The 226384-nt window shown below is 67.8% G+C and carries 219 protein-coding genes, 2 tRNA genes and 6 pseudogenes (2 of these 227 only partly in view); 129 read left to right on the top strand and 98 right to left on the bottom strand.

Features of this window, described 5'->3' with window-relative positions:
• From C6A86_RS26225 to ripB, 3 genes and pseudogenes are all read right to left on the bottom strand, one after another.
• A protein-coding gene (locus C6A86_RS26225) for a cell wall metabolism sensor histidine kinase WalK (protein ID WP_105364815.1) crosses the window boundary here: on the bottom strand, positions 1 to 832 show its 5' portion. It extends 317 nt beyond the left edge of the window; only the first 832 of its 1149 coding nucleotides appear in the window; the start codon lies at positions 830 to 832; its stop codon lies beyond the left edge, outside the window.
• Positions 829 to 1561 (bottom strand): annotated as a pseudogene (locus tag C6A86_RS26220) (response regulator). The gene C6A86_RS26225 and the pseudogene C6A86_RS26220 overlap by 4 nt, the downstream one beginning before the upstream one ends.
• Positions 1562 to 1605: 44 nt before the next feature.
• Positions 1606 to 2283: an NlpC/P60 family peptidoglycan endopeptidase RipB gene (gene ripB, locus C6A86_RS26215; protein WP_105364817.1), complete on the bottom strand. Its 678-nt coding sequence runs from the start codon at positions 2281 to 2283 to the stop codon at positions 1606 to 1608.
• A gap of 424 nt (positions 2284 to 2707) precedes the next feature.
• Between ripB and C6A86_RS26210 the strand changes: the two genes are divergently transcribed.
• Positions 2708 to 4726, top strand: a complete 2019-nt coding sequence (locus tag C6A86_RS26210) for a heavy metal translocating P-type ATPase (protein WP_105364818.1) — start codon at positions 2708 to 2710, stop codon at positions 4724 to 4726.
• A gap of 18 nt (positions 4727 to 4744) precedes the next feature.
• Here C6A86_RS26210 and C6A86_RS26205 read toward each other — a convergent pair whose 3' ends face one another.
• Both C6A86_RS26205 and C6A86_RS26200 read right to left on the bottom strand, forming a co-directional pair.
• Complete coding sequence (locus C6A86_RS26205) at positions 4745 to 5416, bottom strand: hypothetical protein (RefSeq protein ID WP_396834308.1); 672 nt, start codon at positions 5414 to 5416, stop codon at positions 4745 to 4747.
• A 98-nt stretch (positions 5417 to 5514) separates the two neighbouring features.
• A complete protein-coding gene (locus C6A86_RS26200; RefSeq protein WP_105364827.1) occupies positions 5515 to 5871 on the bottom strand; it encodes a helix-turn-helix transcriptional regulator in 357 nt (118 codons plus the stop codon).
• A gap of 78 nt (positions 5872 to 5949) precedes the next feature.
• Between C6A86_RS26200 and C6A86_RS26195 the strand changes: the two are divergent.
• Together C6A86_RS26195 and C6A86_RS26190 are read left to right on the top strand one after the other, a co-directional pair.
• Positions 5950 to 7283, top strand: a pseudogene (locus C6A86_RS26195) (NAD(P)-binding domain-containing protein).
• On the top strand, positions 7280 to 8476 hold the full coding sequence (locus tag C6A86_RS26190; RefSeq protein WP_105364820.1) for an MFS transporter: 1197 nt from the start codon (positions 7280 to 7282) through the stop codon (positions 8474 to 8476). The pseudogene C6A86_RS26195 and the gene C6A86_RS26190 overlap by 4 nt, the downstream one beginning before the upstream one ends.
• A gap of 91 nt (positions 8477 to 8567) precedes the next feature.
• Here the strand turns inward: C6A86_RS26190 and C6A86_RS26185 are convergent, their stop codons facing one another.
• The 5 genes from C6A86_RS26185 to ponA2 all read right to left on the bottom strand — a co-directional run bounded on the left by C6A86_RS26185 (position 8568) and on the right by ponA2 (position 16119).
• Complete coding sequence (locus tag C6A86_RS26185) at positions 8568 to 10997, bottom strand: excinuclease ABC subunit UvrA (RefSeq protein ID WP_158263300.1); 2430 nt, start codon at positions 10995 to 10997, stop codon at positions 8568 to 8570.
• A 313-nt stretch (positions 10998 to 11310) separates the two neighbouring features.
• Positions 11311 to 11384, bottom strand: a tRNA-Pro gene (locus C6A86_RS26180).
• Positions 11385 to 11609: 225 nt separating this feature from the next.
• A complete protein-coding gene (locus tag C6A86_RS26175) occupies positions 11610 to 12710 on the bottom strand; it encodes a PLP-dependent cysteine synthase family protein (RefSeq protein WP_105364821.1) in 1101 nt (366 codons plus the stop codon).
• Positions 12707 to 13654, bottom strand: a complete 948-nt coding sequence (locus C6A86_RS26170) for a metallophosphoesterase (RefSeq protein ID WP_105364822.1) — start codon at positions 13652 to 13654, stop codon at positions 12707 to 12709. The genes C6A86_RS26175 and C6A86_RS26170 overlap by 4 nt, the downstream gene beginning before the upstream one ends.
• A gap of 20 nt (positions 13655 to 13674) precedes the next feature.
• The gene (ponA2, locus tag C6A86_RS26165) at positions 13675 to 16119 is read right to left on the bottom strand and encodes a transglycosylase/D,D-transpeptidase PonA2 (RefSeq protein WP_311100927.1); all 2445 of its coding nucleotides are present in this window, start codon (positions 16117 to 16119) and stop codon (positions 13675 to 13677) included.
• A gap of 255 nt (positions 16120 to 16374) precedes the next feature.
• On the opposite strand from ponA2, the gene C6A86_RS26160 reads away from it, so the two are divergent.
• Entirely contained in the window at positions 16375 to 16701 is a 327-nt protein-coding gene (locus tag C6A86_RS26160) for a WhiB family transcriptional regulator (protein ID WP_057171209.1), read from the top strand.
• Here C6A86_RS26160 and C6A86_RS26155 read toward each other — a convergent pair.
• Both C6A86_RS26155 and C6A86_RS26150 read right to left on the bottom strand, forming a co-directional pair.
• On the bottom strand, positions 16698 to 17831 hold the full coding sequence (locus C6A86_RS26155) for an ArsA family ATPase (RefSeq protein WP_311100926.1): 1134 nt from the start codon (positions 17829 to 17831) through the stop codon (positions 16698 to 16700). The genes C6A86_RS26160 and C6A86_RS26155 overlap by 4 nt on opposite strands.
• A complete protein-coding gene (locus tag C6A86_RS26150) occupies positions 17828 to 18856 on the bottom strand; it encodes an ArsA-related P-loop ATPase (protein WP_105362053.1) in 1029 nt (342 codons plus the stop codon). Before C6A86_RS26150 ends, C6A86_RS26155 begins: the two co-directional genes overlap by 4 nt.
• Positions 18857 to 18904: 48 nt before the next feature.
• Between C6A86_RS26150 and C6A86_RS26145 the strand changes: the two genes are divergently transcribed.
• The 3 genes from C6A86_RS26145 to C6A86_RS26135 are packed head-to-tail and all read left to right on the top strand — an operon-like array spanning position 18905 to position 20303.
• Positions 18905 to 19066, top strand: a complete 162-nt coding sequence (locus tag C6A86_RS26145) for a hypothetical protein (protein WP_105362063.1) — start codon at positions 18905 to 18907, stop codon at positions 19064 to 19066.
• Positions 19063 to 19521 (top strand): RidA family protein, encoded by a 459-nt coding sequence (locus tag C6A86_RS26140; protein ID WP_105362054.1) that lies wholly within the window; start codon positions 19063 to 19065, stop codon positions 19519 to 19521. The genes C6A86_RS26145 and C6A86_RS26140 overlap by 4 nt, the downstream gene beginning before the upstream one ends.
• A gap of 50 nt (positions 19522 to 19571) precedes the next feature.
• Positions 19572 to 20303, top strand: coding sequence for an MBL fold metallo-hydrolase (locus C6A86_RS26135; protein WP_233212893.1), 732 nt, complete (start codon positions 19572 to 19574; stop codon positions 20301 to 20303).
• Positions 20304 to 20375: 72 nt separating this feature from the next.
• On the opposite strand, the gene crp is transcribed toward C6A86_RS26135, so the two are convergent.
• Both crp and C6A86_RS29230 read right to left on the bottom strand, forming a co-directional pair.
• Complete coding sequence (crp, locus tag C6A86_RS26130) at positions 20376 to 21050, bottom strand: cAMP-activated global transcriptional regulator CRP (RefSeq protein ID WP_019510750.1); 675 nt, start codon at positions 21048 to 21050, stop codon at positions 20376 to 20378.
• A gap of 287 nt (positions 21051 to 21337) precedes the next feature.
• Positions 21338 to 21419: pseudogene (locus C6A86_RS29230) on the bottom strand (hypothetical protein); the annotation flags it as partial.
• Between the two features lie 209 nt (positions 21420 to 21628).
• Between C6A86_RS29230 and nth the strand changes: the two are divergent.
• From nth to marP, 4 genes are read left to right on the top strand one after another with little or no spacing between them, the layout of a single operon-like run.
• A complete protein-coding gene (nth, locus tag C6A86_RS26120; protein WP_199196077.1) occupies positions 21629 to 22309 on the top strand; it encodes an endonuclease III in 681 nt (226 codons plus the stop codon).
• Positions 22306 to 22956, top strand: coding sequence for a TlpA disulfide reductase family protein (locus C6A86_RS26115; RefSeq protein WP_105362058.1), 651 nt, complete (start codon positions 22306 to 22308; stop codon positions 22954 to 22956). Before nth ends, C6A86_RS26115 begins: the two co-directional genes overlap by 4 nt.
• Positions 22949 to 23719 (top strand): CoA pyrophosphatase, encoded by a 771-nt coding sequence (locus tag C6A86_RS26110; RefSeq protein ID WP_105362059.1) that lies wholly within the window; start codon positions 22949 to 22951, stop codon positions 23717 to 23719. Before C6A86_RS26115 ends, C6A86_RS26110 begins: the two co-directional genes overlap by 8 nt.
• Positions 23716 to 24906 carry an acid resistance serine protease MarP gene (gene marP, locus C6A86_RS26105; protein WP_105362060.1) on the top strand — a complete coding sequence of 397 codons (1191 nt, stop codon included), beginning with the start codon at positions 23716 to 23718 and terminating at the stop codon, positions 24904 to 24906. Before C6A86_RS26110 ends, marP begins: the two co-directional genes overlap by 4 nt.
• Here marP and C6A86_RS26100 read toward each other — a convergent pair.
• Both C6A86_RS26100 and C6A86_RS26095 read right to left on the bottom strand, forming a co-directional pair.
• On the bottom strand, positions 24894 to 25838 hold the full coding sequence (locus C6A86_RS26100; RefSeq protein ID WP_105362061.1) for an alpha/beta fold hydrolase: 945 nt from the start codon (positions 25836 to 25838) through the stop codon (positions 24894 to 24896). The genes marP and C6A86_RS26100 overlap by 13 nt on opposite strands.
• Before the next feature lie 12 nt (positions 25839 to 25850).
• Positions 25851 to 26357: a phage holin family protein gene (locus C6A86_RS26095; protein ID WP_105362062.1), complete on the bottom strand. Its 507-nt coding sequence runs from the start codon at positions 26355 to 26357 to the stop codon at positions 25851 to 25853.
• Positions 26358 to 26515: 158 nt separating this feature from the next.
• On the opposite strand from C6A86_RS26095, the gene C6A86_RS26090 reads away from it, so the two are divergent.
• Positions 26516 to 27169: a S1 family peptidase gene (locus C6A86_RS26090; protein WP_233212894.1), complete on the top strand. Its 654-nt coding sequence runs from the start codon at positions 26516 to 26518 to the stop codon at positions 27167 to 27169.
• A gap of 42 nt (positions 27170 to 27211) precedes the next feature.
• Here the strand turns inward: C6A86_RS26090 and acs are convergent, their stop codons facing one another.
• Entirely contained in the window at positions 27212 to 29173 is a 1962-nt protein-coding gene (gene acs, locus C6A86_RS26085; protein WP_311100925.1) for an acetate--CoA ligase, read from the bottom strand.
• A gap of 126 nt (positions 29174 to 29299) precedes the next feature.
• On the opposite strand from acs, the gene C6A86_RS26080 reads away from it, so the two are divergent.
• Positions 29300 to 30040 carry an oxidoreductase gene (locus C6A86_RS26080; protein ID WP_105363024.1) on the top strand — a complete coding sequence of 247 codons (741 nt, stop codon included), beginning with the start codon at positions 29300 to 29302 and terminating at the stop codon, positions 30038 to 30040.
• A gap of 412 nt (positions 30041 to 30452) precedes the next feature.
• Here the strand turns inward: C6A86_RS26080 and C6A86_RS26075 are convergent, their stop codons facing one another.
• Positions 30453 to 31331 carry an HAD-IB family hydrolase gene (locus C6A86_RS26075; RefSeq protein WP_396834301.1) on the bottom strand — a complete coding sequence of 293 codons (879 nt, stop codon included), beginning with the start codon at positions 31329 to 31331 and terminating at the stop codon, positions 30453 to 30455.
• 423 nt (positions 31332 to 31754) lie between these two features.
• Between C6A86_RS26075 and ssd the strand changes: the two genes are divergently transcribed.
• From ssd to C6A86_RS26040, 7 genes are read left to right on the top strand one after another with little or no spacing between them, the layout of a single operon-like run.
• The gene (gene ssd, locus C6A86_RS26070) at positions 31755 to 32795 is read left to right on the top strand and encodes a septum site-determining protein Ssd (protein WP_105363022.1); all 1041 of its coding nucleotides are present in this window, start codon (positions 31755 to 31757) and stop codon (positions 32793 to 32795) included.
• Complete coding sequence (locus C6A86_RS26065; RefSeq protein ID WP_105363021.1) at positions 32792 to 33952, top strand: TadA family conjugal transfer-associated ATPase; 1161 nt, start codon at positions 32792 to 32794, stop codon at positions 33950 to 33952. Before ssd ends, C6A86_RS26065 begins: the two co-directional genes overlap by 4 nt.
• Entirely contained in the window at positions 33949 to 34731 is a 783-nt protein-coding gene (locus C6A86_RS26060; RefSeq protein ID WP_105363020.1) for a type II secretion system F family protein, read from the top strand. Before C6A86_RS26065 ends, C6A86_RS26060 begins: the two co-directional genes overlap by 4 nt.
• The gene (locus C6A86_RS26055; RefSeq protein WP_105363019.1) at positions 34728 to 35288 is read left to right on the top strand and encodes a type II secretion system F family protein; all 561 of its coding nucleotides are present in this window, start codon (positions 34728 to 34730) and stop codon (positions 35286 to 35288) included. The genes C6A86_RS26060 and C6A86_RS26055 overlap by 4 nt, the downstream gene beginning before the upstream one ends.
• A 15-nt stretch (positions 35289 to 35303) precedes the next feature.
• Positions 35304 to 35504, top strand: a complete 201-nt coding sequence (locus C6A86_RS26050) for a DUF4244 domain-containing protein (RefSeq protein WP_105363018.1) — start codon at positions 35304 to 35306, stop codon at positions 35502 to 35504.
• Between the two features lie 50 nt (positions 35505 to 35554).
• Positions 35555 to 35824 carry a TadE family type IV pilus minor pilin gene (locus C6A86_RS26045; protein ID WP_233212971.1) on the top strand — a complete coding sequence of 90 codons (270 nt, stop codon included), beginning with the start codon at positions 35555 to 35557 and terminating at the stop codon, positions 35822 to 35824.
• A 34-nt stretch (positions 35825 to 35858) separates the two neighbouring features.
• A complete protein-coding gene (locus C6A86_RS26040) occupies positions 35859 to 36161 on the top strand; it encodes an Rv3654c family TadE-like protein (RefSeq protein ID WP_233212970.1) in 303 nt (100 codons plus the stop codon).
• On the opposite strand, the gene C6A86_RS26035 is transcribed toward C6A86_RS26040, so the two are convergent.
• On the bottom strand, positions 36158 to 37261 hold the full coding sequence (locus tag C6A86_RS26035) for a PAS domain-containing protein (RefSeq protein WP_105363017.1): 1104 nt from the start codon (positions 37259 to 37261) through the stop codon (positions 36158 to 36160). The two genes, C6A86_RS26040 and C6A86_RS26035, sit on opposite strands and share 4 nt — an antisense overlap.
• Before the next feature lie 295 nt (positions 37262 to 37556).
• On the bottom strand, positions 37557 to 39905 hold the full coding sequence (locus C6A86_RS26030) for a DEAD/DEAH box helicase (RefSeq protein ID WP_105363016.1): 2349 nt from the start codon (positions 39903 to 39905) through the stop codon (positions 37557 to 37559).
• A 285-nt stretch (positions 39906 to 40190) separates the two neighbouring features.
• On the opposite strand from C6A86_RS26030, the gene C6A86_RS26025 reads away from it, so the two are divergent.
• The 3 genes from C6A86_RS26025 to topA all read left to right on the top strand — a co-directional run bounded on the left by C6A86_RS26025 (position 40191) and on the right by topA (position 43983).
• On the top strand, positions 40191 to 40394 hold the full coding sequence (locus C6A86_RS26025) for a cold-shock protein (RefSeq protein ID WP_006243848.1): 204 nt from the start codon (positions 40191 to 40193) through the stop codon (positions 40392 to 40394).
• Positions 40395 to 40467: 73 nt separating this feature from the next.
• Positions 40468 to 41049 carry a hypothetical protein gene (locus tag C6A86_RS26020; RefSeq protein ID WP_105363015.1) on the top strand — a complete coding sequence of 194 codons (582 nt, stop codon included), beginning with the start codon at positions 40468 to 40470 and terminating at the stop codon, positions 41047 to 41049.
• Positions 41050 to 41160: 111 nt separating this feature from the next.
• Positions 41161 to 43983 carry a type I DNA topoisomerase gene (gene topA / locus C6A86_RS26015; RefSeq protein ID WP_105363014.1) on the top strand — a complete coding sequence of 941 codons (2823 nt, stop codon included), beginning with the start codon at positions 41161 to 41163 and terminating at the stop codon, positions 43981 to 43983.
• Here topA and C6A86_RS26010 read toward each other — a convergent pair.
• On the bottom strand, positions 43980 to 45554 hold the full coding sequence (locus tag C6A86_RS26010; RefSeq protein WP_105363013.1) for an adenylate/guanylate cyclase domain-containing protein: 1575 nt from the start codon (positions 45552 to 45554) through the stop codon (positions 43980 to 43982). The two genes, topA and C6A86_RS26010, sit on opposite strands and share 4 nt — an antisense overlap.
• Before the next feature lie 80 nt (positions 45555 to 45634).
• Between C6A86_RS26010 and C6A86_RS26005 the strand changes: the two genes are divergently transcribed.
• The gene (locus tag C6A86_RS26005) at positions 45635 to 46846 is read left to right on the top strand and encodes a DNA polymerase III subunit delta' (RefSeq protein ID WP_311100924.1); all 1212 of its coding nucleotides are present in this window, start codon (positions 45635 to 45637) and stop codon (positions 46844 to 46846) included.
• A 90-nt stretch (positions 46847 to 46936) separates the two neighbouring features.
• Positions 46937 to 47012, top strand: a tRNA-Thr gene (locus tag C6A86_RS26000).
• A gap of 21 nt (positions 47013 to 47033) precedes the next feature.
• Here C6A86_RS26000 and C6A86_RS25995 read toward each other — a convergent pair.
• Positions 47034 to 47888, bottom strand: coding sequence for a lysophospholipid acyltransferase family protein (locus C6A86_RS25995; protein WP_105361404.1), 855 nt, complete (start codon positions 47886 to 47888; stop codon positions 47034 to 47036).
• Between the two features lie 47 nt (positions 47889 to 47935).
• Between C6A86_RS25995 and C6A86_RS25990 the strand changes: the two genes are divergently transcribed.
• A complete protein-coding gene (locus C6A86_RS25990; RefSeq protein ID WP_105361405.1) occupies positions 47936 to 48505 on the top strand; it encodes a TetR/AcrR family transcriptional regulator in 570 nt (189 codons plus the stop codon).
• Here the strand turns inward: C6A86_RS25990 and C6A86_RS25985 are convergent.
• The 3 genes from C6A86_RS25985 to galE form a co-directional block, all read right to left on the bottom strand.
• Positions 48502 to 48870: a hypothetical protein gene (locus tag C6A86_RS25985; protein WP_311100923.1), complete on the bottom strand. Its 369-nt coding sequence runs from the start codon at positions 48868 to 48870 to the stop codon at positions 48502 to 48504. The two genes, C6A86_RS25990 and C6A86_RS25985, sit on opposite strands and share 4 nt — an antisense overlap.
• A gap of 61 nt (positions 48871 to 48931) precedes the next feature.
• The gene (locus C6A86_RS25980) at positions 48932 to 50692 is read right to left on the bottom strand and encodes a hypothetical protein (protein ID WP_105365490.1); all 1761 of its coding nucleotides are present in this window, start codon (positions 50690 to 50692) and stop codon (positions 48932 to 48934) included.
• A gap of 28 nt (positions 50693 to 50720) precedes the next feature.
• A complete protein-coding gene (gene galE, locus C6A86_RS25975; protein WP_105365489.1) occupies positions 50721 to 51704 on the bottom strand; it encodes a UDP-glucose 4-epimerase GalE in 984 nt (327 codons plus the stop codon).
• Positions 51705 to 51841: 137 nt separating this feature from the next.
• Here galE and C6A86_RS25970 point away from each other — a divergent pair, with 137 nt between their 5' ends.
• Both C6A86_RS25970 and C6A86_RS25965 read left to right on the top strand, forming a co-directional pair.
• Positions 51842 to 53641, top strand: a complete 1800-nt coding sequence (locus tag C6A86_RS25970) for an amidohydrolase family protein (protein WP_105365488.1) — start codon at positions 51842 to 51844, stop codon at positions 53639 to 53641.
• 1 nt (position 53642) lies between these two features.
• The gene (locus C6A86_RS25965; protein WP_105365487.1) at positions 53643 to 54227 is read left to right on the top strand and encodes a TetR/AcrR family transcriptional regulator; all 585 of its coding nucleotides are present in this window, start codon (positions 53643 to 53645) and stop codon (positions 54225 to 54227) included.
• Here C6A86_RS25965 and C6A86_RS25960 read toward each other — a convergent pair whose 3' ends face one another.
• The 3 genes from C6A86_RS25960 to C6A86_RS25950 are packed head-to-tail and all read right to left on the bottom strand — an operon-like array spanning position 54228 to position 60696.
• On the bottom strand, positions 54228 to 55478 hold the full coding sequence (locus C6A86_RS25960; protein WP_105365486.1) for a lipopolysaccharide biosynthesis protein: 1251 nt from the start codon (positions 55476 to 55478) through the stop codon (positions 54228 to 54230).
• Positions 55475 to 56815 (bottom strand): M1 family metallopeptidase, encoded by a 1341-nt coding sequence (locus C6A86_RS25955; RefSeq protein WP_105365485.1) that lies wholly within the window; start codon positions 56813 to 56815, stop codon positions 55475 to 55477. The genes C6A86_RS25960 and C6A86_RS25955 overlap by 4 nt, the downstream gene beginning before the upstream one ends.
• Positions 56812 to 60696 carry a Pls/PosA family non-ribosomal peptide synthetase gene (locus C6A86_RS25950; RefSeq protein ID WP_105365484.1) on the bottom strand — a complete coding sequence of 1295 codons (3885 nt, stop codon included), beginning with the start codon at positions 60694 to 60696 and terminating at the stop codon, positions 56812 to 56814. Before C6A86_RS25950 ends, C6A86_RS25955 begins: the two co-directional genes overlap by 4 nt.
• Before the next feature lie 133 nt (positions 60697 to 60829).
• On the opposite strand from C6A86_RS25950, the gene C6A86_RS25945 reads away from it, so the two are divergent.
• The 5 genes from C6A86_RS25945 to C6A86_RS25925 all read left to right on the top strand — a co-directional run bounded on the left by C6A86_RS25945 (position 60830) and on the right by C6A86_RS25925 (position 65648).
• Entirely contained in the window at positions 60830 to 61225 is a 396-nt protein-coding gene (locus tag C6A86_RS25945; RefSeq protein ID WP_105365483.1) for a hypothetical protein, read from the top strand.
• An 89-nt stretch (positions 61226 to 61314) separates the two neighbouring features.
• The gene (locus C6A86_RS25940; protein WP_105365482.1) at positions 61315 to 62904 is read left to right on the top strand and encodes an aldehyde dehydrogenase (NADP(+)); all 1590 of its coding nucleotides are present in this window, start codon (positions 61315 to 61317) and stop codon (positions 62902 to 62904) included.
• A 33-nt stretch (positions 62905 to 62937) separates the two neighbouring features.
• Positions 62938 to 63867 (top strand): 5-dehydro-4-deoxyglucarate dehydratase, encoded by a 930-nt coding sequence (locus tag C6A86_RS25935; protein ID WP_105365481.1) that lies wholly within the window; start codon positions 62938 to 62940, stop codon positions 63865 to 63867.
• The gene (locus tag C6A86_RS25930; RefSeq protein ID WP_105365480.1) at positions 63864 to 65129 is read left to right on the top strand and encodes a glucarate dehydratase family protein; all 1266 of its coding nucleotides are present in this window, start codon (positions 63864 to 63866) and stop codon (positions 65127 to 65129) included. The genes C6A86_RS25935 and C6A86_RS25930 overlap by 4 nt, the downstream gene beginning before the upstream one ends.
• A gap of 48 nt (positions 65130 to 65177) precedes the next feature.
• A complete protein-coding gene (locus C6A86_RS25925) occupies positions 65178 to 65648 on the top strand; it encodes a hypothetical protein (RefSeq protein WP_105365479.1) in 471 nt (156 codons plus the stop codon).
• Here the strand turns inward: C6A86_RS25925 and C6A86_RS25920 are convergent.
• Both C6A86_RS25920 and C6A86_RS25915 read right to left on the bottom strand, forming a co-directional pair.
• Positions 65641 to 67143 (bottom strand): alkaline phosphatase, encoded by a 1503-nt coding sequence (locus tag C6A86_RS25920; RefSeq protein WP_105365478.1) that lies wholly within the window; start codon positions 67141 to 67143, stop codon positions 65641 to 65643. The two genes, C6A86_RS25925 and C6A86_RS25920, sit on opposite strands and share 8 nt — an antisense overlap.
• Positions 67144 to 67204: 61 nt before the next feature.
• A complete protein-coding gene (locus C6A86_RS25915; RefSeq protein WP_105365477.1) occupies positions 67205 to 67849 on the bottom strand; it encodes a TetR/AcrR family transcriptional regulator in 645 nt (214 codons plus the stop codon).
• An 82-nt stretch (positions 67850 to 67931) separates the two neighbouring features.
• Between C6A86_RS25915 and C6A86_RS25910 the strand changes: the two genes are divergently transcribed.
• Positions 67932 to 68891, top strand: coding sequence for an oxygenase MpaB family protein (locus tag C6A86_RS25910; RefSeq protein WP_233213188.1), 960 nt, complete (start codon positions 67932 to 67934; stop codon positions 68889 to 68891).
• A gap of 53 nt (positions 68892 to 68944) precedes the next feature.
• The gene (locus C6A86_RS25905; protein ID WP_105365476.1) at positions 68945 to 69871 is read left to right on the top strand and encodes a LysR substrate-binding domain-containing protein; all 927 of its coding nucleotides are present in this window, start codon (positions 68945 to 68947) and stop codon (positions 69869 to 69871) included.
• Here the strand turns inward: C6A86_RS25905 and C6A86_RS25900 are convergent.
• The gene (locus C6A86_RS25900; protein WP_105365475.1) at positions 69868 to 70836 is read right to left on the bottom strand and encodes a 2-hydroxyacid dehydrogenase; all 969 of its coding nucleotides are present in this window, start codon (positions 70834 to 70836) and stop codon (positions 69868 to 69870) included. The genes C6A86_RS25905 and C6A86_RS25900 overlap by 4 nt on opposite strands.
• A 352-nt stretch (positions 70837 to 71188) precedes the next feature.
• On the opposite strand from C6A86_RS25900, the gene C6A86_RS25895 reads away from it, so the two are divergent.
• The 9 genes and pseudogenes from C6A86_RS25895 (at position 71189) to C6A86_RS25855 (ending at position 80754) form a co-directional block, all read left to right on the top strand.
• Entirely contained in the window at positions 71189 to 72757 is a 1569-nt protein-coding gene (locus C6A86_RS25895; RefSeq protein ID WP_105365474.1) for an ABC transporter substrate-binding protein, read from the top strand.
• 35 nt (positions 72758 to 72792) lie between these two features.
• The gene (locus C6A86_RS25890; protein WP_105365473.1) at positions 72793 to 73722 is read left to right on the top strand and encodes an ABC transporter permease; all 930 of its coding nucleotides are present in this window, start codon (positions 72793 to 72795) and stop codon (positions 73720 to 73722) included.
• Positions 73723 to 73732: 10 nt separating this feature from the next.
• Positions 73733 to 74713, top strand: coding sequence for an ABC transporter permease (locus tag C6A86_RS25885; protein WP_105365472.1), 981 nt, complete (start codon positions 73733 to 73735; stop codon positions 74711 to 74713).
• The gene (locus C6A86_RS25880; protein WP_105365471.1) at positions 74714 to 75733 is read left to right on the top strand and encodes an ABC transporter ATP-binding protein; all 1020 of its coding nucleotides are present in this window, start codon (positions 74714 to 74716) and stop codon (positions 75731 to 75733) included.
• Positions 75726 to 76751 (top strand): ABC transporter ATP-binding protein, encoded by a 1026-nt coding sequence (locus C6A86_RS25875; protein ID WP_105365470.1) that lies wholly within the window; start codon positions 75726 to 75728, stop codon positions 76749 to 76751. The genes C6A86_RS25880 and C6A86_RS25875 overlap by 8 nt, the downstream gene beginning before the upstream one ends.
• A 39-nt stretch (positions 76752 to 76790) precedes the next feature.
• Positions 76791 to 77516 (top strand): sulfite exporter TauE/SafE family protein, encoded by a 726-nt coding sequence (locus C6A86_RS25870; RefSeq protein ID WP_105365469.1) that lies wholly within the window; start codon positions 76791 to 76793, stop codon positions 77514 to 77516.
• Positions 77513 to 78322 (top strand): IclR family transcriptional regulator, encoded by an 810-nt coding sequence (locus C6A86_RS25865; RefSeq protein WP_105365468.1) that lies wholly within the window; start codon positions 77513 to 77515, stop codon positions 78320 to 78322. The genes C6A86_RS25870 and C6A86_RS25865 overlap by 4 nt, the downstream gene beginning before the upstream one ends.
• A 97-nt stretch (positions 78323 to 78419) precedes the next feature.
• A pseudogene (locus tag C6A86_RS25860) lies at positions 78420 to 79765 on the top strand (enolase C-terminal domain-like protein).
• A gap of 2 nt (positions 79766 to 79767) precedes the next feature.
• The gene (locus C6A86_RS25855; protein WP_105365494.1) at positions 79768 to 80754 is read left to right on the top strand and encodes a 2-hydroxyacid dehydrogenase; all 987 of its coding nucleotides are present in this window, start codon (positions 79768 to 79770) and stop codon (positions 80752 to 80754) included.
• Here C6A86_RS25855 and C6A86_RS25850 read toward each other — a convergent pair.
• The 3 genes from C6A86_RS25850 to C6A86_RS25840 all read right to left on the bottom strand — a co-directional run bounded on the left by C6A86_RS25850 (position 80736) and on the right by C6A86_RS25840 (position 82985).
• Positions 80736 to 81878, bottom strand: coding sequence for a serine hydrolase (locus C6A86_RS25850; protein WP_199196362.1), 1143 nt, complete (start codon positions 81876 to 81878; stop codon positions 80736 to 80738). The two genes, C6A86_RS25855 and C6A86_RS25850, sit on opposite strands and share 19 nt — an antisense overlap.
• A 26-nt stretch (positions 81879 to 81904) precedes the next feature.
• Positions 81905 to 82426, bottom strand: coding sequence for a 2-oxo-4-hydroxy-4-carboxy-5-ureidoimidazoline decarboxylase (locus C6A86_RS25845; RefSeq protein WP_105365465.1), 522 nt, complete (start codon positions 82424 to 82426; stop codon positions 81905 to 81907).
• A gap of 70 nt (positions 82427 to 82496) precedes the next feature.
• Positions 82497 to 82985, bottom strand: a complete 489-nt coding sequence (locus tag C6A86_RS25840) for an inorganic diphosphatase (RefSeq protein WP_105365493.1) — start codon at positions 82983 to 82985, stop codon at positions 82497 to 82499.
• A gap of 66 nt (positions 82986 to 83051) precedes the next feature.
• On the opposite strand from C6A86_RS25840, the gene dacB reads away from it, so the two are divergent.
• The 4 genes from dacB to hpt are packed head-to-tail and all read left to right on the top strand — an operon-like array spanning position 83052 to position 87037.
• Positions 83052 to 84428 carry a D-alanyl-D-alanine carboxypeptidase/D-alanyl-D-alanine-endopeptidase gene (gene dacB / locus C6A86_RS25835; RefSeq protein ID WP_105365464.1) on the top strand — a complete coding sequence of 459 codons (1377 nt, stop codon included), beginning with the start codon at positions 83052 to 83054 and terminating at the stop codon, positions 84426 to 84428.
• A complete protein-coding gene (locus tag C6A86_RS25830) occupies positions 84425 to 85513 on the top strand; it encodes a zinc-dependent metalloprotease (RefSeq protein WP_105365463.1) in 1089 nt (362 codons plus the stop codon). Before dacB ends, C6A86_RS25830 begins: the two co-directional genes overlap by 4 nt.
• Positions 85492 to 86448, top strand: a complete 957-nt coding sequence (gene tilS, locus C6A86_RS25825) for a tRNA lysidine(34) synthetase TilS (protein WP_105365462.1) — start codon at positions 85492 to 85494, stop codon at positions 86446 to 86448. The genes C6A86_RS25830 and tilS overlap by 22 nt, the downstream gene beginning before the upstream one ends.
• A 31-nt stretch (positions 86449 to 86479) precedes the next feature.
• Positions 86480 to 87037 (top strand): hypoxanthine phosphoribosyltransferase, encoded by a 558-nt coding sequence (gene hpt, locus C6A86_RS25820; protein ID WP_276007249.1) that lies wholly within the window; start codon positions 86480 to 86482, stop codon positions 87035 to 87037.
• On the opposite strand, the gene C6A86_RS25815 is transcribed toward hpt, so the two are convergent.
• The 3 genes from C6A86_RS25815 to C6A86_RS25805 form a co-directional block, all read right to left on the bottom strand.
• Positions 87034 to 87162 (bottom strand): hypothetical protein, encoded by a 129-nt coding sequence (locus C6A86_RS25815; protein ID WP_255419483.1) that lies wholly within the window; start codon positions 87160 to 87162, stop codon positions 87034 to 87036. The genes hpt and C6A86_RS25815 overlap by 4 nt on opposite strands.
• 64 nt (positions 87163 to 87226) lie before the next feature.
• Complete coding sequence (locus tag C6A86_RS25810) at positions 87227 to 88321, bottom strand: LLM class flavin-dependent oxidoreductase (protein WP_311100922.1); 1095 nt, start codon at positions 88319 to 88321, stop codon at positions 87227 to 87229.
• Positions 88318 to 89259, bottom strand: a complete 942-nt coding sequence (locus C6A86_RS25805) for an alpha/beta fold hydrolase (RefSeq protein WP_199196361.1) — start codon at positions 89257 to 89259, stop codon at positions 88318 to 88320. Before C6A86_RS25805 ends, C6A86_RS25810 begins: the two co-directional genes overlap by 4 nt.
• Before the next feature lie 146 nt (positions 89260 to 89405).
• On the opposite strand from C6A86_RS25805, the gene ftsH reads away from it, so the two are divergent.
• The 17 genes from ftsH (at position 89406) to C6A86_RS25720 (ending at position 105608) form a co-directional block, all read left to right on the top strand.
• Positions 89406 to 91697: an ATP-dependent zinc metalloprotease FtsH gene (gene ftsH / locus C6A86_RS25800; RefSeq protein WP_311100921.1), complete on the top strand. Its 2292-nt coding sequence runs from the start codon at positions 89406 to 89408 to the stop codon at positions 91695 to 91697.
• 16 nt (positions 91698 to 91713) lie between these two features.
• Positions 91714 to 92331 carry a GTP cyclohydrolase I FolE gene (gene folE / locus C6A86_RS25795; protein WP_105361442.1) on the top strand — a complete coding sequence of 206 codons (618 nt, stop codon included), beginning with the start codon at positions 91714 to 91716 and terminating at the stop codon, positions 92329 to 92331.
• Between the two features lie 14 nt (positions 92332 to 92345).
• A complete protein-coding gene (gene folP, locus C6A86_RS25790; protein ID WP_105361441.1) occupies positions 92346 to 93212 on the top strand; it encodes a dihydropteroate synthase in 867 nt (288 codons plus the stop codon).
• Complete coding sequence (gene folB, locus C6A86_RS25785) at positions 93205 to 93585, top strand: dihydroneopterin aldolase (protein ID WP_105361440.1); 381 nt, start codon at positions 93205 to 93207, stop codon at positions 93583 to 93585. The genes folP and folB overlap by 8 nt, the downstream gene beginning before the upstream one ends.
• Complete coding sequence (gene folK / locus C6A86_RS25780; RefSeq protein WP_105361439.1) at positions 93582 to 94109, top strand: 2-amino-4-hydroxy-6-hydroxymethyldihydropteridine diphosphokinase; 528 nt, start codon at positions 93582 to 93584, stop codon at positions 94107 to 94109. Before folB ends, folK begins: the two co-directional genes overlap by 4 nt.
• Entirely contained in the window at positions 94109 to 94594 is a 486-nt protein-coding gene (locus C6A86_RS25775; RefSeq protein ID WP_311100920.1) for a DUF3180 domain-containing protein, read from the top strand. The genes folK and C6A86_RS25775 overlap by 1 nt, the downstream gene beginning before the upstream one ends.
• Positions 94595 to 94650: 56 nt before the next feature.
• A complete protein-coding gene (locus tag C6A86_RS25770; protein ID WP_311100919.1) occupies positions 94651 to 95877 on the top strand; it encodes a DUF6779 domain-containing protein in 1227 nt (408 codons plus the stop codon).
• 80 nt (positions 95878 to 95957) lie between these two features.
• Positions 95958 to 96881 (top strand): Rossmann-like and DUF2520 domain-containing protein, encoded by a 924-nt coding sequence (locus C6A86_RS25765; RefSeq protein ID WP_105362815.1) that lies wholly within the window; start codon positions 95958 to 95960, stop codon positions 96879 to 96881.
• A complete protein-coding gene (gene panC / locus C6A86_RS25760) occupies positions 96878 to 97813 on the top strand; it encodes a pantoate--beta-alanine ligase (protein ID WP_105362816.1) in 936 nt (311 codons plus the stop codon). The genes C6A86_RS25765 and panC overlap by 4 nt, the downstream gene beginning before the upstream one ends.
• Positions 97813 to 98220: an aspartate 1-decarboxylase gene (gene panD / locus C6A86_RS25755; RefSeq protein ID WP_105362817.1), complete on the top strand. Its 408-nt coding sequence runs from the start codon at positions 97813 to 97815 to the stop codon at positions 98218 to 98220. Before panC ends, panD begins: the two co-directional genes overlap by 1 nt.
• Positions 98220 to 99023 carry a type III pantothenate kinase gene (locus C6A86_RS25750; protein WP_105362818.1) on the top strand — a complete coding sequence of 268 codons (804 nt, stop codon included), beginning with the start codon at positions 98220 to 98222 and terminating at the stop codon, positions 99021 to 99023. Before panD ends, C6A86_RS25750 begins: the two co-directional genes overlap by 1 nt.
• A gap of 30 nt (positions 99024 to 99053) precedes the next feature.
• On the top strand, positions 99054 to 100568 hold the full coding sequence (gene lysS / locus C6A86_RS25745; protein WP_105362819.1) for a lysine--tRNA ligase: 1515 nt from the start codon (positions 99054 to 99056) through the stop codon (positions 100566 to 100568).
• A gap of 107 nt (positions 100569 to 100675) precedes the next feature.
• Complete coding sequence (lsr2, locus tag C6A86_RS25740) at positions 100676 to 101017, top strand: histone-like nucleoid-structuring protein Lsr2 (protein ID WP_068002031.1); 342 nt, start codon at positions 100676 to 100678, stop codon at positions 101015 to 101017.
• Between the two features lie 273 nt (positions 101018 to 101290).
• Positions 101291 to 103813, top strand: coding sequence for an ATP-dependent protease ATP-binding subunit ClpC (gene clpC1 / locus C6A86_RS25735; RefSeq protein ID WP_105362820.1), 2523 nt, complete (start codon positions 101291 to 101293; stop codon positions 103811 to 103813).
• A gap of 186 nt (positions 103814 to 103999) precedes the next feature.
• Positions 104000 to 104224: a CbtB-domain containing protein gene (locus C6A86_RS25730; protein ID WP_105362821.1), complete on the top strand. Its 225-nt coding sequence runs from the start codon at positions 104000 to 104002 to the stop codon at positions 104222 to 104224.
• Between the two features lie 24 nt (positions 104225 to 104248).
• Positions 104249 to 105049, top strand: a complete 801-nt coding sequence (locus C6A86_RS25725) for a CbtA family protein (RefSeq protein ID WP_105362822.1) — start codon at positions 104249 to 104251, stop codon at positions 105047 to 105049.
• Positions 105050 to 105056: 7 nt separating this feature from the next.
• On the top strand, positions 105057 to 105608 hold the full coding sequence (locus C6A86_RS25720; RefSeq protein ID WP_105362823.1) for a histidine phosphatase family protein: 552 nt from the start codon (positions 105057 to 105059) through the stop codon (positions 105606 to 105608).
• On the opposite strand, the gene C6A86_RS25715 is transcribed toward C6A86_RS25720, so the two are convergent.
• Together C6A86_RS25715 and mhuD are read right to left on the bottom strand one after the other, a co-directional pair.
• Positions 105592 to 106941 (bottom strand): serine hydrolase, encoded by a 1350-nt coding sequence (locus C6A86_RS25715; RefSeq protein ID WP_396834282.1) that lies wholly within the window; start codon positions 106939 to 106941, stop codon positions 105592 to 105594. The two genes, C6A86_RS25720 and C6A86_RS25715, sit on opposite strands and share 17 nt — an antisense overlap.
• Entirely contained in the window at positions 106922 to 107233 is a 312-nt protein-coding gene (gene mhuD, locus C6A86_RS25710) for a mycobilin-forming heme oxygenase MhuD (RefSeq protein WP_105362825.1), read from the bottom strand. The genes C6A86_RS25715 and mhuD overlap by 20 nt, the downstream gene beginning before the upstream one ends.
• 42 nt (positions 107234 to 107275) lie before the next feature.
• On the opposite strand from mhuD, the gene C6A86_RS25705 reads away from it, so the two are divergent.
• The gene (locus C6A86_RS25705) at positions 107276 to 108058 is read left to right on the top strand and encodes an alpha/beta fold hydrolase (RefSeq protein ID WP_105362826.1); all 783 of its coding nucleotides are present in this window, start codon (positions 107276 to 107278) and stop codon (positions 108056 to 108058) included.
• Here C6A86_RS25705 and C6A86_RS25700 read toward each other — a convergent pair.
• Positions 108032 to 108310: a hypothetical protein gene (locus C6A86_RS25700; protein WP_105362827.1), complete on the bottom strand. Its 279-nt coding sequence runs from the start codon at positions 108308 to 108310 to the stop codon at positions 108032 to 108034. The genes C6A86_RS25705 and C6A86_RS25700 overlap by 27 nt on opposite strands.
• A gap of 71 nt (positions 108311 to 108381) precedes the next feature.
• Here C6A86_RS25700 and C6A86_RS25695 point away from each other — a divergent pair, with 71 nt between their 5' ends.
• A complete protein-coding gene (locus C6A86_RS25695) occupies positions 108382 to 109353 on the top strand; it encodes a GlxA family transcriptional regulator (RefSeq protein WP_105362828.1) in 972 nt (323 codons plus the stop codon).
• Here the strand turns inward: C6A86_RS25695 and C6A86_RS25690 are convergent.
• Positions 109350 to 110247, bottom strand: a pseudogene (locus tag C6A86_RS25690) (A/G-specific adenine glycosylase). The gene C6A86_RS25695 and the pseudogene C6A86_RS25690 overlap by 4 nt on opposite strands.
• Between C6A86_RS25690 and C6A86_RS25685 the strand changes: the two are divergent.
• Entirely contained in the window at positions 110246 to 110866 is a 621-nt protein-coding gene (locus tag C6A86_RS25685; RefSeq protein WP_105362830.1) for a carbonic anhydrase, read from the top strand. The pseudogene C6A86_RS25690 and the gene C6A86_RS25685 sit on opposite strands and share 2 nt — an antisense overlap.
• 69 nt (positions 110867 to 110935) lie before the next feature.
• Positions 110936 to 111721: a hypothetical protein gene (locus C6A86_RS25680; RefSeq protein ID WP_105362831.1), complete on the top strand. Its 786-nt coding sequence runs from the start codon at positions 110936 to 110938 to the stop codon at positions 111719 to 111721.
• 8 nt (positions 111722 to 111729) lie between these two features.
• Here the strand turns inward: C6A86_RS25680 and disA are convergent, their stop codons facing one another.
• From disA to C6A86_RS25665, 3 genes are read right to left on the bottom strand one after another with little or no spacing between them, the layout of a single operon-like run.
• A complete protein-coding gene (gene disA / locus C6A86_RS25675) occupies positions 111730 to 112809 on the bottom strand; it encodes a DNA integrity scanning diadenylate cyclase DisA (protein ID WP_234904603.1) in 1080 nt (359 codons plus the stop codon).
• Positions 112810 to 112850: 41 nt separating this feature from the next.
• On the bottom strand, positions 112851 to 114248 hold the full coding sequence (gene radA, locus C6A86_RS25670; RefSeq protein WP_105361499.1) for a DNA repair protein RadA: 1398 nt from the start codon (positions 114246 to 114248) through the stop codon (positions 112851 to 112853).
• A 48-nt stretch (positions 114249 to 114296) separates the two neighbouring features.
• Positions 114297 to 114878, bottom strand: a complete 582-nt coding sequence (locus C6A86_RS25665; RefSeq protein ID WP_105361498.1) for a hypothetical protein — start codon at positions 114876 to 114878, stop codon at positions 114297 to 114299.
• 248 nt (positions 114879 to 115126) lie between these two features.
• Here C6A86_RS25665 and carD point away from each other — a divergent pair, with 248 nt between their 5' ends.
• From carD to C6A86_RS25630, 7 genes are all read left to right on the top strand, one after another.
• Positions 115127 to 115615 (top strand): RNA polymerase-binding transcription factor CarD, encoded by a 489-nt coding sequence (gene carD / locus C6A86_RS25660; protein WP_057170837.1) that lies wholly within the window; start codon positions 115127 to 115129, stop codon positions 115613 to 115615.
• Between the two features lie 18 nt (positions 115616 to 115633).
• Positions 115634 to 116113 (top strand): 2-C-methyl-D-erythritol 2,4-cyclodiphosphate synthase, encoded by a 480-nt coding sequence (gene ispF / locus C6A86_RS25655; protein WP_105361497.1) that lies wholly within the window; start codon positions 115634 to 115636, stop codon positions 116111 to 116113.
• A 78-nt stretch (positions 116114 to 116191) separates the two neighbouring features.
• The gene (gene cysS, locus C6A86_RS25650; protein WP_396835400.1) at positions 116192 to 117592 is read left to right on the top strand and encodes a cysteine--tRNA ligase; all 1401 of its coding nucleotides are present in this window, start codon (positions 116192 to 116194) and stop codon (positions 117590 to 117592) included.
• The gene (rlmB, locus tag C6A86_RS25645) at positions 117592 to 118536 is read left to right on the top strand and encodes a 23S rRNA (guanosine(2251)-2'-O)-methyltransferase RlmB (RefSeq protein ID WP_105365811.1); all 945 of its coding nucleotides are present in this window, start codon (positions 117592 to 117594) and stop codon (positions 118534 to 118536) included. Before cysS ends, rlmB begins: the two co-directional genes overlap by 1 nt.
• Before the next feature lie 87 nt (positions 118537 to 118623).
• Positions 118624 to 119466, top strand: coding sequence for an SH3-like domain-containing protein (locus C6A86_RS25640; RefSeq protein ID WP_105365810.1), 843 nt, complete (start codon positions 118624 to 118626; stop codon positions 119464 to 119466).
• Between the two features lie 22 nt (positions 119467 to 119488).
• Positions 119489 to 120217 (top strand): thiocyanate hydrolase subunit gamma, encoded by a 729-nt coding sequence (scnC, locus tag C6A86_RS25635; protein ID WP_105365809.1) that lies wholly within the window; start codon positions 119489 to 119491, stop codon positions 120215 to 120217.
• A gap of 56 nt (positions 120218 to 120273) precedes the next feature.
• On the top strand, positions 120274 to 120555 hold the full coding sequence (locus C6A86_RS25630; RefSeq protein ID WP_233213219.1) for a thiocyanate hydrolase: 282 nt from the start codon (positions 120274 to 120276) through the stop codon (positions 120553 to 120555).
• A gap of 1 nt (position 120556) precedes the next feature.
• Here C6A86_RS25630 and C6A86_RS25625 read toward each other — a convergent pair whose 3' ends face one another.
• The 4 genes from C6A86_RS25625 to mrf are packed head-to-tail and all read right to left on the bottom strand — an operon-like array spanning position 120557 to position 124162.
• On the bottom strand, positions 120557 to 121807 hold the full coding sequence (locus C6A86_RS25625) for an SLC13 family permease (protein WP_396834276.1): 1251 nt from the start codon (positions 121805 to 121807) through the stop codon (positions 120557 to 120559).
• Positions 121780 to 122694 carry an MBL fold metallo-hydrolase gene (locus C6A86_RS25620; protein ID WP_105365806.1) on the bottom strand — a complete coding sequence of 305 codons (915 nt, stop codon included), beginning with the start codon at positions 122692 to 122694 and terminating at the stop codon, positions 121780 to 121782. The genes C6A86_RS25625 and C6A86_RS25620 overlap by 28 nt, the downstream gene beginning before the upstream one ends.
• Positions 122695 to 122732: 38 nt before the next feature.
• On the bottom strand, positions 122733 to 122975 hold the full coding sequence (locus C6A86_RS25615; protein WP_105365805.1) for a type B 50S ribosomal protein L31: 243 nt from the start codon (positions 122973 to 122975) through the stop codon (positions 122733 to 122735).
• Positions 122972 to 124162 carry a ribosome hibernation factor-recruiting GTPase MRF gene (gene mrf / locus C6A86_RS25610; RefSeq protein WP_105365804.1) on the bottom strand — a complete coding sequence of 397 codons (1191 nt, stop codon included), beginning with the start codon at positions 124160 to 124162 and terminating at the stop codon, positions 122972 to 122974. Before mrf ends, C6A86_RS25615 begins: the two co-directional genes overlap by 4 nt.
• A 117-nt stretch (positions 124163 to 124279) precedes the next feature.
• Here mrf and rpmB point away from each other — a divergent pair, with 117 nt between their 5' ends.
• From rpmB to rpsR, 4 genes are read left to right on the top strand one after another with little or no spacing between them, the layout of a single operon-like run.
• A complete protein-coding gene (rpmB, locus tag C6A86_RS25605) occupies positions 124280 to 124516 on the top strand; it encodes a 50S ribosomal protein L28 (RefSeq protein ID WP_105365819.1) in 237 nt (78 codons plus the stop codon).
• Positions 124516 to 124683 carry a 50S ribosomal protein L33 gene (gene rpmG, locus C6A86_RS25600; protein ID WP_105365803.1) on the top strand — a complete coding sequence of 56 codons (168 nt, stop codon included), beginning with the start codon at positions 124516 to 124518 and terminating at the stop codon, positions 124681 to 124683. Before rpmB ends, rpmG begins: the two co-directional genes overlap by 1 nt.
• On the top strand, positions 124683 to 124988 hold the full coding sequence (gene rpsN / locus C6A86_RS25595; RefSeq protein WP_105365802.1) for a 30S ribosomal protein S14: 306 nt from the start codon (positions 124683 to 124685) through the stop codon (positions 124986 to 124988). The genes rpmG and rpsN overlap by 1 nt, the downstream gene beginning before the upstream one ends.
• On the top strand, positions 124988 to 125242 hold the full coding sequence (gene rpsR, locus C6A86_RS25590) for a 30S ribosomal protein S18 (RefSeq protein ID WP_105365801.1): 255 nt from the start codon (positions 124988 to 124990) through the stop codon (positions 125240 to 125242). The genes rpsN and rpsR overlap by 1 nt, the downstream gene beginning before the upstream one ends.
• Here rpsR and bluB read toward each other — a convergent pair.
• Complete coding sequence (gene bluB, locus C6A86_RS25585) at positions 125239 to 125838, bottom strand: 5,6-dimethylbenzimidazole synthase (protein ID WP_233213218.1); 600 nt, start codon at positions 125836 to 125838, stop codon at positions 125239 to 125241. The two genes, rpsR and bluB, sit on opposite strands and share 4 nt — an antisense overlap.
• Positions 125839 to 125917: 79 nt before the next feature.
• On the bottom strand, positions 125918 to 127120 hold the full coding sequence (locus C6A86_RS25580; protein WP_105365817.1) for an MFS transporter: 1203 nt from the start codon (positions 127118 to 127120) through the stop codon (positions 125918 to 125920).
• A gap of 99 nt (positions 127121 to 127219) precedes the next feature.
• On the opposite strand from C6A86_RS25580, the gene C6A86_RS25575 reads away from it, so the two are divergent.
• On the top strand, positions 127220 to 127555 hold the full coding sequence (locus tag C6A86_RS25575) for a helix-turn-helix transcriptional regulator (RefSeq protein WP_105365816.1): 336 nt from the start codon (positions 127220 to 127222) through the stop codon (positions 127553 to 127555).
• On the opposite strand, the gene C6A86_RS25570 is transcribed toward C6A86_RS25575, so the two are convergent.
• Positions 127549 to 128226: a TIGR03943 family putative permease subunit gene (locus tag C6A86_RS25570; RefSeq protein ID WP_105365800.1), complete on the bottom strand. Its 678-nt coding sequence runs from the start codon at positions 128224 to 128226 to the stop codon at positions 127549 to 127551. The genes C6A86_RS25575 and C6A86_RS25570 overlap by 7 nt on opposite strands.
• Positions 128223 to 129218, bottom strand: coding sequence for a permease (locus C6A86_RS25565; RefSeq protein ID WP_105365799.1), 996 nt, complete (start codon positions 129216 to 129218; stop codon positions 128223 to 128225). The genes C6A86_RS25570 and C6A86_RS25565 overlap by 4 nt, the downstream gene beginning before the upstream one ends.
• A gap of 58 nt (positions 129219 to 129276) precedes the next feature.
• Between C6A86_RS25565 and C6A86_RS25560 the strand changes: the two genes are divergently transcribed.
• Positions 129277 to 129561: a DUF1490 family protein gene (locus tag C6A86_RS25560; protein ID WP_105365798.1), complete on the top strand. Its 285-nt coding sequence runs from the start codon at positions 129277 to 129279 to the stop codon at positions 129559 to 129561.
• A 4-nt stretch (positions 129562 to 129565) separates the two neighbouring features.
• On the top strand, positions 129566 to 131722 hold the full coding sequence (locus C6A86_RS25555) for a cation-translocating P-type ATPase (protein ID WP_105365797.1): 2157 nt from the start codon (positions 129566 to 129568) through the stop codon (positions 131720 to 131722).
• On the opposite strand, the gene C6A86_RS25550 is transcribed toward C6A86_RS25555, so the two are convergent.
• Together C6A86_RS25550 and aztA are read right to left on the bottom strand one after the other, a co-directional pair.
• Positions 131700 to 132464, bottom strand: a complete 765-nt coding sequence (locus C6A86_RS25550; protein ID WP_105365796.1) for a LamB/YcsF family protein — start codon at positions 132462 to 132464, stop codon at positions 131700 to 131702. The genes C6A86_RS25555 and C6A86_RS25550 overlap by 23 nt on opposite strands.
• 5 nt (positions 132465 to 132469) lie before the next feature.
• Positions 132470 to 133111, bottom strand: a complete 642-nt coding sequence (aztA, locus tag C6A86_RS25545) for a zinc ABC transporter ATP-binding protein AztA (protein WP_233213217.1) — start codon at positions 133109 to 133111, stop codon at positions 132470 to 132472.
• A gap of 41 nt (positions 133112 to 133152) precedes the next feature.
• On the opposite strand from aztA, the gene aztB reads away from it, so the two are divergent.
• The 3 genes from aztB to aztD are packed head-to-tail and all read left to right on the top strand — an operon-like array spanning position 133153 to position 137309.
• Complete coding sequence (gene aztB / locus C6A86_RS25540; RefSeq protein WP_105365815.1) at positions 133153 to 135150, top strand: zinc ABC transporter permease AztB; 1998 nt, start codon at positions 133153 to 133155, stop codon at positions 135148 to 135150.
• Positions 135147 to 136055: a zinc ABC transporter substrate-binding protein AztC gene (gene aztC, locus C6A86_RS25535; RefSeq protein WP_105365794.1), complete on the top strand. Its 909-nt coding sequence runs from the start codon at positions 135147 to 135149 to the stop codon at positions 136053 to 136055. The genes aztB and aztC overlap by 4 nt, the downstream gene beginning before the upstream one ends.
• A gap of 39 nt (positions 136056 to 136094) precedes the next feature.
• On the top strand, positions 136095 to 137309 hold the full coding sequence (gene aztD, locus C6A86_RS25530; RefSeq protein WP_105365793.1) for a zinc metallochaperone AztD: 1215 nt from the start codon (positions 136095 to 136097) through the stop codon (positions 137307 to 137309).
• A gap of 48 nt (positions 137310 to 137357) precedes the next feature.
• Here aztD and C6A86_RS25525 read toward each other — a convergent pair whose 3' ends face one another.
• The gene (locus C6A86_RS25525) at positions 137358 to 138536 is read right to left on the bottom strand and encodes a GTP-binding protein (protein WP_105365792.1); all 1179 of its coding nucleotides are present in this window, start codon (positions 138534 to 138536) and stop codon (positions 137358 to 137360) included.
• A 57-nt stretch (positions 138537 to 138593) separates the two neighbouring features.
• Between C6A86_RS25525 and C6A86_RS25520 the strand changes: the two genes are divergently transcribed.
• The 4 genes from C6A86_RS25520 to C6A86_RS25505 are packed head-to-tail and all read left to right on the top strand — an operon-like array spanning position 138594 to position 142382.
• Complete coding sequence (locus C6A86_RS25520) at positions 138594 to 139655, top strand: metal ABC transporter solute-binding protein, Zn/Mn family (protein ID WP_105365791.1); 1062 nt, start codon at positions 138594 to 138596, stop codon at positions 139653 to 139655.
• Positions 139645 to 140409, top strand: coding sequence for a metal ABC transporter ATP-binding protein (locus tag C6A86_RS25515; protein ID WP_199196399.1), 765 nt, complete (start codon positions 139645 to 139647; stop codon positions 140407 to 140409). The genes C6A86_RS25520 and C6A86_RS25515 overlap by 11 nt, the downstream gene beginning before the upstream one ends.
• On the top strand, positions 140410 to 141270 hold the full coding sequence (locus C6A86_RS25510) for a metal ABC transporter permease (protein WP_105365789.1): 861 nt from the start codon (positions 140410 to 140412) through the stop codon (positions 141268 to 141270). It abuts the gene before it with no gap.
• Between the two features lie 11 nt (positions 141271 to 141281).
• Complete coding sequence (locus tag C6A86_RS25505) at positions 141282 to 142382, top strand: LacI family DNA-binding transcriptional regulator (RefSeq protein WP_105365788.1); 1101 nt, start codon at positions 141282 to 141284, stop codon at positions 142380 to 142382.
• On the opposite strand, the gene C6A86_RS25500 is transcribed toward C6A86_RS25505, so the two are convergent.
• The 3 genes from C6A86_RS25500 to kstR are packed head-to-tail and all read right to left on the bottom strand — an operon-like array spanning position 142379 to position 144442.
• Positions 142379 to 143005 (bottom strand): bifunctional 2-polyprenyl-6-hydroxyphenol methylase/3-demethylubiquinol 3-O-methyltransferase UbiG, encoded by a 627-nt coding sequence (locus tag C6A86_RS25500; RefSeq protein ID WP_105365787.1) that lies wholly within the window; start codon positions 143003 to 143005, stop codon positions 142379 to 142381. The genes C6A86_RS25505 and C6A86_RS25500 overlap by 4 nt on opposite strands.
• Positions 143006 to 143041: 36 nt before the next feature.
• Entirely contained in the window at positions 143042 to 143833 is a 792-nt protein-coding gene (otsB, locus tag C6A86_RS25495) for a trehalose-phosphatase (RefSeq protein ID WP_105365786.1), read from the bottom strand.
• A gap of 3 nt (positions 143834 to 143836) precedes the next feature.
• Positions 143837 to 144442 carry a cholesterol catabolism transcriptional regulator KstR gene (kstR, locus tag C6A86_RS25490; RefSeq protein ID WP_199196398.1) on the bottom strand — a complete coding sequence of 202 codons (606 nt, stop codon included), beginning with the start codon at positions 144440 to 144442 and terminating at the stop codon, positions 143837 to 143839.
• A gap of 257 nt (positions 144443 to 144699) precedes the next feature.
• On the opposite strand from kstR, the gene C6A86_RS25485 reads away from it, so the two are divergent.
• Positions 144700 to 146841, top strand: a complete 2142-nt coding sequence (locus tag C6A86_RS25485) for an acyl-CoA dehydrogenase (protein WP_105365784.1) — start codon at positions 144700 to 144702, stop codon at positions 146839 to 146841.
• Here the strand turns inward: C6A86_RS25485 and C6A86_RS25480 are convergent.
• From C6A86_RS25480 to C6A86_RS25470, 3 genes are read right to left on the bottom strand one after another with little or no spacing between them, the layout of a single operon-like run.
• Positions 146801 to 147445 (bottom strand): TetR/AcrR family transcriptional regulator, encoded by a 645-nt coding sequence (locus C6A86_RS25480; protein WP_105365814.1) that lies wholly within the window; start codon positions 147443 to 147445, stop codon positions 146801 to 146803. The genes C6A86_RS25485 and C6A86_RS25480 overlap by 41 nt on opposite strands.
• 14 nt (positions 147446 to 147459) lie before the next feature.
• Positions 147460 to 148035 carry a hypothetical protein gene (locus C6A86_RS25475; RefSeq protein ID WP_105365783.1) on the bottom strand — a complete coding sequence of 192 codons (576 nt, stop codon included), beginning with the start codon at positions 148033 to 148035 and terminating at the stop codon, positions 147460 to 147462.
• Positions 148036 to 148074: 39 nt separating this feature from the next.
• Positions 148075 to 149130, bottom strand: coding sequence for a ferredoxin--NADP reductase (locus tag C6A86_RS25470; RefSeq protein ID WP_105365782.1), 1056 nt, complete (start codon positions 149128 to 149130; stop codon positions 148075 to 148077).
• Between the two features lie 149 nt (positions 149131 to 149279).
• Here C6A86_RS25470 and hsaA point away from each other — a divergent pair, with 149 nt between their 5' ends.
• From hsaA to hsaB, 4 genes are read left to right on the top strand one after another with little or no spacing between them, the layout of a single operon-like run.
• Positions 149280 to 150464 carry a 3-hydroxy-9,10-secoandrosta-1,3,5(10)-triene-9,17-dione monooxygenase oxygenase subunit gene (gene hsaA, locus C6A86_RS25465; RefSeq protein WP_105365781.1) on the top strand — a complete coding sequence of 395 codons (1185 nt, stop codon included), beginning with the start codon at positions 149280 to 149282 and terminating at the stop codon, positions 150462 to 150464.
• Positions 150464 to 151339 carry a 4,5:9,10-diseco-3-hydroxy-5,9,17-trioxoandrosta-1(10),2-diene-4-oate hydrolase gene (gene hsaD / locus C6A86_RS25460; RefSeq protein ID WP_199196397.1) on the top strand — a complete coding sequence of 292 codons (876 nt, stop codon included), beginning with the start codon at positions 150464 to 150466 and terminating at the stop codon, positions 151337 to 151339. Before hsaA ends, hsaD begins: the two co-directional genes overlap by 1 nt.
• Positions 151340 to 151342: 3 nt before the next feature.
• Positions 151343 to 152242, top strand: a complete 900-nt coding sequence (gene hsaC / locus C6A86_RS25455; protein ID WP_105365779.1) for an iron-dependent extradiol dioxygenase HsaC — start codon at positions 151343 to 151345, stop codon at positions 152240 to 152242.
• 2 nt (positions 152243 to 152244) lie between these two features.
• A complete protein-coding gene (gene hsaB / locus C6A86_RS25450; protein WP_105365778.1) occupies positions 152245 to 152811 on the top strand; it encodes a 3-hydroxy-9,10-secoandrosta-1,3,5(10)-triene-9,17-dione monooxygenase reductase subunit in 567 nt (188 codons plus the stop codon).
• Between the two features lie 74 nt (positions 152812 to 152885).
• On the opposite strand, the gene C6A86_RS25445 is transcribed toward hsaB, so the two are convergent.
• From C6A86_RS25445 to C6A86_RS25435, 3 genes are read right to left on the bottom strand one after another with little or no spacing between them, the layout of a single operon-like run.
• Positions 152886 to 153872 (bottom strand): hypothetical protein, encoded by a 987-nt coding sequence (locus C6A86_RS25445; RefSeq protein ID WP_105365777.1) that lies wholly within the window; start codon positions 153870 to 153872, stop codon positions 152886 to 152888.
• A complete protein-coding gene (locus C6A86_RS25440) occupies positions 153853 to 154656 on the bottom strand; it encodes an alpha/beta fold hydrolase (RefSeq protein WP_105365776.1) in 804 nt (267 codons plus the stop codon). Before C6A86_RS25440 ends, C6A86_RS25445 begins: the two co-directional genes overlap by 20 nt.
• A 13-nt stretch (positions 154657 to 154669) precedes the next feature.
• On the bottom strand, positions 154670 to 155572 hold the full coding sequence (locus C6A86_RS25435; RefSeq protein WP_199196396.1) for a LysR family transcriptional regulator: 903 nt from the start codon (positions 155570 to 155572) through the stop codon (positions 154670 to 154672).
• Between the two features lie 74 nt (positions 155573 to 155646).
• Between C6A86_RS25435 and C6A86_RS25430 the strand changes: the two genes are divergently transcribed.
• The 3 genes and pseudogenes from C6A86_RS25430 to C6A86_RS25420 all read left to right on the top strand — a co-directional run bounded on the left by C6A86_RS25430 (position 155647) and on the right by C6A86_RS25420 (position 159657).
• Complete coding sequence (locus tag C6A86_RS25430; RefSeq protein WP_105365775.1) at positions 155647 to 156999, top strand: MFS transporter; 1353 nt, start codon at positions 155647 to 155649, stop codon at positions 156997 to 156999.
• Positions 156996 to 157742 (top strand): 3-hydroxybutyrate dehydrogenase, encoded by a 747-nt coding sequence (locus tag C6A86_RS25425; RefSeq protein WP_105365774.1) that lies wholly within the window; start codon positions 156996 to 156998, stop codon positions 157740 to 157742. Before C6A86_RS25430 ends, C6A86_RS25425 begins: the two co-directional genes overlap by 4 nt.
• A pseudogene (locus C6A86_RS25420) lies at positions 157727 to 159657 on the top strand (acetoacetate--CoA ligase). The gene C6A86_RS25425 and the pseudogene C6A86_RS25420 overlap by 16 nt, the downstream one beginning before the upstream one ends.
• Here the strand turns inward: C6A86_RS25420 and C6A86_RS25415 are convergent.
• Positions 159638 to 160918 (bottom strand): DUF222 domain-containing protein, encoded by a 1281-nt coding sequence (locus C6A86_RS25415; protein ID WP_105365773.1) that lies wholly within the window; start codon positions 160916 to 160918, stop codon positions 159638 to 159640. The pseudogene C6A86_RS25420 and the gene C6A86_RS25415 overlap by 20 nt on opposite strands.
• Before the next feature lie 86 nt (positions 160919 to 161004).
• Here C6A86_RS25415 and C6A86_RS25410 point away from each other — a divergent pair, with 86 nt between their 5' ends.
• On the top strand, positions 161005 to 161829 hold the full coding sequence (locus tag C6A86_RS25410; protein ID WP_105365772.1) for an alpha/beta fold hydrolase: 825 nt from the start codon (positions 161005 to 161007) through the stop codon (positions 161827 to 161829).
• Here C6A86_RS25410 and C6A86_RS25405 read toward each other — a convergent pair.
• The 5 genes from C6A86_RS25405 to fadD3 are packed head-to-tail and all read right to left on the bottom strand — an operon-like array spanning position 161795 to position 167572.
• Positions 161795 to 162991 carry a pyridoxal phosphate-dependent aminotransferase gene (locus C6A86_RS25405; RefSeq protein WP_105365771.1) on the bottom strand — a complete coding sequence of 399 codons (1197 nt, stop codon included), beginning with the start codon at positions 162989 to 162991 and terminating at the stop codon, positions 161795 to 161797. The two genes, C6A86_RS25410 and C6A86_RS25405, sit on opposite strands and share 35 nt — an antisense overlap.
• A gap of 10 nt (positions 162992 to 163001) precedes the next feature.
• Complete coding sequence (locus C6A86_RS25400) at positions 163002 to 163949, bottom strand: acyl-CoA dehydrogenase family protein (protein WP_311100917.1); 948 nt, start codon at positions 163947 to 163949, stop codon at positions 163002 to 163004.
• Positions 163946 to 164902, bottom strand: coding sequence for an acyl-CoA dehydrogenase (locus C6A86_RS25395; protein WP_105361488.1), 957 nt, complete (start codon positions 164900 to 164902; stop codon positions 163946 to 163948). The genes C6A86_RS25400 and C6A86_RS25395 overlap by 4 nt, the downstream gene beginning before the upstream one ends.
• Complete coding sequence (locus C6A86_RS25390; protein WP_105361489.1) at positions 164902 to 166032, bottom strand: acyl-CoA dehydrogenase family protein; 1131 nt, start codon at positions 166030 to 166032, stop codon at positions 164902 to 164904. The genes C6A86_RS25395 and C6A86_RS25390 overlap by 1 nt, the downstream gene beginning before the upstream one ends.
• Before the next feature lies 1 nt (position 166033).
• Positions 166034 to 167572, bottom strand: coding sequence for a 3-((3aS,4S,7aS)-7a-methyl-1,5-dioxo-octahydro-1H-inden-4-yl)propanoate--CoA ligase FadD3 (gene fadD3, locus C6A86_RS25385; protein ID WP_311100916.1), 1539 nt, complete (start codon positions 167570 to 167572; stop codon positions 166034 to 166036).
• Positions 167573 to 167619: 47 nt separating this feature from the next.
• Here fadD3 and ipdE1 point away from each other — a divergent pair, with 47 nt between their 5' ends.
• The 8 genes from ipdE1 to fadA6 all read left to right on the top strand — a co-directional run bounded on the left by ipdE1 (position 167620) and on the right by fadA6 (position 175442).
• Complete coding sequence (ipdE1, locus tag C6A86_RS25380) at positions 167620 to 168768, top strand: acyl-CoA dehydrogenase IpdE1 (protein WP_105363909.1); 1149 nt, start codon at positions 167620 to 167622, stop codon at positions 168766 to 168768.
• Complete coding sequence (gene ipdF / locus C6A86_RS25375; RefSeq protein ID WP_105363910.1) at positions 168765 to 169556, top strand: (5R,7aS)-5-hydroxy-7a-methyl-1-oxo-2,3,5,6,7,7a-hexahydro-1H-indene-carboxyl-CoA reductase; 792 nt, start codon at positions 168765 to 168767, stop codon at positions 169554 to 169556. Before ipdE1 ends, ipdF begins: the two co-directional genes overlap by 4 nt.
• 109 nt (positions 169557 to 169665) lie before the next feature.
• Positions 169666 to 170331, top strand: a complete 666-nt coding sequence (locus C6A86_RS25370) for a response regulator transcription factor (RefSeq protein WP_105363934.1) — start codon at positions 169666 to 169668, stop codon at positions 170329 to 170331.
• Positions 170328 to 171320 (top strand): HAMP domain-containing sensor histidine kinase, encoded by a 993-nt coding sequence (locus C6A86_RS25365; protein WP_105363911.1) that lies wholly within the window; start codon positions 170328 to 170330, stop codon positions 171318 to 171320. Before C6A86_RS25370 ends, C6A86_RS25365 begins: the two co-directional genes overlap by 4 nt.
• On the top strand, positions 171317 to 172831 hold the full coding sequence (locus tag C6A86_RS25360; protein ID WP_105363912.1) for a DUF4153 domain-containing protein: 1515 nt from the start codon (positions 171317 to 171319) through the stop codon (positions 172829 to 172831). Before C6A86_RS25365 ends, C6A86_RS25360 begins: the two co-directional genes overlap by 4 nt.
• A gap of 79 nt (positions 172832 to 172910) precedes the next feature.
• Positions 172911 to 173657, top strand: coding sequence for a cyclopropane-fatty-acyl-phospholipid synthase family protein (locus C6A86_RS25355; RefSeq protein ID WP_105363913.1), 747 nt, complete (start codon positions 172911 to 172913; stop codon positions 173655 to 173657).
• Between the two features lie 44 nt (positions 173658 to 173701).
• On the top strand, positions 173702 to 174292 hold the full coding sequence (locus C6A86_RS25350; RefSeq protein ID WP_105363914.1) for a TetR/AcrR family transcriptional regulator: 591 nt from the start codon (positions 173702 to 173704) through the stop codon (positions 174290 to 174292).
• 1 nt (position 174293) lies between these two features.
• The gene (fadA6, locus tag C6A86_RS25345; protein ID WP_105363915.1) at positions 174294 to 175442 is read left to right on the top strand and encodes a steroid 3-ketoacyl-CoA thiolase FadA6; all 1149 of its coding nucleotides are present in this window, start codon (positions 174294 to 174296) and stop codon (positions 175440 to 175442) included.
• Here the strand turns inward: fadA6 and C6A86_RS25340 are convergent.
• Together C6A86_RS25340 and C6A86_RS25335 are read right to left on the bottom strand one after the other, a co-directional pair.
• Entirely contained in the window at positions 175426 to 178125 is a 2700-nt protein-coding gene (locus C6A86_RS25340) for a molybdopterin cofactor-binding domain-containing protein (protein WP_105363916.1), read from the bottom strand. The genes fadA6 and C6A86_RS25340 overlap by 17 nt on opposite strands.
• Positions 178122 to 178937 (bottom strand): FAD binding domain-containing protein, encoded by an 816-nt coding sequence (locus C6A86_RS25335; protein ID WP_105363917.1) that lies wholly within the window; start codon positions 178935 to 178937, stop codon positions 178122 to 178124. Before C6A86_RS25335 ends, C6A86_RS25340 begins: the two co-directional genes overlap by 4 nt.
• Positions 178938 to 179022: 85 nt before the next feature.
• Here C6A86_RS25335 and C6A86_RS25330 point away from each other — a divergent pair, with 85 nt between their 5' ends.
• Entirely contained in the window at positions 179023 to 180372 is a 1350-nt protein-coding gene (locus tag C6A86_RS25330; RefSeq protein ID WP_105363918.1) for a guanine deaminase, read from the top strand.
• Here the strand turns inward: C6A86_RS25330 and hpxO are convergent.
• The 11 genes from hpxO to echA20 all read right to left on the bottom strand — a co-directional run bounded on the left by hpxO (position 180356) and on the right by echA20 (position 190408).
• Positions 180356 to 181528, bottom strand: a complete 1173-nt coding sequence (gene hpxO, locus C6A86_RS25325) for an FAD-dependent urate hydroxylase HpxO (protein ID WP_105363919.1) — start codon at positions 181526 to 181528, stop codon at positions 180356 to 180358. The two genes, C6A86_RS25330 and hpxO, sit on opposite strands and share 17 nt — an antisense overlap.
• Positions 181529 to 181530: 2 nt before the next feature.
• Entirely contained in the window at positions 181531 to 181848 is a 318-nt protein-coding gene (gene uraH, locus C6A86_RS25320) for a hydroxyisourate hydrolase (RefSeq protein ID WP_105363920.1), read from the bottom strand.
• A gap of 8 nt (positions 181849 to 181856) precedes the next feature.
• Positions 181857 to 182312, bottom strand: coding sequence for a 2-oxo-4-hydroxy-4-carboxy-5-ureidoimidazoline decarboxylase (gene uraD / locus C6A86_RS25315; RefSeq protein WP_233213049.1), 456 nt, complete (start codon positions 182310 to 182312; stop codon positions 181857 to 181859).
• 47 nt (positions 182313 to 182359) lie between these two features.
• Positions 182360 to 184261, bottom strand: a complete 1902-nt coding sequence (locus tag C6A86_RS25310) for a solute carrier family 23 protein (RefSeq protein ID WP_105363922.1) — start codon at positions 184259 to 184261, stop codon at positions 182360 to 182362.
• Between the two features lie 77 nt (positions 184262 to 184338).
• Positions 184339 to 185451 (bottom strand): NDMA-dependent alcohol dehydrogenase, encoded by a 1113-nt coding sequence (locus C6A86_RS25305; protein WP_105363923.1) that lies wholly within the window; start codon positions 185449 to 185451, stop codon positions 184339 to 184341.
• 56 nt (positions 185452 to 185507) lie between these two features.
• Positions 185508 to 186257, bottom strand: coding sequence for a hypothetical protein (locus tag C6A86_RS25300; RefSeq protein ID WP_105363924.1), 750 nt, complete (start codon positions 186255 to 186257; stop codon positions 185508 to 185510).
• Positions 186254 to 186901, bottom strand: a complete 648-nt coding sequence (locus tag C6A86_RS25295; protein ID WP_105363925.1) for a SatD family protein — start codon at positions 186899 to 186901, stop codon at positions 186254 to 186256. The genes C6A86_RS25300 and C6A86_RS25295 overlap by 4 nt, the downstream gene beginning before the upstream one ends.
• Positions 186902 to 186947: 46 nt before the next feature.
• Positions 186948 to 188021, bottom strand: coding sequence for a (3aS,4S,5R,7aS)-5-hydroxy-7a-methyl-1-oxo-octahydro-1H-indene-4-carboxyl-CoA dehydrogenase (ipdC, locus tag C6A86_RS25290; protein ID WP_105363926.1), 1074 nt, complete (start codon positions 188019 to 188021; stop codon positions 186948 to 186950).
• Between the two features lie 13 nt (positions 188022 to 188034).
• Positions 188035 to 188778: a cholesterol ring-cleaving hydrolase subunit IpdB gene (gene ipdB / locus C6A86_RS25285; protein WP_199196240.1), complete on the bottom strand. Its 744-nt coding sequence runs from the start codon at positions 188776 to 188778 to the stop codon at positions 188035 to 188037.
• Positions 188778 to 189656, bottom strand: coding sequence for a cholesterol ring-cleaving hydrolase subunit IpdA (gene ipdA / locus C6A86_RS25280; RefSeq protein WP_105363928.1), 879 nt, complete (start codon positions 189654 to 189656; stop codon positions 188778 to 188780). The genes ipdB and ipdA overlap by 1 nt, the downstream gene beginning before the upstream one ends.
• 2 nt (positions 189657 to 189658) lie before the next feature.
• On the bottom strand, positions 189659 to 190408 hold the full coding sequence (echA20, locus tag C6A86_RS25275) for a (7aS)-7a-methyl-1,5-dioxo-2,3,5,6,7,7a-hexahydro-1H-indene-carboxyl-CoA hydrolase (RefSeq protein WP_199196242.1): 750 nt from the start codon (positions 190406 to 190408) through the stop codon (positions 189659 to 189661).
• 79 nt (positions 190409 to 190487) lie between these two features.
• Here echA20 and C6A86_RS25270 point away from each other — a divergent pair, with 79 nt between their 5' ends.
• Positions 190488 to 191261: an SDR family oxidoreductase gene (locus C6A86_RS25270; protein WP_105363930.1), complete on the top strand. Its 774-nt coding sequence runs from the start codon at positions 190488 to 190490 to the stop codon at positions 191259 to 191261.
• 12 nt (positions 191262 to 191273) lie between these two features.
• Positions 191274 to 192179 carry an SDR family oxidoreductase gene (locus tag C6A86_RS25265; RefSeq protein ID WP_105363931.1) on the top strand — a complete coding sequence of 302 codons (906 nt, stop codon included), beginning with the start codon at positions 191274 to 191276 and terminating at the stop codon, positions 192177 to 192179.
• 19 nt (positions 192180 to 192198) lie between these two features.
• On the opposite strand, the gene C6A86_RS25260 is transcribed toward C6A86_RS25265, so the two are convergent.
• The 4 genes from C6A86_RS25260 to C6A86_RS25245 are packed head-to-tail and all read right to left on the bottom strand — an operon-like array spanning position 192199 to position 195483.
• Complete coding sequence (locus tag C6A86_RS25260) at positions 192199 to 193431, bottom strand: histidine phosphatase family protein (RefSeq protein WP_199196241.1); 1233 nt, start codon at positions 193429 to 193431, stop codon at positions 192199 to 192201.
• A gap of 17 nt (positions 193432 to 193448) precedes the next feature.
• Positions 193449 to 193928, bottom strand: coding sequence for a nitroreductase family deazaflavin-dependent oxidoreductase (locus tag C6A86_RS25255; protein ID WP_105363932.1), 480 nt, complete (start codon positions 193926 to 193928; stop codon positions 193449 to 193451).
• Between the two features lie 9 nt (positions 193929 to 193937).
• Entirely contained in the window at positions 193938 to 194312 is a 375-nt protein-coding gene (locus C6A86_RS25250) for a hypothetical protein (RefSeq protein WP_105363933.1), read from the bottom strand.
• 7 nt (positions 194313 to 194319) lie between these two features.
• Positions 194320 to 195483 carry a steroid 3-ketoacyl-CoA thiolase gene (locus C6A86_RS25245; RefSeq protein ID WP_311100915.1) on the bottom strand — a complete coding sequence of 388 codons (1164 nt, stop codon included), beginning with the start codon at positions 195481 to 195483 and terminating at the stop codon, positions 194320 to 194322.
• Between the two features lie 160 nt (positions 195484 to 195643).
• On the opposite strand from C6A86_RS25245, the gene C6A86_RS25240 reads away from it, so the two are divergent.
• The 9 genes from C6A86_RS25240 (at position 195644) to C6A86_RS25200 (ending at position 205387) form a co-directional block, all read left to right on the top strand.
• Positions 195644 to 196897 (top strand): cytochrome P450, encoded by a 1254-nt coding sequence (locus C6A86_RS25240; protein WP_105361800.1) that lies wholly within the window; start codon positions 195644 to 195646, stop codon positions 196895 to 196897.
• A gap of 21 nt (positions 196898 to 196918) precedes the next feature.
• The gene (locus C6A86_RS25235; RefSeq protein ID WP_105361794.1) at positions 196919 to 197917 is read left to right on the top strand and encodes an acyl-CoA dehydrogenase family protein; all 999 of its coding nucleotides are present in this window, start codon (positions 196919 to 196921) and stop codon (positions 197915 to 197917) included.
• The gene (gene fadE29 / locus C6A86_RS25230; protein WP_105361795.1) at positions 197917 to 199080 is read left to right on the top strand and encodes an acyl-CoA dehydrogenase FadE29; all 1164 of its coding nucleotides are present in this window, start codon (positions 197917 to 197919) and stop codon (positions 199078 to 199080) included. Before C6A86_RS25235 ends, fadE29 begins: the two co-directional genes overlap by 1 nt.
• A 31-nt stretch (positions 199081 to 199111) precedes the next feature.
• The gene (locus tag C6A86_RS25225; protein WP_105361796.1) at positions 199112 to 200068 is read left to right on the top strand and encodes a bifunctional MaoC family dehydratase N-terminal/OB-fold nucleic acid binding domain-containing protein; all 957 of its coding nucleotides are present in this window, start codon (positions 199112 to 199114) and stop codon (positions 200066 to 200068) included.
• A 2-nt stretch (positions 200069 to 200070) separates the two neighbouring features.
• Positions 200071 to 200460, top strand: coding sequence for a MaoC family dehydratase (locus C6A86_RS25220; protein ID WP_396835396.1), 390 nt, complete (start codon positions 200071 to 200073; stop codon positions 200458 to 200460).
• Positions 200460 to 201632 (top strand): lipid-transfer protein, encoded by a 1173-nt coding sequence (locus C6A86_RS25215; RefSeq protein ID WP_105361798.1) that lies wholly within the window; start codon positions 200460 to 200462, stop codon positions 201630 to 201632. Before C6A86_RS25220 ends, C6A86_RS25215 begins: the two co-directional genes overlap by 1 nt.
• Positions 201633 to 201675: 43 nt before the next feature.
• On the top strand, positions 201676 to 202773 hold the full coding sequence (locus C6A86_RS25210; RefSeq protein WP_311100914.1) for a hypothetical protein: 1098 nt from the start codon (positions 201676 to 201678) through the stop codon (positions 202771 to 202773).
• 6 nt (positions 202774 to 202779) lie between these two features.
• Positions 202780 to 203538 carry a hypothetical protein gene (locus C6A86_RS25205; protein ID WP_105361746.1) on the top strand — a complete coding sequence of 253 codons (759 nt, stop codon included), beginning with the start codon at positions 202780 to 202782 and terminating at the stop codon, positions 203536 to 203538.
• Between the two features lie 589 nt (positions 203539 to 204127).
• Positions 204128 to 205387 (top strand): glycosyltransferase family 1 protein, encoded by a 1260-nt coding sequence (locus C6A86_RS25200; protein WP_105361747.1) that lies wholly within the window; start codon positions 204128 to 204130, stop codon positions 205385 to 205387.
• On the opposite strand, the gene C6A86_RS25195 is transcribed toward C6A86_RS25200, so the two are convergent.
• The 4 genes from C6A86_RS25195 to kstD form a co-directional block, all read right to left on the bottom strand.
• Positions 205340 to 206044 (bottom strand): GAF and ANTAR domain-containing protein, encoded by a 705-nt coding sequence (locus C6A86_RS25195; protein ID WP_311100913.1) that lies wholly within the window; start codon positions 206042 to 206044, stop codon positions 205340 to 205342. The genes C6A86_RS25200 and C6A86_RS25195 overlap by 48 nt on opposite strands.
• Before the next feature lie 71 nt (positions 206045 to 206115).
• Positions 206116 to 206868 (bottom strand): GAF and ANTAR domain-containing protein, encoded by a 753-nt coding sequence (locus C6A86_RS25190; protein ID WP_158263228.1) that lies wholly within the window; start codon positions 206866 to 206868, stop codon positions 206116 to 206118.
• 145 nt (positions 206869 to 207013) lie between these two features.
• Positions 207014 to 207877 (bottom strand): MaoC/PaaZ C-terminal domain-containing protein, encoded by an 864-nt coding sequence (locus tag C6A86_RS25185; RefSeq protein ID WP_105361750.1) that lies wholly within the window; start codon positions 207875 to 207877, stop codon positions 207014 to 207016.
• A gap of 1 nt (position 207878) precedes the next feature.
• Positions 207879 to 209561 (bottom strand): 3-oxosteroid 1-dehydrogenase, encoded by a 1683-nt coding sequence (gene kstD / locus C6A86_RS25180; protein ID WP_105361752.1) that lies wholly within the window; start codon positions 209559 to 209561, stop codon positions 207879 to 207881.
• 95 nt (positions 209562 to 209656) lie between these two features.
• On the opposite strand from kstD, the gene C6A86_RS25175 reads away from it, so the two are divergent.
• The 5 genes from C6A86_RS25175 (at position 209657) to C6A86_RS25155 (ending at position 214274) form a co-directional block, all read left to right on the top strand.
• Positions 209657 to 210442 carry a 2-keto-4-pentenoate hydratase gene (locus C6A86_RS25175; RefSeq protein WP_105361751.1) on the top strand — a complete coding sequence of 262 codons (786 nt, stop codon included), beginning with the start codon at positions 209657 to 209659 and terminating at the stop codon, positions 210440 to 210442.
• Between the two features lie 9 nt (positions 210443 to 210451).
• Positions 210452 to 211363, top strand: coding sequence for an acetaldehyde dehydrogenase (acetylating) (locus tag C6A86_RS25170; RefSeq protein ID WP_311100912.1), 912 nt, complete (start codon positions 210452 to 210454; stop codon positions 211361 to 211363).
• A complete protein-coding gene (gene dmpG / locus C6A86_RS25165) occupies positions 211360 to 212418 on the top strand; it encodes a 4-hydroxy-2-oxovalerate aldolase (RefSeq protein WP_311100911.1) in 1059 nt (352 codons plus the stop codon). Before C6A86_RS25170 ends, dmpG begins: the two co-directional genes overlap by 4 nt.
• Positions 212419 to 212656: 238 nt before the next feature.
• Entirely contained in the window at positions 212657 to 213763 is a 1107-nt protein-coding gene (locus C6A86_RS25160) for a type III polyketide synthase (protein WP_105363980.1), read from the top strand.
• 10 nt (positions 213764 to 213773) lie between these two features.
• Positions 213774 to 214274, top strand: a complete 501-nt coding sequence (locus C6A86_RS25155) for an isoprenylcysteine carboxyl methyltransferase family protein (protein WP_105363981.1) — start codon at positions 213774 to 213776, stop codon at positions 214272 to 214274.
• Between the two features lie 69 nt (positions 214275 to 214343).
• On the opposite strand, the gene C6A86_RS25150 is transcribed toward C6A86_RS25155, so the two are convergent.
• From C6A86_RS25150 to C6A86_RS25140, 3 genes are all read right to left on the bottom strand, one after another.
• Positions 214344 to 215393, bottom strand: coding sequence for an alpha/beta fold hydrolase (locus tag C6A86_RS25150; protein WP_105364005.1), 1050 nt, complete (start codon positions 215391 to 215393; stop codon positions 214344 to 214346).
• Positions 215393 to 216637, bottom strand: coding sequence for a formamidase (gene fmdA / locus C6A86_RS25145; protein WP_105363982.1), 1245 nt, complete (start codon positions 216635 to 216637; stop codon positions 215393 to 215395). Before fmdA ends, C6A86_RS25150 begins: the two co-directional genes overlap by 1 nt.
• A gap of 519 nt (positions 216638 to 217156) precedes the next feature.
• Positions 217157 to 217522 carry a MarR family winged helix-turn-helix transcriptional regulator gene (locus C6A86_RS25140; RefSeq protein ID WP_105363983.1) on the bottom strand — a complete coding sequence of 122 codons (366 nt, stop codon included), beginning with the start codon at positions 217520 to 217522 and terminating at the stop codon, positions 217157 to 217159.
• A 30-nt stretch (positions 217523 to 217552) separates the two neighbouring features.
• Between C6A86_RS25140 and C6A86_RS25135 the strand changes: the two genes are divergently transcribed.
• Together C6A86_RS25135 and C6A86_RS25130 are read left to right on the top strand one after the other, a co-directional pair.
• Positions 217553 to 218680, top strand: coding sequence for a substrate-binding domain-containing protein (locus tag C6A86_RS25135; RefSeq protein ID WP_105363984.1), 1128 nt, complete (start codon positions 217553 to 217555; stop codon positions 218678 to 218680).
• Positions 218681 to 218714: 34 nt separating this feature from the next.
• Positions 218715 to 220820 carry a RecQ family ATP-dependent DNA helicase gene (locus C6A86_RS25130; RefSeq protein WP_105363985.1) on the top strand — a complete coding sequence of 702 codons (2106 nt, stop codon included), beginning with the start codon at positions 218715 to 218717 and terminating at the stop codon, positions 220818 to 220820.
• Here the strand turns inward: C6A86_RS25130 and C6A86_RS25125 are convergent, their stop codons facing one another.
• Together C6A86_RS25125 and C6A86_RS25120 are read right to left on the bottom strand one after the other, a co-directional pair.
• Entirely contained in the window at positions 220821 to 221195 is a 375-nt protein-coding gene (locus C6A86_RS25125; protein ID WP_105363986.1) for a hypothetical protein, read from the bottom strand.
• A gap of 81 nt (positions 221196 to 221276) precedes the next feature.
• Positions 221277 to 222191, bottom strand: coding sequence for an IclR family transcriptional regulator (locus tag C6A86_RS25120; RefSeq protein ID WP_105363987.1), 915 nt, complete (start codon positions 222189 to 222191; stop codon positions 221277 to 221279).
• A 104-nt stretch (positions 222192 to 222295) separates the two neighbouring features.
• On the opposite strand from C6A86_RS25120, the gene C6A86_RS25115 reads away from it, so the two are divergent.
• Genes C6A86_RS25115 through C6A86_RS25105 form a run of 3 tightly spaced genes read left to right on the top strand, consistent with a single transcriptional unit; the run spans position 222296 to position 225356 of the window.
• A complete protein-coding gene (locus C6A86_RS25115; protein ID WP_105363988.1) occupies positions 222296 to 223423 on the top strand; it encodes a hypothetical protein in 1128 nt (375 codons plus the stop codon).
• A 2-nt stretch (positions 223424 to 223425) separates the two neighbouring features.
• Positions 223426 to 224208, top strand: a complete 783-nt coding sequence (locus C6A86_RS25110) for an SDR family oxidoreductase (protein WP_105363989.1) — start codon at positions 223426 to 223428, stop codon at positions 224206 to 224208.
• The gene (locus C6A86_RS25105; protein ID WP_105363990.1) at positions 224208 to 225356 is read left to right on the top strand and encodes a sulfotransferase; all 1149 of its coding nucleotides are present in this window, start codon (positions 224208 to 224210) and stop codon (positions 225354 to 225356) included. Before C6A86_RS25110 ends, C6A86_RS25105 begins: the two co-directional genes overlap by 1 nt.
• Positions 225357 to 225360: 4 nt before the next feature.
• Here C6A86_RS25105 and C6A86_RS25100 read toward each other — a convergent pair whose 3' ends face one another.
• Together C6A86_RS25100 and C6A86_RS25095 are read right to left on the bottom strand one after the other, a co-directional pair.
• Positions 225361 to 225834 (bottom strand): hypothetical protein, encoded by a 474-nt coding sequence (locus C6A86_RS25100; RefSeq protein ID WP_105363991.1) that lies wholly within the window; start codon positions 225832 to 225834, stop codon positions 225361 to 225363.
• Positions 225834 to 226384: the final stretch of a Rieske 2Fe-2S domain-containing protein gene (locus tag C6A86_RS25095; RefSeq protein ID WP_105363992.1), read on the bottom strand. 619 nt of this gene lie beyond the right edge of the window; only the last 551 of its 1170 coding nucleotides appear in the window; the start codon falls outside the window, past its right edge; its stop codon occupies positions 225834 to 225836. The genes C6A86_RS25100 and C6A86_RS25095 overlap by 1 nt, the downstream gene beginning before the upstream one ends.

Below are 226384 nucleotides of genomic sequence, written 5' to 3'. Positions count from 1 at the left end.
GGTTGGCGAGCACTTGGGCAAGTCGTTGCTCATCGGCCCAGAGGGCCGGAAGCGCGTGGTGCTGGCTGAGGCCGACACCCACCCCCTTGCTGTCGTAGCGAGCTTGGGCGGCGGCGATGCAGCGACGGGCGACAGCGCCGGCGTCGATCATGCTGTGTGTCAAAGAGAATGAGCTCTCCTCGGCTTTGGCGAGTGCGGCCACATCGTCGGAGAAGCGCACCAACCTTCTGGTCTGGTCGCGCAACATGGCCGCGGTCTCGGGCGTCAGGGTGCGTACCCCGTCTTCGAGTGCCTCCATGTAGGCCTCCAGTACGGCCACGGGGGTCCGGATTTCGTGTGCGAGGTCGCCGAACAACCGTTGTCGCGTCGAGTCGACGGTCTGCAGGCGGGACGCCATCTTGTTGAAGGCAATGGCGAGTGCGTCGAAGTCGTCGCCGAGGCGCGGTGGCGCGACACGGGTGTCGTACCTGCCCTTGGTCACCGCCCTGGCTGCCGAGGCGACCTCGGTGATCGAGCGCTGCAGACGCCGGCTGACGTAGAAGCTGACGGCCAAGGCGACCAGCGCCGACACTGCCACGGCGACCCCGATCGAGATGACTGTGGCGTAGCCATAGGCCTCTTCGGCGTGGACTTCCTCGGCGGAATCTGCCGGCACCCCGGCTCGGTGCAGGTGCTCGCGGAACAGCGGCGGGCCGACGATGGCGGCCACGGCGGTGGTGGTCAGAGCGCCGGTGATCACCACGATGGCTTGAGCGGCCAGCAGTCGCAGTCCGATGCCCGGACGGTGAGACCGGATTCGTTCGGGCGATCTGAGCTGCGGGTCTGCGGTCATTGTCCGGAGCCCATGCGGTATCCGACCCCGCGTACCGTGGTGATGTATCGCGGCTGGGCGGCATCGTCGCCGAGCTTGCGTCGGAGGTGTCCGATGTGGACGTCGACGAGGTGCTCGTTGCCCACCCATGGGCCGTCCCGCACGATCTTCGAGCAGTTGACGGCGACTGAGGACTACGCCGGGGCGTCCCGACAAGACTTCGAGGATGTCGAACTCCGTGCGGGTCAACAGGATCGGCTCGCCGTCGACGCGCACCTCGCGGGCCGCCACATCGATGTTCAGCGGCCCGAACTGGCGAGGTGGCACCTGCTGGGATTCGGAGGCGGCAGACGTGGCGTGCAGCAGGCGTGGGCGACGCAGCATGGCTCGGATGCGCGCGACGAGCTCGCGTGGGCTGAAGGGTTTGGTGATGTAGTCGTCGGCCCCGACGGTGAGGCCGAGGACGGTGTCGATCTCGGCGTCGCGGGCGGTGAGCATCACGACGTAGGCGTCGGAGAAGGTACGCAGCTGGCGGCACACTTCCAGGCCGTCGATGCCCGGCAGGCCGAGGTCGAGGATGACGACGTCGGGATCCAATTCGCGCGCCACGGCGATGGCATCGATGCCGTTGTCGGCAACGATCGCCTCGAACTGCTCGCGTCGCAGGTAGCTGGCCACCACCTCGGCCAGCGGTACCTCATCGTCGACGACGAGGGCCCGGTACCCCTTCGCGTGTTCCATGGTGTTCATCGTGCCTGCCGGAGGCGTGATCGTGGGCGGATCGTCACGCAGGCTCAACTTTCGATGATGCGTACGGCATGCGGGGTCATGCCCGCCATGCGCACCGGTGACACCTTGACGGGCACGCCCGTCTGCTGTGCCTCGATCATCCGGCCCCCGCCGAGGTAGATGGCTTCGTGTTGTCCGCCGCCGGGCCCCCAGAACAGCAGATCGCCGCGTTTGGCTTCGGACAGCGGAACTTTGCGCCCGGCCCCGTATTGGTCGCCGGAGTAGCGCGGCAGCAGCACCCCCACGCCGGCGAAAGCGAATCGGGTGAGCCCGGAGCAGTCGAATCCGACAGTTCCGGCGCCCTGATTGACTCCGCGGCTGGGGCCGTCGAGAGTGCCTCCGCCCCAGGAGTAGGGCACGCCGAGCTGAGTGCCTGCTCGGCGGATGACGTGCTCTATGGCCTGTGCGCCATACAGTCGGCTGCTGCGGATACTCGTCGCCGGGCTCGACGGGAAACCGAGGATCCCCAGGCCACTCAAGAAACGGCGACCCATGTTGACAGCGGTCTGCGTTGCCGCGGCGCTCGCCTGCAACGACGCATTGGCCATGGCGACGGGGTCACCGGGCGCGCCGGCGCTGACCACCTTGGGTAGCAGCGGATCCCAGTGTCCACCGGTGTGTTCCGCTGTTGCGGACGGCGCGTACAGGAGCGCCCCCACCGTGGCGGCTGCGCAGATTGCCATGAGACGCCGTCGATGGCTGCAGGCAGTTGTCGGCTCTGGACGTGAACGTCGAATACCGAATCTCACATCGTTCTCCCTCGCGCCACTGCGGCTCTCACGGATTCAATGGTGTGACAACAAAGTACGTACTGAGTACGTAGATCACACTAGTTCACATCGGCCACATTGGAAACAGCGGTGCCGAATTCCCGCAATGAGATTCGTTGCAACAGAACCAATGTGAAGGTACGTCGCGCCGGGCCTGTCGGTGGTGGACCCTGTGCTTCCGCTATTTCTTCGATGAAGATTCCGTAAAGCTGACGGTTGCCCGGTATCCGGGGTATATGTTGGCAGGCATACCCGGTAGGGGTATACGTGGAGAGGGAATCTGCGGATCTCGGCGGGGTCATCATCGACCCGCTGGTCGACGAAGAGCAGGACGGATATGACACACCAGCACCAGCACCAGGGTCACGGCGGCCACGGAGATCACGTCGCCCAGTTTCGGAAACTGTTCTGGATCAACCTGATCATCGCCATACCGGTCGTGGTGTTCTCGGCCATGTTCGCCATGCTCGTCGGCTACGACATACCGGATTTCCGCCTCGCACCGTGGATTGCGCCCCTGCTGGGCACGGTGATGTACACCGTTGGTGGACGTCCCTTCCTCACCGGCGCCGTCAGTGAGATCCGTTCCCGCAAACCGGGAATGATGTTGCTGATCGGACTGGCCATCACCGTTGCGTTCCTCGCGTCCTGGGGTGCAAGCCTGGGTCTGCTGCACCATGAGCTCGAATTCTGGTGGGAACTGGCGCTCCTCATCGTCATCATGCTGCTGGGCCACTGGGTGGAGATGCGCTCGCTGGCCCAGACGACATCGGCACTGGACTCGTTGGCCGCTCTCCTGCCCGACGAAGCGGAAAAAGTCGACGGCGACAGCACCGTGACGGTGTCCCCGGCAGATCTGCGCGTCGGTGATCTGGTGGTGATCCGCCCCGGCGGAAGTGTTCCCGCCGACGGCACGATCGTCGACGGACGCGCCGACATGGACGAGTCGATGGTCACCGGTGAATCCCGACCCGTGGCCCGGGGAATCGGAGAGTCGGTGACCGCAGGCACCGTCGCCACCGATTCCGGTCTGCGCGTGAAGATCACCGCGACCGGGGACGATACCGCGCTGGCCGGTATCCAGCGCCTGGTCACCGAGGCGCAGAACTCCACATCGCGAGCTCAACGCCTCGCCGACCGCGCCGCCGGATGGCTGTTCTGGTTCGCGCTCGCCGCCGCCGGCGCCACCGCACTGGTCTGGGCCATCGCCGGGGATCCGGATGCCTCCGTCGTACGCGCGATCACCGTCCTGGTCATCGCCTGCCCCCACGCCCTGGGCCTGGCCATTCCGCTGGTCGTCTCCATCGCCACCGAGCGCGCCGCACGCGGCGGCGTTCTGATCAAAGATCGGCTCGCGCTGGAGGGCATGCGCACCGTGGATGCGGTGCTTTTCGACAAGACCGGCACCCTGACCAAAGGCGAACCCACCGTGACCGCCATCGAGACCGTCGGCGACCTCGATGCGGCAACCATGCTCGCGCTGGCCGCCGCGGCTGAGGCCGACAGCGAACACCCGCTGGCCAAGGCGATCGTGAGGGCGGCCGATGACCGCGGGCTCGACGTCCCCCGCGCCACCGGCTTCTCCTCGTCTCCGGCCGTGGGGGTCACCGCAACCATCGACGGCCGCGAAGTGCGGGTGGGCGGCCCGCGCCTGCTCGAAGAACTCGACCAACGCGAAGTCCAGGCCGCCGCACGATGGCGGGAGAACGGTGCCATCATCCTGCACGTGGTGCGTGACGGCGCCGTCATCGGTGGTGTGAGTCTGGCCGACGAAGTCCGTCACGAATCCCGCGAGGCCGTCGACGCCTTGCACAAGCTCGGCGTGGAAGTCGTCATGATCACCGGTGACGCGCAGGCCGTTGCCGACACCGTCGGGCACGAACTCGGCATCGACCGTGTCTTTGCCGGCGTCCGGCCCGAAGACAAAGCCTCCAAAGTGTCTGCACTGCAACGTGAAGGCAAGAAGGTCGCCATGGTCGGCGACGGCGTCAATGACGCCCCCGCGCTGGCCCAGGCCGATGTCGGCATCGCGATCGGAGCGGGCACCGATGTCGCGATCGCTTCAGCGGGCGTCATCCTGGCCAGTTCGGATCCGCGCTCGGTGCTGTCGGTGATCGAACTGTCCCGCGCCAGTTACCGCAAGATGAAACAGAACCTGTGGTGGGGCGCCGGTTACAACCTGGTCTCCGTGCCGCTGGCCGCCGGGATTCTGGCGCCCGTCGGCTTCGTGCTGCCGATGTCGGTCGGCGCAATCCTGATGTCGCTGTCCACCATCGTCGTCGCGCTCAACGCGCAAGTGTTGCGGCGTCTCGACCTCCGACCGGAGGTCAGCGCGAAAGCAGTACTGGACCGCTGAGCACGCCACCCAGACGGGTCATTCGTGATGGTCGTGATCGCCGTGGCCGTCGAGCGGCTGAGCCGGTACGGCGGCGGCATCGACGGGGGGAGGTGCCGCCGGCGCCTGGACCGGCTTGACGTTCAGCGGGACAACCGGATCCCGGTCGTGCCCGGCATGGCCGTCTGCATGATCGATCTCCGCACCGTGATGGCCATGTTGTTGCCCGGAGGCCACGCCGACCGTCGATGCCAACGTGACGACACCGACCGCACCGATGAGGACCGCGGCGCTGGAGAACGCCGAAATCGGCGCCCCGCGCAGCCCGCGGTACCAGATCCAGGAAGCGCCCATGACGACGTAGATCTGCAGCAACAGCGCACACAGATCGGCGGCCTGCACCACTTCCGGTTCGCCCGCGTGCGGACCGAACGGGGCACCCGAGGTCCGGGTCACCACCCACAGCGCCACCGCACCCACATTGAGGGCGATCCCGGCTGCCAGCACCGCCGTCGTGGTCCTGACCAGGACGACTCGCGCCCAGCTCAACTGCAGGAGCGCCAGCGACACAAAGAACAACCCGGACAGCGCCCATTCCCGCCAATGTGCCGGAGCGACGCCGAAGTGGACGAGCGCAGCGCCGAAGGAGGCGAGCGCGGCACAACGAGCAGCCAGCCTGCTGTCTGACCTCGGCGCCGCCTTGATTGCCACCGTCCGATGATGACAGCGCCGCCCGGGGATGGGCTTGGGCGACATCACATCTCAACCCGACCGAGATTCTTCCGTCACCGTGCCGGTCGGCGCCCGGTCTAGACCCGAGTCGACACCGCGGCGGCGATGCGGTCCAGAGCCTCCGAAACGACCCGGTAGTAGGCCCACTTGCCGCGTTGTTCGCGACTGACCAGGCCGACATCGACCAGCATTCTCATGTGGTGCGAGACCGTGGGCTGGCTCAATCCCAGCGGTCCGGTGAGATCGCAGATGCAGGCTTCGCCGCCTTCGGAGGCGGCGATGAGGGACACCAGCTTGACCCGCGCCGGATCGCCGAGCGCCTTGAACACCGACGCAAGACGTTCGGCGGCAGCGGAATCCAAGGCGCCACCGGTCAGCGGCGAGCAGCAGGCCGTCACATCGCCGACGGTCACGGAAGTGGTCACGACGTCCATGATGACACACATATTGACAAACATCGATACATCGACCACGATCGATTCATCGAAGGCTGTCGATGAGAGGATCGAACCATGTCAGAGCTGCCCGTTGTCGTCATCGGTGCCGGACCGTTGGGTTTGGCAGCCGCCGCACACCTGCTGGAGCGCGGTCTGACGCCCCTGGTGCTGGAAGCCGGCGCCGGGCCGGGGTCGGCGGTCGAACAGTGGGCGCACGTGCGCACCTTCTCGCCCTGGCCCGAACTCATCGATCCGGCCGCATTGCGGCTGTTGGAGCCGACCGGCTGGGTGGCTCCAGAATCCGGGTTCCCCACCGGCAGGGAGTGGATCGACGCGTACCTGGCGCCGTTGGCCGATGTGTTGGGTGACCGTGTGCGGTTCGGGACGAAGGTGCAGGCGGTGTCACGGCTGGGCCGGGACCGGCTGGTCAGTCCGGGCCGGGCCGAGACGCCGTTCGTCGTGCATGTCCGCGATGCGGCAGGCGAATCCCGGGTGCAGGCGCGGGCGGTCATCGATGCCTCGGGCACCTGGGGTCAGCCCAATCCTGCAGGCGCCGACGGTGTCCCCGCTATCGGTGAGCGCGAAGCGGCGGCGGCCGGCGTACTGAGCTACATCCCGCCGACGGTGGCGCAGTCCGCGGCGCTGGCGGGTCGGCATGTCGTGGTGATCGGCAGCGGGCACTCGGCGATGACCGCGGTCATCCAGCTCGGCGAGGTGGTGCGCAAGGACCCGTCGACCTCGGTGACGTGGGTTCTGCGCAGGGGAGTCAGCGATGACACCTTCGGCGGTGGCGCCGCCGATGAGCTCCCGCAGCGTGGCGCCCTGGGCGTGCGGTCCAAGGAAGCAGTTGAGGCAGGCCGCGTTTCGCTGCTCACCGGGTTCCGTAGCGAACGCGTCGACTTGGCGGACGGACGCGCGGTCGTGACCGCGGAGGACGGCCGGGCACTGGCGCCGGCCGATCACGTGGTGGTGCTGACCGGGTTCCGGCCGGATCTGTCGTTCCTGTCCGAGATGCGCATCGAGCTCGACCCGATTCTGCAGGCGCCGGTCATGTTGGCGCCCTCGATCGATCCGAACATGCATTCCTGTGGCAGTGTCTTGCCCCATGGCGCAGCCGAATTGGCCCACCCCGAGCCGGATCTGTACATCGTGGGCATGAAGTCCTACGGCCGGGCGCCGACGTTCCTCGCGATGACCGGCTACGAGCAGGTCCGCAGCATCGCCGCCGAACTGGCCGGCGACCATGAGGCCGCCGGCCGAGTCGAGCTCACCCTGCCCGATACCGGGGTGTGCAACGGCGCAGGACTGTTCGACAGCCCCGAGGGGGAGAACGCCGGGGTGGGTGCTGTGGGCCTGCACCGTCATCCCCGCAGCCGTTGTCGTTGTCGCTCGACCCTGTGGGCGGATGACGGGGACGCTGCGCTGGGTGCTGCTGACCCTCTGCGTCACCGAGATCACCAGTTGGGGCGTGCTGTACTACGCCTTCACCGTGCTGTCCGAACAGATCAGCGCCGACACCGGCTGGTCGGCGCCCGCTGTGACCGCGGCGTTCTCCGCGGGCCTGGTCACCGCCGCGTTGGTCGGAATCCCGGTCGGCGGGCTGCTGGACCGGGTCGGTCCTCGCTGGATCATGACGGCCGGTTCGGTGCTGGGCTGTGTTTCGGTGCTGGCGGTGGTGGCCGCGCCGAACTACGGATGGTTCGTCGCGGCCTGGGTGCTGGCCGGGGTGGCGATGAGCGCGGTGTTCTATGCGCCCGCGTTCGCCGCCCTGACCCGGTACTTCGGCACCCGCGCGGTGCGCGCGCTGACCGTGTTGACGCTGGTCGCCGGGTTCGCCAGCACCGTCTTCGCGCCGCTGACTGCCGCCCTCGCGGCGCAGATGAGTTGGCGCCAGACCTATCTCGTTCTGGCTGCGGTGCTGGCGGCGATCACGGTTCCCGCGCACTTCTTCGGGCTGCGCCGCCCATGGCCGTCGATGACGACCGCGCATGAGGCGGAGACGCCCACCCGCACCGCCCGTAGCCTGCCGTTCCTCGCGTTGGTGGCGGCATTCGCGCTCGCCGGTCTCGCGTCCTACGCGGTGATCGCCAATCTGGTGCCGTTGATGAGCCAGCGCGGCATCAGCACCGGCGCCGCGGCGCTCGCACTCGGTCTCGGTGGTGCCGGGCAGGTACTCGGCCGGCTCGGCTATCACACCCTGGTGCGCCGTGTCGGGGTGGTACCCCGGACGGTGATCATCATGGCCGGTGTCGCCGCCACCACCGTGCTGCTGGGAGCCTTCAGCAGCTACGGGGCACTGCTGGTCGTGGCCATCGGTGCCGGTGTCATGCGGGGCATCATGACGCTTCTACAAGCCACCGCCGTCACCGAACGTTGGGGCCCAACCCATTACGGGCATCTCAGCGGCATTTTGAACGCACCGGTGATGATCGCCACCGCGGTCGGTCCGTTTGTCGGCGCGGCGCTGGCCAGCGTCCTGGGCGGATACGCCGCGATGTTCATCGCCCTGGGCGCGATCGCGGCCGCCGGGGCGCTGCTGGCGATGGCCACCTCGGTGCGGGCGGGGGACCCGGCGGCCGGCCCGGCAGCGCATCTTCGGTGACAGTTCAGATGCCCCGCGCATTGTGCAGCCGGTCCTCCCCGGACGATGAGTGCTGAGTCCGACAGCTGTATGTCAACACGCTTCGTGGTCGCTACTGCCCCGGCCCGTGTCGTCCGCGAAGGTGAACCCGATCGAGGTAGCGCCCGGTGACACTTGCGGTGGATTCGGCGATCTCGGCCGGTGTGCCGGTGGCGACGATGGTGCCGCCAGCGGCGCCACCACCGGGACCCATATCGATGACGTAGTCCGCGTTGGCGATCATGTCGAGGTCGTGTTCGATGACGACAACGGTGGCACCCTTCGCGCCGAGGCGGTCGATGACAGCGAGCAGGACGCGGACGTCGAGGGGGTGCAGTCCGACGCTGGGTTCGTCGAGGACGAACAGTGCATCGGATTGCTTGCGGCCGAGTTCTGTTGCGAGCTTGAGCCGTTGCGCCTCGCCGCCCGAGAGTGCCGGAGTGTCCTCACCGAGCGTGAGATAACCCAGCCCGAGATCGATCAGGGTCTGCAACCTGCGGTGCACCTTCGGCAGATCGCCGGTGACCTCGATCGCCTGCTTCACGGTGAGCGCGAGGAGTTCGGGCAGCGCGAGCCCACCCTCGGTCTCGCGTCGGAAGTCGAGTGCCGCCGGCGCGTAACGGCTGCCGTCGCAGTCGGGGCAGGGGATGTCGACGTCGGGGAGGAATTGGACGTCGAGCGAGATCTGCCCCGTGCCCTCGCAGCGCGGACACCGCAGAGAGCCGGTGTTGTACGAGAAGTCCGACGCTGTCAGGCCGCGGCGGCGCGCCTCGCCGAGGGAGGCGTAGACACGGCGCAGGTCGTCGAGCACTCCGCTGTAGGTGGCGACGGTGGACCGCACGTTGGTGCCGATCGGCGTGGCGTCGACGACGTTGACCCGCGCGATGCCCGACGGGTCGACCGATGCGACGTGCGCAGGTGGTGCGTCACCGGTCGCGGCGGCCCGCAGCGCCGGTACGAGGCTCTCCAGGACGAGCGTGGTCTTGCCGGATCCGGACACCCCGGTGACGGCGGTGAGCCGGCCCTTCGGGATCTCGACGTCGAGTGCGTGCACGGTGTGCAGCGGGCGGGTGGCCAGACGAATCGTGCCGTCGGCGAACAGCTTCGGCGAATTCACCGTGGCGCGCACGCGGACCGGTTCGGTACCGTCGAGGAATCCGGCGATCAGCGACGACGGGTTGGCCACCAGATCGTCGAGTGTGCCCTCGGCCAGAACAGTGCCACCCTCGCTGCCAGATCCGGGGCCGATCTCGATGAACCAGTCGGCTTTCCGCAGGACCTGGACGTCGTGGTCGACCAGGACGACGGAGTTCCCGTCGCGCAGCAGGTCGCGGATGACGCCGTTGAGGCCGTCGATATTGGACGGATGCAGACCGATGGATGGCTCATCGAGGACGTAGAGCACCCCGGTGGTCTGGTTGCGGACCGCTCGGGACAGCGCTACCCGTTGCCGCTCACCGGTGGACAGCGTGGAACTGGGCCGGTCCAGCCCGAGATAGCCGAGACCCAGTTCGACGAGCCGCTCCGCCATCTCCAGCAGCTGCGCGACGATGGTGGCCGCCATCGATCGCATGTCGGCGGGCAGGGTGTCGACCACCGACGGTGCCCAGGCGATCACCTCGTCGAGCGTCTTTGCCGTCGCCTCGGCCAGATTGATCCCGGTGACCCGAGGTGCGAGCGCCCGCTCGCTCAGCCGGGTGCCGTGGCACGTCGGGCAGGTGCCGGTGTGGATGAACTTGTTGACCCGATTGATGCCGCCTTCGCTGGCGGCCTTGTCGAGCGCCTCCTGCACGGCGAGGCGGGCGTTGCGGTAGGTGAAGTTGACCTCGAACAGCTTGCCGCTCTTCGACGGCACCGTGATGCGGTGCTTCTCGGCGGGGCCGTGCAGGACGACGTCCCGTTCGGCGTCGGTGAGATCACGGTAGGGCACGTCGGTGCGAACGCCGAGTTCGCCCACCATCTGCGGCATGACGGTGAGGCCCATCATCTTCCACGGGGCCACCGCGCCGTCGGCGATCGTGCGCGAGGGGTCGGGGACCAGCAGGGCGTCATCGATCTCCCGCACGACCCCCAGGCCGCCGCAGGTCGGGCATGCCCCGTCGGAGTTGAAGGCCAGCGCTTCGGCGCCCACCGGGCTGAACGTGACGTCGCAGACCGGACAGGTCAGGTCCAGGCCGGCGGCGACGTCGATGGTCGGCTTCTGGCGATGACCGTTGGGGCAGAGGTGTTCGGACAGGCGGGAGAACAACAGGCGCAGGACGTTGAGGAGTTCGGTCGAGGTGCCGAAGGTGCTGCGGGCGCCGGGGACGCCCGGTCGCTGCCGCAGGGCCAGCGCGGCGGGCACGTGACGGACGCTGTCGACGGTGGCCTTGGTGGCGTGCGACATCCTGCGTCGCGTGTAGGTCGACAACGCCTCGATGTAGCGACGGGAACCCTCGGCGTACAGGACTCCCATCGCCAGCGACGACTTGCCCGATCCGGAAACCCCGGCAATGGCCACCATTTGGTGCAACGGCACGTCGATGTCGACGTGCGCGAGATTGTGCACGCACGCGCCACGCACCTCGATGGTCGTGGGCGCGGCCGACCGCTCGCCGGCGGTGCTCTGCTGTCCGGACACCACACGCCCTTCCACGTCACACGACGGAGGAAGCCTATCGGCAAGTCCCGACACGAGGCCGGGCACACAATCGACCGGGAGTATGGGAACCGCGCCTGTTTGCGCTGACCATAGAGAATCCGCATTGTTGCAGCGAAAAGCAAGAAGGCCCTGAACCGGTTTCCCGGTCAGGGCCTCTCACCTGTTTTCCCACGAGTCGGGGTGGCGGGATTTGAACCCACGACCTCTTCGTCCCGAACGAAGCACGCTACCAAGCTGCGCCACACCCCGCGTGAAGCCACGACAGCGTATCGCACCGGGTGGCCGGAAAGCCAAACGGCTACCGCCGTGCGGGAAGGATGTCGGACCCCGGTGTTGTTATAGACATCAAGGACGCCGGCGGGGGCGGTCCATGACATGAAGTGAGGCAGATATGACCGGGTTGGGAGCGTCGATCTACATCGGGTTCTTCGTCCTGGCTGCGCTCTGGCTGTACGTGAGCGGGCGGCGCGAGGATCAGGCCCAGCGGCCCGAGGATTCGAACTGGGCCAGCGCCGAGGCCGGTTCCGAGGGGTTCAACCCGTGGCTGGCCAGCCACTCACTGTCGAAGTAGGTATCCGCGTAGCGGTCGCCGCTGTCGGCCAGCAGGGTCACCACCGAGCCGCTGCGTTGCTGGGAGATCATCTCGGCCAGCAGCCGGAACGCACCCCAGATGTTGGTGCCCGTCGACGGGCCCACCCGGCGGCCCAGTACCCGGCCGACGTGATGCGCGGCGGCCACGGACGCCGCATCGGGCACCGTCATCATCCGGTCCACCACGCCCGGTAAGAATGACGGCTCGACCCGCGGCCGGCCGATTCCCTCGATGCGTGAGGACGCCCCGGTCGCGAACGCCGGATCGCGTTGCGCGTAGGACGGGTAGAAGGCCGAGTTCTCGGGGTCGACGACGCACAACCGGGTCCGGTGGCGGCGGTAGCGCAGATAGCGGCCGATGGTGGCACTGGTGCCTCCCGTCCCGGCGCCCACCACGATCCAGTCCGGCACGGGGTGCGTCTCCTGGCACAGCTGGTCGAAGATCGATTCGGCGATGTTGTTGTTGCCACGCCAGTCGGTGGCACGTTCGGCGTTGGTGAACTGATCCAGGTAATGCCCACCGGTCTGTTCCGCCAGCCGTTCGGCCTCCGCGTACACCTGGGCCGATGTCGCGACGAAATGGCAACGCCCACCTTGGGATTCGATGAGTGCGATCTTCGACGCGCTCGTGGAGGACGGCATCACCGCGATGAACGGCACGCCCAGAAGAGCGGCGAAATACGCCTCGGACACCGCGGTGGATCCCGACGATGCCTCGATGACGGTGGTGCCCTCACCGATCCAGCCGTTGCACAGCGCGTAGAGGAACAGCGAGCGCGCCAACCGGTGCTTGAGGCTGCCGGTGATGTGCGTCGTCTCGTCCTTGAGATACAGCTGAACGTCGAACTCGTCGGCCCACGCCGGCAGCGGATAGCGCAGCAGGTGGGTGTCGGCGCTGCGGCGTGCGTCGGCCTCGATCAACCGGACGGCATTGTCCACCCAGTCTCGAGGCCCGCCACAGGCGATATCGCCCTCGACGCTCACCGGGCCGATACGGTCGGATGTGCTTGTCCGGCACGGGTACCCAGCAGCGAGTTCTTGGTGGGCGTGGCCACCAAGGTCAGCAGCGTGGCCTCCGGCCGGCAGCAGAACCGCACCGGTGCGTACGGGGAGGTACCGATGCCCGCGGACACATGCAGTTTCATATCCGCGCCCCACTGCGACGGGCCCTTGGCGCGGGTGCGGTCCAGTTCGCAGTTTGTCGCGACGGCACCGTAGAACGGCAGGCACAGTTGACCGCCGTGCGTGTGCCCGGCCATCACCAGCTGGTAGCCGTCGGCGGCGAACCGGTCGAGCACCCACGGCTCGGGGGAGTGGGTGACGCCCAGCGACAGGTTCGCGGTCGGGCTGGGGGCTCCGGCGATGGTCTCGTAGCGGTCCCGCTTGAGGTGCGGGTCGTCCACCCCGGCCGCGGCGATCCGCAGCCCGGCGACATCGAACTCGCGGCGGGTGTGCGTCATGTCCAGCCAGCCCCGCTCGGTGAAGGCCGCCCGCAGGTCCTGCCAGGGCAGCGGGTCACCGTGGATCCGGCGCTTCTTGTTGAACAGGTAGTTCGTTGGGTTCTTGGGCCTCGGCGCGAAATAGTCGTTGCTGCCGAACACGAACACCCCGGGCACCGACAACAGATCGCCGAGGGCCTGCACGACGGCGGGTACCGCCTTCTGATGCGACAGGTTGTCCCCGGTGTTGACCACGAAATCCGGCGCCAACGTCGCCAGCTCCCGCAGCCAGGCCTGCTTGCGCCGCTGACGCGGCAGCATGTGCAGGTCGGACAGGTGCAGCACCCGCAATGGCGTCGATCCCGGTGTCAGCACCGGCATCGTCAGTTCCCGAAGTGCGAACGCGTTGCGCTCGATCAACGACGCATAGCCGATGCCTGCGGCCAGGGTGCCGGCGGCGATCGCGGCAGTGTTCTTCAGGTGCGACATGTGAGCAGCTTACTGCTCGATCATGGTGCGGGAGGGGGTGGCGGGGGAGGTGGTGGCCCCAACACCGGCACCGTGATCGGCGGCAGACCGGGAATCTGGATCACCGTCTCGCCGACCGGCGGTGGCAGGCCGGGGATGCCCACCGGCGGCGGCGGTGGGGGCGGCGCGATGCCGTTGCTGGTCTGGATCGTGATGATCGAGCCCGGGATGGTCTGCCCGGACGGCGATGTCCCCACCACGTAACCGGCCGGTGAGGTGCTGTTGACCGGCTGCGGGTCGGCGGCGACCTGGAACCCGGCCTCACGGAGCCGCTGGCGGGCCAGATCGAGGTTCATACCGCCCACGCTGGGCACTCGGGAACCCGGCCCACCCTCGACGTAGCGGGGATCGGTCGGCGGCAGCACCACGGTGTCCGGGGTGATCGGCTTCATCGCCGCGAACCAGGTCCGGGCGGGCTCGTTGCCGCCGAACAGGTTTCCCGAACCGCATTGCCGCAACGGGAACGAGCACAGCTCGCTGGGCGTGGTGGAGTCGTCGTAGATGTAGTTGGCGGCGGCGAACTCACTGGTGAAACCCAGGAAGGCCGAGGAGCGGTTCGATTCGGTGGTGCCGGTCTTGCCGGACATCGGCAGGTTCCAGCCCACCGATCCCGCCGCCGCGGCGGCGGTACCCGCGCCGGTGTCGTCCTTGCTCAGCGCATTGGCCAGCGTGTTGGCCAGGCCCTCGGGCACGACCTGCTCGCAGGTCTCGGTGGTCACCGCGACCTCGGTGCCGTTGCGGTCGAAGACCTTGTCGATCGGATTCGGCGGGCACCAGGTGCCACCCGAGGCGATCGTGGCGGCGACGTTGGACAGCTCGAGCCCGTTGACCTCGATGGGGCCCAGGGTGAACGAGCCGAGGTTCTGCCGTTTCACGAAATCGGCGAGGCTCTCGTTACTGTCCGGGTCGTAGTCGCGGGCGGTACCGGGCAGCGCGTAGGACCGCAGCCCCAGGCGCACCGACATGTCGACGGCCCGCTGCACGCCCACCTGGGAGATCAGCTTCGCAAAGGCAGTGTTCGGGGAGGTGGCCAGCGCGTCGGTGATGTTCATCGAGCCGCTGTAACCACCGGCGTTGCGCACACACCAGGTGGCCGGCGGGCAACCCGGCGAACTGCTGCTGCCCAGTCCCTTGGCCTGGAATGCCGGCGGCACCGGAAGCTGGGTGTCGATGCCCATGCCCATCTCCATGCCGGCGGCGACGGTGAAGATCTTGAACACCGAACCCGCACCGTTTCCGGCCAGCGAGAAGGGCTGCGGCTGCATGGTCTCGCCGGCGTCGGTGTTCAGGCCGTAGGTGCGGTTACTGGCCATCGCCACCACCGGGTGGGCCTCCTTGCCCGGCCTGACGACGCTCATCACGCTGGCGACGCCGGTGATATCCGACGGGGCGTACTGGTTCACGGCCGATTTGATGTTGGCCTGTACATCGGGATCCAGCGTCGTCTTGATCAGATATCCGCCCTTGGCGATCTGCTCCTTGCTGATTCCGGCGCGCGCCAGGTAGTCCAGCGCGTAGTCGCAGAAGAAGGCGCGGTCCCCGGCCGCGATGCACCCGCGCGGCAACTCGTTGGGCGTCGGCAGCACGCCGAGTGGTTCCAGCTTGGCCGCGCGCAGCGCCTCGGCTTCCTGCGGCACGTTCTCGATCATGGTGTCCAGCACCAGGTTCCGGCGGGCCAGCGCACCCTCGGGGTTGGTGTAGGGGTTCAGCACGCTGGTCGACTGAACCATGCCGGCCAGCAGCGCGGCCTGCTGCCAGTTCAGCTCGGAGGCGTTGACCCCGAAGTAGGTCTGAGCGGCGTCCTGGACGCCGAAGGCGCCGTTACCGAAGGACACCAGGTTCAGGTACCGGGTCAGGATCTCCGGTTTGGTGAGCGTCTTGTCCAGCGTCAGCGCCATCCGGATCTCGCGCAGCTTGCGGGCCGGGGTGGTCTCGATGGCCGCGCGCTTCTCGGCGTCGGTCTGGGCGACCACCAGCAGTTGATAGTTCTTCACGTACTGCTGCTCGATGGTGGAACCGCCACGGGTGTCCAGGTTGCCGGAGAGGTAACCGGACAGGCCGGTCAGCGTGCCCTGCCAGTCCACACCGTTGTGCTCGGCGAACCGTTTGTCCTCGATGGAGACGATCGCCAGCTTCATGGCGTTGGCGATCTGATCGGTGGGCACCTCGAAGCGGCGCTGCGTGTACAGCCAGGCGATCGGGTTGCCGCGGGCGTCGGTCATCGTCGACACCGCCGGGATGTCACCCTCGACCAACTGCGCCGATCCGTTGGCGACCACATCGGAGGCCCGGTTGGACATCAGGCCTATCCCGCCGACGACCGGGAACATCAATCCGGCGGCGATGACGGCGGCCAGCAGACAGCACCACATCAGTTTGATGACCGTCACCGCTACCGGGGGACGTGTCGGGGGCTGCTCAGGCATGAGTTACAGAGTAGCCAGCGGGTCCAATCGGGGCCCGCGAGCCGGGCGAATGCCGCTTTCGGGGCCCTGACGGCACGGTCGTCCCAAAAAAGCGTGATCTGACTGTTGCGTAAAAGGCCACTGACCACCTAGCTTGGACACACAATGCGATTCAGGTAACACTCTGGACGCAATGTGGCGCAGATTACATCTACGTGTTATGTAGTCCGGACGAAGGGATCGCTGGTGTCAGTCACATCATCTGCCACGCACAAGATTGGCGTTAGCCCCCAACTCCACGCTGCCGCCCCCGGAGCTGAGGCCGAGGCCAGGATCGCGTGGGTTTCGCAGGCGCGCTGCCGGCAGGCAGACCCCGATGAGCTTTTCGTACGCGGAGCCGCCCAGCGCAAGGCGGCAGTCATCTGCCGGCATTGCCCCGTCATCGCCGAATGCGGCGCCGACGCCCTGGACAACAAGGTCGAGTTCGGGGTCTGGGGCGGCATGACCGAGCGCCAGCGCCGCGCCCTGCTCAAGCAGCACCCCGAGGTGGTGTCCTGGGCGGACTTCTTCGCCGCCCAGCGCAAGCACCGCAGCGCGGTCTAGCTCGCCGCGACGCCCGTGAGCTGATCGCCGATGGCGCGCAGCGCTTCCAGATCCGATACGTCGAATGGAAGCGACGGCACCCCGACGATCGCGACATGCGGGTTGGCGCCGGTGAACCGGGACAGCAGCCGCACCTCGCGCTTGGCGGTGGCCGCCCGCGCGGCGTGCACCCGCAGCACCGCAGCGGTCAACCCGCCCGCACCCTGCTCGGCATCGAGCTGATCGGCGGCCTCGGCGGCCTTCTCGCCGGCCAGGCTGGTCAGCGTCGGGTGGGTGCGGTTGAGAATCAGCCCGGCCAGCGGCATCTTCTCCTGCGACAACCGGTCGACAAAGAACGAAGCCTCGCGCAGCGCATCCGGTTCGGCCGCCGACACCACCACGAACTGGGTGCCGCGGCGCTTGAGCAGCTCGTAGGTCTTGTCCGCCTTCTGCCGGAACCCGTCGAAGGTGGCGTCCAGCGCCTGCACGAAACCTGCTGCGTCAGCCAACATCTGGGATCCGAGCACCGTTGACAGTGCCTTCATCGCCAGTCCGACGGCGCCGGTGACGAGCTTGCCGATCCCGCGGCCGGGGGCCAGCAGCAGTCGCCACAGCCGGCTGTCCATGAAGCTGCCGAGCCGTTTGGGTGCGTCCAGGAAGTCCAGCGCGTTGCGCGACGGTGGGGTGTCCACCACGATCAGGTCCCATTTGTCCTCGGCCAGCAGCTGGCCGAGCTTCTCCATCGCCATGTACTCCTGCGTGCCCGCCAGTGAGGTGGCCACCGTCTGGTAGAACTGGTTCTCCAGAATCGCTTCTGCGCGTTCGGAATCCGATGAGTACTGCAGCACCATCTCATCGAAGGTGCGGCGCATGTCGAGCATCATGGCGTGCAGTTCGCCGGTCACCTCGGGGGCCAGCGGCACCCGCTGCGGGTTGTTGCCCAGGCTCTCGATGCCCAGTGCCTGCGCCAGTCGTTTGGCCGGGTCGATGGTCAGCACCACCACGGTGCGGCCACTTTCGGCTGCGCGCAGCGCCATTGCGGCGGCGGTGGTTGTCTTACCGACGCCGCCGGCGCCGCAGCACACGATCACCCGGTTGGCGGTGTCGGCGAGAATCGCACCCAGGTTCAGGGTGGGAGGCGTGGTACTCATCGGACTCCTTGGGCGGCAAGTGCTTCGGCGAGTTCGTACAGACTGCCGAGGTCGACGCCGTCGGCGATGGCGGGAAGTTCCAGCCGGGCCACGTCGAGATCTTCGAGCAGTTCCGCGCTCTCGGCGCGTGCGGCGATCCGGGTGGCATGCTGGATGGACTCGGTGAGCAGTCCGGCGAAATCGCTGTCCGACAACGTGATCCCGGCGGCCTCGAGTCCGGCGCGGACGGCATCGGCGTCGATGTCACCCTCGGCGGCCTTGGTGAGGTCCGCGGCGGACAGGTAGGAGGGGATGTTGCGATTGACGATCACGCTGCCGATGGGCAGATCGAGTTCGCGCAGTTCGCTGATCGCCTCGATGGTCTCCTGCACGGGCAGCGCCTCCAGCAGGGTCACCAGGTGGATGGTGGTCAGATCCGAATGCAGGATCTTGACCACGCCCTCGGCCTGCGAGTGCACCGGACCGCCCTTGGCCAACTCGGACACCGCCTTGGTGACATCGAGAAAGCGTGAGATGCGCCCCGTCGGGGGAGCATCGACCACGATCGCGTCGTAGGCGGTCTGGCCGGTCTTGGCCGGCTTGTCGTTGCGCACCACGATCTCTTTGATCTTGCCGGTGAGCAGCACATCGCGCAGGCCCGGAGCGATCGTGGTGGCGAACTCGACCGCACCGATGCGGCGCATCGCGCGACCGGCGATGCCGAGGTTGTAGAACATGTCGAGGTATTCCAGGAACGCCGCCTCGGTGTCGATGGCCAGCGCGTTGACCTGCCCGCCACCGTCGGCGGTGGCGATCTTGACTTCCTTGTAGGGAAGCGGGGGCACGTCGAAGAGTTGGGCGATGCCTTGGCGTCCTTCGACCTCCACCAGCAGTACCTTGCGGCCCCCGGCGGCCAGCGCCAGTGCCAGCGCCGCCGCGATCGTCGACTTGCCGGTGCCGCCCTTGCCGGTGACGAAGTGCAGCCGTGCCTTGGTCAGGCGGGACGGCCAGCCGACCGGTTTGCGGTCGTTGGATTCTTGTTCCACGCCTGCATGCTATCCATGCGTGAGGGGTGGCCGGATAAGCTCGCCCACATGAGCGAGTTAACCCGTTGGGAATACGCCACAGTTCCGTTGCTGACGCACGCCACCAAGCAGATCCTGGATACCTGGGGTGTCGACGGCTGGGAACTGGTGTCGGTGCTGCCCGGCCCCACCGGTGAGCAGCATGTCGCCTACCTGAAGCGGCCCAAGTGAGCCCCGTCTCGGCAAAGCTGGCCGAGCTCGGCATCGAGCTGCCCGCCGTGGTCGCGCCGCTGGCCGCGTACGTACCCGCGGTGCGCACCGGCAACCTGGTCTACACCGCAGGACAACTGCCGATCAGCGACGGTGCACTGCTGGCGACCGGCAAGGTCGGCGCCGAGGTCACCGCCGAGCAGGCCAAGGACCTGGCCCGCCAATGTGGGCTCAACGCATTGGCGGCCGTGCACGCGCTGGTGGGCATCGACGCGGTCGTCAAGGTGGTCAAGGTCGTCGGCTTCGTGGCCTCGGCGTCCGGATTCGACGGACAGCCCGGCGTCATCAACGGGGCCTCCGAACTGTTCGGTGAGATCTTCGGCGAGGCCGGCGCACACGCGCGCTCCGCGGTCGGGGTGTCCGAGCTGCCCCGCAACGCCCCGGTGGAAGTGGAAGTGATCGTCGAGGTCGCGTGACGACCCATCCCGCGTACGGCGTGCTGAGGCCGGTCTTGGAAACGGAGACTGTGACGGCCTCCGTTTTACTGTGCGACAACCCGGGCATCATGACGCTGGACGGCACCAACACCTGGGTGCTGCGCGGCCCGCGCAGCGACGAGATGGTGATCGTCGATCCCGGCCCCGACGACACCGAGCACATCGAGCGCATCGCGGCACTGGGGAAGATCCCGTTGGTGTTGATCAGTCACAAGCACGGCGACCACACCGACGGTATCGACATGCTGGTGGAGCGCACCGGCGCGGTGGTCCGCGCGGTGGGCAGCGGATTTCTGCGGGGTATGGGCGGACCGCTGACCGACGGCGAGGTGATCGACGCGGCCGGTCTGCGCATCACGGTGATGGCCACGCCCGGCCACACCGTGGACTCGTTGTCGTTCCTCGTCGATGACGCCGTCCTGACCGCCGACACCGTGCTCGGACGCGGCACCACCGTCATCGATGACGAGGACGGAAGTCTGGCGGCCTACCTGGAATCGCTGCGTCGGCTACAGGGGCTGGGGCCGCGCACCGTGCTGCCGGGACACGGCCCCGAACTCGACGATCTGGCCGGTGTCGCCACCGCCTACCTGGCCCATCGCGAACAACGACTCGAACAGGTTCGCGGCGCCCTGCAGGTGCTGGGTGAGGACGCCACCGCGAAGCAGGTCGTCGCCCACGTCTATACCGATGTGGACCAGAAGCTGTGGCCCGCGGCCGAGAAATCGACGCAGGCCCAGCTGGACTACCTACGCAGCTGACTGCCGAAACAGCATTCCAGAAGGCCGGTACTCGGAGTTTTGCGTCTGGAATACAGTCTCGGCGGGAGAACGCTAGCGCGCTCGGCGGGCCAACCGCTCGGAGTCGCTGATCAAGACGCTCTTGCCTTCGAGCCGGATCCAGCCGCGGTGGGCGAAATCGGCCAGCGCCTTGTTCACGGTCTCGCGGGAGGCGCCGACGAGCTGGGCGATCTCTTCCTGCGTCAGGTCGTGGGTCACGCGCAGGGCGCCACCCTCCTGCGTACCGAAGCGCTGGGCCAGCTGCAGCAGCTGCTTGGCGACCCGGCCGGGCACGTCGGTGAAGATCAGGTCGGCCAGGTTGTTGTTGGTGCGGCGCAGGCGGCGGGCCAGCACGCGCAGCAGCTGCTCGGCGATCTCCGGGCGGTCGGCGATCCACGCGCGCAGCGCCTCGCGGTCCATCGAGACCGCACGCACCTCGGTGATCGTGGTGGCACTGGAGGTACGGGGGCCGGGGTCGAAGATCGACAGCTCGCCGAACATGTCGGACGGGCCCATGATCGTCAGCAGGTTCTCCCGGCCGTCAGGGGAACGCCGGCCGATCTTCACCTTGCCGGACGTGATGATGTAGAGCCGGTCACCGGGCTCGCCTTCGGCGAACACCGTGTGTCCGCGCGGAAAGTCGACGGGCTGCAGCTGTTTGGTCAGCGCAGCGACCGCAGTGGGTTCTACCCCTTGGAAGATTCCGGCCCTGGCCAGGATCTCGTCCACGTTGCCCCTCTTAAGCTCATCGGGTGATATGTCATGCGTATCAAACCTGCGGTGGCTGACCGCCTAGCTTGTTAGCGAAATCAGTCTAGAGGTTGGCCCGCCGACGACGAGCCAACGCTACACACGATTGGGCTGGCGAGTCGCAGGAAACTGCGGATTGGCCGTGCTGGACGTCGCCAATCGGGTCGGCAGACCGGTGAACGCCTGCGGTTCGCGGGGGGCCGGGCGTTTGCGTTCCAGCAAATCCGTGCCGACATTGCGGCGCAGCGTCGTGGTCTCCTCGGTCTCCAGGCTTGCCTCCAGGCGCTCGAGCCCGAAGGTCGCCAGCATCAGCAACCCGGGGACGAAGGCGACCAGCAACCAAGACACACAGGTGAGTAAACACGGCGAAGGTCTCAGCGCGATTACGGTTTGTCACCGGTCGGAAGCGGGCTGTTGGGCCCTCTTCCCCGTCGCTTCGCTCGCCCATGTCCGCATGTCAGTACGCTGATCGGGTGAGCGCGAGCACCGTCCGGAGCAAGTCGTCCGCCGCATGGGACCGCGAGACCCCTCTCGGTCTGGTCCGCCGGGCGCGGCGGATGAACCGTGCGCTCGCGGTGGCCTTCCCACACGTCTATTGCGAGCTGGATTTCACCAACCCGCTCGAACTCACGGTCGCGACCATCCTGTCGGCCCAGTGCACCGACAAACGCGTCAACCTGACCACCCCGGCGTTGTTCAAGCGGTACCGCACCGCGCTGGACTACGCGCAGGCCGACCGGACCGAACTCGAAGAGCTGATCCGGCCCACCGGTTTCTACCGCAACAAGACCAACTCGCTGATCAACCTGGGCCAGGAGTTGGAGGCCCGGTTCGACGGTGAGGTGCCGGACAACCTCGCCGACCTCGTCACCTTGCCCGGTGTCGGCCGTAAAACCGCCAACGTGGTGCTGGGCAATGCCTTCGACATCCCCGGCATCACCGTCGACACCCACTTCGGCCGGTTGGTGCGGCGCTGGCGCTGGACCGCCGAAGAGGACCCGGTGAAGGTCGAGCACATCGTCGGTGAGTTGATCGAACGCCGCGAATGGACCCTGCTGAGCCATCGCGTGATCTTTCACGGCCGCCGCGTCTGCCATGCCCGTCGCCCGGCGTGCGGGGTGTGCGTGCTGGCCAAGGACTGCCCGTCCTTCGGTGCCGGCCCCACCGATCCGGTCACCGCGGCGGCGCTGGTGAAAGGTCCCGAGACCGAGCACCTGCTGGCGCTGGCCGGGCTGTGAGCCGCTCGGCCCGCTGGACCGCGGCAGTACTGATCATCCTGGTGGCGCTGGGCTACGCGCTGTGGCGTGAACTCGACACCGACGCCGCCGGACCGGTCGATGCGGGCAGCCCCGCCGCGCGAGATCACCGCGATGCCGATACCCCGCAGGCGCTGGCCCAGCCCCGGGCGCGTGCCGACCTGGCGCCCTGCCCCAGCGCGGAGGCCGGTCCCGGGCCGCAGGCGTTGCGCGGTATCACCCTGGAATGCGCGGGTGACGGCACCCCGATGGATCTCGCAGCGGGGTTGGCGGGCCGGCCGGTGCTGCTCAACCTGTGGGCGTACTGGTGTGGACCGTGCGCGGACGAGCTTCCCGCACTCGCCGAATACCAGCGGCGGATGGGCGATCGGGTGACGGTCCTGACGGTGCACCAGGACGAGAACGAGACCGCCGGTCTGCTGCGCCTCGCCGAGTTGGGTGTCCGGCTGCCGACGGTGCAGGACGGGCGGCGCCTCGTCGCGGCCGCGCTCAAGGTGCCCAACGTGATGCCTGCGACCGTCGTCCTGCGCGCGGACGGTAGCGTGGCCGAAATCCTGCCGCGACCGTTCACCGACGCCGACGAGATCGCCGCGGCGGTGAATCCGTCGATAGGAGTTCCGGTTGAGTAGCAGTGTTCTGGCGCCGGACGCCGCGCCGCGCTGGCTGCAGCCGCTGGTCGACAATGTCGCCGCGGTGCCCGATGCCTACCGCAGCCGTGTGCCCGCCGACGTGCTCGCCGCCATCACCGCCGCCAACGAAACCGCCACCCGCGCGGGCACCAAACGCGATGCCGCGGTGCTGGTGCTGTTCTCCGGCCCCGCCGAGGCGCCGGTCGGCGGACCGCCGCCGGACACCGACCTGTTGGTCACCGTGCGGGCCTCCACACTGCGAAACCACTCCGGGCAGGCCGCATTTCCCGGTGGGGTGTCCGACCCGGAGGACGACGGCCCGGTGTCCACCGCGCTGCGCGAGGCCCGCGAGGAGACCGGCGTCGACACCGGTCGGTTGACCCCGTTGGCCGTCCTGGACCGGATGTTCATCCCGCCGACCGGTTTTCACGTTGTTCCGGTGCTGGCCTATTCGCCGGACCCGGGTCCTGTCCGGGTGGTGGACCCAGGGGAGGCGGCCATCGTCGCGCGGGTTCCGCTGCGCGCGTTCATCAATCCGGAGAACCGGTTGATGGTCTACCGCGAGGCCAACACCAGCCGTTTCGCCGGCCCGGCATTCCTGCTGAACCAGATGCTGGTGTGGGGTTTCACCGGTCAGGTGATCTCGGCGATTCTCGACGTCGCCGGGTGGGCGCAGCCGTGGGACGCCGACAACGTGCGTGAGTTGGACGAGGCAATGGCGCTTGTCGGACGCGCCAGCCAGTACCGTGAGGCCCAACAATGACACCGTCACAGTGGCTCGACCTCGCCATCCTCGCCGTCGCCTTCGTGGCCGCGGTATCGGGCTGGCGCTCCGGCGCGCTCGGCTCGCTGCTGTCGTTCATCGGGGTGGTGCTCGGCGCCGTCGCGGGCGTGCTGCTGGCACCACATGTCGTCGGCAACATCGACGGGCCCCGCACGAAACTGTTCGCGACGCTGTTTCTCATCCTGGCTCTGGTGGTCATCGGGGAGATCGCCGGTGTGGTGCTGGGCCGCGCGGTGCGCGGTGCCATGCGCAACCGTGGTCTGCGCACCATCGACTCGATCATCGGTGCGGCCCTGCAGCTGGTCACCGTGCTGGTGGCGGCCTGGTTGCTGGCCACCCCGCTGACCAGCCAGCCCACGCTGGCCGGGGCCGTCCGCGGCTCCAAGGTGCTCAGCGAGGTCGACGCCCTCGCACCGGAGTGGCTCAAGAAGGTGCCCGCCCGGCTGGCCGGTCTGCTGGACACCTCGGGCCTGCCCGCGGTGCTCGAACCCTTCAGCCGCACCCCGATCGTCGCGGTCGACGCACCGGATGCGGCACTGTCGGCATCACCGGTTGTCGAGGCCACCAGGAACAGTGTGGTGAAGATCCGCGGAGTCGCACCCAGCTGCCAGAAGGTGTTGGAGGGCAGCGGCTTCGTCATCGCCCCGAACCGGGTGATGTCCAACGCACACGTGGTCGCCGGCGCGGAGACCGTCACCGTGGAGGTGGGCGGGCAGTCCTATGACGCCAGCGTGGTCGCCTACGACCCCAACCAGGACATCTCCATCCTGGCCGTCCCGGAACTGCCGTCTGTCCCGCTGATCTTCGACGATTCCGAGGCCGAGCCGACCACGGACGCCATCGTGATGGGCTATCCGGGCGGCGGGGACTTCACCGCGACCCCGGCGCGCGTGCGCGAGACCATCGAGCTCAACGGTCCCGACATCTACAACTCGACGACGGTGAATCGGACCGTGTACACCATCAGGGGGACTGTCCGGCAAGGCAATTCCGGTGGTCCGATGATCGACAAGGACGGCAGGGTCCTCGGTGTGGTGTTCGGGGCCGCCGTCGACGACGCGGACACCGGATTCGTGCTGACCGCCCAGGAGGTCCTGCCGCAGCGGCTCGAGGTCGGTAACACCGCGCCGGTGCCCACCGGTACCTGTATCGGTCAGCCGGGATGAACCTCAGCCAGAAACTGCTGTAGCGCGGCGTTGACCGGCACCGGTGTCTCTTCGTGCGCGAAATGTCCAGCGCCGGGCACCGAGACGAACTGGCCGCGCGAGACGAAGGACTCGGTGCGGCGCACCGAGTCGGCCAGCACGTACGGATCGGCCGCGCCGCGCAGATGGAGCAGCGGAATGTCCAGCGGTCGCTTCATCGACTGCATGAATCGTCGTCCCTCGGTGCGCAGCTGGCTGCGCACCGCCCAGCGCTGGTACTCCAGGGTGGAATGGGCCGCGCCCGGGATCTGAATCGCCTGCCGTAGGTGCCGGACCGTCTCGGCGAAGTCCTCGGTGGCCAGCCAGGCGTCACCGGCGCGACTGCGCACCACCCGCTCGACCTCTATTGCGTTGTGGCGCATCAACTTGCGCTCCGGCCAGATGGGCAGCTGATAGCGCAACAGCCATGGCAGCAGCGCCCGGCGCTGCGCGGAGTTGGCGAGCACTGATTCGCGAAGTGCCACCGGGTGCGGCGAGCTGACCAGGCTGACGGCGTCGACCGCCCGGGGATGCAGGATCGAGGTGGCCCAGCAGACCAGCCCGCCGTCGGCATGGCCGATCAGCGTCGCCGAACTGTGGCCCAGCGCGCGCACCAGGCCGGCGGTGTCACCGGCCAGCGTCCACCCGTCATACCCGCGAGGCGGTTTGTCGCTACCGCCGTAGCCGCGCAGATCGACGGCGACGACCCGTGCACCGCTCAGGCCGCGCAGTTGATGGCGCCAGGACCACCAGAAGGACCCGAAGCCATGCAGCAAGATCACCAGCGGGCGGTCGGTCTGCTCGGAACCGGCGAGCCCCTCCACGACATGGAAGCGGATTCCGTTGGCGTGGATCTGCAGGTGTCGCCACGGTCCGTCGATGCGTACAACAGACGGATCCGGCCGGGGTGCCATGAGGGGCGTGGGCTACCAGCCCGACGGATCGGTGGTGAGCGCGGGACGCGGCGCCTCGGGCTTGTCGTGGCCCGGCGTCAGCGCCTCCTTGGTTTCCTTCACCGACTCGATGGTCTGCTGCGGGCCTCGGATGCGGCGCACCTTGAGGTAGCCGAACAGCGCCAGCACCACCGTTGTCAGCACCATGATCCCGAACACGATCAGGAACGCCGCCCACCGCCACAGCCAGGTGTCCAGCAGCTCCGCGACGAAGAAGAACAGGAAGAAGGTCGAGTAGAACAGCACGACCAGCGCCGCGATGAAGAAGACGCTGCCGGTGAGGCCCTTCTTCACATCGCGGGTGATCTCGGCCTTGGCCAGTTCTACTTCGGCGCGCACCAGCGTCGAAACCTGCGCGGTCGCATCCTTGACCAGGTCACCGATCGACGGATCAACCTTCGGGGCGTGCGGGTCCACGAGCGGAATCGATGTGACGGTCGCAGGCACGCCGTTCTTGCGGTCCCCGTTGCTCGAGCTCATGGGGGCTATGTTGCCATGGTCCGGGGGCGAGCGAAGCGACGGGGAAGGTTCCAGCAGCCCAGGTTTTCTCCCGGCCGACATAGAATGGCGAGCACCGATTGAACGGGGAGACCTTGAGACACCGCTGGCGGTACCTGGCGCGTTTCGTTTCGCTCGCGGTGCTGGCCCCCCTCGCGTTGTCGACGGGACCGGCCGCCCACGCCGAAGGGCCGGTCGATCTCGGCGGCGGATCCGGCATCGTCATCGACGGGCATGCGTTCTGCACGCTCACCTCGATCGGTCACGACGCAGCGGGAAAGCTCATCGGGTTCACCTCTGCGCACTGCGGCGGACCGGGAGCGGTCGTCGCATCCGAGGCGGCGCCGAAGGCGGGCACGGTCGGCGTCATGGTCGCCGGCAATGACGGCCTCGACTACGCCGTCATCGAATTCGATCCGCAGCGGGTGCGTCCGGTGAACACCGTCAACGGATTCTCGATCTTCGGGCTCGGTCCAGACCCGTCGTTCGGTGAGGTGGCCTGCAAGCTGGGCCGCACCACCGGATACTCCTGCGGCGTGACCTGGGGCCCGGGTCAGGACCCGGGCACCATCCTGAATCAGGTGTGCGGGCAGCCCGGCGACTCCGGCGCGCCGGTGACGGTGAACAACCGGCTCGTCGGCATGATCCACGGCGCCTTCACCGAGGAACTGCCGACGTGCGTGGTCAAGTTTGTGCCGCTGCACACCCCTGCCGTCACCGTGTCGATCAACACGGTGCTGGCAGACATCACGACCAAGAACCGCCCGGGCGCCGGATTCGTGCCGGTCGCCTGAGCTGACCGAATCCCCGGGTCGCTGCGCTCCGGCCCGCCGTAGCTACTTGCTGGCGCGGATCGCCTCGAACACGCTGGGATCCAACAGCGTCGAGGTGTCGCCGAGCTCGCGGCCCTCGGCCACATCGCGCAGCAACCGGCGCATGATCTTGCCGCTGCGGGTCTTGGGCAGCTCCGGGACGACATGGATCTCGCGGGGTTTGGCGATCGGCGAGATCTCCTTGGCCACTTCTGCGCGCAGCTCGTCGACCATCCCCTCGGCACCACCGTGGGCGCTGGCCTTCAGGATGACGAACGCGCAGATGGCTTGCCCGGTCTGCTCATCGGTGGCTCCGACGACGGCCGCCTCGGCCACCCCGGCGTGCCCGACCAGGGCGGACTCGACCTCGGCGGTCGAGATGCGGTGCCCGGAGATGTTCATGACATCGTCGATGCGGCCCAGCACCCAGATCTCGCCGTCGCTGCCGTAGCGCGCGCCGTCGCCGGCGAAGTACCAGCCCTGCTCGGCGAAGCGCGACCAGTAGGTCTCCTTGAACCGCTCCGGGTCACCCCAGATGCCGCGCAGCATCGACGGCCACGGCTTGTCGAGCACCAGATAGCCGTTGGCCTGCTCACCGTGGTCGGTGCCCGGCTTGAGCTCATTGCCCTCGTCGTCGACGATCTTGGCCGAGATGCCCGGCAGCGGCCGCATCGCCGAACCCGGTTTGGTGGACGTCACGCCGGGCAGCGGCGAGATCATGATCGACCCGGTCTCGGTCTGCCACCAGGTGTCGACGATCGGGGTTTTGTCATCGCCGAAAACGGTGCGGTACCAGCGCCATGCCTCGGGGTTGATGGGTTCGCCGACCGAGCCCAGCAGTCGCAGGCTCGACAGATCGTGGTCGGCGGGGATCTGACGTCCCAGCTTCATGAAGGTGCGCACCAGCGTGGGTGCGGTGTAATAGATTGTGACACCGTACTTTTCGATGATCTCGAAGTGACGGTGCTCGGTGGGTGAGGCCGGGGTGCCCTCATAGACCACCTGGGTGACGCCGTTGGACAGCGGTCCATACACGATGTAGGTGTGCCCGGTCACCCAGCCGATATCGGCTGTGCACCAGTACACGTCGGACTCCGGCTTGACGTCGAAGACGTTGAAGTGGGTGTAGGACGACTGCGTCAGGTAGCCACCGGTGGTGTGCACGATGCCCTTGGGCTTGCCGGTGGTGCCCGAGGTGTAGAGCAAGAACAGCGGATGCTCGGCGTCGAACGCCTCAGGTTCGTGCACGGGCGACGCGCCGTCCACCGCATCGTGCCACCACACGTCGCGGCCTTCGGTCCATGAGATGTCAATACCTGTGCGACGCACCACGAGTACGTGTTCCACGGACTCGGATGCTTTGACGGCGTCGTCGACGGCCTCCTTGAGCGAGGCGGCCTTCCCGCGCCGGTATTGGCCATCGGTGGTGATGACGAGCTTGGCCTCGGCATCGTCGATGCGGGCCCGCAGCGCGGACGCCGAGTACCCGGCGAACACCACCGAGTGCATGATGCCCAGTCGTGCACAGGCCAGCATCGACACGATGGCCTCGGGCACCATCGGCATGTAGATGGCGACGCGGTCGCCGGACACCAGCCCCAGCTCGGTCAGCGCGTTGGCGGCTTTGCAGACCTCGTCCTTGAGTTCTGAATATGTGAGTGTGCGGGCGTCGTCGACCGGTTCACCGACCCAGTGGATGGCGACCCGGTCGCCGTTTCCGGCCTCGACGTGGCGGTCCACACAGTTGTAGGCGACGTTGAGCTTGCCGCCCACGAACCACTTCGCGAACGGTGCGTTCGACCAGTCCAGTACCTCGTCGAACGGGGTCTGCCAGGCCAGCCGGTTGGCCTGCTCGGCCCAGAACCCGAGCCGGTCGGCCTCGGCCGCGTCATACAGGTCACTGGTGGCATTGGCATTCGCCGCGAAGTCCGCCGGCGGCGGGTAGGCGGACGGGACGCCGGTGTGCGTGGCTGTGGTGTTGCTCATGGTGTGTGAGCCTAGTCACCAAACGTTGCACGGGCGTTGGTGCCTCACAACATGCGCTGCGGGCGGTGCGCGTACTGCGCCGAACGTCGAAGATTGCGAGCCCAGCGGTCGGCTAGCGTTACGGCAATGACCGATCCACTTGCCCCGCTGGTGGCACTCGAAGGGGTAGCGGCCGCCGGCGAAGAGGCCCGCGAGGAGCTGGGCCGGGCCCATCGTCACCGGACCAACCTCCGCGGATGGCCGGCCACGGCCGCCGAAGCGGCGCTGCGGGCGGCACGGGCGTCGTCGGTGCTCGACGGCGGCTCACTCAGTCTGTCCGAGAACGGCGAGCCCGATCCGGTGCTGGCCGGTGCGCTGCGGGTGTCCGAGGCGCTGGAGGGCGGGGCGAATGCGTTGACCGGGGTATGGCAGCGTGCGCCGCTGCAGGCGCTGGCCAGGTTGCACGCGTTGGCCGCGGCGGATCTGGTCGATGACGAGCATCTGGGCCGTCCGCGCCTGGCGCCGGAGGTGGGGCCCCGACTGGAGACGCTGGCCGAGCTGGTTACCGGCGGGACCAATGTGCCGGCCTTTGTGCTGGCGGCCGTCGCGCACGGGGAGCTGTTGACGCTGGAGCCGTTCGGCACCGCGGACGGTGTGGTGGCGCGGGCGGTGTCGCGGCTCATCACGATGTCGAGCGGACTGGACCCGCACGGTCTCGGGGTGCCGGAGATGTTCTGGATGAAGCAGTCCGGAAACTACCGGGCGGCCGCTCGTGGATTCGCCTCGGGAACGCCGAACGGGTTGGGTGCGTGGTTGGTGCTCAGCAGCCAAGGGCTGCATGCCGGTGCGCGCGAGGCGCTTTCGATCGCCCAGGCCGCGAAGGGCTGATCCGGACCGTCCAGCAAATGAAGCGGGCGACGGTCCGTGATCGAACTCTCGTCCGATTCGGCTCGCCGCCCGCTAGCACGGACTCCGGTTACCAAGCGTGCTCTGGTGGGTTGTGTGGGTGGCCTCGGCGTTCTTCCGATGCGCTACGACTGCAACCCCACCCAAGAGGTTGTCGACGTCATTCGCTTTTCGCAATTCCGCAGGCCCACAACGCTTCTGCCTGTATGGCGGCATGTGCTCCGCGTGGGTTCCGGTGATCCGTGCTGGGATGCCCGGCTCGGGAGATCACACCTTCTCTTCCGGTGTGGCCTTGGCCTTGCCGTGCTTCCGTGCCTCCCTTTGTACTCCGTGACCGCGGTCACAGCAAGTACCAATCGGGTGTGAATCCGGATCGTTACGCCGGCGTGTGTAGCTACCGGCGGTTAGTGGTGCGCGGCAGCACCTTACGGAGCAGGGAATAGGTGAGCGCACCGCCGGCCAGCGCGCTCAGCCCGACCGCGACCGTCGTGGCGACGGCCGCGCCCGACGGAGCGGCGGGCAGCCGGTCCCGCAGCGGCACCGGGCGGCTGAAGGTGAGCACCGGCCACTCGCGCGCGGTGGCCTCCTTGCGCAGGCCGCGGTCGGGATTGACGACAGTGGGGTGCCCGACGGTTTCGAGCATCGGCAGGTCGGTGATCGAATCGGAGTAGGCGTAGCAATGTTCCAGCGCATACCCCTCGCGGGTGGCCAGCTCACGGATCGCCTCGGCTTTGCCTTCGCCGAAGCAGTAGAAGGCAACCTCGCCGGTGTACTTTCCCTCTTCCGCGACCATCCGGGTGGCCATCGCGTGGGTGGCGCCGAGGGCGCGGGCGATCGGCGCCACGATCTCTTCGCCGGATGCCGACACCACCACCACGTCCCGGCCGCACAGCTTGTGGTCGGCGATCAGGTTGGCGGCCTCCGCGAAGACCAGTGGATCGACGATCTCATGCAGGGTCTCACGGACCACGGAGCGCACCTGCTCGACGTCCCAACCTGTACACATGTCGGTCAGATAGGTGCGCATCCGATCCATCTGATCGTGATCGGCCCCGGACATCAGAAAGAGGAACTGGGCGTAGGACGACTTCAGCACGGCGCGGCGGTTGAGCAGACCCTGATCGAAAAACGGTTTGCTGAACGCGAGGGTGCTCGACTTTGCTATGACCGTCTTGTCGAGGTCGAAAAAGGCGGCCGTGCGGACAGGTTGACCGGTGTGCGCTGCGGGTCCCGGCGCACTGGATTCGTCGGCGGGCCCCTCGGATGCCGTCACGGAATCCAGCATAGGGGGAGTCCTCGGGAGTACTTTCCCAACCCTGGGAAAGTGGCAGCTCACGACACGTGTCGCAAACTGCACAAATTTTCGCATTTCGGGCAAATGTCCTGCATCGCTACTTGCGCCGCCAGGCAATTCCGTGTGTATAGTGGGCCTTACTCGGCTATGTCCGAGTGTGGATCAGCCCGACCCCCCGGGGCTGATACACGACGACCTCCGCCTCCTCCCCCTGGCGGGGGTCGTCCCTTTTTCCGGGTAAGTTCACCGCCCGCGCCGAAGTTTCCAGCACAGCTGCGAATCGTTGCGGAACGCGATTTTCACAAGATCAGACGCCCGTTGAGTTGTGCACAAACGCCGATTCATCCACAGATCGGCCGCACCCTCTGGTGCCGTCGGCACCCGCTTCTGCACGGTGGATGCATGACACCCGCGACCGCAGTACTCGCCCTGGTCGATGACCGTGCGCTGCGCGATGACGTCGACCGGGTGGCGGCCGCCGCTGCGGTGCGGGTGGTCCACGCCCACCGCCCGTCCAGTCGCACGGTCTGGATGAGTGCTCAGGCGGTGGTGCTCGATGCGGCAGCGGCAGGCCGGTGCGTTCACGACGGCATGCCGCGTCGTGACCGGGTCTTCCTGGTGGGGCTGGCCGAACCTGGCGGCGACGACTGGAAAGCCGCGGTATCTGTTGGCGCACAACGGGTTATCCAATTGCCCGAGCAGGGCGGCGAATTGATCGACGCGTTCGCCACGGCAACACAGGGCACCGGTCCGAACACCCACCGAGGTGCGGTCGTCGCGACGCTCGGCGGGTGCGGAGGGGCAGGTGCCTCGCTGTTCGCCGCGGCGCTGGCGCAGGCCGCACCGCAATCGCTGCTCGTCGATACCGACCCCTGGGGCGGCGGCCTGGACCTCGCGATGGGGACCGAGAGGGTACCCGGACTGCGGTGGCAGGACCTCACGCTGCGCGAGGGCCGGCTCGGGTTCGACGCCCTGCGGGGCGCACTGCCTCGGCGCCGTGGCGTCACGGTGCTCTCCGGCGGGCGCCATGGCACCGATATCGACGTCGGAGCGCTGAGCGCGGTCATCGATGCGGGCCGCACCGCCGGGGTGACGGTCGTATGTGACGTGCCGCGGCGGGTCGCCCCCGCGGTCGAGGTCACGCTGGCATCGGCGGATCTGGTCGTGATGATCGTCCCGGCCGACGTGCGCGCGGCGGCGGCCGCCGGTGCGCTCGCGGGATGGGCCCGGACGGTCAATCCGAACGTCGCGCTGGTGGTGCGTGGCCCGGCACCCGGCGGGCTGCGCGCGGCCGATATCGCCGCGACCGTCGCGCTGCCGCTGGTCGCGGCGATGCGGCCGCAACCCGGACTGGCCGACACCCTGGAGCGGGGTGGCCTGTGCCTGCGGGCGCGGTCCCCGCTGGCACGGGCCGCGGCGGATGTCTTGGGGATGCTGTTGTGACCGGGTCTCTGATCGACCGGGTCCGGGAGCGGCTCGCGGCCGAGCAGGCTCCGCTGCATCCCACCGTCGTGGCCGAGGCCATCCGTGCGGAATCCGGCGGACTCCTCGGTGACACCGAGGTGCTGGCCGGGATGCGGACCCTGCAGACCGAGTTGACCGGAGCAGGCATACTCGACCCGCTGCTGCGCAGCGCGGACACCACCGACGTGCTGGTCACCGCACCCGATTCGATATGGATTGATGACGGAAACGGGCTGCGGCGCAGCCAGATCCGGTTCCCCGACGAGGCTGCGGTACGCAGACTGGCCCAGCGGTTGGCGCTGGCGGCGGGCCGCCGACTCGACGACAGCCGGCCCTGGGTGGATGGGCAGCTCAGGTGCCTCGGGGACGATCTGGTCCGGCTGCATGCCGTGCTGCCCCCGGTCGCGGCCGCCGGGACCTGCATCTCCTTGCGGGTGCTGCGCCCGGCGCGCCAGGACCTCACGGCGTTGATCTCCACCGGTGCCATCGCCGGCCCGGCCGCCGAACTGCTGCGGGGGGTCATCGCCGGCCGGCTAGCGTTCCTCATCTGCGGCGGAACCGGGTCCGGAAAGACGACTCTGCTGTCGGCCGCGCTGGGTGCGGTCCCCACCGCAGAACGCATCGTCTGCGTCGAGGACGCACCGGAACTCGCGCCACGGCACCCGCACGTCGTCAACCTGTTGGCCAGGGGCGCCAATGTGGAGGGCATCGGCGAGTTGACGGTACGCGACCTGCTGCGTCAGGCATTGCGGATGCGCCCCGATCGCATCGTGGTCGGTGAGGTGCGCGGCGCCGAGGTGGTCGACCTGCTCACCGCGCTGAACACCGGGCACGACGGCGGAGCGGGCACCGTGCATGCCAACAGCGCTGCCGAGGTGCCCGCCCGCCTGGAGGCGCTGGCCGCCCTCGGTGGACTGGACCGGGCAGCGCTGCACAGTCAGCTCGCCGCAGCGGTGCAGGTGGTGTTGCAGGTGGGGCGGGACCCCGCCGGACGCCGGCGGCTCACCGAGATCGCAGTGCTGGACCGCGGACCCGACGGCTGGGTGGGGACCCGCACCGCATGGCATGCCGATCGCGGGTTCTGCTCCGGCGCAAAAACGTTGACCGCGCTGATCGACGCGCGGAGCCCGCGATGAGCGCCGCGGCGGCCCTGCTGGCCGTGGCGCTGGTGGTGGCCCCGGCGCCGGCCCGGGCCAGGCTGATCGGCCCGGGCGGGCCCGGCCGACCGCCGATCCGGGCGCTGTGGTGTGCGGTCGTGCCGCTCGCCCTGATCGCGGTCATCGCCCTGGAACCGACCGTGGTGCTGGCGGCGGCCATCCTGCTCGGCACCGTACTCGTCCGCCGGCGCGGCTCATCGGCGAAGCGGCGGCAGTGCGCCGAAGCAGCAGCCTTACGGGACGGGCTGGACATCCTCGCCGGTGAATTGCGGGCGGGCGCGCACCCGGTGGCAGCCTTCGACGCGGCCGGTACCGAGGTCGGTGCCGGTGTGGGTGAAAGGTTGCGGGCGGTGGCCGCACGGGGGCGTCTCGGTGCCGATGTCGGTTCCGGGATCCGTTCGGTGGCAGCAGTTTCCGCGCAGCCGGAATGTTGGGTGCGGCTGGCGGTGTGCTGGGAGCTGGCGCAGTCGCATGGTCTGGCGATCGCCACCCTGATGAGGGCCGCGCACCATGACATCGTCGAACGGGAGAGATTCCGTGTCCGGGTCGATGCCGGGCTGGCGGGGGCGAGGACGACGGCCGCGGTGCTGGCCGGGATGCCGTTGCTCGGCATCGCGCTGGGACAGGCGATCGGTGCCGATCCGCTGGCGTTCCTGCTCTCCGGGGGAGCCGGGGGTGTCCTGCTGGTCATCGGGATCACGTTGTCCTGCCTGGGCCTGTTGTGGTCGGACCGCATCGTCACGGGATTGCCCAGATGAGTTGGGCCGCGCTGCTCCTGGCTGCCGCACTCTTGGTCGGCGCCGGCCCCCACCGGATCCGCGGAAGCGGCACCGATGCCGCTGTGCCGCTCGGCCCCCGGGTCGATCCGCTGGCGGCGGCCTCTTGTTTCGACGTGCTGGCGGCCTGCCTGACCGCGGGGATGGCGACGGCCTCGGCCACCGCCGCGTCCGCAGGCCTCGCGCCACCGGCGCTGGCCGATCAGCTGACCCGGGCCGCGCACCTGCTCGCCCTCGGCGCCGGAGCAGACCGGGCCTGGGCCGATCCGGGTGACTCGGGCGACCGGCACGGCGCGGCGTTGGCCCGGCTGGCGCGGCGGTCGGCGAGCTCTGGTGCCGCCCTGGCGGGCAGCGTGGCCGAACTGGCCGATCAGGTCCGTGTCGATGCCGGGGCCGAGGCGGACGCCGCCGCCGAGCGGGCGTCGGTCCTGATCGCCGGTCCGCTCGGACTCTGCTATCTGCCGGCGTTCATATGCCTGGGAATCGTCCCGGTGGTCGCCGGACTGGCCGGTGACCTGATGTGGTCAGGACTGTGGTGAAAGGGAAAGACAAACATGCTCAACAGAATTCGAGAGCTGCAGGCGCGGCTGCTGGTGGCGGCGGTCGACGAGTCCGGGATGAGCACCGTCGAGTACGCCATCGGCACGATCGCCGCGGCGGCCTTCGGCGCGATCCTGTACACGGTGGTCACGGGCGACTCCATCGTCGGTGCGCTGTCCAACATCATCACCCGTGCGCTGAACACCAGCGTCTGAGCGGTGACAGCGGTGCCGTCACCGTCGAGGCCGCGTTCGCGATCGCCGCGTTGGTATCGGTTCTGGTGGTCTGCCTGGCCGGGCTCAATGCCGCGGTGCTGCAGATCCGGTGCGTCGACGCCGCCCGGGAGGCGGCAAGGCTCGCCGCCCGCGGGGATGACGGTGTCGCGGCCGCACGACGCGTCGGCCCGGCCGGGGCCGTGGTGTCGGTGCATCGCGAGGGTGACCTGCTGGTGGCCAGAATCAGTACGACATCGGCTCTGCTGCCCGGGATCACCATCACCGCCGAAGCGGTGTCGGTGGCCGAGCAGGGCCGCTGAGGACACCGGATCGGCCGGCCTGGTCGCGCTGGGCATGATCATGGTGCTGTTGGCGGTGACGGCCGGTGTGGCGGTGCTGGGCTCGGCGGTGATCGCGCGGCACCGCGCCCAGTCCGCGGCCGACCTGGCCGCACTCTCGGCGGCTGCGTGGATCGCCTCCGGTCACCAGATCGCATGTGCCCGTGCGTTATCGGTGGCCACCGCGATGCGCACGACGCTGAGCGACTGTGCGGTGCAGGGCCTGGACACCGTCGTCATCGTGGCGGCCGACGCGGGGGTGCCGGGTTGGCGGGCCTCCGCACGGGCGCGGGCCGGACCGGCCGAGACCGGCCGCTAGCCGGCCGTTTCCGCCGATTTTCCCATCCGCAGTATCGATTTCAGCGTGGGGCGGGCGGTGGGCTCGGCGCCGTCGAGCCCCGTGGCTTCCTGCTGAGACGCGGCGAGCTCCTCGTCGGTCGGCAATCGCATGGACAGCAGCGCGGCGTAGGTGTCATCGTCGAGTTCGACCTTGTTGGCCGTGATGTGGATGGGGGTGTAGCCGCCGCCGACGGCCGGCAGGCGCAGCACCCGCGCGGTCGGGCCGTGCATGAATTCCTGCATCATGGACGTGATCAGGTGCTCGTCCGCCGGATCCAGGGCCGGCTCGCCGCGCTCGCGGGCGCGCCAGTCGTAGTGCGGACTCGGCCGATCCAGCCATTTGAGCAGCCGCCAGTGCTTCATGTCGACCAGTGCCCGGTGCACGCCGGGGGCGGCCAGTCCGTTGAGAATCCGCTGCGCCAGATCGTCGGGGCGCACCACCGGGCCCTCGCGCACACTGCGCCAGTTCATGGCCCGGCAGATCAGCCGCTCGCTGCCGTCCTCCTGCTGCTCCTGGACCGCCCGGGCGACGAAACCCACGGTGATCGGCTGCCCCTGGTAGTCAGTGACATTCCAGGTGCTGCACAGCGTCATGCCCGGTTTCGCCTTGATGACCATGGACAGGACCTTGGACTCATTGGGGTTCAGCGCCCGCGCGGGCAGATCCTCGGCGAACGCCCGGCCATGGGTCGCCTCGGTGGCGATATCGCGGCCCGCGTTGGCCAGTGATTCCGGCGTGTCGGTGGCGACCCCAGAGGTCAGGTCCCACTTGAGCGGTCCCGGAATCGGGCGCTCCGGAGGTTCGGCATCGGGCGGCCCGATCCACAGATGCACGCCGTGGATCACCCCGTCCGACATGTGCACGACCTCGGTGCGGATCACACGATCGTGTTTGGGCGTGATGATGCTCAGCGCGTGGCCCGCGCGCACGGTTTCGCCGATGGCCGACTGGATGGCCATCAGATGCGGGTTGCGACGCAGGAAACTGCTGGTCGGTACCAGGTTCTTGGTCCGGGACCCCTGCGCGACGACGGCAGGCTCGTCCCCGAGTGTCTCCACGAGCAACCAGTCGTGGTCCATGGGGGCAGTTTAGCTGGCAGGCGGTGGTCCACCCGCGGTTTTCCCACCTGCGGAATCAGTCGTCCACCGCGGCCGGGCGCCGATTGTAAGCCCGATTCGGACACCTCCGCGCACCGATTCTGACTTGCAGATTGCGGAGCTCAGGAGGTACTTTTCCCTCTGCGCCCGGATCTCCGGGATTGAAAACGGATCGCGTTGTCCGACCGTTTTTTCGCGAAGCCTGTGTGCTCGGCGTCGCTGGTATCGGCACATTGCTGGACGGGGCGGTCGGCGAGGGGTGGACCGCTGCGCGGCATCAGTGCCGCGCCAGCGCGTCGAGCACCAGGCGCAGCACCCGCACCGCCCCGGCCTTGTCCAGTGGGTCATTGCCGTTGCCGCACTTGGGGGACTGCACACACGACGGGCAGCCGGCCGGGCACTCGCAGGCCTCGATGGCCGAGGCGGTCGCCGCCCACCACGTTCCGATCTGCCGGTAGCCCCGGTCGGCGAACCCGGCCCCGCCGGGATATCCGTCGTACACAAAGATCGTCGGTAGGCCGGCCAGCTCGCCCGGTCCTGGTCCCGCGGCCGTGGACACACCGCCGATATCGCCGCGGTCGCAACTGGCCACCAGCGGCAGCAGACCGATCGCCGCGTGCTCGGCGGCGTGCAGGGCGCCCGGCACCGACAGCGCTTCGACGCCGTTGTCCGCCAATGCTTCCGGCGTGATCGTGCACATCACCGCGACGGTGTCCAGGGTGCGGGTCGGCATCTCGAGCTCGACGAAATCGATGACTTCGCCGTCCAGCGCCCGCCGGAGATAGCCCGTCACGGTGTTGGACACCGACACCGGCACCACACCGACGGTCACCGGGCCGTGGCCGTGCAGCTCGCCGTCTCCGGTCACCGCGATGTCGGTCAGCTCCCGTGCCGAGGTGGTGTAGCCGGGGTCCCCGGCGTGCACCAGGGCGATACCGTCCTCGAAATCCAGTGCGTCGACGACGTAGGTCTCGCCCTGATGCAGATACACCGCCCCGGGATGCACCGATGCCGACGCCTGCCCGGTCCCTGTGGTGCCCAGCACGCGGCCGGTCCCGGTCTCCAGGATGGCGATCTGGCCGCCCGATGAGCCGCGGATGTCGACCGCTGGGTGCGGATCGACTCCGGGAGCCGGAAAGTAGCCGCCCGGCCTGCGGCGCAGCAGGCCGTCATCGATCAGCGCCGCCGCCACCGTCTCGGCATCCCAGCTACGTACCTCGGCGTCGGTGAGCGGCAGTTCGGTGGCCGCGCACAGCAGCTGTGGGCCCAGCACGTAGGGATTCCGTGGGTCGATCACGACGCGCTCGATCGGCTTGTTCAACAGGGCCTGCGGATGATGGACCAGATAGGTGTCCAGCGGATCGTCGCGGGCGATCAACACGATGAGCGCGCTCTGCCCGCGCCGTCCGGACCGTCCGGCCTGCTGCCAGAACGACGTGACGGTTCCCGGGAAGCCGGCCAGCACCACCGCGTCGAGGCCGGCGATGTCCACCCCGAGCTCCAAGGCGTTGGTGGTGGCCAGGCCGCGCAATGCACCGTCCGACAGCGCGCGCTCCAGCGTCCGGCGATCCTCGGCGAGGTAGCCGGCGCGATAGGAGGCGACCTGGTCGACCAGGTCCGGGGCGACCTGCTCGAGGCGGGTGCGCGCGCCGAGTGCGGTCAGCTCGGCGCCGCGGCGGGACCGCACGAAGGTCAGGGTGCGCGCTCCCTCGGCCATCAGATCGGCCATCACCCGCGACGCCTCTGCCCCGGCCGAGCGCCGCACCGGCGCGCCGTTCTCCCCGACCAGATCGTCGAGCAGGGCCGGCTCCCACAACGCCACCGTCCGTCCGCCCTGCGGCGAACCGTCCTCGGTGACCGCGGTGACGGTCTGCCCGATCAGCTCGGATGCCGTCTCGGCGGGTGCGGCGGTGGTGGCGCTGGCGAAGAACACCGTCGGCGAGCCCGAGTACCGCTCGCACAGGCGCAACAGACGCCGCAGCACCATCGCCACGTTGGAGCCGAAAATACCCCGGTAGTAATGGCATTCGTCGACAACGATGAACTGCAGATTCCGCAGGAACACCGCCCACCTGGCGTGGTTGCGCAGCAGCGAGAGGTGAATCATGTCCGGGTTGGAGAAGATCCACCGCGACCGTTCGCGGGCGAATCGGCGCAGATCGGTGGTCGCGTCACCGTCGTAGGCGCTGGGTGCGACATCGCGCAGGCTGGGCACCGCATCGGTCAGCGCCTGCGCCGCGCGCAGCTGATCGTGCCCGAGGGCCTTGGTGGGGGACAGGTACAACGCGCGGGCCCGCGGGTCGGCGGCCAGCGCGGTCAGGATGGGGAGCTGATACGCCAGCGACTTGCCCGACGCCGTACCGGTGGACAGCACCACGTGCCGTCCGGCGTGGGCCAGATCGGCTGCCACGGCCTGATGCGACCAGGGTGTGCCGATGCCGCGGTCGGCGAACGCCGCCACGATGCGCGGATCGGCCCACTGCGGCCAGTCCCGGTGCTCGCTGCGGCGCGGTGGCAGGTGCTCGACGTGGCGCACCGGATGCTCGTCGGCGGGGGTGCCCTCTATCGCACGCGACAGCAGGTCCCGACCGAAATCGGACCCGGAATCTGCCGCGGAACCAGACAACTGTCGCCTCTCAAGATCGTTTTGATGTGTACCCAGGTGAATTGTTAACTACATGATCATTTCCGAGACTGTCGCTGGCGCGTTGAACGTGGTTGACTGAACGTGGTCGCAGCTTCTGTGTTCGTGTTTCAGCACCCGCAGGATCGAACGTTGCGATCGCGGTTCCTGCGAGGTTGTAGGTCGGGTCGAGTTCCGGCGACACACGCGTTGGTATGGCGGTCGGAACGGGCCCGGTACACCGGAAGTCGGTGAACCGCACCCGGTAAGAGAAGGAATGTACGAGAGATGCCACAGGGAACTGTGAAGTGGTTCAACGCGGAGAAGGGCTTCGGCTTCATCGCCCCCGAGGACGGCTCCGCTGACGTGTTTGTCCACTACACGGAGATCCAGGGGTCGGGCTTCCGCACCCTGGAGGAGAACCAGAAGGTTGAGTTCGAGGTCGGCCAGAGCCCCAAGGGGCCGCAGGCCACCGGCGTTCGCGCCGTCTGAGCAATCGCACTAGGAAGACACCCCCGGCCCAGCCGGGGGTGTTTTCGTATCGGACGCCGATAGTGTCGTCCGTGTGAGCCAGCTGTCGTTCTTCTCGGCAGAGTCGGTACCGCCGGCCGTCGAGGACCTGACCGGGCTGCTGGCTGCCCACGGTCAGGTGGTGATCCACGGCGGTCAGGCGCGCCTGTCGATCGTGGTCGACCAGCTCTGGCGGGCCCGGGAACTGGCCGCGATGATCACCGAGGTCGGGCTGGAGCCCGAGATCGCGCGCACCGACGAGAGCACACCGCTGGTGCGCACCGGAATGGACAGCCGGTTGGTCGGCATCGCCGCCGAGTGGACTCGCGGCGCGGTGAAGACCGTGCCCGGCGATTGGCTGCCCGGTGCGCGGGAATTACGTGCCTGGACGCTGGCCGCGGGCACCCCCGAGGCGTCCGACCGGTACTTGCTGGGATTGGATCCACACGCACCCGACACCCACCCGGTGCTGGCATCGGCGCTGATGCGGGTAGGTATCGCACCGACATTGATCGGCACCAGGGGGTCGCGTCCGGCGTTGCGGATCAGTGGTAGACGACGACTATCACGGCTGGTAGAGAACGTCGGGGAACCTCCCGGGGACACCGATGCGTTTGCACAATGGCCGCGAATATAAGGAATGCTGACGGGCGAGCCAGTTTGCGTTGGTTCGCCCAGGATGCGAAATTGTCAGTTGCCAGCGTGCCGTACGGCAGCTTGGCAACAGAGAAGTGGAGTGTAAGAGCAGGTGGCTGACGACGACCGGAGCCGGGCAGGCGCCGGTAACGTTCGGCGGCTCGTGATAGTCGAGTCGCCGACCAAAGCGCGCAAGATTGCGGGCTACCTCGGCTCCAACTACGTCGTCGAGTCCTCGCGCGGCCACATCCGGGACCTGCCGCGAGCGGCGGCCGACGTGCCCGCGAAGTACAAATCCGAGCCGTGGGCGCGCCTGGGCGTCAACGTCGATGCGGATTTCGAACCGCTCTACATCGTCAGCCCCGACAAGAAGAGCACGGTCACCGAGCTCAAGGCGCTGCTCAAGGATGTCGACGAGCTCTACCTCGCAACAGACGGTGACCGCGAGGGTGAGGCCATCGCCTGGCATCTGCTCGAAACCCTCAAGCCGCGCATCCCGGTCAAGCGGATGGTGTTCCACGAGATCACCGAGCAGGCCATCCGTGCGGCCGCCGAAAACCCCCGCGACCTCGACATCGACCTGGTCGACGCGCAGGAGACCCGCCGTATCCTGGACCGCCTCTACGGCTACGAGGTGTCCCCCGTGCTGTGGAAGAAGGTCGCGCCGAAGCTGTCGGCCGGCCGGGTGCAGTCGGTGGCGACCCGCATCATCGTCCAGCGCGAGCGCGAGCGGATGGCCTTCCGCAGCGCCGGGTACTGGGATGTCACCGCCGAACTCGATGCCAGCGTGTCCGACCCGCAGGCCACCCCGCCGCGATTCACCGCGAAACTCAACACCGTCGACGGACGCCGGGTCGCGGCCGGGCGCGATTTCGACTCCCTGGGTGGGGTCAAGAAGCCCGACGAGGTGCTGGTGCTCGACGAGGCCGCGGCCGCGGCGCTGGCCAGTGGCCTGCGCGGGGCCCAGCTGGCCGTCTCGTCGGTGGAACAGAAGCCCTACACCCGCAAGCCCTACCCACCGTTCATGACCTCCACGCTGCAGCAGGAGGCCGGTCGCAAGCTGCGGTTCTCCTCCGAGCGCACCATGAGCATCGCGCAGCGGCTGTACGAGAACGGCTACATCACCTACATGCGAACCGACTCCACGACGCTGTCGGAGTCGGCGATCACGGCGGCGCGTAATCAGGCCGGCCAGCTCTACGGCCAGGAATACGTGCATCCGACCCCGCGCCAGTTCACCCGCAAGGTGAAGAACGCGCAGGAGGCCCACGAGGCGATCCGGCCCTCCGGTGACGTGTTCCAGACCCCGGGCCAGCTGCACAGCGCCCTGGACAACGACGAGTTCCGGCTCTATGAACTCATCTGGCAGCGCACGGTGGCCTCGCAGATGGCCGACGCGCGCGGCACCACGTTGAGCCTGCGCATCGCCGGGCAGGCGGCCTCGGGCGAGCAGGTGGTGTTCAACGCCAGCGGTCGTACGCTCACCTTCCCGGGCTTCCTCAAGGCCTACGTCGAGAGCCTCGACGAGCAGGCCGGCGGTGAGGCCGACGACGCCGAGAGCCGGCTGCCCAACCTCACCGAGGGCCAGCGGGTGGACGCCGCCGATCTGACCGCCGACGGCCACACCACCAGCCCGCCGGCGCGCTACACCGAGGCCTCGCTGATCAAGGCGCTGGAGGAACTGGGCATCGGGCGCCCCTCGACCTACAGCTCGATCATCAAGACCATCCAGGACCGCGGCTACGTCCACAAGAAGGGCAGCGCGCTGGTGCCGTCCTGGGTGGCGTTCGCGGTGATCGGCCTGCTCGAGCAGCATTTCAGCCGTCTGGTGGACTACGACTTCACCGCCGCCATGGAGGACGAGCTCGACGCGATCGCCTCGGGCAATGAGCGACGTACCAACTGGCTCAACAACTTCTACTTCGGCGGTGAGCACGGCGTCGAGGGCTCGATCGCCCGCGCGGGTGGTCTCAAGCAGCTCGTGGGCGGCAACCTCGAGGAGATCGACGCACGACTGGTCAACTCCATCAAGCTGTTCGACGACGAAGAGGGACGTGCCGTCAACGTCCGGGTCGGCCGCAACGGCCCGTACCTGGAGCGGATGATCGCCGATCCGGACAATCCCGGTGAGCTCAAGCCGCAGCGCGCCAACCTCAAGGACGAGCTGACGCCCGACGAGCTGACTCTGGAGTTGGCCGAAAAGGCTTTCGCCACACCGCAAGAGGGTCGCTCACTGGGTGTCGATCCGGAGTCCGGCCACGAGATCGTGGCCAAGGACGGCCGCTACGGCCCGTATGTCACCGAGGTGCTGCCCGAGCCGCCGGAGGATCCCGAAGACGGGGTGGCGGCCAAGAAGGGCAAGAAGCCGACCGGCCCGAAACCGCGTACCGGCTCGCTGCTGCGCACGATGGACCTGGAGACGGTGACGCTGGAGGATGCCCTCAAGCTGTTGTCGCTGCCGCGCGTCGTTGGCGTCGACCCCGCGAACAACGAGGAGATCACCGCGCAGAACGGCCGCTACGGCCCATACCTGAAGCGCGGCACCGATTCTCGTTCGCTTGCCACCGAAGAGCAGATGTTCACCATCACCCTCGACGAGGCGCTGAAGATCTACGCCGAGCCCAAGCGGCGCGGTCGCCAGGGTGCGGCCACCCCGCCGCTGCGTGAACTCGGCAACGACCCGGTGTCGGAGAAGCCGATGGTGATCAAGGACGGCCGGTTCGGTCCGTACGTCACCGACGGCGAGACCAACGCCAGCCTGCGCAAGGGTGATGACGTGCTGTCGATCACCGACGCCCGCGCCTCCGAACTGCTTGCCGACCGCCGTGCCCGTGGCCCGGTGAAGAAGGCGGCCAAGAAGGCGCCGGCGAAGAAGGCCGTCAAGAAGGCCGCCGCGAAGAAGGCGCCCGCCAAGAAGGCCGTCAAGAAGGCTTAGCTCGATACCGCGCGGTGGAATGACCGCGCGGGCCGGGCCAGCTGAGTGGGCGCCTGCCGGCCACGCAGTTCGACGATCTCGCCGACGTCCCAGCACAGCGCCTCGGCGTCGAGCGCACCGCTGACCGCGATGGCCGAGGCGAGTACGTGGCCCACCTCCAGCTTCGCCAGCTCGGTGAGCCGGGCGGCCTCGTTCACCGGATCACCGATCACGGTGTATTCGAAGCGGGCCTGGGCGCCGATATGACCGGCGATCGCCCGTCCGGCGGACACGCCGATGCCGAACTCGGTCTGCCCCAACACATTCACCAATTCGTCGTGCAGCTCACGGGAGGCCGCCAGTGCGGCCCCGGAGGCGTCGGGGTGCTCGATCGGGGCGCCGAAGATGGCCAGCGCGGCGTCACCCTGGAACTTGTTGACGAACCCACCGTGCTTGTTCACGGTGTCGACGATGACGCGGAAGAACTCGTTGAGCAGGTTCACCACCTCGGAGGCGGGGATGGTGGAGGCCAGCTGCGTCGAGCCGACCAGGTCGACGAACAGCACCGCGACATCGCGTTCCTGGCCGCCCAGTTCGGTGCCGCGTTCCAGGGCGCGCCGCGCCACGTCCTCGCCGACGTAGCGGCCGAACAGATCCCGCAGGCGTTGCCGTTCGGCCAGATCGCGCACCATGTCGTTGAAGCCGGCCTGCAGCAGGCCCAGCTCGCTGGCGTCATAGATCTGCATGTGCGCGTTGTAGTTTCCGCGCTGCACCTCGCCCAGCGCCCAGCGCAGCTGGCGCAGCGGGTCGGCGATCGACATGGAGACCAGAACGGTGCCGACCAGACCGATCAGCAGGGCGGCGATGGCCAGCAGCAGGATCGGGGTGGTCAGCTTCTCGGCGGGCGCGTTGAGGATCTCGAACTTGCTCGCCACCACGGCCAGCACGATGGCCAGGATCGGCACGCCGGTGGACAGCACCCAGGTGAGCACCTGGCGCAGGATGACCCCGGGTGCCCGGAAGTTCTCCGGCACGCCGGTACGCAGGGCGGCGACCGCCACCGGGCGGAGCACCCGTTCGGACTGCAGGTAACCGATGATCGCCACCGCGGTGGCGCCCAGGGCGGTGGCGACCGCGACGACGGGCGCCGACTTACTGGCCACCGGCCAGCTCGCGACGATGAAGACGACGGAGCCCAGGCACCAGTTGGTGACGTTGATGACCGACCGGTAGAAGGGCATCTTCAGCGCCCGGACCCGGGCCACCTCGGTGATGGTGGTGGAGGTGTCACCCAGCAAGGTGTCGCGGCGCTGCCAGCGGATCACCGGGATGAGCATCCGCAGCGTGATGTAGGCGGCGATGGTGAACGAGACGAACAGGTAGGCCAGGAACACCGCCAGGTTGAACGCCGGAAGCTCCTGGAGCTGGATACGGTCCTCGGGTGGCAGGCCGTAGCGCAGGAAGCCCAGGACCAGCAGCGCACCGATGATATCGGCCTGCACCATGCCCAGGCCGAACACCGGCCATGGCGTGCGGGCGACCCAACGGAGGAACGCGCTGACGCGTCCGACCAGTGTCACCTCCGCACTCACCCGTTCACCGTATCGGTCACCGGCGACGTGTCGCGCCGGTGAGTCCGTGTCGTGTCGGGTGGTGCCACTACTGTTGACCGGTGCATAGCGGTGTTTTTTCGCGTCTGGTGGGCCAACACCTCGTCGAGGAGGAGCTGCTCGCGGCCGCCAGATCCGCCCGTGGTGAAAAGTCTCACAGCGGACTCACAGCCGGCGGTATGACCCATGCCTGGCTGATCACCGGCCCACCCGGTTCCGGTCGTTCGATCGCTGCGCTGTGCTTCGCCGCCGCGCTGCAATGCACGTCAGAGGGCGAGCCGGGCTGCGGGGAGTGCCGCCCGTGCACCACGACCATGGCGGGCACCCACGCCGATGTCCGCCGGATCATCCCGGAGGGGCTGTCCATCGGGGTGAAGGAGATGCGCGAGATCGTGCAGATCGCGTCGCGGCGGCCCGGCACCGGGCGCTGGCAGATCGTGGTGGTCGAAGATGCCGATCGTCTCACCGAGGGGGCGGCGAACGCGCTGCTCAAGGTGGTGGAGGAGCCGCCGCAGTCGACGGTGTTCCTGCTGTGTGCGCCGTCGGTGGATCCCGAGGACATCTCGGTCACCCTGCGGTCGCGGTGCCGGCATGTCCCGCTGGTGACCCCGCCGACCGCGTCGATCGCCGAGGTGTTGACCGGGCGTGACGGGATCGACGCCGAAACGGCGGCCTGGGCGGCGTCGGTCTGCGGCGGACATGTGGGCCGCGCCCGGCGGTTGGCGACCGATCCGGAGTCCCGGCTGCGCCGCGAACGCGCGCTGAGCCTGGCGCGTGATGCCGCGACGCCGTCACGTGCCTTCGGTGCTGCCGAGGAGCTGGTCGCCACCGCCGAGGCGGAGGCCAAGGCACTGACCGTCGACCGCAATGAGAGCGAGGCCGAGGAACTGCGGACCGCGCTGGGTGCCGGCGGCACCGGTAAGGGCACCGCGGGCACGATGCGCGGTGCCAGCGGCGCGATGAAACAGCTCGAGGCGCGGCAGAAATCCCGCCAGACCCGGGCCGGGCGGGACGCGCTGGACCGGGCGCTGATGGACCTGGCCACCTACTTTCGCGACGCGCTGGTGGTGTCGGCGGGCGCCGGCGGGGTGGCGGCCAACCATCCGGACATGGCCGAGAAGGTGGGGGCGATGGCCGCGCACGTGGCGCCGGACAAGCTGCTGCGCTGTATCGAGGCAGTGCTGGACTGCCGGGAGGCGCTCGCGGTCAACGTGAAACCGAAGTTCGCCGTGGACGCGATGGTGGCGACCGTGGGGCAGGCGCTTCGGAACTGAGGTTCGGCGGGCAGGAGCGCAGCGACCCGGGGATCAACTTGGGCGGTGGATGGACCCTGCCGTAGACTCATGCCGCTCTGAAAAGAGCGCGCCACCCTAGCTCAGTCGGTAGAGCAATTCACTCGTAATGAATAGGTCAGGGGTTCGATTCCCCTGGGTGGCTCCACGTTCTCGTGCACCGCGGCCGTCACGGCTGCACGGCATCGCGCCAGGCCAGCGGATTCAACTCGCGGTAGGGGTCGCCTGCCCGGATCTCCTGCACGTCGGCCAGTACCGCCTCCAGCGATGTCTGGGTCCGTTGTTTCACGGTGTCCGCCCACTCCGGCGCGGATACGCCGGCCGGCCTGGCGGTGTCGATCGGCTCGGCGAAGCGCAGGTACATCCGCTGCGGGCGCGGTATCAGGGTGGGGCCGATACCGCGCAACAGCGGCATCGCCATATCGCCGGGGGCACCCAGCGCCTTGGCGATGCGCTGGCTGAACCGCCCGAACAGCCCGTCGCGGGAGGTCAGGCTGCGGTATACGTCGTCGCCGCCGATGAGCCCGGCCGGCACGATCGGATAGTCGTGTTCGGCCGCTATGCGCGCGAATCCGGCCCGGTCCTGCCAGCGCAGGGTGTTCTCCTCGCCCTTGAACTTCGCGATCTCACGTCCGCCGCCGGGGAACACCAGGATCGTCTGGCCATGGCGCATCAACTCGCCCGCGGATTCCGGGGAGCCGACCGTCGCACCGCAGGCCGCCAGCAGGTCGGCCGCGGGCCCGGGCATGGTGCCGAACCGGCGATCGGTCAGCGGGCGCACCAACGTGCCGATTTCGCGACGCACCAGATACGGGATCAGGAATCCCTCGGTGCCGGACTGGGTGTGATTGCCCACCAACAGGAATCGTCCGTCGCGGGGGAGGTGCTCGAGTCCGTCGACAAAGGGTCGCCAGAGGTCGATGAGCGGGGCGGCGTTGTCGGCGACCGTCTCGACCACCCGCCGAATCGCCTGAATGCGAGTCGGCTGGTCCATCAATCTCTCGGTGTTCGTCATGACTGTCATGGCTTCACAATACCGAACGAACTGGTTCGTCTGGTTATGCTTTCGCTGTGAGAACCACGACCGAACTGCGCGCCGAGATCCTCGCCGCGGCGCGCACCGAGTTCGCGCAGCACGGACTGGCCGGCGCCCGGATCGATCGCATCGCGCGTGCGGCCCACGCCAGCAAGGAACGGTTGTACGCGCATTTCGGGGACAAAGAGACGTTGTTCAGGGAGGTCCTTGCCGCCGACGCCGCCGAGTTCTACCGCTCGGTCACGCTGCGGCCGGAGGCCGTCGAGGAATTCGTCGGCGGAATCTTCGACCTGGCCTGCCGCGAACCCGCCCACCTCCGGATGATCACGTGGGCCCAGCTCGAGGGGTTCGCCCTCGGTCCGCCGGAAGTCGAGGGTCAACCCTTTCCGGATCAGGCGATCCGGGCCATCGAGGTGGCCCAGGATGCCGGGCATGTCGATCCCGCGTGGCGGCCGGACGATCTGATCGTGCTGCTGTTCGCCATCGGGCTGTCCTGGGCGCATTCGCCCCACCCCGACGCCACCACCGACGATTCCGGGATCCTTGCCCACCGGCGTGCCGTCGCGGTCGACGCCGCACGCCGACTGATCGCGACTCGGCCCTAACCGGCCCTGCGCTGGGATTCCTTGCGCTCGGCGAGCCGCCGCCACAGGTCCTCGAGATCGATATCGTTGGGCTGGCGCGGCCGACGGTGATGGAACAGCGAGTCGTCGTGGCTGGCCGGGCAGTGAAAACGGTGCAGCTGCAGACATTTTGCCGGCCAGCGCGGCTCGTACTCGTCGTCGAGGTCGATGACCTGACGCGTCGAACGCCGGATCGCGAACCGGTTACCGGCCGCGCTCTCATCGGTGGCGACCATCTCGGCGTGGAACAGTCGCCAGCCGCCATAGGCCATCTGCAACCAGACCGTATCGGTGCCGCAGTGCTTGCACGGCGCGACCGCCGACGGTCGCGAGTCTGTCCGGTCCATGTGATCAGGCTAGGGACACCTACCGACATGTCGGGTCCGCACACGCCGTGACGGGCGGAAACTATCGGGGCGCCACGAATCCGATCGGACCGGAGGCGACACACACCGACAGCGCTGCGGTGTTCGCGCTCACGCGGACGGCGTCACCCGCGCCGGACAGCCGCACGAACACCCGGTTCAGCCCGGGATGCACCGGAACCTTCACCGGCAGGCCCTCGGCCAGCGACATGGTGAGCGATCCCTCGCTGTTGGCCAGATAGTTGATCTCCGCCGTCCAGTCCGCAGGCAGCAACGGCCCGTCCAGCGGCATGACGACCTCGGAGTCCTCGGTCTGCACCAGGTATCCGCAGTTGGGCGCGGGCCCGGGGACGATGGTGCGTACCCAGGTGACGAGCGCGTCGCGCAGCCGGCCTGTGCTGTCGAGAACTCTCAGTTCTGTGGTGGCACTGTTGAATTCGGGGCGTTCGGGCAGCAGCGCGAACATGTGGCTGGCCAGATTCTCCGGGGCGGCCACCCGCTGCATGATCATGGGGTCGACCTCCTGATCCAACAGTGGCGCCGCCAGTGGGTCCACCGAGGCCAACCCGGTGCGGGCGTTGTCCAGGTAGGCCGGGACCGGGCTGTCCTGCCAGGCCCGCAGGAAGGTCGCCGTCGAGTACAGGCTGCTGCCGACGAAAGCCGCCGCGAGGACGGTGACCGCCACGGATCGGGTGGGTGAGGCATCCAGACACCGCGACGACGCGCGGTTCGGGGCACAGAAGGCCACCGCGGCAAGCAGGGCCAGGACCACCACCAGATCGGGCAGATAGCGCAGGGTCTGGGCCAGCTCCAGGGCAGTGAACTGCGATGAGCGCATCAGGTAGATCGGCACCTGGCAGGCCACCGCATAGCCGACGGCGGCCAGCCACACCGGGCCGATGCGCTCCTTGCGGGCCAGCGACACCGCCGCCACGGCGGCCACTACCAGCCAACCCAGCACCATGACCATCACCGAGGGCGTGGCCCACGGGGATGCCGGCGCCCAGCGCTGCCAGTCCCACGGCCCACCGGCCAACCCGGGAACGATGCCGTGGGTCACCGAACGCAGGAGCAGATCCCAGGTCATGCCGAGGTCCAGCGACCACCGCTGCTGGTCGACAACGATCAGGTACACCCCGATCCAGGCGGCGGTCACCGCGAGAAGACCACTCCAGAGCCGGATTCCGCGGCGCCAGACCTCCGCGACGGAGGCGCCGGTCACCCAGGCCAGCAGCGCCGCCACCGTGAACGCGACGAACGGGATGACTGCGGACTTCTCGAAGAACAGCAGCCCGCCGAGATAGACCAGGATGCCGGTCGCGGCGTAGCGGCGATTCCCGGTGCGTACCAACAGGATCGCGTCGGCGCATACCCAGGCCAGCGCGGCCAGCATGGGCAACGAGTTCAATCCGGCCGCCCACCAGGCGAAACCGGGCACCGTCAGCGGGGTGAACAGCGCGAAGGTGAGCGGTATCAGCAGCACCGGGCGCCAGCCCAGGATCACGTGCAGTGCCCGCAGCAGCGCCGCCGACGCCAGCAGCTGCAGCACCAGCAGGCTGATCGCCGGGCCTGCCCATTCCAGTGGCGCCAGCCGGGTGATGGCGCCGGCCACCAGGAAGGCCCCCGGCATCACGTGCCCGTCATGATCGTCGAACAGGTACTGCGCGGACAGCAGGCTCTGGGTGCCGGCCCGGCCGATCAGGATCAGGTCATCCCAGTAGAAGTCGCCGCCGAAGGCCAGCGCGGACCGGACCAGCAGCTGCACCGCGATCAGCGCGACGGCACCCCTAGCGACCCAGTTCATCGGTTGCGACTGTACGGAGCCGTTGCCTTCAGCCCGCGGTCGGATAGCTTTCGCCGGCGGCCTGGCGGGCCGCCCATGCAGATGCCACCATATCGGTCAGCGAATGTCGCATCCGCCAGTCCAGATCGCGCGCCGCCAGCTCCCCGGCCGCCACGATGCGGGCTGGATCTCCAGGTCTGCGCGGGGTGACCGCAGGATCGAAATCGATTCCGGTGACATCGCGGATGGCCGTCATGATCTCGCGTACCGATGTGCCCGAGCCGCTGCCCAAGTTGTACACGGCCTCGACGGGTTCACCTGTCGCCAGTCGGTGCGCGGCCGCGACGTGTGCCGAGGCCAGATCCGAGACATGCACGTAGTCGCGCACGCAGGTTCCGTCGGGTGTGGCGTAGTCCCCGCCGTTGATCTGCGGGATCTGGCCGTGGAAGAGCATGTCCAATACCTTGGGGAACAGGTTGTGCGGGCTGCGGTCGTAGATGTCGGGCGAGCCGGACCCGACCACGTTGAAATACCGCAGGCTGGTGTGGCGCAGTTCTCGGGAGCGGGCCACGTCGCGAAGGAGCCATTCCCCGATGAGTTTGCTTTCGCCATAGGGTGATTCGGGCGAAGTGGGGGTTCGCTCGTCGACCACCTCGACATCGGGGGTTCCGTAGGTCGCCGCGCTGCTGGAGAAGACGATCTGGTTCACGCCGGTCTTGGCCATCGCTGCGAGCAGCACCGTCATGGCCGTGACGTTCTGCTGGTAGGTGTGCAGCGGGTGCTTCACCGACTCGCCCGCATACTTGTATCCGGCGACGTGCACCACTCCGGTCACCCGGTGATCGCGCAGCGTCGACTCGACGGTGTCGGCATCGAGCAGATTTGCTCTGACGAGTTCGACTCCGTCGGGGACGAACTGCGCCAACCCGGTGGAGAGGTCATCGATCACGACCACCGGGGTGTTCGCATCGGTGAGCGCCCGGACGACGTGCGATCCGATATAGCCTGCGCCTCCGGTCACCAACCAGGTCACGTGATCTCCCTATCTGCGGATCGTCCGAGGTCACCATGCTGTCACAGGGCTGTGGCAGGCAAACGGCTCCGGGTGCCAGCGCGATGAGACCGGTGAAAAAGATTGTGAGTGATCACTATCTAACCTAGCCTGGGCCCATGCCCTATGACGTGATCATCCGCAACGGTCTGTGGTTCGACGGCACCGGGCGCCCGCCGCTGACCCGCTCCCTGGGTATTCGCGATGGCCTCGTCGCCGAGGTGTCGGCCGCTGCGCTGGACGAGACCGGTTGCCCCGAGGTCATCGACGCGACCGGCAAATGGGTGACCCCCGGTTTCATCGATGTGCACACCCACTACGACGCCGAGGTGCTGCTCGACCCGGGTCTGCGCGAATCGGTGCGCCACGGTGTCACCACCGTGCTGCTCGGCATGTGCTCACTGTCCACCGTGTACGCCGACACCGAGGACGCCGCCGACCTGTTCAGCCGCGTCGAGGCCGTGCCGCGGCAGTTCGTGCTCGGTGCGCTGGCCGCCCACAAGACGTGGTCGAACCCCGCCGAGTACGTGGCCGCCATCGACGCCCTGCCGCTGGGCCCGAACATCGCCTCGCTGCTGGGGCACTCGGACCTGCGCGCCTCGGTGCTGGGACTCGACCGTGCCACCACCCGTGGCGTGACGCCCACCGAGGCCGAGCTGGAGACGATGGCGCAGCGCCTCGATGCCGCGCTGGACGCCGGGATGCTCGGCATGTCCGGGATGGACGCCGCCATCGACAAGCTCGACGGCGACCGGTTCCGGTCCCGCGCGTTGCCCTCCACCTTCGCGACATGGCGGGAGCGTCGCCGGCTGATCAAGGTGCTGCGCCGGCGCGGCCGCATCCTGCAGAGCGCACCGAACGTCGCCAAGGCCCACGAGGCGTTGAACTTCTTCCTGGAGAGCAGCGCAATGTTCGGCCGTCGGCGCGGGGTGAAGATGAGCCTGCTGGTCTCGGCCGACGCCAAGTCCGCACCCGGGGCCGTGCACGTGCTGGGCCGCGGCACCCGGCTGTTGAACCGGGTGCTGGACGCGAAGGTGCGGTTCCAGCATCTGCCGGTGCCGTTCGAACTGTATTCCGACGGAATCGATCTGCCGGTGTTCGAGGAGTTCGGGGCTGGTACGGCGGCGCTGCACCTGCGCGATCAGCTGGAGCGCAACACGCTGCTCGCCGACCCCGAGTACCGCCGCCGGTTCCGTAGGTCCTTCGACCGCCGCAAGCTCGGACCCGCGTTGTGGCACCGCGACTTCCACGACGCCAAGATCGTGGGCTGCCCCGATGCATCGCTGATCGGCAAGAGTTTCGGTCAGATCGCCGATGAGCGCGGTATCCACCCGCTCGACGCCTTCCTGGACGTGCTCGTGGAGAACGGCGAGCGCAATGTGCGCTGGACGACCATCGTGGCCAACCATCGCCCGGAGCAGCTCGACAAGCTCGCCGACGAGCCGTCGGTGCACATGGGGTTCTCGGATGCCGGTGCGCACCTTCGCAATATGGCGTTCTACAACTATGCGCTGCGGCTGCTCAAGCGGGTGCGCGATGCCGATGAGGCGGGTCGGCCGTTTCTCACCCCGCAGCGCGCGGTGCACCGGCTGACGGCCGAGGTGGCCGATTGGTTCGGGCTGGACGCCGGCACCCTGCGCCGCGGTGACCGTGCCGACTTCGTGGTGATAGACGTCAGCGCGCTGGATGATTCGGTCAACGCCTATCACGAGGCGACGGTGCCCTTCTATGGTGACCTGAGCCGCATGGTGAACCGCAACGACGCCACCGTCATCGCCACCGGAGTCAACGGCCAGGTGGTGTTCACCCGGGGTGAGTTCCGCGACGGCTACGGCACGACGGTGCGATCCGGGCGCTACCTGCGCGCCGGCGCATCGGATTCCCCGTCGCTGCGCTCGACCGGCTCGGCCACCGTCTGAGATGGCCCGCACCCAGCAGCAGCGCCGCGCGGACACCATTGCGCGGCTTCTGGACGCCAGCATCGCGACCATCGTCGAGATGGGTTACGCGCGGGCATCGGCGGCGGTCATCGCCAAACGGGCCGGCCTTTCGGTCGGTGCGTTGTTCCGGCATTACCCGACGATGGGGGACTTCATGGCCGCCACCGGGTATGAGGTGCTGCGTAGGCAGCTCGAATCGTTCAGCAAGCAGGTGGCTCAGATCCCGAGCGGCGAACCGGCGCTGCCCGCAGTGCTCTCCGTGCTGCGCGATATCACGGCCAGCGACACCAACGCTGTGCTCTACGAGTTGATGGTCGCCGCCCGTACCGATGAAAAGCTGCGCGCCACCCTGCATGTCGTGCTCACCGAGTACAGCGCCAAGATCTTCGATGCCGCCGGCGCGGTCACGCCCACAGATGGACTCCCCGACGACGCCAGGGCCGTGCTGACGGCGATCCTGACCAACACCTTCGACGGTGCGGCCATCCTGCGGCCGGTGATGGCCGACCCGGAGTTCGAGGAGCGCAAACTCGCGATGCTGGCCGATATGCTCGGCCGCTACTGACTACCCGCGATCGGCCGCGGCGAGTGCGTACAGGTGCACGGCGATGCCCACGATCGGCCCGCACAACAACGCGATGACGGTCCGGGTCTCCAGGTCCAGCGGGAGGAGCAGCAGCGCCACCGCGGCCAGCGTGGCGCCAACCCACCCCGCCGCATACGCGCGGTGCAGCGCCGCCGCGACGGCAGCCGCACCGGTGAGGGTGAGCAGGGCGATGGCCACTGCACCCGCGGTGAACCAGGCCAGCAGCCCGCCCGCGGCCTGATAGTCGGGGCCGAAGGCGCTGCGCAGCAGCCACGGTCCGGCCGACCAGGCGGCTACCACACCAAGGCCGCCGATCGTGGTCACCGCCACGGCCGGCACCACCAGCGCCCGCAGACGACGGTGGCTCTGGTCCACGAAGTGCGCGATCAGGTTGCCCTGCATGGCGGTCAGCGGTACCAGCAGCGGTGCCCGGGTGAGCGTCACCGCCAGGATCACCACGCCCCCTGCCGCGCCGAGTTCACCGGTGGTGGCCTTGAGCAGCACCGGGAAACCCATGATGAGGACGGCGCTGGCGCCGGCCGCGGCCACCGAGTGGAAGGCTCCGGTCAGAAAGGTACGGGCGCTGCCCGCGGCCGTCAGCCGGGCCGCGTCGCGAGTCGCCGGCGAGAGCGCCAACAGGATCAGCCAGGCCACCGACCCGGCGACGGTGGCCCACAGGAAACCCGCCAGCCCCCACCCCAGCACGAAGGCGGTTGCGGCGATCGCCACCCGAAACGCCGCATCGGTCACCATCAGCGACCCGTACTGCGTCCAGCGGTCCACCCCGGCGAGCATCCCGAGCAGCGTTGCGTGCAAGCAGAATCCGGCCAGCCCGATGCTCAACAGGACCACGCTCAGCACCTGGTCCTCGGTGAACACCCGGGCCGACCACAGCGGCGCGGTGACCGCGATCAGCACCGCGGAGCCGATGCCGACGACGGCGGCGATCCGCATGGGCCGCGTGGTGGCGGCGGGACGGTGTTGCCCGCGCATCGCGCGGACCTCGCGGGTGGATTCCTGCAGCAGGCCGTTGGCGGCGCCGCTGACCAGCCCGAACGCCCCCCAGAACACCCCGAACAGGGAGAACCCGGCCGGGTCCAGGTCACGGGCGGCCAGATAGAGCACGGCGTACCCGCACAGCGCGGACAGTGCGGTGGCGACCCCGACGCGGGCGACGCTTCCCCGCGTCACCGGACCGCGGGCCGGCACCGCCGCGCTGGCGTCGGTCACAGGTCCGGTACGTCCTTGGAGTACAGCCAGCGGTCCCACAGTGTGCGCAGCGACACGTCGGCGTGATTGGCAGCCAGGCCGGTGAAGTCATCGGTGACGGCTGTGCTGTGCCGGTACCGGGTGGTCCAATCACGAAGCAGCGCAAAGAAGTTGTCGTCGCCGATCACGCCGCGCAGCGCATGCAGGGTGAGCGCACCCCGTTTGTACACCCGGTCGTCGAACATATCGGCCGGGCCCGGGTCGGTCAGCAGCAGGTTCTGGGGTGAGTCCTTCAGCCTGCGGTGATACGACCGCGCCCGCTCGTCGGCGCTGGGGCCGCCGGACTCCTCGGACCACAGCCACTCCGCATAGCAGGCGAATCCCTCGTGCAACCAGATGTCACGCCAGCGGCGCACCGTCACCGAGTTGCCGAACCACTGATGGGCGAGTTCGTGGGCGATCAACCGCTCCGCGCTGCGCCTGCCGTCGCAATGGTTGGCTCCGAATATCGAAAGCCCTTGCGCCTCAAGTGGTATCTCCAGATCGTCATCGGTGACGACGACGGTGTAACCGCCCGCGAGCGGGTAGGGGCCGAACTGGCGGGTGAACAGCTTCATCATCTGGGGCTGCCGGCCGAAATCGTGTTCGAAGTTGCGCCGCAACCGGTCCGGGAGGACGGCGTGCATGGGTACCGGGCTCTTCTGCAGCCGGTGGCGGTTGTACTCGCCGATCTGCAGGGTGATGAGGTAGGTCGAGGTCGGCTCGGTCTGCTCGTAGACCCAGGTGGTGAAGCTGGCCCGCACCTGCTTGGACAGCAGTTCACCGTTGGCCAGCGCGTAGTACGGGCTTTCGGTGCTGATCCGGATGTGGAAGCTGGCCTTGGCGGCCGGATGATCGTCGCAGGGGAACCAGGAGGCCGCGCCGTTGGGCTGTCCGGCCACCAGGGCGCCGTTGGACAGCTCCTCGAAACCGACCTCGCCCCATAGGGTTCGCAGCGGCTTGGGGGTTCCGCCGTAGCGGACCGCGACGGTCATCGCCGCACCGGCGGGCAGCGTGGCGCCGAGCGTGATGTGTAGCTTGCCCGCCGACGTCCGGAACTGGGCGGGGCGCCGGCCGTTGACCGTCACCTTCGACACCGACAGCGCGTCGGACAGGTCCAGGGTGAAGGTGCGCAGGGCGGCCAGCGTCGCCGCGGTGATCGTGACGGTCCCGGCGAGACGGTTGATCGCCACCTTGTATTCGAGATCCAATTCGTACCGCGACACCCGGTAGCCGAAGTTACCGTTGCGGGGCAGGTAGGGGTCGATGACCGGGGGTTGGTGTGCCGCCTTGCGGGCAGCTTTCTTGGCGGGCGTCACCGGTCGTGCTTCTTCGGCCGTTTGATCGTCCACGGCGCAATCGGGTTGCCCTGCCACCTGGTCCACCGCGGCACCTCGTCACCGCGCATCACCAGCGATGCCGGTCCGACGGTGGCGCCCTCGCCGATCCGCGATGCCGGCAGAGCCACACAGTGCGGGCCCAGTGTCGCGCCCTCGTCGAGGATGACGGTGTCCATCCGCATGATCCGGTCGTGAAAGAGGTGGGTCTGCACCACGCAGCCGCGGTTGACGGTGCTGCCGTCGCCCAGGGTGATCAGGTCCGCCTCGGGCAGCCAGTACGTCTCGCACCACACCCCGCGGCCGATCTTCGCACCGAGCCCGCGCAGCCAGATGTTCATCACCGGAGTGCCGGTGGCGGCCCGGGCGAACCACGGTGCGGCCACCGTCTCCACGAAGGTGTCCGAGACCTCATTGCGCCACACGAACGATGACCACAACGGGTGCTCGATGGCGTCGATACGGCCCACCACAAGCCATTTCGCCGCCACCGCGATGGCTCCGGCCACCGCTCCGGCGATCAGGAGCACCAGCCCGCCGGCCAGCGCGGTCCAGCCGTAGCCGATGGCATCGGCCAGCTGGTGCAGCGCGGCCAGCACCGCGACGCCGATCGCGAAGGTCACGATGACCGGGATGAGGCGGCAGGTCTCCACGGCCGAGCGCATCACCCGCAGCTTGACCGACGGATTGAAGGTGCGGATCACATCGGCGGTAGTGGGTTTGCGGCGCAACCGGATCGGCGGGCTGCCCAGCCACGACGAGCCGGCCTTGGACTTGTGCGGTGCCGCCGACAGCACCGCCACCAGACCGTCGTCGGGGACCCGGCGTCCCGGCTGGGTGATGCCGGAGTTGCCGAGGAATGCGCGTTTGCCGATCGTCGCCTTCGCGACGTGGATCCATCCGCCGCCGAGTTCGTAGGAGGCCACCATGGTGTCATCGGCCAGGAACGCGCCGTCCTGCACCTCGGTGAACTTCGGGGTCAGCAGCGCTGTCGAGATCTCGGTGTCCTTACCGATTTTCGCGCCGAGCAGGCGTAGCCACCACGGTGTCAGCAGGCTGGCGTAGATGGGGAACAGGTAGTTGCGCGCGGCATCCATCAGCCGCTCGGTGGCCCACAACTGCCAGCCGACGCGGCTGCGCACCGGGTGATAGCCCTCGGTCAGGCCTGCCGAGAGCAGGCGCACCCCGATCACCGTCAGCCCCGCGTACACCACCATTGCCACCAGTGCCGCCACCGGTGTCCAGGCCAGGGCGGGGAGCAGGGCGTCGGCCGGGGTGGCGGTGCCGCGGATGGCCCAGCCAAGCACGGCGAGCCCGGCGGCCAGCGCGGCCAGCGGCAGCCCACCCAGCAGCATCGATGTCACGCTGTAGAAGGCCACCCACACCGGTGCGCGGCCGGGCCGCTCCTGCGGCCAGGGGTGGCGTGCCTTACCGGATTTCGCTGCCGGCGAACCCTTCCAGTACTGGCCGTTCTTCACCTTGCCGACCACGCCGGAGCCCGCGGCGACATCGGCGTTCTTGCCGACGACCGCGCCCGGGAAGAGGGTGGTGCGCGCGCCGATGGTGGAGTCGTTGCCGACGGTGATCGGTCCGACATGGAACACGTCGCCGTCGATCCAGTGTCCGGTCAGGTCGACCTCGGGTTCGATGGAACAACGGTGGCCCAGGGTCAGCATGCCGGTGACCGGCGGCGCCGAGTGCAGGTCGACCCCTTTGCCGACCGTATTGCCAAGGGCGCGAGCGTAATACACCAGCCACGGGGCGCCGGCCTGATTCTCCGCACCGCTGGCCTCGGCCAGTCGCTCGGCGAACCAGACGCGCAGATGCTCGCTACCGCCGCGGCGGTAGCTGCCCGGCTGCAATCCCGACAGCAGGGTGCGGGCGCCGAGTACGGCGATGCCCATCCGGCCCGGCGGGGTGATGAAGAGCAGGAAGCCGGCGACGATCCACCACCAGTTCGCCGTTGCCGCCCACGGCACCAGCTCGGTGGCGGCCGCGATGTTGTTGAGGATCGCCAGCCAGATCACCCACTGCAGGCCGGTCAGCGTCGCCAGCGGCAACGACATCGCCACCTGCGCCAGTTGGGTCAGCACCGGTGTCGGCTTCACATCGCGGCGCACCACCTCCGGCGGCGGGGCCAGCTCGTCGAGGTAACCGGCCAGTGAGCCGAGCCGGGGGTGGTCGTACAGATCGGCGACGGTCACCTGCGGGTAGCGTCCGCGGACCGCGGTGACCAGTTGCGCGGCCGACAGGGATCCACCGCCGAGGGCGAAGAAATCGGCCTCCGGGCCATCCACCGCCGCGGCCAGCACATCGCGCCACAGGCCGGCCAGCCAGCCCATGGTGCCGCCGAGGTCGGGTTCCTCCTCCGCGGCTGCTCCGGGCGGGGGCCACGGCAGCGCGTTGCGGTCGACCTTGCCCGAGGTCCGGGTGGGCAGTTCGTCGAGCAGGACCAGTCGGGGCACCAACGCCGCGGGCAGGGCCTCCGACAGCGCGGTGCGGGCCGCGGCCACGTCGAAGCCCGGATCGGCACTGGCGATGTAGCCGACCAGCAGGGGAGTGCCGCTGGTGGTACGGCGCACCGCGGCCGCCCCGCCGCTGACGCCGGGCAGGTTCACCAGCGCGGCGTCCACCTCGCCCAGTTCGATGCGGCGTCCACCGACCTTGACCTGGTCGTCGGCGCGACCCTGGAAGTACAGGCCGTCGGCCTCCAGCCGCACCAGGTCCCCGCTGCGGTAGGCGCGTGCCCAGCCCAGCGTCGGCATCGGTGCGTATTTCTCGGCGTCCTTCTCGGGGTCCAGGTACCGGGCCAGCCCGACACCGCCGATGACGAGTTCGCCGGTTTCGCCCAGCCCGACCGGCAGCCCGTCCTTGTCGACGACGACGAGGTCCCAGCCGGCCAGCGGCAGCCCGATGCTCACCGCGGATCTTCCGTCCAGCGGCGCCGCGCAGGCCACCACGGTCGCCTCGGTGGGGCCGTAGGTGTTCCATACCTCGCGACCGTCGACGGCGAGGCGTTCGGCCAGTTCGGGTGGGCAGGCCTCGCCGCCGAAGATCAGCAGCCGGACGGCTTCCAGCGCCTCGGCGGGCCACAGCGCGGCCAGGGTCGGGACGGTCGAGACGACGGTGATGTCGCGGGTCACCAGCCACGGACCCAGGTCCATACCGCTGCGCACGAGCGACCGCGGAGCGGGCACCAGGCAGGCGCCGTGGCGCCAGGCCAGCCACATCTCCTCGCAGGATGCGTCGAAGGCGACCGACAGCCCGGCGAGCACCCGGTCACCGGGGCCCAGCGGCGCGCCGGCGAGGAACATCCGGGCCTCGGCGTCGACGAAGGCGGCCGCGTTGCGGTGGGTGACCGCCACACCCTTGGGTGTACCGGTCGATCCGGAGGTGAAGATGATCCAGGCGTCATCGCGGGTCAGCGGTGCCGCCGCTCGCCAGCCGCGCGAGGATCCCGGGCCGCGCACCAGGCCCGCGTCGGTGATGATGGCCACCACCTGCGCCTCCCCGAACACGAGTGCGGCCCGTTCTTCGGGGTCGTCGGCGTCGACCGGGACGTAGGCGGCCCCGGTGGCAAGGGTGGCCAGGATCGCGGTGTAGAGCGCGTAGCTGCCCGAGGCCATCCGGATGCCGACGCGATCGCCGCGGCCGACGCCGCGGGCGGCGAGCCACTGCACGCTCTCTTCGATATCGCTGACCAGTTCCGAATAGGTCAGCTGCACGTCGCCGTCATCGATCGCGGGGGCATCCGGGAAACGGTTCGCGGTGTCGTAGAGGACGTCGATCAGGGTCCGCGGGGGAGCTGCCGCCGGGGAAAGTAGGTACTGGGGAGGTATGGCCTGCCCGGGCTCCGCTGTCACTGTTACAAACTACTAAGCCACCCGACCGGCCCGCGCGCGGCGCGCTGCCCCGCCATGTTGCGTTCACGTCGTGCTGATCGCAACCATGGGCCGCTCGCGCCCCTCTTCGTAGCGTGGCGGGGTGCGGTTATTCGTGGCGGATGAAGCGTGGAGTGAACTGACCTGCGGTCCCGAGCCGGTGGTCCGGGTGGCCGCCGCCGACCTGCAGCAAGCCCGCCGGACCCGGGCCCGGCTCCGCGATGACGACGCCGATGTGGCGGTGATCCTGGACGTCACCGTGGCGGTGGCCGGGGATGTGCGTGCCGCCTGTGCCTCGTTCGGCGCCGACGAGTCCGGCCGCGGTGTGCGCTATGCGGGGACCGTGCGCGGGCTGGCCGGTCTGATCGCCGATATCGAGACCGCCGGGGTGGCCGACGGCGTCACGCTGGTGGGCGTCGCGTCACCGCCGAGCGCCACACCGCTGGACCTGGCTGAGATCGGCCGTACCGTGCTGGCGGTTCTCGAGCAGCGCCGCCGAATCTGCGCCTAGCGCAGGGCCATAGATTGATTCATCCACTGCATTAGTTGGCGCTGAATCGGTCTTGGACATGAATGGATCGGCGTCTTAGCGTTAAGGCCATGACTGCCACCCTCGCCCATCAGCTGACCGGACAGATGATCATCGCGGGATCGCCCGTCAGCGGAACCGGTGCCGAGATCCGCGGATTCGACCCCGCCGCCGGTCAACCGCTCGAACCGGCCTACCGGCACGGCGACAGCGCCGACGTCGAGGCCGCCGCCGCCGCGGCCGCCGCCGCGTTCCCGGTCTACCGGGCCACCACGTCCGAGCAGCGCGCCCAGTTCCTCGAGGCAATCGCCGCGCGCATCGAAGCGGTCAAGGAAACCCTGATCGCCCGCGCCGTCGCCGAGAGCGGTCTGCCACAGGCCCGCATCACCGGCGAGGTCGGGCGCACCACCGGCCAGCTGCGGCTGTTCGCCGAAGTGCTGCGCGAGGGCAGCTGGAACGGCGCCCGCATCGACAACGCGCTGCCCGATCGTGCGCCGCTGCCGCGCCCCGACATCCGTCAGCGTTTCATCCCGCTGGGCCCGGTCGCGGTGTTCGGCGCCTCGAACTTCCCGCTGGCGTTCTCCGTCGCCGGCGGTGACACCGCCTCGGCGCTGGCCGCCGGGTGCCCCGTGGTCGTCAAGGGTCACGACGCGCACCCCGGCACCTCCGAGATCGTCGCGCGGGCCATTACCGACGCCGTCGCCGAGAGCGGCCTGCCCGCGGGCACCTTCTCGTTGCTGTTCGGCAGCGGTCCGGGACTGGGCATCGATCTGGTCACCGATCCGCGGATCAAGGCCGTCGGCTTCACCGGATCCCGCACCGGCGGAACGGCTCTGGTCGCCGCTGCCGCGGCGCGGCCCGAACCCATCCCGGTCTACGCCGAGATGAGCTCGATCAACCCCGTGTTCCTGCTCGACGGGGCGCTGAGCACCCGCGGCGCCGAACTCGGCACGGCGTTCATCGGCTCGCTCACCATGGGCTCGGGCCAGTTCTGTACCAACCCGGGCCTGGTCATCGCCGTCGACGGCCCCGGCCTGGACGCCTTCGTCGCCGCCGCCCGGGAGGCCGTCTCGGCCGCCCCCGCCACCCCGATGCTCACGCCGAACATCGCCGGCAGCTACGCGTCCGGCGTGGAGTCGCTGGCGGCCGCCGCCGCGCTGGTCGCGCGCGGCGTCGAAGGAAGTGAAACCTGCGGCCAGGCCGCACTTTTCACCACCGATGCGAAGAGCTTCCTGGCGTCGGAGGACCTGCAGGCCGAGGTGTTCGGGGCGACGAGTCTGATCGTGCGCTGCGCCGACGCGGCGGAGGTTGCCGTTGTCGCCCAGGGCATCGAGGGTCAGCTGACTGCGACCGTGCACGCCGACGACTCCGATCTCGACGCCGCACGCGAGTTGCTGCCGCTGCTCGAACTCAAGGCGGGCCGGATTCTGTTCAACGGCTGGCCGACCGGTGTCGAGGTGTGCCACGCCATGGTGCACGGAGGCCCGTTCCCCGCCACCTCGGATTCCCGGACCACCTCGGTCGGGGCCCGCGCCATCGAGCGCTTCCTGCGTCCGGTCGCCTACCAGGACGTCCCGAAGACATTGCTGCCCAGCGCCATTGCCGACGGGAACCCCGAGCAGATCTGGCGTCGCGTCGACGGCCGACTCTCCCAAGACTGACACACACCCACACCACACTCGAAAGGCCCGCCCATGCGTCCGAACTTTGACGGCGTCCTGTTCTTTCCCGTCACGCCCTTCACCGAATCCGGTGCCGTCGATCTCGACGCCCTGGCCGCCCACCTCACCAAGGGTCTGGAGGCCGGCCCCGGCGGGATCTTCATCGCCTGCGGCACCGGCGAATTCCACGCCATCGACGAGGACGAGTTCCGCGACATCGTCACCACCGCGGTCAAGGTCGTCGCCGGCCGCGTCCCGGTGTACGCCGGTGCGGGTGGCTCAGTGGCCCAGGCCAAGCGCTTCGCCGTCACCGCGCAGGAAGCCGGCGCCGACGGCCTGCTGCTGCTACCGCCCTACCTCGTCGAGGTACCGCAGCCCGGTCTGGTCGACTTCGTCGCCGCCGTCGCCGGGGCGACCGACCTGCCGGTCATCGTCTACAACCGCAACAACGCGAAGTTCACCGAGGCCTCCGCCGTCGCCGTAGCCAAGATCGGAAACGTCATCGGATTCAAGGACGGCACCGGCAATTTCGACCAGGTGGCGCGCATCGTGGCGGCGGTGAAGAGCGAGGTCGACCCCGACTTCCTGTTCTTCAACGGTCTGCCCACCGCCGAGACCACCCAGCTGGCGTTCCGCGCCATCGGCGTGCCGCTGTACTCGTCGGCGACGTTCGCCTTCGCGCCCGACCTGGCGCTGGCGTTCTACAACTCACTGGAATCCGGGAACACCGCGCTGACCGACGCGCTGCTCAACGCCTTCTTCATCCCGCTGGTCCAGCTGCGCGACACCGTTCCCGGCTACGCCGTCTCGCTGGTCAAGGCAGGCGTGACCATGGAGGGCGTGCCTGCGGGTCCGGTGCGTCCGCCGCTGGTGATGCCGCACGCCGATGACCTTGCCCAGCTGAATTCGATCATCGCCGCCGGTCGTGCGGTGCTGGCCGCATCGTTGAGCGAGGCCCGCTGAGCATGGCGCCGATCAGGATCACCGGCGCCCGCATCACCCCGGTCGCGTTCGTCGACCCGCCGTTGCTCAACACGGTCGGGGTGCACCAGCCCTACGCGCTGCGCGCGATCATCCAGCTGGACACCGATGCGGGCCTGGTGGGCCTCGGCGAGACCTACGCAGACACCCGTCATCTGGCCAGGCTGAACGCCGCAGCCGAGGCGATCATCGGGTTGGATGTGTTTGCGCTCAACGGGATCCGGGCCGCCATCGCCGTCCGGCTGGCCGGTGATGACGCCGCCGTCGGCACAGCGGGCATGATCACCACGGCCAGTGCGGTGGATCAGGTGTTCTCGCCGTTCGAGGTGGCCTGCCTCGATGTGCAGGGCCACATCCTGGGCCGGCCGGTATCGGATCTGCTGGGCGGCAAGGTCCGCGATGCCGTCCCGTTCAGCGCCTACCTGTTCTACAAATGGGGCGCCCACCCCGGTCGGCAGCCCGATCGCTTCGGCGAAGCCCTCGATCCGGCCGGCCTGGTGGCCCAGGCGCGGTGCATCATCGACGAATACGGTTTCACCGCAATCAAACTCAAGGGCGGGGTGTTCCCTCCCGAGGAGGAGATGGCGGCCATCGAGGCGCTGGCCGAGGCGTTCCCCGGCATGCCGCTGCGGCTGGATCCCAACGCCGCGTGGACCCCGCAGACCTCGGTGAAGGTCGCCTCCGGATTGGCAGGCATCCTGCAGTATCTGGAGGATCCGACGCCGGGCCTGGACGGGATGGCCTCCGTGGCCAGTGAGTCGCCGCTTCCACTGGCCACCAACATGTGCGTCGTCGCGTTCGATCAGCTGGCACCCGCCGTGGCCAAGGGCTCGGTGAAAGTCGTGCTCTCCGATCACCATTACTGGGGCGGGCTGCAACGATCCCGGCTGCTCGCCGGGATCTGCGAGACGTTCGGTCTCGGCCTGTCCATGCATTCCAACTCCCATCTGGGCATCAGCCTGGCCGCGATGGTGCACCTGGCCGGCGCGACACCGAACCTCAGCTACGCCTGTGACACGCACTGGCCGTGGAAGACCGAAGAGGTCGTCAAGGACGGTGCGCTGTGCTTCGTGGACGGCTCCGTCCCGGTGCCCACCGCGCCGGGCCTGGGCGTCGAGATCGACGAGGACTCGCTGGCCGCACTGCACGAGCAGTACCTGCGCTGTGGGATCCGGGATCGCGACGACACCGGCTACATGCAGACGGTCGACCCGAACTTCGAACTGGTCAGCCCACGCTGGTAGGTCCTGTCTTTTCTCCCGTCGCTTCGCTCGCCCCGTTACGGTGGGTGGATGGAAGACCAGCCGGCAGTTGACGTCGCCCACCCACCGCAGTTGCTGCTCAACGCCGTCAACCGGGTGTTGAAGGTTGCCCTCAAGACCCCACTGGGCGGCGTCGTCGGCGATTTCATGCTGGTGGCCTTCACCGGTCGCAAGACCGGGAAGCGTTATGCGACGCCGGTGAGCGCGCATGCGCTCGACGGTGCGCTCTATGTCGTGCTGGAGGCGCAGTGGAAGTACAACTTCCGCGACGGCGCCGACGCACAGGTGTCCTACCGCGGTAAGACCAGCACCATGCGCGGCGAACTCATCACCGAACCCGCCACCGTCGCCGGCATCGCCGACCGGATCGCCAGGTCCTACAGCCCGAAGAAGGCGCAACGGCAGATGGGGATGGCCTTCCGCGGCGGGGCGTATCCCACCCTCGCCGAGTGGGAGGAATCCGTGCGCCGGATGAAGATCGCGGCCATCAAGCTCACGTGAGGACCGGGGCGCGGTCGGCGATGACGAACGTCGCATCCGTGCGTGCCGGCGCACCGGGACGGGTCACGAACGGTAGCGTCCGGAAGTCGGCTCGCAGTTCGTCGGCCGTGATGCGGGTGCGGACGTAGCCCCTGCGGTTGCTGAAATATTTGATGTGCGGATTCTCCGGAAGGATCGCGTCCACATCCGGGCGGGAGTCCGAACCGTCTCCACCCGACGAGATCGATGTCGTCACCAATTCCGTTGCCACCGGCCCCGTCCGGGGATCGCTGATCTCCGCGGCCCAATGCGAGTGCACATCGCCGGTCAGCACGACGGGGTTGCGCGCACCCGCCAGCCCGGCGGTGATCCGGTCGCGGCCGGCTGTGTATCCGTCCCATGCGTCGGCGTTGACGCCGCGTCGGGGTCCCGCCACCACATCCAGCGGCGCGAAGAACACCTGCTGGCCGAGGATGTCCCAGCGGGCCCGTGAATCCCGCAGGCCGTCGAGCAGCCAGCGTTCCTGCGCGGCCCCGGTCAGTGTGCGTCCCGCGGAGTTGAGCTCCGGGCAGTCGGCGTCATACGCATCGCCGCAGGCCTGATCGGTCCGGTACTGGCGGGTGTCGAGCATGTGAATGGTCGCCAGCGCGCCCCACTGCACGCGCCGGTAGAGCTGCATCGCGGCCCCTTGCGGCCGTGCCGGGGCCCGCAGCGGCATGTTCTCGTAGTAGGCCTGCATCGCCGCGGCGCGCCGGGCGGGGAAGCCCGGTTGTGGTTCCTCGGGCGTATCGGCGGCCCAGTTGTTGTCCAGTTCGTGGTCGTCGAACACCACCAGCCACGGTGCGGCGGCGTGTGCGGCCTGCAGATCGGGATCGGTCTTGTACTGCGCGAACCGCTGGCGGTAGTGGGCCAGCGTGACGGTTTCCGGTCCTATGTGCCTGCGCACACCGCCGTCACGGCCGGCGTACTCGTACTGGTAGTCACCCAGGTGCACCACGAGATCCGGGTGGTCCTCGGCGAGTCGTCGGTAGCCGGTGAACCAGCCCTGTTCATAGTTCGAGCACGACGCGACACACATCGTCAGGGGCGCGAGCGCGCCGGGCTCCGGTGCCGTGTGGGTCCGCCCGGTCGCCGACAGGTACCCACCGGTGCGAAACCGGTAGAAGTACTCGGTGCCCGGACGCAGGCCGGCGAGTTCGATGCGCACCGAATGCGCCGATTCCGGTGCGGCCACCGCCATCCCGCGCTGTTCGACACCGCGGAAGCGGTCGTCGGTGGCGACCTCCCACTCGACATCGACCGTCCGCCAGGGCATTCCGCCGTGGCCGTCATCGGCCAGCGGGACCGGCGCCAGTCGCGTCCAGATCACCGCGCCATCGGGGACCGGTTCACCGGAGGCCACCCCGAGGGTGAACGGGTCGGCGGGCGAACCGGACCGGCCGAAGCCGACCAGCGGAACCGCCGCGACGGCCAGGGCCCCGCCGAGCAACGCCCGGCGGCTGAGATTCGTCGACACGCCGCAGTGTCAGATGCCGACCTTGCCCGCAGGTGACGCGCAGTCGTCCGGTGTCTCTCCGTCAGTCGTCATCTCGTGGTTGGCGTGCGGCCGGCGCGCGCACCGCTTCGAACAGTCGCACCAGCACCTCCACCAGGTGCTCGCGGTCGACCTCGACATCGCCGAGCAGCACCGCTCCGATGGTGCTGATGACGCCACCGACCAGGAACTGCGAGACCAACCGCAGGTCGGTGGGGAGATCGTCGGTGGGCAGGCTCGGATCGCCACTGGATGCCGTGGATGCCAGCATGCCGGCGAACCGGCTGGATTCCTGCAGGCTGCGCCGGCCCAACGCCGGCGATGCGGTGGCCTCCAACACCAGGATCCGGCCCTTGCGTGGGTCGGCCAGAATCAGGTCGACCAGTTCGGCCAGCACCGCGCGGGTTCTCGCGAGGCCGTCATCGGGCGCTTCGGCCAGCGCAGTGACCGACCGGCGCGCGCTCTCCTCGACGACCATGTCGTAGACGGCCAGATGCAGCGCCTCGATGTCGGGGAAACTCTCGTAGAAGTAGCGTGCCGCGACCCCCGAGGCCTCGGTGACGCCACGCACCGTGGTGCCCGCGATACCGCGGGTGCCCATCAGGTCGAGTCCGGCGGCGAGCAACCGGGCGCGGCGTTCGGCGATCCGGTCACCGGCGGTCTGCCCACCATACCGCCGGGTAACCATCGAACCATCTTGACACAGTGCATATCAGGCTGGTTTCCTCAATCTGCACACAGGTGTTTCCTGTTTTGTGATGGGAGATCAGATGACCGGCACCGCAATCGAAACGAGCACGGCAGCTCCGAAGCCCTGGGACCCCGGGCAGCCGCATCACGAGCTGGCCGCCGATGTCCGCTGGTGGATGGGGATGCCGTTGGCGTTCGGTCTGTTCGGACGGCTGGCGCTCGACCAGGTGGCCTACCGCAAGGTCGCCGCCGCCGTCGATGCCAGTGGGCGCTTCGCCTCGAACTTCACCGACCGTGGGCTGAACAGCTATCTGTGGAACGGCCCGCTGACCTTCGGCGATGACGCCGACCGCCGCGCCGCCCAGGACCGGCTGAAGTCCAAACACGGGGCGGTTCGCGGTGTCGGCACAGGCGATTTCGAGGGCGAACGTTTCAGCGCGCTGGATCCCGCACTGTGGAAATGGGTCGGCACCACATCGCTGAACATCTTCTACGCCGGCTACGTCGCGGTCTACGGTAAGGATCTGACCGCCGAGCAGTGCGAGGTCGTGTATCGAACGGTATGCGCCATGGCCGATTTCGGGTTGCCCAGCGCCGTATCCGAAGTCCCGCCGACGGTGGCCGAGATGCAGGCCTACTACGACGAGATTGCGGCCACCGAACTGGCGGTCAATCCGTTCCTGCTCTGGGCCGCCGACCAGTTCGGCGCGCCACCGGTGCCGACGTTGTTCGGCCCGCGCTGGCTGCACCGGGCCATCGCGCCGGCCTGGCGGTTGGCGGCCCCGGTGCTGGCCCGGCCGGCCCGTATCTGCGCGGAGTCGACCACTCATCCGAAGATGATGGAATTGCTGGGCAGCAGCTGGAACTCGCGAAAGCAGCTCGAATTCGCCTGCTACCGGGCCGGCATCCGGGCCGCGCGGCGGTGGTTGCCGAAGTGGGCACTGCTGGAACCGATGGCCTATAACCGGTACCGCTATGAACAGTTGCGCGCCTTCCACCACAAATACGAGTTGGAGTCCTTCGCGCCGGCCGCGAGCTAGACTGATGCACTGCTGACGTCCCGCATCGGTGCGGTGATACGAGGAGTGCATGGATGTTCTCACTGGCCCGGCTGTCCTGTTTCATCGCCGTCGCCGAGGAACTGCATTTCGGCCGCGCCGCCGAGCGTCTGCACATGACCCAGCCCCCGCTGAGTCGCCAGATCCAGCAGCTGGAAGCCGAACTCGGCGTGCAACTCATCGACCGGACCACCCGCTCGGTGACCCTGACCCCGGCCGGAGTGGCCTTCCTGCCCGACGCGCGCCGCATCGTGGCGCTGGCCGAGAGCGCCGCGCTCACCGTGCGCCGGGTGCCGGCGGGTGACCTGGGCACGGTGGTGGTCGGATTCACCGCGGCCTCCGCGCATGCGGTGCTCCCGCGCCTGCTCGAGCAGACGCGCAGCATCCTTCCCGATGTGAAACTCGAACTGCGCGAGATGGTCTCATCGGTGCAGATCGAGGCGCTGATGAGCGGCGAGATCGATCTCGGGATGGCGCGGCCACCCCTGAAGCGGCCCGGCATCGTGTCCCGTCCGTTGCTGCACGAGCAGTTGGTGGCCGCGCTGCCCGCCGGGCACCCGCTCACCGAGCAGGCACGTCAGCTCACCCTCAACGATCTCGACGGCCAGGACTTCGTGATGTACTCGCCGGTGCAGGCGCGGTATTTCAACGAACTGCTGATCAGCACGTTCACCATCGCCGGCGCGACGCCGCGCTTCGTGCAGTTCGTCACCCAGGTGCACACCATGCTCGTGCTGGTGCGTTCCGGGATCGGGATCGCGCTGGTCCCGGCCTCGGCGGCGACGCTGCACCCCGAGGGGGTGGTGTTCCGGACCATCGGGGTGTTCCGGGAACGCCCGGTCGAACTCGACGCCGCGTGGCGCGGGGACAGCACCAACCCGGCGCTGCTGAGGCTGCTGCGCGATGTGCTGCCGCCCCGCGAGTGGACGACCGATGACCTGGTGGAACAGGTGATCGTCTAGACGCGTGCGCCGGGCTGCAGCACGGGGGTGACCAACCTGCCGGTGGCCAGGAATTCGTCGAGATTGCGCAGCGTGAGGTCCTCCATCGCCGCGCGGGTCTGCACGGTGCCGCTGCCGACATGGGGGAGCAGCACCACGTTGTCCAGTCCGAGCAACTCGGAAGGGACGTTGGGCTCGTCGGCGAACACGTCGAGCCCGGCGCCGGCCAGTCGGCCGTCGCGCAGGGCCGCCACCAGGGCGGCCTCGTCGACAACGCTGCCGCGGGCGATGTTGATCAGGTAGCCGTCGGCCCCGAGCGCGTCGAGGACCGCGGCGTCGACCAGCTTCTCGGTGCTGCTGCCGCCGGCCGCGGCGACCACCAGCACGTCGACCCGCTGCGCGAGCTCGGCCGGCGAACCGACGTAGGTGTAGGCAGAGTCGGTGACCTCGCGGCGGTTGTGGTAGCTGATCGTGCATCCGAACGCGCTGAGCCGCTTGGCGATTGCACCGCCGATGCGTCCCAGCCCGATGATCCCCACCCGGGTGTTGCTCACCTGTCGGGTCAGCGGGTAGTTGCCGCCGGCCGACCACTGGCCGGCCCGCACGTAGCGGTCGGCTGCGGAGAACTGGCGCATGGTGTCGATCAACAGGCCCACCGCCGTATCGGCGACGCAGTCTGTCAGGACGTCGGGGGTGTTACTCACCCCGACGCCCCGAGCTTCGGCGGCCTCGACATCGGTGGTGTCGTAGCCGACGCCGAAGTTCACCACCGCCCCGAGGCGAGGCAACTCGGCCATCAGCGCCGCGTCCACGCCGGTGCGCCCGGAGGTGACGACGGCGGTGATGTCGGCGCCGGAATGGGCGAGGAACTCCGCCCGCTCAGCGGCATCGTCGGGGAGGATCTGCGCCCGATAACGGGTGCGCAGGGTCTCGGCCAGGGACGGCTTGAGGGGGCCGACCTGCAGGATGTTGGCTGAATCGGGCATGGCTGCTCCTTCGCTGCTCACTACGTACGGTATTGAGAGCTGCGGATACCTGTCCAACACGGAAATAGCATGGGTTAATGCAGAACCCGCATGACTAGGCAATTCTGCGCCTGTCCCGGGTATCAAAGCCTCGGTCGCTCGGTGAAACTCCCAGTTCAACGGCGATTTCCGCGGCCCATCTGCGGCGTCGGTCGAGCCGCGCGAACCGGTCAGCGCCCCTTTTCGGGCGGTTGACGCTGTCCGAGAACCGCTCCTACGGTGTGTCTACCATCACAGGCAACGTCCACATACGTAGACGTCACTGCCGATGGGCGCAGGTAGTACAGCCCACATCCTTGATCTGGAGGTCCCGATGGCCGCGACAGTTGCCCGAGCCTCGCTGCGCCGGCTCGCCCTTCTCACCAGCGTGGCCGTGCTGGCCGCCGGGTGCAGCGTCGCCAATACCGGCAGCGGTGGCTATGACCCCGACACCCTGCGGATCGTGCTCCCCCAGGAGCCGCCCACGCTGGAGCCGTGCGAGGGCTCGCTGACCTCGACCGGCATCGTGACCCGCTCCAACATCACCGAGCCGCTGGCCGAGCGTGATTCCACCACCGGCGATCTGCTGCCGTTGCTGGCCACCGGGTGGGAGCAGACGTCGCCCAACGAGTGGACCTTCACCCTGCGCGACGGTGTGACCTTCTCCAACGGAGCGCCGTTCACCTCAGCCGACGCCGCGTTCTCCATCGACCGCGCGGTCAACTCCGATCTGCAGTGCAACGTCGACGGCTACGTCTTCGGTGACGAGGTGCTGGCCCTGCAGACGCCCGACGAGCGCACCGTCGTCGTCGGCACCACCGAGCCCGATCCGATTCTGCCGCTGCGCATTTCGTTCGTCGAGATGGTGCCGGTGACCACCAGCATGACCGAGAAGGTCCGCGAGCCCATCGGCACCGGGCCGTACGCGATCGAACGCTGGGATTACGGCCAGAAGCTCACCCTGGCGCGCAACCCCACCTACTGGGGAACCCCGCCGGCCTTCGCGCGCGCCGAATACAAGTGGCGCAGTGAGGGAAGTGTGCGCGCCGCGATGCTCACCAACGACGAGGTGGACATCGCGACCGGGCTCGGACCCGAGGACGGGGCCGGAGATCTCGGTGTGCCGTTCCAGAACAACGAGACCACCGCGCTGCGCATCACCGGCACCGAGGCGCCGCTGAACGATATGCGGGTACGTCAGGCCATCAACTATTCGGTCAACCGCACCGGCATCGTGAAGGCGTTGTTCCGCGGGCTGGGCGAGCCTGCGGCGCAGCTGATCCCCGAGGGGGTCGTCGGTTTCAACTCCGATCTGGCGCTGTGGCCGCACGACCCGGACAAAGCCCGCCAACTCGTCGACGAGGCGCGGGCCGACGGGGTGCCGGTGGACCGCCAGATCCGGTTGATCGGCCGCAACAGTCAGTTCCCGGGCGTCACCGAGACGGTCGAGGTGATCCAGAGCGAATTGGCCGACGCCGGACTCAACGTCAAGATCGAGATGATGGATACCGCAGCCCAACTGGAGTACCAGCTACAGCCGTTCCCGGCCAATGCCGGGCCGTTCCTGGCCTTGATCCAGCACGGCAACCAGGCCGGTGACGCCGCCTTCTCCGTCGATCAGTACATGCGCTCGGACGGTGCCCAGAGTGCTTTCGGTACAACCGCTTTCGATGAGCAGATCGACGCGGCGGGCAGGCTCACCGGCGAACAGCGCCAACAGGCCTACGCCCAGATCTTCGCCGACGAACCGGAGAAGATCCTGCAGTTCGCCTATATCGCCCACATGCGGGGCATCCTCGGCAAGTCTGCGCGGGTCGACTACGAACCCAACCCGGCGACCGGCGACGAAATGCTGCTGGCCACGATGACGCCCGCCGCATCCGACCGCACCGACCAGTCCTGACAGTCAACATCCTCTCCTGAAGGGTCCCGCCCGTTATGTTCTCCTTCGTTCGACGCCGGATGTACACCAGCGCATTACCGTTGGTGATCGTGCTGCTGGGGGTGTTCCTGCTTGCCAGGCTCACCGGCGATCCCACCAACCTGTACCTGCCCGAATCCGCGACACCCGATCAGCGCCAGGCCTTCGCCGACGCCAACGGCTTCAACGACCCACTGATCGTCCAGCTCTTCGACTACTTCAAGGGCATCGTCCACCTGGACTTCGGAACCTCGCTGCGCACCGGCGAATCCGCATCCGAGATGGCGCTGCGCGCCTTTCCGGCCACCCTGCAGCTGGCCTTCGTGACCATGCTGCTCGCCATCATCGGCGCCGTCGTCATCGGCTGCTGGGCCGCCTACCGGCCCAACTCGCTGGCCGACCGGTTCTCCAGCCTGCTGTCCATGACCGCGGCATCGATCCCGGACTTCTGGTTCGCCATCACCGGTGTCTGGCTGTTCTCGGTGCTGATGGGTTGGCTGCCCACCTCGGGTACCGACGCGGGGGTGCTGTCCTGGGTGCTGCCGATCGCCACCCTGATGATCCGGCCGCTCGGCGTGCTGACGCAGGTGGTGCGCGGCGCCATGGTGTCGGCACTGTCGGCTCCCTATGTCCGGCTGGCCCGTAGCAAGGGTGCCAGCGATTTTCGGGTGGTCACCCACCACGCGCTGCGCAATGCGGCGGCTCCCGCGCTGACCGTGGCCGGGGACCTGGCCGTCGGGCTGATCAACGGCGCCGTGGTGGTGGAGGCCATCTTCGGCTGGCCAGGTATCGGCAAGCTGATGATCGACGCCATCCTGCAACGTGATTTCGCGGTGCTGCAGGCAGCGGTTCTGCTCACCGCCGTCAGCATCTTCATCCTCAACATCGCCATCGACGCCTGCTACGCGTTGCTCGACGCACGCGTCCGGGAACCGGCCAAGGTTTAAGGAAAGACAGATGACTCAAATCGATCTGGTGCCGGTCAAGCCGACCACCGCCATCGTCGGAGAACCGGGATCGCGCAAGACGTCCGGTCGCTCGGTGTGGTTCCGCATGCTGGTCAACGACCGGGTGGCGGCCGTCGCCGCCACCGTCCTCGGCCTGGTCGCGTTGACCGCGCTGTTCGGCCCGATGCTGGTCGGCGATCTGGCCACCGACATCGACCTGGACAACTCCAACCAGGCGCCCTTCACCCTCGCCCACGGCTGGGCCAACGTGCTCGGCACCGACCCGCTGGGCCGCAGCATGCTGGCCCGTCTCATCGTCGCCTGCCAGACCACCCTGTCGGTGGCCATACCCGCCGTGGTGATCTCGGCCGTCGTCGGATCCATCATCGGCATGTGGGCCGGCTACTACCGCGGGTGGCGTGAGACCGTCGCGATGCGGGTCGCCGACGTCATCATGAGCTTCCCGTCGCTGTTGCTCGCCGTGGTCGTGCTCTACGTGTTTTCCCCGAGCGCGGCCAATATTGTTGCGGTGCTGGCGATCACCCGTATCCCGGTCTACCTGCGCACCGCCCGCGCCGAGTCCGCTGAGCTGTCCACCCGGGTGTTCGTCGACGCCGCCCGCACCTTCGGCGCCAGCGGCACCTCGATCATCACCCGGCATGTGCTGCCCATCGTGCTGCCGACCCTGCTGACGGTGGCCACCCTGGACTTCTGTTACGTGATGCTGGCCGAGAGCTCGCTGAGCTTCCTGGGCATCGGAATTCAGCCCCCCGACGTCAGCTGGGGCCTGATGGTCGCCCAGGGCCGCACCTACCTGCACACCGCGTGGTGGCTGTCCTTCCTGCCGGGCCTCGCCATCGTCATCACCACGGTGTCGGCCACCATCCTGGCGGCCTGGGCACGTATCGCCACCGATCCCGCCCAGCGGTGGCGGCTGACTGTTCCGCAGAAGCGACTGTCCCGCTTCGCCAAGTCCGGAAAGGCTCTGTAGATGACTGCTGTCGCCGAACACCCGCCCGTGGATCGGACGGACGCCGACCCCGCGTTGCGGGTGGAGGATCTCACCGTCGACATCCGCACCATCGCCGGCACCGTCCGCGCCGTCGACCACGTCAGCTTCGCCGCCCGCAGCGGTGAGACGCTGGCGCTGCTCGGGGAATCGGGCTGCGGTAAGTCGATGACCGCCACCGCGCTGGTCGGCCTGCTGGAGCCGGTCGCCCAGGTGGTGGACGGATCGGCGCGCATCGGTGACACCGATCTGATCACCGCTGACCGCAAGAAGCGCCGCGAGATGGCCGGCCCCGAGCTCGCGATCGTCTTCCAGGACGCGCTCACCGCCCTCAACCCGCTCTACACCGTCGGCACCCAGCTCGCCGAGCCGTTCCGCATCCACCACGGGATGAAGGCCAAGGAAGCCAAACGGCGGGCCATGGAACTGATGGAGCGCGTGGGTATCCCGCAGCCCGAGGAGCGGATGAAGGCCTACCCGCATCAGTTCTCCGGCGGTATGCGGCAGCGCCTGCTCATCGCGATGGCCGTCGCGCTGAACCCCAAGGTGCTGATCGCCGATGAGCCGACGACCGCACTGGATGTCACGGTGCAGGCGCAGATCATGGCGCTGCTGAAGAGCCTGCGCACCGAATACGACATGGCCGTCGTGCTGATCACCCACGATCTCGCGCTGGTCGCCGAGGAGGCCGACCGGGTTGCTGTGATGTACGCCGGCAGCATCGTCGAAACCGGTTCGGTTGCCGAGGTTTTCGGCGACCCGAAGCACCCCTACACCAAGGGCCTGCTGGACTCGGTGCCCGTCGCCGCCGAACGCGGGGCCGAACTGAAGTCCATCGGCGGCTCGCCACCGGACCTGCACTCGATCCCGCCCGGCTGCGTCTACCAGGACCGTTGCCCGCTGGTCCGCGATATCTGTCGCAGCACCCGTCCGGGTCTGCAGGACGCTGGCAGCCGGCGCAAGTCCGCCTGCCATTTCGCCGGGGAGGTCTCCAATGCCTGATATCGATGCCACTCTGCCTCAGGGCACCGATCAGGTGTTGTCGGTTCGCGAGCTGACCAAATCGTTCCGAGTGTCCGGCGGCAAGACGCTGCGCGCCCTGGACGGTATCGACCTCGACCTGGCCCGCGGCGAGACGCTGGGCCTGGTCGGCGAATCCGGTTGCGGCAAGTCCACTCTGGCCCGCACCCTGATGATGCTGGAACGCCCGGACTCCGGATCGGTCACCTTCGACGGTATCGACCCGTTCGGGCTGAAGGGTAAGGATCTGCTCGCGTTCCGCCGCCGCGTGCAGATGGTGTTCCAGGACCCCTACGCCTCGCTGAACTCCCGGATGACCGCGGCCGAGATCATCGCCGAGCCGTGGCGCACCCACAAGGCGTTGTACGCGTCGCGGGCGGACCGGGACATGCGGGTCCGTGGCCTGCTCGATCTGGTCGGCCTGGGCGCCAAGGCCTTCGGTAAGTACCCGCAGGAGTTCTCCGGCGGTCAGCGCCAGCGCATCGGCATCGCGCGGGCGCTGGCGCTCAACCCCGAGGTCATCATCTGTGATGAGCCGGTGTCCGCGCTCGACCTCTCGGTGCAGGCCCAGGTGCTCAACCTGCTCAATGATCTGCAGCAGGAACTGAAGATCTCCTACGTCTTCATCTCGCACGACCTGTCGGTGGTGCGCCACGTCGCCGATCGGGTGGCCGTCATGTATCTCGGCCGGATCATCGAAAATGGCCCGACCGAGGCCGTTTTCGACCGTGCGTCCCACCACTACACGTCGGCGCTGATGTCGGCGGCCCCGAAACTGCGTGACGAGCAGCGCGGCGAGCGCATCCTGCTCAAGGGCGAGGTGCCCTCACCGCTCAACCCGCCGTCGGGGTGCCGGTTCCGCACCCGGTGCGCGGCCGCCACCGAGATCTGCGCCGAGCAGCGCCCGCCGCGTTCGCTGGATGTGCTGGTGCCCGGACACGCCGCCGAGTGCCACCATCCCCGTATCGACGAGCAACAGTCGGCATTGTCCAACGCGTGAGCGGGAAATGAGCGCCGTGGGCGAGCGAAGCGACGGGAAATGAGCAGCTTCCTGGGATTCGCGGTCGTGGCGATCGCGGTCCTTTTCGCGTCCTGCCTGCAGGGTTCCATCGGGTTCGGCATGGGAATGCTGGCCGCCCCGGTGGTCGCCGTGGTGGATCCCGGTCTGGTGCCGGGGACGCTGATCATGCTGGCGACCGTGCTCACCCTGATGGTGGTGATCAAGGAACGCGGCGCGATCGACGTGTCGGGCACGGGCTGGGCACTGCTCGGTCGGGTGCCCGGCACGATCGCCGGCGCCCTGCTGCTCGCCGCGATTCCCGAACACACCCTGGCGATCCTCATCGCGGTCGTGGTGCTCGGCGGTGTCGCGGTGACCGGGCTGGGTTGGGTGCCCGCACCGCGGCGGCGCAATCTGGTGCTGGCCGGGGCGACGTCGGGAGTCCTGGGCACCGCGACGTCCATCGGCGGCCCGCCGATGGCGCTGGTCTGGCAGCGCAGTGAGGGCCCGACGTTGCGGGGAACGATGAGCAGCTTCTTCCTGATCGGTTCACTGATGTCGATCGCCATGCTCGCCCTGACCGGCGCCATCGACCGGCACACCGTGGCGATGTTCGGTGCCCTGATACCCGCCGCGGTGCTGGGATATGTGTTGTCCCGCTACGCAAACCGGATCCTGAACCCGAGTCGTCAGCGGTGGACCGCGATCACGGTCTCGATGATCGGCGCGGTGGTTCTCATCATTCAACAGACGGGTCTGCTATGAGCGAATCCACGACGCGCGCCGGCGTGAAATCGGCTGTCCGAACCGTCGAACTGCTGGAGTATCTCGCCGCCCGGCAGGACAAACCCGCACGTGTCCGCGAGATCGGCGAGGCGCTGGGGATGCCGCGCAGCAGTGCCCACGCACTGCTGCGCACCCTGGTCGCCCGGGGTTGGGTACGCGCCGAGGGCACCGGACCGGATGAAACGGGAACCTTGTACGGGATCGGTATCCGGGCGCTGCTGGTGGGCACCAGCTATCTCGACGGGGATCCGTACCTGCCGATGATCGCGCCGTTCCTGGACGACCTGCGCACCGAGTGGGGCGAGACCTTCCACCTGGGCCGCCTGGACGGCACCGACATCGTCTATCTGGCCACCCGCGAGTCCCAGCAGTACCGGCGGTCCACCAGTCGGGTCGGCAGGCGGCTGCCCGCGCACACCACCGCTCTCGGTAAGGCACTGCTGGCCGAGCGGGTGGGGGCCGAGCGCCGCAGTCATCTACCCGATGAGTTGGTCGCGCTGACAGCGAGCACGATCACCTGTCACCGTGAACTCGATGACGCGCTAGAGACCGTCCGGATCCGCGGCTATGCCACCGACGACGAGGAGAACACCGCGGGCGTGCGCTGTTTCGCGGTGCCGCTGCGCCATACCCGGCCGGCCCAGGACGCCATCAGCGCCTCAGTGCCGCGCTCCCGGCTGACGGCCGAACGTGAGCGTGCACTGGTCGAGGCGCTGTGCGCGGTCGGTGACAAGGTCAGCCGGGTGCTGCGGCCTGTCGCCAACGGTGACAAGTGGTTCGGCTGATGTGGGTGTCGGGCCAGGTGGGCCATATCAGTGTTGGATCAATTGATGCGATAACAGTGTTGGACGTGCATCAACCGCGATTTATAAGCTGGCAGACATGAGCGTTCAGACCCCTATCGTCACCGAGATGCGGGTCGTCCCCATCGCCGGCCACGACAGCATGCTGCTGAATCTCAGCGGCGCGCACGGGCCGTTCTTCACCCGGAACCTGGTGATCCTCAAGGATTCCGACGGCAACACCGGTGTCGGGGAGGTTCCCGGCGGTGCGGCCATCCAGGCCACGCTCAGGACGCCCGCCCGCTGGTCGAGGGGCGCGGCATCGGCGCCTACAACGCCGTGCTCGCCGACATCCGGCGCGCCTTCGCCGACCGTGACTCCGGCGGCCGCGGCGCGCAGACCTTCGACCTGCGGATCACGGTGCATGCGGTGACCGCGGTGGAATCGGCGATGCTCGACCTGCTCGGCCGGCATCTCGGCGTGTCGGTGGCGGCCCTGCTCGGCGACGGGCAACAGCGAGACCGGGTGCAGGCGCTGGGATATCTGTTCTTCGTGGGGGACCGCAACCGCACCGATCTGGCCTACCGCAGCCCCGCCGATGAGGATTCCGGGGCCGACGACTGGCTGCGGATCCGGCACGAGGAGGCGATGACCCCGGAAGGTGTGGTGCGACTGGCCGAGGCCGCCCGCGAACGATACGGCTTCCGTGATTTCAAGCTCAAGGGCGGTGTGCTGCCCGCCGCGGACGAATCCAAGGCCGTCATCGCGCTGGCCGACCGGTTCCCCGATGCCCGGATCACCCTGGACCCCAACGGTGGCTGGCTACTCGCCGACGCCATCACCACCTGCCGTGAACTGACCGGCGTGCTGGCCTACGCCGAGGACCCGGTGGGACCCGAGGGCGGATTCTCCGGCCGTGAGGTGATGGCGGAGTTCAAGCGGGCCACCGGCCTGCCGACCGCCACCAACATGATCGCCACCGACTGGCGCGAGATGGGCCATGCCATCCGCTCCGGCGCCGTCGACATCCCGCTGGCCGACCCGCACTTCTGGACCATGAGCGGTTCCGTGCGCGTCGCCCAGCTGTGCGACGCGTGGGGACTGACCTGGGGATCGCACTCCAACAACCACTTCGACGTGTCGCTGGCGATGTTCACCCAGGTGGCCGCGGCCGCCCCCGGCGATATCACCGCCATCGACACCCACTGGATCTGGCAGGACGGGCAGCGCATCACCAAGCAGCCCTACCGGATCGTGGACGGCTATCTCGACGTGCCTGCCGCACCCGGCCTCGGTGTCGAACTCGACGAGGAACGGGTGGCCGCCGCGCACGAGCTGTACCTGGCCGAGGGCCTCGGTGCCCGCGACGACGCCGTCGCGATGCAGTATCTGGTCCCTGGCTGGCGCTTCGACAGCAAACGCCCCTGCCTGCAACGTAACTCGTGACGATGAAAGTTCTGGTCGGCGATCGCAACCTGGTACCGCACCGTCGTCGGTTCGAGGCCGCCCTCCCGCCGGAGGTCACGGTGACCTGGGTGGTCGGCGATATCGGCCCGGAGCGGCTGCGGGACGCGCAGGTCTTCGTCGGCGGCCGCTTCACCGCGGAGATGGCCGCCACCGCCGAGAAGCTACGCCTGGTGCACGTGGCCGGCGCGGGAACCGACCGTGTCGCCTTCGCGGCGCTCGGCGCTGACGTCGTGGTGGCCAACACCTTCCACCATGAACGCTCCATCGCCGAGTTCATCCTGGCCGCGGCCATCATGCTGCGTCGGGGCTTCCTCAAGCAGGACCGCGCACTGCGCAGAGACGTGTGGGCCAGTTCGGTGTATGACGACACCATCGTCCAGCCGCCCACCTTGCACGGAGCCCGGATCGGTTTTGTCGGGTTCGGCCATATCGGCCAGCAGAGCTGGAAACTGCTGAGCGCCTTGGGTTGCCAGGGAGCTGCGGTCACCGGATCGGGACGGGTGCGTGACGGCGCGGGGTTGTCCTGGGCCGGTGATGCGTCCCGACTCGATGACCTCGCCCGCGAATCGGATGTGCTGGTGGTGTCGGCGCCGCTGACGCGGGAGACCGCGGGCATGATCGGCCGAAACCAGCTCGGCGCGCTGGGGCCCGAAGGCGTGCTGATCAACGTCGGGCGCGGCCCGCTCGTCGAAGAGAACGCGCTGTACGACGCGCTGCTCACCGGTCGCGTCGGGGCGGCCGCCATCGACGTGTGGTACCGCTATCCGGACGCCGCGAACGGTGCCGGCGCGGCGTGCACACCGAGTGAACTGCCGTTCGCCGAGTTGCCGAACGTGTTGATGACGCCGCACGCCTCCGGCGTCACCGCCGACACCTTCAAGGGCAGATCCGACGATATCGCCGCCAATATCGGCAGGCTGGTGCGAAACGAGCCGTTGCAGAACGTGGTTCAGCCCAGCACGTCGTAGATCAGCCGGAAGTATCGGTCGGTCCGCGCGGAGCCCTCGATCCCGGGGCCCATCTTGTTCATCACGTAGGCGATGGTGGTGCGGCGGTCCGGGTTCATCGATTCCCACGACCCGCCCCAACCACCCCAGAAGCAGATCTTGCCGTCCGGGATGTATTCGATGGCGGGGCTCGGCAGGCCGAATCCGAGCCCCATCCGCAGCTGATGTCCGGCGAGCACCAGGTCGGGTCCCTCGATCTGGGTCTCGAAGATGCGTTCCACGGTCTGCGGCTTCAGCAGTTGCACGCCATCGACGGTTCCGCCCAACGAGATCGCCGACAGGATCTTGGTCAGGGCGCGCGCATTGGTGTGTCCGTTGGCGGCACCGACATCGGCCGCCCGCCACGCCGCGGTGTTGGCGATCAGTGGGTCGGGGGCCGGTCCGGTGAATGTCTTGAGCATCTGCTCGGTCCACTGATCCATCGGCGGAATGCCCTCGAATGGGTCTGCGGGAGCGATGATCTCGGCGATGCGCCCGTCATCCTCCGGTGTCGCTCCGAGCTGGAAGTCCGCGCCCAGCGGCCCGGCGATCTCCTCGGCGACAAATCGCTTCAGGGTCCGGCCGCTGACTCGGCGCACCACCTCCCCGATCAGGTGCCCGTGGGTGAGCGCGTGGTAGCCGGTGGCCGTGCCGGGCTGCCACCACGGCGCCTGCGCGGCGAGCATCGACGTCGAGCGGTCCCAGTCGAGAACGTCCTCGATGGTCACGGGCTGCTCCCAGGCCGACAAACCCGACGAATGGGTGAGCAGGTGCCGGAACTCGATGTGCTGCTTTCCGTTCGCGCCGAACTCCGGCCACACCTCTGCCACCGGGGTGTGCGCCTCGATCAGCCCGCGGTCGATGAGCATCACCCCGGCCAGCGCGGTGACGTTCTTGGTCGATGACCAGACATTGACGATGGTGTCGGCCGCCCACGGCTTGGTGCGGTCCGCGTCGGCGTGCCCGCCCCAGATGTCCACCACCGATTCGCCGTCGATATCGATGGCGATCGCAGCGCCGCACTCCTCGTCGGCGGCGATGGCACGATCCAGTGTCTCGGCCAGCGCAGCGAATTCCGGGGCGAAGTGGCCGTCGACGTTTCCCATACCCGACATCATGCGCCGGGTGGGGCCTACCAGTTGTGGTATCCGCCTTCGGGGCCGAGCATCCGTTCCAGCCGGCTGCGCCCGATCTTGGCCAGCTCATTGCGCAGGATCTTGCGTTCCATCTCGACCTCGTGGTGCATACGGTCGGTCAGCGCGTTCAGCACGTCCCGGGCGCAGTGCCCGTCGACGAACATCACGAAGGGGAAGCCGTACCGGTCGACGTAGCGGCGCGATGCGGTGCCGAGTTCGGTCATCGTCGCGGCGTCGTCGTCCCACACCGAGCACTGTTCGGCCGCGGACCGGGCACTGCGCGGCCGGCGCCCGACGTCGGGGCAGGTGTCGAGAATCTGGTCGACGGCAGCCTCGGGGAGTTCGAACAGCAGCGCGTCGGCGCGGCGGAAGAGGGCGTCATGATCGCCGTAGGCGCGCCCGCGGGCCAGTTCACGGGCCATCGCGTAGCTGTTGCAACACTCGTAGAGCGCGTGCACGGCCTTGCGTTCGGGCAACGTGTTGAACACGTCCAGGCCGATTCCTTGATGGAGTAGCACACACCCATGATCAAAGGGCCAGGACACGCCCGGGTTACCGCGTGTTACAGCAGTGCTAAATCAATTCCCGTCAGTGACCGGCGCTCTTGAACCGTTCGATCGAACGCTGCAACTCGGCCTCGGCCTCTTCGCGGCCCGCCCAATCGGCGGCCTTGACGAACTTGCCCGGCTCCAGGTCCTTGTAGTGCACGAAGAAGTGCTTGATCGCTTCCAGCTCGAACGGGGGTACATCGGCCAGATCCTGGATGTGGTCCCAGCGCGGGTCGCCTGCGGGCACGCACAGCAGCTTGTCGTCGCCGCCGGCCTCATCGGTCATCTTGAACATCGCGACCGGACGGGCCTCCACGATGCAGCCCGGGAACACCGACTCGGGCAGCAGCACCAGCGCGTCCAGCGGATCGCCGTCCTCGCCGAGGGTGTCTTCGAAGAAGCCGTAGTCGGCGGGGTACCCGAACGCGGTGTAGAGGTACCGGTCGAGCTTGACGCGGCCGGTCTCGTGGTCCACTTCGTACTTGTTGCGCGAACCCTTGGGGATCTCGATGACGACGTCGAACGACACCGGCGTTGCTCCTTCGGCTGGCTTGGTCTGGCGGGTCCACATTAGAGGAGCGATACGCTGCACGTTATGCGGCCCGGGAGATGGCGCCGATCCACCCACCTGGTGATCGGCCTGGTGGTACTCGTGCTCGTGGCCGCCGTGGTGGGGGTGGCGGCGGTGCTCACGTCCACCCGGACCTCGGCGAACAAGGCGCTGCCCGAGCGACCGGCCGCCGTGGCGGCCGCGCCGGGTGTCCGCCCACTCGGCGAGGCCACCACCGAACCGACCCCGAAGGGTCTGGCCGCCACGCTCGCCGCCGCCCTGGCCGACCCGAACCTGGGCGCGCTGACCGGCCGGATCACCGACGCCGGCAACGGCACCGAATTGTGGGAGCAGGGCGAGCGCATCCCGATGCAACCGGCATCCACGAACAAGGTGCTCACCACCGCGGCCGCGCTGCTGACCCTGGACCGGGACGCGACGCTGACGACCCGGGTGGTCGCCGGCGACCGGCCCGGCGTGGTCGTGCTGCACGGCGGTGGGGACCCCACGCTGTCGGCCGCCGCCGACGACGAGCGCACCTGGTACAAGGGTGCGGCCCGGATCAGTGACCTGGCCGATCAGGTTCGGGAGAGCGGCACCCGGGTCACCGCGGTGCAGGTCGACCTCGGTGAGTACAGCGGGCCGACGTTGGCTCCCGGCTGGGACCCGCTGGACATCGATGGCGGCGATATCGCCCCGATCGAATCGGTGATGCTCGACGGCGGCCGGACCCAGCCCGTCTCCCCGGAGTCGCGACGATCGCGGACACCCGGTCTGGACGCGGGCCGCGCGCTGGCCACCGCACTGCGCGTCGACCCGGCCACCGTCACGGTGACGTCCACTGCGGCGGACGCCGAGGAACTGGCCGCGGTGCAGTCGCCCCCGCTCATCGAGCGGCTGCGCCAGATGATGAACGACTCCGACAATGTGATGGCCGAGTCGATCGGCCGCGAGGTGGCCGCCGCACTGAACCGTCCGCAGAGTTTCGACGGGGCGGTGCAGGCGGTGCTCGGCCAGCTGCGCGGGGCCGGGGTGGACACCGCGAACGCGACCCTGCTGGACTCCAGCGGCCTGTCGGTGGACAACCGGCTCACCGCGTTGACCCTGGACGGTGTCATCGCCGCCGCGGTCGGTGAGGACCAGCCGCAGCTGCGCCCGCTGGTCGACCTACTACCCATCGCCGGCGGCAGCGGCACCCTGTCCAACCGCTACCTGGACACCGATGAGGGCCGGGCGACGGCGGGCTGGCTGCGCGCCAAGACGGGATCACTGACCGGCACCAACTCGCTGGCGGGCATCGTCACCGATTCCGGCGGCCGGGTGCTGACCTTCGCGTTGATCTCCAACAACGCCGGGCCGACCGGGCGTACCTCGCTGGACGCGTTGGCCGCCACACTGCGGTCCTGCGGGTGCGGCGGATGAGTCCCCCGGCCTTCGGTGGGCAGGAGCGCAGCGACCGGGGAGGCAGCTCGGTGGGCGGTGCGGTCGACTGGGCATTCGCCGCCGATATCGGCGCGAAGCTGAGCAGGCCCGGCCCGGCGACCACCGACTACACCCGTGATCAGGCGATCGCCCAGCTCTACGAGTCGGCGCGGACCGCGGAACTGCCGGTGCGCGAGGTGACCCACCTCAACGAGGGGGCCGAGGTCCCCGAGGCCCGGGTGATCGACCGGCCGCAGTGGGTGCGCGCGGCGACCCGGTCGATGCGGGTGATGACCGGCGGCGCCGAGCAGACGCCGAAGGGGCCGGCCGGTGCGTTGACGGCCAAGGCGACCGGCGCCCAGACCGGTGCCGTGCTGGCGTTCATCTCGTCGGGGATCCTGGGGCAGTACGACCCCTTCGGCAGTGCCGGCGGGGAACTCTTGTTGGTCTACCCGAATGTCATTGCGGTGGAACGGCAACTGCGGGTCAAGCCCGCCGACTTCCGGCTCTGGGTATGTCTGCACGAGGTCACCCACCGGGTGCAGTTCCGGGCCAATCCCTGGCTGGCCGAACACATGTCGTCCTCGCTGGCGGTTCTCACCAACGACGGTGGCGAGCAGGTCGGTGACGTCGTCGGCAGGCTCGGCGCGTATGTCCGTGCCCAGCGCAGCGGCACGCCGGTCGACGCCAACTCGGCGGGCGTGCTCGGTCTGCTGCGCGCCGTGCAGGCCGAGCCGCAGCGCGAGGCGCTGGACCGGCTGCTGGTGCTCGGCACCCTGCTGGAGGGGCACGCCGAGCATGTGATGGACGCCGTCGGGCCCAAGGTGGTGCCGACGGTGGCGACCATCCGCCGCCGCTTCGACGAACGACGGCAACGCAAACAGCCACCGCTGCAACGCATCATCCGCACCCTGCTGGGTTTCGACGCCAAGCTCAACCAGTACACCCGGGGCAAGGTGTTCGTCGACGATGTGGTGGCGCGGGTCGGGATGGACCGCTTCAACGTCATCTGGACCGACGCCGGCACCTTGCCCAGGCCCGAGGAGATCGAAGAGCCACAGCGATGGATCGATCGGGTCCTGTAGCGCAGTTACGCGCGGTGGTCGCGGCCTTCGCCAAGACCCATCTCGGCGACGACGCGCGTTGGTGTGTGGGGCTTTCCGGCGGTGCGGACTCACTGGCGCTGACGGCGGTGGCCGCCCGGTTGCGCCCCACCACGGCGCTGATCGTGGACCACGGCCTGCAGGCCGGCTCGGCGGATGTTGCCGAAAGGGCCCGCGAGCAGGCCATCGCGCTGGGATGCGTTGGCGCACAGATACTCCCTGTCGAGGTCGGCAGTGTCGGGGGACCGGAGGCGGCGGCCCGGACGGCCCGCTACGGCGCATTGCGGACCGCGCGGGACGGTGCGCCGGTGCTGCTTGCCCACACCCTCGACGATCAGGCCGAGACGGTGCTGCTGGGACTGGGGCGGGGTTCGGGTGCGCGGTCGCTGGCCGGGATGCGGGCCCACGACCCGCCCTGGTGCCGTCCGCTGCTCGGGATCCGCCGGGATACGACGGTGGCGGTGTGCGCCGAACTGGACGTGGTGCCCTGGCAGGACCCGCACAACAGCGACCCACGCTTCACCCGGGTCCGGCTGCGCACCGAGGTGTTGCCACTGCTGGAGCAGGTGCTCGGTGGCGGGGTGGCCGAGGCGCTGGCCCGTACCGCCGCCGCGTTGCGCGAGGACACCGAGGCGCTGGATGCCGCGGCCGCCGAGATCAGGATCCCGGCGCAGAGCCTGCCGATCGCGGACCTGCACGGCCTGTCTGCCGCCGTCCGGCGCCGTGTCATCCGGAACTGGCTGCTGGCCGGGGGAGCCCTCGATCTCACCGACGCCCAGATTCGCTCCGTCGATGCTCTGGTCACCGACTGGCGGGGCCAGGGCGGGGTCGCGGTGCCCAGCGGATTGTCCCGGGAGCGTCTGTTCGCGGGCCGCCGGAACGGCGCTCTGGTGCTCTACCGTCAGCCGGTCGCCTGATCCCGGCTACGCTGTGACGGTGACTGCGGAGTTGTATCCGGGCGATATCAAGTCGGTCTTGCTGTCCGAAGACCAGATCAAGACCAAGACCGCCGAACTGGCCGAACTGATCGCCGCGGACTTCCGCGACGGCGGGCCCGATCAGGACCTGCTGCTGATCACGGTGCTCAAGGGTGCGGTGCTCTTCGTCACGGACCTGGCCCGGGCCATCCCGGTGCCCACTCAGCTGGAGTTCATGGCGGTCAGCTCGTACGGATCGTCGACATCCTCATCGGGTGTGGTGCGCATCCTCAAGGACCTGGACCGCGATATCAACGACCGCGATGTGCTGATCGTCGAGGACATCGTCGACTCCGGGCTCACGCTGTCCTGGCTGCTGCGCAACCTCGCGACGCGGCGTCCGCGGTCGCTGAAGGTGTGCACGCTGCTGCGCAAGCCCGACGCGGTGCGCGCCGATGTGGAGATCGAGTACGTCGGCTTCGACATCCCCAACGAGTTCGTCGTCGGCTACGGGCTGGACTACGCCGAGCGCTACCGCGATCTGCCCTATATCGGCACGCTGGAGCCCAGGGTCTACGAAAACCGCTAGGCGAGCTCGGGTTCGCGCAATCTGAGCGTCCCGTAGTCGATCCCGCCGCGCACATAGGTGGGCCGGATCGGCCAGAATCTCTTCCAATCCCCGATCGCCACCCGGGCACCGTGGGCTGCCAGCATCTGCGGCAACCGCGGCCCCGATTCCGCGTCCGCCCCCGGTGATCGCAATGACGGTCCCGCGGATCTAGATGAGTCCTTCCGCGTCGAGCCAAGACCTGGTCCGATCCATTCCCTCGACCAATCCGGTGGGTGGATCAAATCCGATCAGTCCCCGCGCCTTGGCGATCGAATACGTCCCGGTGCGCGCGAGGTAGCGCATCGAGGTCGCGCTGGCTTCACCGGGGCGGCCCGACAAGCGATCGATCCCGTGGGCGATGTGCGCCAGTGATACGGCCACCGGGGTGGGCAGCGACAGCGGGCCCCGTCGTCCCAGCATCCGGTAGTAATGGCCGAAGAACTCCCGACACGGGACTCCGACGCCGCCGCTCAGCGTGAGTACCTGCCCGGACGCGGCGGGCGATTCGGCCGCCTGGACCACACCGTGCACCAGATCGTCGATGTACACCGGGCTGAACACCCCCTTGCCCATTGCCGGCAAGACGAATCGATTCGCCTTGATCATCTGAACCGGGAGAATCGTCCACGGACGGGACGCGGGGCCATAGACATCGCCAGGCCGTATGACGGTGACGGCCACCTCACCCGCGGCGTGAGCCTGCAGCACGACCTGCTCGGAGGCCACCCGGGTGTCGACATAGGCATTGCCGTCGGGACGGACCGGATGATGCTCGTCGACTCCGTCGGGGAATCCGAGATCGGAGAAGTCGATCCGTTCCTCGGGGCCGGCCCGGAAGAGGGCCAGGATGGCGTCCAGGGATTCCTGCATCATCCGGCGCTGCTCGACGGGGTCGATCCCCATCATGTACGCATCCGAGGGCAGCGCCCCCGGCCCGGTGCCGAACATGACCCGGCCCCTGGTCAGGTGATCGAGTAGCACCCAGCGGTCGGCGACCATGAGCGGGTGGTGATAGGGCAGCGACACCACGCCGGTGCCGAGCCGGATGTGGCGGGTGCGCTCGGCGGCCGCGGCGATGAACACCTCCGGGCAGGCGATGAGTTCGTAGCCGCCGGAATGGTGTTCGCCGAACCAGGCTTCGTCGTAGCCCAACCGGTCGAGTGCCTCCACCCGGTCCATGTCGTACTGCAACGCCAGCGTGGGGGACTGACCGGTCGGGTGGAACGGGGTGATGAAGACCCCGAAGTCCAGTGGTGCGTTCATGTCAGGTCCAATCCGCCGAGGAACTCCAGCAGCACCGCATTGACTTCGTCGGGTCGCTCCTGCTGCAACCAGTGCCCCGCACCGTCGAGCAAGACCTCCCGGTACCCGCCGGTGGCCACCTCGGTCACCCGGTCACGCGGGGTGAACCCCAGCACCGGGTCGGCGCTGCCGGCCAGGAACAACAGCGGCACGGTGATGGTGTGTGCCGCCAGTCCGCCGGCCGCCGGATCGGTGAGCTCCCAGTTGCGGTCGAAGTTGCGGTACCAGTTCAGAGGTCCGGTGAAGCCGGTCACCTCGAACGCCCGCACGTACTCGTCGAACTCCTCGGTGCTCAGCCAGTCCGGCAGCGGTGGCAACGGCTGCTCGGTCATCTCGTCGACGGGTCCGCCGAATCCCTCCAGCGCCACCATCCGCTGCAGCGAGGAGCGGACATCGGCGTTCAGCGCGGCGTCGGCCACACCGGGTTCCTGAAAGTAGAGGATGTAGAAGAAGTTGTCACCGAAGATTGTGCGCCAGATCTGGGTGGGCGGGGCCGAGGCCCGCGGGATGGGCGGCACGCTCAGCGCCGCCACGGCGCTCACCCGGTCGGGGTAATACAGCGGGAAATTGGTGGCCACCGGGGAACCCCAGTCGTGGCCGACGAGCACGGCGCGCTGCGCGCCCACGTCATCGAGCAGTCCGGCGATATCGGCGGTCAGTTCGGCGATGTTGTAGGCCTCGATCGCCTCCGGACGCGAGGATCCGCCGTATCCGCGCTGGTCGGGGGCCAGCACGTGGTAGCCGGCCGCGGCCAGCGCGGGGATCTGGTGACGCCACGAATGGGCCAGTTCGGGGAAGCCGTGGGCCAGCACGACGACCGGATTACCGGGGTCGCCGGCCTCGGTCACCCGCAACGTGACGCCATTGGTATCGACTAACCGGGTGGTTGGTGTGATCACGATCTCACCCAAGCACACGGGGTCCGCGTGGGCGAGCATCCCGGGCGGGGAACTTCTGATCGTTGGTCAAGCGGTAGCCTTGAGTTTTCCAACTGCGCTTATCGGAAGGACCGGGCCGGCCGCACCCATGCAGGCCGGAGATATCGATGAACCGTAAAAACGTCATCCGCACGCTGTCGGCGATAGCCGTCGTGCTGCTGCTGGGTTGGTCCTTCTTCTACTTCAGCGACGACACCCGCGGATTCAAGCCGGTCGACACCTCGGTGGCGATGGCCCAGATCAACGCGGACAACGTCAAGAGCGCCCAGATCGACGACCGTGAGCAGCAGCTCCGGCTCGAGCTGAAGTCGGGCAACGGCGACACCGAGAACAGCGACAAAATCCTCACCAAGTACCCGACCGGTGTCGGTGTGCAGCTGTTCGACGCGTTGAGCGCCAAGAACGCCACGATCAACACGGTGGTCAACCAGGGCAGCGTGCTGGGCACCCTGCTCATCTACATGTTGCCGCTGCTGCTGCTGGTCGGCCTGTTCGTGATGTTCTCCCGCATGCAGTCCGGTGGCCGGATGGGCTTCGGTTTCGGCAAGTCCAAGGCCAAGCAGCTGTCCAAGGACATGCCCAAGACCACCTTCGCGGATGTGGCCGGCGCCGATGAAGCGGTCGAAGAGCTCTACGAGATCAAGGACTTCCTGCAGAACCCGAGCCGCTACCAGGCGCTCGGCGCGAAGATCCCCAAGGGCGTGCTGCTGTTCGGCCCGCCCGGAACCGGTAAGACGCTGCTGGCCCGCGCCGTCGCCGGTGAGGCCGGCGTTCCGTTCTTCACGATTTCCGGCTCGGACTTCGTCGAGATGTTCGTCGGCGTCGGCGCCTCCCGGGTGCGTGACCTGTTCGAGCAGGCCAAGCAGAACAGTCCCTGCATCATCTTCGTCGACGAGATCGACGCCGTCGGGCGTCAGCGTGGCGCCGGTCTGGGCGGCGGCCACGACGAGCGTGAGCAGACGCTGAACCAGCTGCTGGTCGAGATGGACGGTTTCGGTGAGCGTCAGGGCGTCATCCTGATCGCCGCGACCAACCGCCCCGACATCCTGGATCCGGCCCTGCTGCGTCCCGGTCGGTTCGACCGTCAGATCCCGGTGTCCAACCCGGACCTGGCCGGCAGGCGCGCCATTCTCAAGGTGCACTCGGCGGGCAAGCCCATCGCCGGCGACGCCGATCTGGAGGGCCTGGCCAAGCGCACCGTCGGGATGTCCGGTGCCGATCTGGCCAACGTCATCAACGAGGGTGCGCTGCTGACCGCCCGCGAGAACGGCACCGTCATCACCGGCGCGGCGCTGGAAGAGGCCGTCGACCGGGTCGTCGGTGGTCCGCGCCGCAAGAGCCGCATCATCAGCGAGCACGAGAAGAAGATCACCGCCTACCACGAGGGCGGCCACACGCTGGCGGCCTGGGCGATGCCCGATATCGAGCCGATCTACAAGGTGACGATCCTGGCGCGCGGGCGCACCGGCGGCCACGCCGTCGCCGTGCCCGAGGACGACAAGGGCCTGATGACCCGCTCGGAGATGGTCGCGCGCCTGGTGTTCGCGATGGGCGGCCGGGCCGCCGAGGAACTGGTGTTCCGCGAGCCCACCACCGGTGCGGTCTCCGATATCGAGCAGGCCACCAAGATCGCCCGCGCCATGGTCACCGAGTACGGCATGAGCGCCAAGCTGGGCGCAGTCCGCTACGGCACCGAACACGGCGATCCGTTCCTGGGCCGGTCCATGGGGACCCAGGCGGACTACAGCCACGAGGTCGCGCAGATCATCGACGACGAGGTGCGCAAGCTGATCGAGGCCGCGCACACCGAGGCGTGGGAGATCCTCACCGAGTACCGCGACGTGCTCGACATCCTGGCCGGCGAACTGCTGGAGAAGGAGACCTTGCACCGTAAGGAGCTCAAGGCCATCTTCGACGGGGTGAAGAAGCGTCCGCGGATCACCATCTTCAACGACTTCGGTGGCCGGATCCCGTCGGACAAGCCGCCGATCAAGACCCCCGGCGAGCTGGCCATCGAACGCGGCGAGCCGTGGCCGCCCCCGGTGGCCGAACCCGCCTACAAGAGCGCCATCGTGGAGGCCAGCAAGGCCGCCGAAGCGGCCGGGCAGAACGGCGCGGCCGGTCCCGGCACCAACGGCACCAACGGCGCACCCCCCAACGGTCAGGCACAGCCGGACTACGGCGCGCCGGCCGGCTGGCACGCGCCGGGCTGGCCCCCGCGTCCCGAAGGTGCGCAGCAGCCGCCGCCTCCGCCGCAGGGCTGGTACCCACCCCAGCATCAGCCACCCCAGCACCAGCCGGGCCCGCCGCCGCCCCCGTACCCACCGCAGTACGCGCCGCCCCCGCATTCGCCCGGCAACGATCAGCAGGGCCCGGACGCCCCACGGAACCGTGACTGAACAGAACGGAGCGTCGATGGCGACGTCAGGGAACGACCTGTCCGCAGCGGTAGCCTTCACCCCGGCCAATTTCGACCAGGAACGCGCGGAAGCGGCGGTCCGCGAGCTGTTGATCGCGGTCGGCGAGGATCCGGACCGGCACGGTCTGGTGGATACCCCCGCGCGGGTGGCAAGGGCGTACCGGGAGATCTTCGGTGGCCTCTACACCGATCCCGACACGGTGCTCAACACCACCTTCGACGAGCAGCATGACGAGCTGGTGCTGGTCAAGGGAATCCCGATGTACTCCACCTGTGAACACCACCTGGTGTCGTTCCACGGGGTGGCCCATGTCGGGTACATCCCCGGACTCGACGGCCGGGTCACCGGCCTGTCGAAGATCGCCAGGCTTGTCGACCTCTATGCGAAACGCCCGCAGGTTCAGGAGCGGTTGACCGCGCAGGTCGCCGATGCCCTGATGCGCAAGCTGGACCCGCGCGGGGCGATCGTGGTGGTCGAGGCCGAGCACCTGTGCATGGCGATGCGCGGTGTGCGCAAGCCGGGCGCGGTGACCACCACCTCGGCGGTGCGCGGACAGTTCAAGACCGACAAGGCATCACGGTCCGAGGCGCTGGAACTGATCCTCCGGAAGTGACCGTGCCGGTGGTGATGGGTGTCGTCAACGTCACCGAGGACTCGTTCTCCGACGGCGGCCTCTTCCTCGATCGCGACCGGGCCGTGGAACGGGCGATGGCGCTCGTCGCCGCCGGGGCCGCGATCATCGACGTCGGCGGCGAATCGACGCGCCCGGGTGCCACCCGGGTCGCCCCGGAGCTGGAGAGCTCGCGGGTGCTGCCCGTGATCCGGGATCTGGCCACCGCGGGTGTCACCGTCAGCATCGACACCATGCACTCGTCGGTGGCCGCGGCGGCGCTGGAGAACGGCGCGCAGATCGTCAACGATGTCTCCGGCGGGCGGGCCGACCCGAATATGGCCGCCGTGCTGGCCGAGGCGAATGTGCCATGGGTGCTGATGCATTGGCGGTCGGTACGCGCCGATGCCCCGCACGAGGTGCCCGCCTACGACGATGTCGTCGCCGAGGTGCACGAGGACCTGTTGCGCAGCGTGGACGCCGCGGTCGCGGCCGGCGTGGACCCGGGCAAGGTGATCATCGACCCTGGCCTCGGTTTCGCCAAGACCGCGCAACACAACTGGCAACTGTTGCGCGCGCTGCCGACGTTCGTGGCGACCGGATTCCCGGTACTGGTCGGGGCGTCGCGCAAACGGTTCCTCGGCGCACTGCTCGCAGGACCCGACGCGGTGTTGCGCCCGGCCGACGGGCGCGAGACCGCGACCGCGGTGATCTCCGCGTTGTCCGTTCTGGCCGGCGCGTGGGGCGTGCGGGTACACGATGTGCAGGCCTCGGTCGATGCGCTCAAGGTGGTGGACGCGTGGTCCGGCGGGCAGGGGCGAAGCGACTCGGGGGAGATGCCCGGCGGGCAGGAGCGAAGCGACTCGGGAGAGATAAATGGCTGATCGAATCGAACTGCGCGGGTTGACCGTTCGCGGAAACCACGGCGTCTTTGACCATGAGCGCCGCGACGGACAGGACTTCGTCATCGATGTGACGGTGTGGATCGACCTGGACGCGGCGGCCGCGACCGACGACCTCGCCGACACCCTGAACTACGGAACACTGGCGGAGCGGGCGGCCGCGATCGTCGCGGGCCCACCGCGCAATCTGATCGAGACGGTATCGGCCGAGATCGCCGAGGACGTGATGACCGATGAGCGCGTGCATGCCGTGGAAGTTGTCGTGCACAAGCCCAGCGCGCCGATCCCGCTGACCTTCTCCGACGTCGCGGTGGTGGCGCGGCGGTCCCGGCGCGGCCGGGGCCTGGCGCCATGAGTACCGCGGTGCTGTCCATCGGGTCGAACCTGGGCGACCGGTTGGCACATCTGCAGTCGGTGGTCGACGGCATGGCGGCGCTGGGCAGCCGGATCGTCGCGGTCTCGCCGGTCTACGAGACCGACGCGTGGGGTGGCGTCGAACAGGGCGCCTTCCTCAACGCGGTCCTGATCGTCGAGGACCCGGCGTGTGACGGCCACGGCTGGTTGCGGCGCGGACAGCAACTGGAGTCCGCGGCCGAGAGGGTGCGCGAGGTGCACTGGGGGCCGCGGACCCTCGATGTCGACATCGTCTCCTGTCGCGACGGGGCAGGCGAATTGCGTTCCGAGGACGCCGAACTGACCCTGCCGCACCCGTTCGCCCATCAGCGTGCGTTCGTACTGGTGCCGTGGCTGGCCGCCGATGCCGGCGCCGAGCTGTCCGGCGCGCCGGTGGCCGAGCTGGTGGCGCGGCTGGAGCAAGCCGAACGCGCCGGGGTGCGGCCCACCCACCTGAGCCTGGATCCCCCGGGACATCGAGCCTGATGGGACCGACCCGTAAGCGCGACCTCGCGGCGGCGACGGGTATCGCCGCCGTCGTCTGCTACCTGCTGGTCGTCTTCCTGTACCGGTGGTTCCCGCCGATCACGCTCTGGACGGGACTGTCCCTGCTGGCGGTGGCGATCGCCGAGGCGATCTGGGGAAACGTCGTGCGATCGCGTATCGCCGACGGCCAGATCGGCATCGGTGCGGGACGGCTGCATCCGCTGGCCGTGGCCCGGTCGGTGGGGATCGCGAAGGCATCGGCCTGGGTCGGCGCGCTGGTACTGGGTTGGTGGGTCGGGGTTCTCGCGTATCTGGTGCCGCGCCGCGGCACCATGCGGGTGGCGGGCGAAGACACCGCCGGTGCCGTGGTGGCCGCGCTGTGCGCACTGGCACTGCTCGCGGCCGGGCTGTGGCTGCAGCATTGCTGCACGTCCCCGGATGAGCCGAACGACAAGCCCGACTCGTACAGTCCCGCAGCCGAGTAGCCGAATCGCCGCGCAGGTCGACACGCGATGCGAGCTGTGAACGGTACAGTCGCCCCATGACCGATCCGTCCCGCGGCGTGCGCGTTCGACGCGTCAACCGCAGGCCGGGTTGGGTCCTGCTGACGGCGTTGCTGGTGCTCGCCATCGTTGCCAGCACGGTGCTGGTCTTCACCAATCGGGTCGAGTTGCTCAAACTCGCCGTGGTGCTGGCGTTGTGGGCGGCGGTCGCCGCGGCGTTCGTCTCGTTCATCTATCGGCGGCAGAGCGATCTCGACCAGGCCAAGGTGCGCGACCTGAAATACGTCTACGACCTCCAGCTGGATCGTGAGATCTCCGCGCGCCGCGAGTACGAATTGGCGGTCGAAGCCCAGTTGCGCCGCGAGCTGTCGGCGGAGTTACGGGCTCAGGCCGCCGACGAGGTGGCCGCACTGCGGGCCGAACTCGCCGCGCTGCGCACCAATCTGGAGATCCTGTTCGACACCGACCTGGATCACCGGCCCGCGCTGGAGACTGAGCGCCCCGCCGGCCGGGTGATCGCCAGCCGCGTCGACACCCCGGTGCGCGCGGAGTTTCTCCCACCACCACCCCGCTCTGCGCGCGAACCGCGCACCGAGGAAAGCCCGATCATCGACGTGCCGGCTGAACCGCACCCCCCGGAATACCAGTGGGCACCGGCCGAACCGGTCGGGCCCGAGCCGGTCGCGCCCGATCTGTTCGGTGGGGCGCATCGACGGGCGTCGGACACTGAGGAGCCCGCACCCTGGCAGCGCCGCGCGGCCACGTCCCCGCCGCCGCCACCGTCACCTGCTGCCCCGCCCATCCCGGAGCCGGCCGCCGCGCAGTGGTCGCCGCCCCCGACCGCCACCTGGGAGCCGCCCCCGGCCCCCGAGCCGGCCCCCCGCGCCGAGCAGCCGGCCCCGGAGACACCGGAGCGCCGTGGCCGCCACTACGGCTCGGACGCCGAATCCACCCCGCCGCCGCGCCGCTCCCGGCACGCCGTGCCCGGCGAAACCGGTCCGCCGCCGCCGCGGACCCGCCGGGCTGCCCAGCCGGACCGTGAGCCCCCGGCTCCGCCGGTGCCGTCGCCCACCCCACCGCAGGTGCCGTCGCCCACCCCACCGCCCGCGGCCCGCCACCGCAGCGCCGAGGAACTGCAACGCGCAGCCGAGCAGCCGGAGCCCGAAGGCGGCCAGCACGCCGGGGGTCAGCCGGTCTCCGAACTGCTCTCGCGCCTGCAGGCAACCCCTACCGGCGGTGGCCGGCGCCGACGCCGCGAGGAGTGAGCTAGGCTCTCTGCGACCGTGCGGTACCCGTATAAGGGACCGCAACGTTTACCACGACTGAATTTGCGAGGTCGTCTGTCATGGTCGACGGACTCCGTCCGGCGCGGCTCACTGTCGGCATCATCTCGGCGGGCCGGGTGGGAACCGCCCTCGGCGTCGCGCTCGAGCGCGCCGAACATGTCGTGGTGGCCTGCAATGCCATCTCCAACCAGTCCCGCGAACGCGCAGCCGCCAGACTCCCCGACACCGCCGTGCTGCCTGTGCAGGACGTCGCCGCGCGGGCCGAACTGCTGCTCCTCGCGGTGCCCGACGCCGAACTGGTGGCGCTGATCTCCGGTCTGGCCGCCACCGACGCGGTGCGTCCCGGCACGATCGTGGTGCACACCTCGGGGATGAACGGGGTCGGCGTGCTCGAACCGTTGACGGCCCAGGGTTGCATCCCGCTGGCCATCCATCCCGCCATGACCTTCACCGGCTCCGATGAGGACATCGCCCGGCTGCCCGACACCTGTTTCGGGGTCACCGCGCTCGACGAGATCGGTTACGCGATCGGTCAGGCGCTGGTCCTGGAGATCGGCGGTGAACCATTCCGGGTCCGCGAGGACGCCCGCATGCTGTACCACTCGGCGCTGGCGCACGCCGGCAACCATCTGATCACCGTCGTGCTCGACGCGGTCGAGGCGCTGCGCTCCGCGTTGCGCGGCCAGGAGTTGCTCGGTCAGGAACTCGTCGGTGACGCACCCGGAGGACTCGCCGAGCGCATCGTCGGCCCGCTGGCCCGCGCCTCGCTGGAGAACGCCCTGCAGCGGGGACAGGCTGCGCTGACCGGGCCGGTGGCCCGCGGTGACGCGGCCGCGGTGGCCGCACATCTGCGCGCCTTCGGTGAGGTGGATCCCGAACTGGCGCAGGCATATCGATCCAACTCACTGCGCACCGCCCAGCGGGCGCACGCACCGAAGGACGTGTTCGACGTGCTGACCACACCCGGGACGGGGCAGAAGTGACTGACCGCAAACCGCCGGCCTACGCCGCCGGTGAACTGAATGTCTATACCCGGCCTGCCGATATCGCGGACGTCACCAGGGCGCTGCGGGGGACCGGCAGGCGGGTCATGCTGGTGCCGACGATGGGCGCGCTGCATGAGGGCCACCTCACGCTGGTCCGGCACGCCCAGCGCATTCCCGGTGCGGTGGTGGTGGTTTCGATCTTCGTCAATCCGCTGCAATTCGGTGCCGGCGAGGATCTCGACGCTTACCCCCGCACGCTGGAGGACGATCTCGCGGCACTGCGGGCAGAGGGGGTGCAGATCGCCTTCACGCCGACCGCGGCGGATATGTACCCGGCCGGCCCACGCACCAGCGTGCACCCGGGGAGCCTCGGTGCAGAACTCGAAGGTGCTTCCCGGCCAACACATTTCGCCGGCATGTTGACCGTCGTCATGAAGTTGCTGCAGATCGTCGGGCCGGACCGGGCCTTCTTCGGCGAGAAGGACTACCAGCAACTGGTGTTGATCCGCCAGATGGCTGACGACCTGAACCTCGACACACGCATCGTCGGGGTGCCAATCGTGCGAGAGCCCGACGGACTGGCCATGTCCTCACGCAACCGCTACCTCGACCAGGAGCAGCGCGAACAGGCCTGTGCCATACCGTCGGCGCTGCTGGCCGGCATGTACGCCGCAGGCGAGGGCGTCGATGCCGCATTGGACGCGGCCCGGTCCGTGCTCGACGAGGTCCCGGCGATCAGCGTCGACTATCTGGAGGTGCGCAACACCTGGCTGGGGCCTGCCCCGCAGACCGGAGCGGCCCGGCTGCTGGTGGCGGTTCGCCTCGGTGGCACCCGACTGTTGGACAACATCGCCATCGACATCGGCGTGCCCTCGGGCACCGGTCCGGATGTCGCGTACGACGAACACGAATTGCCCTGGAGGAACTGATGTTACGGACGATGCTGAAATCGAAGATTCACCGCGCCACGGTGACCCAGGCCGACCTGCACTATGTCGGTTCGGTCACCATCGACGCGGACCTGATGGATGCGGCCGACCTGCTCGAAGGTGAGCAGGTCACCATCGTCGACATCGACAACGGCAACCGGCTGATCACCTACGCCATCACCGGGGAGCGTGGCAGTGGTGTGATCGGGATCAACGGCGCTGCAGCGCATCTGGTGCATCCAGGAGATCTGGTCATCCTCATCGCCTATGGCACCATGGAGGACGCGCAGGCGCGCGAATACCAGCCCAGGATCGTCTTCGTCGACGACGGGAACCGTCAGATCGATCTGGGCGCCGACCCCGCCCACGTGCCGGCCGACGCGTCCGGCCTGATGTCGCCGCGCTGATGCTGCTCGCCATAGACGTCCGTAACGCACACACCATCGTCGGGCTCATCTCCGGTACGGGCGAGAACGCGAAAGTTGTGCAGCACTGGCGGATCCGGACCGAATCGGAAGTGACCGCCGACGAACTGGCGCTCACCATCGACGGCCTGGTCGGTGACGATGTCGAGCGGCTGACGGGTGCGGCGGCGCTGTCCACGGTGCCCTCGGTGTTGCACGAGATCAGGTTGATGCTGGAGCAGTACTGGCCCGCGGTGCCACAGGTCCTCATCGAGCCGGGGGTCCGTACCGGCATCCCGCTGCTGGTGGACAACCCCAAGGAAGTCGGGGCCGATCGGATCGTCAACTGCCTGGCCGCCTTTCACAAGTACAACTCGCCGGCCATCGTTGTCGACCTCGGTTCCTCCATCTGTGTCGATGTGGTGTCGGCCAAGGGGGAGTTCCTCGGCGGCGCCATCGCACCGGGAGTGCAGGTGTCCTCCGATGCCGCGGCCGCCAGGTCGGCAGCCCTGCGGCGAGTGGAGTTGACCCGTCCGCGCTCGGTGATCGGCAAGAACACCGTGGAATGCATGCAGGCCGGTGCGGTGTTCGGATTCGCCTCGCTGGTGGACGGACTGGTGGAGCGCATCCGCGCCGATGTGGACGGTTTCGGCGGCAGCGATGTCGCGGTGGTCGCGACCGGGAACTCCGCTCCGCTGGTGCTGCCCGATCTGCGCACCGTCGGGCACTACGACCAACACCTGACCTTGGAGGGGCTGCGGCTGGTGTTCGAGCGCAACCGCGACAACCAGCGCGGGCGCCGCTGATTAAGCTGGCTGTCCGTGAGTTCTTCTGACGTGCCTGCCGCCCCGAACCAGCCCGAGCACGACGACACCCCGGAGCAGTACCGGATCCGTCAGGCCAAGCGCGAGCGGCTGCTCGCCGAGGGCCGTGACCCGTACCCGGTGCAGGTGGCGCGCACCCATTCGCTGGCCGAACTGCGGGCGGCCTACCCGGATCTGCCGGTGGACACCCAGACCGGCGATATCGTCGGCGTCGCGGCTCGGGTGGTGTTCGCCCGCAACTCCGGAAAGCTGTGTTTTGCCACCCTGCAGGACGGCGACGGAACCCAGTTGCAGCTGATGGTCAGCCTGGCAGAGGTGGGCCAGGAGTCATTGGACGCCTGGAAGGCGGACGTCGACCTCGGCGACATCGTCTTCGCGCACGGGCAGGTCATCAGCTCAAAGCGCGGCGAACTATCTGTGCTGGCAGATTCCTGGCAAATAGTCTCCAAGGCGTTGCGGCCGCTCCCGGTGGCACACAAGGAGATGAGTGAAGAATCGCGGGTGCGGCAGCGCTACGTGGACCTCATCGTCCGGCCCGAGGCGCGCACCATCGCGCGGCAGCGCATCGCCGTCGTGCGGGCGGTGCGTTCGGCGCTGGAGCGCCGGGGGTTCCTCGAGGTCGAGACACCGATGCTGCAGACCCTGCCCGGCGGCGCGGCGGCCAGGCCGTTCATCACCCACTCCAATGCCCTCGACGCCGACCTGTATCTGCGCATCGCGCCCGAGCTGTTCCTCAAGCGCTGTCTTGTCGGTGGTTTCGAGAAGGTTTTCGAGCTGAACCGGAACTTTCGCAACGAGGGTGCGGATTCCACACATTCTCCGGAATTTGCGATGCTGGAGACTTATCAGGCCTATGGCACATATGACGATTCCGCCACCGTCACCCGTGAACTGATTCAAGAAGTGGCCGATGAGGCCCTTGGTACCCGCGAGGTCCAGCTACCCGACGGCAGTACCTATGACTTGGACGGCGAATGGCAGACGCTGGAAATGTATCCGTCGCTGTCGGTGGCACTCGGTGAAGAGATCACCCCGGACACCGGTCTGCCACATCTGTTGTCCATCGCCGAACGTCTTGAGATCGAGATTCCCGCCGACCGCGGTTATGGGCACGGGAAATTGGTCGAGGAACTGTGGGAGCACACGGTCGGAGAAACGCTGTGGGCGCCGACCTTCGTCCGTGACTTCCCGGTGGAGACGAGCCCACTGACCCGCGCTCACCGCAGCATTCCGGGCGTCACCGAGAAGTGGGATCTCTATGTGCGCAAATTCGAATTGGCCACCGGATACTCCGAGCTCATCGACCCGGTGATTCAGCGCGAACGGTTTGTCGCGCAGGCCGCTGCGGCCGCCGCCGGCGACGATGAGGCGATGCGCCTCGACGAGGATTTCCTCGCCGCTTTGGAGTACGCGATGCCGCCGACGACCGGTACCGGAATGGGTATTGACCGTCTCTTGATGGCTTTGACGGGGCTGACGATTAGAGAGACCGTTTTGTTCCCGATTGTGCGCAGACACTCAAACTGACTGCATATCCGCCAGTGGTTGTTGAATGAATTCCATCCGTATGCAAGCATTACTGCAGGGGTCCGGGGTGAATCTGCGAGTGGCCACAGAAGGGTCGTGTGAGCTATATGGCGAAGAAAGTCACTGTCACACTGGTTGACGATTTTGACGGCGAAGCAGCGGCGGATGAGACCGTGGAATTCGCGCTCGACGGTGTGAGCTATGAGATCGATCTTTCTTCGAAAAACGCTGCCAAACTGCGCGGCGACCTCAAACAGTGGGTGGAGGCCGGCCGCCGCGTCGGAGGCCGCCGCCGGGGACGTTCGGCGGGAACCGGTCGCGGCCGCGCCGCGATCGACAGGGAACAGAGCGCGGCCATCCGGGAATGGGCGCGGCGCAACGGTCACAATGTGTCGACCCGCGGGCGTATTCCGGCCGAGGTCATCGACGCATTCCACGCCGCGACATAAATTGACCCACGCAAAATAACGGTCGGTAGCCAGCTCTTCTTTCGCCCACGACCGGGCCGCTCCGCTGCTTCGCTCACGGCGAACTCGTCGAAGCGCGTTTTGGGAAACGTTCGGCGTGCGCCGGGCGTTATGCCACAGACGGCGGTACCAAGGCCCGACACCAAGAGGGGCACGGGTTTCCCCCGACCACTACAGTGGACGGCAGGTGCGGTGCCTGTGCAGTTCCTGTACAGCGCACGTGGCCGCCCTATGTGAGGAAGCGCAGGTAAACCGATGTTCGAGAGATTCACAGACCGTGCCCGTCGGGTGGTCGTCCTGGCCCAAGAAGAGGCCCGGATGCTCAACCACAACTACATCGGCACCGAGCACATCCTGCTCGGCCTCATCCACGAGGGTGAGGGCGTAGCGGCCAAGTCGCTCGAGTCGCTGGGCATTTCCCTGGAAGGCGTGCGCAGCCAGGTCGAAGAGATCATCGGCCAGGGCCAGCAGGCGCCGTCGGGTCACATCCCGTTCACGCCGCGCGCCAAGAAGGTTCTTGAGCTCTCCCTGCGTGAGGCCCTGCAGCTCGGCCACAACTACATCGGCACCGAGCACATCCTGCTGGGGCTGATCCGTGAGGGCGAGGGCGTCGCCGCCCAGGTCCTGGTGAAACTGGGTGCCGAGCTCACCCGGGTGCGCCAGCAGGTCATCCAGTTGCTCTCCGGTTACCAAGGCAAGGAAGCGGCCGAGGCCGGTACCGGCGGACGCGGCGGCGAGGCGGGCAACCCGTCCACGTCGCTGGTTCTGGACCAGTTCGGCCGTAACCTGACCGCCGCGGCCATGGAGGGCAAGCTCGACCCCGTGATCGGCCGCGAGAAGGAAATCGAGCGGGTCATGCAGGTGCTGAGCCGCCGCACCAAGAACAACCCGGTGCTGATCGGTGAGCCCGGCGTCGGTAAGACCGCCGTCGTTGAGGGCTTGGCCCAGGCCATCGTGCACGGCGAGGTTCCCGAGACGCTGAAGGACAAGCAGCTCTATACCCTCGACCTCGGCTCGCTGGTCGCCGGCAGCCGCTACCGCGGCGACTTCGAGGAGCGCCTGAAGAAGGTGCTCAAGGAGATCAACACCCGCGGCGACATCATCCTGTTCATCGACGAGCTGCACACGCTCGTCGGGGCGGGTGCCGCCGAGGGCGCGATCGACGCCGCCAGCATCCTGAAGCCGAAGCTGGCCCGCGGTGAGCTGCAGACCATCGGTGCGACGACGCTCGACGAGTACCGCAAGTACATCGAGAAGGACGCCGCGCTGGAGCGCCGCTTCCAGCCCGTGCAGGTCGGGGAGCCCACCGTCGAGCACACCATCGAGATCCTCAAGGGTCTGCGCGACCGCTACGAGGCGCACCACCGGGTGTCCATCACCGACGGTGCGCTGGTGGCCGCGGCCACGCTGGCCGACCGCTACATCAACGACCGCTTCCTGCCGGACAAGGCGATCGACCTGATCGACGAGGCCGGGGCCCGGATGCGTATCCGCCGGATGACCGCACCGCCGGACCTGCGCGAGTTCGACGAGAAGATCGCCGACGCGCGGCGGGAGAAGGAGTCCGCGATCGACGCGCAGGACTTCGAGAAGGCCGCCAACCTTCGTGACAAGGAGAAGACCCTCGTCGCGCAGCGGGCCGAGCGTGAGAAGCAATGGCGCTCAGGTGATCTCGATGTCGTGGCCGAGGTCGACGATGAGCAGATCGCCGAGGTGCTGGGTAACTGGACCGGTATCCCGGTGTTCAAGCTCACCGAGGCCGAGACCACGCGTCTGCTGCGCATGGAAGATGAGCTGCACAAGCGCATCATCGGCCAGGAGGACGCCGTCAAGGCGGTCAGCAAGGCCATCCGGCGTACCCGCGCCGGCCTGAAGGACCCGAAGCGCCCGTCCGGTTCGTTCATCTTCGCCGGCCCGTCCGGTGTCGGTAAGACCGAGCTGTCCAAGGCGCTGGCCAACTTCCTGTTCGGCGACGATGACGCCCTCATCCAGATCGACATGGGCGAGTTCCACGACCGCTTCACCGCGTCGCGGCTCTTCGGTGCCCCTCCGGGCTACGTCGGCTACGAAGAGGGCGGCCAGCTCACCGAGAAGGTGCGCCGCAAGCCGTTCTCGGTGGTGCTCTTCGACGAGATCGAGAAGGCTCACCAGGAGATCTACAACACCCTGTTGCAGGTCCTGGAAGACGGTCGCCTGACCGACGGGCAGGGTCGTACCGTCGACTTCAAGAACACCGTGCTGATCTTCACGTCCAACCTGGGGACATCCGATATTTCTAAGGCCGTGGGCCTTGGCTTCACCCAGGGTGGCGGCGAGAACAACTACGAGCGGATGAAGCTCAAGGTCAACGACGAGCTGAAGAAGCACTTCCGCCCGGAGTTCCTGAACCGTATCGACGACATCATCGTCTTCCACCAGCTGACTCAGCAGGAGATCATCGAGATGGTCGACCTGATGATCGGCCGGGTGTCCAAGCAGCTCGCCGCCAAGGACATGACGATGGAGTTGACCGAGCAGGCGAAGTCGCTGCTGGCCAAGCGGGGCTTCGATCCGGTGTTGGGTGCGCGGCCGTTGCGTCGCACCATCCAGCGTGAGATCGAGGACGCGCTCTCGGAGAAGATCCTGTTCGACGAGGTCGGGCCGGGTCAGGTCGTCACGGTCGACGTCGAGGGCTGGGACGGTGAGGGTGCCGGCGAAAACGCCAAGTTCACCTTCGCCGGACGTCCCAAGGCTGTCACCACCGAGGAGCCGGACCTGGCGGCCACGGCCGCTGAGTAGCAGCTACACGTACAGAGCCCCCGACCGGAGCATCCGGCCGGGGGCTTTGGCGTAGTATCCGTACTGCTCTCGACGGACAACGGAATCTGGTGTAATCCCAGAACGGTCGCGCCACTGTGAAAGTCAGACCCAAAGTCCGTCAAACCGCTTTTCTACCTGGGACGCGAATTCCCGAAAGGATCGGATATGACTTCTGCTGAGGCACCCAAGGCGCCTGGCGCCCGGGTCCGCGCCATCGACCTCTCCGCCGCCTCCGCGGTGGTGTGGCTGTCTGCCACCGCCTTCCTGGCGCTGCTGGTGCTGTATTTCGTCGGGATGGATCAGGGTGCGACATCGGTCTTCGGGGCCAACACCGTCATCCACGAATTCGTGCACGACGCCCGGCATCTGCTCGGCTACCCCTGCCACTAGACGCCGGAAGCAGAAACAACACCGATGGAAAAACGAATCATCGGGCGCGGCCTGCTGGCCGGCGCCCTCGGCGGCGTACTCGCATTCGTCTGGTCCTGGATCTTCATCGAGCCGGTCATCGACCGTGCCATCGAGTTCGAGGACGGCGTCAGCGCAGCCCATGAGGCCATCGAACACGGTGGTCATGCCCACGAGCACGGCGCCGGAGGTGGCATCGAGATCACCCGGACCGTGCAGTCGACGATCGGTCTCGGCTTCGGGCTGGTGGCGTTCAGCGTCGCCATGGGCGCTCTGCTCGCGGTGCTCTTCTGTGTGGCCTACGGACGGATTACCAGCCTCTCCGCTCGGGCGACGGGGGTGCTGCTGGCCGGCGGCATGCTGATCTCGCTGTGGATCGTGCCGTCCCTGAAGTACCCGCCGAACCCGCCGGCGGTCAGCCTGGACGAGACCATTCAGCAGCGCACCCTGTTGTATCTGTTGCTGACGGTGCTCTCCGCGGCGCTGCTGGTCGGGTCGGTCCTGCTGGCCCGCAAGCTGGCGCCCAAGTTCGGTGCCTGGAATGCCGCCCTGCTCGGCGCCGCCGACTACATCGTGTCGATGGGCGTGGTGTTCCTGCTCATGCCGACCATCTCCGAGACACCCGGTCCGATCACCGACGATGCCGGTGCCATCATCTTCGGCGCGTTCCCGGCCGATGACCTCTATGAGTTCCGGCTCTACTCGCTGGGCACCCAGGTCGTGATGTGGACGACCATCGGCCTGGTGTTCGCCGCGCTGGTATCGCGTCTGCTCGACCAGCGGCAACGCGACGAAGTCGCCGTGTGAGCGACGCTTGAGTGAGGTCGTCCGGCTGACCCTCGTATCGCACGGCATGACCGATGCGATGGCAGCCGGGCGCTTCCCCACCGACGAACCACTCAATGATCTGGGACGCCGTCAGGTCGGCGGCTGTCGCGATCTCGGAACGTTCGACGAGGCGTTCTGCGGACCGGAGCAGCGAGTGGTGCAGACCGCCGCGCTGTTGGGCGTGCCCGCCGTCATCGAGTCGAGCCTCGCCGATCTCGATCATGGCCGCTGGCGCGGATCGGCACTCGACGGTGTCGGCCCCGTCGAGATGACCGCCTGGCTCACCGACCCGACGGCCGCCCCGCACGGCGGGGAATCGGTCCTCACCCTGTGCCGGCGGGTCGGGGACTGGATGGACTCCGTTGCGCTACGGCGCGGACGCATGCTGGCCGTGACACACCCGGCCGTCATCCGGTCGGCCATCGTGCACGTCCTGAATGCCCCGCCGAAGTCGTTCTGGCGCATCGATATCGAGCCCGTCGGCGTCACCCGCATGCACTACCGTGGGCACATCTGGACGCTCAGGTCAACGGGATGAGACCGAACGACTGCGTGGCGATCGACAGCAGCCATGTTGCCGCGGTCAGGCTGCGATACTTCGGCCAGTTGAGCTGATAGCTCACCACCCAGCCCTGCCCGGTGTGGTCCTCGGCGTACCAGCTGAAGGTGAGATCGCCCGGTAGGTTGCCGCCCTTGGCGCCCACGTAGCGCCATTTCGAGCCGTCGAGTTCGATACCGGGCGTGGCGGACAGAATGTCGCGCACCGGTGCGGCCGGTCCGTGGGCGGCAACCTGAAGTGCGGCGTGGACCCGGCAGATATCCATCGGGGTGCCGTACCACTCGATGCCATACGGTGATGCCGGCGTGCGGTTGAGCATCGGATCAGGTTCGTAGGGAACGGCTCTGGTGTGCGCGAGCATCTCGGCCCGGTGTGCCGGCGAGGCCGTCCTCCACTCTTCACGGACATCGGGCTTACCCCAGCCGATGGCGAACAGTTCGTAGGTGCTGGGGAACGGAGTCATGGACGACGGGTCGTGGTGGCCGGCTGTCACCAGGGCGCGCTCGACGGCGCCGGGACCGAGGCGGGCCATCAGCATATCGGTGGCCATATTGTCGCTGGCCGAAATCATCTGTTGGGCAGCATCTTTCACCGAAACTCTGGCGCCCGGTTCCAGATCGTTGAAGCCGGCGGAGCCGACCGCCTTGTTCGCCGCGGTGATCGTCAGCGGTTCGCTCCATGTCATGGTGCCGTCGTTGACGGCCTCGGCGACCGCGAGCAACACGTAGAGCTTGAAGATGGAGGCGAGTGGCATCGACCGGTCGGCGTCGGTGCCGGCCACCCGGGTGCACTCACCGCCGGACACCTTGGACACCTGGTACGCGTAGCCGGCGCCCGATTCGGCGATCTCGGCGTCGATATCTGGCCACTGCCGGATGTCCGGCTTGTCGATGTCGACCTCGAAGCGGTCGACCAGGCCGGTGTCACCGGTGCGCATCGTGATGGTTTGCCCGACGCTGTAGGAGTTCCGCACGTGCAGCGTGGCCTGCCCGGCCCCCAGGGATATGGCGGTGACGGTGATGGGGCGATCGGCCCACAGCCGGTCCATGGCCGCCCCGACCGGTTCGACCATGTCGGGCACGGCCAGCGTCCCGACGGTGACGGTGCCGATCGGCCAGTCGGAATTGACCATGTCCAGCAGCTGTTTGGCGCGCAGCCCCTGCGGGGTGTTGGTGTCGATGTGCATGCCGTACGCCGCGTCGGCGACCGGAGGCCCGGTCTGCCCGCAGCTGGAGGCCAGCAGAACGACGGCGGTGGCCAGCGCGCCGACACCGAGCGCGCGCCGCTGCGTGCTACTTGCCAGTCCCCGCAACGTCCAACACAACCTCGAACTCCAGCAGCGAGGCGCCGGTCGAAACCGGCTTGGCCTGCTGCCCGGCGTGGGCTTCCGCGGCCGGGCCCTTGGCCCACGCCTCGAATGCCTCGTCGGACTCCCACTGGGTGACCACGAAGTAGCGGTTCTCGCCCTTGACCGGACGCAGCAGCTGGAAGCCGAGGAAGCCGGGCTGGTTGTCCACCGCGTGTGCGCGATGGGCGAACCGCTTCTCCAGCTCAGGGCCTGCGTCGGCCGGTACCTCGATGGCATTGATCTTCACGACGGGCATGCGCTTCAGGCTACCCGGACCCGGTCGCGGCAGGATGGCGGCATGCGCAGCGTTTCGCTCACGTCCCGCGGCGGCCCCGAGGATGCCGGTGGCGAACCTCTCGTCCTGGTGCACGGCCTGATGGGGCGCGGCAGCACGTGGTCGCGGCAGCTGCCGTGGCTCACCCGATTCGGCCCGGTCTACACCTATGACGCGCCCTGGCACCGCGGCCGCGATGTCAGCGATCCGTACCCGATCAGCACCGAGCGTTTCGTCGAGGATCTCGGGGCGGCGGTGGACTCGCTGGGGCGCCCGGTGACGCTGATCGGGCATTCGATGGGCGGGCTGCACTCCTGGTGCCTGGCGGCCGAGCGACCGGATCTGGTGAGCGCGGTGGTGGTCGAGGACATGGCGCCGGATTTCAGGGGCCGGACCACCGGCCCCTGGGAGCCGTGGCTGCACGCGCTGCCCGTCGAGTTCGACTCCGCCGAGCAGGTCTATCAGGAGTTCGGGCCGGTCGCCGGGCAGTACTTCCTGGAGGCGTTCGACCGGATCGAGTCCGGTTGGCGACTGCATGGTCACCCTGCCCGCTGGATCGAGATCGCCGCGCAATGGGGCACCCGCGATTACTGGGCGCAGTGGGAGGCGGTGCGGGCGCCGGTGCTGCTGCTGGAGGCCGGCGGCACCGTCGCGCCTCCCGGGCAGATGCGCAGGATGCACGAGACCGGTTACCGGACGACCTATCTGAACGCTCCAGGTGCGGGACACCTGATCCACGATGATGCGCCGGAGCTCTACCGCGAGGCCGTGGAGTCGTTCCTAGCGGCGTTCGCCCGAGGCGCTTGACGCCGGCCAGGTTGGCTGCTGCTCGAAGCGGGTGCGGATGGCGTCGAGGTCGTGCGCGGCACGCAGGCCGTCACGGTCGAGGCTGTTGTCGCTGCTCACCAGTCGACCGACGAACGGTGCGGCGGGACGGAACTGATCGAGGGACAGCCGCAGGATCCCGGTGCGGCGGGCGATACGGCTCAGCGCCCAGGTGAGCGCGAACGGTGCCAGCAGCACGGCGACCAGAGCGAGGTAGGTCAGTGGAGTAGTCATGGCAGTAATTCTCCGTTGATGAATATCCAGCCAACAGTGGCAGGAATGACACGTTGAGATAAAATGCTGCCATGGCGATATCGAGCGTATCGGTGCTGGTGCTGGACGGTCTAGCGATTTTCGAGTTCGGCGTGATCTGCGAGGTGTTCGGCATCGACCGCTCCTCCGACGGTGTGCCCAACTTCGATTTCAGGGTGTGCGGGCCCGAGGCCGGCCGGCCGATCCGCACCGCGGTCGGCGCGACCCTGACCCCGGACCACGGGCTCGACGACCTGATCGGCGCCGACCTGGTGGCCATTCCGGCGATCAGCGGAACCGACTACTCACCCGAGGCGCTGGCCGCGGTACGCAAGGCCGTCGATTCCGGCTCGACCGTTCTGACCGTCTGTTCCGGCGCCTTCCTGGCCGGCGCGGCGGGCCTGTTGGACGGCCGGCCCTGCACCACCCACTGGATGCACGCCGACGATCTGGCCACCGCCCATCCGACCGCGCGAGTGGACCGCAATGTGCTGTTCGTCGACGACGGGAACCTCATCACCAGTGCGGGAACCGCCGCGGGCATCGACGCCTGCCTGCACCTGGTACGCCGTGAACTCGGCGCCGAGATCACCAACAAGATCGCCCGGCGGATGGTGGTGCCACCCCAGCGAGACGGCGGCCAGCGTCAGTACATCGATCAGCCGATTCCGGTGCGCTACTCGGAAGGATTTGCCCCGCAGCTAGATTGGATTCTGGCCAACCTCGACAAGCCGCACACCGTGGCCAGTCTCGCGGCCCGCGCCAACATGTCGGCGCGCACCTTTGCCCGGCGGTTCGTCGACGAGACCGGGCGCACCCCGATGCAGTGGGTGACCGATCAGCGGGTGCTGTATGCGCGACGCCTGCTCGAGGAGACCGACCTGGACATCGACCGGGTGGCCGACCGCTGCGGGTTCGGCACCGCGACGCTGCTGCGCCACCACTTCCGGCGCATCATCGGCGTGACGCCATCGGATTACCGGCGCCGCTTCTCCTGTGACGATGCCTGCGAGGCGACCGCTTAACCGCCTTCACCCGCGAGCGCGAACAGGCCCGCCGCCGTCTGCTCGACCAGGCCGTCGACCAGCAGCGAGTCCAGCGCCCGGTCGCGCTGCGCGGTGTCGGAAAGCCACACCACATCCAACTGCGCCCGGGTGACCGGAGCGGTGCTGGCGCGCAACACATCGAGCAGTCGTCCGCGGCACTGCCGGTCGGTGCCGGCGTAGCGCTGCACCCTTCGGGCCGGTGTGGACGCGGCCGGATATCCCGCGCTGCGCCAGCGGCAGGCGCTCAGCGGGCACAGCCCGCATTTGGGGGAGCGTGCGGTGCAGACGATGGCCCCGAGTTCCATCAGGGCCGCCGAGAAGCGCGGCGCCGCATCGCCGTCGGGCAACAGCGCGGCCACCTCCTCGAAGATCGCGGGTGCTGGCCGGCGCCTCGGCGAGGCCATGCGTGACCCGCGACACCACCCGGCGGACGTTGGTGTCCACCACCGGGACCCGCTGCCGATAGGCGAAACACGCGATGGCCCTTGCGGTGTAGGCCCCGACGCCGGGCAGGGTCAGTAGGGTCTCCACATCGGTGGGCACCTCGTCGCCGTGATGGGTCGCGATGGTCACCGCGCACTCGTGCAGACGCTTGGCGCGGCGCGGATAGCCCAACTTGCCCCACGCTCGCAGCACATCGGCCGGGCCGGCCGCCGCGGTCGCCGACGGCGTCGGCCAGCGGGCAACCCAGGCCAGCCAGATTGGCTCCACCCGGTTCACCGGCGTCTGCTGCAGCATGAACTCGCTCACCAGGATCTGCCACGCGGTGACCTCGGGCCGCCGCCACGGGAGATCGCGTTCGGACTCCTCGAACCAGGCCAGCAGCTCCTCCGGGTCGATACCGAAAGCGGGCTCGGGCACAATACCGATCATGCCCAACTCGAATCCCATCGCCGCGTGGAAGTCACTCAAAGAGGGTAACGAGCGTTTTGTTGCCGGAAAGCCGCTGCATCCCAGCCAGGGGATCGAGGACCGTGCCCGGCTGACCGAGGCGCAGAAGCCGACCGCGGTCCTGTTCGGCTGCGGTGACAGCCGCGTCGCGGCCGAGCTCATCTTCGACCAGGGTCTCGGCGAGATGTTCGTGGTCCGCACGGCCGGTCACGTCATCGACTCGGCGGTCCTCGGTTCCATCGAGTACGCGGTCGGTGTGCTCAACGTGCCGCTGATCGCGGTGCTGGGACACGACAGCTGCGGCGCGGTGAAGGCCACGCTGAACGCGCTCGACGAGGGTGAGATTCCCGGTGGCTACATCCGTGACATCGTCGAGCGGGTCATGCCATCGATCCTGCTGGGCCGCCGCGACGGTCTGACCAGGGTCGACGAGTTCGAGGCCCGCCATGTCATGGAGACCGGCGCACAGCTGCTGGCCCGCTCGACGGTCATCGCAGAGCGGGTCGAGGCGGGCAGCCTGGCGATCGTGGGGTTGACCTACCATCTGGCCGATGGCCGGGTGGCGCTGCGCCAGCACTTGGGCGATATCGGCGAAGCCTGACCGATACCACACCCGACACGCCGACACGCCTCGAACGACTACAGGTGACCGCGGCTTACCGTTGAGGTCGTGCTAGACACCGAGCCCCCGCGCCAGCTGCCACCGGAGATCTACCGGCGCCGCAGGGCGCTGGCGATAGGTGTCGCAGTGCTGGTGATCGTCATCGTCGCCGCCATCGTGGCGGTCGTGGTCGCCAACAGCACCGGATCCGACGGTGCCACCGCTGATCCGTCGGCCAACACCGAGGCCGCGCCGGCCCCCACGCCGTTGCCGGGGGAGGAGCCCGGGGTGAAGACCCCGGTCGTTCCCCCCGCCGCGCAGGCCCCGCCGCCGGTGCCGACGCCGACCACCGCGGTCGTTCCGCCGCCGGTCTTGCAGGAGGGCGATGACTGCCCGGACTCCACTTTGGCGGTCAAGGGCATCACCAGCGCCCCCGACTATGTGATGGGCGATCAGCCGAAGTTCACCATGGTGGTCACCAATATCGGGCTGGTGGCCTGCCAGCGTGATGTCGGGGCCGCCGTGCTGGCCGCCTACGTGTATTCCCTGGACAACAACCGGCTGTGGTCGAACCTGGACTGCGCGCCGTCCAACGAGACGCTGGTCAAGACGTTCAACCCGGGCGAGCAGGTGACCACCGAGGTCACCTGGACCGGAATGGACTCGGCCCCGAACTGCCCGCTGCCCCGGCAGCCGATCGGCCCGGGCACCTACAACCTGCTGGTTCAGCTCGGCAACCTGCGGTCGGCTTCGGTGCCGTTCGTCCTGTCCGAAGCGGCCCCGGCGCCACCGGCCGACGCGCCGCCTCCCGCGGAAGCCCAGCCGCACGAGGGTGGCGGGCAGGCGCCGGGCTGACACGGCTCTCAGGCCAGCTGGTCGGCGATCGTCGACTCGGCCAGCTGGGACAGGCCCTCCCTGATGTGGCGGGCCCACATCGAGCCGATACCGTCCACCGATTGCAGGTCGGTGGCACTGGCCGCGAGCACGCCCTGCAGGGATCCGAACGACCGCACCAGCAGATCGACATGGGCGAACTGCAGCCGCGGGATGCCCGCCATCGCCCGATAGCCGCGTGAACTCATTGCCGAGTCCTGCGCCTCGATGGTCGACGGATAACCGAAAACCCTTGCCAGCGCGGTGAAGTCGAGCAACTCATTGTCCGACAGTGCGTCCAGTTCCTCCAGCGTGGCGCTCACCTGGGCAGCACTCGGCGGATCCGGATTGGCGTGATAGTCGCGCATGATGAGCTCGCGGGCGGTGTCATTGCCGCCGACGAGTTCCTCCAGTTGCAGCTTGAGCTGGCGGCCGTCGGTGCCCAGTTCGACGACGTCTGCGTCGATTTCCAGGCTGATCCGGCGGACCATCTCCAGGCGCTGGGCGACCGTCATCACGTCGCGCAGCGTCACGAAGTCCTCGATCTCCGCGGTGGACAGCTGCCGGTTCACCTCATCGAGACGGGACTTGTAACGCTCCAGCGTCGCGATGGTCTGGTTGGCCCGGGACAGGATGGTCGGGGTGTCGGGCACCACGTGCCGCTCCCCGGCGGCGTACACCGTGACGATGCTCATCGAGTGGCTGACCGAGATGACCGGGTAGCCGGTCTGCACGGCCGCGCGCTCCGCGGAGCGGTGCCGGGTGCCGGATTCGTCGGTGGGGATCGACGGGTCGGGCACCAGCTGCACATTGGCCTTGAGGATGCGGGAGCCGTCGCTGGAGAGAACCACCGCGCCGTCCATCTTGGACAACTCGCGGAGTTTGGTGGGCGCGTACCGGACGTCGAGGTTGAAGCCGCCGTCGCAGATGGCCTCGACGCTGTCGTCATAGCCGAGCACGATCAGCGCACCGGTGCGCCCCCGCAGGATCCGTTCCAGGCCGTCGCGCAGGTCGGTGCCCGGCGCGAGCCTGCCGAGCGTCTCGCGCAACGTGGGGCGGGCCAGATGCACCACATTCCGGCTGCCCCTGGACTTCACCGCCATCGCGCCTCCTAGGATCGGCCGCCATTGTTGTCGATCGACCGGAGTGCCCGCAATGCCGTGCCGATGTTGTCCGCGGTGGTCAGCCGCAGACCGGCCGGGACATCCTTGACCCCGGGCGGCACGATCGCGTCGGTGAAGCCCAGCCGGGCCGCCTCGGCGAGTCTGCGGTCCATGCCGCTGACCCGGCGCAGATCCCCGGCCAGGCCCACTTCGCCGATGGCGATCGCCGTCGCCGACAGCGGGTGATCGAGCTGCGCCGATGCGATGGCCATGGCCACCGCCAGGTCGGCGGACGGGTCGGTCAGGCGCATACCGCCCACGGTGGACAGGTAGATGTCGTGCTGCCCGAGTTTCAGGCCGGTCCGCTTCTCCAGCACCGCGGTGATCATCGCGGCACGGGCGGAGTCGATACCGCTGACGGCGCGCCGCGGGGTGCCCTGCGCCACGTTGCCGATCAAAGCCTGTACCTCGCCGAGCAGCGGCCGTTTGCCGTCCATCGTCACCGTGACAGCGGTGCCCGGCACCGGGGCCGGGCGCTGATCCCGGAACAGCCCCGACGGGTCTTCCACACATTCGATCCCGTTGTCGTGCAACAGGAAACAGCCGACCTCATCTGATGCGCCGAATCGGTTCTTCACCCCACGCACCATGCGCAGGGCCGAGGCGCGGTCGCCTTCGAAGTGCAGCACGACGTCGACGAGGTGCTCCAGTGAGCGTGGGCCGGCGATGGCACCGTCCTTGGTGACATGGCCGACCAGCAGCAGGGCGACACCGTCGGCCGCGCGGGCCATCTTGGCGTAGGACGTCAGCGCCGTGGTGACCGCCCGCACCTGGGTGACCCCGCCGGTGACCCCGTCGGATTCGGAGCTGGACATGGTCTGCACCGAGTCGACCACCACCAGGGTGGGCTTGACCGCCTCGATATGGCCGAGCGCGGTCTGCAGATCGGATTCGGCGGCCAGATACATCTCGTCGTGTGTGCACCCGGTGCGTTCGGCCCGCAACCGGATCTGCCCGGCCGATTCCTCACCGGACAGGTAGAGCGCGCGCCGGCCTCTGCTGGCCCAGCGATGCGCGACCTCCAGCAGCAGGGTCGACTTGCCCACCCCCGGATCGCCGGCCAGCAGGGTCACCGAGCCGGGCACCAGCCCGCCGCCGAGCACCCGGTCGAGTTCGCCCACCCCGGTGGGGAAGTGCCTGGTGACGCCCGGGTCGATTGTCGTGATCGGAACCGCGGGGGAGGACGGCGCGACGGCGCGCCGGGTGGAACTGCCGTTCAGTGCGGTGAGCGCGGCGACTTCGTTGACGGTGCCCCAGGTACCGCAGTCCGGGCAGCGCCCGACCCATTTGGGCAGGACATGACTGCATTCCGAACATCGGTATTGCGAACGTACTTTCGAAGCCACGCTGTGAACGGTATCGGTTCCCCCCGACAAACCGGTCAGATCGTCAGGTCAGTGCCCACCCGTGTCGTGTCCGCCGCCGACGACGGGCTCACCGTCGCGGCGTGCCACCTCGCCGGCCGAGATCGGCACCGTGAACGTGGTGGCGCCGGCACGCTCGAAGGTGAAGGTGAAGTCGTAGGTGAGCCCGTTGGAGATCGGCTCGGTGAGCGTGACCTGTGCCTGGACCTCGTCCTCGCGCTCGACCGCGCCCAGCGCGTCGTGGCCGTCGGGATCGCCGACCAGCAGCAGGCCGCTGGCCGGGATCTCCGCGTCGCCGGTGAGGGTCACCGTGCCGACATCGGAGGTGATCGACACCAACGTGTCGTCGACGTCCGCGGAGTTGTTGGCGGCCGCGAAGATGAGTTCGACATCGGTGCCGGGCTGCACGTAGTCGGTGGTCTGCGGCGCACGCAGGAACACGTTGCGCAGCGCGATGTCGCCCACGGTGCCGACGGTGCCGTTGACGGCGGGTTCCTGATTGGCGCTCTGGGACACCTGACCGGCGCTGCAGCCGGTGAGGGCGAGGCCGGCGATCAGGGCGCCGGCGGCCAGGCGGGACGCGCGCACATTGGAGCGGTTCACTGCGACCACTGGAGCCTCCTGCTCAACCGGACGGATTCGACTATGCACTGTAGTAGGTGCTGATTGCGCGCGGTACCCGAGGGCTTCTCAGGGCCGTGGCGGGCCCCGAACTGGGCGCCAAGACAGCCGTCGACGTGCATGTATCCGCCACGGTGTCAACCCCTAGTCTTCGTCGCCGATGCCCCTGACCTGCATTGTTGTTCCGCGCGTGTCCGGGCTCCGTGCTAACATTGAGCGGTGAAAGGGGCTCGAAACTGATGATTTTCAAGGTCGGAGACACCGTTGTCTATCCACACCACGGTGCGGCGTTAATCGAGGCGATCGAAACCCGAACCATCAAGGGCGAGCAGAGAGAGTATCTCGTCCTGAAGGTTTCGCAGGGAGATCTCACTGTTCGTGTCCCCGCTGACAACGCCGAGTACGTCGGTGTGCGTGATGTGGTCGGACAAGAGGGCCTGGACAAGGTCTTCCAGGTGCTGCGTGCTCCGCACACCGAGGAGCCGACCAACTGGTCGCGCCGGTACAAGGCGAACCTGGAGAAGCTTGCTTCCGGCGACGTGAACAAGGTCGCCGAGGTGGTTCGTGACCTGTGGCGTCGGGACCAGGAGCGCGGACTGTCCGCAGGCGAGAAGCGCATGCTGGCCAAGGCTCGCCAGATCCTCGTCGGTGAGCTCGCGCTCGCCGAGAACACCGTCGACGCCAAGGCCGAGATCATTCTCGAAGAGGCGCTTGCGGCAGCGTCCTAGCCGTCACGAAGCGACAATGTGACGGATCTGCGCGTCGGTCTCGGGACCGACGTTCATCCCATCGAGGCCGGGCGGCCGTGTTGGTTGCTCTGCCTGTTGTTCGACGAGGCCGACGGCTGCGCCGGTCATTCTGACGGTGACGTCGCCGCTCATGCATTGTGCGATGCGCTGCTGAGCGCGGCCGGCCTCGGCGATCTCGGTGCCGTGTTCGGTACCGATCAACCCCAGTGGCACGGTGTGGGCGGCGCGGACATGCTCCGCCACGTCCACGGTCTGCTGGCGGCCGAGGGTTTCCGGGTGGGCAATGCCGCCGTGCAGGTGATCGGCAACCGACCCAAGATCGGGCCGCGCCGCACCGAGGCCCAGAACCTGCTCTCGGAACTGCTCGGCGCGCCGGTTTCGGTGTCGGCCACCACCACCGACGGACTCGGTCTGACCGGTCGCGGTGAGGGTCTGGCGGCCATCGCGACCGCTCTTGTCGCCGGTCCGCAACGTTAACGCCACGAGGCTGGTGCGGCTGCCGCCAGAAGGCCGGTAAGCTGGCACGTCGTGACTGGACTGCGGCTTTACGACACGATGGCGGGCGCCGTTCGTGACTTCGTGCCGTTGCGCCCCGGCCACGCCTCGATCTATCTGTGTGGTGCCACCGTCCAGGGGCAACCCCATATCGGACATGTGCGCAGCGGTGTGGCCTTCGACGTGCTGCGGCGGTGGTTGACCGCCAAGGGATTCGACGTCGCGTTCGTCCGCAACGTCACCGATATCGACGACAAGATTCTCAACAAGGCCGCCGACGCGGGCCGCCCGTGGTGGGAATGGGCGGCGACCTACGAGCGCGCCTTCACCGCCGCCTACGAGGCGCTGGGGGTGCTGCCACCCTCGGTCGAGCCACGAGCCACCGGGCACATCACCCAGATGGTCGAACTGATCGAGCGGATGATCCAGCGCGGCCATGCCTACGAGGGCGGTGGGGACGTCTACTTCGACGTGCTCAGCCTGCCCGAATACGGCAAGCTCTCCGGGCACCGCATCGACGATGTGCACCAGGGCGAGGGTGCCGCCACGGGCAAGCGTGATCCGCGCGATTTCACGCTGTGGAAGGGCGCGAAGCCGGGCGAACCGTCGTGGCCGACGCCGTGGGGACCGGGCCGCCCCGGTTGGCACACCGAATGCGTGGCCATGTGCGAGGCGTACCTGGGTGCGGAGTTCGACATCCACGCCGGCGGCATGGACCTGGTGTTCCCGCACCACGAGAACGAGATCGCCCAGGCCGAGGCCGCCGGCGACGGATTCGCCCGGTACTGGCTGCACAACGGCTGGGTCACCATGGGCGGCGAGAAGATGAGCAAATCGCTGGGCAATGTGCTCGCGATTCCCGCTGTGCTGCAACGGGTCCGGGCCGCGGAGCTGCGTTACTACCTGGGCAGCGCGCACTACCGTTCGATGCTGGAGTTCTCCGAGAACGCGCTGACCGATGCGGCCAAGGCGTATACCGGCATCGAGGAGTTCCTGCACCGGGTGCGCAACCGCGTCGGCACGGTGGAACCGGGCACCTGGACCGACAAGTTCGAAGCGGCCCTCGACGACGATCTGGCGGTGCCGATCGCGCTGGCCGAGGTGCACACCGCCCGCGCGGAGGGTAACCGGGCGCTCGACGCCGGTGACCACGACGGCGCGATGACCGCGGCTCGGTCGATCCGGGCCATGATGGGCATCCTCGGCTGCGACCCGCTCGATGAGCGCTGGGAGTCCCGGGACGAGACCTCTGCCGCGCTGGCCGCCGTGGATGTGTTGGTGCACTGGGCACTTGCCGGGCGCGCCGAGGCGCGCGAGAAGCGCGACTGGGCCGCCGCAGACGCGATAAGGGACCGGCTCAAAGAGGCCGGCATCGAGGTCACCGACACCGCAGACGGGCCCCAGTGGTCGCTGGTCGAGGGAGATCGCCAGGGCGAGCGAAGCGACGGGAATACAAACTGATGGCCGGAAACTCACAGCGCCGCGGCGCCATCCGCAAAGAGGGCACCAAGAAGGGCCCGGTGGTGGGCTCCGGTGGAGTGCGGCGGCGCGGGCTGGAAGGCAAAAAGGCCACGCCGGCGGCGAAGGACCGGCCGCATCATCCCGCCGCCAAGAAGGCCGCCAAGGCAGCGCGCGCGGCGCAGGGCCGACACCGCAAGACCGACGAGACCGAGGTCGTGCTCGGGCGCAACCCCGTGGTGGAGTGTCTGCGCGCCGGCGTGCCCGCCACCGCTCTGTGGGTGATGCTCGGAGTGGACGCCGATGAGCGGATCACCGAATCCGTGCAGCGCGCCGCCGATTCCGGCATCTCGATCCTGGAGGTGCAGAAGCACGACCTGGACCGGATCGCCAGCAACGGGCTGCACCAGGGCCTCGCGCTTCAGGTGCCGCCCTACTCGTACACCCACCCCGATGATCTGCTCAAGGCCGCCCAACGCGACAGCATCCCGGCCCTGCTGGTGGCGTTGGACAACATCTCCGACCCCCGCAATCTCGGTGCCATCGTGCGCTCGGTCGCGGCGTTCGGTGGGCACGGTGTGGTCATCCCGCAGCGTCGCTCGGCATCGGTCACCGCGGTGGCCTGGCGGACGAGTGCCGGTGCGGCGGCACGCCTTCCGGTCTCACGGGCGACGAACTTGAACCGGACCCTGAACAGCTGGTCGGACGCCGGCCTGCAGGTCGTCGGTCTGGACGCCAAGGGTGACACCGAACTGGACCAGCTGGATGCCTCCGGGCCGATGGTGGTCGTGGTGGGCTCCGAGGGCAAGGGGCTGTCCCGGCTGGTACGGGAGAACTGCGACGCGATCGTCTCGATCCCGATGGCCGGGCCCACCGAATCACTGAACGCCTCGGTGGCCGCCGGTGTGGTGCTCGCCGAGATCGCCCGCCAGCGCCGCCGCGGCTAGCAAACTCCTTCGCCGGTTTTGGGGGCGCCGCCTCCACGTGCGGGTTATGGTCGATGGGCCCATCCCAGTGGAGCCCGAGGACGTCCCATGAGTACTCCCGCGCAGCGCGCCACCCAGCTGGAACTCGTCGCCCGGCTCAGGTCGTCCTATCCCGAACTGCCGGACGCTCCCACACCTGATCTGCTCGACCACGAGCACATCGCCGCCTATCTCAAGCCGGTCCACGATGTGGGTGGTGAACCGGACGCCCCGATGAAGTACGAGAACAAGCAGTACGAGGCGTGGGAGGAACTCACCTACGTGATCTGCGAGGTGCTGGCCTGGCGCGGTATCTGGCTGTCCGAGGAGCGGCGCCGGATCGGCAATGTCGACGTCGGGCGCGCCGAATATCTGGGACTTCCGTACTACGGGCGCTGGCTGTTGTCGGTGGCGCGGATCCTGGTGGAGAAGCACCACATCGGCCTCACCGAACTCACCGAGCGGATGGCCGAGGTCAAGGCCCGCTACGCAGGTGGTCTCAACGGCCGCGCCGTCGAGGCTCAGCCGAGGTTCGAAGGTGACGGGTCCGTGGTCAAGCGCAACAGCCACCACCTGCACGCGGTCGGTAAGGGTGACCCGCAGGTCTACGCCGGACTGGCCGGGACCCCCGCGTTCGGAGTCGGTGACCGGGTGGTGGTCCGCGACGAGCTACCGGTGCTGTTCTACACCCGCACACCGGAATACGTCCGCGGCGCCTCCGGCGAGATCGCGGCGGTGGCCTATGAGAGCCCGGCCGCCGAGGACGAGACCTGGGATCGCCCAGACGCACCGCCGGAATGGTTCTATGTGGTGCGTTTCAACATGTCCCAGCTGTGGCACGGCTATACCGGTACCGCCACCGACACGCTCCAGACCGAGATCCCCGAACATTGGCTCAGGCCCGCCAGTTGATTTCTGGCAGAAGGGTTTTTGCATGACCGAGCACGGTGCACATCACGACCATGACCACGACCATGAGCGCACGGTGGCGCCGATGGTCGACGAGATCACCGATTTCGAAGTGCTGGAAGTCGCACTGCGCGAGCTGTGCATCGAGAAGGGCATCTTCACCGCGGCCGAACACCGCCATTTCACCGAGTTCGCCGAGCAGATCGGGCCGGCACCGGCCGCGCATCTCGTAGCGCGTGCCTGGCTGGATCCCGAGTTCAAGGCACTCGCACTGGCCGAGCCGATGTCGGCCAGTAAAGAGGTCGGTGTCGATTGGATGGAACCCACCGGCTTCGGCACACCCAGCGACTTCACCGCCTTCCAGATCCTGGAGGACACCCCGAACCTGCACAACGTCATCGTCTGCGCGCTGTGCTCGTGCTATCCGAGACCCATCCTCGGCAACTCGCCGGAGTGGTATCGCACGCCGAATTACCGTCGGCGACTGGTTCGTTGGCCCAGGCAGGTGCTTGCCGAGTTCGGGCTGTACCTGTCCGACGACATCGAGGTGCGGGTGCAGGACTCGAACCAGAAGCACCGCTTCATGGTCATGCCGATGCGTCCGGAGGGCACCGAGGACTGGACCGAGGACCAACTGGCCGAGATCGTGACCCGTGATTCCCTGATCGGGGTGGCGCTACCGAAGCCGGGCGTCACCACCAACGTCATCACCGACACCCGTGCCGCCGTGCACCCGATCCCGGAGCGGCCGTGAACACCCCGATCGCGCCGCTGCAGCAGATCGTCGAACGCGATCAGGTGTGGCCGCGGATGGCCGCCAAGTACGGCGTCGACAATCCTGTCCCGCCCTGGAAGACCAGCCTCGACGGCCTGTGTGATGCCCTCGACGCGGCTTCGTGCAGCGCCGATGTGCCGAGCTTCAAGGAACGCCGCGATGAGGAGGACGCGCTCGCGGCGACCCTGTACGCGGCCCTGCCCTATCCCGAGAACCAGTTGATGGCCTTGGCCCATTCGCTGCTCGTGCGGGGTGTCATCACCGAGTCCGAGCTCGAAGCGCGGCTCGCCACCGTCCGCGCCCGCCTGCAGTCCTGAACTAACCTGCCCGGGTGACGGCCCACAGGCACACCACCGCGGCGATCAGCGTCAGCGGGGTGGTGCACAGCCCGACCCTGCTGAACTCGGTGAACCGTGCCCGCATCCCGTCACGGTGAACGATCCCGCGCCACAGCAGGTTTGCCAGTGAGCCGGGGTAGGTCAGGTTGGGCCCGATATTGACCCCGATCAGCACGGCCAGCACCGCTGCCGGTCCCACCGGCGTCACCAGCGGCAGCATCACCAGCACCGCGGGCAGATTGTTGACGACGTTCGACAGCAGTGCCGCCACCGCGGCGATCCCCAACAGTGCCGGCAGGCCCTGGCCGTCGGGGACGAGGCGGGCCATCGCGGGCTCGAGACCGTTGTTCATGACGGCGGCGACCACGACCCCGAGGCACAGCACGAATGCCAGGAACGGAAGATCCAGTGCGGCAAAGATCCCGGACATTGTGCTGCGCTTCTGGGCCAGGCTGCGCACGCCGAGTACGAGCGCACCGGCCAGCGCGGCCCAGGCGGGTGACAGGCCGAGCAGTGAGGTGACGGCGAATCCGGCGAGGGTCGCGAACACGACCGTCAGCGCGAAGACCGGCACCCGCAGGGGCTCATCCGGTGTGGTGTGGTGTGGCTGGACGGACAGGTCTTTCGCGAAGATCCATCGCAGCAACACGAACTCGACCAGGATCGCGGCCAGCCAGGGCAGCGCCATGGTGGCGGCGAAATGCAGGAATGTCAGTCCGGCCGCGCTGAACGCCAGCAGGTTGGTCAGGTTCGACACCGGCAGCAGCAGTGACGCGGTGTTGGACAGGTGCGCTGTGGCATAGGCGTGCGGACGGGCCGGCACGGACAGGGCGCGCGCGGTGGCGAGCACCACCGGTGTCAGCAGCACCACGGTGGCATCCAGGCTGAGCACCGCAGTGACGGCCGCCGAGATGGCGAATACCGAGACGAGCAAGCGATTTTGGCCGCTGGAGGTGACCCGCGCCATCAGCACGCCCGCCGCGTGGAATAGCCCGAGGTCGTCGCACAGCCGCGCCAGGACCAAGATGGCGGCCAGGAATCCGACCACCGGCGCCAGCTCGGACACCTCGGCGACGGCCGCATCCCAGGGCACCGCGCCGGTTGCGATCACCGTGGCCGCCGCGGCCACCGCGACCACGGCCTGGAAGCGAGGGCGCAGCAGCGCGACTCCGAGCACCGCGGCGAGCGCGGCGACGGAGACGATCAGCGCCACGGATCTGTCGGCTGCCACAGCGTCGGCAGGTGTAGATCCACACCGTCCTGCGCGGCCAGCGCGGTCAGGGTCCGCATCGACACGTCCAGATCGTCACCGGCGTACGGCAACGCCCGCAGCGGGCGGTCCAGGGGCCGGAAGAAGTCATCCCAGTGGATCAGCACCACGCGGCGCGCGCCGACGGTGCGGACGGTCTCGGCCCAGTAGTCGCGCAGGTAGGTTTCAGGCTGCAGACCGAGCTGGCCGATGCCCAGATAGATCACCTCGGCGCGCTGACCGGCCAGCGCGCCCGGCACGAAGCCGGCGCTGCCGACGACCAGCATCCGGCGCCCGCTGGGCCGGTGCGCCACCATCGTCGACCAGGCCTCCCCGCACCGGTACACCGAGGCCCGCACGGGCGGGTCGACCGGCGCGTCGATCACGCCGGGAAAGCGGTCCGGCGGGCAGTGGTCGCCGACGATCAGCGTGACCTCGAAGTTGCCCAGGGGCATCGATTCACCGGGGGAGGCCACCACGACGCGGTCGGCGGGCAACCGGTGCCCGATGTGCGCCGCCGAGTGACCGCCGACCAGTGTGGCGCCGGTGCGCTGCGCGACCACCGCCGAGTCCATGGCATGGTCGAAGTGGGTGTGCACCGGGACCACCGCATCGAGGCTGCGTACCCCGAGCCGGCCCAGGCAACCGTCGATGCGGGGCTGCGAGGGAGCGATCCGGCCCAGCCCGACCTGCAGCAGCGACGGCCTGCTGAAGAAGCCGTCGGTCAAGATCGCCGATGTGCCATCGGAGATCAGCAGCGTGGTGACACCGGCCCAGGTCACCGTCGGTGCTGCGGCCGCGCCGGCCGGCGGCAGGTCGAAGTACCGGGCGTAATCGTCGATATCGGGCCGGCCGGCTTTCAGGCGCATGCGCAGAGCCTATTGCCCGAAGCTGGAGGAACCCTGCGCTACCGGGTCCCGTACCGGCGGCGGAACTTCTCCACCTGCCCGGCCGTGTCGAGGTGGCGGTTGGTTCCGGTCCAGAACGGGTGTGAGTCGGCGGTGACGTCGACGACGACCAGTGGGTAGGTGGCGCCCTGGTAGTCGATGGTGCGCTCGCTGGTGACCGTCGACCGGATCAGGAAGGTCTTGCCGGTGCCGGCGTCCTGGAAGACCACCGGGTGGTAGTCGGGGTGGATATCGGGTTTCATTCTTCTCCGTTCAGCATGATGTGGTCATCGGTGAGGTCGTGTGCAAGCTCGGAGCAGGGATCTTCGTGCCACTCCCCGAACGGGTCGGGGAAGCCGGCCCAGCCCTGCGGGTTGGCGAGTTCGGCATCGGTGAGCAGTGCGCCGTGCAGTGCGGTCGTGATGGTGGCCGGGTTGGCCCCGCAGACCAGGATGGTCAGCGCGATGTGCCGGTCGCCGAATCGGTCGTCCCAGTGCGAGGAGGCCATGGCCGTGCGCTCGGGGTCGACGTAGGCGCGATCGCGCTCCGACATGCCCGCCAGCCAGCGCCCGGCGTCGCCGACGCCGAGTCCGCCGCCGGCGGATTCGATCCACACCACGGTGTCGGGTTGGCTGGCCAGCCAGGCCCGTCCGCGTACCCGCACCACCCCGTCGAGCAACGCGTCGATGGCCTGGTGCAGGCGCTCGGGGTGAAAAGGCCTGCGCGCGTTGAACTCCAAGAGTTCCACCTCGCCGTCGGGATGCAGCGGCGGCTGCCCGGCCAGCAGCGAATCGTGCGGATCGTCGGAGCGGCCCCGACGCGACTGGGCGTCGAGGTGCTTGAGCGCGGTGGTGAAGTGCTGGAGCCCGACCGTGATCCGTGCCCGGGGCGCCAGCCTGCGCAGCACGGCAAGGGTGGCCCGGTCGGCTTCGGTCAGCACCAGCACATCGGCGAAGGCCGCCTGCCCGACCACCACCTGCGCCACGGTGCGGGAGTCGTCGAGCTCGTCGTCGCCGAGCGCCTGGCTCAGCCAGACACCGGTGTCGATACATGTCACGACGGCCTGGATCTCGACGTCGCGCCCGGCCGGGCCGTCGATGTAGCCGGGCCCCAGTTGCACGGAGGTATCGTGGATGGCCGCGCAGATCGCCTCCGGGTCAAGCCATTTCATCAGTTGAACGACGATGCGCTGCACGTCGTCGCGCCGGTGCAGCTGGCGCAGCAGGATCAGCAGATCATTGCGGATGGTGCAGGTGACACAGCAGTTGGTGATCTCCAGCGGCCACTGGGTGATCACCAACTTGGTGTCGCGCATGTTGCTGACCTGCCGGACCACCACGTGTCCGTCGACCGAGTAGCCGACCACCGCGGTTCCCTCGTCGCGCAGCAGGACGTCCACGGCGTCGGTCCCCGCACCCTGACCGGCTACCAGTATCACTGGCGTCCGCATCTCATCACACCCTATCGGTAACGATTTTCAATAAGTCAGTTCCGTACGCTACCGTGTGGCGGTCAGCTTGTCGAAAATCGTTTTCATTAACGACCGAGCATGTATGAGGAGCCGTCGATGTCTGCGCACTGCCAGGTCACCGGGCGCGCACCGGGTTTCGGTAACCGGGTGTCGCATTCCAACCGTCGTACCCGTCGCCGCTGGAATCCCAATATCCAGATCAAGACCTACCATCTGCCCTCGGAGGACCGTCGTATCCGGCTGCGGGTCAGCACCAAAGGGATGAAGGTCATCGACCGCGACGGGATCGAGGCCGTGGTGGGGCGGCTGCGCCGGGAAGGGCAGAAGATCTGATGGCCAAGAGCAACGACATCCGGCCCATCGTCAAGCTGAAAAGCACCGCAGGAACCGGGTATACGTACGTCACGCGGAAGAACCGGCGCAACGATCCGGACCGGTTGGTGTTGAAGAAATACGACCCGGTGCTGCGCAAGCACGTCGATTTCAAGGAAGAACGCTGATGGCAAAGAAGTCCAAGATCGTCGCGAACGAGCGACGCCGCGAGACGGTGGCGCGCTACGCGCAGCGTCGTGCCGAACTGAAAGAACTGATCCGCAAGCCGGATACCGATGCGGCGCAACGCGTTGCCGCGCAGGCCGAGCTGCAGCGGATGCCGCGCGATGCCAGCCCGGTCCGGGTGCGCAACCGCGATGCGGTCGATGGGAGGCCGCGCGGCCACCTGCGCAAGTTCGGGCTGTCGCGGGTACGCACGCGCGAGCTGGCGCACCGCGGTGAGCTGCCCGGCATCCGGAAAGCGAGCTGGTGATGGCACCCCGCGCACCGAAGAAACGCAGGCCCGCGCCCGAAGAGATCAAACGGCCACGTCAGAACAAGCTCAAGGCGCTCGGTATCACCGAGGTCAACTACAAGGACATCTCGGTTCTGCGAACGTTCATCTCCGACCGGGGCAAGATCAGGTCCCGTCGGGTCACCGGGCTCACCCCGCAACAGCAGCGGCAGGTCGCGATCGCGATCAAGAACGCCAGGGAAATGGCGTTGCTGCCCTACGGCGGGCCCTAGCCGTCGACTCTGGAAGACGCTGTGGACCAGCCGTTCTCCGAGACGAATTCGGACAGCGGCCGGCCGACAGTCCACTGGTCGATCTCCAGGGCGGGCCGATCCGGGAAATCCGGGACCGGACCCAGGCAGAGGATGGCCACCGGATCGGCGCCCGGCGGCATGCCCAGCAGTTCGGCCAACCGGGCCGGTTCGAAGATCGACACCCAGCCCATGCCGAGACCTTCCGCGCGAGCGGCCAGCCACATGTTCTGGATCGCGCACGAGACCGAGGCCAGATCCATCTGCGGCATCGTGCGGCGCCCGAAGACATGGCGCTGCCGATCGTCACGCAGCGCGACCACCAATAATTCGGCGCATTCCAGGATGCCCTCGACCTTCAGTTCCAGGAACTCCTCGGCGCGCGGGCCCAGAGCCTCGGCGGTCAGCTTGCGTTCCTGATCGACGAGGTCGTGCATCGCGTGGCGCAGGTCGGCATCGGTGATCCGGACGAAGTGCCACGGCTGCATCAGACCGACACTCGGTGCGGCGTGTGCGGCGTTCAGCAGCCGGGCCAGGATGTCTTCGTCGACCGCGGCGCCGGCAACGAAGCGGCGCATATCGCGGCGTTCGGCGATGGTCCGGTAGACGGCCCGGCGCTCGGCGGTGCTGAACGCGTGATCGGTCACGCCCGTCAGCCTAGAGACCCCCGGCGGCCCTGGTGCTGCGCAGCCCCGCCGCGGCCGCGCCGAGGCAGGCCGCGGCGACGGCACCGGCGAACCAGGGGAACACCGATGCCAGATCCCACCGGGTGGCGGCCCAGCCGGCGATCAGGGTCGGGACGGCCATGGCGCTGTAGGCCAGCAGGTAGAACGCCGACATCGTCTCACCGCGCCGCGTCGGGGGCACCACGTCGGACAGGTGGCGCAATGAGCCGCCGAATCCCAGTCCGAACGTCGCGCCGAGAAGCACCGCGGCCACGAACACCAGTTCCCAGCGGTGGGTCAGCAGGACCGGAATGGTCAGCAGCAGGGACACGGCCATCCCGATATCGCCGATGATCGCCGAGTATCTGGCGGGCAGCCGGGTGGCGCCGAGCTGGGCCATGGCGGCTGCGAACGCGGTGGTGGCGACCACCGCGCCTCCGAAGACCAGGTTGTCGATATGGGTCTGCTGCGCGGCCAGCGACGGGTACAGCGACAGCAGCACCCCGAGCACCGACCAGGAGGCCATGGCGCCCAGTGCCGAGAACCAGAAATCGGCGCGGATCTCTTCCGGCACGGCCGGTTTGGCCAGCCGAATGGGGCCGGGCGTGCGCGCGGTGTGTGGCTCGTTGAGGGCCAGCAGGCCGACGCTGATCAGCAGGCAGATCACCGCGACGACGGCGTACGGCGTGCGCAGCGGATGCGGCGCGTACTGGGCCAGCAGTGCCGAGCCGATGATGGCGACCGTCATCCCGATGTTGAAGCTGACACCACTGAGTTGGCCGGTGCGCACCCCGCGGTCCGGGCGCAGATCGAGCAGTGCCGCCGCGCCGGCGACGACGATGGAGCCGACCGCCGCGCCGTGGATGGTGCGGGCCAGCAGCAGCATCGCCATGCTGTCGGCGATCAGGAAGACCCCGAGGCCGATCAACAAGGCCGCCAGCGCCCCGATCAGAACCGGTTTCCGGCCGACGACATCGGAAATTTTCCCCGACACCAACACGGCCGCCAGGGCCGCCAGCGCGTACACCGCGAAGACGATGGTCGTGGCCAACGGAGAGAGATGCCAGTTCGCCTCATAGATGCCGTACAGCGGGGCGGGCAACCCGGAGACGCCCAGGGCGACACCGCTCAGCACCAACACCAACGGGTATGCCCAGCGCTGCGTCGGGGTGGTCGCAGGGTCGAATGCCACCATCGCGGTCACCTCCGGTGTCTGGTTTGACGGACATCGAACCCGTCCGAGGCTACGCTGGGTTCGACAGAGATCAAACCGAATATGACCGAGGTTATTCCGATGGCGGACAACGCGCTGGTCACCGAGTATCCGGTGCACCCGGTCGGTTCCGTGCAGAAGGTGCTGGCGGCGATCCATGATCCCGTGCGGTTGGAGATGGTGCGCCGGCTGCACAACGCGCAGGCACCACTGCAGTGTGTGGTGCTCTACGACGGCATCAACAAATCCACGGCCGCCCATCATTTCAAGATCCTGCGCGAGGCCGGTATCACCGAACGTCTGATGATCGACGGGCTGACCTATCAGAAGCTGCGCCGCGACGCGGTGGAGTCGGCCCTGCCCGGGTTGTTGGCCAGCGTCGTCGGCGGCGCCAACCGGGATGCCGAGCCTCAGTAGCTGTACGTATTCGCCGGTTCCGGGATCTGGACCACGGTCTCGGCGCGCAACTCGCCTGCCGAGGCGCGGCCCTCCACACGCACCCACGTCCCATCGGGCAGGGCTGCCGCCGTCGCGGCCCCCGGTCCTGCGAGACCGATCCGCGCGAGCTGTGCGTCCGCCGCGCAGCACAGGATGACCACCCGGCCGAGGTAGGTGCGGGCACCGTCGCGGATGGTGAACCCGGTGACGGTGAGCAGCCGGTCGTTCATGGTGCCCGCGGAGTCCTGGGCGAGGCGGATGAGCACCTCGGGCAGCGACAGTTCGGGGGCGCGGCCGGCAGGCAGCTCCGGAAACGGTCGGCGTTCCGCGGCGGAGGCGCTCACGGCGGGCCGGGCCGATTGTGGCCCCAGTGCCGGCGGAACCACGAAGGCCAGCAACGCAACCGGAATGACCAGCAGCCACGTCACGCCGGACCGGTGCTCGTGACCGGCGTGCTCACGGTCGCGTGGTCCGTGCCGGATATCGCCGACGATGGCGATCAGGGCCAGTGCGATCAGTACCACCGCCGACGCCCATAACCACGGCAGCAGAGCGGGTTTCACATAGCGGGTGAACGCGCCGCTGAACGCGATGATGGCCGTGCTCAGCCCGACGAGCAGCAGCAGGGCGTTCTCGGTCTCGCGGCTCATCGCGCACCCAGAATCAGCAGGCCGACGCCGGTGCCCAGCGCGGTGGCCACCACGAAGGTGACCGGTGCGAACCGGATGGCGAACGCGCGCCCGAACATTCCGGCCTGCATCGCGAAGAGCTTGATGTCGATGGCGGGCCCGACCACCAGGAACACCAGGCGCGGCACCAGCGGCAACATGGACAGGCTGGCGGCGACGAAGGCGTCGGCCTCCGAGCACAGCGCCAGCACGACGGCGAGCGCGGCCATCACCAGGATGCCCAGGGCGAGCTGGCCCGCCAGATGCTCGAACATCCACGGTGGGACCAGGATGTGCAGCGCCGCTGCGGCGGCAGCGCCCAGCACCAGGAAGGACGACGCCTGCAGGAAATCGTGCCGGGCCGCCTCGGTGAAGGTGGTGAAGCGGGAATCCGATTGGTGCGCAGGGAAAGGCAAGCTACGCGTAATCCATCCGGGTTGACCGAACCTCGCCCACAATGCGCCCATGGTCAAGGCTGTCAACAACGAGGCCATGCATCGTGCCAGCACCATCAACGGTTCACCCGGAAACGCCACCGCCGTGGCGATCAGCACCACGGGGTTGATGGCGGGCGCGGCGAGCATGAACGTCAGCGCGGCCGCCCCGACCGTCCCGTTGCCGAACAGTCTGCGTGCGATGGGCACCGAGCCGCACTCGCAGCCGGGCAATGCGGCGCCGCCGACACCGGCGGCCAGTATCGCGGCAGCCGGACGTCGAGGAAGCCAGCGCGCCAAGCGATCCGGTGTCACGAAGGTGGCGACCGCGCCGCTGACCAGAACGCCCAGCGCGAGGAAGGGCAGTGCCTGCACGAAGATTCCGCAGAACACCGTTGCGGCCGTGGCGATCTCGGGGTTGCCCGCCACGAATTCGCGCGCTGTCGTGCCGATCAGGGCGAGCCCGATGATGGTGGCCACCAGGACTGGCATCGAACCGATGCGGCGGGTCGCATGTGTCCCGGCCGTCACCGTGACCATTCTGCCAGCAATGGGATACGCCATGACCCTGATGCAGCTTTCGGACTAGGGTGGGGGGATGGTCTTGCATGTATTTCTGGCGAAGGCGGCATCCACGGTGGTGACCGGAGTGGTCGGCGCCGCGGCTTACCAAGGGGTCAAAAAGGTGGTCGCCAAGGCGCCGGTTCGGGAGGCCTCCGTGACCGCGACCTCATGGGCGTTGCGCGGGGTGCGCAAGGCCGAGGAGGGTGCCGAGTCGGCCCGGCTCACGGTCGCCGATGTGGTCGCCGAGGCCCGGGAGCGCATCGGCGAGGAAGTCCCGCCGCCGGCCGTCGCCGACACCGCGCACGATCACGATCACTGACGCCGTGGTCGCCCTGACCGTCCTGTCGGACGCGGCGGGCCGAATTCGGCTGGACGCGCCCTGGTTCCGCAACGACTCGCCGCGGGCAGTGGCCATCGAGGATGCGGTGGAGCAGGTGCCGGGCGTACGCGCGGTGCACGCCTATCCCCGCACCGGGTCGATCGTCGTCTGGTACTCACCCAAACGCTGCGACAAGGACGCCGTGTTCGCGGCCATCGACGCAGCCGCACATGTCGCCCGGGACCTTGTTCCGGTCCGGCTGCCGCGTTCGGCCGACGTGACCAATGCCGATGTGCTGCGCATGGCGGTCGGTGGCACCGCCCTGGTCCTGCTGGGGGTGCGGCGGTACGTGTTCGCCCGTCCGCCGCTGCTGGGCCCGACCAGCCGGTTGGCAGCCACCGGCGTCACCGTCTTCACCGGCTATCCGTTCCTGCGTGGCGCACTGCGGACCCTGCGCGGCGGCCGGTCCGCAGGCACCGATGTCCTGGTCAGCGCTGCGACGATCGCCAGCCTGGTACTCCGGGAGAACGTGGTCGCGCTGACAGTGCTGTGGCTGTTGAACATCGGCGAGTATCTGCAGGATCTGACGCTGCGGCGGACCCGGCGGGCGATCGCCAAGTTGTTGCAGGGCAATCAGGACACCGCCTGGGTGCGGTTGCCCGACGGGACCGAGGTCGAGATCGCCACCGCCGAGTTGCGGATCGGCGATGAGGTGGTGGTGCACGATCAGGTGGCGCTACCCGTGGACGGGGTGATTGTCGACGGAGAGGCCATCGTCGACCAGTCGGCGATCACCGGTGAGAATCTGCCGGTGGCCGTCGCCGCCGAAGTCCGGGTGTTCGCGGGCTCGGTGGTGGTGCGCGGTCGCCTGGTGGTGCGCGCCGATGCGGTCGGTAGCGAGACCACGATCGGTCGGATCATCTCCCGGGTCGAGGAGGCCCAGCAACACCGCGCACCCATCCAGACGGTGGGAGAGAGTTTCTCCCGGCGCTTCGTGCCCGCCTCGTTCCTGCTGTCGGCACTCACGCTGGTGCTCACCCGGGATGTGCGCCGGGCGATGACGATGCTGCTGGTCGCCTGCCCCTGCGCGGTGGGCCTGTCCACGCCGACGGCGATCAGCGCCGCGATCGGCAACGGTGCCCGGCGCGGCATCCTGATCAAGGGCGGATCACACCTGGAAGAGGCCGGCCGGGTCGACGCGGTGGTGTTCGACAAGACCGGCACCCTGACGGTCGGTCGCCCGGTCGTCACCAATCTCGTTGCCTTCCATAAGGACTGGGAACCCGAACAGGTCCTCGCCTATGCCGCGAGTTCGGAGATCCACTCCCGGCACCCGCTGGCCGAGGCAGTGATCCGTTCCACCCAGGAACGACATATCGAGATCCCGCCGCACGAGGAGTGCGAGGTGCTGGTCGGTCTCGGTATGCGAACCAGGGCCGACGGCCGGACTCTGCTGCTGGGTAGTCCGTCGCTGCTGCGGCAGGAAAAGGTCCGGGTCACCAAGAAGGCCACCGAGTGGGTGGATACTCTGCGTAAGCAGTCCGAGACACCGCTGCTGCTGGCCGTGGACGGCAAGCTCATCGGCTTGATCAGCCTGCGTGACGAGATCCGCCCGGAGGCCGCCGAAGTGCTGGACCGGTTGCGCGCCAGCGGTGTTCGCCGCATCGTCATGCTCACCGGTGATCATCCCGACACCGCCGCGGTGGTCGCCGATCAACTCGGTATCACCGAGTGGCAGGCCGAGGTGCTGCCCGAGGACAAGCTCGCCGTCGTGCGGGGACTGCGTGATGAGGGGCATATCGTGGCCATGGTCGGTGACGGCGTCAACGACGCGCCTGCGCTCGCCGAGGCCGATATCGGCATCGCCATGGGACTGGGCGGCACCGATGTCGCGGTGGAGACCGCCGACGTGGCGCTGGCCAGTGATGATCTGCGCCGGCTGCTCGATGTCCGCGATCTGGGCGGGCGCGCCGTCGAGGTGATCCGGCAGAACTACGCCATGTCCATCGCCGTCAATGCGCTCGGTCTGCTGATCGGCGCCGGCGGCGCGCTGTCTCCGGTGTTGGCCGCGGTGCTGCACAACGCCTCTTCGGTCGCTGTGGTGGCCAACAGTTCCCGGCTCATCCGCTACGAGCTGACTAGCGGAACGGAGCGGGCGTGATCCCGTGCTCGGTGAGCCGTGCCCGGACTGCGGCGGCAATCTGTACCGCCCCGGGTGAATCCCCGTGCACGCACACCGATTCGGCGTTGACCGGGATGTTCGTGTGATCGACGGCGGTGACCCGGCCCTCGGTCACCATCGTCAGCACCCGATCGGCGATTTCGTCGGCGTCGTGCAATACGGCGCCGTGATCGCGGCGGGACACCAGCTGTCCGTCGGGAAGATAGGCCCGGTCGGCGAATACTTCGGAAACCGTCCGCACGCCGAGTTTCTGGGCGGCGGCGAAGAATGCCGAACCGCTGAGTCCCAGCACGGGTAACTCCGGATCCACGGCGTAAACCGCCTCGGCGACCGCCCGGGCCTGTGTTTCATGAGTGACGATCGTGTTGTACAGGGCACCATGTGGTTTCACATAGGACACCGCGATACCGGCGGCCCGTGCCAATGCCGACAAGGCACCGATCTGATAGATCAGGTCGGCGGTGAGGTCCGGCGGATCCACGTCGATGAACCGCCGGCCGAAGCCGGCCAGATCGCGGTAACCCACCTGGGCGCCGATCCGCACATCGCGTGCCGCGGCGGCGCGGCACACGCGCAGTAGCCCGGCAGGGTCTCCGGCGTGGAACCCGCAGGCCACGTTGGCCGATGTCACGATGTCCAGCATCGCGTCGTCGTCGCCGAGGCTCCAGACGCCGAAACCCTCTCCGAGATCGGCGTTCAGATCGACGGTGTGCGAGGTCACGGCGTTCAGCCTAGTGCGCCGCCTTGCCCGGCCAGGTCCAGTCGGCCGTCGGCGGCCTGTATGAGGGCGGCGTCGTGGGTGGCCGCGATGACGGTGGTGCCGTCGTCGGCGAGGCGTCGCAGGTGCGCGATCAGCTGTGCCGCCGCGGCGGCATCCAATCCGGTGGTGGGTTCATCGAGCAGGAGCAGCGGTGCCTGTTGGACGAAAGCCTGTGCCAGCAGCACACGTTGCCGCTGCCCTCCGGACAGTTCGCCGAGGGTGCGGTGCCGCAGTTCGGCGATACCCAGTGTCGCCAGCCAGTGCTCGACGACCGCCCGGTCTGCAGCCTTGGGCCGGCGCAGCAGTCCGAGATGCCGCCACCGGCCCATCATCACGGCCTCGGACACCGTCACCGGAAACGAGTCGGTCACCCGACTGCGCTGCACGGCGAACGCGACGTTGTCCGTGCCGGTGCGGATGCTGCCCGCGTCGGGTTCCTGGACGCCCGCCAGGAGCCCGAGCAATGTCGACTTGCCGCAGCCGTTGGGCCCGATGACGGCGGTCACCATCCCCGCCGGGATGGACAGGTCGAGCCCACGGAAGACCGGCGCGCCGGCGTAGCTGAAGTCCAGGCCGGCGACGTCGATGGGGGCGGTGACCGGGGTCACCTTATTGATAATGACATTCATTACTGCTAAGAGTGTACGGCATGACGCACTGGCTGATTGACCCGTTCCAGGCCGACATGGTCCTTCGGGCACTGGTGGCCGGTGTGATCGCCGCCTGCCTGTGCTCTCTGGTGGGGTGCTGGGTTGTGCTGCGCCGCAGCGTGTTTCTGGGCGAGGCGATGACGCACGGCATGCTGCCCGGGGTCGCCGTCGCGGCGCTGCTGGGGGTGAGCCTGATGGCCGGCGGGCTGGTGGCGGCGCTGGTCATGGCGTTCGGGGTCGCCTCAATAGGGCGTTCCTCGAAGCTGGCCTCGGATACCAGCATCGGTCTGCTGCTGGTCGGCATGCTTGCCCTCGGCGTCGTCGTGGTGTCGCGGTCACAGAGCTTCGCGGTGGACCTCACCGGCTTCCTGTTCGGAGACGTCTTCGCGGTGCGCACGAATGATCTCGTCATCCTCGCGGCGGCACTGCTGCTGACCGTTGTCGCCGTCATCGCCGGCCACCGGGCTTTCGTGGCGGTGACGTTCGATCCGCGCAAGGCCGTCACCCTGGGACTGCGCCCGAATTTGGCCGTTCCCGCGCTGACCGTGCTCATGGCGGTGGCCATGGTCGCCTCTTTCCACGTCGTCGGCACGCTTCTGGTGCTCGGATTGCTCGTCGCGCCGCCGGCTGCCGCGCTCATGTGGGCACGCTCCATCCCCCGGGTGATGCTGTTGTCCGCGGTGATCGGCAGTGCCGCGGTCTATCTCGGGCTGCTGATCTCCTGGTACGCCGGCACAGCGGGCGGGGCGACCATCGCCGGTGTGGCGGTGCTGCTGTTCTTCGCCTCGGCCGCGCTGGCATTGCTGCGCAACCGCTGGAAGCCGGTCGCGGTTGTCGCCGCCACGGCGGTCGTCGCGGTGGGGTGTTCCAGCACGCAAGCGCCCCCGGCGCCGCCGGAGAGCTCATCGGCCTCCACCGGCGACGGGGTGGACATCGAGGACGGCGCCCGTGAAATCGACGGTGCGCTGACCAAGCTGGTGCTGGTCGACCCGGCCACCGGAGCGACGTCGGTGTATGAGGCCGTGGACGAGATCGAGACCCAGATCGGTTCCTACGGAGCGGTTTCTGCGCTCTACGGCGACGGTCGGTTCGGTTATTTGCGGGCCGGGGAGCGGACGGTCATCGTGGATGCCGGCGCGTGGACCTTCGACCATGGCGAGCACTACCACTACTTCGCCAGCGACGCGGCCGAGGTGGCGACCCTCGATCTCCCGGTCGCGGCGGTGGCCGCAAGCAACTCCACGGTGGCGGTCCGGTCCGAGGCCGGTGCGGTGGACCTCTTCGATCGGGAAATGCTCGGCACCAAGGTGATCGAGACCCCGGAGGGCCTGACGGTCCCACCGGACACCGCGACCGTGGTGCCCTATGGCAGCAGGATCGTCACCGTGAGCAACGGTGGTCGGCTCCAGGTCACCGGTGACGCCGGTACGACCGAACTCGATGCTGAATGTGCCGGCCCGACCTGGGCCAGGGCGACCCGCAAGGCTGTCGTGTTCGGCTGTCAGAACGGCGCGGTCCGGGTCACCGGCGGCGAGAAGGATCTCACGGTCACCGCGATGCCCTATCCCGCGGACGCGCCGGCGCAACATCCGGCTCAGATGGAACACCGGGACCGTTCCGATGTGTTCGCCGGGGTGGCCGAGGGAACGGTGTGGGTGCTCGACAGCCGGCAGCGCGCCTGGACGCCCATCCGCGTTCCGGATGCCGTCGCCACCAATACCGCCGGTGACGGAACCGTATTGGTACTGCGCCGGGACGGAACTCTGAGTGCCTTCGACGTCAACACTCGTGCGGAGACAGCGCGGATTCCCTTGATCTCCGGTGGCGTACCCGCCGGGGGGCCGCAGCCGGTCGTCGATCTCGATTCCGACCGCGCCTATGTCAACAACGCGGCGGCCAAGGAGGTCTACGAGATCGACTATGCCGATGGGTTGCGCATCGCTCGCACCCTGCGCACCGAGGTCACGCCCGGACTCATGGTCGAGGCCGGCCGGTGACACGGCGGGCCCTGGCACTACTCGCGGCTCTGATCAGCGTCCTGGCCACGGCCTGCGGTGGCGGGTCCGGCAGCAGTGGCGAGATCGTGGTGACCACGAACATTCTCGGCGACGTCGTCCGCAACATCGTCGGGGACGCCGCCGCGGTCCGGGTTCTGATGCAACCCAACGCCGATCCACACTCGTTCGGAGTCTCGGCGCAGGACGCCGCCGCGATGAACAGCGCCGGCCTCATCGTCTACAACGGTCTCGGACTCGAAGAGAACGTCACCCGAAATGTCGAAAGTGCTGCCTCGCATGGCGTGTCGACGCTCGCGATCGGCGATCGCATCGACCCGATCCAGTACGCCGAGGGCGACAGCGCGGGCATGCCGGACCCGCACTTCTGGACCGATCCGGAACGGATGATCACCGCCGTCGATGTCATCGAGGAGGCGATCGTGCGCGATGTCGCCGGTGTCGACGTCGACGCCGTCGCCCGCAACGCCGAGAACTATCGCGCACAACTGCGCCAGCTCGACGACACGATGAGCCAGGGTTTCGCAACGCTCCCGACGGAGCGGCGCAAGCTGGTGACCAACCATCATGTGCTGGGATATCTGGCGCAGCGCTTTGATTTCGAGGTGATCGGTGCCGTGGTGCCCAGTGGCACCACACTGGCCGCCCCGAGTGCATCCGACCTGCAGTCGCTGGTCGGCGCGATCCAATCCGCCCGGGTGCCCGCCATCTTCGTCGACTCGTCGCAGCCGGAAAAGCTGGCGCGGGTCTTGGCACAGGATGCCGGCGTACAAGTGCAGATCGTGCCGCTCTACAGCGAATCCCTCAGTCCGCCAGGCTCGCAGGCCGACACCTATCTCGACATGATGCGCGCCAACACCGACGCCATCATCACCGGACTGCGATAACCGCAGATTTCACTATCCCCAAAAGAAGGAGCAACAATCATGTCCAATCCGCGGTGGTTGTACCGTGCCGGAGCCGCGACGTTCACGGCGGCGGCGCTGGCAGCATGTTCGTCGGGCACCGACAGTGCAGACAGCACGGGCACTTCCGAGACCTCGGGTACCGCCTCGGCGGCGCCGAGCGCGCCGATCGTCGAGCCGTTGGTGACCACCTACGACGGCGGACTGTATGTCCTCGACGGTGAGACCTTGGAGGTCAAGCAGGATATTCCGCTCGACGGTTTCCTGCGGATCAATCCCGCCGGTGATCACGGCCACCTCCTGATCACCACCAGCGATGGCTGGCGCATTCTGGACGCCGCCGGTGGCACGCTGACCGACGACACGTTCCCGGGTGCCGAGGCGGGCCACGTCACCCCGCACGGCGAGAACACCGTGCTGTTCGCCGACGGCACCGGCGAGATCACCGCCTTCGATCCGCACGCGCTGGAAGCCGGCGGCATGCCCGAGACCCGGAACTGGAAGACCCCCGAACCGCATCACGGTGTTGCGGTGATCCTTACCGACGGCACACTTGTCCACTCGCTCGGCAACCCGGACACCCGGGTCGGGGCCGTGGCGCTCGAAGGAGGTGAGCGTGAGATCGCCCGCAACGAGGAATGCCCGGGCGTGCACGGCGAGACGGTTGCCGCCGATGAGGTCGTCGTCATCGGCTGCGAGAACGGTGTCCTCACCTACGCGAACGGTGAATTCACCAAGATCGCCAGCCCGACCCCGTACGGCCGGATCGGCAACACCCGCGGACATGAGGACTCCCCCGTGGTGCTCGGCGATATGAAGGTCGACGCCGATGCCGAGATGGAGCGGCCCAACCAGTTCTCGCTCATCGACACCACCACCGACCAGCTGAAGTTGGTGCCACTTCCCGAGGGTGTGAGCTACTGGTTCCGTTCGCTGGGGCGCGGACCTCAGGCCGAGGCGCTCATCTTGGGGACCGACGGCAAGCTGCACGTCTTCGATCCGGTCACCGGCGACCTGGTCACGTCGATCGAGGTGACCGGGCCGTGGACCGAACCTGATGACTGGCAGCAGCCGGCCCCGGCGGTGTTCACCCGTGAGGACGCGGTATATGTGAGCGACCCGGCGACCAAACAGATTCATCTGGTGGATCTGGCCGCTGGCACCGTGACCGAATCGGTGACGTTGGAACAGACACCGAATGAACTCAGTGGCGCGGTCGGCCACGACGACCACTGAGACCACTCGGGAACCGGCCGGAGGCACCGCCTACGGCCGGTTCCCCTGTCAGTGTGAATGTTGTTGGGTCACACCCCAGGCGGGGAGCGGGTCGGAGTAGGCCAGCCAGGCCTGTTCCCCCTCGGCGACTTCGTCGTCGGTCAAAATCGCCTCGTCCAAGAGGCGATGGACCTTGTCGCGGTCCAGTTTCACGCCGATGAAGACGATCTCCTGGCCGGGGGTGATCTCGGTGTTCGACCAGTACTGGGCCGGTTCGATCACCAGGTTCGGCCCGGCCTGTGACCAGATGGCGGCGATCGTGGGGCGGCTGGCGATCCAGCAGAATCCCTTGCTGCGCAGCACTCTGGTGGTCTGGGCGAGCGCGTCGGCCAGACGCTGGGGGTGGAAAGGCCGGTCGGACCGGAAGGTCATCGAGCTGATGCCGTACTCCTCGGTCTCCGGTGTGTGCCCGTCGGCAATCTCCTCGTCCCAGCCGGGGGACTGCGCCGCGGCGATCGGGTCGAAGAGTCCGGTGCCCAGCACCTCGCCGATCTCGACGGCACCGTGATCGGTCCTGATGAGCTTGGCGGTGGGGTTGAGCCGGCGCAACAGGGTTTCGACCGTGTCGAGTTGTGCCGGGCTCACCAGATCGGTCTTGTTGAGCAGCAACACATCCGCGAACTCGACCTGGTCGGTGAGCAGGTCGGCGATGCTGCGTGCGTCGCCCTCACCCGCGGAAAGGTCCCGCTCGGCAAGGGATTCACCTCTGGCGATCTCGGACAGGAAGGTGGAAGCGTCGACGACGGTCACCATCGTGTCCAATGTGGCGAGCTGTCCCAGCTGGAAGCCGTCCTCGAACTCCCACTCGAAGGTGGCCGCCACCGGCATCGGCTCGGAGATACCCGTCGACTCGATGACCAGCTGATCGAAGCGGTTCTGTCGGGCCAGCGTGCCGACGGCCTCGACCAGGTCCTCGCGCAGGGTGCAGCAGATGCAGCCATTGGTCAGTTCGACGAGCTTCTCTTCGGTTCGGAGGGCAGGAGCGTAGCGACCCGGGGAATCATCCCGTTCCAGGTGCCCCTGTCCGGCGATCAGGGCGGCGTCGATGTTGATCTCGCTCATATCGTTGACGATGACCGCGACGCGGCGGCCCTCGCGGTTGGTGAGGATGTGGTTCAGCAATGTGGTCTTGCCGGCTCCGAGAAAGCCGGACAGGACGGTGACGGGAAGCAGGGTGGGGGCTGTCATGATGCTCCTTATTGAAAATGATTATCAATAAAGCATCCTCCGATGCGGCGTTAATTAATGCAAACGGTTATCGTTATCGGCGTGATCACATTTGTGTCGTCCCGCGCGTTGGCCGCGGGCCTGCTCCTGGCCGTTCCGTTCGCTCTCAGCGCCTGCGGGACGAGCGATGAACCGGCTCCGGCGTCGACCGCGGCCCAGGCCGGGGACTGCCCGACCGAGCCCGTCGAGGTCGTGGTCAGCGTCGACCAATGGGGCAAGATCGTGTCGGCACTGGCCGGGTCGTGTGCCAATGTGACCACGGTGCTGTCCGGCTCCTCGGTCGACCCGCACGATTTCGAACCGACTCCCTCGGATGCGGCGGCCTTCGAGGGTGCCCAGCTGGTCGTGATCAACGGCGGCCACTATGACGAATGGGCCGCCAAGCTCGCCGAGAGCACCGCCCCGGATGCGCCGGTCGTCGATGCGATGACGATCCTCGCCGGCGATCACGAGGGCCACGATCACGAGGTGCACGAGGAGCCCGGTCACGAGGAGCCCGGTCACGAGGAGCCTGGTCACGAGGAGCCTGGTCACGAAGGGCACGGTGACGGTGCCAACCCGCACGCCTGGTACAGCCCGATCGCGGTCACCGATGTCGCCACTGCGGTGACCGCCGAACTCACCGAACTCGCCCCGGCCGCAGGCGAATACTTCAGCGCCCGCAACACCGAGTTCACTGCGGCGTTGCAGCCGTACCGCGATCTCATCGCCGAGATCAAGGCCGGCGCCACCGGCAAGAGCTACGCCGCCACCGAGAGCCTGTTCGACGATATGGCCGCCGAAGTCGGGCTGGCCAACCGCACCCCGCCGGGCTACCAGGTCGCTGCGTCGAACGAGTCCGATCCCTCGCCGGCCGACCTCGACGCCTTCCTGCGGCTGCTGTCGGATCGCGGCGTCGACGTGCTGATCTACAACACCCAGACCGAGGGCTCGGTGCCCCAACAGCTGCGCGCCGCCGCCGAGTCCGCCGGGGTTCCGGTGGTCGATGTGACCGAAACGGTAGCGCCGGGCGCGCCGACGTTCGAGGCTTGGCAGGTGGATCAACTCACCGCCCTTGCCGAGGCGCTCGGTGTCAGATAACGCGCTTGTCTTCGAGGATGTCAGCGTCGTCCGTGGCGGCCGGCTGATCTGGTCGGAAGGCACCTTCGCGATCCCCGCCGGCGGCATCGTGGCTGTGATCGGATCCAACGGCTCGGGCAAGTCGACGCTGCTGCAGGTGGTCCTCGGCCTGCTGCCGGTGGCATCCGGATCGGTGCAGGTGCTCGGCGGGCGGCCCGGGGCGAACAACGATGCCATCGGGTATGTGCCGCAGGACTACGTGGCCGGTGCCGGCGAGGCGATCCGGGCGCGTGACGCCGTGATGCTCGGGCTCACCGGCCGCCGGTGGGGGGTGCACCGTGACACCGCGGCCGACCGGGCCCGGGTCACCGAGGCGTTGCAGGCCGTCGAGGCCGTCGAGTTCGCCGACCGGCGGGTGTCCGAGCTGTCCGGCGGCCAGCGTCAACGCATCGCCCTGGCCAATGCCCTGGTGTCCCATCCGCGGCTGCTCATCCTCGACGAGCCGCTGGCCGCGCTCGACCTGCGCAACCAGCACGAGATCGTCCAGCTGCTCTCCCGGCTGAACTCCCAATACGACGTGACCATTCTCGTTGTCGCCCATGATCTGAACCCGCTGCTGTCGGTCCTGGACAGTGCGGTGTACCTGCTCGACGGGCACGCCCACCACGCCGCCATCGATCAGGTGGTCGACGCGGACCTGCTGACCCACCTCTACGGCACCAAGGTCCAGGTCGCCAATACCCTGCAGGGCCAGCTGTACATGAGGAGCGGGTAGATGCCGGGCGGCACCGCGCAGGTTTATCTCGCGCTCGGCTATCAGGAGAACTGGTGGCAGATCCTGACCTCGGCGTTCATGCGCAACGCCTTGATCGGCGGCACCCTGGTCGCCCTGGCTGCCGGGCTGATCGGCTATTTCATCATCGTGCGCAACACCGCGTTCGCCGCGCACGCGCTGGCCCACATCGGCCTGCCGGGGGCAACCGGTGCGGCGCTGCTCGGCCTTCCGGTGGTGCTCGGGCTGGGCGTGTTCTGTATCGGCGGAGCGCTGGTGATCGGGGCGATGGGCAAGCGCGCCGGTGACCGCGAGGTCACCACCGGCACCGTGTTGGCGCTGGCGACCGGGTTCGGGCTGTTCTTCAACTCGCTGGCCACCAAGAACTCGTCGACGCTGACCAACGTGCTGTTCGGAAATCTGCTGGCGATCACCCATCAACAGCTGCTGACCTTCACCGCACTGCTGTTGGTGATCGCCGCAACCGTCGCAATCGTGTACCGCCCCTTGCTGTTCGCCTCGGTCAACGCTCAGGTCGCCGAGGCCAAGGGCGTGCCGGTGCGGGCCCTGTCCATCGTCTTCATGGCACTGCTCGGACTTTCCGTCACGATGGCCGTGCAGGCCGTCGGTACCCTGCTGCTGTTCGCTCTCGTCGTCACGCCGGCCGCGACCGCGATCATGCTGACCGCGCGACCGCTGGCCGCGATGGCGATCTCGACGGTGATCAGCTTGCTCTCGGTGTGGGCGGGCCTGGCGGTGTCGGCGGTTTTCAACATGCCGCCGAGCTTCGTCATCGTGACCATTGCGTGCGCCATCTGGCTCGCGGTGTGGTCGGGTAACCGGATCGGTGCCGTCGTCCGCTAGCCTCATGAGGCATGTCCAGAAGTCCGGCGCCGCGCAGGCGCGCGACGCTGGCATCGTTGGCTGCCGAACTCAACGTTTCCCGCACCACCATCTCCAATGCCTACAACCGGCCGGATCAGTTGTCGGCCGATCTGCGTGAGCGGGTGCTCGCCGCGGCAAAGGATTTGGGATACCCGGGCCCGGACCCGGTGGCGCGTTCGCTGCGCACCCGTAAGGCCGGCGCGGTGGGCCTGATGATCACCGAGCCGCTGAACTATGCGTTCAGCGATCCGGCGGCCCTGGATTTTGTTGCCGGACTTGCCGAATCGTGCGAGGAGGCCGGGCAGGGTCTGCTGCTGGTCGCGGCCGGTCCCAACCGCAGCGTCGATGACGGGTCGGCGGCCGTGCTCTCGGCGGGTGTCGACGGATTCGTGGTCTACTCGGCCTCCGATGACGACCCCTACCTGCCGGTTCTGCTGCAGCGCCAGCTGCCGATGGTGGTCGTCGATCAACCCGGGGATGTCCCCGGTGCATCGCGGGTCTGCATCGATGATCGCGCGGCGATGCGCGAGCTGGCTGAACACGTTGTGGGACTTGGCCATCGTGAGATCGGCCTGCTGACGATGCGGCTGGGGCGGGAATGGCCGCATGCGAGCGCCAAGCCGATGGTCGCTGACCCGCAGCGACTGAACTCACCGCATTTCCATGTCCAGCGCGAGCGGGTGCACGGTGTGTACGACGCGATGAGAGCGGCCGGACTGGATCCGGCATCGGTGACCGTGGTGGAGAGCTACGAACATCTGCCGCAGTCCGGTGGTGCGGCTGCGGAGGTGGCACTGGCCGCCAATCCGCGCATCACCGCGCTGATGTGCACCGCTGACGTGCTGGCAGTCTCGGCCATGGACTATTTACGCGCGCACGGCATCTTCGTGCCGGGCCAGCTCACGGTGACCGGTTTCGACGGCGTGCCCGAGGCGCTGGCGCGCGGCTTGACGACGGTCATCCAGCCGAGCATGGAGAAGGGCCGGCGCGCGGGCGATCTGCTGCACAACCCGCCGCGCTCGGGTCTGCCGGTCGTCGAGGTGCTCGCCACCGAGGTCGTACGGGGGCGGACCTCCGGTCCACCGGCCTAGCGCGTGCGCCGGGCCAGCACCACGTCATCGTGGGTGTGCTGCCCGTCCGGGCCGGCAGGCACGTCCCGTAGGCGTCGACGGTCGACGGTGACCTCCCAGTCCGTGCCCAGCAGGGCGACCACATCGTCGTGCAACAGATAGACCGCCGGATCGAATCCGTGCGATTTGGCCAGCTCGACGTCGATATCGGCATGGTGCACCACCAGCAGCAGACCACCCGGCGCGACGGCGGCCAGCAGTGCCCGCTCGGCGTCTCGCCCCGGGGAGTGCAGCAGCGCCGGGTAGTGCGCGGTGACGAGGTCGTAACCGCCTTCGGGCACGTCCAGGTCCTCCAGTCGGGACCGCATCCAGGTCACCGTGACCCCCGCCTGATCCGCGGCCGCGGCGGCCCGGTCCAGGGCCACCTGGGAGACGTCGAGGGCGGTGACATCCCAGCCCTGGCCGGCCAGCCACACCGCGTCGGCGCCCATGCCGCAACCGATATCGAGTGCCGAACCCGTTGGGCGGCCGGTGATCTCGGTGATGACGACGGGGTTGGGGCGCAGTTCCGGTAGCTGGTCCAGGAAGGAGTTGTAGCGCTCGTCCCACTCGTCGAACAGGGCGTGTGTCGGCGTCTCGGTCATGGGTCCAGGATGCGTCGCCGGCGGACCGATCGGCAATCAATCTTGCTGATCTGGCAATCGGGCATCGGCCAGGTACTGCAGCACCGCCGCCACATCGGCGGGGCTGTCGACCCGGTGACCGGCCAGGGTGTCGCCGGGCCCGATCTTGATGCCGACATCGCCGTCGCGCATCCGCCGGAAGGCCTTCTCGTCGGTGACGTCATCGCCGAGGAAGACCACTGCCGTTGCCGCACAACGGTTCCGCAGGATGTCGATGGCTTCGCCCTTGTCGGTCACGATCACCGCGAACTCCAGCACCGCCTTTCCTGCGGTGGTGTGGGCGTCCCAGGACTCGGCGGCCGCGGTGGCCAGGGCCAGGGCGGCCGCAGCGTCGGAGTCCGACGCGTTGCGCACGTGCAGCGCCACGCTGGCGGGTTTGGTCTCGACGGTCACCCCGGGACGGCCCGCGGCAATGGCGTTGAGCTCATCGATGATTCGGCCCAGCAGTGCGGTGTCGATCTCGTGGGCGAAACCGGACACATTCCCCGAGTCGCTGCGCTCCAGCCCGCCGGTCTCGAATTCCGCGCCGTGGCTACCGACCGCCTGCACCGCGCCCGACATTCCGGACAGCTCGCGCAACACGCCCAGCGCCCGCCCGGAGATCAGGGCCGCGACGGTATCGGGCAGGGCGGCCAGTGCTTCGAGCGCGGCCGCGGCCGCCGGCAGCGGCCGGGCATCGGCGGGGTTGTTCACGATCGGCGCGAGGGTGCCGTCGAAATCGGAGGTGACCAGCAGGCGCGGGGTGGACGCAGCGGCGGCGAGGGCGCGCTGCAGATCGGGGTCAAGCACCCCTCACACCTTAGGTTGTTCTCCGTCGCCGATGAGCAGCCGGACCGCCAGGTCGAGCCGTTTGGCCACGTCGGTGGCCGACGCGCGCCGGGTCAGCCAGGCCAGCAGGTTGGACAGCCACACATCGGAGATGACGCGGGCGATGTGGTACTGGTCCTCGGTGGGTTCGCCCTCGCTCATCGCGCGGGCGAACATGGAATCCATCAGCTTGCCGACATGATCGACCTCGCCGGCGGCCGACGCGTCGGCGAAGACGAAGGCGCGGGTCATGGCCTCGGTGAGCAGCGGGTTGCGCTGCATCGACCGGTTCAGCCTGCCCACCATGATGTTGAGCCGCTCGTACGGGGTGCCGCCGGTCAGGGTGGCGCGGTCGGTCTTGGCGTCGATGCGTTCGAACTCCCGGCCCAGTGCGGACACCAGCAGGTGCACCTTGGACGGGAAGTAGCGGTACAGGGTCCCGACGGCGACATCGGCGCGCTCGGCGACGGCCCGCATCTGGACGGCCTCGTAGCCACCCTTGGAGGCGATGGCCAGGGTGGCGTCCAGGATGCGCTTGCGGCGTTCGCGCTGCGCTTCGGAGCCGAGCTCGGATTCGGAGAGAACGGCCACGGCCATCACCTGACGTGGTGAGTCAGAACCCGATCCGGGTTGTGCAGGCGACGACATGTGGCGGACAACTCCTTCGTGATGCGCTTAGGGGGAAAACGATACGCATGCCGACTGTTGATCGCTCACCTCCCCGCTCGGAGATCACAACGGCGCGTGGCGGCCGTGGCCATGGTCGACTTGACGTCCGCACGCTGGCACTATTAGAACACGTTCTAGTGGGAAGCGGAGTCTTCTCACCCAAAGGCTAGGAGTCGCCGGTGTCCGTGTTGTCAGTGCAGGCCGACACATCCGATGAGTTCGCGGCCCGTGAGCTGGTCCGTAGCTGGGCCGGGAGCTCCGGAGCGATCGAGGCGACCCGCAAGGTGGAGCTCGGTGAACCCGATGCCTGGCGGGCCCCGTACACCGCTTTCGCCCAACTAGGGGCATTCGGTGTGGCGGTCCCCGAGGAGTTCGGCGGGGCGGGTAGCACCATCGCCGATCTGCTGGCCATGGTCGATGAGGCCGCCGCCGCCCTGGTGCCCGGTCCGCTGGCCACCACCGCGCTGGCCACCCTGGTGGTCGACGATCCGGCCGTGCTGGAGGCACTGGCCGGCGGCGAGCGCAGCGCGGGTATCGCCCTGGCGTCCGATATCGCCTTCGATGCGGGCACCGCGACGGGTATCGCGGCGTTCGTCCTGGGCGCGGACCCGGCGGGTGTCCTCGTGTTGCCGGCCTCGGACGGTTGGTTGCTGGTGGATGCCGCCGCCGACGGCGTCACGGTCGAACCGTTGGAGGCCACCGATTTTTCCCGCCCGCTGGCCCGGGTGGTGCTCGCCGGCGCCCCCGCCCAGGTGATCGGCGCCTCCGGGCAGCGGGTCACCGATCTGATCGCCACGGTGCTGGCGGCCGAGGCGGCCGGGCTGGCCCGCTGGCTGCTGGACACCGCCAACGAGTACGCGAAGGTGCGTGAGCAGTTCGGCAAGCCGATCGGCAGCTTCCAGGCCGTCAAGCACATGTGCGCCGAGATGCTGCTGCGCAGCCAGCAGGCCGCCGTCGCGGCCGCCGACGCCGCGGCCGCTGCTTCCGGCGATGACGCCGAACAGCTGTCGATCGCCGCCGCGGTCGCCGCGTCCATCGGCATCGATGCCGCAAAGAAGAACGCCAGGGACTGCATCCAGGTGCTCGGCGGTATCGGCATCACCTGGGAGCACGACGCGCACCTGTACATGCGTCGGGCCTACGCCGTCGCGCAGTTCCTGGGCGGGCAGTCCCGGTGGCTGCGCCGCACCGTGGAACTGACCCGTGCCGGTGTGCGCAGGCAACTGCACGTGGATATCGAAGACAGCATCGTCGACGCGGACCTCTTTCGTTCCGAGATCGCCGCTGCCGCAGCGAAGATCGCCGAGCTGCCCGAGGAAGAGCGCCAGCGTGCACTGGCCGAGTCGGGGCTGCTGGCGCCGCACTGGCCCAAGCCCTACGGCCGGGACGCGACGCCCGCCGAGCAACTGGTCATCGACGAGGAACTGAATGCGGCCGGGGTGGCGCGCCCGGACATCTCGATCGGCTGGTGGGCCGCGCCGACCATCCTGGCGGCGGGCACCCCGGAACTGATCGACCGGTTCATCCCCGGCACCCTCACCGGCGACGTGTACTGGTGCCAGCTGTTCTCCGAGCCGGGCGCCGGTTCGGACCTGGCTGCGTTGCGCACCAAGGCCGTTCGCGCCGAGCGGGATGGCAAGGCCGGTTGGAGTCTGACCGGCCAGAAGGTGTGGACCTCGAACGCGCACCGCGCGAACTGGGGCATCTGCCTGGCCCGCACCAACCCCGATGTGCCGAAACACAAGGGCATCACCTACTTTCTGGTGGAGATGAACTCGCCCGGCATCGATATCCGCCCGCTGCGTGAGATCACCGGAGAGGCCCTCTTCAACGAGGTGTTCTTCGACGACCTGTTCGTGCCCGACGAGCTGGTGGTCGGCGAGGTCGACGGCGGATGGCCGCTGGCCCGCACCACCCTGGCCAATGAGCGCGTCGCGATCGCCACCGGCGGGGCGCTGGACAAGGGGATGGAGCACCTGCTCGACGTGATCGGCGACCGCGCGCTCGACGGCGCGGAGGCCGATCGACTGGGTACGTTGATCATTGCCGCACAGGTCGGTTCGCTGCTGGATCAGTTGATCGCGCGGCTGGCCGTCGGTGGAAACGATCCGGGTGCGCCGTCGAGCGTGCGCAAGCTGATCGGGGTGCGCTACCGCCAGGGCCTGGCCGAGACGGTGATGGACTTCCTGGACGGTGCGGGCATCGTCGATTCCCCGGACGTGCGCTACTTCCTGAACACCCGCTGCCTGTCCATCGCCGGCGGCACCGAGCAGATCCTGCTCACGCTGGCGGGGGAGCGGCTGCTGGGACTGCCGCGTTAGCCGTCAGGTACCCCGTCAGCAGCCGGACCACCTCGTCCTCCAGTTGGGCGGGATCGACCGGAGCCACGATGAGTCGGTGCACCAGCGATTCGACGGTGGCGACGGTCAGCCGGGCCGCGAATTCCGGATCGGCGACCCGGACTTCGGGGTGGCGGCGCAGCAGTTCGGTGACACCCGCGACACCACGCGCCTCGGTGTCGCGCAGCCGGGCCAGCAGCGCCGCCGAACGGGGCGCCTCCTCGAAGAGGACTCGGTGCAGCGCGGGGTCCTCGCGGTGGTTGTCGATGGCGGCGCGCACGAACAGCCGCACCAGATCGTCGAGCGCCTCGGGTAGGCCGTCGCGCAGCCGGTCGGCCAGCAGGGTGGTGCCGGCGTCGATGTGAGCGTCGCTCAGCGCGGCGAGGATGGCGTCCTTGTTCGGAAAGTACTGGTACAGCGAGCCGATGGACACACCCGCCGCCGCCGCGATGCGGTTCGTGGTGCCGGCGGCGTAGCCGTGCTCGCCGAAAACGCGGGCCGCCGCGTCGAGGATGACGCGGCGGGTCTGGGCCGAACGCTGCTGTCGGGGTTGCTTGCGGGCACGGAACCGGTCGGTGGGTGCCATGTCGCCGCCGCGGGTCAGCTGAAGGTGGTCTGCGCGCACGCCGCCGGGGTGGTGAAGTTCACCCCGGAGTAGACCACCTGAACGTTCGAGCACACGACGAAGCCGGCTTCGGTGGTGGGTTTGCCGGTGGCCCAGTCGGTTTGCACGGCGACACCGTCGGTGCGGAAGCGCTCCAGGGGTCCGCCGCCGAAGTAGGTGACCGAGATCTCGTTACCGCTGACCGCCTTGAAGGACCGGGACAGCACGTTGTTGATGTTGGCGCCCTTGGTCTCCGGCGGTGCGCCCGTCGGTGCGCTGTAACTCACTTCCTGAAAGACGCTGCGGTCGGTGCTGCGCAGGGTGATGGTCTGGCGCGCCCAGAACTCCTGGGGGAAGCCGATGGGGCCCTGCGGGGTGAGCAGGTTCATCTGCGTGTTGAAGAAGCACCGTCCCTGCGCCTGCACGCAGTCGGCGGTGGCGTGCAGTTCGAGCGTGCCGCCCGGCGCCGGTATCGACGACATACCGGTGTTCGTCGCGGCACCCGCGACAGCGGGACCGGTCAGCGCGGCGGTGGCGCAGACGGCCGCGGCCACTCCCAGAATCCTCTTCACGGCAGTTCCTCCCGGTCCGGGCGAATGTTAGCCCGAGCGCTATTCGTCGTAGGTGACTTCCACCGAATCCGACGCGGGCAGCGCCTGGCACGCCAGGATCAGCCCCTCGTCGAGATCGGACGGTTCGAGCACGTCGTTGATCTCCATGTCCACATCGCCCTTGCGCATCAGCACCGCGCAGGCTCCGCAGTGGCCCTCGCGGCAGGAGAAGGGAGCGTCGAGTCCCTTGTTGAGCAGGACGTCGAGCAGCTTTGCCTTGCGCGGCCACTCGATCTCATGGGTGGTGCCGTCGAGTTCGACGATGGCCTGCGCCGGCCCGCGGTCGTCGTCCTCGTCGATCTCGATGACGACCTCGGCGAAGGGGTCGGAGTCCAGGGACTTGAAGACCTCGATGTGGATGTGCTTCGCGTCGACGGTCTTCAACGCGGCCTCGGCGGCCGCCATGAACGGGCCGGGCCCGCAGATGAACGCCTCGTGCGCGGCGAAGGGGCGTAGCAGGGTGGCCAGCGCGTCCGTGCTGGGCAGGCCCTGCACGGTCTCCAGCCAGTGGATGACCGTCAACCGGTCCGGGTGTGCGGACGCCAGCTCCCGGAGTGCGGCGGCGAAGATCACCGAGTTCTCGTCGCGGTTGGCGTAGACCAGCACGATCTTTCCGCTGCCCTCGGCGAGTGCGGATTTGCAGATCGCCATCATCGGCGTGATCCCGCTGCCGGCGGCCAGCAGCAGCAGATCGGTGTCCAGGTTCTTGGGCACGAAGGTGCCCGAAGGGGCCAGCACATGCATCCGCATCCCGGCGTGGGCGTTGTCGCACAACCAGTTCGAGGCGTAGCCGTCGGCAGTTCTCTTGACGGTGACCGTGAGGTGTTTGTCGATGGTCGGCGCACTCGACAGCGAGTAACAACGGGCCACCGAACCGGTCCGCTCGCTGGGCACCCGCAGCGTCAGGAACTGGCCGGGCGCGTAGCGAAGCCGGTCTGCGGGAATGTCACTCCCGTCCGGAATCGCGAACACCAGCGAGCGGGCGTCGGCGGTCTCCTCGACGACCTCGGTCACCTGCAGTTCCAGCACATGGCTACCGAGCGGCTCATCCGTCACAGGCCTGCCCTCTTTTCCCTCATAACTAGAACATGTTACAAAACCGAACATGTGCAGGTCCAGCCGATGATTCGGCACGCTACTCGACACAAATCGTAACGTGTTCTAATCTTTGTCCAGTGCTTGATCTCGATCCGGGAGGCAATTCAGTGACGTCTATTGAACAGCGTGACGTGCAGGCGGTGCTCGCCGGCATCGATGATCTGTTGCCGAAGCTGCGTGAACGGGCCCAGGCCGCCGAAGATCGGCGCCAGGTGTCCTACGAAACCATCAACGAACTCGACGAGGTCGGCTTCTTCAAACTGCTCCAGCCCGAGCAGTGGGGCGGTCTGCAGGCCGACCCGACGAACTTCTACGAGGCGGTCCGCAGACTGGCGAGTGCCTGCGGTTCCACCGGCTGGATCAGCTCGATCATCGGCGTGCACAACTGGCACCTCGCGCTGTTCGATCAGCGGGCCCAGGACGAGGTGTGGGGCGAGGATCCGACCGTGCGGGTGTCCTCGTCGTACGCGCCGATGGGCGCGGGCACCGTCGTCGACGGTGGCTACCTGGTCAGCGGCGCCTGGCAGTGGTCCTCCGGTAGCGAGCACGCCACCTGGGCGTTCCTCGGCGGCCCGGTGATCAAGGACGGGCGCCCGGTCGACTTCGGCAGCTTCCTCATCCCGCGCACCGAATACACCATCGACGACGTGTGGCATGTCGTCGGACTGAAGGGGACCGGCAGCAACACCGTCGTCGTCAAGGACGTGTTCGTGCCCTCGCACCGCTTCCTGTCCTACAAGGCGATGAACGACGGCACCGCGGGCGGATACGAGAACAACACCGCGCCGGTCTACAAGATGCCGTGGGGCACCATGCATCCCACCACCATCTCCGCACCGATCGTCGGCATGGCCTACGGCGCCTACGCCGCCCATGTCGAGCATCAGGGCAAGCGGGTGCGTGCCGCCTTCGCCGGCGAGAAGTCCAAGGACGACCCGTTCGCCAAGGTTCGCATCGCCGAGGCCGCCAGCGATATCGACGCCGCCTGGCGCCAGCTGATCGGTAATGTCGGCGACGAGTACGCGCTGCTGCAGGCGGGCAAGGAGATTCCGTTCGAGCTGCGCGCCCGGGCACGGCGCGACCAGGTGCGTGCCACGGCCCGCTCCATCGCCTCGATCGATCTGCTGTTCGAGTCGGCCGGTGCCACCGCACTGGTGACCGGCGCTCCGCTGCAGCGGTTCTGGCGTGACGCCCACGCCGGCCGGGTGCACGCCGCCAACGAACCCGAGCGCGCCTACCTGATCTTCGGCAACAACGAGTTCGGCCTGCCGCCCGCGGACACGATGGTCTGATGACTGCGGTATCTGAAATCACCTTTGAATCCACCTCCCGGTACGCCGACGTGCAGGCCGGGGAACTGGCCATGCGCCTGCACTACCACGAGGCGGGCGACCCGACCGCGCAGACCATCGTGCTGTTGCACGGCGGCGGGCCGGGCGCATCGAGTTGGTCGAACTTCGGCCGCAACATCGCCGTGCTCGCCGAGAAGTTCCACGTCATCGCGATCGACCAGCCGGGATACGGACTGTCCGACAAGCACACCGAGCATGAGCAGTACAACCGGTACAGCGCCAAGGCGGTGCTCGGTCTGCTCGACCGCCTGGGTGTGCAGGGTCGGGTTCCGCTGCTGGGAAACTCGCTCGGCGGCGGTACCGCGGTGCGGTTCGCGCTCGATTACCCGGACCGGGCCGGCAAGCTCGTCCTGATGGGCCCCGGCGGCCTCAGCGTCAACCTGTTCGCGCCCGATCCGACCGAGGGTGTCAAGGCGCTCGCCAAGTTCAACTACGAGCCGACGCGGGAGAACCTCGAAGCCTTCATCCGCATCATGGTGTTCGACCAGAAGTTGGTCACCCCGGAACTCGTCGACGAGCGCTTCGCGATCGCCAGCACCCCGGAATCGCTGGCCGCCACCCGGGCGATGGGTAAATCGTTCGCGGGAGCGGACTTCGAGCTCGGCATGATGTGGCGCGAGGTGTACAAGCTGCGTCAGCCGGTGCTGCTGATCTGGGGCCGCGAGGACCGGGTCAATCCGCTCGACGGTGCGCTGGTCGCGGTGAAGCAGATTCCGCGCGTGCAGTTGCACGTGTTCGGGCAGTGCGGACACTGGGCCCAGGTCGAGAAGTTCGACGAGTTCAACAAGCTCACCATTGATTTTCTCGGGGGTTAAGACATGAGCATCAAGGCGCTGGGATACATGCGCATCGAAGCCACCGACGTCGCGGCGTGGCGCGAGTTCGCGCTCAAGGTGCTCGGCATGGTCGAAGGCGACGGCTCCACCCCGGGTGCGCTGTACCTGCGCATGGACGAGATGGCGGCCCGGCTGGTCATCGTGCCCGGCGAGCAGGACCGGCTGCTCATCTCCGGCTGGGAGGTCGCCGACGCACCCGCCCTGCAGGCGCTGCGCGAGACGCTGTCCAAGGCGGGCGTCGATTTCACCGAGGGCACCCGCGAGGAGAAATCCGAACGGCGCGTCGAGGGCCTGATCCGTTTCACCGACCCGGCAGGCAACGTGCTGGAGGCCTTCCACGGCGCCCAGTATCTGGGCCGCCGGTTCGTCAGCCCGTACGGCCACAAGTTCGTCACCGCCGAGCAGGGCCTGGGGCACGTGGTGCTCACCTGTGACGATGACGCTGCGGCACAGGCGTTCTACCAGGACGTGCTCGGCTTCCGGTTGCGGGATTCGATGAGCTTGCCGCCGCAACTGGCGGGCCGCCCGGCCGATGGTGATCCGATCTGGTTGCGCTTCTACGGGTGCAACCCGCGCCATCACGCGCTGGCCTTCATGCCGATGCCCAATCCGACCGGCATCGTCCATCTGATGGTCGAGGTCGAGGAATCCGACGATGTCGGCCTCTGCCTGGACCGCGCGCTGCGCCGCAAGGTGAAGATGTCGGCGACCCTGGGCAGACACACCAACGACAAGATGCTGTCCTTCTACATCAAGACCCCCGGCGGCTTTGATATCGAGTTCGGTTGCGAGGGACTCGAAGTCGAGGACCACAGCTGGGTGGCCCGGGAGAGCACCGCGGTCAGCCTATGGGGCCACGACTTCAGCGTCGGCTTCAAGTAGTCATGGGTTCTGCGACCATCGATCCGCGCACATTCCGGCATGTGCTCGGGCAGTTCTGTACCGGCGTCACGGTGATCACCACCGCGCATGAGGACACCCCGATCGGGTTCGCCTGCCAGTCGTTCGCCGCTCTGTCGCTGGATCCGCCGCTGGTGCTGTTCTGCCCGACCAAACAGTCGCGGGCCTGGCAGGCCATCGAGGCCAGCGGTAAGTTTTGCGTCAACATGCTGCACGAGAATCAGCAGCACGTCTCGGCGCAGTTCGGGTCCAAGGCTCCAGACAAGTTCGCCGGGATCGACTGGCGTCCTTCGGAACTCGGATCGCCGGTGATCGAGGGCAGCCTGGCCCACATCGACTGCACGGTGGCCTCGGTGCACGACGGCGGCGATCACTTCGTGGTATTCGGTGCGGTGCAGTCGATGTCGGAGCCGCCCGCCCTCAAGCCGCGACCACTGCTGTTCTACCGTGGCGAATACACCGGTATCGAACCGGACAAGAACACACCGGCCCAGTGGCGCGACGACCTGGACGCCTTCCTCACCGCGACCACCTCGGACACCTGGCTGTAATCCCGTCGCTTCGCTCGCCCGGGGCGCTGTAATCCCGTCGCTTCGCTCGCCCGGGGTGCTGTAATCCCGCAGCGCTAGTCGCCGGTGCGCTGGATCCGGACGTCCAGTTCCACCTGGGCCGGGCAGTCTCCGGTGTAGTCCTGGAACGACTTTCCGGTCAGCGTCTGGATCGGGTTCTGCGGTCCCTGCGGCAGTGGTAGTTCATCGCGGGATGACTGGCGCACCTTGCCGATTCCGTCCGTGCACTGCGCGTCACCCTCGGGGAAGCTCGCGGTGAAGCGGCGGTCGCCGTACTGCATGACGAACAGGTTGTTGGTGTCGATGGTCGACATCAACGTCACGCACCGCTCACCGGTACGTAGGCAGTGGGTGGTGGCGCGGTAGTCGTGCGGCGGAAAGACCTCGCCGGTGGCCGGATAGGTCTGGGTATAGGTGTAGGTGCCCCACAGCGCCGCGCCGGGGGAGGCCTGCAGCGGCGGCTCCTTCGCCGGATCGGCCGCCTCGGTGCCGGTGCCCGCTCCGCTGGTGGGCGACAGGTTGACCGCACGCTTGCTGGCGCACAGGGCCGGTGCCGTCGCCCAGGTGTACTCACCGGACATCGACCCGTCGAGTCGGGGCCGTAGCGAGATGATCGACCAGCCGGTGACATCGACGTCGGCATCGCCGACCTTGCACTTGTCGGGGGCCTCGCGCACGCTCAGCCAGTCACCGTCGACGTAGTCGAACACCATCGTGAGCGCCGGTGGGCCGGACGGGTTCTTCGGATCGACCACCGACACCGTCGCAACACATTCGGTGCCGCGGCACGTCGAGCGGGCCGCCCAGGTCTCGGTGCGGGCGGTGCCGGCCACCGGCTTGCCGTCCGGCGTGGCGGTCGGGCCGATGTCGACCTTGAAGCTGCCCTGCAGCGCCGGTCCGGAACTTGTCTCCGTCGCCACGTTGTCGGAGCGCACGGTGAACAGGCACGCCGCGAAACCGCCGAGGATGACCGCGATGAGCGCGATCGCCGCCAGCAGTTTGACCAGTGTGCTCTTGGTGTCTTTATTCAGCCCGAGTGCCATCGCGAACAGAATGCCATCCCAGCGTCGCCGCGATGAAGGCAATGACGGTCGTGGCGACATCTCGGTGCACTGTTTCGTTGAGGATGTCGTGTTTGGCGGCGGGGAATTCGGCGATCTGCAGGGCGTCGATCTGTTCGGCATAGGCCCGCACCTGCCCCACGGGCGCAATGGGATCGCCGACGCCGTGCACGGCCAGCGTCGGCACCGTCAACGTCGGGAGCTCGGAACCGAAACGGTCCCAGGCGGCATCGAGTGCGCGAGTGAGCGGCGCGCTGTCCGCCTCGACGAAAGCCAGCGGATCGTTCTCCAGCCCATCGAGATAGAACGGGTCACCGGACAGCCAGGACGGATCGAGGTCCAACGAGGTGTCCACGTCCAGCAGGTCGGCGACCGGGGCCAGCGGAGCCCCGGAGAGGATGCCCGCGCGGTAGCGTGCCGGCTGCTCCACCAACCGCAACGCGGTGACGACGGATCCAAATGAGTGGCCGGCAGCGATCAGCGGTAGGCCGGGCCGCTGTTGCTCGACGATGACGGTGAGCGCCTCGGCCAGTGCCGAGCTGTCCGCCAGGGTGCCGACATCTCCACGCCGCCCCGGGCTGAGCCCATGCCCCAGTTGGTCGACGGCCCACAGGTCGATCCCCGCGGCGTTGAGCGTGAATCCGTAGCGGTGGTACAGCCCGGTGTGTTCGCCGAACCCGTGCAGGAACACGACGGCGGCGCGGGGTTCGGCGGCCGGCCAGTGCCGATAGTAGGCGCGGGCGGTGTCGGTCTGCAGGAAGGGCATGGCCTCACGATATTCAGGTCGGCCTGCCGAGTAGGGCATTACGGTCCGCGCGCATCCGATCCCGGATCGCGTCGATGATGGCCGCCACTTCGGGCCTGCGCAGCGTCTCGGCGCGGGTCACCAGCCAATAGGTCAGCGCCACCGCGACAGTGTCGGGAAGCACCCGGATCAGATCGTCATGCCGGTCGGCCATGAAACACGGCAGCAGCCCCAGACCCGCCGCCGCGCGGGTCGCCTCGACGTGGACGAAGACGTTGGTCGAGGACACCGACTGCCGCATGTTCGGGGCGAAACCGGTGGCATGGTCGAGGTCATCGACCTGCAGCATGGAGTCGATGAAATAGACCAGCGGGTGCTCGCTCAGTTCATCGAGTCCGGTGGGCGTGCCGTGTTCGGCCAGATACCCCGCCGAGCCGTAGAGGCCCAGGCAGTAGTCGCCCAGCCGGATCGCCTGCGCCCGGTGCACGGTAGGCTCGCCGACCACGACTTCGATATCGACGCTGGACCGTTGCTGGCTGGCCCGCCGGATCGCGGCCACGATCTCCACCGACACCCCGGGATGGCTGCGTTGCACATCGGCCGCCGCGGGGCTGGCGATATAGGCGCTGAAACCGTCGGTCGCCGAGATGCGCACGACACCTTCGAGCGGGCGCGGTTGGCCGGCGGCGCCCCCCAGCGAGTGGACCGCGGCCTCGACCGCTTCGGCGGCGGCCAGCACCTCGCGACCACGGTCGGTGAGTTCCCAGCCCGCGCCCACCCGGGTCAGCACCCTGGTGCCGATGGCCTGCTCGAGGGCGGCGATGCGGCGCGAGATGGTGGTGTGGTTGACGCCGAGCGCTTCGGCGGCGCTGATGTAGCGACCGGTGCGTCCGACGGCCAGCAGGATGAGCAGATCGTCGGCGCTCGGCAGTCCCATATCTGCATTTTTGCAGACAGGTACTGCAGATCTGAGCATTGTTTCGATCTTGACGTGCATGAATACTCACCCGTATGTGTGCTGCCGATCACAATTCCGCTCAGACCTCCGGCCTGAAACGCGTCGTCACCGCATCTATGGCCGGCACGGTCGTGGAGTGGTACGAGTTCTTCCTGTACGGCACCGCGGCGACGCTGGTGTTCAGCAAGGTGTTCTTCTCCGAGACGACCAGTGAGCTCAACGCGATCTTCCTGGCCTTCGCGACCTACGCGGTGGGCTTCGTGGCACGCCCGCTCGGCGGCATCGTGTTCGGCCACTACGGCGACAAGTTCGGTCGCAAGAAGCTCCTGCAGTTCTCCCTGCTGCTCGTCGGCGCCGCCACCTTCCTGATGGGGTGCCTGCCGACATTCGGGCAGATCGGCTACTGGGCGCCGGGACTGTTGGTGACGCTGCGCTTCATCCAGGGTTTCGCCGTCGGCGGTGAATGGGGTGGCGCGATCCTGCTGGTCGCTGAGCACAGCCCGAACAACCGGCGTGGATTCTGGGCCAGCTGGCCGCAGGCCGGAGTGCCGGTGGGCAACATGCTCGCCACCGTCGTGCTGCTGGTGCTCACCGCGACACTGTCGGAAGCGGCCTTCCTGTCCTGGGGTTGGCGGGTGGCGTTCTGGCTGTCGGCGGTGGTCGTCCTGGTCGGCTACTACATCCGCACCAAGGTCACCGACGCACCGATCTTCGTTGCGGCACAACAGGAGGCCGAGCAGATCAAGGCCACCTCGTTCAGCGTCGTCGAGGTGCTCAAGCGCTACCCGCGTGGTGTGTTCACCGCGATGGGTCTGCGATTCGGCGAGAACATCATGTACTACCTGGTGGTCACGTTCTCCATCACCTACCTGAAGGTGTCGGTGGGTGCGGACACCAGTTCCATCCTGTGGTACCTGCTGTTCGCGCATGCGGTGCACTTCGCCGCGGTGCCGGTGGTGGGCTACCTGGCCGACCGCTTCGGCCGGCGCCCGGTGTACATGGTGGGTGCGGTGCTGGGCGGCACCTGGGGCTTCTTCGCCTTCCCGATGATGAACAGCGGCAACTACGTCGTCATCACCGCCGCGGTCACCCTCGGCCTGATGATCCACGCGCTCATGTATGCGCCGCAGCCGGCCATCATGTCCGAGATGTTCCCGACCCGGATGCGCTACTCCGGGGTGTCTCTGGGCTATCAGGTGACCTCCATCGTGGCGGGTTCGCTCGCGCCGCTGATCGCGGTGAAGTTGCTCGACATCTACGACTCCCCGGTGCCGATCTCGATCTACCTGGCCATCGCCTGCGCCATCACCCTGGTCGCGGTGCTCTTCACCCGGGAGACCAACGGCATCGACCTGCGGACCCTGGACGACGCCGATGCGCGGGACATCGCCGAGGCGCGTGCATGAGTGGGCTCTCCGGTAAGACCGCCCTGGTCACCGGCGGCGCCAGCGGCATCGGCGCGGCCTGCGCGCGCGAACTCGCAGCCCGCGGTGCGCATGTCACCGTGGCCGACCGGGACGGTGACGGGGCCGGCGCAACGGCCGACGAGATCGGCGGCACCGCATGGGCGGTCGACCTCCTCGATGTGCACGCCCTGCAGGACGTCGTGCTGCAGACCGACATCCTGGTGAACAACGCCGGAGTGCAACGCGTCGCTCCCATCACCGATTTTCCGCCGGAGGCGTTCCGAATGCTGCTGGCGCTGATGACCGAGGTGCCGTTCCTGCTCATCCGGGCCGCGCTGCCGCACATGTACGACGCGGGCTTCGGCCGGATCATCAATCTGTCATCGGTGCACGGGCTGCGGGCCTCGGAATATAAGGTCGCCTACGTGACCGCCAAGCATGCACTGGAGGGACTGTCCAAGGTGACCGCCCTGGAGGGCGGCCCGCACGGAGTGACCAGCAACTGCGTCAACCCCGGATATGTGCGAACTGCGCTGGTGGACAAGCAGATCGCCGATCAGGCACGCACCCACGGTATCGACGAGCAGCAGGTCGTCGAACAGATCCTGCTGAAGGAGAGCGCCATCAAACGACTGGTGGAACCCGCGGAGGTGGCCTCGCTGGTGGGCTGGCTGGCCTCTGAGCAGGCCGGCATGGTGACCGGCGCGTCGTACACGATGGACGGTGGGTGGAGCGCCCGGTGAGCACCGCGCCGCAGTGGGAGCCCACCGCCACCGATATCGCCGAGGCCCGGGTCACCGATTTCGCCCGGTTCGCCGGGGCCCCGGCCGAGTATCACGCGCTGTGGCAATGGTCGGTGGATGAGCCCGCCGCATTCTGGGGGGCGCTGTGGCAGTACTTCGGGCTCGGTGAGGTGCCCGGTGAGGTGCTGGCCGGCACCGACATGCCCGGAGCGCGGTGGTTCCCCGGTGCGCGGCTCAACTTCGTCGACCAGGTGCTGCGACAGTGCCGCACCGACCGGCCCGCGATCCTGTGTGCAAGTGAAGATACCCCGACCGTAGAGCTGTCCTGGACCGAACTCCTGAGCCGCACAGCGGGGTTCGCGAAGTCCCTGACCGATCTCGGCGTGGGCGCCGGTGACCGGGTCGTCGGCTATCTGCCCAACATCGCCGAAGCGGTCATCGCCTTCCTGGGCACCGCCGCGGTCGGGGCGGTGTGGAGTGCGTGCGGTCAGGACTACTCGGCCAAGGCGGCGCTGGACCGGCTCGGTCAGCTCGAACCGGTGGTGCTGGTGACCACCGACGGGTACCGGTTCGGCGGCAAAAACCACGACAAGAGCGCCGATGTCGCCGCGCTGCGGGCCGGGTTGCCCACGCTGCGCGCCACCGTCTCGGTACCGCGGATGGCTCCCACGCCCAGTGACCATCTCGACTGGGACGCGGTGACTTCCGGTGGCGGTGAACTGGTCACCAGCGCCGTCGCTTTCGACCATCCGCTGTGGATCCTGTTCTCCTCGGGCACCACCGGCCTGCCCAAGGGCATCATCCACGGTCACGGCGGAGTGCTGCTGGAGCATCTCAAGGCCGTTGCCCTGCAGAGTGATATCGGCGAGCGCGACACCTTCTTCTGGTACACCAGCCCGAGCTGGATGATGTGGAACTTCCAGATCGCCGGGTTGCTGGTCGGCGCCACCATCGTCTGCTACGACGGCAGCCCGTCCTACCCTGCGCCGGATGCACTGTGGGCCATCGCCGCCGATGTCGGTGCGACCGTGCTCGGTACCAGCCCGGGATATGTGCTCGGCTGTATGAAGGCGGGCGCAGTTCCGCGGACCGAGCACGATCTGTCCGCGCTGCGGACGGTCGGGATCACCGGGTCATCGCTGCCGCCCTCGACGTCGTTGTGGATGCGCGACAACATCGGTGAGCACGTTCAGGTCGCATCGATCAGCGGGGGCACCGATGTGGTGTCGGCCTTCATCGGCGGCGTGCGGACGGTGCCGGTGTGGCCGGGGAGCTGTCGGCCCCGTTTCTCGGGGTGGCACTGGACGCCTGGGACGAGTCGGGCAACCCGGTGCGTGGCGAGGTGGGAGAGCTCGTCGTCACCAAGCCACTGCCGTCCATGCCGGTCGCGTTCTGGAACGACCCGGACGGATCGCGCTACCGTGACGCCTATTTCGAGATGTTCCCGGGTGTCTGGCGTCATGGTGACTGGATCACCATCACCGATCACGGCAGCGTCATCGTGCACGGTCGCTCCGACTCGACCCTGAACCGGCACGGCATCCGGATGGGCAGCGCTGACATCTATCAGGCGGTGGAACGACTGCCCGAGATCGCCGAGGCACTGGTGATCGGAGCCGAGCAGCCCGACGGTGGTTACTGGATGCCGCTGTTCGTGGTGCTCGCCGACGGTGTCGAACTGGATGACGAGCTGCGGGAGAAGGTCAAGAACACCATCCGCACCGAGGTCTCCCCGCGCCACGTTCCCGATGACATCATCCTGGCGCCCGGCATCCCGCACACCCGCACCGGCAAGAAGCTCGAGGTGCCGATCAAGAAGCTGTTCCAGGGGGCGGACGCCGCGAAAGTGGTGGAACGCAGCGCCGTCGACGACCCGGACCTGCTGGAGTGGTACGTCACGCAGCGTCGAACCTGACCAGGTCGACACTCAACCCGCACTCGATGACGCTGACCGTCCTGATCGGCGGCCCCGGCAGCGGCGGGGCGGTCGATCGGTAGACCGCGCCGGTGGGAGTGCGGAATTCGGCGGTGTGCACACCGCCTGCGTCGGTTGTGCTGACCGACCAGCCGGGTGCTTCCTTGGCGTAGTTGCAGGCCTCGCACTCGCCGAGCCCGTTCAGAGCACTCGTGGGGCCACCCCGGTGCGCCGGGCGGGCATGGTCGTGGTGGCGGATCGGCGCATCGCAATACGGTGTGCGGCAGGTCCGGTCTCGCAGGTCGAGGAAAGTCGCCAGGCCCTTCGGGAAGATCCGTGCCCGTGACTCCGTGGCCACCAGCTGCCCGCTTTGCGGGTGGCGGTACAGCCTGCGCAGCATTGTCTTCACCGCGGCGTCCGCGGCGGCATCACCGGTCATGCGCCGCGCAAAACCGGCCGGAATGGGTCCGTAGTCGGCGAGCCACCCGGGTGCGTCGTCATCGCCGGCCAGGGTGGTGTCGGCCAGCACCAGGTTCAGGGTCATCGGGACCGGTTGTTCGGCCGGTCGGCCGGTCACGCGTTCGACCAGGGTGTCGGCCATGATCTGGCCGCGCGACCGGTCATCGAACGTGGTGTCGGCGGCACGCTTCAGGGCGGCGTACACCGCCACACCCTGAGCGACGGGTAGCAGTGCGGTCACATAGGTCATGGTGTCCGGCGCCGGGCGGATGGTGACGCAGCGGTCCTCGGCGGCCTTGGCCGATTGCGCGACCACCGCCTCGACATCCAGCCTCGCCACGATGGATTTGGCCTCGGCCACTACGCGCTTGTCTCCCCAGCCGTCCAGCCGGGACGCATCGGCACACAGCTCGGCGTCGAGCTCACGGCGGTGTTCTGCACGCAGACAGGCCGATTCACGGACGATCAGGGTCGCCCGCCATTCCGAGAGCGCCCCACATTCGAGCGCGGCCAGCGTGTGTGGCATCTCCTCGACCAATGCGGACGCCAACCCCAGGTGGGTACCCCCGCGCACCGGCGAGTCGCGCCGGGCAAGGGCCACCTCGCAGGCCAGGCCGCGGCCACGTTTGGCGGCAGGAATACCGATGGCCGATTCGGCAGCGCGTCTCTTGGTGCGCCAGAGCGCGGTGGCCCGAGCCTGCGCTGCGGCGGCGGCTGACTTCATCCGTTCCAGGCGCTCCACCTGGATCCGTAACTCCTCCTCGGTGGAGTCCGGATCGATGTCGAACACACTTTCGAACACATCTGGAATGCTACCCGCTGCCACCGACAACCAATGGGGGCTAGCGGTATCGACATCACCCTGCCGAACGAGCAGAGTTATCGCCCATGAGCATCCTCACCACCGCCGACGGCACCGACATCTTCTACAAGGATTGGGGGACGGGCCAGCCGATCGTGTTCAGTCACGGCTGGCCGTTGTCCTCGGACGACTGGGACACCCAGATGCTGTTCTTCCTGGGCCAGGGCTACCGGGTGATCGCCCACGACCGGCGCGGGCACGGCCGGTCCACCCAGACCCCGGGCGGTCACGATCTCGACCACTACGCCGATGACCTGCACGCCCTCGTCGAGCACCTCGACCTGCACGACGCCGTGCACGTCGGACACTCCACCGGCGGTGGCGAGGTGGTCCGCTTCCTGGCCCGCCACGGCGAGAGCCGGGCGTCGAAGGCCGCCATCATCAGTGCGGTGCCCCCGCTCATGGTGCAGACCGAGGCGAATCCGGAAGGCTTGCCCAAGAGCGTGTTCGACGATCTGCAGGCGCAGCTGGCGGCCAACCGCTCGGTGTTCTACCGGGCCCTGCCGGCCGGTCCGTTCTACGGGTTCAACAGAGACGGTGTCGAACCCGACGAAGCAATCATCGAGAACTGGTGGCGCCAGGGCATGATGGGTGACGCCCTTTCCCACTACGACGGCATCGTGGCATTCTCGCAAACCGATTTCACCGAGGACCTCAAGAAGATCAGCGTGCCGACGCTGGTGATGCACAGCACCGACGACCAGATCGTCCCCTACGTGGCCGCCGGCCCGAAATCCGCAGAACTGCTGCAGAACGGGACCTTGATCACCTACGAGGACTTCCCGCACGGCATGCCGACCACGCATGCCGACGTCGTCAATGCCGATCTGCTGGCGTTCCTGAGGTCCTGAGCCATGGCCCCATGCGCTCCAGCGCGGTGGTGATGTCGGAGGCCGCGCCGGCGAAGGACAGCCGGACGAACGAGCCGCCGTTGACGGTATCGAAGTCGACACCGGGGGCGATGGCAACACCGGTGTCGGCCAACATCTTTGCGCAGAAGTCGAGGGAGTCGGTGGAGTAGCGGGAGATATCGGCGTACACGTAGAACGCGCCGTCGGCCGGGGCGAGCCGGTCCAGGCCGATCTCGGCCAGGCCCGCCAGCAGCAGTTCCCGATTGACGGTGTACTCCTCGACCAGGCCGTCGGCCTCGGCCAGTGACGCCGCGTCGAACGCTGCAACCGCCGCCAGCTGCGGAAGTGTCGGCGGGCAGATGGAGAAGTTGCCGGTCAGCCGGTCGACCGCCCGGCGCAGCGGCTCCGGTACCAGCAGCCAGCCCAGCCGCCAGCCCGTCATGGCGAAGTACTTCGAAAAACTGTTCACCACAATGGGATTGCGTGATGTCTCCCATGCGCAACTGGTCGCCGGTGCACCCGGGTACACCAGGCCGTGGTACAGCTCGTCGCTCACCAACTGCACGTCGCGCTCATCGCACCAGTTCACGATCGCGGCCAGATCGGTGGGCGGGATGACGGTGCCGGTGGGGTTCGCCGGGCTGGCGATGATCAGCCCCTTGACCGGTGGATCCAGGGCGTCGAGCATCTGCACGGTCGGCTGAAAGCGGGTCTCCGGCCCGCACGGCACCTCGACCGGCTCACAACCGAGGGCGGTCAGGATGTTGCGGTAACACGGGTAGCCGGGGCTGGTCATCGCCACCCGGTCACCGATGTCGAAGCAGGACAGGAAGGCCAACAGGAACCCGCCGGTGGACCCGGTGGTGATGACGACCGCGTCGGGGTCCACCTCGATGCCGTGCCGGTGCAGATAGGACGCGGCGATCGCCTCACGTAGCTGCGGAATGCCCAGCGCCACCGTGTATCCGAGATTGTGATGTTCCAGCGCTTCGGCGGCGGCGGCCCGCACCGGTGCGGGTGCCTGTGCACTGGGCTGGCCCGCGGAGAGGTTGACCAGGTCGCCGTGCGTGCGCTGCCGTTCGGCGGCGGCCAGCCACACGTCCATCACATAGAACGGCGGGATCCCGGCGCGCAGCGCCACCCGACGGGTGTTTGCGGTCATCGGGTCCAGGCTAGTCCGCGGTCTGGAACACCTCGGCTTCGAGCCGCCGCAGATGTTCCCGCGGCGGTCCGAGCAACTGCGCGCTGCCATGTGCCCGCTTGAAGTACAGCTGGATATCGTGCTCCCAGGTGATCGCGATACCGCCGTGCATCTGGACGGCTTCGCCGACGACGGAGGTCAGCGCCTCACTGGCGAAGACCCGGGCCAGCGAGGCCGAAGCGGGCGAGGGTTCGGCGATGGCGTCGTAGACGACGGCGCGTGCGGTCTGGACGGCGACGTACAGATCGGCCATCCGGTGCTTGAGCGCCTGGAAGCTGCCGATCGGGCGGCCGAACTGCACCCGGTCCTTGGTGTAGGCCACCGTCAGGTCCAGTGCCCGTGCCGCGGCGCCGATCTGTTCGGCGGCCAACAGCAGCGCCGCGGTGTCGGCCAGCCCGGGATCGGCGCCCAGCTGCGTGGTTTCGCCGGCGGTCACCGACGAGAGCCGACGGGTCAGGTCCATCGTGGATTTGGCCTGTGCGGTGAAGGTGTTCCAGCGCGTCAGGTTCGCGCCGTCCGCGGCGATCATCACGTCGGCGATATCGCCGTTGATGACGTACTCGGGATCGAACACCACCGTCCCGATGGAGACGCCCTCGGCCAGACCGTCCAGCGGCTCATGGTCCTCGGCGCTCAGCAGCGCCACCTCGGCGAGCGTCGTCCCCAGCAGCGGGGTGGGGACCAGCGCCTTGCCGAGCTCCTCCAGCACGACCGCGGCGTCGGCAAGTTCGCCGCCGGCGCCACCGAGATCTTCCGGCACCACAAGTGCTGCGGCGCCGACCTGTTCACACAGCAGCTTCCACAGTGCCTCGTCGTAACCGCGCTCGGATTCCATCGCACGCCGCACGGCCTCGGGGTTGGCGTGCTTGTCGACCAGCGCGGCGACGGTCGAGCGGAGCAGTTCGCGCTCTTCACTCACGAGAGAACCTCCAGAAGTCTGCGACGGTGCAACGTGGGATCGCCCCAGGCCGAGCGCAGCGCCTGCACCCGCAGCAGCAGCAGCGACAGGTCGTGTTCCTGGGTGAAGCCGATCGCGCCGTGGGTCTGCAAGGACGAGCGGGCGGACAGCAGCGCCGCATCGGCGGCCGCGACCTTGGCCGCGCTGACATCACGGGCGGTGTCGGCCGACCCGCCGGCGATCGAGAGCGCCGCGCCGTACACCAGCGGGCGCGCCATTTCGAGTGCGATGTGCACATCGGCCAGCTTGTGCTTGATGGACTGGTATGAGCCGATGACGCGGCCGAACTGGGTGCGCTGCTTGGCGTAGGCCACCGATTGGTCGAGCATGGCCTGCCCCGCGCCGATCAGCTGCGCCGCGGTGGCCAGCACACCGAATTCGTACGCGCGCGCGGTGTCGGCGGTCCGAGCGGCCCCGGAAGCGCTGACCTCGAACAGCTTCCGCGCCGGATCCACCGAGTCATGCGCTGCACCGGCGACGGCATCGAACACCTGCCCGTCCTCGCCGAGCAGCACCAGATCGGCGAAATCGGCGTTGACGGCGTGGCGGACCTGCGGCGGCAGTGCGACGGTGGCGATCGATTCGCCCGCGGCCAGCGCCGCGGACCGTTCGTCATCGCTCAGCAGCAGCGGTGCGACGATGATCGACTCGGTGACCGGCCCGGGCACCGCCCAATAGCCGAGACGTTCCAGTGCCACCACAGCATCGACCGGGTGCGCATCGATACCGTCGAACTTCTCGGCCACCAGTAGCGCGGTGACACCGAGTTCGGCGAGCTGATTCCAGACCTTGCGGGCCGGTGCGGTGTCGCCGTCGGCCCAGGCGCGGACCGCAGCGGGTACGTTCGCCGCACCCAGGGCGGCGTCGATGCTGGACGCGAAGTCGCGCTGCTGGTCGTCGATCTCGAAATTCATTACTTCGGCTCCCGGGGCAGACCTAGCAGACGCTCGGCGATGATATTGCGCTGGATCTCGTTGGTGCCGGCGTAGATCGGGCCGCCCAGGGCGAACAGCAGGCCCTCGGTCCATTCGTCGACGATCTCGGCGTCCGCACCCTGCAAGTCCAGGGCGGTCTGGTGCAGCGCGACATCCAGATCGGACCAGAACACCTTGGTCACCGAGGATTCGGCGCCGAGTTCACCGCCGCCGGCCAGCCGGGTGACGGTGCCGAAGGTGTGCAACCGGTAGGCCTGCGCTTTGATCCAGGCGTCGGCCACCCGGTCGGTGAACACCGGGTCCGGATTGGATTTCCAGAGTGCGACGAGGCGTTCGGCCGGGGCCAGGAACCGGGCCGGGCTGCGCAGCGACATGCCGCGCTCATTGCTGGACGTGCTCATCGCCGCACGCCAACCGTCGTTGACCTCGCCGATGACGTCCTCGTCGGGAACGAACACATCATCGAGGAAGACCTCGCCGAAGCCGGTGTCGCCACCGAGTTGCGCGATCGGGCGGACGGTGATGCCGTCGGCGTGCAAGTCGAACATGAAGTAGGTGAGGCCCTTGTGCCGCTGGGCCTGCGGGTCGGAACGGAACAGCCCGAAGGCGCGTTCACCGAACGGTGCACGCGAGCTCCAGATTTTCTGCCCGTTCAGCTTCCAGCCGCCGTCGACCTTGGTGGCCGTCGAGCGCAGCGAGGCCAGGTCGCTGCCGGACTCCGGCTCGGACCAAGCCTGCGCCCAGATCTCCTCGCCGCTGGCCATTTTCGGCAGCACCCGGTCCCGCTGTTCCTTGGTGCCGTGCGCGAACAAGGTCGGCGCCAGCATGGAGGTGCCGTTGGCGCTGGCCCGCCCCGGCGCACCGGCGCGGAAGTACTCCTCCTCGAACGCCACCCACTGCAGCAGGGTGGCGTCGCGGCCGCCGTACTCTTCGGGCCAGGCGATCACCGACAGCCCGGCGTCGAAAAGCACCTTGTCCCAGCGGCGATGCTGCTCGAAACCCTCGCGAGTGTCGTAGGACTCGGTCGGGAAGGAATCCCGGTTGGCCGCCAGGAACTCCCGGACCTCGGCCCGGAATTCTTCGGTGCCCTCATCAAAATTCAGGTCCACCTCAGGGCCTTCCGTCGATCTCGCGGAGCATTGGTTTGACCACTTTGCCTCCTGGGTTTCGCGGCAACACATCGAGGAACGCCACCGAACGCGGCACCTTGAAGTTCGCCAGATGCTCACGCGTGTAGGCGATCACCGTCGCCTCGTCGAGCTGTGCGCCGGCCTTGACCACGACGAAGGCCTTGCCGACCTCGCCGAGCCGCTGGTCGGGGACCCCGATCACCGCGGTCTCGGCCACCCCGTCCAGGCGGGCCAGCACCTGCTCGATCTCGGCCGGGTACACATTGAACCCGCCGCAGATGTACATGTCCTTCAACCTGTCGGTGATGGTGAGATTGCCCGCCCCGTCCAGGGTCCCGATATCGCCGGTATGTAGCCAGCCGTCGGCGTCGATCGCCGCGGCGGTCGCCTCCGGGTCATCGAGATAGCCGAGCATGACATTGGGACCCCGCAACAACACCTCGCCGGATTCATCGAGGCGCAATTCGAAGTCGGCGATCGGGCGACCGCAGGTGGTGGCCACGGTGGTGGCGTCGTCCTGGGCGCTGCACATGGTGCCGAAGCCGGCGGCTTCGGTCAGGCCGTACGCGGTCAGCACGATGTCGATGTCCAGCTCGGACTGCATCCGCTCGATCAGCACCACCGGCACCACCGCCGCGCCGGTGACCGCGAATCGCAGCGAGGTCAGATCGTGCTCGGCGCGGCGCGGATGGTCCAGCAGCGTCTGGTAGATGGTCGGCGGGCCGGGTAGCACGGTGATCCGGTGTTCGGCAACGGTTTTCATCGTCTGCTCGGGATCGAAGGTGAGCAGTGGGTAGAGCGTCGCGCCGGTCTGCAGGCAGGCCAGGATGCCGGCCTTGTAGCCGAAATTGTGGAAGAACGGGTTGATGCACAGATAGCGGTCTGCGCTGGTGACCTCACCGCATGCCGCCCAGGCCGCCGAGGCGTCCAGCGACTGCCGGTGCGCGCAGCGCACACCCTTGCTGCGGCCGGTGGTACCGGAGGTGAACAGGATGTCGGACACGTCATCGGGTGAGACGGCAGCGGCGCGCGCGTCGACCTCGGTGAGATCGGTTCCGCGGGCCATGAAGGAGTCCCACGAATCGTCGCCTGTTTCATTCTTGTCGATCGGTACCCGCACGATGTGGCGCAGCGCGGGCAGTGCGGTTCGGTCGAGTTGGGTGCTGCGGTCGGCCCCGAGGAACTCGCCGGCCGCAATCAGCAGGGGAGCCTCGGTGCGGGCCAGGATGTCGGTGGCCTCGCTGGCGGTGTAGCGGGTGTTCAGTGGGACGACGATCGCGCCGGCGTAGTGGGTGGCCAGTGCGGCGACCACCCAGTGCCAGGTGTTGGGGGACCAGATCGCGACCCGGTCGCCGACCGCGACCCCCAGGTCGATCATGGCCGCGGCGGCCCGTCGTACCTCGTCGCGCAGCTGACCGTAGGTGAGTCGTTTACCCGGCGTGACCAGTGCGTCATGCTCGGTTAGCTGTACGGCAATCCGGTCCAGCACCGCTGGAACGGTTCGCTCTACGCTCGTCATTGACGCTCCTCTAACAAAGCAAGTGCTTGGTAGGTTAGCCTACAGGGGTGATAGAGGTCGAGGACTTCCGGGCCGAGGTCCGGCAATGGCTCGCCGATAATCTCGTCGGCGAATATGCAGCGCTCAAGGGCCTCGGAGGCCCGGGCCGTGAGCACGAGGCATTCGAAGAACGGCGTGCGTGGAACCAGCATCTGGCCGCCGCGGGGCTGACCTGCCTGGGCTGGCCCGAGGAGCACGGTGGTCGCGGTCTGACCGTCGCCCACCGGGTGGCGTTCTACGAGGAGTACGCCAAGGCGGACGCCCCCGACAAGGTCAACCACTTCGGCGAGGAACTGCTCGGTCCGACGCTCATCGCGTACGGCACCCCCGAGCAGCAGCAGCGCTTCCTGCCCGGCATCCTCGATGTCACCGAACTCTGGAGCCAGGGCTATTCCGAACCCGGCGCCGGCAGTGACCTCGCCAATGTCTCCACCTCTGCCGAGCTGGTCGGTGACGAGTGGGTGATCAACGGCCAGAAGGTGTGGACCTCGCTGGCGCACTGGGCGCAGTGGTGCTTCGTGGTCGCCCGCAGCGAGAAGGGGTCCAAACGGCACGCCGGGCTGTCCTTCCTGCTGGTGCCGCTGGACCAGCCGGGTGTGCAGATCCGCCCGATCATCCAGCTCACCGGCGACTCCGAGTTCAACGAGGTGTTCTTCGACGACGCCCGCACCGAAGCATCCCTGGTGGTCGGCGAGCCCGGCGACGGCTGGCGGGTGGCGATGGGTCTGCTCACCTTCGAGCGTGGCGTGTCCACCCTTGGTCAGCAGATCCGTTATGCCCGTGAACATTCCAACCTTGTGGAGCTGGCGGAGCGGACCGGCGCCGCAGGCGACCCGCTGGTCCGGGAGCGGCTCACCCGATCCTGGACCGGGCTGAAGGCCATGCGGTCCTACTCGCTGGCGACGATGGACATCGAGCAACCCGGCCAAGATAACGTGTCGAAGCTGTTGTGGGCCAACTGGCATCGCGAGCTCGGCGAGATCGCCATGGACGTTCAGGGGACCGCCGGGCTCACGCTCGACAACGCCGAGTTCGACGAATGGCAGCGGCTGTATCTGTTCTCCCGTTCGGACACCATCTACGGCGGATCCAACGAGATCCAGCGCAACATCATCGCCGAGCGGGTGCTCGGCCTACCGAGGGAAGCCAAAGGATGACAGACCTCTCCACAGTCCCCAAAGAGATCGAGGGCCACGGACTTCTGAAGGGCAAGGTGGTCCTGGTGACCGCCGCCGCAGGGACCGGTATCGGGTCGACCACCGCGCGCCGCGCGCTGCTGGAGGGCGCCGATGTGGTGGTTTCGGACTTCCACGAACGCCGACTCGGCGAGACCCGCGATGAACTCGCCGCACTCGGCCTGGGCCGCGTCGAAGCGGTGGTCTGCGATGTCACCTCCACCGAGGCGGTCGACAACCTCATCACCGAGGCCGTGGCCAAGGCCGGCCGCATCGACGTGCTGGTCAACAACGCCGGCCTGGGCGGACAGACACCGGTGATCGACATGACCGACGACGAGTGGGACCGCGTCGTCAACGTCACGCTGACCTCGGTCATGCGCGCCACCCGTGCCGCGCTGCGCTACTTCCGGGATGTCGAGCACGGTGGTGTCATCGTCAACAACGCCAGCGTGCTGGGCTGGCGCGCCCAGCATTCGCAGTCGCACTACGCCGCTGCGAAGGCCGGAGTGATGGCGCTGACCCGTTGCAGCGCAATCGAAGCCGTCGAGTTCGGGGTCCGCATCAACGCGGTGTCACCGAGCATCGCCCGACACAAGTTCCTGGAGAAGACGTCCTCCTCGGAGCTGCTGGACCGACTGGCCGGTGACGAGGCCTTCGGCCGGGCCGCCGAACCCTGGGAGGTGGCCGCCACCATCGCCTTCCTGGCCAGCGACTACTCCAGCTACCTGACCGGCGAAGTCATCTCGGTGTCCAGCCAGCGCGCCTGAGCGCCGGGGGCTGATCCGATTCCCCGCCACTTCGCTCGGCCGGGGATCTCCACAGAACCTTCACAAACGCTGCCCAAAAGCACCACAGCCTGCGCATACAGTGCACGGTGTGAAGCGAATCCTGGTGGTCGACGACGAGCCGACCATCCTGTCCGCGGTGGCCGACCGGCTGCGCGCCGAGTCGTTCACCGTGGACACCGCGGTTGACGGCCCGTCCGCCGTCGCCGCCGCCGCGGCCACCGCGCCGGATCTGGTGGTCCTCGACGTCATGCTGCCGGGATTCGACGGCCTGGAAGTCTGTCGTCGTATCCAGGCCGAACGGGCCGTCCCGGTGCTGATGCTGACCGCCCGCACCGATGAGACGGACATGCTCATCGGCCTGGGCGTCGGCGCCGACGACTACCTCACCAAACCGTTCAGCATGAGAGAGCTGGTGGCCCGGGTACAGGTGCTCCTGCGCCGGGTCGAGCGTGCCGCCGGGCAGCAACCGCTCGCCGTCGGTCCGTACCGGATCGACCTGCAGGAACGCCGGGTTCATGACGGCGACCGGGAGATCTATCTGACCCGAACGGAATTCGACCTGCTGGTGTTCCTGGCTGGACGGCCCCGGGCCGCGGTCGACCGCGAGACGCTGCTCGAGCACGTGTGGGGCTGGGCGGCCGAGGTGGAGAGCCGCACGGTCGACAGCCATGTGAAAGCGCTGCGGCGCAAGCTGGGTCCCGATCTGATCCGCACCGTGCACGGGGTCGGATACGCGCTGGAGATCCCCAGATGACCGCTCGGGACTGGTGGGACAGACTGCCCCGGCCACTGGATCCGCTGGCGTCCTTCAAGGTCAAGACCACCCTGCTGGTGGGCAGCGCGATCACACTGGCGGCGTTCACGTTCTGGATCGGCGCCAGCTGGCAGTTCCGCTGGGCACTGCTGGCGGCGCTGACGACTTCGATGCTGTTCGTACAGTTCCTCGCGCACGGTATGACGTCCCCACTGCGGCAGATGACCGCCGCGGCGCGCGCGATGGCGCGCGGCGACTACAGCATCCGGGTGCGTGCCACCTCACGGGACGAGGTCGGGCAGCTGGCGTCGGCGTTCAACCAGATGGCCACGGATCTCGGGGCCGCCGACGAGTATCGGCGCGGCCTGATCGGCAATGTCTCCCATGAACTTCGCACCCCCATCGCCGCCCTGCAGGCGGTGCTGGAGAACATCGTCGACGGCGTCGCCGAGCCCGACCCGGACACGTTGCGCGCTGCGCTGAAGCAGACCGAGCGGCTCGGGGAACTGGTGACCGACCTGTTGGACCTGTCCCGCCTCGAGGGCGGCGCGATCTCCCTGCAGCTCAGCAGATTCGGCGTCGAGGAGTTCCTGCGCGATGCCGTCGCACACACCGCAGTCGAGGTGATCGTCGACTCGCCCGGGCTGACCGCGGTGGCCGACCTGGCGCGACTGCGCCAGGTGGTGGTCAACCTGGTGGACAACGCCATCCGGCACAACCCACCCGGTGGACGGGTGTGGGTGCGGGCACGTGCCGGCTCGGGGCTGCAACTGGATGTCGGCGATGACGGTCCGGGCATCCCCGCCCCGGAGCGTGAGCGGGTGTTCCAGCGGTTCACCCGCGGTGACACCTCCGATGGCGGTACCGGTCTGGGCCTTGCCATCGCCCGCTGGGCAGTCGAATTGCACGGCGGCACCATCGAAGTACTGGATGCAGCCAGCGGCTGTCGGATCCGGGTGACCATCCCGGACAGAGAGGAACTCTCATGACCAGGATGGCTCCGGGCGCGTATCCGATGATGCCCCCGCCGATGCTCGGGCCGGTACCGCCCCCGCGCGGCGTGATTCCCCGCCGGGTCTGGCCGCTGAGCCCGCTGGCGTCCGCACCGCTGCCGTTCGTCGTCATCGCACTCACCGTCGGGCTCATCGGTACCGCCTTGTGGCGGCCGACGGAGTACAGCATCGGCTACCTGGTGGTCGGTGTGCTGGTGTTCGCCGCCGTGTACGGAACGGCTGGGCGCCGGCCGGGCGGGTTCGAAGCGCTCGGTATCGCAATGACGCTGGCGCTGCTGGCGGTCCCGGCGGTGCTGGCCGCGCTGTGGGTGAACGCGTTGTGCATCGTGGCGGCCTGGCTGATCGGCTGGCACACGCTGGTCGGCGGGCGCACCTGGACCGCGGTGGTCGCGGGAGCGTTCGTGCCCTGGGTTCTGCCCGCACGTGTCATCGGCTGGGTGCAGCGCGCCGCGCAGCGCCGGGTGCAGGTCGCCCAGCTCGGGCGCATTGTGCTGGTCGGCGCGATCACCTGCGCACTGGTGCTGGTATTCGGCGGATTGTTCGCCGGTGCCGACCCGGCCTTCGAGAAACTCGTGGGCAACCTGGTCCCGTCGTTCGACACCGAGGACATCGTGTCCCGCACGGTCGTGTTCTTCCTGGTGTTGCTGTTCGTGTTGGGCGGGGGATACCTCGTGCGTTTCCCGCCGAAGCTCGATGCCATGGCGCCGGCGCCGCGTAAGCCGGTGCCCCGTTGGGAATGGGCGGTGCCACTGGCCGTTCTCGACGGCTTGTTCCTGGCTTTCGTCGCCGTGCAGGCCACCGTGCTGTTCGGTGGGCGTGCCCATGTGCTGGCCACCGAGGGGCTGACCTACGCGGAGTACGCGCGGCAGGGGTTCTGGCAGTTGCTGTGGGTGTCGGCGCTGACCGTGCTGGTGATCGCCGTCGTGATCCGGGTCGCCTCGCGCGCGACCGGAACGGACCGCCGTATGCTGCGCATCCTGGTCGGAACCCTTTGTGCCACTTCGATTGTGGTTGTCATCTCGGCCATCCACCGGATGTGGGTGTATCAGGATGCGTACGGATTCAGCACCGAACGGCTGATGGTCATCACCATCGAGCTGTGGCTGGGGACGGTGTTCGTCCTGATCGCCGCCGCGGGTATCCGGATGTCCGCATCCTGGCTGCCGCGGGCGGTCCTGGTGGCCGGAGTGGCGGCCCTGCTCGGGTTGGCGGGCCTGAACCCCGAGGGCCTGATCGCGGACCGCAATATCGACCGGTTCGAGCGGACCGGCCAGCTCGACGCGAAGTACCTGTCCGGGCTGTCCTCCGATATCGACCCGGCGTTGCATCGCCTGCCGGATTGGCTGCGTCAGTGCGTGAATCGGGAGGGGCTGGAGCCCGATCCCTGGTACCTGTTCAACCTGTCCCGGTCCCGGGCGGCCGACGAACGGTATCAGGCCGATCTTCCTGTGGTGTGTGAGCAGTACTGGCCGGGGTTCTATCGCTGAGTAAATTCGCTGGCACTCCGGACCCGCGAACGAGTACCGTCGCGGGACCCGACACCGCAGGACGGACAGGAGCGAACCGGTGGATCTGCCGCGCATCTTCGCCATTCGGGAGAGCAACCACCGTATCCACAACCCGTTCAGCCCCGACAAGCTCGCCTATCTGGGCCGGGCGCTGGACCTGGCGCCCGGCACCAGGGTGCTCGACCTCGGAAGTGGCTCGGGCGAATTGCTCTGCACCTGGGCACGCGACCACCAGGTCACCGGTACCGGGGTGGATATCAGCACGCTGTTCACCGAGCAGGCCCGTGCACGCGCCGTGGAACTCGGTGTGGCAGAGCAGGTCACGTTCCTGCACGACGACGCGACAGGGTTCGTCGCGGAGGAACAGGTTGATCTCGCCGCCTGCGTTGGTGCCACCTGGATCGGTGGCGGAGTGGCGGGCAGCATCGAACTGCTCGGCAGGAGTTTGCGTCCCGGTGGACTGATCCTGGTCGGAGAACCGTTCTGGCGCAAGCGGGTCCCGGACCGGGATACCGCCATGGCTTGCCTCGCAGGCGGCGAGGATGACTTTCTGGGACTGCCCGAGTTGATCGAGCACTTCGGTGGTCTCGGCTACGACGTGGTCCAGATGGTGCTGGCCGATGAGGAGACTTGGGACCAGTACCAAGCGGCGCAATGGCTCAATATGCGTCGCTGGCTCGACGACCATCCCGATGACGAACTGGCTGCCGAGATCCGGGTCGATCTCAGGACCGAACCGGCCCGCTACGCGCGCTACCAACGTGAGTACCTGGGGTGGGGCGTCTTCGCGCTGATGCGCCGATGAGGCCGAGGCTTACCTAGCAAGTGCTTGGTTGGTACGCTGTCGAGATGACACAGCCGGCCAGCCGCCGCGACGAGCTCCTGCAGCTCGCCGCGACGATGTTCGCCGACCGCGGCCTCAAGTCCACCACGGTGCGCGATATCGCCGACTCGGCGGGCATCCTCTCGGGCAGCCTGTATCACCACTTCAAGTCCAAAGAGCAGATGGTCGAAGAGGTGCTCAAGGACTTCCTGGACTGGCTGTTCGAGCGCTACCAGGAGATCGTTGCTACCGAATCCACCCCGCTGGACCGGGTGAAGGGCCTGTTCATGGCGTCTTTCGAGGCGATCGAGCACCGCCACGCCCAGGTGGTCATCTACCAGGACGAGGCCAAGCGGCTCTCGTCGCTTCCGCAGTTCGCGTTCGTCGACGACCGCAACCGCGAGCAGCGCAAGATGTGGATCGACCTGCTGCACGAAGGTATCGCCGACGGCTCGTTCCGGCCCGACCTCGATGTCGATCTGGTCTATCGCTTCATCCGTGACACCACCTGGGTGTCGGTCCGGTGGTACCAACCGGGCGGACCCCTCACGGCCGAGGAAGTCGGCCGCCAATATCTCGCCATCGTTCTTGGCGGAATCACCGATAAAGGAGTCTGACATGGCTGAGGCGTACGTCATCGATGCCGTTCGTACCGCGATCGGCAAGCGCAACGGGTCGCTGAGCGGCCAGCATCCGGTCGATCTCGGCGCGGCGGCCTGGCGGGGATTGTTCGAGCGCACCGATCTGGACCCGGGCGCCGTCGACGATGTGATCGCCGGCTGCGTGGACGCCATCGGTGGGCAGGCCGGCAATATCGCCCGGCTGTCGTGGCTGGCCGCAGGCTTCCCCGAGGAGGTTCCCGGTGTCACCGTGGACCGCCAGTGCGGCTCCAGCCAGCAGGCCATCTCCTTCGGCGCGCAGGCGATCATGTCCGGGACCGCCGATGTGATCGTCGCCGGCGGCATGCAGAACATGAGCCAGATCCCGATCAGTTCGGCGATGATCGTCGGCGAGCAGTTCGGCTTCACCTCGCCGACCAACGAGTCCAAGAGCTGGCTGCATCGCTACGGCGATCAGGAGATCTCGCAGTTCCGGGGCTCGGAGATGATCGCCGAGAAGTGGAACCTGTCCCGTGCGGACATGGAGCAGTTCGCGTTGACCAGCCACCAGCGGGCCCAGGAAGCGATCCGGGCCGGGTACTTCGAGAACGAGATCATCCCGGTCGACGGATTCGCCATCGACGAGGGCCCGCGGGAGACCTCGCTGGAGAAGATGGCCGGACTGAAAACCCTGGTCGAGGGCGGACGACTGACCGCCGCGATGGCCAGCCAGATCTCCGACGGCGCCAGTGCCGTCCTGCTCGCGTCGGAGGACGCCGTCAAGACCCATGGTCTCAAGCCGCGCGCCCGCATCCACCACATCAGCGCCCGGGGCGCCGACCCGGTGTACATGCTGACCGGACCCATCCCGGCCACCCACTACGCGCTGGAGAAGACCGGCCTGTCGATGAGCGATATCGACACCGTCGAGATCAACGAGGCCTTCGCTCCGGTGGTGCAGGCCTGGATCAAGGAGACCGGTGCCGACCCGGCGAAGGTCAATCCCAGCGGCGGCGCCATAGCCCTGGGGCATCCGCTGGGCGCGACCGGTGCCAAGCTGTTCGCCACCATGCTGAACACGTTGGAGCGCACCGGCGGTCGCTACGGACTGCAGACCATGTGCGAGGGTGGCGGCACCGCCAACGTCACCATCATCGAACGGCTCTGATCGCCCGCCAGACCCGGGCCGGGGTCATCGGCAACTGATAGACCCGCGCCCCGCACGCCCGGGCGATGGCATTCGCCAGGGCGGGGGCGACCGGGTTGTACGGCGATTCGCTCATCGACTTCGCGCCGAGCGGCCCCAGCTCATCGTAGGTGTCGGCAAAGTAGACCTCGGTCACCGGGATGTCCGCCAACTGCGGGACGTGATAGTTGCGCAGCGTCTGGGTCACGACCGTGCCGTCGGGACCGATCTGGATCTCCTCGAACAATGCCGACCCGATCGCTTGCGCGACGCCGCCCTCGACCTGACCGCGGCACTGCTGCGGGTTCATCACCACCCCGGCGTCGGCGGCCTGTATCGACTGCAGGATCGACACCTCGCCGGTCTCGGGGTTCACCGCGACCCGGAACGCGTGCACATTGAAGGCCACCGAACGCGGTGTGCCGTCGTGCTTTCCGCTGCCGGTCATGGGCACCGGCAGCGATCCGAAGTCCACCAGCTGCGCACCGCACTGCACCCCGTTGCGGTCCAGCCTGCACAGCGCCGGTGACACCCCGGTCAGTTCGGAAGCGGCGGCGACCATGGCGTTCTGCAGCTCACGGGCGGCGAGTTGGGTGGCCCGCCCGGCGACCACCGTGCCCGCCGAGCCGAACGCGCCGGTGTCGTAACCGGTGGTGGCCGTGTCCGATTGGCGGATCCTGATCTGCTCGGCGACGGTGTTGAGCTCGTGGGCGGCCAGCTGCGTATGCACCGTGGTGGTCCCGTTGCCGAATTCGGTGGTGCCGATGTCCAGGGTGTAGATGCCCTCGGCGTCGACCGACACCGCCGCCTCCGCGAAATGCCCGCGCGGGGGAATCGTCGCGATCATGGCGACCGCCATGCCCTCGCCGACCCGCCATCCCTCGGGCGCCGCCACGCCGTTGCCCGCCCGCAGGGCCGCCTCGGCGAGATCGAGGCACTGGTCCAGCCCATAGCTGCCGAAGGTCAGATCGTCGTCGAGCACATGGGAATCGACGAAACTGTCCCCGGGCACGATGACATTGCGGCGCCGGAACTCGAAGGGGTCGATGCCGAGCCGGCCGGCGAGCTGGTCCATGGCGGACTCGATCGCGAACATGACCTGGCCGAGCCCGTACCCGCGGAAGGCGCCGGAGGGCAGGTTGTTGGTGTAGACGGACTGCGCGTCGATTCGTTTGTTCGGACTTCGGTACACCGCAACGGATTCACCGCAACCATGGAACATCACCCCGGGGCTGTGGTTGCCGTACGCCCCGGCATCGACGAGGACGTCGATGGCCAGCGCGGTGAGCGCCCCGGTGCCGTCGGCGGCCACGGTCACGTCGACACGGAACGGGTGCCGGCAGGGCGCCACGGTGAACTGGTCGCTGCGCTGGAACTCGTAGCGCACCGGTACCCCGAGACGCAGCACCGCCAGAGCCACCAGGTCTTCGGTGAGCATCTCCTGCTTCCCGCCGAACCCGCCGCCCACCCGCTTGGTGAACACGTGCACGTCCTCGACGCCGAGACCGAAGATGTGACACAACTCGTTTCGCACCAGGAAGGGCACCTGCGTGCTGGTGCGGATCACCAGCCGACCGGAGTCGTCGCGCCATCCGGTGCAGCCATGGGTCTCCAGATGCATGTGCTGAACCCGCTGGGTCTGCCAGCGGCCTCGCACCACGGCCCCGCCCGCGGCTTCGGCGGCGGCGATCCCGGACGCCACATCGCCCACCTCGCCGTGCAATTCGGCCACCAGATTGCGGCTCGGATCGGCAATGCGTGCCCCAGAGTCCTTGTCTGCGTGCAACAGCGGCGCGTCCATGGATCTGGCAGCGTCGGGATCGAATACCGCTGGTAGCGCCTCGTACTCCACAATGATTGCCCGGCAGGCATTCTCGGCAATATCGTAGCGATCCGCCACTACCGCCGCGACGCGCTGGCCGACGAATCGCACGGTGTCGTCCAGGATGGCGGTGTCATCGGGGTCATCGTCGCGCAGTTCGTGGCGGGCCGTGGAGAACAGCACCGGCGGGCTGTCCCGGTGGGTGAGGACCAGCCGCACCCCCGGCATCGCCTCGGCCGCCGCGGTGTCGATCGACCGGATGCGTGCGTGGGCCAGCGGGCTCGGCAACACGGCCATGTGCAGCAACCCGGCGGGCGCGTCGTCCATGGTGTATTCCTCGGTGCCGGTGACCACCCGCACCCCCGCTGGGGCGCCGATGGACCTACCCGCATCGTGGAGATCGGATTTGTCGATGTTGACCACCCCGGCCAGCGCATCGGTGATCGCCCGGTAGCCGGTACAGCGGCAGAGGTTGCCCTTGAGTTGCTCCGGCAGATCCGACATCTGTTCCCGGGTCAATGTGGTTGCGGTGGTGACCATCCCGGCGGTGCAGAATCCGCACTGGAATCCGGCCGCCTCCACGAAGCGGCGCTGCACGGGGTGCAGGTCATCCGGCGTACCCAGACCGGCGGCCGTCGTCACCGACAAGCCCGCGGCCCGGAAAGCCGGGAATACGCAGGAATGCACCGCCGCGCCGTCGACGAGCACCGAGCAGGCGCCGCAGTCCCCGGCGTCGCAGCCCTTCTTGACCTCGAAGTGACCGTGTTCGCGCAGGAAGGTGCGCAGGCACTGACCGGGGCGTGGGTCCCCGTCGCAGTCGGAACCGTTGACCGAGAGCTTCATGCCAGCTCGGCGCGGATCTGCTCGGCAAGTGTCAGCGTCACCGCCCGGCGCCAGTCCGGGTCGCCGTGCGCGTCGCGGGTCAGGTCCTCCTCCGGGATCCCGGCCAGGGCCGCCCGCAGGTCGTCGGGGGAGGGTGCCGTGGAGAATCGGAACACGTAAGGCCGTACCGTGGCCGCCGTCACCGACAGCACGAACCCGCCGCTTTCGTCACTGCGCCCGATGATCACCACGCCGGACCGGCCAAGCGGAGACGGCGCGAGCTTGCGGTAGGCGGTCCGGGCCCGCAGCGCCGCCAGGGGTATGTGGACGGCACGAAGGACGTCACCGGTCGTCAGCACGTTGGTGGCCTCGCCGGTGACGAACTCGGTGACCGGCAATGTGTACTCGGAGCCGTCGGCCCGCCACACGGTCACCGCGGCATCCAGCGCCGTGCACAGCGAGATCATCGCTCCAGCGGGAAAGGACAGGCAGATGTTGCCCCCGACGGTCGCGGTGCGCCAGATCTTGAACGAGGCGAGCAGCGCGGTGCAGCACTGCCGGAACAACGGGGCGGCCGTGCATTCCGAGGGCAATGTCGTTGACAGCGTGGCGACTTCGTCGAGCGTGCAGGTCGCCGCGAGTTCCAAGCCGTCCGGGCCCAGGGTGACCGGCGGCCACCCCAGCCGGGTGATGTCGACGAGCCGGGTCACCGTTGGCTGCGGTTCGGAGAACAGCCATGTGCCGCCGGCGAGGACGGCGTCGGTGGGTCCCAGCGGCCACACCTCGTCGCGGCGGGTGGGGATGTGCACCGCCTCGACCGTGTTGAGGTCCATCTATCGACCGTAGTCGCCGTTCCGGGCGCGCGCAGGCCGAAACCGATGACCTGCGCGGTGGCACAGACACTGTGACAATCGGTGTATGCGTGTGTACCGCGGTCATCTGATCCACATCGGCGGTGCGCCACGCCTCGACGGTGCGCGCGAACATCTGGTGAGCATCCCCGACGGTGCGCTGGCAGTCGATGACGCCGGGATGATCCGCTACAGCGGTGCGTACCCGGGGCTGCCCGAGTCGGCGGCCGGCGCCGAGATCGTCGACTGCCGTCCGGGCTTCCTGCTGCCCGGTTTCGTCGACACCCACATCCATTTCCCGCAGACCCACTGTGTGGACTCCTACGGCGGTGGTCAGCTGCTGGACTGGTTGCAGCGCTGCATCTTTCCGGCGGAGGCGATGCTCGCCGACACCGATTACGCGCGTCGCGTCGCACAGGACTTCTGCAGCCGGCGCATCGCGGTCGGAACCACCACGGCGCTGGTGTTCGGATCGGCCTTTCCGCTTGCCCAGGACGCCCTGTTCGAGGAATCGATCGCCGCGGGTCTGCGCACGATATCCGGGCGTGGCATCCAGACGGTGGGCCCTGTGGCCGCCGGGCCGCTGTTGACCGGCGAGTCCGAGGCAATCGGCCTCACCCACAACGAGATCGAACGATGGCACAACCGTGCCGGCGGACTCACCCAGGTGGCGGTGGTGCCCCGCTTCGCGCTCTCGGTCACCGAGACGACACTGCGCGCACTGGGAGAACTCTACGTAGACGCCAGCGCCGACGGTGTCTACTTCCACACCCACCTGTCGGAGAATCGCGGCGAGATCGCGGCGGTACGAGCCGATTACGGTGTGGAGCACTACCTGGACACCTACGACGGGCGGTGCGCGGGCGGCGGCCGGTCGATGCTGGGGCGGCGCAGCATCTTCGCGCACGCGGTGCACTGCACCGACCATGAGCTGTCGCGGTTGGCCGAGACCGGCAGCTCGATCGCACACTGCCCGACCTCGCAGCTGTTTCTCGGATCGGGCACCATGCCCTGGCGTCGTACCACCGCGAGCGGGGTCACCGTGGCGCTGGGAACCGATGTGTCCGCCGGGGACGAATGGCTGATCCCCCGGGTGCTCAACGACTGCTTCAAGGTGCACATCAGCGAGCCTGAGGGGCAGGGCCTCTCGATCCCGCCCGCCGACCTGCTGTTCACCGCGACGCTGGCCGGTGCGCGGGCCCTGGATCTCGAGGACCGGATCGGCAACCTGGACGCCGGTAAGGAGGCCGACTTCCTCGTCATCGACCCGCAACGTCAGGCGTTGCTGCCCGAACTGCTGGCGCGGACAGACCCCGAAGATGCCGACCGCCTGCTGTTCACCCTGCTGATGAGCATGCGTGAGGACGTCATCGATGGTGTCTACGTGCGAGGTCGGCTGGTCACCGGGCCGGGGTGAGCGGCCCGCCCAGGATGTTGCCGACGATGCCGCGGATGACGTTGGTGCCATCCTCTTTTCGCAGTTCGTCATACCACTGCGCGGTCGCCTGCGGATCCTTGGCGTGGGTGACATCGCAGCGTTTGCGCGCCCGCAGCACGAGTTCACCGGCCCGTTCGGTGCGGGCGGACTGATACGCGGCCAGCGCGGCGTGCACATCGCCGGGGTGATCCTTGAACGCCCACTGCAGTTCGATGGCGTCCTCCATGGCCGAGCAACCGCCCTGCCCGATATCGGGTGTGGTGTTGTGCGCCGCATCACCGAGGACAGCGACCCGGCCCTTGACCCAGGTGTGGAAGGGATCCAGGTCCAGGATCTCCACCCGGTTCGTGGTCTGCGGATCCAGCTTGTCGATCAGCGTCTGCACCCCGGGAGCCCAGCCCGCGAAGTGACCGCGCAACACCTCGCGGGCGGTGCCTCTCTCGTACGGCACACCCTCGGGTTCGACAACGTCGAAGAAGAAGTAGAAGCGTCCGCCCGCCACCGGCATCACCGAGACACGTTTGCCCTCACCGACATACGTGGTCCATTCGGTGACGGGCCCGATCGCGTCGTCGGTATCGACGAGGCCGTTGAAGTTGACGTAGCCGGCGTAGCGCCGGGTCACCGGGGCGCCGAGCACGTACTCGCGGGTGATCGAACTCGCGCCGTCGGCGCCGATGATCACATCGGCGGTCACAGTGGTCCCGTCGGCGAAGGTCGCCTTCGCGCTGGTCCCGGTCGCATCGTTCTCCACGCTGACCATCTTCATGCCGAAGTTGATGGCGTCCATGCCATACGCCTGCATCAGCATCGACTGCAGTTCGGCCCGGGCGATCGGGTACGGACGCTGCCCGACCTCGTCGATCAGCGGCTGCATGGAGAAGCGGCACATGGTCTCACCGGTGTGCGCGTCGATATAGCTCATGGTCTCGACGATGCCACCCAGTTCTGCGGTTTCTTCCTGCAGACCAAGGTAATTGAGGCATTTCACCCCGTTGGACCACACCGAGATGGCGGCGCCGACCGGCTTGTTCTCGCTGACCCGCTCGTAGACCGCGGTCTCGATGCCGATCTGGCGCAGGGCGATGGCGGCGCTCATTCCGCCCATGCCCGCACCGATGATCACGACCTTCACGTTCAGCTCCCTCGATAGGTGGAGTAGGCGTACGGGGACAACAGCAGCGGCACGTGGTAGTGACCCGTCAGATCGGTGATCTCGAAGGCGATCACGACCTCCGGATAGAAACCGTTGATCCCCTCGGCGGCGAAATAGGCGCCGGTGTCGAAATGCAGCCGGTACACCCCGGCGGCCAGTTCCGCGCCCAGTCCCGCGATGCGGCCATCGGCATCGGTGATGCCGTCGGCGACCGTGGTCCCCGCGGCGGTGAGGGTGACAATGACGCCGACGGCGGGCCGGCCGGTGGTGGCGTCCAGGACATGTGTGGAAAGGGTCATGCTGCCTATCATGTCGGCTCGCTCAGCAGGCGTTCCAGGCGCAACCGGTTGATCTTGGCCAGCTCGCTCCGCATGACGCGGCGCTCGGTCTCCGGATCGTTGTCGAGGCGGTCGGCCAGGATGGCCAGCAGTTCATCGGCGGAGCGCCCGCTGGCGCACACCAGGTAGACATAGCCGAACCTGTCCTCGTACTCGCGGTTCTTCTCTGCCAGTGCGGCTTTCACCGCGTCCCCGGCGTCGGCGACCCGGGCCTGCTCGCGGGCCGACGACGGGCTGTGCGCCGCGGACACCGAGGCGCCGATGCGTGGGTGGCCGTCGAGGGCGGCATCGATCTCGGCGTCGGGTAGTTCGGCGAGCACCCGGTCGGCCCGGTCGTAGAGGGCTTCGGCATCCCGGAACGGTGAGCCCGCCACCACCCGTCGCGCCCAGATCGTCGATGAGCACACGTCGAACAGCAGGTGCATCCGTTGCCGGTCGGACAGCGCGTTGAAATCCTCCAGTCCGATCGCCTTCACGAGAGTTCGTTGAGCCTGCCGAACCGGGCCGCGGCAATGGGATTGGCGTCGGCGACCAGATCGGTGAAGCGGTAGTTGGCGATCTTTGCCACCTCGATCAACGCGTAGGCCTTCTCGGTGGCCGCGGAATTGTCGATCCGCGACCAACCATTGCGCAGCACCCTATCGAAGCGCTCGGTCTCCCGCGCGCAGATGATCAGCGGGAAGCCGAAGTGTTCGCGGTAGGCGGCGGCCAGGCCCACGACGTCCTGGTGGTCATCCTCGTCGAGATTGCTCAGCGCCACATGGTCGACCGCCAGCACCTGCCCCGTCTCGTCCTCGGCGCCCAGATCATGGAAGGCGTTGAGGAGTTCCTCCTGCTGGTCGGTGGTGCCGGTCAGCACCGCATCCTGGAACGCCTCCCGCAGTGCGGTGGTGTCGGCGAACGGTCGCTGCTCATAGGCACGGTCGGCGGCCCACGCGACGTCCTGCACCACGTGTCCGAACACCTCGGTGAAACGTTCCCGGGTCATGGTGTTCACCTCGTCGAGGGAGATGGAGCCGCCGCCGGCAACCCGCGGTCCCTTCTTCCCGAGGTGGAAGAACACGATATTGAGCACGATGGCGGTGATGGCACCGGTGCTGATACCGCTGCCGAACAGGATGTCCAGTCCGGCAGGCAATGCCGATGAGATGCCCGGGTACGACGTCACCAGCAGGGCCAGCGCCAGGCTGGTGGTCACGATGATGACGTTGCGGTGGTCGGTGAAGTCGACCTTGCCCAGCGTCTGGATGCCGACGACGGCGACGGTGGCGAACAGCACCAGGGCCGCGCCACCGAGCACCGGGTTCGGGATCGACGCCACGATGGCGGCCACCTTGGGCAGGAAACCCAACATGATCATGATGACGCCGGCGGCCGCGACCACCCAGCGGCTCTTCACCCCGGTGAGTCGCACCAGGCCGACATTCTCGGAGAACGCGGTGTAGGGAAACGAGTTGAAGATGCCGCCGATGGTGGTGGCCACGCCGTCGGCACGCAGCACATTGCCGATATCGGACGGGCGGACCCGCTTGCCGACGATCTCACCGGTGGCCAGTGTGCTACCGGTCGACTCCACCGCGATGATCATCATCACGATGATCATCGTGATGATCGCGACGATGTCGAACTTGGGCATGCCGAACACGAACGGCGGTGTGAACCCGAACATCGAGGCCGCACCGACCCGGTCGAAGTTCATGTCGCCCAAGGCGAACGCCACCGCGCAGCCGGCGATCAGGCCCAGCAGCACGGCGATGGTGGACATGAAGCCTCGGAAGATCCGCTGGATCGCCACGATCACGGCGATGGTGCCCAGCGCGTAGAGAACCCAGCGCAGGTTGGTGGGGTCGGGCTCGTGGGTGGCCGGGTTGGTCACCGCGTCCAGCGCACCGATGGGCACCAGACACAAGCCGATGATGGTGATGAGCGTGCCGGTCACCACGGGCGGGAAGAACTTGAGCAGCTTCACGAAGACGGGGGCGATCAGGAAGGTGAAGACACCGGCCACGATCACCGCACCGTAGACGTAGAGCAGGCTCGCGGTCCCGCCTCCGTGGGCCAGGCCGATCGCGATGATCGGGGCGACGCCCGCGAAGGTCACGCCCTGCAGCAGCGGCAGCCGCACCCCGACGTTCTTGAACCCGACCGCCTGGATGATCGAGGCCACGCCGCAGGTGAACAAGTCGGCGGTGATCAGCATGACGAGTTCTTCGCCGGACAGCCCCAGGGCGTTGGCGATCAGGATCGGCACCAGCACCGCGCCCGCGTAGAACGCGACGACGTGCTGGAAGCCGTAGGCGGCCAGCTTCGGAAGGGGAAGCACCTCGTCAACGGGGTGCACGCGCTTGCGCTGGCTCTTGGTGGGTGCCGACATGGGAACAGGATCGGGCAGCTTCGCTGTTATCCGGTTACCTGTGCGTTTCGTCGAGGTTGCCGGTGCCCACGGCGGGCTCAGTGGTCGTGCAGGATCACCCCGCGGATATTGCGTCCGTCGCGCATGTCCTGGTAGCCCTCGTTGACCTCGGCGAGTTTGTACTCGTGGGTGACGGTCTCATCGAGCAGCAGCTTGCCCTCCCGGTAGAGCGACAGCAGCCGCGGGATGTCCGCGCGTGGGTTGGCCTCCCCGTAAAGGCTGCCCAGCAGCCGCTTCTGGAACAGCGTGAACATCATCATTCCGAGGGTCGGGGAGTTGTCGGCCATCGTCGACAGTGCCGTCATGACCACCGCGCCGCCCTTGCGGATGATGTTGGCGGCATCCTCGAGCATGGCGCCCTCCAGTAGCCCGACGGTGAGGATGGCCGAATCCGCCATCACCCCGCGGGTCAGCTCGGCGACCAGTGCGGTGGCTTCGGGCAGTGAGGTGGCAAAGTGGGTGGCGCCGAATCGGAAAGCCAAGTCCCGCTTGGCTTCCACCGGTTCGACGACGATGATCTTCTCCGCACCGGCCAGCCGCGCGCCCTGGACGGCGCCGCTGCCGATGCCGCCGAGCCCGATGATCACGACGGTGTCGCCGGGTGCGACGTCGGCGGTGTTGACCGCCGAACCCCAGCCGGTGGTGACACCGCAGCCCAGCAGGCAGGCCCGGGACAGCGGAATGTCATCGTCGATCTTGACGATGGAGGCCTCGGGCACGGTGCCGTATTGGGAGAACGTGCCGACCAGGGCCATCACGCCGACGTTCTGGTCCCGTGCCCGGCGCCGGTAGGTGCCGTCGAGTTGGGTTCCCGCCATGATCATCGCGCCGAGGTCGCAGAGGTTCTGGTGGCCGGTCGAGCAGAACCGGCAGCGCCCGCAGGCCGGCAGGAACGAGGCGACCACGTGATCGCCGGGGGCGAGCCCGACGACGCCGGCCCCGACCTCGCGCACGATCCCGGCACCCTCATGGCCGCCGATCAGGGGCAGCGGGGCGGGCAGGTCGCCGGTGCGGATGTGTTCGTCGGAGTGGCACAGCCCGGTCGCCTCCCAGGACACCAGCACCTCACCGTCGCCCGGCGGATCGAGGTCGATCTCCTCCACGGTCCAGTCGCCGCCGTACTCCCACAGAATCGCCGCGTTGGTCTTCATGTCTGGAGTGTAGGAATGCGTGTGTGGCGCCGAGATGGTTTCGCGCGTAATGCCCGTCAGCCCGTGGCAGCGATCAGCGCCAGGCCGGCGAATGACAGCATCCAGCTGGCGAGGCTGCCCACGAGGAAGTACTCGGTCACGTCATCGATTCCGACGGCAACCCCGCCGGCGGGCTTACCGCCGCGGTCACGTGTGGCGCTGATCTCCGGAAACCGGATGATGCTCTTGGCCGCCACCACCGCCGACGCCAAGGTGAGCTGGCCGGCCACCCCGAGCCCGACGATCAGCAGTCGTTCCATCGGTCCCAGTAGGCGGCCGCCCTTGAGTTGATCTGAGGCCTGCGGCTGCCCGACGGGCTTGACCGAGCCCACCGATCCGAGGATCAGCCGCACCACCTGGTTGGCGGTGGCCACCTGTACCAGCAGCACCCCCAGCACCGTCAGGGCACGGTCACCCGATACGTGCAGATCGACCCACGAGACCCACTGGGCGACCGGGCCGTCGACCTCGGACGCCCAACCGGACAACAGAATCAACGCCGTGATGGTGCCGCCCAACACCACCAGCGCGGTGGCCTGGTGGCTGCTCGTCCGTTCGGCGCGCTCACAGGACACCTGCCAGCCGACCACCCCGACCGATGCGAGAGCCAGCAGCGCAAGGTCGCCGGGGTGCCACAACCCTGCCAGCATGGCCCACCCCACGAGGGCTGCGGCGCCGATCACCGGCCGCAGCCAGCGGGCTCCGATGAGTCTGCGGCTGATGTCCGCGATACCGACGGCGATCAGAAAGACCGCCAGGATACTCATGTGATCTCCGAAAGGTACTGGGAGGAGAGGATGATGAGGTCCAGACCGTCCCGGCCGGCGCGTTGGGAGACCGCCGACGGGCTGATCTTCTCCTCGGCGGCGAGTTCCTTCTTGGACCGGTGGGACACGAGACCTTTCAGGATGCGGACGGACCTCTCATCCAGTGATCCAAACATGTGGTCCCGACACATCAGGGCGGCGTTGACGGTGTTCGGGGAAGGTCCGGCGTCGGTGCTGCTGCGGTAGGTGGTGCGCACCAGCGCCAGCCCGGGTTGGCGCTGCGCTTCGGCGGTCCATTCGATGGCCTCCCGGGCCGCCCACCAACCGGCTCCGTCCTGAATGCCGGTGGCCTCGTCGAGCACGCTCACCGGCCCCCATCCGATGCCGAACCGGACATCCACGGCGGGAGCGAGTGCCAGCCGCACCTGCCATGCCGCCGCCAGCGCGGCGCCGACGTGCGGGTAGCTGCCCTGGAACTCGTCACCGACGGTGAGGGCAGGAGCGTCCAGGGCGTCGGCGGCGACCGTGCCGAGTGCGGCGGTCAGCTGTCGGTGAAGCGCTCGTCGGTCGGCCGCCCGCCGTGAATCGACCACGTCGCCGATCACGGTGGCCCGAAATGAAGCTGAGGACTGAACCGGCATCATATGAAGATAATAGCTTCATATCACCATGATGAAGCTATTTACTTCATTACGATGTGATGAAGGAGGACGCGTCCCGTAGGTGCGCCACGGCCTCGGCGACGATCTGTGGCACCAAGTCCGCGCATGACGGCAGGTCGTCGAGAATGCCGGCCACCTGACCGGAGGCGAGCACCCCGGCGTCGGTGTTGCCCTCGACCAGACCGGCCTTGAGCAGCATCGGGGTGTTTGCCGCCATCACGACCTGCGCCCAGGTGAGGTCCTTGCCGTGCCGCATGGCCAGACCATCGGTGACCATGGATTTCCAGGTCATCCCGGACAGCTTCTTGAACTTCTGTGCATTGCCGATCGCCGCCGCGAAACCGCGTACCGGTGAACCGCTCTCCAGCTTCTCCACCAATCCGGTGCGCAGCACCCGGTGCGGCATGCCGTCCACGCGGGTGGAGACGACGGTGCCGTCCAGCGCCGCGTCCAGGTAGCGCTGCTTGACGGCGTCGGGGACGGTCGAGTCCGAGGTCAGCAGGAAGCGGGTGCCCATCGCGACCCCGGCCGCGCCGTAGGACAACGCCGCGGCCAGACCGCGACCGTCGAAGAAGCCACCCGCGGCGATCACCGGCATACCGGTGTCGGCGACGGCGTCGAGCACCGACGGCAGCAGCAGGGTGGTCGCGATCGGGCCGGTGTGGCCACCACCCTCACCGCCCTGCACGATCACCGCGTCCGCGCCCCAGCCGGCGACCTTCTTGGCGTGCTTGGCCAGCCCGACCGACGGAATGACCACCACGCCGGCCTCTTTGAGCCTGGCGATCAGGTCGGGCTTGGGTGCTAAAGCGAAGGAGGCAACTTTGACTCCTTCGCGGATCAGGAGGTCGACGCGGTCGTTCGCGTCGCCGGCGTCGGCGCGGATGTTGATGCCGAACGGTTTGTCGGTGGCCGCCTTGACCTTGGCGACGGCGGTGGTGAGCTCTGTCAGCGTCATCGTCGCCGAGGCCAGGATGCCGAGGCCGCCCGCGTTGGACGTCGCCGCCACCAGCCGGGCGCCCGCCACCCAGCCCATACCGGTCTGCACGACGGGGTGCTCGATGCCGACCAGTTCGGTCAGCGGAGTCTTGAGTGTGGTCATGACTAGACCTCTCCTACTTGATCTCTCGGTCCCTGAGGCCTCTCGGGTCGATGACCTCGCGGAGCAGTTTCTGCTCGTCACCGCTGGGCACCCGGGTGGTCTCGGCCTCGCTCAGACCGTGCACCTCAAAAGATGTGTTCTCGGCGACCTGATCCGCCTCGACACCGGGGTGCAGCGAGACCGCGCGGAACTGGTGATCGGGACCGTTGAAATCGAAGACACCGAGGTTGGTAACCACCCGGTAGATGTTGGCGAACCGGAAGGCCGGGTTGGCGGGATCGACCTTGTCCCAGCCGATCCCGGAGACGATATCGACGGAATCGGTGAACACCCGCTTGGAGTGGTTGCCCACGAAGTAGCTGGTGGCGTGATTGATGCTGTTGCCGGGCGCGCCGCGCACACCGAACATCTGCCGGGTCGGATGCTGGATGGGGCCGAACGCCGAAAGGTTCTGGTTCCCGAAGCGGTCGATCTGGTTGGCGCCCATCACGACGTGGCGCCGCCCCCAGGACAGGGTCTCGAAGACCTTATTGAACGGCATCCAGCCCTCGATCGCCGCGGGAGCTCCGATGGCCGGGGTATCGGCGATGATGCGGGCCTCACCGTCGGTCAGCACGATATCGGGGGAGAAGGTCAGTCGAGCCAACCGGGCCCCGATCTGGACGATCGTGGTCATCGGCGAGACCATGATCTCGCCTGCGTCACGGAACAATTCGGCGCACGCGACAGCGCACACCTCGGCACGGGTCACCGACATCACTTGGCTCCTTCCTTCTGTGCTTCGGCGAACTTGCGCACCGCGGCCTGGTAGTCGGCCTCGCTGCCGGACAGGTAGGTCGTGACGAACTCGGCCCAGGTCTCGTCGGATCCCGCCGCCTCGGCGTAGTGGCGCTGGAACTTCTCGTCGCGCTTGTAATCGGGTTCGTTCGTGGTGAAATGCGCACCGTTGGGCGCCTCCACCACGGTGTCGACCATCATCCGGTTGATCAGCAGCTGTTGCGGCACCACCGAACTGACCAGCTCCTCGGTGGACACCACCTTCTCCACGCTGAGGAAGCGCCGCTGGGCCGACATCAGGAACAGATCGTCGAAGTACGGGTCGATCCCGGTGTAGGCGGCATTGCCGCGGGCATCACCCAGGTTCAGGTGCACGAACGCGGCGTCCAGGTTCAGCGCCGGCATCGCCACCAATTCTTCGTCCCCGTAGGGAGATGTCACGGTCTTGAGTTCGTCACCCCAGAAGGTCCGGACGTCGCTGCCCAGTCCGGCGCGGATCGGCAGGAACGGCAGCCGTTGCGCGGCGGCCTGCAGCCCGCAGCGCAGCATGCCCTCGTCCATCTCACGGGCCTCGATGGCTCCGGTGGTGCGGGCCTTGGCGAACCACGGATCGTAGAACGGCGGCGAGTCCAGCGAGACGAAGCCGTAGTAGACGCGCTTGACCTTGTCGGCCGAGCACAACAGGCCCAGATCGGGCCCGCCGTAGGTGACCACCGTCAGATCCTTGACGTCGGTGCGCAGCAGCGCGCGGATGAAGGCCATCGGCTTGCGCCGCGACCCCCAGCCGCCGATGCCGATGGTCATGCCGCTCTCGATGGAGGAGACGGCCTCGTCCAGAGTGGTTCTCTTGTCTTTCATTACTATTTGGTTCCCTTGTCGGTTCCGGCGAATGCGTCGCGGTGCTCGTCGGACACGCCCGCCAGGTTCAGCTCGAACGTAAAGCCCTGTTCCATGCGGTATCTCGCGGTGACCGGCTGCACGTCGATGAAGTTCAGCGCTTCCTTGGCGGCCCGGATCACCCGGGTGTCCTTACTGGCGATATCGCGGGCCACCCGCAGCGCGGACTCGTCGAGATCGGCGCGCGGCACGACCTCGTGCACGGACCCGAAGTGGTGCAGTGTGTTCGCATCCACGGTGGCTGCGGTGAAGAACAGTCGGCGCATCAGATGTTGGGGGACCAGCCGCGACAGGTGGGTGGCCGCACCGAGTGCGCCGCGCTCCACCTCGGGCAGGCCGAACTTGGCGTCATCGGAGGCGACGATGACATCGGCGTTGCCGACCAGGCCGATACCGCCGCCGACGCAGAAGCCGTTCACGGCCGCGATCACCGGTACCTCGCACTCGTAGACCGCCTTGAACGCGTGGTAGCAGCCACGGTTGGCGTCGATGAGCGCGGTGAAGCCCTCGGTGTTCTGCATTTCCTTGATGTCCACGCCGGCGTTGAAGCCGCGTCCCTCCGCGCGCAGGATCACCACGTGGGTGCTGCGGTCACGTCCCGCGGCGGTGATGGCGTCGCCGAGTTCGAACCAACCGCGAGACGGGATGGCGTTGACGGGCGGGTAGTTCACGGTCACCGAGACGATGCCCGGTTCGACTGTCGCGGTGGTGATGGTCTTCGTTTTGTCTGACACAAGTCACTTCCTGGAGGGGTCGCTACCTAAGCAAGCACTTGCTTGGTACGCTAGCACAGTGACTGACGCGGCTGGAATCAATCTGCAACTGGACGGCCGGGTGGTGCTGGTGACCGGCGGAGTGCGCGGCGTCGGTGCCGGGATCAGCGCCGTCTTCGCTGCTCAGGGCGCCACCGTGGTGACGTGCGCGCGCCGCCCGGTACCGGGTTCGCCGTACGAGTTCCACCCGTGCGACATCCGCGACGACGACTCGGTGCGTGCCCTCATCGGTGCGATCGTCGCCCAGCACGGCCGCTTGGATGTGGTGGTCAACAATGCCGGCGGTTCGCCCTATGTGCTGGCCGCCGATGCCTCGGCAAAGTTCAGCACGAAGATCATCGAACTCAATCTGATCGGCGCACTGTCGGTCTCCACGCATGCCAACGCGGTCATGCAGAGCCAGGATTCCGGCGGTTCCATCGTCAACATCTCCAGCGTCAGTGGGCACCGCCCCACACCGGGCACGGCCGCCTACGGCGCCGCCAAGGCCGGCATCGACAACCTCACCTCGACCCTGGCCGTGGAATGGGCCCCCAAGGTGCGGGTCAACTCGGTGGTCGTCGGCATGGTCGAGACCGAACAGGCCGAGTTGTTCTACGGCGACGCAGACTCGATCGCGGCCATTTCGAAGAATGTGCCGCTGGGGCGTCTGGCCAAGCCTGCCGATATCGGCTGGGCCACCGCGTTTCTGGCATCCGAAGCGGCTTCCTATATCAGTGGTGCGTCATTGCAGGTGCACGGCGGCGGCGAGCCACCGCACTACCTGTCGACCACTACCGCGGACATCAAATAAAGGAGAACAGCAATGGGTTTGCTTGACGGCCGGGTAGTCATCGTGACGGGTGCCGGTGGCGGTATCGGGCGCGAACACGCGCTCGCCTTCGCCGCCGAGGGCGCACGCGTGGTGGTCAACGACATCGGTGTGGGACTCGACGGTTCACCGGCCGGCGGCGGCAGCGCCGCGCAGACCGTGGTCGACGAGATCGCCGCCGCCGGTGGCGAAGCCGTCACCAGCGGTGCCAATGTCGCGGACTGGGGTCAGGCCGAGGGGCTCATCCAGACTGCCGTCGACTCCTTCGGCGGCCTCGACGTCCTGGTCAACAATGCCGGCATCGTCCGGGACCGGATGTTCGTCAACGCCACCGAAGAGGAGTTCGACGCCGTCACCGCGGTGCATCTCAAGGGGCATTTCGCCACCATGAAGCATGCCGGTGCCTACTGGCGCGCCCAGTCCAAGGCCGGTCACGCGGTCGATGCCCGCATCATCAACACCAGCTCGGGTGCGGGTCTGCAGGGCAGCGTCGGGCAGGCGACCTACAGCGCCTCCAAGGCCGGTATCGCCGCGCTGACCCTGGTCGCGGCGGCCGAGATGGGCCGCATCGGCGTCACCGTGAACGCCATCGCACCGTCCGCCCGCACCCGGATGACCGAAACCGTGTTCGCCGAGATGATGTCGACCCAGGACGCCGCCTTCGATGCGATGGCGCCGGAGAACATCTCCCCGCTGGTCGTCTGGCTCGGCAGCGTCGAATCCCGTGACGTCACCGGCCGGATCTTCGAGGTCGAAGGCGGCATCATCCGGGTGGCCGAAGGCTGGGCGCGCGGCGGCGAGATCGACAAGGGCGCGAAGTGGGATCCGGCCGAACTCGGCCCGGTGGTCACCGACCTGCTGGCCAAATCCCGGACACCGATGCCGGTGTTCGGAGCCTGAAACCCGCTGCGGCGCAGGGTCAGGCGGCTTCTTTCTCGGCGCCTGAATCGCCATCGGCCGGCTTGCTCTCCGGGCGCGCCGCCTGCTTGGGGGTGATCGGAGAGACCTTGCGGTCGGTCCTGAGATCGGCTGTGCGCGGGTCTTTTTCGGTGAACGCCACGCTGGGACGGCCGGGCTTCTTCACCGTACGTGCGGTCCGCAGCTTCTTGACCGGCGCGGCGTTCTCCGGTTCGGGTGCCACGGCGTCCGCCGCCTCCGGCGCCGTGGTCCGGGCCTGCGCGGTCGTTGCCAGCGCGTCGGTGGTCGTGGTGTCCGGAGCGCTCGGCCGGATCTTCCTCGTGACCTCGTCGACGACATCGCGCACCACCGCGACCGTGAACGTGATCGGGGCCCGCACGACGGCGCCCACGCCGTCGCGGATGGCCGTCGCGATCTGGGCGATATCCCCGGTGCCAAATGCCCGCACCACGTTGTGGGCCGCGGTCTGCGGTGTCACCACGAGGTCGCGGGCATTGACGAACAGCTTGGTGCCCAGGCTGGCCGGTCCGACCGGCAGACCCGCCCAGGTCTTCAGCGTCCAGCCCTCCTCGGCGCTGCCCTCCACGACCACGATCCCGGTGTTGTCCAACCGGTGGCGCAGCATCAGCCCCAGGTCCGGGTTGTCGACGTTCATCATCGTCCAGAACATGATCGTCGCGGCGTGGGAGAACACGACGGGATTCTGCGCCCCGGACTCCTCGACGATCTTCAAGGCGGCGTCCATGCGTGCGTCGAAGGCATTGCCGTCACCACCGCCGGGCACCGGCACCGACCGTGCACCCAGCGTCCACAGCGCGGGCGCCAGCACGTAGCCGATCCCGCCGAGTCCGGAATCCGACGATCGCTCGAACCAGCCCGCGTTGATCTCCCGGAATCCGGGCAGCACGGTGGGGGTGAGCCCGCTGGCGGCCGCGAACGGCGCCGCGGTTTCGGTGGTGCGCCGCATGTTCGACGCGTAGATGGCGTCATAGGCGACACCGCCGGCGGCCAGCGCTGCCGCCACCGCCGCCGCCTGTGTCTGGCCCAGCGGCGTCAGCGGGGCACCGGGAATCGAGTTGTCGATCGTGTGCGACGCGTTGGCCTCGGACTCGCCGTGCCGGACAAAGGTCACCGTCATGGCGGCCGCAGGCAGGGCGGTGATCACGAACAGGACGCCTGCGGTCAGCGCCGCGAGCAGGAGTTTCAGTGACTGTCCGTGCAACCGCGTGACCATCGGATCACAGTAGCCAGCTACGCGGGATCGCAGATGAGGATCGGGATCTTGCGATCGGTGTAGGACCGGTAATTGGCGAAGTCGGCGTACATTGCGTCCAGCTTGGGCCAGTACTGGTCACGTTCGGTGTCGGTGGCTTCGCGGGCCACCAACTCCAGCTTCTCCTTCTTGGTCTGAAAGGAGACGTTCGGGTTGGCCTTGATGTTCAGGTACCACATGGGGTTGGTCGCCCGGCCGCCCTGGGAGGCAACCAAGACGATGCGCGTGCCCTCCTGCAGGAACAGCAGCGGACTGTCCCTGGGCTCTCCGGACTTGCGCCCGATGGTGGTGAGGATGCCGACCTCGGCACCGTGCAGGAACTTGTTGCCGAACTTGCCATTCGTCTTCTTGAAGATCCAGGTCTGGGCGCGTGACATCCACTTGATGGCGGTCCCGGTGGCCGGCGCATTGAGCCGTTCGACCTGTTTGGGGTTGAGCGGCTTGGGTTTATCTGGCATGGGCTGAACCTATCGGCCGATGAACGGCTTCAGCGACGCCCGGATGTGGTGGATCCGGGGATCGTCGGCGGGGATCAGAAACGTCTCGTCGACGTGTGAGCAGACCCGGCGGCCGAACAGTCGCGGTTTGGTCAGCACGTCGAACTCGGCCCGGATGTGGTCACCGTCGACGGTGAAGGTGGGTGGCGTGGTCTGTTCGATCAGCTTGAACTGGGGGCCGTTGTTCAGACTGCGCCGCAGGTGATCTCCCGAGCGTCCGGTCTTGAGCCCCATCTCGATGCGGATGCAGTCCGGTGCGAACGGGACCGCATCGGCCCGATGGGTGGACAGCGCGTCGATGTAGGACTGGGCGGCCGCGATGCGCTCGGCATCGGTAGCGGTCATGGACGGCTCAGATCCGCTCGATGATGGTGCCCGTAGACAAAGCGCCACCGGCGCACATGGTGATCAGCGCGGTGCTCTTCCCGGTGCGCTCCAGTTCGTGCAGAGCGGTGGTGATCAGCCGGGCGCCGGTGGAGCCGACGGGATGTCCGAGCGCGATGGCACCACCGTTGACGTTCACCTTGTCCATATCGGCGCCGTGTACCTGTGCCCAGGACAGCACCACCGACGCGAACGCCTCGTTGATCTCGACCAGGTCGATATCGCCCATCTTCATGCCGGCCTTCTCCAGCACCTTGGCCGTCGACTGCACCGGGCCGTCCAGGTGGTAGTAGGTCTCGGCGCCGACGTTGGCCTGCGCGACGATCCGCGCCCGCGGCTTCAAGCCGTGAGCTTTGGCGACGTCTTCATCCATCCAGAGCACCGCGGCCGCGCCGTCGGAGATCTGCGAGGAGGTGCCGGCGGTATGGCTGGCACCCTCCATCACCGGTTTCAGCGCTGCCAACCCTTCGGCGGTGGTGTCGCGCAACCCCTGATCGCGGGTCACCAGCGCCCACTCATCGGTCGGACGCTTGTTCTCGTCGAGCACCGGAGCGGAGATCGGGGAGATCTCGCGGTCGAAACGGCCCTCGGCCCAGGCCCGCTTGGCCTTGGCCTGCGACGCCAGACCGAGCGCGTCGAGGTCGGCGCGGGTGATCCCGCGGCGTTTGGCGATGCGTTCGGCGGCCTCGAACTGGTTCGGCATGTCGATATCCCACGACGAGGCGCGGATGATGCTGCGATCGGGTCCAGCGTTGGCGCCGAGGCCGACCCGGCTCATCGCTTCGACACCGCACGCGATCCCGATGTCGATGGCGCCGGTGGCGATCAGACCGGCGATCAGATGGTTGGCCTGCTGGGCGCTGCCGCACTGGCAGTCGATGGTGGTGGCGCCGACGTGCTCGGGCAGGCCCGCGGTCAGCCAGCCGACCCGGGTGATGTTGTTGGACTGCTCGCCGAACTGGGTGACGCAGCCGCCGATGAGCTGCTCGACATCACCGGGATCGATACCGGCCTTCTCGACGACAGCCTTCTGGACCGCGCCCAGGAGTTCGGTGGCGTGCAGACCGGACAGCCATCCATTGCGCTTGCCGATCGGGCTGCGGGTGGCTTCGACGATGACAGGATTACCCATGATGTCAGGCTAGAACACGTTTCATTAGTCTGACAAGCGACGATGCCCCCACGCCTTTTATCTGCGGTGAAGGCATGTTTCAATGGTTCGCAAGTGGCACTAGAAGGAATTGTTCCAACCCCGACATGTGCGCGGACTTTGCGCAAAGGAGATCATCTGCATGGCCAGCCCGAACCTGCCCGACGGCTTCGATCCGCTCGACGCGAGCCTCAACCTCGAACGGCTGCCCGTAGAAGAGTTGGCGGAGATTCGAAAATCCGAACCCATCCACTGGGTCGATGTGCCGGGGGGAACCGGCGGCTTCGGCGACAAGGGCTACTGGATCGTCACCAAGCATGCCGATGTCAAAGAGGTGTCCAAGCGCAGCGATGTGTTCGGCAGCTCGCCCGACGGCGCCATCCCGGTCTGGCCGCAGGAGATGCAGCGCGACGCCATCGACCTGCAGAAGGCCGTGCTGCTGAACATGGACGCCCCGCAGCACACCCGGCTGCGCAAGATCATCTCTCGCGGTTTCACCCCGCGCGCGGTGGGCCGGCTCGAAGACGAGCTGCGGGCACGCGCCCGCAAGATCGCCGAGACCGCCGCGGCCGGCGGGGTCGGTGATTTCGTCGAGCAGGTCGCCAGCGAGCTCCCGCTCCAGGCCATCGCCGAACTACTCGGCGTGCCGCAGGAGGACCGTGACAAGCTGTTCCGCTGGTCCAACGAGATGACCGCCGGCGAGGACGAGGAGTACGCCGACGTCGATCCGGCGATGTCCTCCTTCGAGCTGATCACCTACGCCATGAAAATGGCCGAGGACCGGTCCAAGAACCCGACCGAGGACATCGTGACGAAGCTGATCGAAGCCGACATCGACGGCGAGAAGCTCTCCGATGACGAGTTCGGGTTCTTCGTGATCATGCTGGCGGTGGCCGGCAACGAGACCACCCGCAACTCGACGACGCACGGCATGATCGCCTTCGCGCAGCACCCCGAACAGTGGGAGCTGTACAAGAAGGAGCGCCCGGGCACTGCGGCCGACGAGATCATCCGTTGGGCCACACCCGTTTCGGCATTCCAGCGCACCGCCCTGGAGGACACCGAGCTGAACGGGGTGAAGATCAAGAAGGGTGAGCGGGTGGTGATGTCCTACCGCTCGGCCAACTTCGACGAGGACGCGTTCGAGAACCCGGAGCAGTTCAACATCCTGCGCGACCCGAACCCGCACGTCGGCTTCGGCGGCACCGGTGCGCACTACTGCATCGGCGCCAACCTGGCGCGGATGACCATCAACCTGATCTTCAACGCCATCGCCGATGTGATGCCCGACATCAAGCCCGTCGGCGATCCCGAGCGGCTGAAGTCGGGCTGGCTCAACGGCATCAAGCACTGGCAGGTCGACTACACCGGCGCCGGATCAGCCGTCTCCAACTAGTACATACCAAGGAGCGAACGGGTGGACTTCTCGCCGAATCCGGAGCAGCAGGCTGTCGCCGATGTGGTGACCTCCGTGCTGGACCGGGAAAATAGTTGGGATGCACTGGTTTCCGGTGGCGTCGCCGCGCTCGCCGTGCCCGAGCGGCTCGGTGGTGACGGGCTGGGGCTGGCCGAGGTGGCGACCGCCCTGACCGAGATCGGCCGGCACGGCACCGTTGGTCAGGCGCTGGCCACCCTCGGTCTGGGCCTGGTGCCGCTGCTGGATCTCGCCTCCGAGTCGCAGCAGGATCGCTACCTGGCCGGCGTGGCCGAGGGCGCGGTGCTGTCCGCCGCGCTCAACGAGCCCGGGACGACGTTGCCGGAGAAACCGTCGGTGACGCTGACCGACGGGAAGCTCAGCGGTACCAAAATCGGTGTGCCCTATGCCGAGTCAGCGCAATGGCTGGTCGTCACGGCGGCGGGCGCGGTGGTGGTGATCTCGCCGCAGGCCCACGGTGTCACGCTGACCAAGACCCCGGCCTCCAACGGATCCGACGAATACGTGGTGGTGTTCGAGGACGCCGAGATCGACGGCGTCCTGAAGGGCGCGAGCGTCACCCGGGTGAACCAGTTGGCGCTGGCGGCCATCGGTGCCTTCGCAGCCGGGCTGGTTGCCGGTGCACTGCGGCTCACCGCGGACTACGTGGCCACCCGCGAGCAGTTCGGCCGGCCGCTGTCGACCTTCCAGACGGTCGCCGCTCAGCTGTCCGAGATCTACATCGCTTCGCGGACCATCTCGCTGGTGTCCACCTCGGTGGTGTGGCGGCTTGTCGAGGGCCTGGATACCGAGGATGATCTGGCGTTGCTCGGCTACTGGCTGACATCGCAGGCGCCGCCGGCGATGCGGCTGTGTCATCACCTGCACGGCGGCATGGGTATGGACATCACCTACCCGATGAACCGCTACTTCTCGTCGATCAAGGATCTGACCCGGTTGCTGGGCGGTCCGTCGTACAGGCTCGATCTGGTAGGAGCGTAATGTTCATCGAACTGACCTCGGAGCAGCGGTCACTGCAATCTGAACTGCGCGAGTACTTCTCGACTCTCATCACGCCCGAAGAGGCGGCTGCGATGGAGTCCGACCGGCACAACGAGGCCTACCGCACGGTGATCAAGCGGATGGGCTCGGACGGCAAACTCGGTGTCGGCTGGCCCAAGGAGTACGGCGGCCTCGGCTTCGGGCCGATCGAACAGCAGATCTTCGTCAACGAGGCCAACCGGGCCGATGTGCCGCTGCCGATGGTGACGCTGCAGACCGTCGGGCCCACCCTGCAGGTGCACGGCACCGAGACGCAGAAGAAGAAGTTCCTGCCCGGGATCCTGGCCGGCGAAATACATTTCGCGATCGGCTACTCGGAACCGGAGGCCGGCACCGACCTGGCGTCCCTGCGGACATCCGCCGTTCGGCACGGCGACGAATACATCGTCAACGGTCAGAAGATGTGGACCACCGGGGCCCACGATGCCGATTACATCTGGCTGGCCTGCCGTACCGATCCGGAAGCGGCCAAGCACAAGGGCATTTCGATCCTGATTGTCGACACCAAGGATCCCGGCTACTCCTGGACGCCGATCATCCTGTCCGACGGGGCGCATCACACGAATGCCTCCTACTACAACGAGGTGCGGGTGCCCGCCGACATGCTGGTCGGTGAGGAGCACGGAGGCTGGAAACTCATCACCACCCAGCTCAACCATGAGCGCGTCGGGCTGGGACCGGCCGGGCGCATCGCCGGCATCTACGACGAGGTCCACGAGTGGGCGGCCAAGCCCGGTTCGGACGGCGTCATACCGCTGGAGCAGGAGGGTGCACGGCGTCTGCTCGGCCAGATCAAGTCGATCTGGCGGGTGAACGAACTGCTGAACTGGCAGGTCGCGGCCTCCGGTGAGACCATTGCGGTGGCCGACGCAGCGGCGACGAAAGTCTTTTCCACGGAACGGATCCAGGAGGTCGGCCGGCTCGCCGAGGAGCTCGTCGGCCGGTACGGCAACCCCGCCGACCCGGAGACCGGCCGGCTGCTGGATTGGCTGGACAAGATGACCAAACGCAACCTGGTGATCACCTTCGGCGGTGGTGTCAACGAGGTGATGCGCGAGATGATCGCGGCATCGGGGCTCAAGGTGCCGCGGGTGCCGCGGTGATGAGCGCTTGCGCGAAGAGCAGAGGGCGCTGATGAGCTTGCAAGAGGGCATCGACGCGATCGTCGCCGCGGGACGGGGCGAGCCGACCATCGCCCGGGACCCGGTGAACCAGCCGATGATTCACCACTGGACCGATGCGATCGGTGACACCAATCCGATCTACGTCGACGAGGACGCCGCCAAGGCGGCCGGCTATGACGGCATCGTCGCGCCGCCGGCCATGATCCAGGTCTGGACCATGATGGGTCTGGGGCGTACGCGCTCCGATGACGATCCACTGGCACGGGCCATGACGCTGTTCGATGATGCCGGATATGTCGGCGTGGTCGCCACCAACTGCGATCAGACCTATCACCGCTACCTGAAGCCGGGCGAGCTCGTCGCCATGAGCGCCGAGATCACCGATGTGGTGGGGCCCAAGCAGACCGCGCTGGGCGAGGGCTACTTCATCAATCAGAAGATCCGCTGGCATGTCGGTGATGAAGAGGTCGCCGAAATGGACTGGCGCATCATGAAGTTCCTTCCTGCCGCCAGCCAAGGGGCAGCGCAGACCGCGGCCATACCGGAGGATCTCGACCCGGACAAACTGATGCGGCCGTCGTCCTCGCGCGACACCAAATTCTTCTGGGACGGCATCAACGCCCACGAGTTGCGGATCCAGCGCCGTCCGGACGGGACGCTGCAGCATCCGCCGGTTCCCGCGGTCTGGGCCGACAAAGATGCGCCCCCCGATTACGTCGTGGCCTCCGGCAAGGGAACGGTGTTCAGCTACGTCGTGCATCACGCGCCGAAGGTGCCCGGGCGCACGCTGCCCTTCGTTATCGCGCTGGTCGAACTCGACGAAGGCGTCCGGATGCTCGGTGAGCTGCGCGGTATCGACCCCGCGGATGTGAAGATCGGAATGCCGGTGCGCGCAACGTATCTCGACTTCCCGGACAGCGATGTCAGCCCGGCCTGGACTCTGTACGCATGGGAGGCCACCGCGTGAGCGTGACCGTGGGCACCACGCTGCCCGAGCTGAAGATCTACGGTGATCCGACATTCATCGTGTCGACCGCCATCGCGACGCGCGACTACCAGGACGTGCACCACGACCGGGACAAGGCGCAGGCCAAGGGGTCCAAGGACATCTTCGTCAACATCCTGACCGACACCGGTCTGGTGGGGCGCTATGTCACCGACTGGGCCGGCCCGAACGCCGTCGTCAGGTCGATCAAGCTCCGCCTCGGGGTGCCGTGGTACGCATACGACACCATCACGTTCACCGGTGAGGTCACCGCCGTCGACGGTGATCTGGTGACGCTGAAGGTGGTGGGCGCCAACAGCCTCGGCAACCACGTCATCGCCACGTCCACTCTGACATTGGGAGACAAGCGATGATGTCGAGCAAGGCTGGGTTGTCCGGAAAGGCGGCGATCGCCGGTATCGGCGCCACCGACTTCTCCAAGAACTCCGGCCGCAGCGAGCTGCGGCTGGCCGCCGAGGCGGTGCTGGACGCGCTCGACGACGCGGGCCTGACCCCGGCCGATGTCGACGGACTGGTGACCTTCACGATGGACTCCAACCTGGAGACGGCCGTCGCACGTTCGACCGGGATCGGGGATCTGAAGTTCTTCAGCCAGATCGGCTACGGCGGCGGCGCCGCGGCCGCGACGGTGCAGCAGGCAGCCCTGGCGGTCGCGACGGGTGTCGCGGAGGTCGTGGTGGCCTACCGGGCCTTCAACGAGCGCTCGGAGTTCCGCTTCGGTCAGGTGATGAGCGGCCTGACCGTCAACGCCGATTCCCGCGGTGTGGAGTACAGCTGGTCCTACCCGCACGGGCTGAGCACCCCGGCCGCCTCGGTGGCGATGATCGCGCAACGCTACATGCACGAATACGGCGCCACCAGCGCCGATTTCGGTGCCGTCTCGGTCGCCGACCGTAAGCACGCCGCGAACAACCCGAAGGCACATTTCTACGGCAAGCCGATCACCATCGAGGACCACCAGAACTCGCGGTGGATCGCCGAGCCGCTGCGGCTGCTGGACTGCTGCCAGGAAACCGACGGCGGGGTGGCGATCGTGGTCACCACCCCGGAGCGGGCAAAGGACCTCAAGCACCGGCCGGCGATCATCGAGGCCGCCGCTCAGGGCGCCGGCGCCGACCAGTTCACCATGTACTCCTACTACCGCGATGAGCTCGGGCTGCCCGAGATGGGACTCGTCGGCCGCCAGCTCTGGGAGCAGAGCGCACTGTCGCCTGCCGATATCCAGACCGCGATCCTGTACGACCACTTCACCCCCTACACACTCATCCAGTTGGAAGAGCTCGGCTTCTGCGGTAAGGGTGAGGCCAAGGACTTCATCGCCGGGGGCGCCATCGAGCTGGGTGGGCGACTGCCGATCAACACCCACGGCGGACAGCTCGGTGAGGCGTACATCCACGGTATGAACGGCATCGCCGAGGGTGTGCGGCAGTTGCGCGGAACCTCGGTCAACCAGGTCGACAACGTGGAGCACGTGCTGGTCACGGCAGGTACGGGCGTGCCGACCTCGGGTCTGATCCTCGGGTAATTAGTGTGCCGAGCCCGGTCGGGGGCACGGTAATCTCGAGGCCATGGGGATCCAGCCCGATGTGAGCCCATACGGGGGGCAGACGGTCACCGGCCCGGGGTGGCCGAACGTCGACGAGAACGCGCTGGCCGCGGCGGCAGCGCAGTACGAGGCACTTGCGGCCAAGATCGGCGGCACCGTGGTACCCCAGCAACAGAGCCAGCTGATGAAACTCACCGACACCTGGGAGGGTGGCGGTTCGATGGCCGCCGCCGGTGAAGCCACCACGATCATCGGTGGGCACGAGGCCAACGCCGCTCAGGCCGCTGCCATCGCGGCCAAGCTGCGCACCATGGAGGCCGCCGTCATCCAGACCAAGACGATGGCGAACATCGTCGCCCAGGAAACCCAGGCCGAGTGCATGGCGATCCAGTCGATGCCGGTCAGCAACACCCAGGCGTTGGTGCAGAGCCGGATCATGCTGGGGCTGTCGCAGAATTCGGCCACGGTGACGGCCAATGCGAGCACGATGGCCAACAGCATCGGCGCCCCGGCGAGCACGCCCAGCACGGGAACACCGCCGGTGGGGCCGCAGCAGGTCGCCGGCCAGGACCCGTCGCAGGCAATGCAGATGATGGGTCAGCTGGCCGGTCTGGTCGGTCAGATCCCGCAGATGCTCGGTCAGGCCATGGGTCAGGTGACCCAGGCCCCGCAGCAGCTCGCGCAGACCCTGGGCCAGCCGCTGCAGCAGCTCACCTCGATGTTCGGCCAGGGCGGCGGCGGAGCGGGTCTCGGTGGGGTGTCGCCCTTTTCGGCGTTCTCCAACCACCCATTGGCCGGTGGCGGCGGGGCGGGAGCCGGAGCGGGCATGGTGCGTGCTGCCGGACTGCCCGGTGGTGGCGGTGGGCCCGCGCAGTCACCGCTGATGGCCAGTCTGGTCGGAAGCACCGTGCCCGTGTCGGTGGCTCCGGCGCCCGGAGCAGGTGCCGGCAGCGGTGCGATCGGCGGTATGGCGCCGGTGGCGGTCGGTGGCGGAATGGGGGGCGGCATGGGGCCGATGATGGGGCAGCGCGGGACCAGCGGGGGCACGACAACTGGCTTGGCGCTGCCCGAGGCCCTGGAACACGACCTGGCCGAAGACGACGTCGACGAGGATTGGTGAGCAGCAATGTCGAGCCCACTTCGCAAACCTGAGGGCATCAGCTGGAGCGCGGCGTCGGTGGAGTTACCGCCCATGCCGGTCATCCCGCCCGGCGCCGATGCGATGAGCATGACGATCGCGGCCGTGCTCCCCACGCTGGAAGCATCGATGACGGCCAACGTGACTTCGCTTGCCACCAAGGAGAACACGTTCTCCGGCAAGGTCGGAGCGGCGCAGGCCGCCTATAACGTGGGCGACGAATCGGCCGGTCAGTCGGTCGGCCAGTCCGGCGACATGCTGGGACAGCTCACCGGCCAGCTCGGACAGTTGGCCCAGATGCCGCAGCAGGCGGCGAGCAGCCTCGGAGGTGGTCAGGGTGGTGGCGGCGGTGGCCAGGGCGGTGGCTTCGGCCAGCTGATGCAGCAGGCGATGCAGGCGGCGCAGGGCGCGGTGCAGCAGGGTACCCAGGCCGCGCAGCAGGGCCAGGAACAGGAACCGGGAGGGCCTGCGGGCGGCCCGCCGCCCGGTGTGCCCGGTGCACCGACACCCGAGCAGCGGGACACTCAGCAGAACGCCCGCGAAGAGCAGCAGAACCAACGCGAAGATCAGCAGGACCAGCGCCAGGCGGGCCAGGACGCCCGCGATCAGCAACAGGATCAGCGCCAGTCGGCGCTCGATTCGCGCGAGCAGGCGGCGGCCGGTGGTTCCACCGCGGGGCCCGCGCCCGTCGCACCGCATGGTCCGTCGCGCCCGACCGGTGGAGAGGACCTGTCCACGCGGGTGTAGTCGGCCGTCTACCTTCACACGTGTTCCTGCGGTCTCGGTCGGGAGCGCCTGGCGAAGCGAATGGTCCTTTGCGCCAACGCCATTGCCATGGACGACTGGATTGACGGCCGCGGTGGTCGCCAGGGGATGCCGACGGTATAACCATCGTTGAATTCGCGGCGAGGTTGTGGCGAAAGGACATACCTCCGCCATGGATGCGTGCGCCGACATGGCAGAAACCTTGCGGACTTGTCACACCGTCACTTAATGTGAGAGCCATCTCGCCACCCCAGACCCTGGTTGCGCAGGCTGAAGCACAGTTGGTCGGAGTTCTGAACGGTCTGAGGGGTCCGCTGAGTCTCCGGGTTCGCGTCAAACCTCAGAACTAGCTCATCGTTTGGTGGGCTACCCATTGGGGGTGGGGTGACGGCGTGAACGGGGTGCGCGCAATGGTAGGTCGTGACTGGGCCGCCCAGGGGGCGGCCGTCGTTGTGTCCGCGAGTGTCTTTGTTTTACACGGCTATTCGATAGATCACCGGACCTATTCACCGGTCAGCGTGGCAGGTCGGCAGTGATTGTTTACGCGCGTCGTGTGGGGTGAGGGGGCTCGATGAATTCGGCACTGGCGGCCGCGGTATACCGGCTGGCGCTGTGGCATCCGGATCGGAGGCGGACAGATCGTGAGCGGGCATGGAATCTCGGTGTCCGCGCTTGCCGCCGGTCGGCGCGTCAACTTCACGTCAACGGAGCCTGGCTGGCGCACCGCAGAACATTCGCCGGTCGCTCCGCCTCGGAGATGTTGCGGGCGTTGGCATCTACCGAACGGATCGATCTGATTCTGCACGTACCCGCCGACGCGGATGTGGCAATCTCTGCCTGGACCGGGGTCAACCACATCGAGATCCGACGGTCCATGTTCAGCGGCAGGGTGTTCGAACAGGTCTACCTCCCAGCGGCTACTGCCGACGCGGTGCTCCTGACGTTGGAGGGCAGCGCGCCGATCCTCAAGCGCCGACAATTGGTGACGATGCACGATGCCACACCTTTCCGTCGTCCGTCCGGATTCAGCCGGCGTTACCGCCTGCTTCACGAACTGACTTACCGGTGGCTCGCCAGAACGGCCGATGGTGTGCTCACCGGATCCGTGTACAGCGCACACGAACTCGCGGATGTGTTGAGGGTCGATGTCGAACGGTTCATCGTGGCGGGTGGGGCGGCCGATTCACTGGACGACGTGGAACCAGTCCGGCCCGCACTGCCGATGCACCGGGACTATCACCTCCTGATCGGTACCGCGGCGCCGCACGAGAACATCGCTGTCGCGGCGGCGACGATGGCGCGCTCGGGCCGCCGGGTGGTCATCGTCGGGATGAACGGGTCAGAGCTGGCGGTGAATCCATCGGTGGTGTGCGCCGAACAGGTGACCGATGCCGAGTTGGTGTGGCTGTATCGGCATTGTCAAGCGTTCGTCGTGCCCACCTCATACGCCGGCTTCGGACTTTCGGTGCTCGAGGCGCAGGCCATCGGCTGCCCGGTTGTGTGTGCGGATTCCGCTGCACTGCCAGAGGTTTGCGGCGACAGCGCGCTCTACTTCGATCCCGATGATCCGGACACGTTGACGACTCAGCTGGACCGGCTCGACCGGGAGGTCGGACTTGTCGAAGACTTGAAGTGTCGGGCTTTTCTGAACGCAGGCCGCCATTCCTGGGACGGCTCAGCCCGGAAGATCCTCGATTGGGTGGAGCGGACCACCCTCTCACGACTCACAGCTCACGTGCCCGACAAAGTGTTGGTCGAGAAGCGTGACCGGGCGATCACGGGCTCAGCTCGGGTTCAGGATCTCCGCGGTATCGGCGCCGTCGACGACTGATCGTGCGAGCTCGGCGAGTCGCCTGTTGTTGCGTCTGGCGTATCCGCGCAACAGACGGAATGCCGCGTCCATGTCGACACCGCCGCGCTCAGCGAGAACTCCCTTGGCCTGCTCGATGACCGTCCGCGTGTTCAGCGCGGTTTGCAGTTGCTGATTGAGGACATCGGACTGCAGCGCGACGCGTTGATGGACGATCCCGATCGTCGCCACGTCGGCGAGCGCCTGGCCGATCGCGATATCGGCATCGGACATCTTGCCCGACTCGAAGCGAAACAGGTTCAACGCGCCCACGCGATCGTTGCGCAAGCGTAGCGGCAGCGCGTGAACCGACAGGAAACCGTATTCGATGGCCCGCGCGGCGAACTCCGGCCAGCGGTCGATGCTGATCCGCAGGTCCTCGACGACCACCTGCTCGCCGGTGCGGTAGGAGAGCAGGCACGGGCCGTTGTCATGCTGAATCTGGAACAGCTCCAGCAAGCGCGTCTGTTCGCTGTTGGAAGCCAGCACCTGAAACCTGCCGTGCACATCGGCGAGGACGATCCCCGCGGCGTCGATCGGAAGCAGCGTCATGGCGTTCTCCACCAGCTGCTGGGCCAGCTCGACCACGTCGAAATCCGCGACCAGCGTGTCCGCCAATCCCACGAACGCGCGGGCCAAACCTTCGTAACGGTCCATTTTTCCCCCTACGGCATTCTGCCACGACGTGGCCCGGTGTTCATTCGGTCTGGTCATGACGCCGGGGCCTGGTCATCCTCTGGATCCACGTCGATGCGCAGGCGGTGGTGCACCACCTCGGCTGCCACCTCATCGAGCCCGCGGCCCCGGGCGAAGGCATACCCCTGCAACAGCGCGTACGCGTCGCGGGCACTCACACCCAGTTGCGCGACCACCATTCCGGTGGCCTGATGGATCTCCCGCGAAGACTGCGGTTGGACCCACCAATGATCGAGTGCATCCGCCTCGTCGGTGGTGCCCGATGCGAGCAGCAGCGACGTGATGAGATCCGCGACCGCGATGGCATCGCCGAAATCCTGTGCGCTCAGCCGGGCTCCGGGTTCCAGGTAAAGGCTGAGGACCCCGACCCGGATCGCCCCGAGCTGTAGCGGTAGCGCGTAGACGGCACCCGCGTCGGCCGCCTCCGGTTCCCGGGCGAGAAGGGGCCACCGGGTGTCTGGCATCGCCGCATCCGGTGTGGAGACCGGGCCTCCGGTCGTGAAGGCCGCCACGGCGGGCCCTTCGCCCAAGGAGATCTGAGCCCACTCCATCCGTTCCGCGACATCGTCACTTGCGCAAAGGAATTCGTGTCCCTCGTCGCCGGATATGACAGAGATGCCAACCCGTTGCACCGGGAGTGTCGCCAGACAGGCGGTGCACAGTTGCTCGGCGCCCTGCAGGTCGGTCGGTGTCTGACCCACAACGACGAGGAAGCGGGCCCGGATGTCGGTCCGGTCGGCGGGGCCGGGGCCGGGAGGGGAGGGCACAAGGCACCGCCTCCCGTGGCTCGGATACCGCATCGCCCGGTCGGCGTGTCCAGATCCGCAGCAAGCGTACCGCCAACGGACCTGGGCAACAGCACTTCGGACGGCCCGGGCCGCGGTGCGGGATCACCGCTTCCACGGGTGGGATCTAGCCGGCCGGAATCAGCTCCACGCCGGAGAGCACAACGGTGTTGTCCCGGCTGGGGGCGGTGAGGGTCCCGATGTACTTGCCGTCCTGGTGCCAGATGTTGGCCTGCAACGTCTCGCCGGGGATGACGGTGCCGGCGAACCGGGCGCCGTAGGTCCCGACCTGCAGGACATCGCCGTCGAAGAAATGGTCGACGATGGCCTTGGCGCCGATGCCGTAGGTGCACAGCCCGTGCAGGATCGGCCGATCGAATCCGGCGGCCTTGGCGAAGGCCGGATCGGAGTGCAGCGGATTGCGGTCCCCGCACAGCCGGTACAGCAGAGCCTGCTGGGGCAGCGTCGGGATGGCGATCTCGGCATCCGGTGCGCGAGCGGGCAGTTCGACGGAGGTGGACGGCCCACGCTCACCGCCGAATCCGCCCTCGCCGCGGGCGAAGATGGAGCGCTTCGTCGTCCACAGCACCGTGCCGGACTCATCGGTCACGGTGGATTCGCTGACGATGACGGCGGCCTTGCCCTTGTCCCAGATCTCGGTGAAGCGCTGCTTGGACCAGGCCTTGCCGCTGGTCGGGATGGGCCCGGGGACCGTCACGCCCTCGCTGGCGTGCAGCACCCTGGACAACTCGATGTCGATACCGGGGAACTGCACCGTCGGCGCCTCGGTCATGTGGAAGCTGACCGCGACATTGCCGAACGTGGGCAGCACCTGCGGGGTGTTGTCGGTCAGGTAACGCAGCTCGCGCTCATCCATCGGGTCGGCGCCGGCACCGAGTCCGAGGTGGTACAGCTGGATATCGCTGCTGGTCCAGGAGAACTCGATGGGCTCCAGATCGGCGGCGAGCGCCTTTTCGACATCGATCGGCATATCAGCCCTTTCCGGCAATCGCGAGCGCAGCCAGGTATCCGAAGGTCATGGCGGGCCCGATGGTCCCGCCCGGGCCGGGATAGGTGTGGCCCATCACCGGCGAGCTGACATTACCTGCGGCGTAGAGCCCTTCGATCACGGAGTTGTCGTCACGCAGCGCGCGCCCGTCGTTGTCGGTGCGGATGCCGCCCTTGGTGCCGAGATCGCCGGGCACCATCTTCGCGGCGTAGAAGGGGCCGTGCTTGATCTCGCCCAGATTCGGGTTGGGCTTGATGGTGGGGTCGCCGTAGTAGCGGTCATAGGCGCTGTCGCCGCGGTGGAAGTCCTCGTCGACGCCCGAGCGTGCGAACCCGTTGAAGCGGTCGACGGTGGCGGCCAGCGCCTCCGCGGACAGCCCGGTCTTCTCCGCCAGCTCGGCCAGGGTCGCAGCCTTGACCACGACGCCGGACTCCAACCACTTCTTCGGGATGCGTTGTCCGGGTTGCAGCCCCGCGAAGATGTAGCGGTCGCGGTACTGCTGGTCGAAGACCAGCCAGGCCGGCACGTTCTCGCCGGGGCCCTCGCCCTGCCCGTACTGGCCGCCGTACATGTGGTGGCAGGCCTCGACATAGGGCATCGACTCGTTCATGAACCGCTTGGCGGACATGTTGACGATGATCGACCCGGGCGAATTGCGCTCCGACAGCGCGAACCACGGCGCGTCGACCAGTGGGACCGTCGGGCCCCACCACGAGTCCTCCATGAGCTCCAGTGCGGCACCGAGCTTTTCGGCGGCGAGGATGCCGTCGCCGGTGTTGGCGGCAGCGCCCACGGTCCATTCGGTGGTGATCGGAGCGCGTTGGTACTTCACCCGCATCTGTTCGTTGTGCTCGAACCCGCCGGAACCCAGGATCACACCCTTGCGGGCCCGGATCAGCGTCGGCTCAGCGCTTTCGGGGTCCTGGGTGTTACGGACATAGATCCCGCGCACCACGCCGTCCTCGACGTACAGATCGGTGAGCGCGGTGTTGAGTAGCACCGGCACGCCGGCCTTCTGCAGCCCGATGCGCAGCGGAGCGATCAGCGCCCGGCCCATGCCGACCAGGTTCTTGCCGGTCGCGTTGGCCCAGACGGAGCGCACGCCGACCTTGATGCTGCGCAGCACACCTCGCGGGTGGCGCTTGAGCTGGTTGAGCCGCACATAGTCCTGCTGCAGCACCACCATGTTCATCGGCACCTTGCCGTACGGCGGCTCGAGGCCCTTCTCGTCGGCACCGAGCTTCTTGGCGTTGAACGGTTTGGGTTCCACCGAGCGACCGGTCGCCTTACCGCCCGGTGTCTCCGGGTAGTAGTCGGAGTAGCCGGGCACCCAGCACAGCTTGAGTGGGGAGTTCTTGAGGACGAACGACAGCATCTCCGGACTGCGGTCCAGGTAGGTGTCGATCTTGTCGGCCGGCACCGCGTCGCCGATGATGGCGTGCAGGTACTGGCGTGCCGCGTCGGCGGTGTCCTTGACCCCGTCACGCTTGAGGATCTCGTTGTTCGGGATCCACACGCCGCCACCTGACCGCGCAGTGGAACCACCGTAGTGCGGAGCCTTCTCGACGACTACTGTCGAGAGACCCTGGTGAGCAGCGGTGAGGGCGGCGACCATGCCGGCAGCGCCGCTACCGACCACGACGACGTCGTACTCCTGTCCAGTCATGTAGAACACGTTATAGAATTGCAGTGCCTTTCGACAACAGGCCCGCAACTGTGCCGGTCGAGGGCTTAAAGAGATTATGAGGGGAATTCACCAAGATGCTCAGTGTCGAGGTCCGTGACGAGCTTGCTGCCGATCTGGCTGAGGCGGAGCGTAGCCGGGTGCCGACGACCCCGTTGACGGATCGGTATGCCGATATCGACGTCGTCGATGCCTACGAGATCCAGCTGATCAACATCCGGCAGCGTGTTGCCGAGGGCGCGCGGGTGATCGGGCACAAGGTGGGTCTGTCCTCGGAGGCGATGCAGAAGATGATGGGGGTGGATGAGCCCGATTACGGTCATCTGCTCGCCGATATGGAGGTCTTCGAGGACAAACCGGTTGCCGCGGGCCGGTTTCTGTATCCGCGGGTCGAGGTCGAGGTGGGGTTCATCCTGGCCGATGACCTGCCCGGGGCGGGGTGCACCGAGGACGATGTGCTGGCCGCCACGGCGGCGTTCGCACCGTCGATCGAGCTGATCGATACCCGGATCACCGACTGGAAGATCAAGCTGTGCGACACGATCGCCGACAACGCGTCGTCTGCGGGTTGGGTGCTGGGCCCGGAACGAGTGTCGCCCAAGGACATTGACATCAAAAACATCAGCGCTGTGCTTAAACGCAACGGTGAGGTGGTCGCCGAAGGTCGCAGTGACGCCGTACTGGGCAACCCGGTCACCTCGGTGGCGTGGTTGGCGCGCAAGGTCGATCAGTTCGGGGTTCGCCTGAAGGCGGGAGACATCGTGTTGCCGGGTGCATGCATGCGTGCGATAGATGCTCGTCCCGGTGACGATTTCGTAGCAGATTTCGACGGGCTAGGTTCAGTTCGTCTTTCTTTCGAATAGGAGCCGCATATGGCTGAGAAGTTGAGTGTTGCGATTGTGGGGTCGGGCAATATCAGCACCGATCTGCTGTACAAGTTGTTGCGTTCGGAGTGGCTGGAGCCGCGTTGGATGATCGGGATCGATCCGGCTTCTGAGGGTCTGGCCCGTGCCCGCAAGCTTGGGTTGGAGATCTCCCATGAGGGGGTGGATTGGCTGCTGGGCCAGTCGGAGCGTCCCGATATCGTGTTCGAGGCGACCAGTGCCTATGTGCACCGTGATGCCGCGCCGCGGTATGCCGAGGCGGGGATCACCGCGATCGATCTGACTCCGGCGGCGGTCGGGCCGGGGGTGATTCCACCGGCGAATCTGCGGGCGCATCTGGATGCGCCGAATGTGAACATGGTGACCTGTGGTGGGCAGGCGACCATCCCGATGGTGTATGCGGTGTCTCGGGTGGTGGATGTGTCCTATGCCGAGATCGTGGCGTCGGTGTCCTCGGCGTCGGCGGGTCCGGGGACGCGGGCCAATATCGATGAGTTCACCAAGACCACCAGTGCGGGTGTGCGTGATATCGGTGGGGCGCGCTCGGGTAAGGCGATCATCATTTTGAATCCGGCGGATCCGCCGATGATCATGCGCGACACCATTTTCTGCGCGATCCCCGAGGACGCCGATCATGATGCGATCACCGCGTCGATCAAGGAGGTCGTGGCCGAGGTGCAGACCTATGTGCCTGGTTACCGGTTGCTCAACGAGCCGCAGTTCGATGAGCCGACGGTGTTCAACGGGGGCAATCATCTGGTGACCACGTTTGTCGAGGTGGAGGGCGCCGGGGATTACCTGCCGCCCTATGCGGGGAATTTGGACATCATGACCGCGGCGGCCACCAAGGTGGGCGAGGAGATCGCCAAGGAACGCGTCTCGACGGGAGCACAGGCATGAGTGGCACAGGCGAGATCTTCTTCAACCCGGTGTGGGATGTCCGGATGACCGACACGTCGTTGCGGGACGGGTCCCATCACAAGCGCCACCAGTTCAGCACCGACGAGGTCCGCGCCATCGTCGCCGCGCTCGACAGTGCCGGTGTTCCGGTCATCGAGGTGACCCATGGTGACGGGCTGGGTGGATCGAGCTTCAACTACGGCTTCTCGAAAACTCCTGAGCAGGAACTGATCAAGCTCGCCGCCGAGACCGCCACGAACGCCAAGATCGCCTTTTTGATGCTGCCCGGTGTGGGCACCAAGGAGGACATCAAGGAGGCGCAGAACAATGGTGGTGAGATCTGCCGGATCGCCACGCATTGCACTGAGGCCGATGTGTCGATCCAGCATTTCGGGTTGGCCCGTGAGCTCGGGTTGGAGACGGTCGGGTTCTTGATGATGAGTCACACCATTTCTCCGGAGAAGCTGGCCGCGCAGGCTCGGATCATGGCCGATGCGGGTTGTCAGTGCGTGTATGTGGTGGATTCGGCGGGTGCGTTGGTGCTCGATCAGGTCGCCGATCGGGTGGCCGCGCTGGTCGCCGAGCTCGGTGATGACGCCCAGGTCGGTTTTCACGGGCACGAGAATCTGGGGCTGGGGGTGGCCAACAGCATCGAGGCGGTGCGTGCGGGTGCCAAGCAGATCGACGGCAGTACCCGCCGGTTCGGTGCTGGTGCGGGTAATGCGCCGGTGGAGGCGATGATCGGGGTGTTCGACAAGATCGGGGTGAAGACCGGTATCGATTTCTTCGAGATCGCCGATGCCGCCGAAGAGGTCGTGGCCCCGGCGATGCCCGCGGAATGCCTGTTGGACCGTAACGCGCTGATCATGGGGTATTCGGGGGTGTATTCCAGTTTCCTCAAGCACGCCATCCGCCAGTCCGAGCGCTACGGTGTGCCGGCGCATCAGCTGTTGCACCGCGCCGGGCAACGCAAACTGATCGGCGGCCAGGAAGACCAACTCATCGACATCGCCCTGGAGATCAAACGCGAACAAGAGGCCGCCGCCACAACATAGAGTCAGCCGCCGCGGCGGGTATCAGCAGATCATCAGCGAATAGATAAGCGGCAGACAGATATCTCACTATTCCTGGGAAGTGCCGGAAAAATGAATATCGGGCCTGTGTAATTTGCCAGAAAAAGCGGCCTGACATGCGGTTATAGCGCGCATTTGTGAAAAGAAAGTGAATTAGAGCGGTATTTCACAAATGGCGATTCCGATGAACTGATTCGGTGTCGTCATGCGTTCAACGGGCATGACAGATACATCGGAAACCCCATTCATCAACACGCTCGGCAGCCCGCGTCCGGGCGCCCCGCACATCGCAGGCACCGGGGTGGCAATGACGCCGCACCGGTATTCGCAGGACGAGGTCGTCCGCGAACTCGGCACGATCATCGACCCGGCATTCACCAGGTTCGCAAGCACCAGCGGGGTCGCGACCCGCAGCCTCGCCCTGCCGCTGGATCGCTACGCGACGCTATCGGGCTTCACCGAGGCGAACGAGGCCTACCTGCAGGTCGCGACGGAACTCGGTGAGCGTGCCGCACGCACAGCGCTGGACGACGCCCATCTGCGGCCGGAGGACGTGGATGCCGTGATCGCGGTGTCGAGCACGGGCGTCGCCGTTCCGACGATCGACGCCCGGATCTTCTCCCGGCTGGGGTTGCGGCCCGACGTGAAGCGGCTCCCGCTGTTCGGCCTGGGTTGTGTAGGCGGTGCCGCCGGCCTGGCCCGGATGCACGATTACCTTCGCGGTTTCCCCGACCATGTGGCGCTGCTGCTGTCGGTGGAACTGTGTTCGCTGACCCTGCAACGTGACGACACGTCCATCCCGGCGCTGATCGGACTGTGCCTGTTCGGTGACGGCGCCGGTGCCGTCGTGGCAACCGGCGCCAATCGAACGCCGGCCGGGCCCAACCTGATCGGCAGGCCGCGGGTGCTGGCCACCCGCAGCAGACTGTTCCCCGACACCGTCGACGTGATGGGCTGGAATGTCAGCGCGAGCGGATTTCAGCTGGTGATGTCGCGCGACGTTCCGCGGATGGCCTCGGATCACCTGGGTGCCGAGGTCACCGACTTCTTGTCCGACCACGGCCTGACGACCGCCGACGTGTCCACCTGGGTGTGTCACCCCGGCGGACCCAAGGTGCTCGACGCGGTGTCGGAGGCGCTGGACGTTCCGTCCGTCGAGTTCCGGCACAGTTGGGAGTCCATGCGGGACAACGGCAATATCTCGTCGGCGTCCGTGCTGGACGTGCTCGACCGCACACTGACCGAGCCGCCGGACCGGGGATCGACGGGCCTGCTGCTGGCCATGGGTCCCGGATTCAGCTTCGAGCTTGTGTTGCTGGGCTGGTAGGCGGCCGGCGATGTACTACCTGTTCATTGTGCTGATCGGTCTCGAGCGGCTGGTCGAGCTGGCGGTTTCGCGCAGAAACGCCAACTGGTCCTTCGCCCGTGGGGGCCGGGAGTTCGGTCAGGGTCACTACCCGGTGATGGTGGCGATGCACAGCGCGCTGCTGCTGTCCTGCATAGCCGAAGTCGCTTTCGCGCACCGTCCGTTCATCCCCGCACTGGGATGGCCGATGGTTGCCGTGGTGGCTGCCAGCACCGTCGTCCGCTGGTGGTGTGTCGCCACGCTCGGCAAGCACTGGAATCCGAGGCTCATCATCGTGCCCGGCGCCGAACTGGTTCGCAGCGGTCCCTACCGCTGGATACATCATCCCAACTACACCGCGGTCGCCGTGGAAGTCGCCGCCCTGCCGCTGGTGCATTCGGCGTGGCTGACCGCCATCGTGTTCACCATCGCCAACGCGGCGGTATTGCGCGTCCGGATCAGCGCCGAGAACCTCGCGCTCGGATACGCCTGAGAAAAGAAGGAGCCGGGCGCCCCGGTCGCCGAGCACCGGCGACCGGGGCCGCGGCGTGCGGCAATACGGCTATTCGGTGGGCGAGTATCCCGGCTTTGTCATCAGTTCGCGTAGCCGGGCGTCGATGAAGTCGGTGTCCACGTCGTTCGCGCCGCCACCGGCGAAGTGCCCCCAGATGCCCGGGATCACCCTGACCTCGCCGTGTGGTACGAACTCGCTCGCCCACTGCTCGTCCTCGGGCGGGAAGTACAGGTCCTTCTCGGCGGGCATGGCCAGCAGCGGGCACTTGATGGACGCCAGTGCCTTCTTCACATCGCCGTCGAATCCCGGTGTGTTACCGACATTTCCGCTGTGCCATGTGCCGATCATGGTGACCAGGTTGTTCGGGTCGCGGCCGTCGCGGAAGAACCCCTCCCAGAAGCCGTAGAGGAAGTCGTCGAAGGATGTGTAGCCGAGTTCGCGCCAGGTCTCCTGCCAGTAGAACGCCTGCGAGTAGCCCCAGCCGGAGTAGACCCGCGCGAACGCGCGTAACCCCTTGACCGGCAGCTGATCCGGTTCGTAGTCGCCGCCGGCGAAGGCAGCGTCGGCGGAGAGCGCGGCGACCAGCGACTCCAGGAAAACCTTGTTGTGCGGTGCGGTGATGGCCGAACCGCAGAAGGGTGCGGCCCGTTGCACCATCTCGGGATGGCTGACCGCCCACTGATACGTCTGGCCTGCACCCATCGACCACCCGGTGACAAGTGCGATCGACGTTATGCCGAACTTTTCGGTGACCAGCCGATACTGCGCTTCGACCTGGTCATGGAACGTGACGGCGGGAAAGCGCGGCCCGTCGTAGGGTGCGGGGGTGTTCGACGGTGATGAGGACAGGCCGTTGCCCAACATGTTGGGAACGATGATGAACTGCTCGGCGGGATCGAGCACGCGCCCGGGTCCGATGAGCCACTCGTTGTCGGTGTGCCACCCGGAATACCAGGTGGGGTAGACGATCACGTTCGACTTGTCGGCGTTGAGCGTGCCGTAGGTCTGGTAGGCCAGTGTGGCGCCGCGCAGCGTGTAGCCACTCTGCAGGGTGAAGTTCCCGAGATCGAAGTACTCGGCGTCTGTCGGTGCGGGCATCAGCTGCTCACCGCGCACTGCCCGCGGTCGATGCGCTGCGGTGGGGTGGCCGAAGGCCGTATGTCGATATCGAAGATCGCGGTCGGGACATACAGCGTGGCACACGAATTGGGCACATCGACGACACCGGAGAGACGGCCCTCCACGGGGGCGGCACCGAGAATCAGGTACGCCTGCTCTTTGGTCCAACCGAACTTGGAGAGGTACTCGATGGCGTTGAGGCAGGCGTTCTGGTAGGCCAGCGTGGTGTCGAGGAAATGCTGAGTGCCGTTGCGGTCCACCGAGAATCCGACGAAAGTCAGAAACTCGGAGTATCGGGGCTCGACGATGCCGGGCATGAAGATCGGGTTGGTGGTGACCCCGTAGGTCTGCATCCCGCCCTTGATGATTTCCACGCGCAGGTCGATATAGCCTCCCATCTCGATTGCGCCACAGAAGGTTATCTCACCGTCGCCCTGGGAGAAGTGCAGGTCGCCGAGCGAGAGGTTCGCCCCGTCGACGAACACCGGGTAGAAGATCCGGCTGCCCTTGGCAAGGTTCTTGATGTCCTGGTTGCCCCCGTTCTCCCGGGGTGGTGCGGTTCGGGCGGCCTCGGCGGCCACCCGTTCGTAGTCGGCGCCGGCCAGGCTGCCCAGCACCGCATTGGACGGTTGAGGTGGCAGTGCGAGCGGCGGCACGCGGTCCGGATCGGTGGAGATCAACTGAGCTTCGCGGTGATTCCACTCGGCGAGCAGCCCGGCGCTCGGTGCCGTGCCCATCAAGCCCGGGTGGATGAGTCCGGTGAATTCGACGCCGGGAATGTGCCTGCTGGTGGCCTTCTGGCCGGTGAAATCCCAGACCGCCTTGTACGCGGCGGGGAACCAATCGGTGAGAAAGCCGCCACCGTTCTCCTTGGCGAAAATCCCGGTGTATCCCCAGCCCTGACCGGCCACCGGTCCGGTCTGTTGAGGTACCGGGCCGACGTCGAGGATATCGACGACCAGCAGGTCGTTGGGCTGTGCGCCCTCGACCGCAAAGGGACCTGAGAGTTGGTGCACCATCGACAGATCGCAGTCGCGGATATCGTCGGCATCGTCGGTGTTGACGATGGTGCCGTCGAACCATTCCTTGGACTCGACACGGAAGCTGTCGCCGGATTTGACCGTCGCCACGGCCGGGATATCGGGATGCCATCGGTTGTGGCCCACCAGTGCCTGCTCGCGGAACGGTTTGCTCTGGTCGACGGGAAAGATCACTTCTGGCATGGGTGACTCCTCTGTATCGGGATATGTGCTGGCGCAGCGGGTTTACGGTGTGGGAAGCATGCGGTGACGCGGGTCCGCATAGCGGCGGGTGGACGGTTGCGCTGCGCCGGCTGTTGTGTGCACAACGCCGGGTGCCGACTGGGACTGTGCATGCAGATCGAGGATGCGCTCGCCGACAGGGTCAGATGTCAGCATCCCGCCCAGGGAGTACACCCGAGCGCTTCTGCCACAACATGTTTCGCACTCCACCGAGGTGGGGGCGCTGCCCATGGCGAAGTGCAGGTCGAACGGACCGTCAGTGGCGCAGCGATAGCGATAACGTGGCATGGGATCCTCCACCGATCGGTCGAATGTTCCCATTTGGGAATAATGTCGAACCTACACCCGCGGGCCGCAACGTCAAGGGAGAACGTGCCACGCCAACGGGGCAGGGGCGGTTGTTCACACGGTTGTCACGTCTGCCGCCGATCGGCGTGTACACCCCGCCGCGCGGATTTACAATGGCGCAACACGCACGTCTTAGATTGGCGTGGGGTCACTGTCCTTGAGGAAAACCGTTGGGGTAATTGCTGACTCCGCGGTTCGAAGGAGTTCGGCACCATGCGACGACACTCGCAAAGTGGTTCGGCGGCGGTCCTGCTGCGACACGGTGCGGTAGACGGCGCCGAGTTCGACCAGCGCATCGACGATGCGTGTCGCGGATGTGGACGGAACTGCCAGTGCGTCGACGATATCCGACATCGAGCATCCGGGATTCTGGTGCACGACGTGCAGCGCGCGCCAGCGGTCCACGGTGAGGTCGGTACCGGCGAGCGCGCCGTCGATCCCGGCGGCGACGACGGCGGCACGCCTGAGCAACGCGAGTGCCTCGACGAGGTCGTCCATGACTTGCCTTCTGGATCGGGAATCCACAGCATGCCAGAAACCGCCACCCGGACGGAACGACCTCGTCCGCACCACACCGAGTTCCGGGTCGCCTTGGCCCTACCGCGTCGCGGTCCGGCGGGGATCTTCGGGCTGGAATGCCACGCGGCGGCCGAACTGGCCGCTGCGGAGATCGACGCCGCCGGTGGGGTCGCAGGCCGATCGGTGCAGTTCGTACACGTGGACGCCGGCGGCGATCCAGCCGCGGTGGCGGGCAGCATCCGGGACCTGGTGGACGCCGGCTCGGTCGATGCCGTCACCGGGTGGCATCTGTCCAATGCCCGGCAGGCCATTGCCAAGGTGGTCCGTGGCCGGATTCCCTACGTGTACGCCGCGGCGTACGAGGGCGGCGAGCGCAGCGACGGCGTGCTGTGCAGCGGTGAGGTGCCCGGCGACCAGATCATCGCCTCCCTGCGCTGGCTGCGCACCGAACTGCGGCTACGCCGGTGGTTCATCGTGGGTAACGACTATGTGTGGCCGCGCGGCTCGGCGGCGGCCACCCGGGCCGGGCTGGCGGGCACCGACATCTCGATCCTGGGTGAGCGGTTCCTGCCGCTGGGTGTCGATGATCCGCACGGCTGGGATCGGGTGCTGGCCGATATCGCGGCGGCCGATCCGGACGGCGTCGTCACCCTGCTGGTGGGATCCGATGCGGTGCGCTTCAACAGGGCCTTCGCCGAGTCCGGCCTGGACGCTACGGTCACCCGCTTCAGCCCGTTCACCGACGAGACCGTGGTGCTCGCCAGCGGAAGCCCCGCGACCAGGAACCTGTTCATCTCGGCGGGCTGGTTCGCCGGTTTGGCTTCGGCATCCGCCGCGGAATTCAGTGCCGGGTTCAGCCGGGCCTTCGACCTGGTCAACGGGACCGGCCCGATCGGCGAGTCGGCAGCACCGCAGCCCGGAACCATGGCCGAAACGACATACTCCGGTCTGCATCTGCTCGCCGGGATCGCCACCACATCGGTGCCCACCGTCGAAGACGCTCGCCGCGCGTTCGACGGGTGGGGCTGGGATTCACCACACGGACCGGTCGACCTTCGCCGGGGGGCGGCCCGGCACCCGGTGCACCTCGCGGTGGCGCGCGGTGTCGAACTCGACGTCATCGCCAGGGTCCACTGACCGAGAGGTCATACCCGACCGGCACGATGAGGCCATGGACACCTCCCCGTCGCTTCGCTCGCCTGTGCCGACTACTCGCACCGAGGCGCAGGCCATCCTCGAACAGCTCGCCGGGCCGACTGCGGTTCTGCGCGACGACCAGTGGATCGCGATCGAGGCGCTCGTGGTGCAGCGCAGACGGGCGCTGGTGGTGCAGCGCACCGGCTGGGGCAAGTCCGCGGTGTACTTCATCGCCGCCAAGCTCTTGCGCGCCGAGGGCCGCGGCCCGACGGTCATCGTGTCCCCGCTGCTTGCGCTGATGCGCAACCAGGTGGCCGCGGCGGAGCGGGCCGGCGTCAAGGCCGCCACGATCAACTCCAGCAATGTCACCGAATGGGACACCGTGCATGAGCGGGTGAATGCCGGCGAGCTCGACGTCCTGCTCGTCAGCCCGGAACGCTTGAACAATCCCGACTTCCGGGACGCCGTGCTGCCCGCGCTGGCCGCCGACGCCGGCCTGGTGGTGGTCGACGAGGCGCACTGCGTCTCCGACTGGGGCCACGATTTCCGGCCGGACTACCGGCGTATCCGCACGTTGATCGCCGAGTTGGGCTCCGATGTCCCGGTGCTGGCCACCACAGCCACAGCCAACGACCGGGTGGTCGCCGATGTGGCCGCGCAGTTGGGCGTCGGCGGTGGGGACACCCTGGTGCTGCGCGGCGGGCTGGACCGGGAATCGTTGAGACTGTCGGTGGTGCAGGCCGGCGGTCCGGCTCAGCGCGCGGCATGGTTGGGAGCACATATTGATTCGCTGCCCGGATCGGGCATCGTCTACACCCTGACCGTCGCCCAGGCCCACGATGTCGCGACCCTGTTACGCGACCAGGGGCACGCCGTGGCCGCGTACACGGGCGCCACCGAAGCCGCCGAACGCGAGCAACTCGAGGCCGACCTGTTGAACAACAACGTCAAGGCGCTCATCGCCACCTCGGCGCTGGGGATGGGTTTCGACAAGCCCGATCTCGGCTTCGTCGTCCATCTGGGCGCCCCGTCCTCACCGATCGCCTACTACCAGCAGGTGGGCCGCGCCGGTCGCTCGACCGCCAGCGCCGAGGTGATCCTGTTGCCCGGGCGCGAGGACGCCGACGTGTGGCGCTATTTCGCGTCGGTGGCCTTTCCGTCGGAAGCCATGGTGCGACACGTGATCGACGCGCTGGAACCGGACCGGGCGCTGTCCACCGCCGCGCTGGAACCGTTGGTGGACCTGAACAGGTCCCGGCTGGAGATGGTGCTCAAGGTGCTCGACGTCGACGGTGCCGTGCGCCGGGTGAAGGGCGGTTGGATCGGCACCGGGCAGCCCTGGGAGTACGACGAACCCCGTTACCGCCACCTCGATGAGGCACGCAAACGCGAACAGCAGGCCATGCTCGACTATCAGAGCACCACGGATTGCCGGATGTCCTTCCTGCGCAAGCAACTCGACGATCCGGAACTCGGACCGCAGCCGTGCGGTCGATGCGATAATTGCGCCGGGTCGTCCTTCGATGCCGATGTGGACGCCGCTGCCGCCGCGGCGACCAGAGAACAGCTGATGCGCCCCGGCGTCGAGATCACCCCACGCAAGCAGTGGCCCACCGGATTGGTAAAGCTCGGTATCGAGCAGTCCGGAAAGATCAACGACGGACCCGCGCCGGGCCGCGTCATCGGCAGGCTCACCGACCTGGGGTGGGGTGCCCGGCTGCGCAAGCTGCTCGACGACCCCGATGCGGAGGTGCCCGATGAGATGATCACCGCGGCCGTCGCCGTGCTCAAATCCTGGAACTGGGCGCAGCGGCCGACCGCGGTGCTGGCGCTGGATTCGGTCAGTCACCCGGTGCTGGTCAGGTCGCTGGCGGCCCGGCTGGCCGAGGTCGGTCGGCTGAACAACCTTGGTGTGCTGCAGTATTCGCCCGAGCACCGGCCGGTGGCCGCCGCCAACTCCGCCTATCGGGTGGCCGCGCTGCACGGCGCGTGGACGCCGCCGCCCGCGATCGACGGCGATATCGTGCTGTTGGTCGACGACATCACCGATACGGGTTGGACGCTGACGATGGCGGCCCGGTCGGTGCGGGCGGCCGGCGCGGCCGATGTGCTGCCCTTCGCGCTGGCCTCCGTCAGCTGACTACCGGGCCGGGAAGGCGATGAAGATGTCGCCGAGCCACACTCCGAAACCGTTGTTGCCCGGGTTCCACACCACCGGCAGTGGGCCGCCGGGAACCGGGTAGCCCACGGGTAACAGGTCCACCGGTGGAAGCCAGAACGGCGGCAGACCGGCCCGCACTGGATCGCCCCAGTGCCCGGGTGGCACGCCGTAGAACGGCCCGGGTGCCTGCTTCACCTGCCCAGGCGGACCGAAGGGATTCTGTCCGGGCGGATCGCCGGGCAGCCAGACGTCGTCCTTGCCCGGATCGGCGCCCACGGCGCCGGCGGAGGCGAACGCTCCGAGGCTCAGTGCCACTGCTGTGGCCAGACCCGCTGCAACTGTCTTGATCTCCACGATGAACTCCTCAGATTCGGATTTCTCGAAGACCCCCAGACTCCGGGAAGGCTACCCGGCGCGCCGCCAACCGAAACCGGTCTACCAGCGCGCCTTGGAGCCACTCAGGGACCGGGTGACCGCATCCGCGGTCTTGACCAGGGCCGACGCCCGGTCGGCGATCTCGTCGTCGGTGATCGCGTGCCCGATCTGCATCGTGGCCACCATCACCTGGCGTTGATGATGGTCGTAGACCGGGGCGGCGATGACGCTGATGTCATGGCGGGCCTCAGGTCCGTCCTCGCCGCGCAGGTAGACCCGCTCGCCGATATCGGAGACCAATTCGCCCAGCAGGGCCCGCAATTCGTCGGGCAAGGTGTTCGACATGCCCGCCATCAAGGCGTACAGCCGCCGTCCGCCGGGGGTGAGTCGTTCCACCAGGTACCCCGCGGCGCGACACTCGGCGATCACCCGCTCGAAGCGGTCGGTATCGGTGCGCAACGGAATCGTCGGTTCCTTGTGCAGCCAGTCGCGGACCGCGCGTTCGTCCCACAGCACGAACATCAGTCCCACCGGCGGAGCGAACGGATAGCTCTGTCCGACCCGCACGGTGGCCGGTGAGGCGGACGGTGCCACCAGTTCGAGCAGAGTGATCCGGTCGTCGACCACCCCGGACAGCGCGGCGGTGGCGCCGTAGGTCTGCGACAGCAGGCGCAGTTCATCGCGGGCAGACGGGCTGACCCGCAGCGATTCCTGCGCGAGATGGCCGAGGGTGATCAGCGCCGGTCCCAGGCGGTAGGTCTTGTCCCGGCCGGACTCGCCCGAGTCGCGCACCAGATAGCCGGCCTCGGTCAGCGAGGTCAGGATGCCCAGGCAGGTCGGCTTGCTCAGTTCGACGCGCCGCGCCAGCTCGGACAGCCCGAAACGGTCATGCGGATGGCGGGCCAGAAACGCCAGTACGGCGATCACCCGCTCGGTGGGCGGCGATGCCCGGCCGGATGGTTGTGGGTTGGACATGCTGCGCTCACCTCGGAACGTTGACTCGAACTAGAACGCGTTCTAGTCTCGGAACGGAAACTCTACCACTTCGGTCCAATATTGGACCGAGAGAATGGAAGCCGATGTATTCACAGCCGTTGGCGGAAGCCATCGCCGAGGCCGAGCGTCTGGTCACCGAGGCGCCCTTCATCGAGTCCGAGGCCGACCTGCTGGAAGGTCTGCAATATCTCGCCGGCTGCATCGCGGCCTGCACGCATGTCGCCTTCGACTACGACCGCGATCACCCCTTCCTGCACAGCGGAACCGGGCCCTTCACCAAGATGGGCCTGGACAATCCCGACACGATGTACTTCGGCACCCGGGTGCAGCCCGGCCATGAATATGTCGTCACCGGCCGGCGCGGCACCACCACCGATGTCAGTTTCCAGCTGATCGGCGGGGAGTACACCGATGAGGTGGTGCCCGACAGCGAGACCGCCTTCGACGACCGCAAGCTCGACATCGCCGCCGACGGCACCTTCGAGTGGCGGTTCACCCCGGACAAGCCCGCGCAACTGGTGATCCGGGAGGTCTACAACGACTGGTCGGCCCAACGCGGCACCTTCGCCATCGCCCGCGCCGATACCGAGGGCACCGCGCCGCCGGCGCTGACCAAGGAACTCATCGAGAAGCGCTACACCGTCGCGGGAAAGCAGCTCATCCAGCGGGTGAAGACCTGGCTGCAGTTCCCCAAGTGGTTCTATGACAACCTGCCGGTCAACACGCTGACCGCGCCGCGGCTGACCCCGGGTGGGCTGGCCACCCAATACTCCTCGGTCGGACACTTCGATCTCGCGCCGCAGCAGGCGATCGTCATCACGCTGCCGGTCACCGATGCGCCCTACCTCGGCTTCCAACTGGGCAGCCTCTGGTACATCTCGCTGGACTACATCAACCATCAAACATCGCTGAACGGCACTCAGGCGCAGGCCGATCCGGACGGCAAGATCCGCATCGTGGTGTCCGATGCCAATCCCGGCGTGACGAACTGGTGCGAGACACTCGGGCATCCCAAGGGCTATCTGCAGTTCCGCTGGCAGCGGGTGTCGCGGGAGTTGACCGAGGCTGACGGGCCGACCCTGCAGGTCGTCGATGTGGCCGAGGTCCCCGATGTGCTGCCGTACTACGCGTCGAACAAGATCTCGGATGAGGACTGGCGGCAGCGGATCGCCCTGCGCCAGAAGTTGATCGGCGAAAGAATGGTGGGTTGACCATGGCGGGTTTGTTGCAGGACAAGGTTGTCGTCATCAGTGGCGTGGGTCCGGCACTGGGCACCACGCTGGCGCGGCGGTGCGCCGAGGAGGGCGCCGACCTCATCCTGGCCGCCCGCACCGTCGAGCGCCTGGAGGATGTCGCCGGTCAGGTCACCGCGCTGGGCCGGCGTGCCCTGGCGGTCGGCACCGACATCACCGACGAGGCGCAGGTCGCCAATCTGGTGTCCACGTCGATCGCAGAGTTCGGCAAGGTCGACGTGCTGATCAACAACGCGTTCCGGGTGCCGTCGATGAAGCCGTTCGCCAAGACCAGTTTCGACCACATCCGCGACACCATCGAGCTCACCGTGCTCGGTGCGCTGCGGCTGATCCAGGGTTTCACCCCCGCACTCACCGAGGCGAAGGGTTCGGTGGTCAACGTCAACTCGATGGTGGTCCGGCACTCCGATCCCAAACAGGGTGCGTACAAGATGGCCAAGTCGGCGCTGCTGGCCATGTCGCAGTCGCTGGCCAGTGAACTCGGTGAGGCCGGAATCAGGGTGAACTCCGTGCTGCCCGGTTACATCTGGGGTGGCACCTTGAAGAGCTACTTCGAGCACCAGGCCGGCAAGTACGGCACTACGGTCGATGAGATCTACAAGGCGGCGGCCGCCAGCAGCGATCTGAAGAAGCTGCCGACCGAAGACGAGGTGGCCTCGGCCATCCTGTTCATGGCCAGCGATCTGTCCAGCGGTATCACCGGGCAGACGCTGGATGTCAACTGCGGGGAGTACCACTACTGATGAGCACATCTCGTACCAATGTAGGCACCGTCGAGGACCTGCACGCCTCGGCCGTGAAGGCTTGCGGGCTCGATGATTTCGGCTCCGACGACGACAACTACAAAGAGGCGCTGAGCGTCCTGCTCGAGGCCTACCAGCGCGATGCCGATCTGACCGAGTTCGGCAGCAAGATGCAACGCTTCTTCGTCCGCAACGCCCTGGTGGCCCGGCTGGTGTCGGAGGCGGCGTTCAAGCAGTACCCGCAGCACGCCGACGTGCCCATCGAGCGGCCCATCTTCGTGACCGGGCTGCCACGGACCGGCACGACCGTGATCCACCGTCTGCTCACCGCGGATCCGCGGCACCAGGGTCTGGAACTGTGGCTGGCCGAGTTCCCGCAGCCCCGCCCGCCGCGCGAAACCTGGTCGCAGAATCCAGTTTTCCAGCAGCTCGACGCGCAGTTCAGCAAGGCGCACGAGGAGAACCCGGAATACACCGGTCTGCATTACATGACCGCCGACGAGGTCGAGGAATGCTGGCAACTGTTGCGTCAGTCGCTGCATTCGGTGTCCTACGAGACGCTGGCGCACATTCCCACCTATTCGCGGTGGCTGGCACAACAGGACTGGACCAAGTCGTACCAGCGCCACCGCCGCAATTTGCAGCTGATCGGACTGAACGAACCCGAGAAGCGCTGGGTGCTCAAGAATCCCAGCCATCTTTTCGCGCTGGACGCGCTGCTCGCGACCTACCCGGATGCGTTGGTGGTGCAGTGTCACCGGCCCGCCGAGACCATCATGGCCTCGATGTGCTCACTGGCCCAGCACACCACCGAAGGATGGTCGAACAGCTTCTCCGGCAAGGTTATCGGCGAAGACTCACTGGAGACCTGGTCGCGCGGCCTTGAGCTGTTCGATACCGAACGCGCCAAGCATGATCCGGCCCAGTTCTGCGACGTGGACTACTTCGAGTTCATCAAGGACCCGGTCGGTGCGGTGGAAGGCATCTACCGTACTTTCGGCATCGACTTCACCGACGATGCCCGGCAGGCGATCTCGGCCAGCCACGCGGAAAGCAAGAAGGGGCCGCGCGCGCCGAAGCACACCTACTCGCTGAGTGACTACGGGTTGACCGACGAGCAGGTCAGGGCGCGCTTCAAGGGGCTGTAGCGGGTCAGCCGTCGCCGGGGGACGGTGCGCTGGATATCTCTTCCAGACAGCCCTCGGCGATGGCGTGCCTGATGCTGTCGGTCAGCCGGTGACACGACTTGGCGCGTGCGGGATCACCACCGGTCGAACGGATCTCATCGAACACCGCACAGCGTTTGGCGGCCTGCCCGTTCCACTGCACCGCGGTGTGTTCGGGGCCGAGCTTTTTCACCTGAACGGTCGCGTGACAGAACCGGCAGTCCACCGAGGCCAGCCCCGAGGTCAGATACCGTTCCTTGTCGCGCGCGGTGGCCTCGTGCACCGCTGCGGCGCGCTGCGGATCGGAACCGAAATCCGGTGCCTTGGACCAATTTCCGGTACTGGGACGAGGATCGGGATGTCCGTGGCCGTCATCGTCGTCGTGCCCGGCCAGCAGCAGCATCGAGCGGGCCAGACGATCGACGTCGGGCGTCTGGGCCTGCTCGTTGCCGGCGGTCATCAGCTCGACTGCTCCGCCGATTCCTTCTGTTCCGCCTGCTTGAGGTTCTCCTGCTGCTGCAGATTCTCCTGAACCTCGACGGCCCACTTCTCATTCGCGGCGGTGGTGTCGACCTCCATCTCGAACCGGTCGGTCATCTCGGGGGTGACATCGGCGACGTCGACATAGAACTGCTGGTACCAGCGGCGCATCTGGTAGACGGCGCCGTCCTCCTCGACCAGCAGCGGATTGTCGATGCGGGTCTTGTGCTTCCAGATCTCCACGTCCTGCAGGAAGCCCTTGGACACACCCTCGGTGAACACCCGGGCCAGCTTGTCGGTGGTTTTCTCGTCGAGGCCCTTGGGCTTCTCGACGATGACACCCCACTGCAGCATGAACGAATTCTGGCTGACCGGGTAGTGGCAGTTGATCAAGATGGATTCGGCCTTGAAACCGCCGTAGTTGTTGTGCAGCCAGTTGATCATGAAGGACGGCCCGAAGTACGAGGCCTCCGAATCCAGGTGTGCCTCACCGTAGGTGGTGCCGAGATCGCTGATGTCCGCGCGACCCA

Origin of the sequence: Mycobacterium sp. ITM-2016-00316 (genome assembly GCF_002968335.2) — a bacterium.
Lineage (GTDB): Bacteria > Actinomycetota > Actinomycetes > Mycobacteriales > Mycobacteriaceae > Mycobacterium.
The sequence above is the reverse complement of the archived record's forward strand: the minus strand, read 5'-3'. Positions and strand labels throughout refer to the sequence as shown.

Bases quoted from the DNA above. Each gene is read 5' to 3' on its own strand.
- dmpG (WP_311100911.1), top strand. From the start codon at position 211,360: ATGAGTGGCACAGGCGAGATCTTCTTCAACCCGGTGTGGGATGTCCGG.
- C6A86_RS25620 (WP_105365806.1), bottom strand. From the start codon at position 122,694: ATGCGCCTGAAAGCCGGCCGGCCCGATATCGACGATTACGCCCGGTAC.
- cysS (WP_396835400.1), top strand. From the start codon at position 116,192: ATGGCGGGCGCCGTTCGTGACTTCGTGCCGTTGCGCCCCGGCCACGCC.
- C6A86_RS25395 (WP_105361488.1), bottom strand. From the start codon at position 164,902: ATGAATTTCGAGATCGACGACCAGCAGCGCGACTTCGCGTCCAGCATC.
- C6A86_RS25135 (WP_105363984.1), top strand. From the start codon at position 217,553: ATGCCAGAAACCGCCACCCGGACGGAACGACCTCGTCCGCACCACACC.
- C6A86_RS25435 (WP_199196396.1), bottom strand. From the start codon at position 155,572: ATGGGACTGCCGAGCGCCGACGATCTGCTCATCCTGCTGGCCGTCGGA.
- rpsR (WP_105365801.1), top strand. From the start codon at position 124,988: ATGGCACCCCGCGCACCGAAGAAACGCAGGCCCGCGCCCGAAGAGATC.
- C6A86_RS25565 (WP_105365799.1), bottom strand. From the start codon at position 129,218: ATGGTCACGGTGACGGCCGGGACACATGCGACCCGCCGCATCGGTTCG.
- C6A86_RS25560 (WP_105365798.1), top strand. From the start codon at position 129,277: ATGGTCTTGCATGTATTTCTGGCGAAGGCGGCATCCACGGTGGTGACC.
- nth (WP_199196077.1), top strand. From the start codon at position 21,629: ATGAACCGTGCGCTCGCGGTGGCCTTCCCACACGTCTATTGCGAGCTG.
- C6A86_RS25985 (WP_311100923.1), bottom strand. From the start codon at position 48,870: ATGGACCGGACAGACTCGCGACCGTCGGCGGTCGCGCCGTGCAAGCAC.
- uraD (WP_233213049.1), bottom strand. From the start codon at position 182,312: ATGCACCTGCTGTTCGACGTGTGCTCATCGACGATCTGGGCGCGACGG.
- C6A86_RS25705 (WP_105362826.1), top strand. From the start codon at position 107,276: ATGCGCAGCGTTTCGCTCACGTCCCGCGGCGGCCCCGAGGATGCCGGT.
- aztD (WP_105365793.1), top strand. From the start codon at position 136,095: ATGTCCAATCCGCGGTGGTTGTACCGTGCCGGAGCCGCGACGTTCACG.
- C6A86_RS25300 (WP_105363924.1), bottom strand. From the start codon at position 186,257: ATGAGTATCCTGGCGGTCTTTCTGATCGCCGTCGGTATCGCGGACATC.
- fmdA (WP_105363982.1), bottom strand. From the start codon at position 216,637: ATGCCAGAAGTGATCTTTCCCGTCGACCAGAGCAAACCGTTCCGCGAG.
- C6A86_RS25160 (WP_105363980.1), top strand. From the start codon at position 212,657: ATGACAGATACATCGGAAACCCCATTCATCAACACGCTCGGCAGCCCG.
- mhuD (WP_105362825.1), bottom strand. From the start codon at position 107,233: ATGCCCGTCGTGAAGATCAATGCCATCGAGGTACCGGCCGACGCAGGC.
- C6A86_RS25890 (WP_105365473.1), top strand. From the start codon at position 72,793: ATGTTCTCCTTCGTTCGACGCCGGATGTACACCAGCGCATTACCGTTG.
- C6A86_RS26060 (WP_105363020.1), top strand. From the start codon at position 33,949: ATGAGCGCCGCGGCGGCCCTGCTGGCCGTGGCGCTGGTGGTGGCCCCG.
- C6A86_RS25480 (WP_105365814.1), bottom strand. From the start codon at position 147,445: ATGGCACCCACCGACCGGTTCCGTGCCCGCAAGCAACCCCGACAGCAG.
- C6A86_RS25240 (WP_105361800.1), top strand. From the start codon at position 195,644: ATGGCCAGCCCGAACCTGCCCGACGGCTTCGATCCGCTCGACGCGAGC.
- C6A86_RS25130 (WP_105363985.1), top strand. From the start codon at position 218,715: ATGGACACCTCCCCGTCGCTTCGCTCGCCTGTGCCGACTACTCGCACC.
- C6A86_RS25430 (WP_105365775.1), top strand. From the start codon at position 155,647: ATGTGTGCTGCCGATCACAATTCCGCTCAGACCTCCGGCCTGAAACGC.
- C6A86_RS25445 (WP_105365777.1), bottom strand. From the start codon at position 153,872: ATGGCACTCGGGCTGAATAAAGACACCAAGAGCACACTGGTCAAACTG.
- kstD (WP_105361752.1), bottom strand. From the start codon at position 209,561: ATGACTGGACAGGAGTACGACGTCGTCGTGGTCGGTAGCGGCGCTGCC.
- fadD3 (WP_311100916.1), bottom strand. From the start codon at position 167,572: ATGACGAGCGTAGAGCGAACCGTTCCAGCGGTGCTGGACCGGATTGCC.
- folE (WP_105361442.1), top strand. From the start codon at position 91,714: ATGGCGACGTCAGGGAACGACCTGTCCGCAGCGGTAGCCTTCACCCCG.
- C6A86_RS25870 (WP_105365469.1), top strand. From the start codon at position 76,791: ATGAGCAGCTTCCTGGGATTCGCGGTCGTGGCGATCGCGGTCCTTTTC.
- ipdA (WP_105363928.1), bottom strand. From the start codon at position 189,656: ATGAAAGACAAGAGAACCACTCTGGACGAGGCCGTCTCCTCCATCGAG.
- C6A86_RS25995 (WP_105361404.1), bottom strand. From the start codon at position 47,888: ATGACAGTCATGACGAACACCGAGAGATTGATGGACCAGCCGACTCGC.
- C6A86_RS26100 (WP_105362061.1), bottom strand. From the start codon at position 25,838: ATGGCACCCCGGCCGGATCCGTCTGTTGTACGCATCGACGGACCGTGG.
- C6A86_RS25810 (WP_311100922.1), bottom strand. From the start codon at position 88,321: ATGAACGCACCACTGGACTTCGGGGTCTTCATCACCCCGTTCCACCCG.
- C6A86_RS26155 (WP_311100926.1), bottom strand. From the start codon at position 17,831: ATGAGTACCACGCCTCCCACCCTGAACCTGGGTGCGATTCTCGCCGAC.
- C6A86_RS26095 (WP_105362062.1), bottom strand. From the start codon at position 26,357: ATGAGCTCGAGCAACGGGGACCGCAAGAACGGCGTGCCTGCGACCGTC.
- folK (WP_105361439.1), top strand. From the start codon at position 93,582: ATGAGTACCGCGGTGCTGTCCATCGGGTCGAACCTGGGCGACCGGTTG.
- C6A86_RS25205 (WP_105361746.1), top strand. From the start codon at position 202,780: ATGTCGAGCCCACTTCGCAAACCTGAGGGCATCAGCTGGAGCGCGGCG.
- C6A86_RS25725 (WP_105362822.1), top strand. From the start codon at position 104,249: ATGGAAAAACGAATCATCGGGCGCGGCCTGCTGGCCGGCGCCCTCGGC.
- acs (WP_311100925.1), bottom strand. From the start codon at position 29,173: ATGAGCAACACCACAGCCACGCACACCGGCGTCCCGTCCGCCTACCCG.
- carD (WP_057170837.1), top strand. From the start codon at position 115,127: ATGATTTTCAAGGTCGGAGACACCGTTGTCTATCCACACCACGGTGCG.
- C6A86_RS25640 (WP_105365810.1), top strand. From the start codon at position 118,624: ATGAGTACTCCCGCGCAGCGCGCCACCCAGCTGGAACTCGTCGCCCGG.
- aztB (WP_105365815.1), top strand. From the start codon at position 133,153: ATGACGCACTGGCTGATTGACCCGTTCCAGGCCGACATGGTCCTTCGG.
- C6A86_RS26040 (WP_233212970.1), top strand. From the start codon at position 35,859: ATGATCATGGTGCTGTTGGCGGTGACGGCCGGTGTGGCGGTGCTGGGC.
- C6A86_RS26185 (WP_158263300.1), bottom strand. From the start codon at position 10,997: ATGGTGGCCATTGCCGGGGTTTCCGGATCGGGCAAGTCGTCGCTGGCG.
- C6A86_RS25750 (WP_105362818.1), top strand. From the start codon at position 98,220: ATGCTGCTCGCCATAGACGTCCGTAACGCACACACCATCGTCGGGCTC.
- C6A86_RS25405 (WP_105365771.1), bottom strand. From the start codon at position 162,991: ATGACCGCAAACACCCGTCGGGTGGCGCTGCGCGCCGGGATCCCGCCG.
- C6A86_RS25265 (WP_105363931.1), top strand. From the start codon at position 191,274: ATGGGTTTGCTTGACGGCCGGGTAGTCATCGTGACGGGTGCCGGTGGC.
- C6A86_RS25115 (WP_105363988.1), top strand. From the start codon at position 222,296: ATGTATTCACAGCCGTTGGCGGAAGCCATCGCCGAGGCCGAGCGTCTG.
- marP (WP_105362060.1), top strand. From the start codon at position 23,716: ATGACACCGTCACAGTGGCTCGACCTCGCCATCCTCGCCGTCGCCTTC.
- C6A86_RS25150 (WP_105364005.1), bottom strand. From the start codon at position 215,393: ATGCCCGCACCGACAGACGCCGAGTACTTCGATCTCGGGAACTTCACC.
- C6A86_RS25255 (WP_105363932.1), bottom strand. From the start codon at position 193,928: ATGCCAGATAAACCCAAGCCGCTCAACCCCAAACAGGTCGAACGGCTC.
- C6A86_RS25185 (WP_105361750.1), bottom strand. From the start codon at position 207,877: ATGCCGATCGATGTCGAAAAGGCGCTCGCCGCCGATCTGGAGCCCATC.
- C6A86_RS25630 (WP_233213219.1), top strand. From the start codon at position 120,274: ATGGCCGCCAAGTACGGCGTCGACAATCCTGTCCCGCCCTGGAAGACC.
- C6A86_RS25210 (WP_311100914.1), top strand. From the start codon at position 201,676: ATGGGGATCCAGCCCGATGTGAGCCCATACGGGGGGCAGACGGTCACC.
- C6A86_RS25830 (WP_105365463.1), top strand. From the start codon at position 84,425: ATGAGTCCCCCGGCCTTCGGTGGGCAGGAGCGCAGCGACCGGGGAGGC.
- fadA6 (WP_105363915.1), top strand. From the start codon at position 174,294: ATGGCTGAGGCGTACGTCATCGATGCCGTTCGTACCGCGATCGGCAAG.
- C6A86_RS25110 (WP_105363989.1), top strand. From the start codon at position 223,426: ATGGCGGGTTTGTTGCAGGACAAGGTTGTCGTCATCAGTGGCGTGGGT.
- C6A86_RS25730 (WP_105362821.1), top strand. From the start codon at position 104,000: ATGACTTCTGCTGAGGCACCCAAGGCGCCTGGCGCCCGGGTCCGCGCC.
- C6A86_RS25330 (WP_105363918.1), top strand. From the start codon at position 179,023: ATGCGTGTGTACCGCGGTCATCTGATCCACATCGGCGGTGCGCCACGC.
- C6A86_RS25875 (WP_105365470.1), top strand. From the start codon at position 75,726: ATGCCTGATATCGATGCCACTCTGCCTCAGGGCACCGATCAGGTGTTG.
- C6A86_RS25170 (WP_311100912.1), top strand. From the start codon at position 210,452: ATGGCTGAGAAGTTGAGTGTTGCGATTGTGGGGTCGGGCAATATCAGC.
- C6A86_RS26200 (WP_105364827.1), bottom strand. From the start codon at position 5,871: ATGGACGTCGTGACCACTTCCGTGACCGTCGGCGATGTGACGGCCTGC.
- rpmB (WP_105365819.1), top strand. From the start codon at position 124,280: ATGTCTGCGCACTGCCAGGTCACCGGGCGCGCACCGGGTTTCGGTAAC.
- C6A86_RS25925 (WP_105365479.1), top strand. From the start codon at position 65,178: ATGGAAGACCAGCCGGCAGTTGACGTCGCCCACCCACCGCAGTTGCTG.
- ipdF (WP_105363910.1), top strand. From the start codon at position 168,765: ATGACAGACCTCTCCACAGTCCCCAAAGAGATCGAGGGCCACGGACTT.
- C6A86_RS25500 (WP_105365787.1), bottom strand. From the start codon at position 143,005: ATGACCGAGACGCCGACACACGCCCTGTTCGACGAGTGGGACGAGCGC.
- C6A86_RS25260 (WP_199196241.1), bottom strand. From the start codon at position 193,431: ATGGTCACGCGGTTGCACGGACAGTCACTGAAACTCCTGCTCGCGGCG.
- mrf (WP_105365804.1), bottom strand. From the start codon at position 124,162: ATGCGGACGCCAGTGATACTGGTAGCCGGTCAGGGTGCGGGGACCGAC.
- C6A86_RS25100 (WP_105363991.1), bottom strand. From the start codon at position 225,834: ATGACCGCCGGCAACGAGCAGGCCCAGACGCCCGACGTCGATCGTCTG.
- C6A86_RS25335 (WP_105363917.1), bottom strand. From the start codon at position 178,937: ATGGACCTCAACACGGTCGAGGCGGTGCACATCCCCACCCGCCGCGAC.
- C6A86_RS25350 (WP_105363914.1), top strand. From the start codon at position 173,702: ATGACACAGCCGGCCAGCCGCCGCGACGAGCTCCTGCAGCTCGCCGCG.
- scnC (WP_105365809.1), top strand. From the start codon at position 119,489: ATGACCGAGCACGGTGCACATCACGACCATGACCACGACCATGAGCGC.
- C6A86_RS25245 (WP_311100915.1), bottom strand. From the start codon at position 195,483: ATGGGTAATCCTGTCATCGTCGAAGCCACCCGCAGCCCGATCGGCAAG.
- C6A86_RS26210 (WP_105364818.1), top strand. From the start codon at position 2,708: ATGACACACCAGCACCAGCACCAGGGTCACGGCGGCCACGGAGATCAC.
- rpsN (WP_105365802.1), top strand. From the start codon at position 124,683: ATGGCAAAGAAGTCCAAGATCGTCGCGAACGAGCGACGCCGCGAGACG.
- C6A86_RS25815 (WP_255419483.1), bottom strand. From the start codon at position 87,162: ATGCTGGCAGCCCACGGTGCCCGGGTGGCGATCGGGGATTGGAAGAGA.
- C6A86_RS25510 (WP_105365789.1), top strand. From the start codon at position 140,410: ATGCCGGGCGGCACCGCGCAGGTTTATCTCGCGCTCGGCTATCAGGAG.
- C6A86_RS25765 (WP_105362815.1), top strand. From the start codon at position 95,958: ATGGTCGACGGACTCCGTCCGGCGCGGCTCACTGTCGGCATCATCTCG.
- C6A86_RS25910 (WP_233213188.1), top strand. From the start codon at position 67,932: ATGACCGGCACCGCAATCGAAACGAGCACGGCAGCTCCGAAGCCCTGG.
- C6A86_RS25775 (WP_311100920.1), top strand. From the start codon at position 94,109: ATGGGACCGACCCGTAAGCGCGACCTCGCGGCGGCGACGGGTATCGCC.
- C6A86_RS26025 (WP_006243848.1), top strand. From the start codon at position 40,191: ATGCCACAGGGAACTGTGAAGTGGTTCAACGCGGAGAAGGGCTTCGGC.
- C6A86_RS25935 (WP_105365481.1), top strand. From the start codon at position 62,938: ATGCGTCCGAACTTTGACGGCGTCCTGTTCTTTCCCGTCACGCCCTTC.
- C6A86_RS25140 (WP_105363983.1), bottom strand. From the start codon at position 217,522: ATGGACGACCTCGTCGAGGCACTCGCGTTGCTCAGGCGTGCCGCCGTC.
- rlmB (WP_105365811.1), top strand. From the start codon at position 117,592: ATGGCCGGAAACTCACAGCGCCGCGGCGCCATCCGCAAAGAGGGCACC.
- C6A86_RS25575 (WP_105365816.1), top strand. From the start codon at position 127,220: ATGGCGGACAACGCGCTGGTCACCGAGTATCCGGTGCACCCGGTCGGT.
- rpmG (WP_105365803.1), top strand. From the start codon at position 124,516: ATGGCCAAGAGCAACGACATCCGGCCCATCGTCAAGCTGAAAAGCACC.
- C6A86_RS25580 (WP_105365817.1), bottom strand. From the start codon at position 127,120: ATGGTGGCATTCGACCCTGCGACCACCCCGACGCAGCGCTGGGCATAC.
- ripB (WP_105364817.1), bottom strand. From the start codon at position 2,283: ATGGCAATCTGCGCAGCCGCCACGGTGGGGGCGCTCCTGTACGCGCCG.
- C6A86_RS25915 (WP_105365477.1), bottom strand. From the start codon at position 67,849: ATGGTTACCCGGCGGTATGGTGGGCAGACCGCCGGTGACCGGATCGCC.
- C6A86_RS26080 (WP_105363024.1), top strand. From the start codon at position 29,300: ATGACCGATCCACTTGCCCCGCTGGTGGCACTCGAAGGGGTAGCGGCC.
- C6A86_RS25905 (WP_105365476.1), top strand. From the start codon at position 68,945: ATGTTCTCACTGGCCCGGCTGTCCTGTTTCATCGCCGTCGCCGAGGAA.
- C6A86_RS25520 (WP_105365791.1), top strand. From the start codon at position 138,594: ATGCAAACGGTTATCGTTATCGGCGTGATCACATTTGTGTCGTCCCGC.
- C6A86_RS25685 (WP_105362830.1), top strand. From the start codon at position 110,246: ATGCCCAACTCGAATCCCATCGCCGCGTGGAAGTCACTCAAAGAGGGT.
- C6A86_RS25340 (WP_105363916.1), bottom strand. From the start codon at position 178,125: ATGAAGCTCTCGGTCAACGGTTCCGACTGCGACGGGGACCCACGCCCC.
- C6A86_RS25570 (WP_105365800.1), bottom strand. From the start codon at position 128,226: ATGAGCCGCGAGACCGAGAACGCCCTGCTGCTGCTCGTCGGGCTGAGC.
- C6A86_RS25425 (WP_105365774.1), top strand. From the start codon at position 156,996: ATGAGTGGGCTCTCCGGTAAGACCGCCCTGGTCACCGGCGGCGCCAGC.
- ftsH (WP_311100921.1), top strand. From the start codon at position 89,406: ATGAACCGTAAAAACGTCATCCGCACGCTGTCGGCGATAGCCGTCGTG.
- C6A86_RS25965 (WP_105365487.1), top strand. From the start codon at position 53,643: ATGGCCCGCACCCAGCAGCAGCGCCGCGCGGACACCATTGCGCGGCTT.
- C6A86_RS25855 (WP_105365494.1), top strand. From the start codon at position 79,768: ATGAAAGTTCTGGTCGGCGATCGCAACCTGGTACCGCACCGTCGTCGG.
- ipdC (WP_105363926.1), bottom strand. From the start codon at position 188,021: ATGACCACACTCAAGACTCCGCTGACCGAACTGGTCGGCATCGAGCAC.
- uraH (WP_105363920.1), bottom strand. From the start codon at position 181,848: ATGACCCTTTCCACACATGTCCTGGACGCCACCACCGGCCGGCCCGCC.
- folP (WP_105361441.1), top strand. From the start codon at position 92,346: ATGGGTGTCGTCAACGTCACCGAGGACTCGTTCTCCGACGGCGGCCTC.
- bluB (WP_233213218.1), bottom strand. From the start codon at position 125,838: ATGCGCCGCTTCGTTGCCGGCGCCGCGGTCGACGAAGACATCCTGGCC.
- C6A86_RS26055 (WP_105363019.1), top strand. From the start codon at position 34,728: ATGAGTTGGGCCGCGCTGCTCCTGGCTGCCGCACTCTTGGTCGGCGCC.
- C6A86_RS25295 (WP_105363925.1), bottom strand. From the start codon at position 186,901: ATGATGCCGGTTCAGTCCTCAGCTTCATTTCGGGCCACCGTGATCGGC.
- C6A86_RS26050 (WP_105363018.1), top strand. From the start codon at position 35,304: ATGCTCAACAGAATTCGAGAGCTGCAGGCGCGGCTGCTGGTGGCGGCG.
- C6A86_RS25305 (WP_105363923.1), bottom strand. From the start codon at position 185,451: ATGAAGACCAACGCGGCGATTCTGTGGGAGTACGGCGGCGACTGGACC.
- C6A86_RS25175 (WP_105361751.1), top strand. From the start codon at position 209,657: ATGCTCAGTGTCGAGGTCCGTGACGAGCTTGCTGCCGATCTGGCTGAG.
- C6A86_RS25885 (WP_105365472.1), top strand. From the start codon at position 73,733: ATGACTCAAATCGATCTGGTGCCGGTCAAGCCGACCACCGCCATCGTC.
- dacB (WP_105365464.1), top strand. From the start codon at position 83,052: ATGCGGCCCGGGAGATGGCGCCGATCCACCCACCTGGTGATCGGCCTG.
- C6A86_RS25940 (WP_105365482.1), top strand. From the start codon at position 61,315: ATGACTGCCACCCTCGCCCATCAGCTGACCGGACAGATGATCATCGCG.
- C6A86_RS25970 (WP_105365488.1), top strand. From the start codon at position 51,842: ATGCCCTATGACGTGATCATCCGCAACGGTCTGTGGTTCGACGGCACC.
- C6A86_RS25105 (WP_105363990.1), top strand. From the start codon at position 224,208: ATGAGCACATCTCGTACCAATGTAGGCACCGTCGAGGACCTGCACGCC.
- C6A86_RS25700 (WP_105362827.1), bottom strand. From the start codon at position 108,310: ATGACTACTCCACTGACCTACCTCGCTCTGGTCGCCGTGCTGCTGGCA.
- panD (WP_105362817.1), top strand. From the start codon at position 97,813: ATGTTACGGACGATGCTGAAATCGAAGATTCACCGCGCCACGGTGACC.
- C6A86_RS25120 (WP_105363987.1), bottom strand. From the start codon at position 222,191: ATGTCCAACCCACAACCATCCGGCCGGGCATCGCCGCCCACCGAGCGG.
- tilS (WP_105365462.1), top strand. From the start codon at position 85,492: ATGGATCGATCGGGTCCTGTAGCGCAGTTACGCGCGGTGGTCGCGGCC.
- C6A86_RS25310 (WP_105363922.1), bottom strand. From the start codon at position 184,261: ATGTCGGCACCCACCAAGAGCCAGCGCAAGCGCGTGCACCCCGTTGAC.
- C6A86_RS25770 (WP_311100919.1), top strand. From the start codon at position 94,651: ATGACCGATCCGTCCCGCGGCGTGCGCGTTCGACGCGTCAACCGCAGG.
- C6A86_RS26170 (WP_105364822.1), bottom strand. From the start codon at position 13,654: ATGTCGCACCTGAAGAACACTGCCGCGATCGCCGCCGGCACCCTGGCC.
- C6A86_RS26190 (WP_105364820.1), top strand. From the start codon at position 7,280: ATGACGGGGACGCTGCGCTGGGTGCTGCTGACCCTCTGCGTCACCGAG.
- C6A86_RS25250 (WP_105363933.1), bottom strand. From the start codon at position 194,312: ATGACCGCTACCGATGCCGAGCGCATCGCGGCCGCCCAGTCCTACATC.
- C6A86_RS25225 (WP_105361796.1), top strand. From the start codon at position 199,112: ATGAGCTTGCAAGAGGGCATCGACGCGATCGTCGCCGCGGGACGGGGC.
- C6A86_RS26035 (WP_105363017.1), bottom strand. From the start codon at position 37,261: ATGGACCACGACTGGTTGCTCGTGGAGACACTCGGGGACGAGCCTGCC.
- C6A86_RS25615 (WP_105365805.1), bottom strand. From the start codon at position 122,975: ATGAAACCCGATATCCACCCCGACTACCACCCGGTGGTCTTCCAGGAC.
- clpC1 (WP_105362820.1), top strand. From the start codon at position 101,291: ATGTTCGAGAGATTCACAGACCGTGCCCGTCGGGTGGTCGTCCTGGCC.
- ponA2 (WP_311100927.1), bottom strand. From the start codon at position 16,119: ATGCCTGAGCAGCCCCCGACACGTCCCCCGGTAGCGGTGACGGTCATC.
- fadE29 (WP_105361795.1), top strand. From the start codon at position 197,917: ATGTTCATCGAACTGACCTCGGAGCAGCGGTCACTGCAATCTGAACTG.
- C6A86_RS25360 (WP_105363912.1), top strand. From the start codon at position 171,317: ATGACCAGGATGGCTCCGGGCGCGTATCCGATGATGCCCCCGCCGATG.
- C6A86_RS25365 (WP_105363911.1), top strand. From the start codon at position 170,328: ATGACCGCTCGGGACTGGTGGGACAGACTGCCCCGGCCACTGGATCCG.
- C6A86_RS25880 (WP_105365471.1), top strand. From the start codon at position 74,714: ATGACTGCTGTCGCCGAACACCCGCCCGTGGATCGGACGGACGCCGAC.
- C6A86_RS25440 (WP_105365776.1), bottom strand. From the start codon at position 154,656: ATGCCCTTCCTGCAGACCGACACCGCCCGCGCCTACTATCGGCACTGG.
- C6A86_RS25895 (WP_105365474.1), top strand. From the start codon at position 71,189: ATGGCCGCGACAGTTGCCCGAGCCTCGCTGCGCCGGCTCGCCCTTCTC.
- C6A86_RS25505 (WP_105365788.1), top strand. From the start codon at position 141,282: ATGTCCAGAAGTCCGGCGCCGCGCAGGCGCGCGACGCTGGCATCGTTG.
- hsaD (WP_199196397.1), top strand. From the start codon at position 150,464: ATGACTGCGGTATCTGAAATCACCTTTGAATCCACCTCCCGGTACGCC.
- C6A86_RS25215 (WP_105361798.1), top strand. From the start codon at position 200,460: ATGTCGAGCAAGGCTGGGTTGTCCGGAAAGGCGGCGATCGCCGGTATC.
- C6A86_RS25980 (WP_105365490.1), bottom strand. From the start codon at position 50,692: ATGAACTGGGTCGCTAGGGGTGCCGTCGCGCTGATCGCGGTGCAGCTG.
- C6A86_RS25900 (WP_105365475.1), bottom strand. From the start codon at position 70,836: ATGCCCGATTCAGCCAACATCCTGCAGGTCGGCCCCCTCAAGCCGTCC.
- C6A86_RS25850 (WP_199196362.1), bottom strand. From the start codon at position 81,878: ATGGGAAACGTCGACGGCCACTTCGCCCCGGAATTCGCTGCGCTGGCC.
- hsaC (WP_105365779.1), top strand. From the start codon at position 151,343: ATGAGCATCAAGGCGCTGGGATACATGCGCATCGAAGCCACCGACGTC.
- ssd (WP_105363022.1), top strand. From the start codon at position 31,755: ATGACACCCGCGACCGCAGTACTCGCCCTGGTCGATGACCGTGCGCTG.
- lsr2 (WP_068002031.1), top strand. From the start codon at position 100,676: ATGGCGAAGAAAGTCACTGTCACACTGGTTGACGATTTTGACGGCGAA.
- C6A86_RS25865 (WP_105365468.1), top strand. From the start codon at position 77,513: ATGAGCGAATCCACGACGCGCGCCGGCGTGAAATCGGCTGTCCGAACC.
- C6A86_RS25410 (WP_105365772.1), top strand. From the start codon at position 161,005: ATGAGCATCCTCACCACCGCCGACGGCACCGACATCTTCTACAAGGAT.
- C6A86_RS25155 (WP_105363981.1), top strand. From the start codon at position 213,774: ATGTACTACCTGTTCATTGTGCTGATCGGTCTCGAGCGGCTGGTCGAG.
- C6A86_RS25200 (WP_105361747.1), top strand. From the start codon at position 204,128: ATGAATTCGGCACTGGCGGCCGCGGTATACCGGCTGGCGCTGTGGCAT.
- C6A86_RS25695 (WP_105362828.1), top strand. From the start codon at position 108,382: ATGGCGATATCGAGCGTATCGGTGCTGGTGCTGGACGGTCTAGCGATT.
- C6A86_RS26145 (WP_105362063.1), top strand. From the start codon at position 18,905: ATGAGCGAGTTAACCCGTTGGGAATACGCCACAGTTCCGTTGCTGACG.
- hsaB (WP_105365778.1), top strand. From the start codon at position 152,245: ATGGGTTCTGCGACCATCGATCCGCGCACATTCCGGCATGTGCTCGGG.
- C6A86_RS25525 (WP_105365792.1), bottom strand. From the start codon at position 138,536: ATGACAGCCCCCACCCTGCTTCCCGTCACCGTCCTGTCCGGCTTTCTC.
- folB (WP_105361440.1), top strand. From the start codon at position 93,205: ATGGCTGATCGAATCGAACTGCGCGGGTTGACCGTTCGCGGAAACCAC.
- ipdB (WP_199196240.1), bottom strand. From the start codon at position 188,778: ATGTCGGTGACCCGTGCCGAGGTGTGCGCTGTCGCGTGCGCCGAATTG.